At 74.7% G+C, this 227,508-nt stretch carries 204 protein-coding genes, 1 other RNA gene and 1 pseudogene (2 of these 206 cut by a window edge); 95 read left to right on the top strand and 111 right to left on the bottom strand.

Features of this window, described 5'->3' with window-relative positions; all coding sequences use genetic code 11:
* On the top strand, nt 1-878 hold the 3' portion of the coding sequence (locus NFX44_RS05755; protein ID WP_262282434.1) for an ABC transporter ATP-binding protein. 31 nt of this gene lie to the left of the window's left edge; only the last 878 of its 909 coding nucleotides appear in the window; its start codon lies off the left edge, out of view; it ends in the stop codon at nt 876-878.
* A complete protein-coding gene (locus NFX44_RS05750; protein ID WP_262282433.1) occupies nt 878-1,669 on the top strand; it encodes an ABC transporter permease in 792 nt (263 codons plus the stop codon). The genes NFX44_RS05755 and NFX44_RS05750 overlap by 1 nt, the downstream gene beginning before the upstream one ends.
* Before the next feature lie 44 nt (nt 1,670-1,713).
* On the opposite strand, the gene leuS is transcribed toward NFX44_RS05750, so the two are convergent.
* A complete protein-coding gene (gene leuS, locus NFX44_RS05745; RefSeq protein WP_262282432.1) occupies nt 1,714-4,554 on the bottom strand; it encodes a leucine--tRNA ligase in 2,841 nt (946 codons plus the stop codon).
* Between the two features lie 497 nt (nt 4,555-5,051).
* Between leuS and NFX44_RS05740 the strand changes: the two genes are divergently transcribed.
* Genes NFX44_RS05740 through NFX44_RS05730 form a run of 3 tightly spaced genes read left to right on the top strand, consistent with a single transcriptional unit; the run spans nt 5,052 to nt 9,880 of the window.
* Nucleotides 5,052-6,101, top strand: coding sequence for a MoxR family ATPase (locus NFX44_RS05740; RefSeq protein ID WP_262282431.1), 1,050 nt, complete (start codon nt 5,052-5,054; stop codon nt 6,099-6,101).
* Nucleotide 6,102: 1 nt separating this feature from the next.
* Nucleotides 6,103-7,401, top strand: a complete 1,299-nt coding sequence (locus NFX44_RS05735; protein ID WP_262282430.1) for a DUF58 domain-containing protein — start codon at nt 6,103-6,105, stop codon at nt 7,399-7,401.
* A gap of 16 nt (nt 7,402-7,417) precedes the next feature.
* Nucleotides 7,418-9,880 (top strand): DUF3488 and transglutaminase-like domain-containing protein, encoded by a 2,463-nt coding sequence (locus NFX44_RS05730; protein WP_262282429.1) that lies wholly within the window; start codon nt 7,418-7,420, stop codon nt 9,878-9,880.
* Nucleotides 9,881-10,057: 177 nt separating this feature from the next.
* Here NFX44_RS05730 and NFX44_RS05725 read toward each other — a convergent pair whose 3' ends face one another.
* The 9 genes from NFX44_RS05725 to NFX44_RS05685 all read right to left on the bottom strand — a co-directional run bounded on the left by NFX44_RS05725 (nt 10,058) and on the right by NFX44_RS05685 (nt 21,090).
* Nucleotides 10,058-10,453 (bottom strand): DUF3040 domain-containing protein, encoded by a 396-nt coding sequence (locus NFX44_RS05725; RefSeq protein ID WP_091268111.1) that lies wholly within the window; start codon nt 10,451-10,453, stop codon nt 10,058-10,060.
* Nucleotides 10,454-10,568: 115 nt separating this feature from the next.
* Nucleotides 10,569-11,828: a DNA polymerase IV gene (locus NFX44_RS05720; protein ID WP_262282428.1), complete on the bottom strand. Its 1,260-nt coding sequence runs from the start codon at nt 11,826-11,828 to the stop codon at nt 10,569-10,571.
* 56 nt (nt 11,829-11,884) lie between these two features.
* Nucleotides 11,885-13,048: an alkaline phosphatase family protein gene (locus NFX44_RS05715; protein WP_262282427.1), complete on the bottom strand. Its 1,164-nt coding sequence runs from the start codon at nt 13,046-13,048 to the stop codon at nt 11,885-11,887.
* A complete protein-coding gene (locus NFX44_RS05710) occupies nt 13,045-13,794 on the bottom strand; it encodes a methyltransferase domain-containing protein (RefSeq protein WP_262282426.1) in 750 nt (249 codons plus the stop codon). The genes NFX44_RS05715 and NFX44_RS05710 overlap by 4 nt, the downstream gene beginning before the upstream one ends.
* Nucleotides 13,795-13,808: 14 nt before the next feature.
* A complete protein-coding gene (locus NFX44_RS05705; RefSeq protein WP_091268414.1) occupies nt 13,809-13,988 on the bottom strand; it encodes a hypothetical protein in 180 nt (59 codons plus the stop codon).
* 96 nt (nt 13,989-14,084) lie between these two features.
* Nucleotides 14,085-17,462 (bottom strand): error-prone DNA polymerase, encoded by a 3,378-nt coding sequence (locus tag NFX44_RS05700; RefSeq protein WP_262282425.1) that lies wholly within the window; start codon nt 17,460-17,462, stop codon nt 14,085-14,087.
* A 402-nt stretch (nt 17,463-17,864) separates the two neighbouring features.
* On the bottom strand, nt 17,865-19,652 hold the full coding sequence (locus NFX44_RS05695; RefSeq protein WP_262282424.1) for a DNA polymerase Y family protein: 1,788 nt from the start codon (nt 19,650-19,652) through the stop codon (nt 17,865-17,867).
* Nucleotides 19,649-20,422: a hypothetical protein gene (locus NFX44_RS05690; RefSeq protein WP_262282423.1), complete on the bottom strand. Its 774-nt coding sequence runs from the start codon at nt 20,420-20,422 to the stop codon at nt 19,649-19,651. Before NFX44_RS05690 ends, NFX44_RS05695 begins: the two co-directional genes overlap by 4 nt.
* A 164-nt stretch (nt 20,423-20,586) precedes the next feature.
* Nucleotides 20,587-21,090, bottom strand: a complete 504-nt coding sequence (locus tag NFX44_RS05685) for an SAV_6107 family HEPN domain-containing protein (protein WP_262282422.1) — start codon at nt 21,088-21,090, stop codon at nt 20,587-20,589.
* Nucleotides 21,091-21,591: 501 nt separating this feature from the next.
* Between NFX44_RS05685 and NFX44_RS05680 the strand changes: the two genes are divergently transcribed.
* The 3 genes from NFX44_RS05680 to NFX44_RS05670 are packed head-to-tail and all read left to right on the top strand — an operon-like array spanning nt 21,592 to nt 24,324.
* Nucleotides 21,592-22,989, top strand: coding sequence for a ferredoxin reductase family protein (locus NFX44_RS05680; protein ID WP_262282421.1), 1,398 nt, complete (start codon nt 21,592-21,594; stop codon nt 22,987-22,989).
* 20 nt (nt 22,990-23,009) lie between these two features.
* Nucleotides 23,010-23,507 carry an FMN-binding protein gene (locus tag NFX44_RS05675; protein ID WP_262282420.1) on the top strand — a complete coding sequence of 166 codons (498 nt, stop codon included), beginning with the start codon at nt 23,010-23,012 and terminating at the stop codon, nt 23,505-23,507.
* A gap of 7 nt (nt 23,508-23,514) precedes the next feature.
* Nucleotides 23,515-24,324, top strand: a complete 810-nt coding sequence (locus NFX44_RS05670) for an FAD:protein FMN transferase (protein ID WP_262282419.1) — start codon at nt 23,515-23,517, stop codon at nt 24,322-24,324.
* Here NFX44_RS05670 and NFX44_RS05665 read toward each other — a convergent pair.
* Nucleotides 24,306-25,493, bottom strand: coding sequence for an FAD-dependent monooxygenase (locus tag NFX44_RS05665; RefSeq protein WP_262282418.1), 1,188 nt, complete (start codon nt 25,491-25,493; stop codon nt 24,306-24,308). The two genes, NFX44_RS05670 and NFX44_RS05665, sit on opposite strands and share 19 nt — an antisense overlap.
* Before the next feature lie 73 nt (nt 25,494-25,566).
* Here NFX44_RS05665 and NFX44_RS05660 point away from each other — a divergent pair, with 73 nt between their 5' ends.
* The 7 genes from NFX44_RS05660 (at nt 25,567) to NFX44_RS05630 (ending at nt 31,616) form a co-directional block, all read left to right on the top strand.
* Complete coding sequence (locus NFX44_RS05660; protein ID WP_262282417.1) at nt 25,567-26,292, top strand: TetR/AcrR family transcriptional regulator; 726 nt, start codon at nt 25,567-25,569, stop codon at nt 26,290-26,292.
* 106 nt (nt 26,293-26,398) lie between these two features.
* Nucleotides 26,399-26,887 (top strand): YbaK/EbsC family protein, encoded by a 489-nt coding sequence (locus NFX44_RS05655; RefSeq protein WP_262282416.1) that lies wholly within the window; start codon nt 26,399-26,401, stop codon nt 26,885-26,887.
* Nucleotides 26,884-27,615: a monooxygenase gene (locus NFX44_RS05650; protein ID WP_262282415.1), complete on the top strand. Its 732-nt coding sequence runs from the start codon at nt 26,884-26,886 to the stop codon at nt 27,613-27,615. Before NFX44_RS05655 ends, NFX44_RS05650 begins: the two co-directional genes overlap by 4 nt.
* Entirely contained in the window at nt 27,612-28,184 is a 573-nt protein-coding gene (locus NFX44_RS05645) for an N-acetyltransferase (protein ID WP_262282414.1), read from the top strand. The genes NFX44_RS05650 and NFX44_RS05645 overlap by 4 nt, the downstream gene beginning before the upstream one ends.
* Nucleotides 28,181-28,993 (top strand): carotenoid biosynthesis protein, encoded by an 813-nt coding sequence (locus NFX44_RS05640; protein ID WP_262282413.1) that lies wholly within the window; start codon nt 28,181-28,183, stop codon nt 28,991-28,993. The genes NFX44_RS05645 and NFX44_RS05640 overlap by 4 nt, the downstream gene beginning before the upstream one ends.
* Complete coding sequence (locus NFX44_RS05635; protein ID WP_262282412.1) at nt 28,990-30,117, top strand: glycosyltransferase family 2 protein; 1,128 nt, start codon at nt 28,990-28,992, stop codon at nt 30,115-30,117. Before NFX44_RS05640 ends, NFX44_RS05635 begins: the two co-directional genes overlap by 4 nt.
* 11 nt (nt 30,118-30,128) lie before the next feature.
* Nucleotides 30,129-31,616: an NAD(P)/FAD-dependent oxidoreductase gene (locus NFX44_RS05630; RefSeq protein ID WP_262282411.1), complete on the top strand. Its 1,488-nt coding sequence runs from the start codon at nt 30,129-30,131 to the stop codon at nt 31,614-31,616.
* Between the two features lie 21 nt (nt 31,617-31,637).
* On the opposite strand, the gene NFX44_RS05625 is transcribed toward NFX44_RS05630, so the two are convergent.
* Both NFX44_RS05625 and metF read right to left on the bottom strand, forming a co-directional pair.
* Entirely contained in the window at nt 31,638-32,327 is a 690-nt protein-coding gene (locus NFX44_RS05625; RefSeq protein WP_262282410.1) for a CDP-alcohol phosphatidyltransferase family protein, read from the bottom strand.
* Between the two features lie 44 nt (nt 32,328-32,371).
* On the bottom strand, nt 32,372-33,289 hold the full coding sequence (gene metF / locus NFX44_RS05620) for a methylenetetrahydrofolate reductase [NAD(P)H] (RefSeq protein ID WP_262282409.1): 918 nt from the start codon (nt 33,287-33,289) through the stop codon (nt 32,372-32,374).
* Nucleotides 33,290-33,517: 228 nt separating this feature from the next.
* Here metF and NFX44_RS05615 point away from each other — a divergent pair.
* A pseudogene (locus NFX44_RS05615) lies at nt 33,518-33,742 on the top strand (helix-turn-helix domain-containing protein); the annotation flags it as partial.
* A 282-nt stretch (nt 33,743-34,024) separates the two neighbouring features.
* Nucleotides 34,025-35,107 (top strand): polyprenyl synthetase family protein, encoded by a 1,083-nt coding sequence (locus NFX44_RS05610; protein ID WP_262282592.1) that lies wholly within the window; start codon nt 34,025-34,027, stop codon nt 35,105-35,107.
* Nucleotides 35,108-35,202: 95 nt separating this feature from the next.
* On the opposite strand, the gene NFX44_RS05605 is transcribed toward NFX44_RS05610, so the two are convergent.
* Nucleotides 35,203-35,550 carry an Rv2175c family DNA-binding protein gene (locus NFX44_RS05605; RefSeq protein WP_262282591.1) on the bottom strand — a complete coding sequence of 116 codons (348 nt, stop codon included), beginning with the start codon at nt 35,548-35,550 and terminating at the stop codon, nt 35,203-35,205.
* A gap of 187 nt (nt 35,551-35,737) precedes the next feature.
* On the opposite strand from NFX44_RS05605, the gene pknB reads away from it, so the two are divergent.
* Together pknB and NFX44_RS05595 are read left to right on the top strand one after the other, a co-directional pair.
* Entirely contained in the window at nt 35,738-37,720 is a 1,983-nt protein-coding gene (pknB, locus tag NFX44_RS05600; protein ID WP_262282408.1) for a Stk1 family PASTA domain-containing Ser/Thr kinase, read from the top strand.
* Nucleotides 37,717-38,577 carry a deoxyribonuclease IV gene (locus NFX44_RS05595; RefSeq protein WP_262282407.1) on the top strand — a complete coding sequence of 287 codons (861 nt, stop codon included), beginning with the start codon at nt 37,717-37,719 and terminating at the stop codon, nt 38,575-38,577. Before pknB ends, NFX44_RS05595 begins: the two co-directional genes overlap by 4 nt.
* 78 nt (nt 38,578-38,655) lie before the next feature.
* Here NFX44_RS05595 and NFX44_RS05590 read toward each other — a convergent pair whose 3' ends face one another.
* The 3 genes from NFX44_RS05590 to NFX44_RS05580 all read right to left on the bottom strand — a co-directional run bounded on the left by NFX44_RS05590 (nt 38,656) and on the right by NFX44_RS05580 (nt 41,734).
* Complete coding sequence (locus NFX44_RS05590; RefSeq protein ID WP_262282406.1) at nt 38,656-39,690, bottom strand: low specificity L-threonine aldolase; 1,035 nt, start codon at nt 39,688-39,690, stop codon at nt 38,656-38,658.
* 28 nt (nt 39,691-39,718) lie between these two features.
* Entirely contained in the window at nt 39,719-41,125 is a 1,407-nt protein-coding gene (locus tag NFX44_RS05585) for a class II 3-deoxy-7-phosphoheptulonate synthase (RefSeq protein ID WP_262282405.1), read from the bottom strand.
* Between the two features lie 114 nt (nt 41,126-41,239).
* The gene (locus NFX44_RS05580; protein WP_262282404.1) at nt 41,240-41,734 is read right to left on the bottom strand and encodes a hypothetical protein; all 495 of its coding nucleotides are present in this window, start codon (nt 41,732-41,734) and stop codon (nt 41,240-41,242) included.
* A gap of 238 nt (nt 41,735-41,972) precedes the next feature.
* Between NFX44_RS05580 and NFX44_RS05575 the strand changes: the two genes are divergently transcribed.
* Complete coding sequence (locus NFX44_RS05575) at nt 41,973-42,959, top strand: helix-turn-helix domain-containing protein (RefSeq protein ID WP_262282403.1); 987 nt, start codon at nt 41,973-41,975, stop codon at nt 42,957-42,959.
* Nucleotides 42,960-43,028: 69 nt separating this feature from the next.
* Here the strand turns inward: NFX44_RS05575 and NFX44_RS05570 are convergent, their stop codons facing one another.
* Nucleotides 43,029-44,669 (bottom strand): glycosyl hydrolase family 18 protein, encoded by a 1,641-nt coding sequence (locus tag NFX44_RS05570; protein ID WP_262282402.1) that lies wholly within the window; start codon nt 44,667-44,669, stop codon nt 43,029-43,031.
* 143 nt (nt 44,670-44,812) lie between these two features.
* Between NFX44_RS05570 and NFX44_RS05565 the strand changes: the two genes are divergently transcribed.
* Together NFX44_RS05565 and NFX44_RS05560 are read left to right on the top strand one after the other, a co-directional pair.
* Nucleotides 44,813-45,304 (top strand): glutathione peroxidase, encoded by a 492-nt coding sequence (locus NFX44_RS05565; RefSeq protein ID WP_262282401.1) that lies wholly within the window; start codon nt 44,813-44,815, stop codon nt 45,302-45,304.
* Between the two features lie 81 nt (nt 45,305-45,385).
* Nucleotides 45,386-46,678 carry a DUF1343 domain-containing protein gene (locus NFX44_RS05560; protein ID WP_262282400.1) on the top strand — a complete coding sequence of 431 codons (1,293 nt, stop codon included), beginning with the start codon at nt 45,386-45,388 and terminating at the stop codon, nt 46,676-46,678.
* A 48-nt stretch (nt 46,679-46,726) separates the two neighbouring features.
* On the opposite strand, the gene NFX44_RS05555 is transcribed toward NFX44_RS05560, so the two are convergent.
* Nucleotides 46,727-47,530, bottom strand: coding sequence for an SGNH/GDSL hydrolase family protein (locus tag NFX44_RS05555; protein WP_262282399.1), 804 nt, complete (start codon nt 47,528-47,530; stop codon nt 46,727-46,729).
* 179 nt (nt 47,531-47,709) lie between these two features.
* Between NFX44_RS05555 and NFX44_RS05550 the strand changes: the two genes are divergently transcribed.
* Nucleotides 47,710-48,657 carry a threonine/serine dehydratase gene (locus NFX44_RS05550; protein ID WP_262282398.1) on the top strand — a complete coding sequence of 316 codons (948 nt, stop codon included), beginning with the start codon at nt 47,710-47,712 and terminating at the stop codon, nt 48,655-48,657.
* 64 nt (nt 48,658-48,721) lie between these two features.
* Here NFX44_RS05550 and NFX44_RS05545 read toward each other — a convergent pair whose 3' ends face one another.
* The 5 genes from NFX44_RS05545 to NFX44_RS05525 form a co-directional block, all read right to left on the bottom strand.
* Nucleotides 48,722-49,072 (bottom strand): DUF2203 domain-containing protein, encoded by a 351-nt coding sequence (locus NFX44_RS05545; RefSeq protein WP_262282397.1) that lies wholly within the window; start codon nt 49,070-49,072, stop codon nt 48,722-48,724.
* A gap of 79 nt (nt 49,073-49,151) precedes the next feature.
* Nucleotides 49,152-49,970, bottom strand: coding sequence for a pyrroline-5-carboxylate reductase (proC, locus tag NFX44_RS05540; RefSeq protein ID WP_107076605.1), 819 nt, complete (start codon nt 49,968-49,970; stop codon nt 49,152-49,154).
* A 74-nt stretch (nt 49,971-50,044) separates the two neighbouring features.
* Nucleotides 50,045-51,073 carry a 6-phosphofructokinase gene (locus NFX44_RS05535; RefSeq protein ID WP_151461234.1) on the bottom strand — a complete coding sequence of 343 codons (1,029 nt, stop codon included), beginning with the start codon at nt 51,071-51,073 and terminating at the stop codon, nt 50,045-50,047.
* Between the two features lie 177 nt (nt 51,074-51,250).
* A complete protein-coding gene (locus NFX44_RS05530) occupies nt 51,251-51,754 on the bottom strand; it encodes a pyridoxamine 5'-phosphate oxidase family protein (protein ID WP_262282396.1) in 504 nt (167 codons plus the stop codon).
* Between the two features lie 70 nt (nt 51,755-51,824).
* A complete protein-coding gene (locus NFX44_RS05525; protein WP_262282395.1) occupies nt 51,825-52,322 on the bottom strand; it encodes a polyadenylate-specific 3'-exoribonuclease AS in 498 nt (165 codons plus the stop codon).
* Between the two features lie 244 nt (nt 52,323-52,566).
* On the opposite strand from NFX44_RS05525, the gene NFX44_RS05520 reads away from it, so the two are divergent.
* The gene (locus NFX44_RS05520; RefSeq protein ID WP_091268212.1) at nt 52,567-53,259 is read left to right on the top strand and encodes a Crp/Fnr family transcriptional regulator; all 693 of its coding nucleotides are present in this window, start codon (nt 52,567-52,569) and stop codon (nt 53,257-53,259) included.
* A 201-nt stretch (nt 53,260-53,460) separates the two neighbouring features.
* Here NFX44_RS05520 and NFX44_RS05515 read toward each other — a convergent pair whose 3' ends face one another.
* Nucleotides 53,461-53,619 carry a hypothetical protein gene (locus NFX44_RS05515; protein WP_262282394.1) on the bottom strand — a complete coding sequence of 53 codons (159 nt, stop codon included), beginning with the start codon at nt 53,617-53,619 and terminating at the stop codon, nt 53,461-53,463.
* Between the two features lie 201 nt (nt 53,620-53,820).
* Between NFX44_RS05515 and NFX44_RS05510 the strand changes: the two genes are divergently transcribed.
* Nucleotides 53,821-55,035 carry an MFS transporter gene (locus tag NFX44_RS05510; protein ID WP_262282393.1) on the top strand — a complete coding sequence of 405 codons (1,215 nt, stop codon included), beginning with the start codon at nt 53,821-53,823 and terminating at the stop codon, nt 55,033-55,035.
* Nucleotides 55,036-55,089: 54 nt separating this feature from the next.
* On the opposite strand, the gene NFX44_RS05505 is transcribed toward NFX44_RS05510, so the two are convergent.
* Nucleotides 55,090-55,326 (bottom strand): hypothetical protein, encoded by a 237-nt coding sequence (locus NFX44_RS05505; RefSeq protein WP_262282392.1) that lies wholly within the window; start codon nt 55,324-55,326, stop codon nt 55,090-55,092.
* Between the two features lie 133 nt (nt 55,327-55,459).
* Here NFX44_RS05505 and NFX44_RS05500 point away from each other — a divergent pair, with 133 nt between their 5' ends.
* Nucleotides 55,460-58,942 carry an adenylate/guanylate cyclase domain-containing protein gene (locus tag NFX44_RS05500; RefSeq protein ID WP_315974577.1) on the top strand — a complete coding sequence of 1,161 codons (3,483 nt, stop codon included), beginning with the start codon at nt 55,460-55,462 and terminating at the stop codon, nt 58,940-58,942.
* Between the two features lies 1 nt (nt 58,943).
* On the opposite strand, the gene NFX44_RS05495 is transcribed toward NFX44_RS05500, so the two are convergent.
* On the bottom strand, nt 58,944-59,636 hold the full coding sequence (locus NFX44_RS05495) for a 1-acyl-sn-glycerol-3-phosphate acyltransferase (protein ID WP_262282391.1): 693 nt from the start codon (nt 59,634-59,636) through the stop codon (nt 58,944-58,946).
* Between the two features lie 195 nt (nt 59,637-59,831).
* Between NFX44_RS05495 and NFX44_RS05490 the strand changes: the two genes are divergently transcribed.
* Nucleotides 59,832-60,677, top strand: a complete 846-nt coding sequence (locus NFX44_RS05490) for a DUF308 domain-containing protein (RefSeq protein WP_262282390.1) — start codon at nt 59,832-59,834, stop codon at nt 60,675-60,677.
* Between the two features lie 180 nt (nt 60,678-60,857).
* Entirely contained in the window at nt 60,858-62,276 is a 1,419-nt protein-coding gene (locus tag NFX44_RS05485) for a trehalose-6-phosphate synthase (RefSeq protein WP_262282389.1), read from the top strand.
* Nucleotides 62,277-62,289: 13 nt separating this feature from the next.
* Here NFX44_RS05485 and NFX44_RS05480 read toward each other — a convergent pair whose 3' ends face one another.
* The 6 genes from NFX44_RS05480 to NFX44_RS05455 all read right to left on the bottom strand — a co-directional run bounded on the left by NFX44_RS05480 (nt 62,290) and on the right by NFX44_RS05455 (nt 67,540).
* Entirely contained in the window at nt 62,290-63,114 is an 825-nt protein-coding gene (locus NFX44_RS05480) for an alpha/beta hydrolase (protein ID WP_262282388.1), read from the bottom strand.
* A gap of 55 nt (nt 63,115-63,169) precedes the next feature.
* Nucleotides 63,170-64,573, bottom strand: coding sequence for an NAD(P)/FAD-dependent oxidoreductase (locus tag NFX44_RS05475; RefSeq protein ID WP_262282387.1), 1,404 nt, complete (start codon nt 64,571-64,573; stop codon nt 63,170-63,172).
* 106 nt (nt 64,574-64,679) lie between these two features.
* A complete protein-coding gene (locus NFX44_RS05470; RefSeq protein WP_262282386.1) occupies nt 64,680-65,381 on the bottom strand; it encodes an endonuclease/exonuclease/phosphatase family protein in 702 nt (233 codons plus the stop codon).
* A 1-nt stretch (nt 65,382) separates the two neighbouring features.
* Nucleotides 65,383-66,330 (bottom strand): ROK family glucokinase, encoded by a 948-nt coding sequence (locus NFX44_RS05465; RefSeq protein ID WP_262282385.1) that lies wholly within the window; start codon nt 66,328-66,330, stop codon nt 65,383-65,385.
* Nucleotides 66,331-66,401: 71 nt separating this feature from the next.
* Nucleotides 66,402-67,043, bottom strand: coding sequence for a hypothetical protein (locus NFX44_RS05460; protein ID WP_262282384.1), 642 nt, complete (start codon nt 67,041-67,043; stop codon nt 66,402-66,404).
* Nucleotides 67,044-67,084: 41 nt separating this feature from the next.
* Complete coding sequence (locus NFX44_RS05455) at nt 67,085-67,540, bottom strand: SRPBCC family protein (protein ID WP_262282383.1); 456 nt, start codon at nt 67,538-67,540, stop codon at nt 67,085-67,087.
* 189 nt (nt 67,541-67,729) lie between these two features.
* On the opposite strand from NFX44_RS05455, the gene NFX44_RS05450 reads away from it, so the two are divergent.
* The 5 genes from NFX44_RS05450 (at nt 67,730) to NFX44_RS05430 (ending at nt 74,711) form a co-directional block, all read left to right on the top strand.
* Complete coding sequence (locus NFX44_RS05450) at nt 67,730-69,535, top strand: long-chain fatty acid--CoA ligase (RefSeq protein ID WP_262282382.1); 1,806 nt, start codon at nt 67,730-67,732, stop codon at nt 69,533-69,535.
* Between the two features lie 14 nt (nt 69,536-69,549).
* Nucleotides 69,550-71,241, top strand: a complete 1,692-nt coding sequence (locus NFX44_RS05445; RefSeq protein ID WP_262282381.1) for a GAF domain-containing sensor histidine kinase — start codon at nt 69,550-69,552, stop codon at nt 71,239-71,241.
* Between the two features lie 7 nt (nt 71,242-71,248).
* Nucleotides 71,249-71,917: a response regulator transcription factor gene (locus NFX44_RS05440; protein ID WP_007072219.1), complete on the top strand. Its 669-nt coding sequence runs from the start codon at nt 71,249-71,251 to the stop codon at nt 71,915-71,917.
* A gap of 210 nt (nt 71,918-72,127) precedes the next feature.
* Nucleotides 72,128-72,940, top strand: coding sequence for an SAM-dependent methyltransferase (locus NFX44_RS05435; protein WP_262282380.1), 813 nt, complete (start codon nt 72,128-72,130; stop codon nt 72,938-72,940).
* Between the two features lie 82 nt (nt 72,941-73,022).
* Nucleotides 73,023-74,711: a bifunctional diguanylate cyclase/phosphodiesterase gene (locus tag NFX44_RS05430; RefSeq protein ID WP_262282589.1), complete on the top strand. Its 1,689-nt coding sequence runs from the start codon at nt 73,023-73,025 to the stop codon at nt 74,709-74,711.
* Nucleotides 74,712-74,717: 6 nt separating this feature from the next.
* Here NFX44_RS05430 and NFX44_RS05425 read toward each other — a convergent pair whose 3' ends face one another.
* Nucleotides 74,718-75,392 carry a response regulator transcription factor gene (locus tag NFX44_RS05425; RefSeq protein ID WP_262282379.1) on the bottom strand — a complete coding sequence of 225 codons (675 nt, stop codon included), beginning with the start codon at nt 75,390-75,392 and terminating at the stop codon, nt 74,718-74,720.
* On the bottom strand, nt 75,344-76,642 hold the full coding sequence (locus NFX44_RS05420; protein ID WP_262282378.1) for a sensor histidine kinase: 1,299 nt from the start codon (nt 76,640-76,642) through the stop codon (nt 75,344-75,346). The genes NFX44_RS05425 and NFX44_RS05420 overlap by 49 nt, the downstream gene beginning before the upstream one ends.
* A gap of 152 nt (nt 76,643-76,794) precedes the next feature.
* Between NFX44_RS05420 and NFX44_RS05415 the strand changes: the two genes are divergently transcribed.
* Entirely contained in the window at nt 76,795-78,903 is a 2,109-nt protein-coding gene (locus NFX44_RS05415) for an MMPL family transporter (protein ID WP_262282377.1), read from the top strand.
* 42 nt (nt 78,904-78,945) lie between these two features.
* On the opposite strand, the gene NFX44_RS05410 is transcribed toward NFX44_RS05415, so the two are convergent.
* From NFX44_RS05410 to NFX44_RS05395, 4 genes are all read right to left on the bottom strand, one after another.
* The gene (locus tag NFX44_RS05410; RefSeq protein ID WP_262282376.1) at nt 78,946-80,070 is read right to left on the bottom strand and encodes a glycosyltransferase family 4 protein; all 1,125 of its coding nucleotides are present in this window, start codon (nt 80,068-80,070) and stop codon (nt 78,946-78,948) included.
* On the bottom strand, nt 80,067-81,326 hold the full coding sequence (locus tag NFX44_RS05405) for a M48 family metallopeptidase (RefSeq protein ID WP_262282375.1): 1,260 nt from the start codon (nt 81,324-81,326) through the stop codon (nt 80,067-80,069). The genes NFX44_RS05410 and NFX44_RS05405 overlap by 4 nt, the downstream gene beginning before the upstream one ends.
* Nucleotides 81,327-81,434: 108 nt before the next feature.
* Nucleotides 81,435-81,644, bottom strand: a complete 210-nt coding sequence (locus NFX44_RS05400) for a hypothetical protein (RefSeq protein WP_262282588.1) — start codon at nt 81,642-81,644, stop codon at nt 81,435-81,437.
* 132 nt (nt 81,645-81,776) lie between these two features.
* On the bottom strand, nt 81,777-83,177 hold the full coding sequence (locus tag NFX44_RS05395; protein ID WP_262282374.1) for an NYN domain-containing protein: 1,401 nt from the start codon (nt 83,175-83,177) through the stop codon (nt 81,777-81,779).
* A gap of 127 nt (nt 83,178-83,304) precedes the next feature.
* On the opposite strand from NFX44_RS05395, the gene NFX44_RS05390 reads away from it, so the two are divergent.
* The 5 genes from NFX44_RS05390 (at nt 83,305) to NFX44_RS05370 (ending at nt 88,793) form a co-directional block, all read left to right on the top strand.
* Nucleotides 83,305-85,062, top strand: coding sequence for a DEDD exonuclease domain-containing protein (locus NFX44_RS05390; protein ID WP_262282373.1), 1,758 nt, complete (start codon nt 83,305-83,307; stop codon nt 85,060-85,062).
* A 128-nt stretch (nt 85,063-85,190) separates the two neighbouring features.
* Nucleotides 85,191-86,981 carry a bifunctional (p)ppGpp synthetase/guanosine-3',5'-bis(diphosphate) 3'-pyrophosphohydrolase gene (locus tag NFX44_RS05385; RefSeq protein ID WP_262282587.1) on the top strand — a complete coding sequence of 597 codons (1,791 nt, stop codon included), beginning with the start codon at nt 85,191-85,193 and terminating at the stop codon, nt 86,979-86,981.
* Nucleotides 86,982-87,029: 48 nt separating this feature from the next.
* Nucleotides 87,030-87,569, top strand: coding sequence for an NUDIX hydrolase (locus tag NFX44_RS05380; protein ID WP_262282372.1), 540 nt, complete (start codon nt 87,030-87,032; stop codon nt 87,567-87,569).
* The gene (locus tag NFX44_RS05375; protein ID WP_262282371.1) at nt 87,566-88,453 is read left to right on the top strand and encodes a sugar phosphate nucleotidyltransferase; all 888 of its coding nucleotides are present in this window, start codon (nt 87,566-87,568) and stop codon (nt 88,451-88,453) included. The genes NFX44_RS05380 and NFX44_RS05375 overlap by 4 nt, the downstream gene beginning before the upstream one ends.
* 52 nt (nt 88,454-88,505) lie before the next feature.
* Nucleotides 88,506-88,793, top strand: coding sequence for an Lrp/AsnC family transcriptional regulator (locus NFX44_RS05370; protein WP_262282370.1), 288 nt, complete (start codon nt 88,506-88,508; stop codon nt 88,791-88,793).
* A gap of 66 nt (nt 88,794-88,859) precedes the next feature.
* On the opposite strand, the gene NFX44_RS05365 is transcribed toward NFX44_RS05370, so the two are convergent.
* From NFX44_RS05365 to NFX44_RS05345, 5 genes are all read right to left on the bottom strand, one after another.
* Nucleotides 88,860-89,540: a DUF4142 domain-containing protein gene (locus NFX44_RS05365; RefSeq protein ID WP_262282369.1), complete on the bottom strand. Its 681-nt coding sequence runs from the start codon at nt 89,538-89,540 to the stop codon at nt 88,860-88,862.
* 209 nt (nt 89,541-89,749) lie between these two features.
* A complete protein-coding gene (locus NFX44_RS05360) occupies nt 89,750-91,381 on the bottom strand; it encodes a cytochrome b N-terminal domain-containing protein (protein WP_262282368.1) in 1,632 nt (543 codons plus the stop codon).
* Nucleotides 91,378-92,466: a ubiquinol-cytochrome c reductase iron-sulfur subunit gene (locus tag NFX44_RS05355; RefSeq protein ID WP_262282367.1), complete on the bottom strand. Its 1,089-nt coding sequence runs from the start codon at nt 92,464-92,466 to the stop codon at nt 91,378-91,380. Before NFX44_RS05355 ends, NFX44_RS05360 begins: the two co-directional genes overlap by 4 nt.
* A 67-nt stretch (nt 92,467-92,533) precedes the next feature.
* Entirely contained in the window at nt 92,534-93,370 is an 837-nt protein-coding gene (locus NFX44_RS05350; protein WP_262282366.1) for a c-type cytochrome, read from the bottom strand.
* A 72-nt stretch (nt 93,371-93,442) separates the two neighbouring features.
* On the bottom strand, nt 93,443-94,042 hold the full coding sequence (locus NFX44_RS05345; RefSeq protein ID WP_151463215.1) for a heme-copper oxidase subunit III: 600 nt from the start codon (nt 94,040-94,042) through the stop codon (nt 93,443-93,445).
* A 108-nt stretch (nt 94,043-94,150) separates the two neighbouring features.
* Here NFX44_RS05345 and NFX44_RS05340 point away from each other — a divergent pair, with 108 nt between their 5' ends.
* The 4 genes from NFX44_RS05340 (at nt 94,151) to NFX44_RS05325 (ending at nt 97,154) form a co-directional block, all read left to right on the top strand.
* The gene (locus NFX44_RS05340) at nt 94,151-95,104 is read left to right on the top strand and encodes a cytochrome c oxidase assembly protein (RefSeq protein ID WP_262282365.1); all 954 of its coding nucleotides are present in this window, start codon (nt 94,151-94,153) and stop codon (nt 95,102-95,104) included.
* Between the two features lie 134 nt (nt 95,105-95,238).
* Nucleotides 95,239-95,637 carry a hypothetical protein gene (locus NFX44_RS05335; protein ID WP_107077533.1) on the top strand — a complete coding sequence of 133 codons (399 nt, stop codon included), beginning with the start codon at nt 95,239-95,241 and terminating at the stop codon, nt 95,635-95,637.
* Between the two features lie 156 nt (nt 95,638-95,793).
* Complete coding sequence (gene trpD, locus NFX44_RS05330; protein ID WP_262282364.1) at nt 95,794-96,840, top strand: anthranilate phosphoribosyltransferase; 1,047 nt, start codon at nt 95,794-95,796, stop codon at nt 96,838-96,840.
* 104 nt (nt 96,841-96,944) lie between these two features.
* Nucleotides 96,945-97,154, top strand: a complete 210-nt coding sequence (locus NFX44_RS05325; RefSeq protein WP_262282363.1) for a hypothetical protein — start codon at nt 96,945-96,947, stop codon at nt 97,152-97,154.
* A gap of 367 nt (nt 97,155-97,521) precedes the next feature.
* Here NFX44_RS05325 and NFX44_RS05320 read toward each other — a convergent pair whose 3' ends face one another.
* Both NFX44_RS05320 and coxB read right to left on the bottom strand, forming a co-directional pair.
* Nucleotides 97,522-97,947, bottom strand: a complete 426-nt coding sequence (locus tag NFX44_RS05320) for a cytochrome c oxidase subunit 4 (RefSeq protein ID WP_262282362.1) — start codon at nt 97,945-97,947, stop codon at nt 97,522-97,524.
* 10 nt (nt 97,948-97,957) lie between these two features.
* Nucleotides 97,958-98,929, bottom strand: a complete 972-nt coding sequence (coxB, locus tag NFX44_RS05315) for a cytochrome c oxidase subunit II (RefSeq protein ID WP_262282361.1) — start codon at nt 98,927-98,929, stop codon at nt 97,958-97,960.
* Between the two features lie 171 nt (nt 98,930-99,100).
* On the opposite strand from coxB, the gene NFX44_RS05310 reads away from it, so the two are divergent.
* Nucleotides 99,101-100,252 carry a cysteine desulfurase family protein gene (locus NFX44_RS05310; RefSeq protein WP_262282360.1) on the top strand — a complete coding sequence of 384 codons (1,152 nt, stop codon included), beginning with the start codon at nt 99,101-99,103 and terminating at the stop codon, nt 100,250-100,252.
* Complete coding sequence (locus NFX44_RS05305) at nt 100,249-100,476, top strand: sulfurtransferase TusA family protein (RefSeq protein WP_262282359.1); 228 nt, start codon at nt 100,249-100,251, stop codon at nt 100,474-100,476. The genes NFX44_RS05310 and NFX44_RS05305 overlap by 4 nt, the downstream gene beginning before the upstream one ends.
* A 47-nt stretch (nt 100,477-100,523) precedes the next feature.
* On the opposite strand, the gene NFX44_RS05300 is transcribed toward NFX44_RS05305, so the two are convergent.
* The 4 genes from NFX44_RS05300 to NFX44_RS05285 all read right to left on the bottom strand — a co-directional run bounded on the left by NFX44_RS05300 (nt 100,524) and on the right by NFX44_RS05285 (nt 104,167).
* On the bottom strand, nt 100,524-101,498 hold the full coding sequence (locus NFX44_RS05300; RefSeq protein WP_262282358.1) for a carbohydrate kinase family protein: 975 nt from the start codon (nt 101,496-101,498) through the stop codon (nt 100,524-100,526).
* A gap of 199 nt (nt 101,499-101,697) precedes the next feature.
* Nucleotides 101,698-102,066: an iron-sulfur cluster insertion protein ErpA gene (erpA, locus tag NFX44_RS05295; protein WP_262282357.1), complete on the bottom strand. Its 369-nt coding sequence runs from the start codon at nt 102,064-102,066 to the stop codon at nt 101,698-101,700.
* A 156-nt stretch (nt 102,067-102,222) separates the two neighbouring features.
* Nucleotides 102,223-102,891 (bottom strand): DUF4232 domain-containing protein, encoded by a 669-nt coding sequence (locus NFX44_RS05290; protein WP_262282356.1) that lies wholly within the window; start codon nt 102,889-102,891, stop codon nt 102,223-102,225.
* Between the two features lie 115 nt (nt 102,892-103,006).
* The gene (locus NFX44_RS05285; protein ID WP_262282355.1) at nt 103,007-104,167 is read right to left on the bottom strand and encodes a glycerate kinase; all 1,161 of its coding nucleotides are present in this window, start codon (nt 104,165-104,167) and stop codon (nt 103,007-103,009) included.
* 44 nt (nt 104,168-104,211) lie between these two features.
* Between NFX44_RS05285 and nadA the strand changes: the two genes are divergently transcribed.
* The 3 genes from nadA (at nt 104,212) to NFX44_RS05270 (ending at nt 107,633) form a co-directional block, all read left to right on the top strand.
* Nucleotides 104,212-105,387 carry a quinolinate synthase NadA gene (gene nadA, locus NFX44_RS05280; RefSeq protein WP_262282354.1) on the top strand — a complete coding sequence of 392 codons (1,176 nt, stop codon included), beginning with the start codon at nt 104,212-104,214 and terminating at the stop codon, nt 105,385-105,387.
* Between the two features lie 157 nt (nt 105,388-105,544).
* Entirely contained in the window at nt 105,545-106,957 is a 1,413-nt protein-coding gene (gene murA / locus NFX44_RS05275; RefSeq protein ID WP_262282353.1) for a UDP-N-acetylglucosamine 1-carboxyvinyltransferase, read from the top strand.
* A gap of 67 nt (nt 106,958-107,024) precedes the next feature.
* A complete protein-coding gene (locus NFX44_RS05270) occupies nt 107,025-107,633 on the top strand; it encodes a DUF3043 domain-containing protein (RefSeq protein WP_262282352.1) in 609 nt (202 codons plus the stop codon).
* 10 nt (nt 107,634-107,643) lie between these two features.
* On the opposite strand, the gene NFX44_RS05265 is transcribed toward NFX44_RS05270, so the two are convergent.
* The 3 genes from NFX44_RS05265 to NFX44_RS05255 are packed head-to-tail and all read right to left on the bottom strand — an operon-like array spanning nt 107,644 to nt 110,262.
* Nucleotides 107,644-108,612: an ATP-binding cassette domain-containing protein gene (locus NFX44_RS05265; RefSeq protein WP_262282351.1), complete on the bottom strand. Its 969-nt coding sequence runs from the start codon at nt 108,610-108,612 to the stop codon at nt 107,644-107,646.
* On the bottom strand, nt 108,609-109,418 hold the full coding sequence (locus NFX44_RS05260; RefSeq protein ID WP_262282350.1) for an ABC transporter permease: 810 nt from the start codon (nt 109,416-109,418) through the stop codon (nt 108,609-108,611). Before NFX44_RS05260 ends, NFX44_RS05265 begins: the two co-directional genes overlap by 4 nt.
* A complete protein-coding gene (locus tag NFX44_RS05255; protein WP_315974568.1) occupies nt 109,411-110,262 on the bottom strand; it encodes an ABC-2 family transporter protein in 852 nt (283 codons plus the stop codon). Before NFX44_RS05255 ends, NFX44_RS05260 begins: the two co-directional genes overlap by 8 nt.
* Before the next feature lie 161 nt (nt 110,263-110,423).
* Between NFX44_RS05255 and NFX44_RS05250 the strand changes: the two genes are divergently transcribed.
* Complete coding sequence (locus NFX44_RS05250; protein WP_262282348.1) at nt 110,424-116,153, top strand: WG repeat-containing protein; 5,730 nt, start codon at nt 110,424-110,426, stop codon at nt 116,151-116,153.
* Between the two features lie 106 nt (nt 116,154-116,259).
* Nucleotides 116,260-117,258 (top strand): aldo/keto reductase family protein, encoded by a 999-nt coding sequence (locus tag NFX44_RS05245; protein ID WP_262282347.1) that lies wholly within the window; start codon nt 116,260-116,262, stop codon nt 117,256-117,258.
* A gap of 105 nt (nt 117,259-117,363) precedes the next feature.
* Here the strand turns inward: NFX44_RS05245 and NFX44_RS05240 are convergent, their stop codons facing one another.
* Both NFX44_RS05240 and NFX44_RS05235 read right to left on the bottom strand, forming a co-directional pair.
* Nucleotides 117,364-118,161, bottom strand: coding sequence for a site-2 protease family protein (locus NFX44_RS05240; RefSeq protein ID WP_262282346.1), 798 nt, complete (start codon nt 118,159-118,161; stop codon nt 117,364-117,366).
* On the bottom strand, nt 118,158-118,358 hold the full coding sequence (locus NFX44_RS05235) for a hypothetical protein (protein WP_262282345.1): 201 nt from the start codon (nt 118,356-118,358) through the stop codon (nt 118,158-118,160). Before NFX44_RS05235 ends, NFX44_RS05240 begins: the two co-directional genes overlap by 4 nt.
* Nucleotides 118,359-118,479: 121 nt before the next feature.
* Here NFX44_RS05235 and NFX44_RS33220 point away from each other — a divergent pair, with 121 nt between their 5' ends.
* The 4 genes from NFX44_RS33220 to NFX44_RS05215 all read left to right on the top strand — a co-directional run bounded on the left by NFX44_RS33220 (nt 118,480) and on the right by NFX44_RS05215 (nt 124,562).
* A complete protein-coding gene (locus tag NFX44_RS33220; RefSeq protein ID WP_315974567.1) occupies nt 118,480-120,384 on the top strand; it encodes a serine/threonine-protein kinase in 1,905 nt (634 codons plus the stop codon).
* Nucleotides 120,385-120,434: 50 nt separating this feature from the next.
* Nucleotides 120,435-122,423 (top strand): bifunctional adenosylcobinamide kinase/adenosylcobinamide-phosphate guanylyltransferase, encoded by a 1,989-nt coding sequence (locus NFX44_RS05225; protein ID WP_262282344.1) that lies wholly within the window; start codon nt 120,435-120,437, stop codon nt 122,421-122,423.
* On the top strand, nt 122,413-123,186 hold the full coding sequence (locus NFX44_RS05220; RefSeq protein ID WP_262282343.1) for an adenosylcobinamide-GDP ribazoletransferase: 774 nt from the start codon (nt 122,413-122,415) through the stop codon (nt 123,184-123,186). The genes NFX44_RS05225 and NFX44_RS05220 overlap by 11 nt, the downstream gene beginning before the upstream one ends.
* Before the next feature lie 65 nt (nt 123,187-123,251).
* Nucleotides 123,252-124,562: a DUF2314 domain-containing protein gene (locus NFX44_RS05215; RefSeq protein ID WP_262282342.1), complete on the top strand. Its 1,311-nt coding sequence runs from the start codon at nt 123,252-123,254 to the stop codon at nt 124,560-124,562.
* A gap of 80 nt (nt 124,563-124,642) precedes the next feature.
* Here NFX44_RS05215 and gcvT read toward each other — a convergent pair whose 3' ends face one another.
* Entirely contained in the window at nt 124,643-125,773 is a 1,131-nt protein-coding gene (gcvT, locus tag NFX44_RS05210) for a glycine cleavage system aminomethyltransferase GcvT (RefSeq protein ID WP_262282341.1), read from the bottom strand.
* 232 nt (nt 125,774-126,005) lie between these two features.
* Between gcvT and NFX44_RS05205 the strand changes: the two genes are divergently transcribed.
* Entirely contained in the window at nt 126,006-127,574 is a 1,569-nt protein-coding gene (locus tag NFX44_RS05205; RefSeq protein ID WP_262282340.1) for a leucyl aminopeptidase, read from the top strand.
* Between the two features lie 64 nt (nt 127,575-127,638).
* Here the strand turns inward: NFX44_RS05205 and NFX44_RS05200 are convergent, their stop codons facing one another.
* Nucleotides 127,639-127,968, bottom strand: coding sequence for a hypothetical protein (locus NFX44_RS05200; protein ID WP_262282339.1), 330 nt, complete (start codon nt 127,966-127,968; stop codon nt 127,639-127,641).
* A 177-nt stretch (nt 127,969-128,145) separates the two neighbouring features.
* Between NFX44_RS05200 and lpdA the strand changes: the two genes are divergently transcribed.
* Complete coding sequence (lpdA, locus tag NFX44_RS05195) at nt 128,146-129,537, top strand: dihydrolipoyl dehydrogenase (protein ID WP_262282338.1); 1,392 nt, start codon at nt 128,146-128,148, stop codon at nt 129,535-129,537.
* Nucleotides 129,538-129,604: 67 nt separating this feature from the next.
* A complete protein-coding gene (sucB, locus tag NFX44_RS05190; protein WP_262282337.1) occupies nt 129,605-131,416 on the top strand; it encodes a 2-oxoglutarate dehydrogenase, E2 component, dihydrolipoamide succinyltransferase in 1,812 nt (603 codons plus the stop codon).
* A gap of 75 nt (nt 131,417-131,491) precedes the next feature.
* Here sucB and NFX44_RS05185 read toward each other — a convergent pair whose 3' ends face one another.
* Nucleotides 131,492-132,436 (bottom strand): SDR family NAD(P)-dependent oxidoreductase, encoded by a 945-nt coding sequence (locus tag NFX44_RS05185; RefSeq protein WP_262282336.1) that lies wholly within the window; start codon nt 132,434-132,436, stop codon nt 131,492-131,494.
* Between the two features lie 150 nt (nt 132,437-132,586).
* Here NFX44_RS05185 and NFX44_RS05180 point away from each other — a divergent pair, with 150 nt between their 5' ends.
* From NFX44_RS05180 to NFX44_RS05165, 4 genes are all read left to right on the top strand, one after another.
* The gene (locus NFX44_RS05180; RefSeq protein ID WP_262282335.1) at nt 132,587-133,153 is read left to right on the top strand and encodes a TetR/AcrR family transcriptional regulator; all 567 of its coding nucleotides are present in this window, start codon (nt 132,587-132,589) and stop codon (nt 133,151-133,153) included.
* A 45-nt stretch (nt 133,154-133,198) separates the two neighbouring features.
* Nucleotides 133,199-134,530: a low temperature requirement protein A gene (locus tag NFX44_RS05175; protein WP_262282334.1), complete on the top strand. Its 1,332-nt coding sequence runs from the start codon at nt 133,199-133,201 to the stop codon at nt 134,528-134,530.
* Between the two features lie 92 nt (nt 134,531-134,622).
* Complete coding sequence (locus tag NFX44_RS05170) at nt 134,623-135,135, top strand: hemerythrin domain-containing protein (protein WP_262282333.1); 513 nt, start codon at nt 134,623-134,625, stop codon at nt 135,133-135,135.
* 231 nt (nt 135,136-135,366) lie between these two features.
* Nucleotides 135,367-136,290, top strand: a complete 924-nt coding sequence (locus NFX44_RS05165) for an LLM class flavin-dependent oxidoreductase (RefSeq protein ID WP_262282332.1) — start codon at nt 135,367-135,369, stop codon at nt 136,288-136,290.
* Between the two features lie 54 nt (nt 136,291-136,344).
* On the opposite strand, the gene NFX44_RS05160 is transcribed toward NFX44_RS05165, so the two are convergent.
* Complete coding sequence (locus NFX44_RS05160; RefSeq protein WP_262282331.1) at nt 136,345-136,869, bottom strand: PadR family transcriptional regulator; 525 nt, start codon at nt 136,867-136,869, stop codon at nt 136,345-136,347.
* Between the two features lie 72 nt (nt 136,870-136,941).
* On the opposite strand from NFX44_RS05160, the gene NFX44_RS05155 reads away from it, so the two are divergent.
* From NFX44_RS05155 to NFX44_RS05145, 3 genes are all read left to right on the top strand, one after another.
* Entirely contained in the window at nt 136,942-137,724 is a 783-nt protein-coding gene (locus NFX44_RS05155; protein ID WP_262282330.1) for an alpha/beta fold hydrolase, read from the top strand.
* 85 nt (nt 137,725-137,809) lie between these two features.
* The gene (locus NFX44_RS05150) at nt 137,810-138,316 is read left to right on the top strand and encodes a DinB family protein (RefSeq protein ID WP_262282329.1); all 507 of its coding nucleotides are present in this window, start codon (nt 137,810-137,812) and stop codon (nt 138,314-138,316) included.
* A gap of 114 nt (nt 138,317-138,430) precedes the next feature.
* Nucleotides 138,431-139,330 carry a TIGR01777 family oxidoreductase gene (locus NFX44_RS05145; protein WP_262282328.1) on the top strand — a complete coding sequence of 300 codons (900 nt, stop codon included), beginning with the start codon at nt 138,431-138,433 and terminating at the stop codon, nt 139,328-139,330.
* Between the two features lie 23 nt (nt 139,331-139,353).
* On the opposite strand, the gene NFX44_RS05140 is transcribed toward NFX44_RS05145, so the two are convergent.
* On the bottom strand, nt 139,354-140,571 hold the full coding sequence (locus NFX44_RS05140) for a PHB depolymerase family esterase (protein ID WP_262282327.1): 1,218 nt from the start codon (nt 140,569-140,571) through the stop codon (nt 139,354-139,356).
* Between the two features lie 189 nt (nt 140,572-140,760).
* Here NFX44_RS05140 and NFX44_RS05135 point away from each other — a divergent pair, with 189 nt between their 5' ends.
* The 4 genes from NFX44_RS05135 to nadE all read left to right on the top strand — a co-directional run bounded on the left by NFX44_RS05135 (nt 140,761) and on the right by nadE (nt 144,583).
* On the top strand, nt 140,761-142,578 hold the full coding sequence (locus tag NFX44_RS05135) for a DUF2079 domain-containing protein (RefSeq protein WP_262282326.1): 1,818 nt from the start codon (nt 140,761-140,763) through the stop codon (nt 142,576-142,578).
* A gap of 114 nt (nt 142,579-142,692) precedes the next feature.
* On the top strand, nt 142,693-143,340 hold the full coding sequence (gene lipB / locus NFX44_RS05130; RefSeq protein WP_262282325.1) for a lipoyl(octanoyl) transferase LipB: 648 nt from the start codon (nt 142,693-142,695) through the stop codon (nt 143,338-143,340).
* 4 nt (nt 143,341-143,344) lie between these two features.
* Nucleotides 143,345-143,737 carry a VOC family protein gene (locus NFX44_RS05125; protein WP_262282324.1) on the top strand — a complete coding sequence of 131 codons (393 nt, stop codon included), beginning with the start codon at nt 143,345-143,347 and terminating at the stop codon, nt 143,735-143,737.
* 21 nt (nt 143,738-143,758) lie between these two features.
* A complete protein-coding gene (gene nadE, locus NFX44_RS05120; RefSeq protein WP_315974566.1) occupies nt 143,759-144,583 on the top strand; it encodes an ammonia-dependent NAD(+) synthetase in 825 nt (274 codons plus the stop codon).
* Nucleotides 144,584-144,623: 40 nt separating this feature from the next.
* Here the strand turns inward: nadE and aspS are convergent, their stop codons facing one another.
* Complete coding sequence (aspS, locus tag NFX44_RS05115) at nt 144,624-145,910, bottom strand: aspartate--tRNA(Asn) ligase (protein ID WP_262282323.1); 1,287 nt, start codon at nt 145,908-145,910, stop codon at nt 144,624-144,626.
* A 353-nt stretch (nt 145,911-146,263) separates the two neighbouring features.
* Between aspS and lipA the strand changes: the two genes are divergently transcribed.
* Together lipA and NFX44_RS05105 are read left to right on the top strand one after the other, a co-directional pair.
* Entirely contained in the window at nt 146,264-147,310 is a 1,047-nt protein-coding gene (gene lipA, locus NFX44_RS05110; RefSeq protein WP_262282322.1) for a lipoyl synthase, read from the top strand.
* A gap of 60 nt (nt 147,311-147,370) precedes the next feature.
* Nucleotides 147,371-149,170 carry a DUF423 domain-containing protein gene (locus NFX44_RS05105; RefSeq protein ID WP_262282321.1) on the top strand — a complete coding sequence of 600 codons (1,800 nt, stop codon included), beginning with the start codon at nt 147,371-147,373 and terminating at the stop codon, nt 149,168-149,170.
* Here NFX44_RS05105 and NFX44_RS05100 read toward each other — a convergent pair.
* Nucleotides 149,152-152,118: a helix-turn-helix transcriptional regulator gene (locus NFX44_RS05100; protein WP_262282320.1), complete on the bottom strand. Its 2,967-nt coding sequence runs from the start codon at nt 152,116-152,118 to the stop codon at nt 149,152-149,154. The genes NFX44_RS05105 and NFX44_RS05100 overlap by 19 nt on opposite strands.
* A 230-nt stretch (nt 152,119-152,348) precedes the next feature.
* Nucleotides 152,349-152,519, bottom strand: coding sequence for a hypothetical protein (locus NFX44_RS05095; protein WP_262282319.1), 171 nt, complete (start codon nt 152,517-152,519; stop codon nt 152,349-152,351).
* A 214-nt stretch (nt 152,520-152,733) separates the two neighbouring features.
* Here NFX44_RS05095 and NFX44_RS05090 point away from each other — a divergent pair, with 214 nt between their 5' ends.
* Nucleotides 152,734-153,423, top strand: coding sequence for a DUF4191 domain-containing protein (locus NFX44_RS05090; RefSeq protein WP_091268389.1), 690 nt, complete (start codon nt 152,734-152,736; stop codon nt 153,421-153,423).
* Between the two features lie 66 nt (nt 153,424-153,489).
* Here the strand turns inward: NFX44_RS05090 and NFX44_RS05085 are convergent, their stop codons facing one another.
* Nucleotides 153,490-153,882 carry an RDD family protein gene (locus NFX44_RS05085; protein WP_262282585.1) on the bottom strand — a complete coding sequence of 131 codons (393 nt, stop codon included), beginning with the start codon at nt 153,880-153,882 and terminating at the stop codon, nt 153,490-153,492.
* Nucleotides 153,883-154,198: 316 nt separating this feature from the next.
* Here NFX44_RS05085 and glnA (NFX44_RS05080) point away from each other — a divergent pair, with 316 nt between their 5' ends.
* Nucleotides 154,199-155,623: a type I glutamate--ammonia ligase gene (glnA, locus tag NFX44_RS05080; protein WP_262282318.1), complete on the top strand. Its 1,425-nt coding sequence runs from the start codon at nt 154,199-154,201 to the stop codon at nt 155,621-155,623.
* A gap of 83 nt (nt 155,624-155,706) precedes the next feature.
* Here glnA (NFX44_RS05080) and mptB (NFX44_RS05075) read toward each other — a convergent pair whose 3' ends face one another.
* Both mptB (NFX44_RS05075) and mptB (NFX44_RS05070) read right to left on the bottom strand, forming a co-directional pair.
* Complete coding sequence (gene mptB, locus NFX44_RS05075) at nt 155,707-157,203, bottom strand: polyprenol phosphomannose-dependent alpha 1,6 mannosyltransferase MptB (RefSeq protein ID WP_262282317.1); 1,497 nt, start codon at nt 157,201-157,203, stop codon at nt 155,707-155,709.
* 11 nt (nt 157,204-157,214) lie between these two features.
* A complete protein-coding gene (mptB, locus tag NFX44_RS05070; protein ID WP_262282316.1) occupies nt 157,215-158,630 on the bottom strand; it encodes a polyprenol phosphomannose-dependent alpha 1,6 mannosyltransferase MptB in 1,416 nt (471 codons plus the stop codon).
* Nucleotides 158,631-158,675: 45 nt separating this feature from the next.
* Between mptB (NFX44_RS05070) and NFX44_RS05065 the strand changes: the two genes are divergently transcribed.
* Complete coding sequence (locus NFX44_RS05065; protein WP_262282315.1) at nt 158,676-160,295, top strand: hypothetical protein; 1,620 nt, start codon at nt 158,676-158,678, stop codon at nt 160,293-160,295.
* A 549-nt stretch (nt 160,296-160,844) separates the two neighbouring features.
* Here the strand turns inward: NFX44_RS05065 and NFX44_RS05060 are convergent.
* Both NFX44_RS05060 and NFX44_RS05055 read right to left on the bottom strand, forming a co-directional pair.
* Complete coding sequence (locus NFX44_RS05060) at nt 160,845-163,868, bottom strand: bifunctional [glutamine synthetase] adenylyltransferase/[glutamine synthetase]-adenylyl-L-tyrosine phosphorylase (protein ID WP_262282314.1); 3,024 nt, start codon at nt 163,866-163,868, stop codon at nt 160,845-160,847.
* A gap of 1 nt (nt 163,869) precedes the next feature.
* Nucleotides 163,870-164,637, bottom strand: a complete 768-nt coding sequence (locus NFX44_RS05055) for a type 1 glutamine amidotransferase (protein ID WP_262282313.1) — start codon at nt 164,635-164,637, stop codon at nt 163,870-163,872.
* Nucleotides 164,638-164,702: 65 nt separating this feature from the next.
* On the opposite strand from NFX44_RS05055, the gene NFX44_RS05050 reads away from it, so the two are divergent.
* Nucleotides 164,703-165,632, top strand: coding sequence for an LD-carboxypeptidase (locus NFX44_RS05050; RefSeq protein ID WP_262282312.1), 930 nt, complete (start codon nt 164,703-164,705; stop codon nt 165,630-165,632).
* A gap of 25 nt (nt 165,633-165,657) precedes the next feature.
* Here the strand turns inward: NFX44_RS05050 and NFX44_RS05045 are convergent, their stop codons facing one another.
* On the bottom strand, nt 165,658-166,542 hold the full coding sequence (locus NFX44_RS05045; RefSeq protein WP_262282311.1) for a virginiamycin B lyase: 885 nt from the start codon (nt 166,540-166,542) through the stop codon (nt 165,658-165,660).
* A 182-nt stretch (nt 166,543-166,724) separates the two neighbouring features.
* Between NFX44_RS05045 and NFX44_RS05040 the strand changes: the two genes are divergently transcribed.
* The gene (locus tag NFX44_RS05040) at nt 166,725-167,171 is read left to right on the top strand and encodes a hypothetical protein (protein ID WP_262282310.1); all 447 of its coding nucleotides are present in this window, start codon (nt 166,725-166,727) and stop codon (nt 167,169-167,171) included.
* A 142-nt stretch (nt 167,172-167,313) separates the two neighbouring features.
* On the opposite strand, the gene NFX44_RS05035 is transcribed toward NFX44_RS05040, so the two are convergent.
* The 5 genes from NFX44_RS05035 to glnA (NFX44_RS05015) form a co-directional block, all read right to left on the bottom strand.
* Nucleotides 167,314-167,685, bottom strand: coding sequence for a VOC family protein (locus NFX44_RS05035; protein ID WP_262282309.1), 372 nt, complete (start codon nt 167,683-167,685; stop codon nt 167,314-167,316).
* Between the two features lie 91 nt (nt 167,686-167,776).
* Nucleotides 167,777-171,118 carry an NACHT domain-containing NTPase gene (locus tag NFX44_RS05030; RefSeq protein ID WP_262282308.1) on the bottom strand — a complete coding sequence of 1,114 codons (3,342 nt, stop codon included), beginning with the start codon at nt 171,116-171,118 and terminating at the stop codon, nt 167,777-167,779.
* Between the two features lie 71 nt (nt 171,119-171,189).
* Nucleotides 171,190-171,882, bottom strand: coding sequence for a YafY family protein (locus NFX44_RS05025; RefSeq protein ID WP_262282307.1), 693 nt, complete (start codon nt 171,880-171,882; stop codon nt 171,190-171,192).
* Nucleotides 171,883-171,914: 32 nt separating this feature from the next.
* On the bottom strand, nt 171,915-172,340 hold the full coding sequence (locus NFX44_RS05020; RefSeq protein WP_262282306.1) for a DUF350 domain-containing protein: 426 nt from the start codon (nt 172,338-172,340) through the stop codon (nt 171,915-171,917).
* Nucleotides 172,341-172,421: 81 nt separating this feature from the next.
* Nucleotides 172,422-173,771 carry a type I glutamate--ammonia ligase gene (glnA, locus tag NFX44_RS05015; protein ID WP_262282305.1) on the bottom strand — a complete coding sequence of 450 codons (1,350 nt, stop codon included), beginning with the start codon at nt 173,769-173,771 and terminating at the stop codon, nt 172,422-172,424.
* Nucleotides 173,772-173,922: 151 nt separating this feature from the next.
* Here glnA (NFX44_RS05015) and NFX44_RS05010 point away from each other — a divergent pair, with 151 nt between their 5' ends.
* Both NFX44_RS05010 and panB read left to right on the top strand, forming a co-directional pair.
* A complete protein-coding gene (locus NFX44_RS05010) occupies nt 173,923-175,683 on the top strand; it encodes an NAD+ synthase (protein WP_262282304.1) in 1,761 nt (586 codons plus the stop codon).
* 132 nt (nt 175,684-175,815) lie between these two features.
* Nucleotides 175,816-176,661: a 3-methyl-2-oxobutanoate hydroxymethyltransferase gene (panB, locus tag NFX44_RS05005; RefSeq protein ID WP_262282303.1), complete on the top strand. Its 846-nt coding sequence runs from the start codon at nt 175,816-175,818 to the stop codon at nt 176,659-176,661.
* A gap of 45 nt (nt 176,662-176,706) precedes the next feature.
* Here panB and NFX44_RS05000 read toward each other — a convergent pair whose 3' ends face one another.
* The 5 genes from NFX44_RS05000 to NFX44_RS04980 form a co-directional block, all read right to left on the bottom strand.
* A complete protein-coding gene (locus NFX44_RS05000) occupies nt 176,707-177,150 on the bottom strand; it encodes a VOC family protein (protein WP_262282302.1) in 444 nt (147 codons plus the stop codon).
* A gap of 28 nt (nt 177,151-177,178) precedes the next feature.
* On the bottom strand, nt 177,179-177,877 hold the full coding sequence (gene npdG / locus NFX44_RS04995; RefSeq protein ID WP_262282301.1) for an NADPH-dependent F420 reductase: 699 nt from the start codon (nt 177,875-177,877) through the stop codon (nt 177,179-177,181).
* A 73-nt stretch (nt 177,878-177,950) separates the two neighbouring features.
* On the bottom strand, nt 177,951-179,387 hold the full coding sequence (locus NFX44_RS04990; RefSeq protein WP_262282300.1) for an RNB domain-containing ribonuclease: 1,437 nt from the start codon (nt 179,385-179,387) through the stop codon (nt 177,951-177,953).
* Between the two features lie 72 nt (nt 179,388-179,459).
* Nucleotides 179,460-180,089, bottom strand: a complete 630-nt coding sequence (locus NFX44_RS04985; RefSeq protein ID WP_262282299.1) for a histone — start codon at nt 180,087-180,089, stop codon at nt 179,460-179,462.
* 77 nt (nt 180,090-180,166) lie between these two features.
* Nucleotides 180,167-180,373, bottom strand: coding sequence for a hypothetical protein (locus NFX44_RS04980; protein WP_262282298.1), 207 nt, complete (start codon nt 180,371-180,373; stop codon nt 180,167-180,169).
* A 154-nt stretch (nt 180,374-180,527) separates the two neighbouring features.
* Here NFX44_RS04980 and NFX44_RS04975 point away from each other — a divergent pair, with 154 nt between their 5' ends.
* Both NFX44_RS04975 and NFX44_RS04970 read left to right on the top strand, forming a co-directional pair.
* Entirely contained in the window at nt 180,528-180,959 is a 432-nt protein-coding gene (locus NFX44_RS04975; protein WP_262282297.1) for a hypothetical protein, read from the top strand.
* Between the two features lie 61 nt (nt 180,960-181,020).
* Nucleotides 181,021-182,295 (top strand): M48 family metallopeptidase, encoded by a 1,275-nt coding sequence (locus tag NFX44_RS04970; RefSeq protein WP_262282296.1) that lies wholly within the window; start codon nt 181,021-181,023, stop codon nt 182,293-182,295.
* Between the two features lie 28 nt (nt 182,296-182,323).
* On the opposite strand, the gene NFX44_RS04965 is transcribed toward NFX44_RS04970, so the two are convergent.
* The 3 genes from NFX44_RS04965 to NFX44_RS04955 all read right to left on the bottom strand — a co-directional run bounded on the left by NFX44_RS04965 (nt 182,324) and on the right by NFX44_RS04955 (nt 184,172).
* Nucleotides 182,324-183,298: a hypothetical protein gene (locus tag NFX44_RS04965; protein ID WP_262282295.1), complete on the bottom strand. Its 975-nt coding sequence runs from the start codon at nt 183,296-183,298 to the stop codon at nt 182,324-182,326.
* A complete protein-coding gene (locus NFX44_RS04960; protein WP_262282294.1) occupies nt 183,292-183,624 on the bottom strand; it encodes a PadR family transcriptional regulator in 333 nt (110 codons plus the stop codon). The genes NFX44_RS04965 and NFX44_RS04960 overlap by 7 nt, the downstream gene beginning before the upstream one ends.
* A gap of 62 nt (nt 183,625-183,686) precedes the next feature.
* The gene (locus NFX44_RS04955; RefSeq protein ID WP_262282293.1) at nt 183,687-184,172 is read right to left on the bottom strand and encodes an FBP domain-containing protein; all 486 of its coding nucleotides are present in this window, start codon (nt 184,170-184,172) and stop codon (nt 183,687-183,689) included.
* A 60-nt stretch (nt 184,173-184,232) separates the two neighbouring features.
* On the opposite strand from NFX44_RS04955, the gene NFX44_RS04950 reads away from it, so the two are divergent.
* Nucleotides 184,233-184,802, top strand: coding sequence for a TetR/AcrR family transcriptional regulator (locus tag NFX44_RS04950; RefSeq protein WP_262282292.1), 570 nt, complete (start codon nt 184,233-184,235; stop codon nt 184,800-184,802).
* 7 nt (nt 184,803-184,809) lie between these two features.
* On the opposite strand, the gene NFX44_RS04945 is transcribed toward NFX44_RS04950, so the two are convergent.
* The gene (locus NFX44_RS04945) at nt 184,810-186,021 is read right to left on the bottom strand and encodes a PP2C family protein-serine/threonine phosphatase (RefSeq protein ID WP_262282291.1); all 1,212 of its coding nucleotides are present in this window, start codon (nt 186,019-186,021) and stop codon (nt 184,810-184,812) included.
* A gap of 183 nt (nt 186,022-186,204) precedes the next feature.
* Complete coding sequence (locus NFX44_RS04940) at nt 186,205-187,047, bottom strand: LysR family transcriptional regulator (RefSeq protein WP_262282290.1); 843 nt, start codon at nt 187,045-187,047, stop codon at nt 186,205-186,207.
* Nucleotides 187,048-187,119: 72 nt separating this feature from the next.
* Between NFX44_RS04940 and NFX44_RS04935 the strand changes: the two genes are divergently transcribed.
* Nucleotides 187,120-188,358, top strand: a complete 1,239-nt coding sequence (locus NFX44_RS04935) for an MFS transporter (protein ID WP_262282289.1) — start codon at nt 187,120-187,122, stop codon at nt 188,356-188,358.
* Here NFX44_RS04935 and NFX44_RS04930 read toward each other — a convergent pair.
* Together NFX44_RS04930 and NFX44_RS04925 are read right to left on the bottom strand one after the other, a co-directional pair.
* Nucleotides 188,319-188,873, bottom strand: coding sequence for a GNAT family N-acetyltransferase (locus tag NFX44_RS04930; RefSeq protein ID WP_262282288.1), 555 nt, complete (start codon nt 188,871-188,873; stop codon nt 188,319-188,321). The two genes, NFX44_RS04935 and NFX44_RS04930, sit on opposite strands and share 40 nt — an antisense overlap.
* 51 nt (nt 188,874-188,924) lie before the next feature.
* On the bottom strand, nt 188,925-189,572 hold the full coding sequence (locus NFX44_RS04925) for a hypothetical protein (protein ID WP_262282287.1): 648 nt from the start codon (nt 189,570-189,572) through the stop codon (nt 188,925-188,927).
* A gap of 470 nt (nt 189,573-190,042) precedes the next feature.
* Between NFX44_RS04925 and NFX44_RS04920 the strand changes: the two genes are divergently transcribed.
* Entirely contained in the window at nt 190,043-190,405 is a 363-nt protein-coding gene (locus tag NFX44_RS04920; protein ID WP_262282286.1) for a YciI family protein, read from the top strand.
* A 269-nt stretch (nt 190,406-190,674) separates the two neighbouring features.
* Here NFX44_RS04920 and rnpB read toward each other — a convergent pair.
* Nucleotides 190,675-191,084, bottom strand: an RNA gene (gene rnpB, locus NFX44_RS04915) — RNase P RNA component class A.
* Nucleotides 191,085-191,209: 125 nt separating this feature from the next.
* Between rnpB and NFX44_RS04910 the strand changes: the two genes are divergently transcribed.
* Nucleotides 191,210-191,971 carry a sulfite exporter TauE/SafE family protein gene (locus NFX44_RS04910; RefSeq protein ID WP_262282285.1) on the top strand — a complete coding sequence of 254 codons (762 nt, stop codon included), beginning with the start codon at nt 191,210-191,212 and terminating at the stop codon, nt 191,969-191,971.
* A gap of 43 nt (nt 191,972-192,014) precedes the next feature.
* Here the strand turns inward: NFX44_RS04910 and NFX44_RS04905 are convergent, their stop codons facing one another.
* On the bottom strand, nt 192,015-193,247 hold the full coding sequence (locus NFX44_RS04905; RefSeq protein ID WP_262282284.1) for an MFS transporter: 1,233 nt from the start codon (nt 193,245-193,247) through the stop codon (nt 192,015-192,017).
* A 58-nt stretch (nt 193,248-193,305) separates the two neighbouring features.
* Here NFX44_RS04905 and NFX44_RS04900 point away from each other — a divergent pair, with 58 nt between their 5' ends.
* A complete protein-coding gene (locus NFX44_RS04900) occupies nt 193,306-193,785 on the top strand; it encodes a MarR family winged helix-turn-helix transcriptional regulator (protein WP_262282283.1) in 480 nt (159 codons plus the stop codon).
* A 52-nt stretch (nt 193,786-193,837) separates the two neighbouring features.
* On the opposite strand, the gene mctP is transcribed toward NFX44_RS04900, so the two are convergent.
* From mctP to NFX44_RS04865, 7 genes are all read right to left on the bottom strand, one after another.
* Nucleotides 193,838-195,493: a monocarboxylate uptake permease MctP gene (mctP, locus tag NFX44_RS04895; RefSeq protein WP_262282282.1), complete on the bottom strand. Its 1,656-nt coding sequence runs from the start codon at nt 195,491-195,493 to the stop codon at nt 193,838-193,840.
* Nucleotides 195,493-195,735 (bottom strand): DUF3311 domain-containing protein, encoded by a 243-nt coding sequence (locus tag NFX44_RS04890; RefSeq protein WP_262282281.1) that lies wholly within the window; start codon nt 195,733-195,735, stop codon nt 195,493-195,495. Before NFX44_RS04890 ends, mctP begins: the two co-directional genes overlap by 1 nt.
* A 210-nt stretch (nt 195,736-195,945) precedes the next feature.
* Nucleotides 195,946-197,133 carry a bifunctional RNase H/acid phosphatase gene (locus tag NFX44_RS04885; RefSeq protein WP_262282280.1) on the bottom strand — a complete coding sequence of 396 codons (1,188 nt, stop codon included), beginning with the start codon at nt 197,131-197,133 and terminating at the stop codon, nt 195,946-195,948.
* A 5-nt stretch (nt 197,134-197,138) separates the two neighbouring features.
* On the bottom strand, nt 197,139-197,876 hold the full coding sequence (locus tag NFX44_RS04880; protein ID WP_262282279.1) for a zinc ribbon domain-containing protein: 738 nt from the start codon (nt 197,874-197,876) through the stop codon (nt 197,139-197,141).
* Nucleotides 197,873-198,739, bottom strand: coding sequence for a Nif3-like dinuclear metal center hexameric protein (locus tag NFX44_RS04875; RefSeq protein ID WP_262282278.1), 867 nt, complete (start codon nt 198,737-198,739; stop codon nt 197,873-197,875). Before NFX44_RS04875 ends, NFX44_RS04880 begins: the two co-directional genes overlap by 4 nt.
* 93 nt (nt 198,740-198,832) lie before the next feature.
* The gene (locus tag NFX44_RS04870) at nt 198,833-199,414 is read right to left on the bottom strand and encodes a flavoprotein (RefSeq protein WP_262282277.1); all 582 of its coding nucleotides are present in this window, start codon (nt 199,412-199,414) and stop codon (nt 198,833-198,835) included.
* A 16-nt stretch (nt 199,415-199,430) separates the two neighbouring features.
* Entirely contained in the window at nt 199,431-200,657 is a 1,227-nt protein-coding gene (locus tag NFX44_RS04865) for a helix-turn-helix domain-containing protein (protein WP_262282276.1), read from the bottom strand.
* A 234-nt stretch (nt 200,658-200,891) separates the two neighbouring features.
* Here NFX44_RS04865 and NFX44_RS04860 point away from each other — a divergent pair, with 234 nt between their 5' ends.
* Together NFX44_RS04860 and NFX44_RS04855 are read left to right on the top strand one after the other, a co-directional pair.
* Nucleotides 200,892-201,572 carry a bifunctional DNA primase/polymerase gene (locus NFX44_RS04860; RefSeq protein ID WP_262282275.1) on the top strand — a complete coding sequence of 227 codons (681 nt, stop codon included), beginning with the start codon at nt 200,892-200,894 and terminating at the stop codon, nt 201,570-201,572.
* Between the two features lie 86 nt (nt 201,573-201,658).
* Nucleotides 201,659-201,820 carry a hypothetical protein gene (locus NFX44_RS04855; RefSeq protein WP_262282274.1) on the top strand — a complete coding sequence of 54 codons (162 nt, stop codon included), beginning with the start codon at nt 201,659-201,661 and terminating at the stop codon, nt 201,818-201,820.
* A 16-nt stretch (nt 201,821-201,836) separates the two neighbouring features.
* Here the strand turns inward: NFX44_RS04855 and NFX44_RS04850 are convergent, their stop codons facing one another.
* The 5 genes from NFX44_RS04850 to NFX44_RS04830 are packed head-to-tail and all read right to left on the bottom strand — an operon-like array spanning nt 201,837 to nt 208,035.
* Complete coding sequence (locus NFX44_RS04850) at nt 201,837-202,562, bottom strand: FAD:protein FMN transferase (RefSeq protein WP_262282584.1); 726 nt, start codon at nt 202,560-202,562, stop codon at nt 201,837-201,839.
* A 50-nt stretch (nt 202,563-202,612) separates the two neighbouring features.
* A complete protein-coding gene (locus tag NFX44_RS04845; RefSeq protein WP_262282273.1) occupies nt 202,613-203,197 on the bottom strand; it encodes an FMN-binding protein in 585 nt (194 codons plus the stop codon).
* Nucleotides 203,198-203,210: 13 nt separating this feature from the next.
* On the bottom strand, nt 203,211-204,626 hold the full coding sequence (locus NFX44_RS04840; RefSeq protein ID WP_262282272.1) for a ferric reductase-like transmembrane domain-containing protein: 1,416 nt from the start codon (nt 204,624-204,626) through the stop codon (nt 203,211-203,213).
* Nucleotides 204,623-205,996: a DUF1501 domain-containing protein gene (locus tag NFX44_RS04835; protein WP_262282583.1), complete on the bottom strand. Its 1,374-nt coding sequence runs from the start codon at nt 205,994-205,996 to the stop codon at nt 204,623-204,625. Before NFX44_RS04835 ends, NFX44_RS04840 begins: the two co-directional genes overlap by 4 nt.
* Before the next feature lie 14 nt (nt 205,997-206,010).
* Nucleotides 206,011-208,035: a DUF1800 domain-containing protein gene (locus NFX44_RS04830; protein WP_262282271.1), complete on the bottom strand. Its 2,025-nt coding sequence runs from the start codon at nt 208,033-208,035 to the stop codon at nt 206,011-206,013.
* A gap of 452 nt (nt 208,036-208,487) precedes the next feature.
* Between NFX44_RS04830 and NFX44_RS04825 the strand changes: the two genes are divergently transcribed.
* Nucleotides 208,488-208,745 carry a DUF3040 domain-containing protein gene (locus NFX44_RS04825; RefSeq protein ID WP_262282270.1) on the top strand — a complete coding sequence of 86 codons (258 nt, stop codon included), beginning with the start codon at nt 208,488-208,490 and terminating at the stop codon, nt 208,743-208,745.
* 21 nt (nt 208,746-208,766) lie between these two features.
* On the opposite strand, the gene NFX44_RS04820 is transcribed toward NFX44_RS04825, so the two are convergent.
* Nucleotides 208,767-209,711 carry an SWIM zinc finger family protein gene (locus NFX44_RS04820; protein ID WP_262282269.1) on the bottom strand — a complete coding sequence of 315 codons (945 nt, stop codon included), beginning with the start codon at nt 209,709-209,711 and terminating at the stop codon, nt 208,767-208,769.
* Complete coding sequence (locus tag NFX44_RS04815; RefSeq protein WP_262282268.1) at nt 209,708-212,869, bottom strand: DEAD/DEAH box helicase; 3,162 nt, start codon at nt 212,867-212,869, stop codon at nt 209,708-209,710. Before NFX44_RS04815 ends, NFX44_RS04820 begins: the two co-directional genes overlap by 4 nt.
* Before the next feature lie 63 nt (nt 212,870-212,932).
* Here NFX44_RS04815 and NFX44_RS04810 point away from each other — a divergent pair, with 63 nt between their 5' ends.
* Nucleotides 212,933-213,805: a carbohydrate kinase family protein gene (locus tag NFX44_RS04810; RefSeq protein WP_262282267.1), complete on the top strand. Its 873-nt coding sequence runs from the start codon at nt 212,933-212,935 to the stop codon at nt 213,803-213,805.
* A 6-nt stretch (nt 213,806-213,811) separates the two neighbouring features.
* On the opposite strand, the gene NFX44_RS04805 is transcribed toward NFX44_RS04810, so the two are convergent.
* Nucleotides 213,812-214,333, bottom strand: a complete 522-nt coding sequence (locus NFX44_RS04805; RefSeq protein WP_262282266.1) for a DinB family protein — start codon at nt 214,331-214,333, stop codon at nt 213,812-213,814.
* An 83-nt stretch (nt 214,334-214,416) separates the two neighbouring features.
* Here NFX44_RS04805 and NFX44_RS04800 point away from each other — a divergent pair, with 83 nt between their 5' ends.
* Complete coding sequence (locus tag NFX44_RS04800; protein ID WP_262282265.1) at nt 214,417-214,623, top strand: hypothetical protein; 207 nt, start codon at nt 214,417-214,419, stop codon at nt 214,621-214,623.
* Between the two features lie 7 nt (nt 214,624-214,630).
* Here NFX44_RS04800 and NFX44_RS04795 read toward each other — a convergent pair whose 3' ends face one another.
* Both NFX44_RS04795 and NFX44_RS04790 read right to left on the bottom strand, forming a co-directional pair.
* On the bottom strand, nt 214,631-215,779 hold the full coding sequence (locus NFX44_RS04795) for a polysaccharide pyruvyl transferase family protein (protein ID WP_262282264.1): 1,149 nt from the start codon (nt 215,777-215,779) through the stop codon (nt 214,631-214,633).
* Between the two features lie 73 nt (nt 215,780-215,852).
* Nucleotides 215,853-216,431 carry a TetR/AcrR family transcriptional regulator gene (locus tag NFX44_RS04790; RefSeq protein WP_262282263.1) on the bottom strand — a complete coding sequence of 193 codons (579 nt, stop codon included), beginning with the start codon at nt 216,429-216,431 and terminating at the stop codon, nt 215,853-215,855.
* Nucleotides 216,432-216,523: 92 nt separating this feature from the next.
* Between NFX44_RS04790 and NFX44_RS04785 the strand changes: the two genes are divergently transcribed.
* The 4 genes from NFX44_RS04785 to NFX44_RS04770 all read left to right on the top strand — a co-directional run bounded on the left by NFX44_RS04785 (nt 216,524) and on the right by NFX44_RS04770 (nt 220,182).
* On the top strand, nt 216,524-217,102 hold the full coding sequence (locus NFX44_RS04785) for a dihydrofolate reductase family protein (protein WP_262282262.1): 579 nt from the start codon (nt 216,524-216,526) through the stop codon (nt 217,100-217,102).
* A gap of 41 nt (nt 217,103-217,143) precedes the next feature.
* Nucleotides 217,144-218,079, top strand: a complete 936-nt coding sequence (locus NFX44_RS04780) for a phosphotransferase family protein (RefSeq protein WP_262282261.1) — start codon at nt 217,144-217,146, stop codon at nt 218,077-218,079.
* Between the two features lie 220 nt (nt 218,080-218,299).
* Nucleotides 218,300-218,803, top strand: coding sequence for a SigE family RNA polymerase sigma factor (locus NFX44_RS04775; protein WP_262282260.1), 504 nt, complete (start codon nt 218,300-218,302; stop codon nt 218,801-218,803).
* Nucleotides 218,800-220,182 carry a hypothetical protein gene (locus tag NFX44_RS04770; RefSeq protein WP_262282259.1) on the top strand — a complete coding sequence of 461 codons (1,383 nt, stop codon included), beginning with the start codon at nt 218,800-218,802 and terminating at the stop codon, nt 220,180-220,182. The genes NFX44_RS04775 and NFX44_RS04770 overlap by 4 nt, the downstream gene beginning before the upstream one ends.
* Here the strand turns inward: NFX44_RS04770 and NFX44_RS04765 are convergent.
* The 6 genes from NFX44_RS04765 to NFX44_RS04740 all read right to left on the bottom strand — a co-directional run bounded on the left by NFX44_RS04765 (nt 220,154) and on the right by NFX44_RS04740 (nt 225,637).
* The gene (locus NFX44_RS04765) at nt 220,154-220,951 is read right to left on the bottom strand and encodes an alpha/beta fold hydrolase (RefSeq protein ID WP_262282258.1); all 798 of its coding nucleotides are present in this window, start codon (nt 220,949-220,951) and stop codon (nt 220,154-220,156) included. The genes NFX44_RS04770 and NFX44_RS04765 overlap by 29 nt on opposite strands.
* A 64-nt stretch (nt 220,952-221,015) precedes the next feature.
* Nucleotides 221,016-221,498, bottom strand: coding sequence for a GNAT family N-acetyltransferase (locus NFX44_RS04760; RefSeq protein WP_262282257.1), 483 nt, complete (start codon nt 221,496-221,498; stop codon nt 221,016-221,018).
* Nucleotides 221,499-221,725: 227 nt separating this feature from the next.
* Nucleotides 221,726-223,207 carry an NCS2 family permease gene (locus NFX44_RS04755; RefSeq protein ID WP_262282256.1) on the bottom strand — a complete coding sequence of 494 codons (1,482 nt, stop codon included), beginning with the start codon at nt 223,205-223,207 and terminating at the stop codon, nt 221,726-221,728.
* 241 nt (nt 223,208-223,448) lie between these two features.
* Nucleotides 223,449-224,186 carry a Stf0 sulfotransferase family protein gene (locus NFX44_RS04750; RefSeq protein WP_262282255.1) on the bottom strand — a complete coding sequence of 246 codons (738 nt, stop codon included), beginning with the start codon at nt 224,184-224,186 and terminating at the stop codon, nt 223,449-223,451.
* A gap of 70 nt (nt 224,187-224,256) precedes the next feature.
* Nucleotides 224,257-224,940, bottom strand: coding sequence for a hypothetical protein (locus NFX44_RS04745; protein WP_262282254.1), 684 nt, complete (start codon nt 224,938-224,940; stop codon nt 224,257-224,259).
* A gap of 109 nt (nt 224,941-225,049) precedes the next feature.
* A complete protein-coding gene (locus NFX44_RS04740; protein ID WP_262282253.1) occupies nt 225,050-225,637 on the bottom strand; it encodes a helix-turn-helix domain-containing protein in 588 nt (195 codons plus the stop codon).
* A gap of 80 nt (nt 225,638-225,717) precedes the next feature.
* Between NFX44_RS04740 and NFX44_RS04735 the strand changes: the two genes are divergently transcribed.
* Both NFX44_RS04735 and NFX44_RS04730 read left to right on the top strand, forming a co-directional pair.
* Nucleotides 225,718-226,728 (top strand): NAD(P)/FAD-dependent oxidoreductase, encoded by a 1,011-nt coding sequence (locus NFX44_RS04735; protein ID WP_262282252.1) that lies wholly within the window; start codon nt 225,718-225,720, stop codon nt 226,726-226,728.
* 97 nt (nt 226,729-226,825) lie between these two features.
* Nucleotides 226,826-227,508 carry the start of a glycoside hydrolase family 15 protein gene (locus NFX44_RS04730; protein ID WP_262282251.1) on the top strand. Its footprint extends 1,165 nt past the window's final position, so only the first 683 of its 1,848 coding nucleotides appear in the window; its start codon is at nt 226,826-226,828; the stop codon falls past the right edge of the window.

The following is a 227,508-nucleotide window of genomic DNA, read 5'->3' as shown; positions in this document are numbered from 1 at the left end:
ACGGCGGGACGACCGCCGTCAACCGGCTGACCCTCACCGTCCGGCCCGGACACGTCACCGGATTCCTCGGACCGAACGGCGCCGGAAAGTCCACCACGCTCCGGCTCGTCCTCGGCCTGCACCGTCCGACCGGCGGGACTGCCCTGGTGGACGGGCGGCCGTTCGCCAGCCGGCCGCGCGGGCTGCGCCACGCCGGCGCGCTGCTGGACGCCGGCGACGTGCACGGCGGGCGGAGCGCGCGGGCGCACCTGGCGGCCCTGGCCCGCAGCAACGGGCTTCCCCGCTCCCGCGCGGCGGAGGTGCTGGACCAGGTCGGTCTGACCGAGGTGGCGAGGCGCCGGATCGGCGGGTTCTCGCTCGGCATGCGGCAGCGTCTCGGGATCGCCGCCGCGCTGCTCGGCGACCCGCCGGTGCTCCTCTTCGACGAGCCGTTCAACGGCCTCGACCCGGAGGGGGTGCGCTGGGTGCGCGGCCTGTTCCGCCGGCTCGCCGCCGAGGGCCGGACCGTGCTCGTCTCCAGCCACCTGATGAGCGAGATGGAGCAGACCGCCGATCACCTCGTGGTCATCGGACGGGGCGAACTGCTCGTCGACGAGAGCCTCGCCGCGTTCGCCGCCCGCAACGCCCGAGCCCAGGTCGCCGTGCGTACGTCCGACCCGGCCACGCTCGGCACCGCGCTCGCGGCGGCGGGCGGCACCGTGACCCACGACGGCGGGACGAGGCTCACCGTCACCGGGCTGCCTGTCGACCGGATCGGCGAGCTGGCGTTCCGGGCCGGCGTCGCCGTGCACGAACTCCACACCCGGACCGCGTCCCTGGAGGAGGCGTTCATGGACCTCACCGCCGACCGACTCGACTACGCCGCCGGAGGCCGCTGATGGGTGCCCGTTTCCGTGACGTGCTCGCCGCCGAGTGGATCAAGCTGTGGTCGCTGCGCTCCACGTACGGGTCGGTGGCGTTGATCGCGGTGTCGGCGGTGCTGTTCAGCATCCGCGCCGCTCTCGCCGACCACCACAACTGGCCCGGCTACTCCCCCGGACGCCGGGCCGCGTTCGACCCGATCCACGACGCGTTTCCCGAGGAGGGGTGGCTGTTCGTCATCCTCGCGGCCGGCGCGGTGGGCGCCGTGATGATCGCCGGCGAGTACGCCAGCGGCCAGATCCGCGCGACGCTGATCGCGGTGCCGGACCGCCGCGCCGTGGTGAGCGCGAAGGTCGTGGTGCTGGCCGCCGTCATGCTGGTGGTCGGCGCGGTCGCCGCCACGGCGTCGTTCGGGGTGTCCCAGGCGATCCTCGCCGACCGGGGCGCCGGGGCGTCGATCGGCGAGCCCATGACGTTGCGCGCCGTCGCGGCGTCAACGCTGCTGGTGCCGGTCTGCGCGCTCATCGGATTCGGCGTCGGCGCCCTGGTGCGACACACCGCACCGGCGCTCGTGGTCACCACGACGCTGTTGCTGCTCGCCCCGCTGGCCTTCGACATCAACCAGCGGTGGACCGCGGCGATCCACAACGCGCTGCCGGTGCCGGCCTGGGAGCGTCTGGTCGGGAACCCGTACGTGCTGCCGAACCTGCATGTGGCGACCGTGCCCGGCTCCTGGGCGGTGTTCGCGGTCTGGCCGGTGGCAGCCGCCTTCCTCGCCGCGGTCGTCGTGCACCGCCGCGAACCCTGACCTGTCGTGGGGGCGCCCCAGCCGGGCGCCCCCACGAGCCGGTCTCAGGCGACGACCGAGACCATCCGGCCCTTCACCACGATGACCTTGCGCGGCTCCCGGCCGGCCAGCGCGCCGGCCACGGCCTCCAGGGCGGCCGCGCGGACGTCGTCCTCGGACGCGTCGGCGGCCACCTCGACCCGGCCCCGGACCTTGCCGTTGATCTGCACCGGGTAGGTCACCGTCTCGGCGACCAGCAGCGCCGGGTCGGCGGTCGGGAAGTCCGCGTACGCCAGCGAGGTGTCGTGGCCCAGCCGCCGCCACAGCTCCTCGGCGATGTGCGGGGCGAACGGTGCCACCATCAGCACCAGCGGCTCGGCCACCTCGCGCGGGGTCTCGGCCAGCCGGGTCAGCCCGTTGGTCAGCTCGATCAGCTTGGCGATCGCGGTGTTGAACCGGATCGCCTCCATGTCGCCGCGGACCCCGTCGACGACCTTGTGCAGCAGCCGCCGGGTGGCCTCGTCGGCCGGCGCGTCGGTGACCCGCAGCGCTCCGGTCTGCTCGTCGACCACCGCCCGCCAGACCCGCTGCAGGAACCGGTAGGAGCCGACCACCGCCCGGGTCTCCCACGGGCGGGACACCTCCAGCGGGCCCATCGACATCTCGTAGACCCGGAAGGTGTCCGCGCCGTACGCCGCGCACATGTCGTCCGGGGTGACCACGTTCTTCAGGGACTTGCCCATCTTGCCGTACTCGCGCCTGACCTCCGTCTCGCCGTGGAAGTACCGGCCGTCGACCTCGACGACCTCCTCGGCCGGCACGTAGGCGCCGCGCGGGTCGGTGAACGCGTACGCCTGGATGTAGCCCTGGTTGAACAGCCGGCGGAACGGCTCGAAGGACGAGACGTGGCCCAGGTCGTACAGCACCTTGTGCCAGAAGCGGGCGTACAGCAGGTGCAGCACGGCGTGCTCGGCGCCGCCGACGTACAGGTCGGTGCCCCCGCAGTCGCCGGGCGCCTTCGGGCCCATCCAGTAGGCCTCGTTCTCCGGCTCGGCGAAGCGCCGCGAGTCGGTCGGGTCCAGGTAGCGCAGCTCGTACCAGCAGGAGCCGGCCCACTGCGGCATCACGTTGGTCTCCCGGGTGTAGCGCTTCGGCCCGTCACCCAGGTCCAGCTCCACCTCCACCCAGTCGCGCCGCCGGGACAGCGGGGTCTCCGGGTTGCTGTCGGCGTCCTCCGGGTCGAACGTCTTCGGCGAGAAATCGTCCACCTCGGGCAGCTCGACCGGCAGCATCGACTCGGGCAGCGCGATCGGCGCCCCGGTCTCGTCGTAGACGATCGGGAACGGCTCGCCCCAGTAGCGCTGCCGGGAGAACAGCCAGTCCCGCAGCCGCCAGGTGACCGCGCCGGCGCCGTGCCCGTTGGCCTCCAGCCACTCGATGATCCGCGCCTTGGCGTCGGCCACCCCCAGGCCGTTCAGGTCCACGCCGCGGTCGGGCGCGGCGCTGTTGATCGCCGGGCCCTCGCCGGTCCACGCCTTGCCGTCGAAGCCCTCCGCCGGCTGCACGGTGCGCACGATCGGCAGGTCGAAGACCTCGGCGAACTCCCAGTCCCGCTCGTCCTGCGCGGGCACCGCCATGATGGCGCCGGTGCCGTAGCCGGCCAGCACGTAGTCGGCGATGAAGATCGGGATCTGCCCGCCGGTGACCGGGTTGGTCGCCCAGGCGCCCACGAAGACGCCGGTCTTCTCCTTGGTCTCCGCCTGCCGCTCCACGTCCGTCTTGGCCGCGGCGGCCTTCCGGTACGCCTCGACGGCGGCCCGCGGGCTGGCGTGCCCGCCGGTCCAGGCGTCCCGGGTCCCCTCCGGCCAGGCGGCCGGCACCAGCACGTCGACCAGCTCGTGCTCGGGAGCCAGCACCATGTAGGTGGCGCCGAAGACGGTGTCCGGCCGGGTCGTGAACACCCGGACCGGGCCGCGCTCGGTCGGGAAGTCGATGTGCGCGCCGGTCGACCGGCCGATCCAGTTGCGCTGCTGCAGCTTGATCGGCTCCGGCCAGTCCAGCTTGTCCAGGTCCTCCAGCAGCCGGTCCCCGTACGCGGTGATCCGCATCATCCACTGCTTCAGGTTGCGCTTGAAGACCGGGAAGTTGCCCCGCTCGGAGCGGCCGTCGGCGGTGACCTCCTCGTTGGCCAGCACGGTGCCCAGGCCCGGGCACCAGTTCACCGGCGCCTCGGAGACGTACGCCAGCCGGTGGTCGTCGACGATCTTCCGCCGCTCGCCCACGGTCAGCTCGGCCCACGGCCGGCCGTCGGGGGTGGGGCGGGTGCCGCCCTCGAACTCGGCGATCAGCTCGGCGACCGGGCGGGCCTTGCGCGCGTCCGCGTCGTACCAGGAGTTGAAGACCTGCAGGAAGATCCACTGGGTCCAGCGGTAGAAGTCGGTGTCGATGGTCGCCACGGACCGCCGCTCGTCGTGGCCCAGGCCCAGCCGGCGCAGCTGCTCCTTGTACCGCTCGATGTTGGCCACGGTGGTCGTGCGGGGGTGGGTGCCGGTCTGCACCGCGTACTGCTCGGCGGGCAGGCCGAACGCGTCGAAGCCCATCGCGTGCAGCACGTTGCGCCCGGCCATCCGCTGGTAGCGGGCGTAGCAGTCGGTGCCGATGTAGCCCAGCGGGTGGCCGACGTGCAGGCCGGCGCCCGACGGATAGGGGAACATGTCCAGCACGTACAGCTTCTCGGCGCCCGCGCGCGGGTGGGTCGGGTCGGCCAGCGGACCGGCCGGGTTCGGCGCGTGGAAGGTGCCCTCCCGCTCCCAGGTGTCCTGCCAGCGGTGCTCGATCTCCTCGGCCAGGGCGGCCGTGTACCGGAACGGGGGAATGTCGGTCGCCGGTGCGGCTGCCTCACTCATGGCGTGTCTCCTCGGCGCGGGTCATGTCGGATATGGGAGGTCTGCTGCGGGCACAAAAAAGCCCCTCGCGCAGGAGGGGCCGCCGTGCTGTCGCGCGTTCAGCGCATCAGCACGGCTCGGTAAGAAGCAGGAAGACTCCGGCCATGACCGGCAGTGTACCCCGTCGGCGGGTCGCGCCTCGCGCCCGTTGCCCGCCACGTGGGACGGCGTGGCCCGGCGGGGTCACCCCGGCGGGTACGGCCGGGGCCGGGCGAACCGCCGGTGAACAGGAACCGGGACGGGGCTACCCGGGTGCGAGCCGGCCACACGTCCCCCGGTCCGGCGAATATTCCGGGCGTAACCGGCCGACCGCCTGCGGGGGTCGGCGACAACGAGAAACATGGTTAGCCTGAGAGACCAGTGAGATTCTTGCGGCAGAAGAGGCTCGGCGTCGCGAACCCAACGGCGGGTCCAGGTGCTCTATTCAGAGCTGCCGTCCGGCGACGAGGAGGAGGCCCGTGACACAACAGACCTGGGACGAGGTGGGCGGTCTGCTGCCGCACGACGAGTTCCGCGCCGCCAGCGAGGCCATCGTGGCCAACATCGAGCAGGTCATCGAGGGCAAGACGGCCACCGTCCGGCTCGCGCTGGCGGTGCTGCTCGCCGAGGGCCACCTCCTGATCGAGGACGTGCCGGGCGTCGGCAAGACCAAGCTGGCCAAGGCACTGGCCCGGTCGATCGACTGCTCGGTGCGCCGGATCCAGTTCACCCCCGACCTGCTGCCGAGCGACGTCACCGGCGTCAGCGTCTACAACCAGGAGACGCACGACTTCGAGTTCCGCCCGGGCGCCGTCTTCGCCAACCTGGTCGTCGGCGACGAGATCAACCGGGCCTCGCCGAAGACCCAGTCGGCGCTGCTGGAGTGCATGGAGGAGCGGCAGGTCACCGTCGACGGCGTGACCTACCAGCTGCAGACCCCGTTCATGGTGGTCGCGACGCAGAACCCGATCGAGATGGAGGGGACCTACCCGCTGCCGGAGGCGCAGCGCGACCGGTTCACCGCCCGGATCGCGATGGGCTACCCGGACGGGGGCGCCGAGCTGGCCATGCTCGACGGTCACGGCGGCAACGACCCGCTGCACGAGCTGCGGCCGGTCTCCGACGCGGCGACCGTCCGCCGGCTGATCGGCCACGTCCGGCAGGTGCACGCCGCCGACGCCGTCAAGCAGTACGCCATCGACCTCGTCACCGCCACCCGTGAGGCGCCCGACCTGCGGCTCGGCGCGTCCCCGCGGGCCACCCTCCAGCTGCTGCGCACCGCCCGCGCGGTCGCCGCCCTGGAGGGCCGCGACTACGTCCTGCCCGACGACCTCCAGGCCCTCGCGGTGCCGGTGCTGGCGCACCGGATCATCCCGACCGCCGACGCGCAGCTGGCCCGGCGCACCACCGACGCGATCGTCGCCGAGCTGGTGCACCGCCTCCCGCTCCCGCACGACCGCAAGCGCTCCCCCTACGACACCCGGCCCGGCACCACCGGTCGCGGGCCGTACGAGCCGCGGAGGCCGTGAGGTGCGCGACGGCCTGCGAGGGCTGACGACCCGCGGCCGATCCTTCCTGGCGGCCGCGGTGGCGGCCGCGATCTCCGCCGCCATCCTGGGCGAGAAGGACCTGCTCCGGGTGGCCGTCCTGCTCGCCATCCTGCCGCTTCTCGCGGCGGCCTACGTCGGGCGCAGCCGCTACAAGCTCGCCTGCAACCGGTCCCTGGAGCCGCACCGGGTGCCGGTCGGGGCCAACTCGCGGGTGGTGCTGCGGCTGCAGAACCTGTCCCGGCTGCCCACCGGCACCCTGCTGCTGGAGGACCGGCTGCCCTACGCGCTCGGCAGCCGCCCCCGGGTGGTGCTGGAGCGCCTCGGCGCCCACCAGGCCAGCTCGGTGGCCTACACGGTCCGGGCCGACGTGCGCGGCCGCTACGAGGTCGGGCCGCTGGTGATCCGGCTGACCGACCCGTTCGGGCTCTGCGAGCTGAGCCGGGCCTTCCCCAGCACCGACCACCTCACCGTGATCCCGCAGGTCACCCCGCTGCCACCGGTCCGCCTCCCCGGCGAGTACGCGGGCAGCGGCGACAGCCGGGCCCGCTCCGTGGCGGTTCACGGCGAGGACGACGCGGCCACCCGTGAGTACCGGATGGGTGACGACCTGCGCCGCGTGCACTGGAAGTCGACGGCCCGCACCGGCGAGCTGATGGTGCGCCGCGAGGAGCAGCCCTGGGAGAGCCGGGCCACCGTGGTGCTGGACACCCGCGCCGCCGGGCACCGGGGCGAGGGGCCGACCGCGAGCTTCGAGTGGGCGGTCTCGACGGCCGCCAGCATCGCGGTGCACCTGCGGCAGGCCGGCTACAAGCTGCGGCTGGTCACCGGTTCCGGCGTGGACGTCGACGCCACCGAGGCCGGCGGCGAGGGCCTGCTCCTCGACCACCTCGCCGAGGTGCACCTGGACAAGCGCGGTGAGCTGACCTCGCTGGTGCAGCAGGTCCGGCAGCGGTCCGACGGCGGTCTGATCATCGCGCTGCTCGGCACGCTGAGCACCGCCGAGGCCGAGCTGCTGGCCGGGCTGCGCGGCAACGGCGCCACCTGCGTGGCGTTCCTGCTCGACAGCAACACGTGGTTGAACCTGCCCCCGAAGGCCCGGGCCGAGGCGGAGCACGCGCACGGCGCCTCCGCGCTCGCCCTGTTGCAGAGCGGCTGGCGGGTCATCGGTGTGGAGCACGGCAACCGGCTGCCGATGCTCTGGCCGCAGGCGGGCCGGGGGTCGCAGGGCTTCGCGCTGCGGGCGGCGCTCGCCGAGACGGTGGCCGGAGGCGTGCGATGACCGGAAGGGTGGACCCGTGACCGCGCACCGCAACCTCGGCTTCGTCGCCGCGGCGGCGACCCTGCTGGCGGCGGCGCCGCTGTCGGCGATCTTCGAGCGCTGGACCTGGCTCGTCCAGGCGGCCATCGTGGTCGCCGTGGTGGCCGGTTCGGCCGCGCTGAGCCGGCTGGCCCGGGCGCCGCTGTGGGGCCAGGTGCTGGCCATGCTGGCCGGTCTCACGCTCGGCCTGACCTGGGTCTTCCCCGGCGGCACCGAGTTCTTCGCGTTCGTGCCCACCCCGGCCACCTTCGCCCACTTCGGCGACCTGCTGAGCGCCTCGCTGTCGGACATGCGCTCCTACGGCGTGGAGGTCCCGGACGTCGACTCGCTGCTCTTCCTCGCCGTGCTCGGCATCGGCGCGGTGGCCGTGGTGGTCGACGTGCTCACCGTGGGCCTGCGTCGGCCCGCGCTGGCCGGACTGCCCATGCTGGCCATCTACTCGGTGCCCGTGGCGGTCTACGTGGACAGCGTCCCCGCCACCCCGTTCGTGGTGGGCGCCTGCGGCTACCTGTGGCTGCTGGTCACCGACAACGTCGACCGCGTACGTCGGTTCGGCCGCCGGTTCACCGGCGAGGGGCGCGACGTCGACGTCTGGGAGGCGTCGCCGCTGGCCGCGGCGGGCCGCCGGCTGGCCGTGGTCGGGGTGGTCCTGGCGGTGGCCGTGCCGCTGGCCGTGCCCGGGATGACCGGTGGGCTCATGAGCGCCGTCGGCAACGGCACCGGCACCGGCAACGGGCGGCCGGGCCAGGGCGGCAGCCCCGGCCGGATCGACCTCTTCGCCGCGCTCAGCGGCCAGCTCAACCAGACCGACGTGACCGAGCTGGTCAAGGTGACCACCAACGAACCCGCCCCGTTCTACCTGCGCTTCGGGGTGGCCGACGAGCTGCGGCCGGACGGCTTCCGGGTACGGGTGCCCACCGGGAAGCCGGCCAACCGGAACCTGCCCGACCCGCGCAGAGGCCGGGGCGTGGAGCAGCAGCGCTACCGGGCCAGCGTCGAGGTGACCAAGAACCTCAACATGCCGCTGCTGCCCGTCTACGCCGAGCCGGTGAAGACCGAGGACCTGAGCGGCAACTGGCTCTACGACACGAATCTCCAGATCGTCTTCTCCAACCGGGAGAACTCCCGGGGCAAGCGCTACTCGTTCGACTACGTCCGCTCGACGTTCAGCCCGGCGGCGCTGCGCGCGGCGCCGTCCCTGCCGGCCGACGACCCGGTGCTGGCGCAGCAGACCGTCACGCCGGCCGTCCATGCGGTCGACCGGCTCGTCGACCAGCTGGTCAAGGGCCGCACGAACGACTACGACAAGGTCCGGGCGATCTACGACTACTTCTCGGTGGAGAACGGGTTCACCTACTCGCTGTCGACCCGGAACGGCACCAGCGGGGAGGACATCACCGACTTCCTCGCCACCAAGGTGGGCTTCTGCCAGCAGTACGCCGCGGCGATGGCCTGGCTGGTCCGGTCGGCCGGTATCCCGGCCCGGGTGGCATTCGGCTTCAGCAACGGCAGCAACTCCGGTGACGGCACGTACGTGCTGACCAACAAGAACCTGCACGCGTGGACCGAGGTCTTCTTCAGCGGGATCGGTTGGGTGCCCTTCGACGCCACCCCGGCGGCGAGCGTCCAGGGGTCGGTCCGCTCGGCCTGGGCCCCGGACACCGACGCCCCCGAGGACGTCACGCCGGCGCCGGGGAGCACCACCGTTCCCGAGGGCGTCGACCCGTCGGCCGGCGCGGACGACCCGGATCGCCTCGACAAGGACGCCGACCAGGGCCTGGCCGTCGGCGACGGCGGTCCGACCCGGCAGAACCCGGTGTGGCCGTGGTGGGTGGCCGGGGCGCTCGCCCTGCTGGTGCTGCTCGCGGTGCCGGCCCTGCGCCGCTCCGCGCTGCGTCGGCGTCGGCGCGCCCGGGCGGTCTCGCCCGCGGCCACCACCCTGGCCGCCGTGCCCGGGCAGCGGGGCGAGGCGCGCGAGATCGTGGTCGGTGTGGACGCCGACCGGGCCCGCGCGGACGCGCACGCCGCCTGGGACGAGTTGCTGGACACGCTTGTCGACTTCCACGTCCGGGTGGACCTGACGGAGACCCCCCGGACGACCGCCGAGCGGCTGGTTCGGGAGACGCTCGTCGAGGACGCCGGCGCGGTGACCGGGGTCCGGCTGCTGGGCCGGGCCGAGGAGCGGGCCCGCTACGCCCGCGACCCGCTGACCGGCGAGGAGCTGCAGCCGGCCCTGCGGTCGGTTCGCGGCGCCCTCGCCGGGCAGGCGGGCCGGCGTACCCGGTTCATGGCGGCCCTGCTGCCGCCGTCGGTGCTGCTGCGCTGGCGGACCGCCTTGGCCGAACGCTCGACCCGACTGGTCACCACGACCGGGCAGGTGCGGCAGCGGATGCTGCGCTGGGACCCGCGTCGTTTCCTGGCGGGCCGACCGGCTCGCTGACCCGGTTCCGCCCGCCGGCGCTCCCCCGCCGGCGGGCCGGACCGGGTCCCACCGCCCCGGGCACCAGCGCGGGGTCGGTCAATGAGGAGGATCAGGGCGCGCGGAAGCGACAACGCTCGCCGGGCGTGCCGGCGATCCGCTGTCGCGAGGACCCGCCCGGTCAGGGGCGGGGCATGCTCAGCGGTGGCCCTCCGGGCGCTGCCGCCAGCGGTCCTCCATCCGGTCGAGGAAGGAGCCCCGGCGGCCGCTGCGGCCACGGGGACGACGACGGCTCGTCGTGCCGCCGACCACGTGCAGGTCGGGCGACTGGGATCGGCGGTGCGACTGCACCGCGTAGCCCAACGAGGCCAGCATGACGACAAAGCCCGCCACGGCCAGCGGGGGCGTCTTGATCACGGCACCGTAGATCAACAGGGCCAGACCAGCGATGACCACGCCGGCAGCGACGAGCACGCGACGCCGCGCGTGGAAACGCGGGTCGCTGGCGCGCACGGCCGAGGCGAATTTGGGGTCCTCGGCAAGCGACCGCTCGATCTGCTCGAACAGCCGCTGCTCGTGCTCCGAGAGCGGCACGGCACTCCTCCCCGGTCACGTTGGTCGGCCCGGGCGGGCCGACAGACCGTGGCAGCCAACCGGCTGCTTACCCGCAAGTCTACGAGGGGGCTCGCGCGTCGGAAAGCGGGACGACCTACGGCCGGGTCGGTTTTTCCACTCGCCGCGGATCACGCTTCCCGAGAAGACTCGCCGGACCTATGACGGACCGCCCGAATCGGGCGGCCGCGGCGTCGGCCGCCGCCTCCGCCTCCCGCCAGCCGCGCTCGGGCGCACCCAGGGTGAGCTGCTGCGGCGTCCCCTCCGCCGCGGCCAGACCCTCCATCCGGACGCCGACCAGGCGGACCGGCTCGTCGGGGGCCAGGGCGGTCCAGAGCGCCCAGGCAGTGTCGAACATCTCCCGCGCGGTATCGGTGGGCACACCGAGCGTGCGGGAGCGGCTGACCGTGCGGAAGTCGGCCAGCCGCACCTTGAGCGACACCGTGCGCCCGACCTGGCCCGCCGCGCGCAGCCGGGCGCCGGCCTTCTCGGCGAGGGCCAGCAGCGCGCGCCGGATCTCCGCCGGGTCGGTGACGTCGGTGTCGAAGGTGACCTCCGCGCCGATCGACTTCTCCACGTGCTCCGGGGAGACCCGGCGCGGGTCCCGCCCCCAGGCCAGCTCGTGCAGGTGGCCGGCGGACGCCTCGCCCACCGCGCGGCGGAGCAGGCCCGGCGGCGCCTCGGCCAGGTCGCGCACGGTGCGCAGGCCGAGCCGGTGCAGCGCCTCGGCGGAGCGCTCCCCCACCCCCCACAGCGCGGCCACCGGCAGCGGATGCAGGAACTCCAGCACCCGGGCGGCGGGCACCACGAGCAGGCCGTCCGGCTTGGCCCGGGTGGAGCCGAGCTTCGCCACGAACTTGCTCGACGCCACACCGACCGAGCAGGTCAGCTCCTGCTCCTCGGCCACCCGCCGGCGGATCAGCCGGGCGATCTCGGTGGGGGTGCCGAAGAGCCGCCGGGCGCCGGCCACGTCGAGGAACGCCTCGTCCAGCGAGAGCGGCTCGACCAGCGGCGTGACGTCGCGGAAGATCCGCATGACCGCCCGGGACGCGGCCGAGTAGGCGGTGAAGTCGGGCGGCAGGTAGACCGCCTGCGGGCAGAGCGCCCGGGCCCGGGCGGTGGGCATGGCGCTGCGGACGCCGAAGCGGCGGGCCTCGTAGCTGGCCGAGCTGACCACCCCGCGCGGGCCGATCCCGCCCACCACGACGGGACGGCCGCGCAGCTCGGGGCGGCGGCGCACCTCGACCGAGGCGAAGAAGGCGTCCATGTCGACGTGCAGGATCGGGCAGCCGGTGTCGTCGGCGTCCGGCCCGAAGCGCGGATCACCGCCCCGGGGCAACGACTGGCTGCGGCCCATCCCCGCAGGCTAGCCGCCCGGTCCGACAGTCCCGCCGCCGAGCGACCCGCGTCGGGTCAGCCGCGGACCACGAGCAGCGGAATGGTCATCTCGGCCGCGGTGTCCGCGCCGTGGTACGCGACCAGCCGGGACTCGATCGGCTTCTCCGAGCGGGTGGCGACCACCGCGTACGTGCCGCGGCAGACCACCACCACGTCGCCGATCCGGCCCAGGTGCGCCGCCGGCACCGGGCCGAACCAGCCGGTGGCCACCGCCTCCGCCCGGGTCAGCACCCGGGCGGCGCCGTCCAGCACCGCCGACCAGGCGGCCACCACGTCGGCCGTGGCGCCCGGCTCGACGTGCAGGTAGCGGACCCGGGGCTCGCCGGCCACCACCCGGACGCCGGCCCGCAGCCGGGGGTCGGTGTCCAGGTCGATCCGGTGCCCGTCGGGCACGTTCAGCTGCCCGTGGTCGGCGGTGACCAGCAGCGCGGCGTCCGGCGGCAGCCCGTCGACCAGCCGGGCGAGCAGCCGGTCCACCTCGGCGGCGGCCAGCCGCCACGGCGCGGAGTCCACGCCGCTGAGGTGCCCGTGCCGGTCCAGGTCGGGGTGGTAGCCGGAGACCAGGGTCGGCCCGGCACCGGCCGACAGGGCGGCGAGCATCCGCTCGGCGACCGCGTCGGCGCCGGCCGCACCCCGGTAGTCACCGCCCCGGTTCGCGGCCAGGGTGAGACCGCTGCCGCCGTACTCGGGACGGCTCACCACGGTGACCGCCACCCCGGCGGCGCGGGCCCGCTCGTACCAGGTGGTGACCGGTTGCCAGCGCAGCGGCTCCGGGTCGCCGGCCCACTCGATGTGGCTGAGCACCCGGTCGGTGCCGGGCACCCGCACCTTGAAGCCGAGCACCCCGTGCGCGCCGGACGAAGTGCCGGTGCCGAGGCTGACCAGGCTCGTCGGGGTGGTCGAGGGGAAGCCGGCGGTGAGTGGAACGCCGACCGTGGCGGCCAGCCCGGCGAGCGTCGGCGCGTACGGGGCGGCGGTGGGGATCTGGTACCAGCCGAGCCCGTCGACCAGCAGCACGGCGATCCGGCGCACCCCGGCCAGCCGGGGCGTCAGGCCGAGCAGGTCGGCGGCGCCGGGCACACCGAGCAGCGCGAGCGCGCTGGGCAGCACGTCGGCCAGGCTGCCGCCGCCGTAACGGGGCGCGACCCGGTCGAGCGGGTCCACCGCCGGGCCGGTCATGCCGGGCGGCGGGCGAACAGGTGCAGCTGGGCGGCGAGGTCGCGGTACGGCGGCCGGGCCGCCAGGGCCCGTTCCAGCTCGACCAGGGCGGCCTGCTGGCCGTCCGCCACGGCGGCCGGGAGCAGGTCGGCGAGCACGCGTACGCCGTGGATCTCCTCGACGGTGAGACCGGCGGCGGCGAGCAGCGCGGTGGCCTCGTCGGCGTCGTAGCGGCGGCGCAGGGTGTCCCGGGGACCGGCGGTGCCGGCCGGGTCGGCGGCGAGCGCGGCGGCCACGTCCAGGTGGCCGTTCATGGCCCGGGCCAGCACGGCGGCGGCCCGGCCGGCGACCAGCACGCTGGCCGCGCCACCGGGGCGCAGGGCGGCGGCCAGCGCGGCCACCACCGGGGCGGGGGCGTCCACGACCTCCAGCACCGAGTGGCAGAGCACCAGGTCGGCGGTGGCCGGCTCGACCAGCCCGGCGAGCGCGTCGCCGTCGCCCTGCACGGCGCGTACCCGCTCGGCGACCCCGGCCTCGGCGGCCCGGCGGGTCAGCGCGGCGAGCGCGTCGGGGCTGGCGTCGACCACGGTGACCTGGTGGCCGGCCTCGGCGAGCGGGACGGCGAAGCCGCCGGTCCCGCCGCCGACGTCGAGGACGGTGAGCCGCTCGCCGGCCCGCCGGTCCAGCTCGGCCCGGAGCACCGCCCAGATGACGGCGGTGCGGGGGGTCAGGGTTCGGGTCCGGTCCACGCCGCCGAGCCTAGTCACCCCCGGGCCCGGGGTCAGGACTCGCCACCGCCGGCGGGGTCCTCCTCGGCGCGGGACCGCTGGGCGTTGGCCACCGGCCCGTCGGTCACCTGGTATTCCCGCGGCTCCACCTCGTGGGTGGGCGCCCAGCCGGCGCCGAGCCGGGTCCGCCGGGCGTTCGCCACGCCACCGGGGTACGTGCTGTGAAAGGTCATCGGTTCATCCCCCATACCCGGGTGGGCCACTCTGCCCACCCGTGCCGGGAGTCTCCCGCCTCCGGGGCCCGGAAACCGTAATGTGGATCACTCCACTCACCGGAAATCCCGGGACGCCGGCGTGACGGGCGGCTCGATCGCGTCCAGCCGGTCCGCGGTGAGGCTCGTGACGCCCTCGTGCCGCTGCAACCGGCCCCGCACCACCAGCGCGCCGCTGGTGCGGGCGACTCGACGGTAGCGCTGCCAGAGCCCCGGGGAGCAAGTGACATTGAGCATGCCGGTCTCGTCCTCCAGGTTGAGGAACGTGACCCCGCCGGCGGTCGCCGGTCGCTGCCGGTGGGTGACGATCCCGCCGACCCGGATCCGCTGCCCGGGTTCCACCCGGCCCAGCCGGGCGATCGGCACCGCGCCCAGGGCGTCCAGCCGGTCCCGGATGAACCGGGCCGGGTGGCTCTCCGGGGACAGGCCGGTGGCCCAGACGTCGGCGACCAGCCGGTCCACCGCCTCCATCCCGGGCAGGGTGGGCGGGGCCGTGCCGGTCACCGTGCCGGGCAGCCGGCCCGGCCGGTCCTGCGCCGCCGCGCCGGCGGCCCAGAGGGCCTGCCGGCGGGTCAGCCCGAAACAGGCGAAGGCGTCCGCGGTGGCCAGCGCCTCCAGGTGCGCCGCCGTCAGGCCGACCCGGCGGGCCAGGTCCGGCATGTCCCGGTACGGCCCGTGGGCCGTCCGCTCCGCCTCGATCCGCTCGGCCACGTCGTCGCCGAGGGTACGCACGCCCGACAGCCCCAGCCGGACCGCCGGGCCGCCCAGCCCCCAGGCGTGCGGCGGCTCGCCCGGCTGGCTCCCCCACCGGGTCTCCGGCGTGGACTCCAGGACCGCCTTGGCGCCGCTGGCGTTGATGTCCGGCCGGCGGACCTCGACGCCGTGCCGGCGGGCGTCGTCGACCAGGGTCTGCGGCGAGTAGAAGCCCATCGGCTGGGCGTTGAGCAGCGCGGCCAGGAACGGGCCCGGGTGGTAGCGCTTCAGCCAGGAACTGGCGTACACCAGGTAGGCGAAGCTCATGGCGTGGCTCTCCGGGAAGCCGTAGCTGGCGAACGCGGTGAGCTTGCGGTAGACGTCGTCGGCCAGCTCGCCGGTGATGCCCCGCTCGGCCATCCCGGCGTAGAGCCGGTCGGCGATCTGCGCCATCCGCTCCACCGAGCGCTTCGCCCCCATGGCCCGGCGCAGCTGGTCGGCCCCGGCCGCGTCGAAGCCGGCCAGGTCGATGGCGAGCTGCATGAGCTGCTCCTGGAACAGCGGCACGCCGAGGGTCTTCTCCAGCGCGTTGCGCATCAGCGGGTGCGCGAAGGTCACCGGCTCCTGGCCGTTCTTGCGCCGGATGAACGGGTGCACCGAGCCGCCCTGGATCGGGCCGGGCCGGATCAGCGCCACCTCCACCACCAGGTCGTAGAACTCGCGGGGCTTGAGCCGGGGCAGCGTGGCCATCTGGGCGCGGCTCTCCACCTGGAACACCCCGACCGAGTCGGCCCGGCAGAGCATGTCGTAGACCTCGGGGTCGTCCAGGGTCATGTCGCCCAGGTCCAGGCTCATCCCGATCAGGTCGTAGCCGTAGTGCAGCGCGGAGAGCATGCCGAGGCCGAGCAGGTCGAACTTGACCAGGCCGACGGCGGCGCAGTCGTCCTTGTCCCACTGGAGCACGCTGCGGCCGGGCATCCGCCCCCACTCCACCGGGCAGACCTCGATCACCGGTCGGTCGCAGATCACCATGCCGCCGGAGTGGATGCCCAGGTGCCGGGGGAACGTCTGCAGCTCGTTGGCGTACGCCACCACCTGCTCGGGGATGTCCTCCACGTCGACCGCCGCGACCGAGCCCCAGCGGTCGATCTGCTTGCTCCAGGCGTCCTGCTGCCCGGGCGAGAAGCCGAACGCCTTGGCCACGTCCCGCACCGCCGACCGCGGCCGGTAGGAGATGACGTTGGCGACCTGGGCGGTGTGCTCCCGGCCGTACCGGGCGTAGACGTGCTGGATCACCTCCTCCCGGCGGTCGGATTCGATGTCCACGTCGATGTCGGGCGGGCCGTCCCGCTCGGGGGCGAGGAAACGCTCGAAGAGCAGCCGGTGCCGCACCGCGTCCACGTTGGTGATCCGCAGCGCGTAGCAGACCGCCGAGTTGGCCGCCGAGCCCCGACCCTGGCAGTAGATGTCCTGCTCGCGGCAGAACGCGACGATGTCGTAGACCACCAGGAAGTAGCCGGGGAAGCCGAGGTCATCGATCATCCGCAGCTCGTGCTCCAGCTGCGCGTACGCCTCCGGGTGCGCCTCGGGCGGGCCGTAGCGCTCCCGGGCGCCGGCCATGGTGAGGTGGCGCAGCCAGCTCATCTCGGTGTGCCCCGGCGGCACCGGGTACGCCGGCAGCTGCGGCGCGACCAGTTGCAGGTCGAAGGCGAGTTCCGCGCCGAACTCGGCGGCCCGGGCCACCGCACCCGGGTACGCGGCGAACCGCGCCGCCATCTCCGCGCCGCTGCGCAGGTGGGCGGTGGCGGCGGCGGGCAGCCAGCCGTCGATCTCGTCGAGGCTGCGCCGGGCCCGCACCGCCGCCACGGTGGTGGCCAGCCGGCGCCGCCCCGGGGTGGCGTAGTGCACGTTGTTGGTGGCCACCGTGGGCAGCCCCGCCGCGGCGGCCAGCTCGGCCAGCGCGTCGTTGCGGTCGGCGTCGAGCGGGTGGCCGTGGTCGGTCAGCTCCACCGCCACCGTCTCGGCGCCGAAGAGCGCGGTGAGCCGGTCCAGCTCCCGGGCCGCCGCGTCCACGCCCTCGGTGAGCAGCGCGCCGGGCACGTGCCCCTTGCGGCAGCCGGTGAGCACCAGCACGTGGTCGCGCAGCTCGGCGGCGACCTCCTCCAGCTCGCCGTAGACCGGTCGGCCCTTCTCCCCGCCGCGCAGCTGCGCCCGGGCGATGGTGGCGGCGAGCCGGGCGTACCCCTCGTGGCCGTGGGCCAGCACCAGCAGGTGCGCGCCGTGCGGGTCCGGCTCGCCGTTCTGCGGGCCGGGCAGCCCGAGAGAGAGCTCCGCGCCGAAGACCGTGGGCAGGTGCAGCGCGCGGGCCGCCTCGGCGAAGCGCACCACGCCGTAGAAGCCGTCGTGGTCGGTGACGGCGAGCGCCGTGAGCCCCAGCCGGGCGGCCTCCTCGGCCAGCTCCTCGGGGTGGCTGGCGCCGTCGAGGAAGCTGAAGTTGGTGTGCGCGTGCAGTTCCGCGTAAGGCACCGCGTCGTCGGGCCGGGGCAGCTCCGGCGGCACGTACTCCTGCCGCTTGCGGCTCCACGCCGGGGAGTCGCCGCCGTCGGCGTCGACCGCGAGCGGGTCCACCACGTGCAGGTGCCGCTCGCCCTTGGGCCGCCCCTTGCCGGACCGACCGTCGGGCCGCCCGGAGAGCACCTGCTCCAGCTCCGACCAGGGCATCTTCGGGTTGTGGAAGCTCACCGGCCGGCTCCCGGGCGGTTCCGCGTCGACATCGTGGCCGGTTGCGGCCTCCGCAGGGGCCGGATTCCTCCAGGACCTGGTTCCGCAGGACCTGGTTCCGCCGGATCTGGCTCCGCCCCCGCCAGGCGGCGGGTGGCTGTTGGTTGACTACGAACTTGATGACGCAGATGAATCGCGGGAGCGGGAGCGGGAGCGGGAGCGGGAGCGGGAGCGGGAGCGGGAGCGGGAGCGGGAGCCAATGGCGATCTGTTCACGTCATCAAGTTCGTAGCCTCCGACGGGTAGGAGCCGGCGCGGCACGTCGGCGCGACGCCCGACCGAAGCACGCTGCACGGTCGAGGCACGCCGCACGGCCGAGGCACGGCCCACGACCAGGGCACCCAGCGCGGCCGAGGCGCGGCGCTCAGTCATAGATCGCCTCCACCAGCCACTGGCCGCCCTCGACCGCGAGCAGCAGGGCGGCCCCGTCGGCCAGGCAGACCTGGAACCGGGCCCGGCGGCGGGCCTCGGCCGGCGCCCACCAGCGCTCGTCCACCGGCCACGGACCGGCCCAGCCGGTGATCTCGGCCGGGCCGCCGGCGCCGACGGTCAGCCGGGCCGGCGCCGCGCTGACCGCCAGCCGGGCGCTCACCACGACCGGCTCGCCGTCGGCGTCGTGCACGGCGGCGGGCAGCGGGGTGGGCAGCACCACGGCCGGCGCGGGCGGCGGGATCCGTCCCGGCCACGGCGGCACCGGCGCCGACCCGCCGCTGCGGGCCGGGCGGCCCCCCGAGCGCCCCACCGCACCGGCCCGGTCCGGCCGCGCCACCGCACCGGCCCGGGGCCGCCCGGTCGGCACCGCCGACGCGACAGCCGGGACAGGCGTGGCAGCCGGGACGGGCGCGGCAGCCGGCACGGGCCCCGCGGCCGGGACGGGCTCGACGGCCGGGGCGGGCTCGGCGGCCGGCAGGGGTGGCGGGCCGGGGCGGGCGGGCAGGCGCTCGTCGCCCCACGGGACCAGGCGCACCTGGTCGGCCGGGGAGCGCCCGCCGCCGAGCACGGCGGTGACCACCGCCTCGGGACCGAGGATGCCCTGCACCCGGCTCAACGCGCGGTGCGCCCGCTCCCGCTCCTCGCCCGTCTCCCCCCAGAGGCCGGGTTGCAGGCCGGCCTGGGCGAGCACCCCGGCCGGCACCAGCCGCAGCCGGATGATCCCGGCGGTGGGGCGGGCCGGGCGGGCGCCGCCCCGGCCGTTGCTGCCGGAGAGCCAGCCGTCGAGCTGCCAGCGGACCCGGTCGGCGATGGCCGCCGCGGTGAGCAGCCCGTCGTGCCGCCAGACCCGGTGCAGCTCCTGACCGTGCGCGGTGACCGCCTCGATGCCGAGCCGGGTGCAGGCCAGCCCGTGCGCGGCCAGCCGCTCGTGCAGTTGCTCGGCCAGCGTCCGGGCGGCGAACGCCGCGGCGTCGACCCGGTCGATCGGCTCGTCGTGGTCGGCGGTGACGGTCAGGTCGGCGGGCGGCTGCCGGACCGCGAGCGGCCGGTGGTCCCGGCCGGCGGCGAGCCGGTGGGCCAGCGCCCCGTCGAAGCCGAACCGGGCCAGCACGTCCCCGGCGGGCAGCGCGGCGAAGTCGCCGAGGGTGCGGACGCCCAGCCGGCGCAGCAGGTCGGTCAGGGTGGGTCGGCCGAGCGCCTCGACGGGCAGGCCGGCCAGGAACTCCGGGGTCCCGCCGGGAGGCACGATCCGCCCGTCCCGGGCGGCCAGCCCGGCGGCGAAGACCCCGTCGGCGATGCCGACCTGGCTCTCCACCGCGCAGGTCTGGGCGACGTGCTCGACGATCCGCTCGGCCGCCGCCTCCTCGCCGCCCAGGTAGCGGCTGGGACCCCGGGCGGCCAGCGCGCAGGCCCCGGGGCGGATCACCTCGACCCCGGCGACCACCTCCTCGACGGCGGCCACCACCGGCTCGAACGCCCGGGCGTCCCGGGCGGGATCGTGGTCGACGACGGTGAGCTGGGGGCAGCGGCCCTGCGCCTCCCGCCGGCGCAGCCCCCGGCGGACGCCCTCGGCGCGGGCCCGCTCGGAGCAGGCGACCACCCGGTTGGCGTGCAGTACGGCGACCGGGTCGGTGGCGGGCACCCCGTCGACGATCTCGGCGGCGAGGACCGGCCAGTCCGGGCACCAGAGCAGCAGGGTCCGCGCCGGCGCACCGCTCATGCCGACCCGACCACGGTGAACGGCCGGACGGCGGCAGCGGCGGCCGGGGCCACCACGCGGAACCGCCGGGGCGCGGCGGCGCGGACCGGGCCGCCGCCGGTCGCCCGCGGGATCACCCGGGTCAGCTCGTCGCCGGGCAGCCAGACCTTGATCTCCTTGGGGCGGGCGGCCGCGCCCCGGCCGCGGGCCGAGACGGTCACCTCCCGGCGGCGCAGCCGGCCCCGGCCCGGCCCGAGCCCCTCCCAGACCCCGCGGACCACCTGGAGCGTCACGTCCGCGCCGTCCCACCGGCCGTACGGGACGAGCACGCTGCCGCGCTGCCGGGCCCGGGCGGCCAGCCGGTTGGCGACCGAGGAGGAGACCGTGGTCGGCACGGCGGTGACCACCACGTCGACCCCGTCGATGAGCGCGGCGACGACGGTGGGCCACTCCGGCCCGGGGTTCGGCACCAGGGCGAGCCGGTCCAGGGCGATGCCGGCCTCGGCCGCCGCGCCCGCCCCGAAGGTGGGCACGCCGACCACGGCGCACCACGAGCCGGCCCGGGACGCCTCGGCGAGCAGGGCGAGGATCAGGGAGGTGGCCCCGCTGCGCCGGGGCTGGCCGGCGCCGACCGCGATGGTGCTGCCGCGCCGCAGCCCGCGGTTGGGCAGCAGCCCGGTCAGCTCGGGCCGGACGGGGAGCACCCGGTGGCCACCCGCCGGGTCGGGCGCGCTGGCCGGGCGTACCAGCTCGGCCAGGGCGGCGGAACCGACCACCATGCGGCCCGCCATCGGACCTACCCCCCGTCGTGTGTTCACCACGGGCACCGGCCCGTGGATGGTGCTTGGATCGTGCGGTGCGGGACGCGCGTGCGGCCCGGCGCGGCGTGCTCGCCGTCGCCGGGAGCGGCGCCCGGCCACCCGGGGTCCCGCCGGTGGTGGCCGGGCGCCGCGACTCAGGCGGCGGCTGCTCCGGGTCGCGGCAGGGCGTCAGGCACGCCGAGCCGGAGTGGCCGGTGCGGTTCGTCGAGCGCCGGTTGGTGTGCCAGGCCGAGCGCGGTCTCCACCACGGTCACGAACTCCTCGGCGGCGCGGAGCAGGTCGTCGGCCTCCCGGGCGGTGACCACCCGGGGGATGCCGGCCTCGGCGGCGGCCCGCTTGCTGGCCCCGGCCGCGAAGTAGGCGGCCCACTCGTCCAGCTCGGGGGCGACGGCGGCGAGCAGCACCCAGACGCTGGTGATCCGGTTGCGCCGGGTCGGTGCGGGGCGGGCGCGGGCGGCCAGCAGGGCGGCGGCGGCGCGCAGCGCGGCGAGGTGGGCGGCGGCGTACCGGAGACCGTCGGGGCGGGTCCGGGTGGCCTCGGCCAGCCCGTGGCGGGCCACCACGAGCAGTTGGGCGGGGGTGCGGTGCGGCAGCACGTGCGCGGGCACCGTGGGCGCCTGGGCCGGACTGGTCGACATGGTCTCTCCTCCGCGTGGGCCGGGGCGGGGCGGCCGCGCGACGGGGAACCGTCGCCCGGGACGCCCGGAACGGGCGGTGCGGAGGAAGACGCACCAGGTGGGGGCCGGCCGGGTGTGGATGCTTCCCCACACCACACCCGGCCGGCGTACCGGCGGGTCCGTCGCCCGCCGCCCGGGGGTCGTGGGCGGCGGGCGACGATCCTGCCTTGACGGGTCCGGACTCGCGACTGTCCGGAGCCCGGTGCGGTCCGCGGAACCGCACCTCCCGGGAGCCGGAGCCGCGAAACACCGCTCCCGGACGTTGGAACGAGCGTACGACTGAATCGAACACTCGTTCTAACTGCTCTGACAGTACACCTCCCCTCCGACGAAAACGCAACGTGTGGCGCGCCGGGAGACGACCGGATTCTCAGGGCGCGCACAGCACCGGCAAAGGAACCGCCGAGCTCCGGCCGCCAGGGTTGACCACATGAACGTCAGCCGTACCGGGAGGAAGCCCCGGTGACCGCCGCCGTCGCCGGCCGGCGAACCCCGCGCCGGACCCGGCCGGCGGCCCCGGCCTGGTGGGCCGACGTGGCCGGCGGCGCCGCGGCGCTCAGCCTGCTGGTGGTCACCGCGCTCTGGACCGCCGACCGCGGCGTGCAGGAGCTGCTGGGCGGCCCGGCCACCGGCCTCACCTCGCTCGGCCGGCTCGCCGGCCTGGTCAGCGCCGACCTGATGCTCGTCCAGGTGGTGCTCATGGCCCGGGTGCCGCTGATCGAGCGGCGCTTCGGCCAGGACCGGATCGCCCGCTGGCACCGGCTCACCGGCTTCACCTCGTTCCACCTGCTCCTGGCGCACGTGCTGCTGACCGTCCTCGGGTACGCCGGCACCACCCGCCGGGGGGTGCTCGCCGAGACCTGGGACCTCGTCGTCACGTACCCGGGGATGCTGCTGGCCACCGCGGCGCTGGCCCTGCTGGTGCTCGTGGTGGTGACCTCGGTCCGCGCGGCCCGGCGCCGGCTGCGCTACGAGTCCTGGCACCTGCTGCACCTGTACGCGTACCTGGGCGTCGCGCTGGCGCTGCCGCACCAGCTCTGGACCGGCGCGGACTTCGTCACCTCGCCGCTCGCCCGCGCCTACTGGTGGACCGTCTACCTGCTGGCGCTCGCCAGTGTGCTGGTCTGGCGGCTGGGGCTGCCCGCCTGGCGCTCACTGCGGCACCGGATCGAGGTGGCCGCCGTGGTCACCGAGGCGCCCGGGATCACCTCGGTCTGGCTGCGCGGGCGCGACCTGCACCGGCTGCCCGTCCGGGCCGGGCAGTTCCTGCTCTGGCGGTTCCTGGACGGGCCCGGCTGGTCCCGGGCCCACCCGTACTCGCTGTCCGCGCCGCCGAACGGCGACCTCATGCGGATCACGGTCAAGGACCTGGGCGACGGCAGCGCCCGGGTGGCCGCCCTGCGCCCCGGCACGCGGGTGCTCGTCGAAGGGCCGTACGGGCGGCTCACCGGGGAGCGCTGGCGCGGTGGCGGGATCACCATGCTGGCCTGCGGGGTCGGCATCACCCCCCTGCTGGCCCTGCTGTGGGAGCTGCCGTACGCGCCCGGCCAGGCGGTGCTGCTCTACCGCGCGCGTACCCCGGAGGACCTGGCCTTCCGTGCGGAGCTGGACCGGCTCGCCGCGGAGCGCGGGCTGGTCGTGCACCACCTGGTCGGCCCCCGGGCGGTGCACCCGTCCTGGCTGCCGGCCTACGCCGAGGGGCTCTCCGACGCGGAGGCACTGCGCCGGCTCTCCCCCGGCGTCGCCGGCCACGACGTCTTCCTCTGCGGGCCGGACGGCTGGGTCGACGCCGCCCGCGCCGCGATCCGCGCGGCGGGGGTCCCCGAGGCGCACACCCATCACGAACGCTTCGCCTGGTGACAGGCGCGAAGGGAGGATCCGTGCGACGGATCACCATCTGGCTGCTCTCCACGGTGGCCGCGCTGGTGCTGCTGTTCAGCTACCGGACCAGCACCATGGGCGCGGGTGGGGAGACCAGCGCGATCGCCTCCGGCTCGGACGGCCCGGCCGGCAGCGGCAGCTCCTGGACCGGCACGGACGACGGGTCGGGCTCGTCGAACGGCGACACGTCGAGCGGGGGCAGCGGCACGTCGAGCGGCAGCGGCACGGCCACCGGATCGGTGGCGCGGACCCGGTGGGGACCGGTGCAGGTGAGGATCACCGTCTCCGGCGGGAAGATCACCGACGTCACCGTGCTCCAGGTGCCGGACGGCAACCACCGGGACCAGGAGATCAACGACTACGCGGTGCCGATCCTGCGGCAGGAGGCCCTGACCGCGCAGAGCCCGCGGATCGACACCGTCTCGGGGGCCACCGTCACCAGCGACGGCTACCGCGAGTCCCTCCAGTCCGCCATCGACGCGGCGCACCTGAAGTGAGGACGCCATGAACCTGACCAGGGAACCCGACCGGCGCGCCTGGGTGGTCCAGGTGATGGGGCTGCCGGTCAGCGTGCACCTGCGCGGCCCCGAGGTGCGCACCGACGCGGTGGCCGAGCGGGTGGAGCGGGTCTTCGCCGAGCTGCGCGACGTGGACGCGACGTTCAGCACGTACCGGCCGGACAGCGTGCTGGGGCGGCTCGGCGGGGCGATGCCCGACCCGGCCGCCGTGGACCCGCTGGTGCGCGAGGTGGTCGAGCGCTGCGAGGCGGCCCGTGTCCGCACCGGCGGGTGGTTCGACGCCCGGCGGCTGCCGCTGCCCGGCGGAGGCACCGGCTTCGACCCGTCCGGCCTGGTCAAGGGGTGGGCGGTGGAGCGGGCCGCGCGCTGGTTGGCGCTGCCCGACCACGACCTGTGCCTCAACGCCGGCGGGGACGTGCTGCTGCGCACCGCGCCGGGCCGGCCGGCCTGGCGGGTCGGGATCGAGGACCCGGACCGCCCCGATCGGCTGCTCGACGTCGTCGCCCGCCCGCACGGCGCGGTCGCCACGTCCGGCACCGCGCGGCGCGGCGCGCACATCACCGACCCGCGCGCCGGCCGGCCGGCTCGGGCCGTCCGGTCGGTCACCGTGGTCGGCCCCGAACTGCTGTGGGCCGACGTGTACGCCACCGCGGCCGTCGCCCGCGGCGCGGACGCGCTCGACTGGCTGGCCACCCTGGACGGGTACGCGGCCCTGCTGGTGGACGCCGGCGGCGGGATCCGGGCCACCCCGAACTGGCCCGGCTCCCGACCGGCGGTTCAGACCCGCGCCGCGTAGTCGGGCAGGTCGGCCTCGGTGGCCAGCGAGTCGGTGCTGCGGACCAGCAGCGACCGGACCGGGCGGGTGGACAGCAGCCGGTCGCGCAGCCACAGCCCCCAGCCGGTGGCCGGGGCGAGGAAGTGGCCGGGGCTGGCGCCGCGCTGCCAGCGGCCGGCGTAGCCCCGCATCCGCCGCTCGTACGCGGGCAGCGCCACCCGGTGGTCGCCGCCGGCCAGGGCCAGCTCACCGGCGAGCACGTACGCCCCGACGAGGCCGGTGCCCACCCCCATCCCGCCGAGGGTCACCCCCCAGGCCGCGTCGCCGAGCAGCACCGCCCGGCCGGTGTGCCAGCGGGGCACGCTGACCCGGGCGATCGCGTCGAAGTACAGCTCGGGCGCGGCGCGCAGGCCGGCCAGCAGCCGGGGCACGTGCCAGCCCAGCCCGGCGAAGGCGTCGGTGATCAACGCCTTCTGCCGGTCGAGGTCGAGCCGGTCGTGGTCCTGCCGGGGCGAGGCGAACACGACGAGGGCGCCCGCCCGGCCCGGGGCGCGCTGGTCGGCGGCCACGCTGGCCATCCGGCCGGGCACGTTGTACTGCCGGGGGACGACGTCGAAGCCGTCGTCGGGCACGTCCCAGCCGGCCAGGTGGTAGCCGAGGTGGCGGACGTACGCCGACTCGGGCCCGAACGCCAGCCGCCGCACGCCCGAGTGCAGCCCGTCCGCACCGATCACCAGGTCGACGGTGCGGGAGGCGCCCCGGGCGAGGTCGACCCGCACCCCGTCGGCGGTCTCGGTGAGCGCGGTGATCCGGTCGCCGAACACGTACCCGACCCGGTCGGCGCCGTGCTCGTGGAGGATCCGGGACAGGTCCCGGCGGAGGACCTCCAGCTCGCCGCCGGCGAACTCGGCCGGCAGCCGGAAGATCTCCCGGTCGTGCTCGTCCACCCGGCTCATGGCGCCGGCGTGGGTCTGCACCGCGCGCAACTCGTCGAGCACGCCCATGGCGGCGAGCACGCCCAGGTGGGTGGGTCCCCGGAAGTCGACCGCGAAGCCGCTGGTCCGCAGCGCGGGAGCGGCCTCGACGACGGTGACCTCGGCCCCGTGCCGGGTCAGCCACCAGGCCACCGCCGGGCCGGCGACACCGGCGCCGGAGACGAGCACGCGGAAACCGCGAAGTGGAGTGGACATGTCATTCCCCGTTCTAAACTGTGTCCCTTGGATACAGAGTACTCTAGACACAGTTTCGGGCCGAGGACAAGGGGTGATCGTGGAGACCGGTGGCGCCGACCAGGGCCGGCTGCGGGAGCTGCTGTGGGGGACCCCGACCGGTCCCCGGCGCGGGCCGCGCCCCACCCTCACGCTGGCCGCGATCGCCCGCGCCGGCATCACCATCGCCGACGCCGACGGGCTCGACGGGCTGACCATGCAGCGGGTCGCCGAGTCGCTGGACGTCACCAAGATGGCGCTCTACCGGTACGTGCCCGGCCGCGCCGAACTGGTGGCGCTCATGCTGGAGACGGCGGTCGGCGAGCCGCCCCCACCCCCGGCCGGGGCCGACTGGCGCGGCCAGCTCGACGACTGGACCCGCCAGCTCTTCGACCGGTTCCGCCGGCACCCGTGGGCCCAGGCGACGACCGCCGGCCCCCGACTGCCCGGCCCGAACGAGCTGGCCTGGCTGGAACGGGTGGTCGCCGCCCTCGCCGGCACCGGGCTGACCGGCGCCGAGCAGCTCGACGTCGCGGTGCTGCTGGTCGGGCACGCCCGCAACCTGGCCCAGCACGCGCCGCCGGACGACGCGCCCGGCGCGGGCCGGGAGGCCGCCTTCGGCGCCCTGATCCGCGGCCGGGAGGAGCGGTTCCCGGCGCTGGACGCCGCCCTGCGCGACACCGACCCGCAGGCCGCCGACGCGGCCCTCGACTTCGGCCTGGCCCGGATCCTCGACGGCATCGAGGCGCTCATCACCGCCCGCTCACCCCGTCGACCATGAGGTTGTTGTCGCGACAGGCCGACGGCCGGCGCAACAACTTCGTGATCGACGCGCCCGGGGTGGGACCGGGCGCGGCGGGGCGGGCGCGGCGGGGAGAATGAACGGCATGCAGCCACACCCGAACGTGCAGGCGGTGCAGCGGGCGCTCGACGACGCGGGCGCGCGGGACGGCTCCGGCGGCCCGAGCCAGGTCCGTCTGCTGCCCGAGGCCGTGCACACCGCCGCCGCGGCAGCCGAGGCGCTCGGCGTCGAAGTCGGCGCCATCGCCAACTCGCTCGTCTTCGACGCCGACGACGCGCCCCTGCTGGTGCTCACCTCCGGCGCGCACCGGGTGGACACCGCCGGGCTGGCCGCGTCCCTCGGGGTCACCCACCTGCGCCGGGCCGCCCCGGAATTCGTCAAGCGGCACACCGGGCAGGTGATCGGCGGGGTCGCCCCGGTCGGGCACCCGCAGCCGCTGCGCACCATCGTGGACACCGCGCTGGCGGCGTACGACGAGGTGTGGGCGGCCGGCGGCGTGCCGCAGGCGGTCTTCCCCACCACGCACGCGGAGCTGCTGCGGCTCACCGCCGGCACCCCGCACGAGGTGGCGTGACTCCCGAGCTCGTCACGCTGCACGTGTGGCGGATCCCCCGCACGGCCGTCCCCCGGGCGCTGGCCCGGATGGCGACCCACCCGGCGCGGCTGCGCCGGATGCCCGGCGTCCGCTTCGCCAAGCTGCTCGGCACCGGGACCGGCACCGGCTTCGGCCCCGGCGACACCGACCTGACCCGGTGGGCCGCCCTGGTGGTGTGGGACTCCCCCGCCGCGGCGGCCGGCTTCGACGCCTCCCCGGTCGGCCGCTCCTGGGCCCGGCTCGCCCGCGCCCGCGTACGGGTGGAGCTGCGCCCGCTGACCAGCCGGGGCGAGTGGTCCGGCCACCGGCCGTTCGGTGAACCGTCCGGCGGGCGGGTCGCCGGGCCGGTGCTGGCGCTGACCCGGGCCCGGCTGCGGGCCCGGCGGGCGGTCACCTTCTGGCGGGCGATCCCGCCGGTCGCCGCCGCCCTGCACGCCGCGCCCGGGCTGCTCGCCCGGTTCGGCGTCGGCGAGGCCCCGCTGGGCTGGCAGGGCACGGTGAGCCTGTGGCGCGACGCGGCGGACCTCGTCGCGTTCGCGTACCGTCACCCGGAGCACCGGGCCGCGATCACCCGCACCCCCACCGAGGGCTGGTACGCGGAGGAACTGTTCGCGCGGTTCGCGGTGGCCGACGTGGTCGGCGACCGCGCGGTGCTGGGATGGGTCGCCCCCGAGAGCGGCCCGGAAGCGGCGAGAGGGAACGCATGAGGTTGGTGCGGTGGACGCCGGACGATCTGGTCCGGCGGCTGGACGACGTGGTGGCCGTCTACGGCGAGGCGATGGGCTACCGCGCCGACCTGCTGGAGGCCCGGCGCGGCTACATCGCCACCCACGTCCGCCGTCCCGGCTTCCGCGCCGTCGCCAGCCTGACCTCCGAGGGACACCTGGCCGGCTTCGGGTACGGCTACCTCGGCGCCGCCGGCCAGTGGTGGCACGACCAGGTGCACCGGGCGCTGGACGGCGAGGCCCGGCTGCGCTGGCTGACCCACTGCTTCGAGGTGGTCGAGCTGCACGTCCGCCCGCCCGCGCAGGGGCACGGCCTGGGCGCCGGCCAACTGCGCGCGCTGCTCACCATGGCCGAGGGGAGCACCACCCTGCTCTCCACGCCGGAGGCCGACGAGCAGAAGTCCCGGGCCTGGCGGCTCTACCGGCGGTTCGGCTTCGTCGACATCCTGCGCCACTTCCACTTCCCCGGCGACGAGCGGCCGTTCGGCGTGCTCGGCCGGGACCTGCCGCTGCCCCCGCCCGGCCCCGGCGGCGCACCGGACACTCCGTGATCCGGAAGCGGCTGCCCTGGGCGTTGCTGGCCGTCCTGGTCCTGGCCCAGATCTGCTACCCGCTCACCGGCGGCGCGACCCGGGCCGGGCTGACCGTGGCCACGGTCGGGCTCGGCTGGCTGCTCTCCGTCGGGCACGCCTTGCTCACCCGGGGTACGCGCACCGCGCTCGCGCTGGTCGCCGTGGCCACCGGCGGCGGCTTCGCGATCGAGGCGCTCGGCGTGGCGACCGGCTTCCCGTTCGGCAGCTACGACTACTCCGGCGAACTGGGCCCGAAGCTGGCCGGGGTGCCGCTGGTCATCCCGCTGGCCTGGACCTGGATGGCCTGGCCGGCCTGGCTCACCGCGGTCCGGCTCACCCGCTCCCGGCCGGGCCGGATCGCCCTCGCCGCGGTCGGGCTGGCCGCCTGGGACCTCTTCCTCGACCCGCAGATGGTGGCCGAGGGCTACTGGCGCTGGCGGGACGCCGTCCCGGCCCTTCCCGGACTGCCCGGCATCCCGGTCAGCAACTACCTCGGCTGGCTGCTCTTCGCGGTGCTGCTGACGGCCGCGCTGCGCCCGCTCGCCGGGCCGGCCGTCGACCGCACCGACGGGCGGGACGCGCCGATGTTCGCGCTCTACCTGTGGACGTACGCCTCCAGCGTGCTGGCGCACGCGGTCTTCCTCCGGCTGCCCGCCTCGGCGGCCTGGGGCGCGGCCGGGATGGCGGTGGCCGCCGTGCCGCTGGCGGTCACGCTGCTGCGCGCCCGCCGGCGCCGGGCCGGTGCCGGGGTGGCGGAACCGACGCCCCGCGTCGACGCGCCGGCATGATCCCCGCGCTGGTCCTGGTCGCGGCGGTCGCCGTGCTCACCGCGCACACCGTCGTCAACGCCACCGCCTGGCTGCGCCGCCCCGGCGCCGGCCCGGCCGAGGTCACCGAGGCGGTGGCGGTGCTGCTGCCGCTGCGCGACGAGGCCGACCGGGTCACCCCGTGCCTGCGCGCGCTGCTCGCCCAGCGCGGCGTGCCCGAGCTGCGGATCGTGGTGCTCGACGACGGCTCGACGGACGGCACCGCCGACGTGGTCCGCGCGGTGGCCGGCGACGACCCGCGGGTCACCCTGCTCACCGGGGTCGCCCCGCCGCCCGGCTGGCTGGGCAAGCCGCACGCCTGCTGGCAGCTCGCCACCCGCACCGACCCGGCCCCGACCGTGCTGGCCTTCGTCGACGCCGACGTGGTGCTCACCCCGTACGCCGTGGCGGCGGCGGTGACCGGGCTGCGCGCGGCGGGCGCGACGCTGCTGTCGCCGTACCCCCGGATCGTGGTGCGGACGGCGACCGACCGCCTGGTGCAGCCGCTGCTGCAGTGGTTGTGGCTGACCTTCCTGCCGCTGCGCGCGATGGAACGCTCGCCGCGGCCGTCGCTCGCCGCGGCGGGCGGGCAGTTCCTGGTCGTGGACCGGGCCGGCTACCTGCGGGCCGGCGGGCACGCCGCGGTGGCCGACCGGGTCCTGGAGGACATCGAGCTGGCCCGCGCCGTGAAGCGGTCCGGCGGCCGGATCGCCCTGGCCGACGGGTCCCGGCTGGCCGCCTGCCGGATGTACGACAGCTGGCCGCAGCTGCGCGACGGCTACACCAAGTCGCTCTGGGCCTCCTTCGGACATCCGGCCGCCGCCGCCGTGGTGGTGGCCCTGCTGCTCCTGCTCTACACCGCTCCCCCGCTGGTCGCGCTCGGCGCCCTGGTGGCCGGCGCGCCGGTGACGGCCGGGCTCGCGCTGGCCGCCTACCTGCTCGGCGTCGCCGGGCGGGTGGTCAGCGCCCGCGCCACCGGCGGGCGGGCCTGGCCCGACGCGCTGGCACACCCCGTGTCGGTCGTGGTCCTCGGTTGGCTGACCCTCCGGTCGTACCATCTGCGGAAGCGGCGCCGGCTCACCTGGCGGGGTCGCCCGATCAGCTAGGAGGCGGCGGCATGGCGCGGATCGTGGTCATCGGCGCCGGCGTGGGCGGTCTGGCCGCCGCCGCCCGGCTGGCGGTCACCGGGCACGAGGTCACCGTCCTCGAACGGGCCGGCACGGTCGGCGGCAAGCTCGGCCGGCACCGGCACGACACCCCCGAGGGGTCGTGGCACTTCGACACCGGGCCGAGCCTGGTCACCCTGCCCCAGGTGTTCCACGACCTGTTCGAGGCGACCGGCGCGAAGCTCGACGAATACCTGGACCTGGTGCCGCTGGACCCGATCGTCCGGCACGTCTTCCCCGGCGGCGGCCCCACCCTGGACTCCTGCGCCGACCCGGCCGAGTTCACCGCCCGCGTCGGCGCGGCGTTCGGCGACCGCGCCGCCGCCGACTGGCAGCGGCTCTGGCGGCGGGCCGGCCGGGTGTGGGCGGCCTCGCACCGGGACGTGCTGCGCCGCACCGTCGACTCCCCCCGGGACCTGGCCGCGCTGGCCTGGCGGCTGGGTGACCTCGCCGCCATCGGCCCCGGCCGCACCCTGCGCGGGCTGAGCCGCCGGCACCTGGCCGACCCGCGGCTGCGGATGCTGCTGGACCGCTACGCCACCTACACCGGCGCCGACCCCCGCCGCGCCCCGGCCGCGCTGGTCGCCGTCCCCTACGCCGAACTGGCGTACGGCGGCTGGTACCTGCGCGGCGGGCTGGGCACCCTGGCCGACGCGCTGCTGTCGCGCTGCCTGGACCTCGGCGTCGTGGTGCGGACCGGCGCCACGGTCACCCGGATCGACGCGGCCGGCGGCCGGGTCCACGGCGTACGCCTCGCCGGGGTGGCCGCCCCCGTCCCCGCCGACGTCGTGGTGGCCAACGTCGACGCGCTGACCCTCTACCGGGACCTGCTGCCCACCCCGCGCCGGCTGGCCGCGCTCACCGACCGCAGCCTGGCCGGATTCGTGCTGCTGCTGGGCGTCCGCGGCGACTCCGGGCTGGCCCACCACACCGTCTTCTTCCCCCGCGACCACGACGCCGAGTTCGACGCGGTCTTCGGCGACCCGGGGCGGGGCGTCCGGGCCCGGCCCGCGCCCGACCCCACCGTGTTCGTCACGGTGGCCGACGACCCGGCGGTCCGCCCGGCCGGGCACGAGGCGTGGTTCGTGCTGGTCAACGCGGCCCGCCACGGCACGGCCGCGGGCGCGGTCGACTGGCGGCGGCCGGGGCTGGCCGAGGCGTACGCCGACCGGATCCTCGACGTGCTCGCCGAGCGGGGCGTGGACGTGCGGGACCGGCTGGCGTTCCGGGAGATCCGCACCCCGGCCGACCTGGACGCGGCGACCGGCGCGCCGGGCGGGGCGATCTACGGCACCGCGGGCGGGCTGCTCCGCCCGGCCAACCGGGGCCCGGTGGCCGGGCTCTGGCTGGTCGGCGGCTCCAGCCACCCCGGCGGCGGCCTGCCCATGGTGACGCTGTCCGCGGAGATCGTCGCCGACGCCATCGGCCCGGCCTGGTAGGAGCCCGGCCGGGACGCGGGGTCAGCCGGCGTCGACCAGGGCGCGGCGGACGGCGGAGAGCAGCTGGCCGAGGCCGAAGCCGGCCAGCAGCACCCAGACCGTGGTGGCCATGGTGATGGTGCCGGCGGTCAGGTCGGTGTCGATCAGCCCGGTGAGGCCCGCGACCACCAGCCCGACCAGGGCCACGCACACCCGGGTGGGCCGCTCCCCCACGGTCACCGCGCCGATCTCCCGCATGCCGGCCGAGACCGCCCGGGCCCGCACGTACTCGTGCAGCCAGGACAGGCCTCCGGCCGCGGCGACCAGCGCCCCGGGCGCGCCGAGCAGCCAGAACGCGGTCAGCCAGGCGGCCTCGCCGAGCCGGTCGGCCACCGAGTCGTAGACGTAGCCCAGCCGGGTGGTGCGGTTGGTCGCCACCGCCACCGCGCCGTCGACGCTGTCCGCCACCGCCGCGAGCAGCACGAACAGCGCGCCCAGGAACGGCCCGTCGCCGGCCCGCCCCACCAGCAGGGGTACGCAGAGGCAGAGCAGCACCCCGACCACGGTCACCGGGGTGGGGCCGACCCGCAGCCGGCCCAGGATGTAGCCCACGTGGTAGGCGAAGCGCAGCCAGGCGCGGACCACCGGCGCGGCCGCCCGGGGGTCGAAGCCGCCGTGCAGCCGCGCCCACGCGGTCGCGTACTGGTCCCAGTTCAGGTGTGTGCCCACCACGGATCAACCGTAGAAGGGCGGCGGCGGTGGCGTGGGCCGGGTGCTCACACCCGCGCGTCGGCGCGCAGGCGCTGCCAGACCTCGCGGGTGGCGGTGGACCGGTTGAGGGTGATGAAGTGGATCCCCGGCACGCCCTCGTCCAGCAGTTTCGCGCACATCTCGCCGGCCTGCTCGACGCCGAGCCGGCGGACCGCCTCCGGGTCGTCGGCCACGGCGGCGAACCGCTCCGCGAGGGCCGGCGGGAAGGGCGCGCCGGAGAGCTGCACGGACCGCTCGATGGTGCCCAGCTGGGTCACCGGCATCACCCCGGCCAGGATCGGGGTGTCGCAGCCCGCGGCGGCCACCCGGTCACGCAGCCGCAGGTAGTCGTCGGCGTCGAAGAACATCTGGGTGATCGCGAACTCGGCCCCGGCCCGGCACTTGCGGACGAAGTGCGCGGTGTCGCTGGCCACGTCGGGCGAGCGGGGGTGCTTGTAGGGGAACGCGGCCACCCCGACGCTGAAGTCACCGGCGTCCCGCACCAACCGGACCAGCTCCTCGGCGTACCGCACGCCCTCCGGGTGCCTGACCCACTCGCCGCCCGGGTTGCCGGGCGGGTCGCCGCGCACGGCCAGCACGTTGCGCACCCCCACCGAGGCCAGCCGGCCGATGACGTGCCGCAGCTCGGCGACCGAGTGGTCGACCGCGGTGAGGTGCGCCATCGGCAGCAGGGTGGTCTCGGTGGCGATCCGTTCGGTCACCGCGACCGTCGTGTCCCGGGTCGAACCGCCCGCGCCGTAGGTGATCGAGACGAACGAGGGGCGCAACGACTCCAGCTCGCGGATGGCCTGCCAGAGCAGGCGCTCCCCCTGCGGGGTCTTCGGCGGGAAGAACTCGAAGGAGAAGGTGGGTCGGCCGTGACGGATCAGCTCCCCGATGGCCGGCTGGGGATTGGGAAGGACCGAGGGAAGACCGAGCGCCACGGACCGACTGTAACCGGCGGGTGCGGGCCGACCCAGGATCTTCCCAGCCCGCGAGCACGAGGGCGGCGGAGCGTCGTACCCCGGGGGTAGGAAGGGGGCAGCGCGGTGGGGCCGGCCGGTGGCCGGTCCCGGGGGGCCCGCGCGGGGGTCGCCACGATCGGCGACGCGCCGGTCCGGCACCGCCGGGCGGCCGCGCCGCCACCCGCGCCGTCGCCCCGGGAGGACCCGATGACCCCGTCCACGCCACCCGGCCCGCGCCAGTTCGGGCCGCTCCTGGCCGAGCTGCGGGCCGCTCGCGGCTGGAGCCAGCAGCGGGTGGCCGCCGAGCTGTGCGCGGCCGCCGGCGTGCCGACCCTGACGCGGCACGAGGTGTCCCGGTGGGAGCGGCAGCGCCGGCTCCCCGGCGACTTCTGGTCCGGCTGGCTGGCGGTGGTCCTCGGGGTGCCGGGCGAACTGCTCGCCGAGGCCGCCGCGCGCAGCCGCCGCCTCGCCCGGCCCGCGGCCGCCGCCGCGCCGGGTGGCCCTCGCCGGCCGGTCGCGCGCCGCCGGGCCGGCGTCGGCCGGGGCCGCCCGGACCGGCGCCGCCGACCCGGGCCGCGCACCACCCCCACCTCCCGGTCGCCCCGGCGGGCGGTCCCCGGGCGCCGCCGGCACGTCGGACCCGGCCCAGGCGACGCGCGGCACGCCGGGACGGCGGTCGGGCGTCAGCGGCGGGGACCGGCTAGCGTCGTCGGCGTGACCCACGCTGCTCCCGTTTCCCCCGTCGACCGCGCCGGCCTGCGCCAGCGGATCGACAAGGCCCTCACCGAGTTCCTGGCCGGCCAGCGCGGTTGGCTGACCACCCTCGACGAGGGCCTGGTGCCCGTCGCCGAGACGATCGAGGCGTTCGTGCTGGGCGGCGGGAAGCGACTGCGCCCGGCCTTCGGCTACTGGGGCTACCGGGGCGCCGGCGGGGTCGACTCCGACCAGGTGGTCGCCGCCCTGGCCGCGCTGGAGTTCGTGCAGGCCAGCGCGCTGATCCACGACGACCTGATGGACCGCTCGGACACCCGCCGGGGCGAGCCGGCGGTGCACCGGCGGTTCGCCGCCCGGCACCGCGCGGCCGGCTGGAGCGGCGACCCGGACGGGTTCGGCGACGCGGCGGCCATCCTGCTGGGCGACCTCTGCCTGGTCTGGTCCGACGAGGTGCTGCACTCCGCCGGCCTGGACCCGCGCACGGTGGCCCGGGCCCGGCCGGTCTTCGACGAGATGCGCACCGAGGTGACCGTCGGGCAGTACCTGGACGTGCTCACGCAGGCCACCGGGGACACCTCGCTGGAGCGGGCCGGCAAGGTGGCCCGCTACAAGTCGGCGAAGTACACCGTCGAGCGGCCGCTGCTGCTCGGCGCCGCCCTCGCCGACGCCCCGGCCGAGGTGCACGCGGCCTACTCGGCGTACGGGCTGCCGCTGGGCGAGGCGTTCCAGCTCCGCGACGACGTGCTCGGGGTGTTCGGCGATCCGGGGCGCACCGGCAAGCCGGCCGGCGACGACCTGCGCGAGGGCAAGCGGACCTATCTGGTGGCGGCGGCCCTCGAGGCGCTCGACGACGCCGGCCGCGACCTGCTGCTCGGCGGCCTCGGCGACCCCGGGCTGGACGCCGCCGGGGTGACCCGCCTGCGCGAGCTGATCACGGTGAGCGGCGCCCTGGACCGCACCGAACGGCGCATCACCGCCCTCACCGAGAGCGCCCTGGCCGCCCTCACGACCGTCGACCTGGACACCGAGGCCCGCCAGTCCCTGGTCGACCTGGCCATAGCCGCCACCCGCCGCACCGACTGACCGCACCCCCGCCCCGCCGGGCGATCATGAGGTTGACGGCGGAGTCGATCTCCGATCGTGCCGCCAACCTCATGATCGACGGGTCGGGGTGGCTCTCAGAAGCCCAGGGCCTGGGCCCGGCGCTTGACCTCGCGGGCCTGGTCGCCGGCGAGGGTGGCCGCCGGGGTGGTGCCGGCGAGGGTCGGGTCGGGCTGGTAGAGCCAGCGCAACGCCTCCTCGTCGTCGTACCCGGCGTCGGCGAGCAGGTTGAGCACGCCGGGCAGGTGCTTGAGCACGGTGCGGTTGGCCACCAGGTCGGCCGGGATCCGGCGGACGCCGTCGCGGCGCACCGCCAGCAGCTCCCGGTCGCGGATCATCTGGTGCACTTTGCTGATCGACAGGTCGAGGCGCTCGGCCACGTCCGGCAGGGTCAGCCAGCCGGCCGGGTCGGTCGGTCCGGGCAGGTCGGCCCCGGTGGTGGCGCTCTCGGCGGGTACGGAATCGGTCACCCGACCACCCTGCCACGTGCCCGGCGGGGCCGGTCGGCGGCACCCCGTACCGCGGCGGGAGCGTGCGCCGGTGCCGCCCGTCGCATGCCGGCTGTAGCATCCTGTTCAACCTTCACCCTCCCGACACATAGACTGCCTGCCGATGGACACACAGGTCGCCGACACGTTGCTGGGCTCGCTGATCGACGGGCGCTACCGCATTCGCGGTCGCGTGGCCCGTGGCGGCATGGCGACCGTGTACACCGCCACCGACGAGCGCCTGGAGCGCACCGTGGCGGTCAAGATCATTCACCCGACCCAGGCGCCCGAGGCCCGGGCCCGGATGGCCGGCTTCGTCGCGCGCTTCACCGACGAGGCCAAGACCATCGCCCGGCTCACCCACCCCAACGTGGTGGCGGTCTACGACCAGGGCAGCCACGCCGGCCTCCCCTACCTGGTGATGGAGTACGTGCGCGGCCGCACCCTGCGCGACGTGCTCGCCGAGCGGCGTCGGCTCAACCCGGACGAGGCACTGGCCATCGCCGAGCAGATGCTCGCCGCGATCGCCGCCGCGCACCGGGCCGGCCTGGTCCACCGCGACGTCAAGCCGGAGAACGTGCTGGTCGCCGAACCGCCCACCGGCGGCACCGCCAGCCTGGTGGACAGCGTGGTCAAGGTGGCCGACTTCGGGCTGGCCCGCGCGGTCGAGGCGAGCGCCGAGGAGGAGAACGGCAACCAGCTCATGGCCACCGTGGCCTACGTGGCGCCGGAGCTGGTCACCCAGGGCCACTCGGACCCGCGCACCGACGTGTACTCCGCCGGCATCGTGCTGTTCGAGATGCTCACCGGCCGGGTGCCCTACGACGGCGACCGCCCCGTGGAGGTCGCCTGGCAGCACGTCGACCGCGACGTGCCGGCCCCGTCGACCCTGGTGCCGGCGCTGCCCCCGGTCCTCGACCGGCTGGTCGCCCGGGCCACCCGGCGCGACCCCGCCGCCCGCCCGGCCGACGCCGGCGCGCTGCTCACCGAGGTGCAGGCCGCGCGGGACGAGCTGGGCAACGGCAACTCGCACACCGCGGTGCTGCGGCAGGTGGGTGACGAGACGAGCGTGCTCGCGCAGCCCACCATGGTGGTGGCGGCGGTCCGCCCGGCCGAGCGCCCCGCCTGGGCCCGGCTGCCCGAGGGCGGCCCCCAGCGCACGCACCGCCGTCGCGCCGTCGAGGACGAGGGCCTGGGCGCCCGGCTGGCCGGGCTGCGCACCCGGGTGATGGGCTCGCCGCGTGGCCGGCTGGCGGTCGCCGCGGCGGCCGTGGTGCTCGGCCTGGTGGCCGCCCTGGGCGGCTGGTGGTTCGGGGTGGGCCGCTACACGGTCGCACCGCAGCTGGTGAGCCTGAGCAAGGCCGACGCGGAGGCGCAGGCCACGCGGGGCGGCTTCGCCCTGCGCTTCGCCGAGCCCCGCTACGACGAGAAGATCCCCAAGGACACGGTGCTGGGCCAGGACCCGGTCTCCGCCACCCGGATCGTCAAGGGCGGCACGATCACGCTGACCCTGTCGCTCGGTCCGGAACGGCTGCCGGTGCCGGACGTGGTGGGCAAGGACTTCGCGCTGGCCGAGGCCGAGCTGACCGACGCGAAGCTGGTGCCGGTCAAGGGCAGCTCCCGCTACGACGACGCGCTGCCGGCCGGGGTGGTGCTCGCCACCGACCCGAAGGTGGGCACGGTGGTCAAGCCGGGTGCGAAGGTGACGGTGGTCCTGAGCAAGGGCCGCGCGCCGGTGTCCGTGCCGAACCTGGTGGGCAAGAACCTCGGCGAGGCCCGCGCCACCCTCAGCCGGCTCGGGCTGACCCCGGTCGAGACGTACAAGGACTCCGACAAGCCGAAGGACGAGGTCCTCGGGCAGAGCCCGGCCGACGGCACCGGCGTGGAGAAGGGCACCCAGGTCAAGCTGGACGTCAGCAAGGGCCCCGCCCAGGTGCCCGTCCCCCGGGTGGTCGACCTGCCGTGCCAGCAGGCCAAGCAGGTGCTGGAGAGCCAGGGCTTCCCGGTCAACATCCAGCTCAACCCCAACGGGGTGGCGCGCTTCCAGAACCCGGGCGAGAACACCCCGGTGCCGCCGGGCACCCCGGTCACGGTGACCTGCCTGTGAGCACCCGGCGGCGGGTCGGCTCGCACACCCCCACCTCCGGCGGCCTGGCCAGGGCGGCGCTGCCCTACGCCGACGCGGCCGCGTCCGAGGTGGTGCAGGTCTACGTCTCGAACTCCCGGGGCTGGGCGCTGCCGGCGGGCGACCCGAAGCAGGACGTGCTGTTCCGGGACGGCTGCGGCGAGCGCGGCCTGCCGGTCTTCATCCACGCCTCGCTGCTGGTCAACCTCGGTTCTCCCACCCCGGCCACGGTCGAGCGGTCGGCGGAGACCCTGGCGCACGCGTTGCGCCGGGGCCGGGCCATCGGCGCCGAGGCCGTGGTGTTCCACGCCGGGAGCGCCGTCGACGCGGGCCACGCCGAGGCGGCCATGCGGCAGGTCCGTGACGCCCTGCTCCCGCTGCTGGACGAGGCCGCGGCCACCGGCGGGCCGATGCTGCTGGTCGAGCCGAGCGCCGGGGGCGGCCGGTCACTGGCCTCCCGGGTCGAGCACCTGGGCCCCTACCTGGACGTGGTGGACCGCCACCCGATGCTGGGCGTCTGCTTCGACACCTGCCACGCCTGGGCGGCCGGGCACGACCTGGCCGCCGAGGGCGGGATGACCGCGACGCTGGACGCGCTGGTCGCGGCGGTGGGCGCGGACCGGCTGAAGCTGGTGCACGCGAACGACTCGAAGGACCTGTGCGGCTCGACCCGGGACCGGCACGAGAGCATCGGCAAGGGCACCATCGGCGAGCCCGCGTTCGCGGAGCTGATGCGCCACCCCGCCACCGCCGGCGTCCCCGTCCTGGTGGAAACCCCGACCGAGAAGCACGTGGGGCACGCCGCCGACATCGCGACCCTGAAGCGCCTGCACCCCTGACCCCGCCCGGGCCCCCGCCGGGGTTGATCAGGAGGCGACGCGAAGCTCCTGATCAACAGGGGCGGGGACGCGGACGGGTCAGGCGCGCAGGAGCGTGGTCAGGATCTCGGCGGCCCGGTCGATCTGGTCGTCGGTGGCATCCAGGTGCGTGACCAGGCGGGCGGTACGCGGGCCGAGCACCGAGATCAGCAGGCCCCGCTCCCGGGCGGCCGCCGCCAGGGCGGGCGCGTCGAGCGGGTGCTTGGCCAGGTCGAGCGGGACGATGTTGGTCCGCACCGCGGTCGCGAGCACCCCGTACGGGGCGACCGCCTCGGCCAGCCGGGCGGCCTTGGCGTGGTCCTCGGCGAGCCGCTCGACGTGGTGGGCCAGCGCGTACCGGCCGGCGGCCGCGAGGATGCCGACCTGCCGCATGCCGCCACCCATCCGCTTGCGGACGAACCGCGCCCGGGCGATCTTCTCGGCGCTGCCGACCACCAGCGAGCCGACCGGCGCGCCGAGGCCCTTGGAGAGGCAGACCGAGAGGGTGTCGAACAGCGCCCCGTACTCGGCCAGCGGCACCCCGTCGGCGACGTGCGCATGCCAGATCCGGGCGCCGTCGCAGTGCAGGGCGAGCCCGTGGTCGTCGGCGACCCGGCGCAGCTCCCGCAGGGTCGCCAGGGGGATCACCCCGCCGCCGCCCCGGTTGTGGGTCTGCTCGACGGCGATGGCCCGGGTCGGCACCGCGAAGTAGCCGTCCGGCCGGACCATCCCGGCCACCACCTCGGGGTCGACTTCCGCACCCACCGCCGGCCAGGTCCGCGAGGAGATGCCGCCGTACGCCGCCGCGGCGCCGATCTCGTACGTGACCACGTGCGCGTCGGCGTCGCAGAGCAGCTCGTCCCCCGGCGGGACGACGAGCTGGAGGGCGATCTGGTTGGCCATCGAGCCGCTCGGGGCGAACAGCGCCGCCTCGTGCCCGAAGAGCGCCGCGACCTCGGCCTCCAGGGCGGCGACGGTCGGGTCCTCCCCGTAGACGTCGTCGCCGACCTCGGCGGTCGCCATCGCCTCGCGCATCCCGGCGGTGGGCCGGGTCACGGTGTCGGACCGCAGATCGATGAATTCAGCCACTGTCATCCTTTCGGCCGCCGGAGGGCCCGCGGGGTCAGCCACGGAGCATCTCCGCCACCAGGAAGGCCAGCTCCAGCGACTGCTGGGTGTTCAGTCGCGGGTCGCAGGCGGTTTCGTACCGGTCGGGCAGGTCGAGGTCCTCGATGCCCTGGGCGCCGCCCAGGCACTCGGTGACGTCCTCGCCGGTCAGCTCGACGTGCAGGCCGCCTGGGTGGGTGTCCAGGCCGCGGTGCACCTCGAAGTAGCCGAGCACCTCGTCGACGATCCGGTCGAAGTGCCGGGTCTTGTAGCCGTTCGAGGACTCGTGGGTGTTGCCGTGCATCGGGTCGCACTGCCAGACGACCTTGGCACCGGCGGCGGTGACCTTGGCGACGATCGGGGGCAGGGCGTCCCGGACCCGGTGGTTGCCCATCCGGCTGATCAGGGTGAGCCGGCCGGGGATGTTGTCCGGGTTGAGCTTCTCGCACAGCTCGATGGCCTCGTCCGGGGTGGTGGTCGGGCCGAGCTTGACCCCGATCGGGTTGGCGATCCGGGAGATGAAGTCGAGGTGCGCCCCGTCGAGCTGCCGGGTCCGCTCGCCGACCCACAGGAAGTGACCGGACAGCCCGTACGCCCGGTTGCCCGAGATCCGGGTGAGCGCCCGGTCGTACTCCAGCGCCAGCGCCTCGTGGGAGCAGTAGAGGGTGACGGTGCGCAGCGCCTCGTCGTCGGTCATCCCGCAGGCGCGGATGAAGGCCAGCGCGCGGTCGATCTCCCGGGCGATGGCCTCGTAGCGCTCGCCGGCCGGGGACTGCTTCACGAAGCCCTTGTTCCAGTCGTGCACCGCGTGCAGGTCGGCCAGCCCGCCGGCCAGGTACGCCCGGAGCATGTTCATGGCGGCGGCGGAGTTCGCGTACGCCCGGATCATGCGTTGCGGGTCGGCGACCCGCGCCTCCGGCGTGGCCTCCAGCGAGTTGATCATGTCACCGCGGTAGGCGGGGAGGCCGCGCGCGTCGGTGGGCAGCGACCGGGGCTTGGTGTACTGGCCGGCGACCCGGGCCACCTTGACCACCGGCAGCGACGCGCCGTAGGTCAGCACGATCGCCATCTGGAGCAGGGTGCGGGCGTTGGCCAGCAGGTGGCTCTCGGTGTTGTCGGCGAAGGTCTCCGCGCAGTCGCCGCCCTGGAGCAGGAACGCCTTGCCCTCGCAGACCAGCGCCAGCCGCTGCCGGAGCTGGTCGACCTCGTAGGGGGCGACCACCGACGGCACGGTGTCCAGCACCTTGCAGACCGCGGCGACCTGCTCCTGGTCCGGCCAGGGCGGGGTCTGCGCGCGCGGCAGCTCCCGCCAGCGGTCCAAACCGAGGGCCGCGTCCTCGGCGGAGTCGGCGGTCGGACGACTGGTCTGGAGCCCCGGGCTGCCCACCGCGGGGTGACTCAGCTGATGCCACTCATGGCGCATGGGGGAAAGCGTACGGCGACGGCCGGGACCGCCCGCCGCCGAGGGGGACGGTTCCGGTGGTTGGGAGATCAGCGACACATCCGGGGACCGCCGCAGGTCGGGGCGGGTGCGGGGTCAGGGGGTGATCCCGGGCTCCGGGGTGTTGCCGCCCAGCGCCTCGCCGGCGATGCACCAGTCGGCGCCCGTGCGGGTGACCGTGAACAGCAGCGAACGGGTGGCCTTGCGGGACCCGACGGCCACGGTGACCGAGGTGCTCACCTCCTCGCCGTGCGGGCCGGACCGGACGTCGGTGATGGTGGCCTGCGGGACCGTGAAGTGGTCCGCGAAGTCGCCGTTCGGGCCGGTGGCGGCGGCGTCGAAGGCGGTCTGCATGGGCGCGCAGAGCTGGCTGCGGCCGGCGTCGACGTCCTTGGCCGCCATCGCGTCCAGGTACGCCTGGACCCGCTCCCGGCTCTTGGCCGCCGCCTCCTCGGCCGGCGCCCGCTGGGACTGGCTGGCCGGGCCGCCCGGGGTGTCGTCCCCGCCGCCGAGGCCGCAGCCGGCCAGCGTGACCGGCAGGAGCGCGAGCAGGGCCGCGCCGGCCACCGCCCGCGGGTGCGTCAGGCCCATCGGTCCCCTTCCCTCGGCGCGGACATCGGCACATGCCGAGCGGCGAGTCTGTCACATCGACGTCGCCGGATGCCGGCCCGCGGGGGCGCCGACGGCCGCCGCCACCGGATCCTCGACGATCCTGCCATCCTCGCCCGGATCGCCCCGGCCAGCCAGAGCGGCACGCGGATCGGCCTCGTGGGGCGCCATGGACGCCGGGCCGGGCGGCGCCGACAATGGCGTACCCCCAAGGAGGTGAATGGTCATCCTCGCCGTGGCATCGGTCGACACCGCCGGGTTGCCCCCGGCCGAGCGGTTCGACTTCTGGCAGGACGTGGTGGCCCGCGAGTCGGTGGCCGCCCGGATCAGCAGCGCGCACGCGGCCGACTTCGCCGCCTCGGCACGGGCCGTCGACCTGGGCGTGGTCCGGCTCGGCGCCTGGCGGTACCCGTCGCTGGAACTGGCCCGTACGCCACGGCTGATCCGCAGCTCGGACCCGGAGCTCTACCAGCTCGCCCTGCCGCTGAACGGCCACGGCGTGATGTCGCAGCAGCGGCGGTCGGGCCGGCTCGGCCCGTCCGGCTTCGCCTTCATCGACACCGTCCGCCCGCACGGCTCCCGGCACGCGCCGGACCGCACCGCCGACCCGCTGGAGACGCTGACCGTGCTGGTGCCGCACCGGGCGCTGCCGCTGCCCCCGCACCGGGCGGCGGCACTGCTCGCCGCGGACATCCCCGCCGACGCCGGCATGGGCGCACTGCTGGCCGCCTTCCTGCGCCGGCTGGTGGCCCATCCCGAGCAGTACGCCGCCTCGGACGCGCCGCGGCTCGACCGGATCGCCCTGGATCTGATCGCCGGCACCCTGGCCGGGCACGTGGAGGCGGAGCGGGAACTCCCCGTCGAGGTGCGGATCACCGGCCTGCGGGCCCGGGCGGAGGCGTGGATCCGGCAGCACCTGGCCGACCCCGGGCTCACCCCGGCCGCGGTGGCCGAGGCGCACCACCTCTCGGTGCGCGCGCTGCACCGGCTCTTCGAGGACGGCGACACGACCGTGGCGGCCCTGATCCGCACGGCGCGGCTGGACCGCTGCTTCCGGGACCTGGCCGACCCGCGGCTGCGGCACCTCACCGTGCACCAGGTGGCCGCCCGCTGGGGCTTCCGCGACCGGGCCCACTTCAGCCGGGCGTTCCGTGCGGCGTACGGGCTCTCGCCCCGCGCGCACCGGGCCCGCAGCATCCGTACCTGAGCGGACACCGTGCGGGGAGGGGCCGGTGCGGCCCCTCCCCGCCGGGTGGGTGGTGCGTCGGCCCTCGGCTCAGCCGAGACCGCCCTTGATGGCGCCGATGAGCTCACCGTTGCTGGTGTCTCCGGAGAGCTCCCAGAAGAACGCGCCACCGAGGCCCTGGTTCTTCGCGTAGGTCATCTTTCCGCCGATGGTCGCCGGCGTGTCGTAGCTCCACCAGTTGCTGCCGCACTTGGCGTAGGCGGTGCCGCCGACCGTGCCGGTGGCCGGGCAGGTGTTCTTGAGCACCTTGTAGTCGTCGATGCCCTGCTCGTAGGTGCCGGGCGCCGGGCCCGTGGCGGTGCCGCCCGGGGCGGTCTGGGTGACCCCGGTCCAGCCCCGGCCGTAGAAGCCGATGCCGAGCAGCAGCTTGTCCGACGGCACGCCCTTGGACTTGAGCTTCTGGATCGCCGCGTCGGACCAGAAGCCCTGCTGCGGGATGCCGGTGTAGGAGTAGAGCGGCGAGTGCGGCGCGGTCGGCCCCTGGGCGTTGAAGGCGCCGAAGTAGTCGTACGTCATCGGCATGAGCCAGTTGAGGTACGGCGTGGCGCCGGCGTAGTCGGTCGCGTCGATCTTGCCGCCGCTGCTGCCGTCGGCGGTGATCGCCGCGGTGACCAGGGCGCTGGAGCCGAACCTGCTCCGCAGCGCGCTGACCACGTTCTTGAACGCGTTCGGCCCGCTGGTGTCGCACTGGAGGCCGCAGGCGTTCGGGTACTCCCAGTCGACGTCGATGCCGTCGAAGACGTCCGCCCAGCGCGGGTCCTTGACTAGCGCGTAGCAGGAGTCCGCGAACGCGGCCGGGTTCTGCGCGGCCTGGGTGAAGCCGGCCGACCAGGTCCAGCCGCCGAAGGACCAGATCACCTTGAGGTTCGGGTACATCTTCTTGAGCTTGCGCAGCTGGTTGAAGCTGCCGCGCAGCGGCTGGTCCCAGGTGTCGGCCACGCCGTCGACGCTGTCCGCCGCGGTGTACGCCTTGTCGTAGTCGGCGTAGCTGTCACCGATGCTGCACCGGCCGCCGGTGGTGTTGCCGAAGGCGTACAGGATGTGGGTCAGCTTGGCGGCGGACCCGCTCGTGTGGATGTTCTTGACGTGGTAGTTCCGGCCGTAGACGCCCCACTCGGCGAAGTAGCCGACCACCTTCTTGCCCCCGGTCGGCGGGGTCGTGGTGGGCGGCGTCGTGGTGGGCGGGGTGGTGGTGGGCGGCGTCGTGGTGGGCGGGGTGGTCGTCGGCGGCGTCGTGGTGGGTGGGGTCGTCGTCGGAGGAGTGCCGCCGCCGGAGCAGGACGCGCCGTTGACCGTGCAGGTCAGCGGCGCCTTGTACGCCCCGGTGCCGTTGTAGCCCCAGCTGAAGCTGGCACCCGGGGCGAGCGGGCCGGCCCAGCTCTTCTTGACCGCCACGTAGTGGTTGCCGCTGCTGGTGACGTCGGCGTCCCAGGAGCTGCTGACGGTGGTCCCCGCGGGCAGGTCGAACTCGACGCGCCAGGTGGCGACGCTGGCGCTCGTGCCGTTGGTGATGGTCACCTTCGTCTCGTGACCGGTCCCCCAGTCCTGCACCTTGGTGAATGTGGCGGTGACGCTGCCCGCGGCGGAGGCGGTCGCCACCGGCACCGCCGCGACCGCGAGCGCGACCACGGCGCCGGTGGCCCACAGGGCCCGGCGGAGCGATCTCTTCATACGGCGTCTCCCCAAACAGTTAGGAAACTTTCCAGATTGGATGCTGAGACGCTACTCACGCGTCACCACTTCGTCAAGATGTAGATACATCGATTCCTCGGGTCCGGTGTCGACCGAGCCCCGCGGCCCCGTAGCCTCGTGTCATGACCGTTTTCGACGTGCAGATCGACGCCCTCGCCGGCGGGCCGGCCGACCTCGGGCGCTACCGCGGCCGCGCCCTGCTGGTGGTCAACGTGGCCTCCCGGTGCGGCCTCACCCCGCAGTACGCCGGCCTCCAGGCCCTCGCCGACGAGTACGCGGACCGGGGCCTGACCGTGCTCGGCGTGCCGTGCAACCAGTTCGCCGGCCAGGAGCCGGGCAGCGCCGCCGAGATCGAGGAGTTCTGCCAGGTCAACTACGGCGTGACCTTCCCGCTGACGGAGAAGGTCGACGTCAACGGGCCGCACCGGCACCCGCTCTACGCCGAGCTGGTGTCCACTCCGGACGCCGACGGGCACACCGGTGACGTGCGGTGGAACTTCGAGAAGTTCCTCGTCGCGCCGGACGGCACGGTGGCGGCCCGGTTCGCGCCGACCGTCACCCCGGACGCCCCCGAGCTGCGCGCCGCCGTCGAGAAGGTGCTGCCGGTCGGCTGACGTCGCCTTGTAGGGAACCTTCCTTGACCGCCCATCGAGCTGTAGCTAAGTTTCAATGACCCCCGGGACGAGGAGGTCATGATGGAGCGCAGAAGGTTCCTGGCCGGCGCGGGCGCGGTCACCGCGGGCGCGGTGGTCGCGACAGGCCCGGGCACGCCAGGGCAGGCCGTGCCCGGCATCCGCCGGGTGGCCACCGGCCTGGATGTGCTTGTCGATTCCGGATTCGCCGCACTGGCCGGCCAGCGGGTGGGGGTGGTGTCCAACCCCACGGGCGTGGACTCGGCCTACCGGCACCTGGTCGACCTCATGCACGAGTCGGGCGGCGTGCGGGTCGTCGCCGCGTTCGGCCCCGAACACGGTTTCCGCGGCTCCGCCCAGGCCGGCGGCAGCGAGGGCACCGGGACGGACGCCCGCACCGGCATCACGGTCTACGACGCGTACGGCGCCAGCCAGGCCAAGTGGGAGAGCCTGTTCACGACCGCCGGCGTCGACACGGTCGTCTTCGACATCCAGGACGTGGGCGCCCGCTTCTACACGTACATCTGGACGATGTACACGTCGATGGTCGCCGCGGCCCGGGTCGGCAAGCGGTACGTCGTGCTCGACCGGCCCAACCCGGTGGGCGGGCGGGCGCGCGGACCCATGATGACGCCCGCCTTCACGTCCGGCGTGGGCCTGAAGGAGATCGTCCAGCAGCACGGCATGACCGTCGGCGAGCTGGCCCGGTTCTTCAACGCGGAGTTCCTGCCCACCGACGCCGGCCGCCCGGTCGAGCTGGAGGTGGTCCGGTGCCGGAACTGGAAGCGTGACCGGCTCGCCGCCGACACCGACCTGCCGTGGGTAATGCCCAGCCCGAACATGCCGACGCCGGACACCGCGCTGGTCTACCCCGGCACCTGCCTGTTCGAGGGCGTCGCCTCGATCACCGAGGGGCGGGGCACCTGCCGGCCGTTCGAGCTGATCGGCGGGCTCGCCGACGACTTCGACCACCACTGGGGAGACCGGCTCAACGCCCGGAACCTGCCGGGTGTCGAGTTCCGCGAGGCCTACTTCTCCCCGACGGCCGCGGGGCAGAAGCCGGCCCTGCTCAACAAGCTCTGCGCCGGCGTCGAGGTCAAGGTCGTCGACCGGTCCGCGTACGACCCGATCCGCACCGCGGTGGCCATGCTGGTGGAGGCGCGGAAGTACCCGGCGTTCGCGTGGCGGTTCGACTCGTACGACGCCGTCCGGCCGTACTGGGTGGACAAGCTGACCGGCTCGCCCCGGCTGCGCACGATGATCGACGCCGGAGCCGAGGTGGACGACGTGGTCGGCGCCTGGGCCGACGAGCTTGCGGCCTTCGAGCGGCAGCGGCGCCCGTACCTGCTCCACTGAGCCGGCGACGGGGGCCCGGGGTGTCCGCGCCCCGGGCCCCGCGCCGGGTCAGCCCGCGGCGGAGCGGAACACCGGGTAGTAGCCGCCGGACTGCCCCGCGGCCGTGGGGTGGTACGAGACGGTGAGGTTCAGGACGTTCAAAGCGTGCAGCCACTTCTCGCCGTAGCTGCACAGCTGGTGGCCCACGAAGATCGAGCGGACGTCGGCGAACGTGAAGCCGGCCGAGGTCGCCGCCGTGCGGGTGATGTCGTCGACCAGATTGATCCCCTCGTTGATCTTCGCCCGGGAGGTGGCGCTGAGCCCGACGCAGACCGTGCCGAGCTGGTAGAAGACCGGGTAGCCCACGACCACGACCCGGGCGGAGGGTGCGCGGCTCCGGATGCCGTTGTAGACGTTCGCCAGCTTGCCGGGAAGCTGCGTGCGGGCCTTGTCCTCGGCGGCCTGGATCGCCGCCACGCACTGGGTCTCCCCCTGGAGCACGCAGGTGCTCATGATGCTGGAGAAGCCGACGTCGTTGCCGCCGATGGTGACGCTGACCAGCGTGGTGGTCGAGGACAGTGCCGAGAGCTGGTTGTTGATGACGTCCGTGGTGGTCGCGCCGGAGCAGGCGACCGACCGGTACGAGGCCGGCCTGATGTTGGTGTTGTAGAGCGCCGGGTAGGCGTTGTTGCTGCGCAGGCAGGACCCGCTCTCGGAGGTGTAGCTGTCGGCGCCGACGCCGGAGGCGTACGAGTCGCCGAGAGCGACGTAGCGGTCGGTCGGGGCCGCCTGGGCGGGAGCGGCCAGGGTCAGCGTGATGCCGAACGAGGCGGCCAGGGTCAGGGCGAGGGTGGCAAGACGGGATCTCCGCACGTCGCACTCCTGGGGGTGGGAAGTGGTGGTGGGAGATAGATATCAATGAATCGGATGCCCGCGAAAGATCATCGTTTCGCGCCGGTTGCCGATAGACGCTTATCGCTACAAATGGTTGCCGAGGCAGTAACCATTACTGAAGGTTTTCGTCATCACGCGGCGCGGGCTAGGCTCGGCGGGTGCGGTTGATCACCGGGGACGACATGACGGCGGCCGAACGGCGCCTCGACGGGCGGGTGGTCCGCACCCCGCTGCTGGACGCGCCGGTCCTCGGCGCCGAGCTGGGCCTCCGGCTGGCCGTGAAGGCCGAGAACCTCCAGCACACCGGAAGCTTCAAGGTGCGTGGCGCCACCAACGCGCTGCTCGCCCACGCCGAGCGCGCCGGCACACCGGCCGGGCTGGTGGCGTTCTCCGCCGGCAACCACGCGATCGCGGTGGCACACGTGGCCCGCGCCGCCGGGCTGCCCGCGGTGGTCTGCATGCCGCCGCACGCGGTGCCCGGCAAGCTGGCCACGGTCCGCCGGCTCGGCGCCGAGGCGGTGCTCACCGACGACCTGCTGGCGACCGCCGAGGCGATCAACGCCGAGCGCGGCTTCCACCTCCTCGCGCCCTTCGACGACCCGGACGTGATCGCCGGTCAGGCCACCGTCGGGCGGGAGATCCTGGCCGACGGCCCGCCGCCGGACCTGGTGCTCGTGCCGGTGGGCGGCGGCGGACTCATCAGCGGGATCGCCGCGGCGATCCGGGCCGGGTCACCGGGCACCCGGATCGTCGGGGTGGAGCCGGACGGGGCCAACGCCATGTCGTACGCCCTGCGGACCGGGACGCCCACCCCGCCGTTCCGCCCCGCCTCGGTGGCCGACGGCCTGGCCGCCCCGTTCGCCGGGCGGCACACCCTGGCGCACGTCCGGGCGCTGGTCGACGCCGTGGTGGAGGTGCCCGAAGCGGCCGTCCTGCCCGCCTGGGCCGAGCTGGTGCAGGCCACGAAGCTGCTGGTGGAGCCGGCCGCCGCGGTCACCCTGGCGGCGCTGCGGGCCGGGCTGGTCGAGGTGACGCCCGGCGAGCGGACCGTCCTGGTGCTCAGCGGCGGCAACGTCGCGCCGGCCGTGCTGGCCACCCTGGCCTGACGGGGTCGGACCGGACGGCGGCGGGCCCGGCGGGTCGGCTCCGACGGCGGCCGATCCCGGCCGGTCAGGCCGGGCGGCGGCCGGCGAAACCGCACTCCACCCGGTGGTACCAGCGGATGTCGGTGTCGCCCTCCAGCCAGCACCAGAGCACCGCCCGGCCGTCCCGCTCGCCGGGGAAGTCGAGCAGCACCGGGGCGATCCCCTTGACCTGGATGCCGTGCTGGTGGAACTCCTCCACGACGGCGTGCAGCCGGGCCTCCAGGGCCTTCACCTCGGCCAGCCCACCGAGGGCGCTGACCCCGTGGTCGGCCAGGTCGATGCGCAGTTCGGCCAGGTCGGCGCGGTGCCGGATCAGCTCGTCGACGCGCGGCCGCAGGGTGGCCACCAGGTGTCGCGCCTGGGCGAGAGTGAACACTGCGCCAGTATGGGGCACGCTGAGACCTCCGGCTCGCGCCGGACACCGCAGTCCAGCCCAGGTGGCGGGGGGCGGTGGCTCAGTCGGCCTGGGCGGCGAGTTCACGGGCCCGGTCGCGGGCCGCTTCGAGGGCCGCCAGCATGGCCGCCCGGACGCCGTGGTTCTCCAGCTCACGGATGGCGGAGATGGTGGTGCCGGCCGGCGAGGTGACCGCCTCGCGGAGCTTCACCGGGTGCTCGCCGGAGTCGCGCAGCATCACCGCCGAACCGATGGCGGTCTGCACGATCAGCTCGTGCGCCACCTGACGGGGCAGGCCGAGCAGGATGCCCGCGTCGATCATGGCCTCGACCAGCAGGTAGAAGTAGGCCGGACCGGAGCCGGAGAGCGCGGTCACCGCGTCCTGCTGGGACTCGGGCACCCGGAGGGTGGCGCCGAGCGGCTTGAACATCTCCTCGGCCAGGGCCAGATGCGCGCCGGTGGCGTGCGCGCCCGGCGAGATGGCGCTCATCGCCTCGTCGACCAGCGCCGGGGTGTTGGTCATGACCCGGACCACCGGCGTGCCCTCGGGCAGCCGGCGGTTGAAGAAGGCGGTGGGCAGGCCCGCGCAGAGCGAGATGACCAGCTTGTCGGCCGGCACCTTCGGGCCGATCTCGTCCAGCAGGGCGGCCGCGTCCTGCGGCTTGACCGAGACGGCGAGCACCTCGGCCTCGTCCACCGCGGTCAGGTTGTCCACCACCCGGACGCCGTACCGGGCGGTCAGTTCCTCGGCGCGGGCCGGTCGCCGGGCGGTGGCCAGCAGCCGCTCGACCGGCCAGCCGGAGCGGAGCAGCCCGGAGAGCATCAGCTCGCCGATCTTGCCCGCGCCGATCACCGCGACCGTGTGCACCTCGGGTGCCATGAGCCGTACCCCTCTCGTGGAGGTGCGGCGCGGCGGGGCCTCGCCGGAGGACCCGCCGCGCCGCCCGCCGTCGGTCAGCTGCCGAAGAAGACCTCGGCCTCGGCGTACCGCTCCAGCGGCACGGTCTTCAGCTCCCGGGTGGCCTCGGCCAGGGGGACGCGGACGATGTCCGTGCTCTGCATCGCGACCATCTTGCCCCAGTCGCCCTCGTTGGCGGCGTCGATCGCGTGCAGGCCCAGCCGGGTGGCGAGCACCCGGTCGAACGCGGTCGGGGTGCCGCCGCGCTGGATGTGGCCGAGCACCACGGTGCGGGCCTCCTTGCCGGTCTTCGCCTCCAGCTGCTCGGCGAGCCACTGGCCGATGCCGCCGAGGCGGACGTGGCCGAACGCGTCGAGCTCCTGGTTGTGCAGCACCATCTGGCCGTCCAGCGGCTGGGCGCCCTCGGCGACCACGACGATCGGGGCGTACTGGTGCTGGAAGCGCTTCTCGACGTAGCCGGCGACCTGCTCGACGTCGAACTGCCGCTCCGGCAGCAGGATCACGTTGGCGCCGCCGGCGAGGCCGGCGTGCAGGGCGATCCAGCCGGCGTGCCGGCCCATCACCTCGACGACCAGGGTGCGGTGGTGGCTCTCCGCCGTGGTGTGCAGCCGGTCGATCGCCTCCATGGCGATGTTGACGGCGGTGTCGAAGCCGAAGGTGTAGTCGGTGGCGCCGAGGTCGTTGTCGATGGTCTTCGGCACGCCGATGACGTGGACGCCCAGCTCGTGCAGCTTGGTGGCGACCCCGAGGGTGTCCTCGCCGCCGATCGCGATCAGCGCGTCCACGCCCTGCGCGGCGAGGTTGTCCTTGATCCGCTCCACGCCGCCGTCGATCTTGAACGGGTTGGTCCGGGACGAGCCGAGAATGGTGCCGCCGCGCGGCAGGATGCCACGGACGTCCGCGATGCCGAGCGGCCTGGACAGACCCTCCAGCGGGCCCTTCCAGCCGTCCCGGAAGCCCACGAACTCGTGACCGTAGGTGGCGACGCCCTTGCGGACCACCGCCCGAATCACCGCATTGAGACCAGGGCAGTCGCCGCCGCCGGTGAGCACGCCGATACGCATGATCTGCTCATCCTCCTGGAGCATCAGGTGAAGCCCGGATAAGCCCCAGGATATGTGTCAGATCAGACCATCGGCGCCGTTGCCGGCCCGGGGCGGGCCGTCACTGCGCACTGTAGTCGGCGTGGCTGTCCGCCGGCACCGCGCCCCGGCCCGTCCCGCACCTCGGCCGGCTACCGTTCAGTAGCTGACCTCGTGGTTCTCCCCCGCCTCCGGCGGCTGCCCGGTGACCGCCGCCCGGGCGAGGCCGAGCAGGTTCACCACCCTGTTGCCCGGCGCGTCCCAGTACTCGGCCGAGCCGGCGTGCACCCGGATCAGCGTGATGCCCGGGGTGTCCAGCCCGTCCGGGAACCACGCCTTCAGCAGCGGGTTCCACAGCCGCTCGGCCCGGGCCCGGTCCCACTGCTCGACGGCCGTGCCGGCCACCGACACCCAGGCGTGGTGCCGCTGGTCGGAGAAACCGACGTTGACCTGCGGGTTGACCCGGATCTGGCGGACCTTCGCGGAGTCCGCGTACGCGAAGAACCACAGGTCGCCGTCGAACCCCGCCTCCTGGAGCCCCATCGGGCGGCTCACCAGCCGCCCGTCGACTGCGGTGGTGGTCAGCAGGCAGATTCGCGCGTCGCGGATCAGCTCGGTGACCCGGCGGCGGCCATCCTCGGCGCTGGTCGGCTGCTGGCTCATGCGCCCCTCCCTCGCGATCGGTTCGAGCCGAACCGTGCCCGCGACAGAAACGGTCAAACCTGTCGACAGGTCACCGGGTGGTCATGGCCCGCCAGCGGGCCAGGTTGTGCCGAGCGTCGACCAGCGCGTCGTGCCGGCCCGCCTCGGCCTCCGGCAGCCGCGGCCGGCCCCGGTCGTCCCAGAGCTGGCGCAGCTCCTTGGTGAACCGTGGGATCTCCCGGGGCAGCGCCGGCATCGCCCCCCAGAGCTGGGCCAGCACGACGTGGTCGTACGCCGCGTACCAGGCCCAGAGCTCCAGCTGCTCCCCCGGCCGGTCCCGGACCGGCGCCATCAGGAACTCGTAGAGGTCGTCGCGGATCCGCTCCCGGGACCGCCAGGCGCGGTCGGCCGGCGAGGGGAGCTTGTCCAGCACGTTGCGGCGCACCCAGGGCACCGCCCGGGAGTCGTCGAACTCGGTGGAGACCGCGTAGAACTCGCGGCCGTGCTCGTCGACGACGCCGATCGACACCAGGTCGACGATCCGGCCGTCCTCGATGAACTCGCAGTCGTAGAAGTAGCGGTAGGCCATCGGCACCATCCTCGCCCACCGCCGTCACCGGGCGGTCGCCGGGGCCGGCGCCGAACGGGACGGCAGGCCACCGCAGCTGGGGACGGTCACGGAAGTGTCTCCAGGGGTGTACAGCACGCGACGGGACCGTCATGATCTGATGTGTACCGCTACCGGACGCCGAACCGGTTGAGATGCCTCGTGCCGGGATGCCAGGTTCACCCGGTGTGCGGGTTGTGGTCCTTGACCGGGGAGGGGTTGGGCCGTGGAGATGCGCCTGCCGGAGCCGGGTGACGCGCTCACGGGCGTCGAGATGTTCGCCGGGCTGGAGCCGGAGGTGCGGCAGCGGGTCATCGCCGCGGCGGTGCCGCGCACCTACCGCAAGGGCCAGTTGCTGTTCGTCGAGAACGACCCCGGCGAGTCGCTGATCGTGCTGCGCCGAGGCGCGGTAGCGGTGTTCCGCACCGCCCCGACCGGCGAGCGCGCGGTGCTGTCGGTCATCCGACCGCCGGATGTGCTGGGCGAGGTCTCCCTGCTGGACGCCTCCACCCGGTCGGCGTCGGCCGAGGCGATCGAGGACTGCGCCGCGCTGGCGCTGTCCCGGCCGGCCTTCATGGAGCTGGTGCACTCCAATCCGCGCATCCTCGACGCGGTGATGCGCTCCCTCGGCCAGCTGATCCGGCGGCTCACCGAGCAGAACGCCGACCACGTCTTTCTCGACCTGCCGGGCCGGGTGGCCAAGACGCTGGTCCGGCTGGCCGGCGAGAGCCAGGCGCCGATGATCACCATCGAGCTCAACCAGAGCCAGCTCGCCGAGATGGCCGGCGGCTCGCGACAGAGCGTCAACCAGGCCATCGGTTCCTTCGCCAGCCGCGGCTGGCTGCGCACGGAGGGCCGCCGGATCGTGGTCACCGACGTGGCCGCGCTGCGCCGCCGCGCCGGCATGAACGACCGCTGACCGGACGACATGACCGCCGGGCCCCGCGGAACTCCGCAGGACGGCGGCGATTCCCGGGGGCGTCGGCACCTCACCACCGCTCCAGGCCGCCCCCCCGGTCTCGCGCCCGACCGCTCGCCGGGGCGGTGCGGCGTCCCCGTCCCCACGCACGGCTGCGCCGGCTGCCTCGGCAGCCGGCGTGACCGTGGTGGCGGCGTGGGTTCAGCGGGTCGGGCCCGCCCAGTAGCCGGGGCCGGCCCAGCGGCGGGTCGGGCCGACCCACCCGCGGGTCGGGCCCGCCCAGTAGCCGGGCCCCGCCCAGTAGCCCGGTCCGGCCCAGCCGGTCGTCGTGTCGGTCGTGGCGTTCGTCGAGGTGGACATCGTGCCTCCCGGGTCGTCGTTCTGGTTGCTGGCGCAGCACCGACGCTACGGGAGGGACGATCGGCATAAAATAGACATATATACACTAATCACTGCCCGAAGGGCCGTTGTCCTTCGTCGACGCTCCCTGCCAGCGTGGTCCGGCACGCCCCTGCGCGGGGCCCCACCGGACACACCTGCCGGAGCGAGGAGTTGACGGGCATGTCACTGATCCGCGGCAATATCGCCTTTCGTCGTTACTGGTCGGCACGCCTCGTGTCGTACGCCGGCGACCAGCTCGCCCGTACCGCACTGCTGATCGCGGCCTACGACGCGTACGGCGGAACGGCCGTCGCCCTGCTGCTGCTGGCCACCACCGCGCCGCGACTGCTCGGCCCCCTGCTCGGCGCGCTCGCCGACCGGTTCGACCAGCGCCGGCTGATCGTGTGCTGCGACGTCGCCCAGGCGCTGATCTATCTGGCCGTGGCGCTGGTCATGCCCCCGCTGCCGGTGCTGCTCGGGGCCGTCACCGCCGCGACCGTGGCGGCCACCGCCTTCACCCCGGCCGGTCGCAGCCTGCTGCCCCGGCTCGTCGAACCCGACCGGCTGCCGGCGGCCAACGCGCAACTCGCGGTCGGCATGAACATCGGCTTCGCGGCCGGTCCCGCCGTCGGCGGCCTGCTCCTGGCCACGGTCGGGCTGACCGCGACGCTGCTCGTCGACGCCGCCACCTTCGTCCTGTCCGCCCTGCTGATCGGCGGGGTGCGGACACTGTCCGCACCGGCGGCATCCGCCGCTGAGCCGTTCCGCCGGGTGCTCGGCGCCGGCCTGCGGGTCGTCCGCGGCAGCGACGTGGTCCGCGCGGTCTCGATCGGGTTCCTGGTGCTGGTGACCTTCGCGGCTCTGGACAACCTCGCGGTGGTGCCGCTGGCCCGGAGCGAACTCACGGCCACCGAGGTGATGATCGGCCTGCTCGGCGCCGCGTACGGCGTCGGCATGGTGGCCGGGCCGGCGCTGCTCACCCGGACCGGGCGCCGCACCCGGATGGACCTCGTGCTGTACGCGGCCCTGCTCGCACTCGGCGTGGGAACGCTGGCCACCGGCGTGGGCCCGGCGATCGGGGTCGCCCTGCTCGGGCAGTCCCTGGCCGGCGCGGGGGCCGGTTGGCACCACGTGGCGGCGGACACCCTGATCCAGCAGAACGTGCCGGCCGAACGGCTGGGCGTGGTCTTCGGGACGGTCTACATGTTCCCGTACGCGGCCGAGGTGCTGGCGTACCTCACCGGGGCCTCGCTGCTCGGGGCGGTCGGGCCCCGCTGGCTGCTGGTCGTCTCCGGGATCGGCATCCTGGCCACGCTGGCGCTGGTCGTACCACTGCTCTCCCGCGCCCTCGGCGCCGGCGCGCGGCGGCGGCCCGCCGTGGCGGCGGTCGCCTGAGCCGCGCGGACAGTCGATGGAGCCGGCGGGACTACCGCCGGCCCCACCGTCCGGTCACTTCCCCGAGGTGTCGGCCGGCGGCGAGCTCGGGCCGGGACCGATCTTCTGCGGGTCGGTCTCCTTGGTCGTGGTGGTCGTCGTGGTCTTGGTCGACTCAGCGCCCGCGGGCTGCTCTACCATGCCTTTTTCCTCCAGTTCGGCGAGGGTGACAGCGTCGACGTCGACCGTGTCGCCCGGGGCCCACACCGTCCCTCGTGGATCGGTCCAGGAGGCGGACAGCCGGACGTGCACGGCACTCTCCCTGTCGACGGAACTTCCTGGTACGGAAGACTAGACCCGGCCGATCAGCCGTGACGTCCCGCCGACCCGTCGGGTACCCGACTGGACGGTCGCGCGGGACGATGGGGACCTCACGCGTACGGAGCTGGACATCGACCTCACCTGTGGACACTGCTCCCGGACTGCCGGGCCGGACGACCGTTACTGCGGCGGCTGCGGCCGCCACCTCGCGGCGACCTGTCCGGGCTGCGGTCACGCCAACAACGCCGAGGCGAACTTCTGCACCAACTGCGGGCAGCCGCTGCGCGACCACGCCGTCTCGGTGCAGGAGGACCGCCGGCAGGTCAGCGTGCTCTTCATCGACATCGTGGACTTCACCACCTACGCCGAACGGGCCGACCCGGAGCAGGCCCGCGGGCTCCAGCAGGCGTACTTCGGCACCGTGCGCCGGTTGGTGCACCAGTACGGCGGCGTGGTGGAGAAGTACATCGGCGACGCCGTGATGGCGCTGTTCGGGGCGCCGGTGGCGACGGACAACGACGCGCTGCGCTGCGTACGGGCGGCCCTGGAGCTGCAACGGAGCCTGGCCCGGCAGCCGACCGGCCCGCACCCGCCGCTCGGCTTCCGGGTCGGCATCGCCACCGGCGAGGCCCTGGTCGACCTCGCCGCCGCCCGCGACGGCGGCCAGGCGTTCGTCACCGGTGACGTGGTCAACACGGCCTCCCGGTTGCAGGGGCTGGCGCCCGCCGGCGGCGTCGTGGTCGACGAGAGCACCTGGGCGGCCACCCGCCACGAGATGGAGTACGCCGACCAGCCACCCGTCACGCTGCGGGGGCGGTCGGCGGTCACCCGGCTCTGGTTGGCCGTCCGCGCCCGGCCCCGGCGGGACGGGCAGACCGCCGAGCTGACCCCGATGGTCGACCGGGACCACGAGCGGGGCCTGCTGGTCAGCGCGCTGCACCGCACCGTCACCGAACGCACCTCCCAGCTGCTCACGGTCTTCGGGCCGGCGGGGGTGGGCAAGAGCCGGCTGCTGCGCGAGCTGGCCCGGCACGCGGCGAACCTGCCCGGCGCGCGGGTGACCTGGCTGATCGGGCACTGCCCGCCGTTCGGGGAGAACGTCACGTACGCCGCCCTGGCCGACATCGTCCGGAGCTGGATCGGGCTGCCCGAGTCGGACGATCCCGCCGCCATGCGCGAGCGCCTGCGGGACCGGCTGGGCCGGCTGGCCGATCCGCACGCGGTGCGGCTCGCCGAGGCGCTGGGCCCGCTGGTCGGCGTGGCCGGCGAGCGGCTCACCTCCGCCGAGACCGAGGCCGCCTGGCGGCGGTTCCTGCTCAACCTGGCCGCGACCGGTCCCACGGTGCTGGTCTTCGAGGACATGCACTGGGCGGACGAGACGATGCTCTCCTTCGTCGAACAGCTCGGCGCGGCCGCCCGCAACGTGCCGCTGCTGGTGATCGCGACCGCCCGCCCGGAGCTGCGTGAGCGGCACCCGGCGTGGACGGGCACGATCAGCGGCGCCATGTCGATCTCGGTGCCGCCCATGCACGACGGGGACATCGACACCCTCTACTCGCTGCTGCTCGGCCACGCCACCCTGCCGGCGGAGGCCCGCGGGCCGCTGCTCGAGTTCGCCGACGGCAACCCGCTGTACGCCCAGGAGTACGCGCGGATGCTGCTCGACGGTGGGCTCGTCGACCGGACGACGGCCCTCCCACCACTGGACCCGATGGGCGGGACGGGGATGCCGCGGACCGTCCAGGCGGTCATCGCGAACCGGCTGGACCTGCTCGACCCGGCCGACCGGGCGGTCCTCCAGGCCGCCTCGGTGGTGGGCGTGCAGTTCTGGGCGGCGCCGGTGGCCCTGGCCCTGGGCCGGCCCGCGGAGTGGGTGGAGCGGGCGCTGCACCGCCTCCAGCGGCGCGACCTCGTCTACGAGCTGCCCGCCTCGTCCATGCCGGGCCAGCCCGAGTACCGGTTCCGGCACATCCTGGTGCGGGACGTCTGCTACCAGCGGCTGCCCCGGGCGGAGCGGGTCACCCGGCACCAGCGCACCGCCGACTGGCTCGAGCAGCTGGCCGACGGACGGCAGCACGACCGGGCCGAGGTGCTGGCGAACCACCGGTGGGCGGCGCACGAGATCGCCCGCACGGTCGGCCTCGACCCGACCCCGTACGCCCCGGCCACCCGGAGCGCGCTGCACCGGGCCGCCCGGCGGGCGTACGCGCTGCACGCGCTGGACACCGCGGCCACGCTTGTCGGCCGCGCGCTGGCGGTGGACTGCGGACCGGACCCGTCCCTCGAACTGTTCGAGGCGGAGCTGGCGTTCTACCGAGACCGCGACGGGTTCCTGGTGGGCGGGGGGACCGACTCGCTCACCTCGCTGGCCGACCGGCTGGCGGGGGCGGGCGACCTGCCGGGCGCGGCGAAGGCGTGGCGGTTGCTGGCCACCGCGGCGTGGGCCCGGGCGGACCGGTCGGAGACGCTGCGCTGCCTGGACCGGGCGATCCGGCTGCACGCCGAGCTGCCGGACAGCGAGGACAAGGTCGGCGCCCTGCTGGAGCTGGCCCGGATGCACATGCTCGACGCGGAGGCCGAGCCCGCGTGCGCCGCCGCCAAGGCCGCCGCCGAACTGGCCGAGCGGCTGGAGCTGCGTGAGGCGCGGGCGAACGCCCGGATCACCCTGGCGGTGGCGCGCTACCAGGCCGGCGTCGAGGGGGCGTACGCCGAGCTCGCCGAGGTGACCGAGGAGTGCCGGGTGGAGCGGCTGACCAGCCGTCGGCGCGCGGTGCACAACCTGGCCTGGGCGCTGCAGGAGGAGGGCGACCTGACCGGCTCGGCCCGCCTGGTCGACGAGCAGCGCTCGCTGGACCTGGCCGGCGAGCACGGCCTCACGGTGAGCTTCGCCGACCAGTGGACCCGGTCGTACTACAGCGGAGACTGGACCGCGGCGTTGCGGATGGCCGAGGGGTCGATCCGACGCCCCACCGACGAATGGGACCTGCACATCGTGGCGGTCTCCGGCTGGATCCGCGCGCTCGGCGACGCGCCCGCCGGCGACGGCACGGACGAGGCGGGCGCCGACCTGGTGGACCAGGCGCTGATCGCCGCCCGGCGCAGCGGCTTCCTCCGGGTGCTGCGGTCGACCGTCGCGCACGCCGCGTTGTGCCGCGCGGTGCAGGGCCGCCGGGACGAGGCGCTGGCGCTGCTCGCCGAACTCGACGCCGACTGGCGGCGGACCCGGATGATCCCGTTCGCGGAGTGGGTGCCGGCGGTCGGGCACGTGGCGGGGGTGCTCGGTGACGAAGCGGCGCTCCTGGTCCGAGACCTGCTGGCCCGCGCGCCGCGCACGACGCGCTGGGCGCAGGCAGCCGGCCGGTCCGCCGACGCGGCGCTGGCCCGGCGGGACGGCGACACGCGGCGGGCCGCCAGGCTGTTCCGCGCGGCGGCGGAGAGCTACGCGGAGATGACCGACGTCACCGACCACGTCATCGCGTCCGCCCTCGCGGTGGGGCCGCTGACCGAGGTGGATCCGGCGGCCGCGGCGGAGACGCTGGCGACGGTGCGCGCGTTCGCCGAACGGCACGCCGCCGCCGGCCTGCTCCGGATCGCCGGGGCCGGCTGACTCAGGCGGGCACCGGCTCGCGGGGCCGGGCCTTCGCCTTCTGCGCGTACACGTCCACGTACTCGCGGCCGGAGAGTTCCATGAGCTCGTACATGATCTCGTCGGTGACGGCGCGCTCGACGAACCGGTCGCCGGACATCCCGGCGTAGCGGGAGAAGTCGAGCGGGGCGCCGAAGCGGATCCGCACCCGGCCGAGGTTGGGGACGATCTGGCCGGTCGGCTGGATGGCGTCGGAGTTGAGCATGGCCATCGGCACGACCGGGGCGCCGCTCTCCAGGGCGAGCCGGGCCACCCCGGTCTTGCCCCGGTAGAGCCGGCCGTCCGGCGAGCGGGTGCCCTCCGGGTAGATGCCCGCGATGCCGCCGGAGCGCAGCACGTCGAGCTGGGTGTCCAGGGCGGCGCGGGCCGCCCGGCCGCCGGAGCGGTCCACCGGGATGGTGCCGGAGCCGACGAAGAACATCTTGGTCAGCCAGCCCTTGAGGCCCTTGCCGGTGAAGTATTCGGCTTTCGCGATGAATGTCACTTTGCGCTTGACGATCAGCGGGGTGAAGATCGAGTCCGAGAACGAGAGGTGGTTGCTGGCCAGGATCACCGGGCCGTCCTCCGGGACGTTCTCCAGCCCCTCCACCTGCGGGCGGAAGATCAACCTCAGCAGCGGGCCGAGGATGATGTACTTCAGCAGCCAGTACAGCACCGGGGTCCTTCCAGGCGGGAGCGTGAGGGGCGGCGGTCGCCGGGGCCGCCGGGACCGTGCCCGAGGCGCCGTCGGCGAGCGGGACTGTCGGGGAAGAGCGTACGAACAGGGAGCGGCACGCCACAACGCACTCCCGGAACCGGGTCCCGGCGTGTCAGGATTCAGGGCACGACGATGCGGCGAAGGGGGTGTCCGGTGTCAGGGGGTGGTCCCCGTCGGGGACGGCGGGACAACGGGCTCGACGCGGCCGAGTACGCGGTCGCGGGCGACGTCGATCCGCGCGTCGGTGAGCACCTGCTCGACGTGCTCGCCGCGGGCGGGATCGCCGCCTACCTCCAGCCCTCGGCCGACCTCAACCCGGTGACCCGCACCACCACCGTCCCGTCCCGGCCGGTCGACCGGCTCTACGTCGACCGCTCCCACCTGACCACCGCCCGCGACTACCTCACCCAGCTCACCGACGAGGAGGGCCGCGAGCCGGCCCGCGACGACGAGCCGGACATCGAGGCCGAGTGGGCGAAGATCGTCGCCGGTTTCCACACCGCGCCGAGCGCCGGGAGCCACCCCTGGCCCGCCGCCGAGGACGTCGACGAGCCGGTGGACCCGACCACCCCCGGCGGCGGCGCACCGGGCCGCGCCGAGGAGACCGCCGGTCCGACCGCCACCGACGTGCGCAGGCTGCCCTACGCGGCCGATGTCTCCGGCATCTCGCTGAGCCGAGGGCGGCAGGACGAGCCCTCGCTCCTGGACGGCCTGGACACCTTCGGCGCCGACCTGCCCGGCGACGAGGACGAGGAGCACTTCACCCCACCACCGCCGCCCCCGCTGCCGCGCTTCTCGAAGTACGCGGTGCTGGGCGTGCTCTGCATCGTGGTCGGGTTCCTGCTGTTCCTGTCGCCCACCGTGCTGTCGGTGGTCGACCCGTCGGTGGTGACCCTGCTCGGCTTCACCGGCATCCTGGCCGGCTTCGTGATGCTGATCTGGCGGCTGCGCCCCGGCGACTCCGACGAGCACGACCCGGACGACGGCGCCGTCGTCTGACCCGGGCGGGCACCCGGCACCCGGCGCCCGGATGCCGGGACGCGCGCGTCCCGGGCCGACCGCGTAACAGGGGTGTAACTTACTGTCAGTAGGAATACCGCTGAACGTCACTTCCCGCACCGGCTGTCCGGGTTGTGCGCCTCCTCCGGTGGTCGGTCTCTGCAGATCGGAATGCCCGAGATGCGACAGAGTCCCCTCGTGGTGGTCGCCAACCGCCTCCCCATCGACGACAGTGTGGCGCCGGACGGCGCCTTCGAGTGGCGCCGCAGCCCCGGCGGCCTGATGAGCGCCCTGCACCCCCTGCTCCGGCACACGCCGGCGACCTGGGTGGGCTGGGCCGGCGGCACCGGCCCGGCCCCGCACCTGCCCGACGTCGACGGGGTCCGCATGCGCGCCGTCGCGCTCAGCGGCGAGGACTTCCGCGACCACTACGAGGGCTTCGCCAACGCCACCCTCTGGCCGCTCTACCACGACGCCGTCGAGCAGCCGGAATACCACCGGCGCTGGTGGGAGGCGTACCAGCGGGTCAACCAGCGGTTCGCGGAGGCCGCCGCCGAGGCGGCCGAGCCCGGCGGGCTGGTCTGGGTGCAGGACTACCACCTCCAGCTCGTGCCGGGGCTGCTCCGCGACCTCCGCCCCGACCTGCGGATCGGCTTCTTCCTGCACGTGCCGTTCCCGCCGCCGGAGCTGTTCATGCAGCTCCCCCGCCGGGCCGAGCTGCTGCGCGGGATGCTCGGCGCCGACCTGATCGGCTTCCAGCGCGCCCAGGCCGCGCACAACTTCGCCCAGCTCGCCACGAGGGTGCTCGACCTGCCCGCCACCGACCGGCGGATCGGCGTCGGCGAGCGGGTGGTCCGGATCGGCGCCTTCCCGGTCTCCATCGACGCCGCCGAGATGGGCGCGCTCGCCGCCCGGCCCGACGTCGCCGACCGGGCCCGGCGGCTGCGCCAGGATCTCGGCGACCCGGAGCGGGTCGTGCTCAGCGTCGACCGGATGGACTACACCAAGGGCATCGAGCAGCGGCTCAAGGCCTACCACGAGCTGCTGACCAGCGGGGACGTCAAGGTCCGGGACACCGTGCTGGTGCAGGTGGTGGTGCCCAGCCGGGACCGGGTGAGCCAGTACCAGATCCTCCGCGACCGGGTCGAGCACCAGGTCGGCCGGATCAACGGCGAGTTCGGCCGGGTCGGTGAGCCGGCCATCCACTACCTCAGCCAGCCCTTCGACCGCACCGAGCTGGTCGCCCTCTACCGGATCGCCGACGTGATGGCGGTGACGCCGCTGCGGGACGGGATGAACCTGGTGGCCAAGGAGTACGTGGCCGCCCGGGTCGACGGCACCGGCGCGCTGCTGCTCAGCGAGTTCGCCGGGGCGGCCGCCGAGCTGGAGCAGGCGTACCTGGTCAACCCGCACGACCTGGACGGGCTCAAGGCCGCGCTGCTGGCCGCCCTGCGGGCCGCGCCCGAGGACGTCGCGGCCCGGATGCGGGCCATGCGGGAGCACCTGGGCCGCAACGACATCCACGCCTGGGCCCGGTCCTACCTGCGCGCCCTGGACGAGAGCGGATCGCTGGTCACCCGGCTCGCCGGCGCCGAGTGACCCGCGCCGGCGCTCAGCCGGCGGCGGGCGCCGGGTCCTTCTCCAGCCAGTCGAGGATCGCGTCGACCGGCTCCCGCCAGCGGGCGTCGAGCATGAGGTCGTGCCCCATGCCGGGGAACAGCAGCGGGGCCGAGGCGTAGCGGCGGGCCGCCCGGGTCAGCGCGGCCGGCGGCACCACCCGGTCGTCGGGGCTGCCCAGCACCAGCACCGGCGGGCGACCCACCGCCGGCTCCGGCTGCCGGCCGGTGAGCAGCTGCCACTGCGCCCGGCGGCCGGCCCGGCCCAGCCGGGCGAGGTGCCGGCGGGCGTCGGCGTCGGGCAGTTCCCGGCTGAACAGCTGCCGGCGGTTCAGGCGCAGGCCGGCGCCGAACACGGCGGGCACCGTGCCGGCCGGGTTGCGGCGCAGCGCCGTGCCGAGGGTGCCCCAGCCGCCGAGCACCGGCGCCACCAGCACCGCCGCCCGGGCCGGGTAGCGGGCCAGGGCGTGGGCGACCACCCGGGCGCCGGCGCCGTGCCCCACCAGCACCGCCTGCCGCGGCAGGCTCGCCGCCACCTGGACCACGTCATGGGTGTACGACCGCAGCGTCGCCCCCGGCGCCGGTTCGCTGCCGCCGTGCCCCCGCAGGCTCAGCGCGTACGCCGGGAAGCCGCGGCCGGCGGCGTGCCCCAGCCAGTGCTCGGCGAACGCCCACGCCCCGTGGCCGAAGCCGGGCACGAACAGCAGGGGCGGCTTCGCCTGGTCGAGTTCGGGCACCGCCGCGACGACCTCGCGGCGGGCCGGCCGCTCCGGACGGGCCCACTCCCAGCCCCGGACGACCCGCACCCGCTCGGCGGTCACCGGGTCGGCCCTTCGCTCGCGACTGCGGGACCACGCCGCGCGGCGTTCCTCGCGCTCACTTGTCCTCCAGGTCGTGGAGCGCCCGCTGGAGCGCGCGCAGGTAGTCGGCGTGCCCGACCTCGAACCAGTGCCGGGTGCTGTCCTTCACCCGGCCCGAGTACCGCTCGCCGAGGCCGGCCGTGACCCGCTTGCCGAACGCGGCGGCCCGGTCCGGGCGGGTGGCGCGCAGGGTGAGCAGCCGGGCGAAGAGCACGCTCTGCCAGTGCGAGATGGGGAAGATGCCGGAGTCCGGCTGCACCAGGCCCACCACGGCCAGGGTGGGGTGGCCGGCGGCGAACGCGTTCAGCCAGAGCCGGGGCCGGCCCGAGCCGTCCGCGTCGCCGAGCACCCGGCCCTCCAGGAACTCGAAGCGCGGCAGGTAGCCGGTGGCGAAGACGACCAGCTCCGGGTCGATCTCGCGGCCGTCGGCCAGCACGACCGTGCGGTCGCCGAACCGCGCGACGTCCGGCACCGGGCTGACCCTGCCGTGGCCCACGTAGTAGACGAGCTGGCTGTTGGCGATCGGGTGGGTCTCGTAGACCCGGTGGTCGGGCCGGGGCAGGCCGAACCGGGTCAGGTCGCCGACGGTGAGCCGCAGCGTCCAGTGGTAGAGCCACTGCCGCACCCGCAGCGGCACCCGCAACGCGAGCAGGGTGTCGTTGACCTGGTCGGCGGGGCGGCCGAAGACGTACTTCGGGGCGTACCAGTAGCCGCGGCGGGTGGAGTGCCAGCAGCGGGACGCCTGCTGGGCCGCCTCGACCGCGATGTCGCAGCCGGTGTTGCCGGCGCCGACCACCAGCACCCGCTTGCCGCGCAGCTGCGCCGGGTCCTTGTAGGACGAGGCGTGCATGACCTCGCCGCGGAACTCCTCCAGCCCCTCGTAGCGGGGCAGCTTCGGCGACCAGTTGTGCCCGTTGGCCAGCACCACGGCGGCGTAGCGGGAGGTGCGCTCCGGGCCGTAGCCGCCGGTGCTGCGGGTGGTGACGTCCCAGCGGTCCCCCTCGACCGGCTCCACCCGGACCACCTCGGTGCCGAACCAGACGTGCTGGCGCAGGTCGAAGTGGTCGGCGTAGCGCTCGAAGTAGGACAGCAGCTGGGCGTGGTGCGGGTAGTCCGGCCATTCGTCCGGCATCGGGAAGTCGGGGAACTGGGTGAACGGCCGGGACGAGATGAGGTGCGTGCTGGCGTAGACCGGGCTGCGGTCGTGCCGCCAGTTCCACGCCCCGCCGACGCCGGTCTCCCGCTCGTAGCAGTCCACGCCGAAGCCGGCCTCGCGGAGGTTCTTCACGGCGGTCAGGCCGCTGGCCCCGGCGCCGATGACGCAGACGGTGTCGCCGCGGTCGGAGACCGGGCGGCCGTCCCGGGTCGGGGCGACCGTCGGGTCCGGATCGGGACGGCCGAGGTCGGTGGAGGAGGACACCGGGAGATCTCCTTTTGTGCGGCACGAGTGCCGGGTCGGTGCGAAATCCTGCCGACAATGCCCGCCGTTGTCCAGCCCCCAGGGGCCGGCCGGGGCGGGCGGGGGCTCAGTCGCCGGCGGGCAGCAGCAGGTCGACCAGGACCGGGAAGTGGTCGCTGGCCCGGCGGGTACGCGGGGTGTCCACCACGTCGTAGTCGACCACGGTGATGCGCGGGTCGACGAAGAGAGCGTCGATGCGCCGCCGCGGGTCGGCGCAGGAGAAGGTGTGCCGGTCGGCCCGGTCGGCGGCCACGGCCGCGTCGGTCAGTCCCTCGGCGACGGTCCGCCAGGCCGCCCCGTCCGGCCCCTCGTTGAGGTCGGCGCCGGCCACCACGGGCAGCGTCGCGGCGGCCAGTTCCCGCTTGAACGCGGTCGCCTGGGCGGGCCGCTCCGCCGGGTCGGTGGAGAGGTGCGAGCCGGCCAGCAGGAACCGGGTGCCAACCACGAGGCACTCGGCGTACGCGGCGCCGCGCAGGTGCCGTCCCGGGGTCAGCGGGTAGCGCTGGCAGCGGCTGGCCGTCACCCGGACGCGCAGGCTGGTCAGCAGCACGTTGCCCAGCGCCGGCAGGCCGCCGGCCGCGAAGACCAGCCCGAACGAGTCGGCCAGCGTGGCGCACTTCTGGCGCCACCGGAACCGCCGCGGCCCCTCCTGGACGACCACCACGTCCGGCGCGGCCTCCCGGACGACCTCGGCCAGCGCCGCGGTGTCGTCCCGCTGGCTGTGGATGTTGTAGGAGACCACCCGCAGCGGCACGCCTGCCACGGCCACGTCAGATCCGCCGGGCGAGGTCGGCGGCGCCGATGACGCCCGCGGTGTTGCCCAGTTCGGCCGGGCGCACCTCGGCGACGGGCAGGCGGCTGCGCTGGGCCAGGGCGTCGGTGAACGACCGGCGGGTCGGGCCGAGCAGCAGGTCGCCGGCGTCGATCACGCCGCCGCCGACCACCAGCACCTGCGGGTCGAGGATCTGCGCCATGTCGGCGAGGCTGGTGCCGAGCCAGCGGCCGACCTGGGCGAACGCCTCGGTGGAGACCGGGTCGCCGCCCTTCGCGGCGGCGGTCACCATCGGCCCGCTGATCCCCTCGGCCTCGCCGCCGGCCAGCTCCAGCAGGGCGGTGGCCCGGTGCGGCTCCTGGCGGGCGGCGGCGCGGGCGAAGCGGACCAGGGCGCTGCCGCTGGCGTACTGCTCGATGCAGCCGAGCCGGCCGCAGCCGCACTGGTGGCCGTCCGGCACGGTGAGCATGTGCCCCAGCTCGGCCGCGATGCCGTGGGCCCCGCGGACCAGCTCGCCGCCGAGCACGATCCCGCCGCCCACCCCGGTGCCGATGGTGAACATGACCATCGAGTCGTCGGCGTCCCGGGCCGCGCCGTAGCGGAACTCGGCCCAGGCCGCGACGTTGCCGTCGTTCTCCACGATCACCGGCAGGCCGGTGGCGTTGCTGACGTACCCGCGCAGCGGCTCGTCCCGCCAGGCCAGGTTGGGGGCGAAGAGCACGGTGGAGCGGGAGGCGTCGATCCAGCCGGCCGCGCCGATGCCGACCGCGTCGACGGTCCGGCCGGTGGCCAGCTCGCTGACCAGCTCGGTGATGACGTCGCGGGTCTTGGCCACGTCGTCGGCGGGGGTGTCCCGTCGGGCCTGCACGAGAACCTTGCCGGTGGCGTCCACGACACCGCCGGCCACCTTCGTGCCACCGACGTCGACTCCGATGGTCAGCGTCACCGCTGCCACTCCCCTCTGCTGTGCTGCCCGGCGCGGCCGAACCGGCCGTGCGATCCCGGGATGTCCGGTGGTCAGGCCCCGTCGCCTGGTGCGTCCTCGGCCACCTCGACGGACGCCCGCGAGGCGGGCACCACGGGAGCGTCCGCCGGCGGCCGGCTCGGCGCCGGCCGGTCCGGCCCGTCGGCCTCGGCCGCGCCCTCCCCCCGGGTGGCGGCGGACCACACGTCCTGCTCGGGTGCCGGCTGAGAATCATGCCCGGTGCGGGTCGCCTCGCGCCACACGCGGTCCCCCGTCGCGGGGCCGGGGGCCGCGCCGTCGGGCCCGCCGGGCGCCGTGGGGCCACCCGGCCCGGCCGGCTCGGCCGGGGTGAACGCGCGCAGCAGGCTGGCCACCCCGGCGGCCAGATCACCGGCGCCGGTGGCGAGCCGCTCGGCGAATTCCGGACTCGGGTCGCGCAACGCCGCGATCCCGCGACAGACCGGGCAGACACAGCATTCGGCCGAGCCGGTGGCGAAACGCGCACCCGCGCCGTCCCCGGGCGAGGTGGACGATTCACCCGGCGGGGTGTGACCGAGGACACCCGACAGGATCCCGCCGAGTGGGCCCCAGGGGCCGGAGCCGGGCGAGGCGGCAGCCAGCTTTGCGCTGGCCAGCAGCATGGCGACGAGGCGCTCGGCCTCTTCCCGGGCCGAACCCGGATCAGTGGTGCCCATGGTTCGGCTCCCTCAGCGTGACAACCGGGACGACGGTCGGGTCAGTGGGCCGCACCGAGTGCTTCTACCCGGCGCTTGAGCTGCTTCAACGCCGCGTCCATGATCATTTTCTCGGCCTTGCGGCGAAACATGCCGAGCATCCCCACGGACAGCTCCACCTCGAGGGTGTAGGTCACCGTGGTCGTTCCGTCCGGGTTGTCGACGAGGTCGTACGACCCGCGCTGGGACTTCTGCATCTTCGAGGGCGCCACCAGGTGCCACTCGATCCGGGAGATGTCCTCGGCGTACTCGTAGGCCAGCACGTACTCGTCGGCCATCACGCCCGCGTCGATGGTGAACCGGACCTGGCTGGCGTAACCGTCCTCGTACTCCTCGATCACCTCGGCCCGCCGCACCGCCTCGGCCCACTCCGGGTAGCGGGGGAAGTCGCAGATGACCGCCGCCACCCGGTCCGGTGACGCGCCGACGACGATCGACTGGGTGGAGGAGTCCGCCATGGGGGGAGGCTACCCGGCGGTGGGCCGGTGCGTGCCGCTCCACCCCCGCCCGTCGCGGCGCGCCCGGCGGGGGTCGTGTCCCACCAGCCGGGCGGGCAACCTCCCTACCTCCTTCCCGGAGGCGGGCGGGTAGGTTTCGACAGAGCCGACCACGGCCGGCCCGGCCAGTGCGAGCACGAGGGAGTGCAGGTGCGCGAGTTCTCCGTTCCGCCGATCGTCACCGTCGGCGACGCGGCCAACCTGACCGACCCGGTCTGGGACAACGCCGAGGTCGCCCCCGACGCCGTGCAGTTCGTCCGGCGCGCCGCGGGCACCGGCGGCGCCTGGGTCGACGTGACCTGCCGGCAGTTCCGCGACGAGGTCGTGGCGGTGGCCCGCGGCCTGGTGGCGGCCGGTGTGGCCCCCGGCGACCGGGTCGGGCTGATGAGCCGCACCCGCTACGAGTGGACTCTCTTCGACTACGCGATCTGGGCCGCGGGCGCGGTCACCGTGCCGATCTACGAGACGTCCAGCGCGGAGCAGGCCGCCTGGATCCTCTCCGACTCCGGCGCGGTCGCCGTGATGGTCGAGAGCACCGCGCACGCCACCCTGGTCGCCGGGGTCCGGGACCGGCTGCCCGAGCTGCGCGAGGTCTGGCAGATCGAGCTGGGCGCGGTGGACGAGCTGGTTGCCGCCGGCGCGGCGGTCGACCCGGCCGACGTCGAGGTACGCCGCTCGACGCTGAAGGCCGACGACGTCGCCACCATCATCTACACCAGCGGCACCACCGGCCGCCCCAAGGGCTGCGTGCTGACCCACCGCAACATCTACGCCGACATCGCCAACGCCGTGCCGGTGCTGCCGAACCTGTTCCGCCAGGGCGCCTCCACCCTGCTCTTCCTGCCGCTGGCGCACGCCTTCGCCCGGCTCATCCAGGTCGGCGTCGTGCAGGCCCGGGCCACCATGGCGCACTGCTCGGACACCAAGAACCTGGTCGGCGAGCTGCAGGAGTTCAAGCCGACCTTCGTGCTCTCCGTACCCCGGGTCTTCGAGAAGGTCTACAACGGCGCGCGGCAGAAGGCCGAGGCCGACGGCAAGGGCAAGATCTTCGACCGGGCCGAGAAGGTCGCCATCGCCTACAGCGAGGCGCTGGAGACCCCCGACGGGCCGGGCCTGGGGCTGCGCGCCCAGCAGGCGCTCTTCGACAAGCTGGTCTACCGCAAGCTGCGTGCCGCGATGGGTGGCCGCTGCCGGGACGCCATCTCCGGCGGCGCCCCGCTCGGCTCCCGGCTCGGGCACTTCTTCCGTGGCATCGGGGTGACCATCTGCGAGGGCTACGGCCTCACCGAGACGGCGCCGGCCGCCGCCGCGAACCTGCCCGGGCACACCCGGATCGGCTCGGTCGGCCGGCCGCTGCCCGGCGTCACCATCCGCATCGACGACGACGGCGAGGTCCTGATCTCCGGGGAGATCGTCTTCCAGGGCTACTGGCACAACGAGGCGGCCACCGCCGAGGCGCTGAGCGCCGACGGCTGGTTCCGCACCGGTGACCTGGGGAAGCTCGACGAGGACGGCTACCTCTTCATCACCGGCCGCAAGAAGGAGATCATCGTGACCGCCGGCGGCAAGAACGTCGCCCCGGCGGTGCTGGAGGACCAGGTGCGCTCGCACCCGCTGGTCAGCCAGTGCCTCGTGGTCGGCGACCGGCAGCCGTTCATCGCGGCGCTGGTCACCATCGACGAGGAGGCGCTGCCGAAGTGGCTGGCCGCGCACGGCCTCCCGGAGGACACCAGCGTCGCGGAGCTGCGCGGGAACGAGGCGCTGCGGGCCGAGGTGCAGGCCGCGGTCGACCAGGCCAACCAGTCCGTCTCCAAGGCCGAGGCCATCAAGGTGTTCCGGATCCTGCCGCAGGACTTCACCGAGGCGACCGGCGAGCTGACCCCCTCGCTCAAGGTCAAGCGGCAGGTCGTGCACAAGACGTACGCGGCGGAGATCGCGGACATCTACGGAGGCTGACTACCATCCGTCACGTGCCCGCCTCCACACCCAGCCCCCCGCAGACGCAGCCCCTCGCGGCCGCGGCGCGCGCGGTCCTCCTCGCGCTGGTCGCCGCCCTGACCCTGTTCGCCACCCGCGACGCCGCCCAGCTGTGGTGGATCGCCCTGCTCGGCGTCGCCGGGCTGCCCGCCGTGCTGGCGCCGCAGCACCGCCTGCTCGCCCCGATCAGCCGCTTCGCCGAGGTGGTGGTCCTCGGGCTGGCCGCCAGCCAGGTCGCCGCCGACACCCACCTCACCGGGGTCACCGGCGGGCTGGGCGCCTCGGCGGTGCTGCCGTACCTCGCCGTGCCGGTCACCGTGACCGCCCTGCGCCGCCGCTTCCGCGAGGGCGCGGCGCTGCTGGCGGTCGCGGCGGCCACGCTGCTAGTGACCGCGGCCTTCACCGAGGTGGGCGGGGAGCCGCAGCTCGGCCAGCCCGGCTACCTGGCGGTCTGCGCGCAGTGGCTGATCCTGGCCGGCCTCGGCCTCTACACCGCCGGCATGCTCCAGCGTGTGCTGCGGGTCCGCGGCGAGGGCAAGCCCCAGCCGTACGCGGAGGCCACCAGGCTGCTCACCCAGCTGCGCACGGTCGCCCGCCAGCTGCCCGGCGCCACCCTGGACCCGGGCGGCATCTCCGAGCACCTGCTGGAGGAGCTGCGGGTGGTCGCGAAGACCGACCGGGGCGCGGTGCTGTCGGCCAGCGGAGGCGGCCGGCTCGTGGTGCTCGCCCAGATCGGCGCGGACCGGGTGGACTGGGAGACCACGCTCGACGCGGACTCGGCCATCGCCGACGCCTGGGCCAGCCAGCAGCCGACCACCTCGGCCCGCTCGCAGGCCCGCTCCCGGCAGCCCGGTGAGGTCTCGGCGCTGATCGTGCCGCTGGTCGCCGGCGTGCGCACGGTCGGCCTGGTGGTCGTCGAGGCGGACGCCGCGCACGCGTACCCGCCGCCCGTGGTGTCCCGGGTGACCGCGCTGACCGGCCCGGCGGCGCTGCGCCTGGAGGCGGCGCTGCTCTTCGACGAGGTGCGGTCGCTGGCCACCAACGAGGAGCGGCAGCGGCTGGCCCGGGAGATCCACGACGGGGTCGCCCAGGAGCTGGTGATGGTCGGGTACGGCATCGACAACGCCCTCGCCACCGTGCACGACGACGCCGAGGAGACCGCCGACTCGCTGCGCACGCTGCGCCAGGAGGTCACCCGGGTGATCACCGAGCTGCGGCTCAGCCTGTTCGAGCTGCGCAGCGAGGTGGACCGGCACGGCGGCCTGGCCGCCGCCATCGCCGAGTACGCCCGTACCGTCGGCGCCTCGGGCGGCCTGCGGGTGCACCTGTCCCTGGACGAGTCCACCGCCCGACTGCCCGCCGCCACCGAGGCCGAATTGCTGCGCATCGCGCAGGAGGCGGTGACCAACGCGCGCAAGCACGCCGGGGCGGCGAACCTGTGGGTCACGTGCGAGGTGGACCCCCCGTACGCGCAGATCGAAGTGTCGGATGACGGTCACGGCATCGGTGACCAGCGCCCCGACGGGCACTACGGTCTTGCGATCATGGCCGAGAGGGCGGAACGTATCCGGGGCCGGTTGGAGATCAGGCCGCGGCAACCCAGCGGCACGACCGTGGCGGTGGTACTCGGCTCCTCGCCCCGGCGCGATAGTGTGCGCGGCAGCGCAGCAGCAGAAGGGGAGTAACCCGAGGATGACCACTAGCCCGACACCGGCCACCCGGACCAAGGTGCTCCTTGTCGACGATCACGATCTGATCCGCAAGGGGCTGCGGCACGCCTTCGAGCGGGACCGGCAGTTCGAGGTCGTGGGCGAGGCCGCCACGGCCGCGGAGGGGGTGCGCCAGGCCGGCGCGCTCCAGCCGGACGTAGTGATCATGGACCTGCGGCTGCCCGACGGCAGCGGCCTGGAGGCCACCCGCGCCCTGCGCAAGTCCAGCGCGTCGATGGGCATCGTGGTGCTCACCATGTACGCCGGCGACGACCAGCTCTTCGGCGCCCTGGAGGCGGGGGCGAGCGCGTTCGTGCCGAAGACCGCCCCGGCCGACGAGGTGGTGGCCGCCGCCCGGCACGCCGCCTCCTCCCCCAGCGCGTTCACCGCCGCCGACCTGGCCGAGGCGATGAAGCGGCGGCTGGCGCCGTCCGGTCCGCAGCTCTCCCCCCGTGAGGGCCAGGTGCTGCGGCTGCTGGCCGACGGCATGAGCGTCGCCGGCATCGCCAAGCAGCTGTTCGTCAGCGAGTCGACGGCCAAGACGCACATCTCGAAGCTCTACGAGAAGCTCGGCGCCGCCAACCGCGCGCAGGCGCTGATGACCGCGCTGCGGCTGGGGCTGCTGGAGGCCCCGGACGCGCCGAAGTTCTGACGGCGTCCCGCCAGCTCGACGTCGGAGAGGTCCCGTCCGCACGCCGGACGCGGGCCTCTCCGGCATTCCGGGCACCGCGCGACCCCGTACGGTGAGCGGCCGGAAGCGGAGCGACGACGGTCTTTGCACCGCGACGGCGGGCGGGCAGAATACCCGGGTGATCCGCGCGGCGGTGACCCCCGCGCCTCGCCGACACAAAGGGGCAAGCGCATGCAGCGGCCGGACTGGGCACCCGAGACCATCGACATCGAGCGCCCCAGCGTGGCCCGCATGTACGACTACTACCTCGGCGGCTCGCACAACTTCGCGGCCGACCGGGCCGCCGCGCGGGCCATGGTCGAGGCGGTGCCGGAGGCCCCGCTGATGGCCCAGGCCAACCGGGCCTTCCTCCGCCGGGCGGTGCAGTTCCTGGCCGACGCGGGCGTACGCCAGTTCCTCGACATCGGCTCCGGCATCCCGACCGTGGGCAACGTGCACGAGATCGCCCAGCGGATCGACCCGGAGTCCCGGGTGGTCTACGTCGACGTCGACCCGGTCGCGGTGGCGCACAGCCGGGAGATCCTGGCCGGCAACGAGCGGGCCGCGGTGGTCCAGGAGGACCTGCGCCGGCCGGAGGCGATCCTCCGCCACCCCGACGTCCTCCGGCTGCTGGACTTCTCCCAGCCGGTCGCCGTGATGATCGTGGCGGTGCTGCACTTCATCCCCGACGAGGACCGCCCGGAGGAGTTCCTGCGGACGCTGCGCGCGGCGCTGGCCCCGGGCAGCTACCTGGTCATGTCGCAGGCCAGCGACGACGGCCGGGCCGGCACCGGCGAACGGGCCGAGGCCGAGCGGGTCTACCGGCGCACCGACAACCAGCTCTTCATCCGCAGCCGCGCCGAGCTGGCCGCGCTGTTCGCCGGCTTCGACCTGGTCGACCCTGGCGTGGTCTGGGTGCCGCAGTGGCGGCCGGACGCCCCGGAGCACGCGGAGAACGCCGCGCAGGCGGTCTTCATGGGTGGCGTCGGGCGGCTCGGTGGGTGACGACGGGGCCACCGCCCGCCCGCGCCCCGGCGCGTTCGCCCGGGCCTGGGCCAAGGCGGTCTCCGGGACCAGCTACCTGCCGATGACGCAGGCCCAGCTGGAGGCGCTGCTCCAGCGGCTCACCGAGCGGCTGGCGCTGGCGCTGCGCGCCGACCCGTTCGACCTGCGGATCGGCCAGCAGGTCGGCGCGGAGCTGGTGCAGTCGCACATCGCCTCCGCGGAGGGGCTCGGCCGCACCATCGAGGTGATCCAGCTCCGCCTCGTACGGGATCTCGACCTGGCCGTCGACGACGTCGAGGACCGGATGGCCCGGCTGCTGGCCACCGTCGCCACCGGGTACGCCCGCGCCCTGCGCGACCGCACGCTGGACGAGCAGGAGGCCATCCGGCGGGCCGCCATGACGGCCCGGGCGACGGCCGAACGGGCGCTGCGGGACAGCGAGGCCCGGTTCCGGCACCAGGCCACCCACGACCCGCTGACCGACCTGCCCAACCGCACGCTGTTCACCGAGCGGCTCACCGCCGCCATCACCGCGCCCGGGCGGGGCACCGACCGGATCGGGGTCTGCTTCCTCGACCTGGACCGGTTCAAAGTGGTCAACGACGCCCTCGGCCACCAGGTCGGCGACTCGCTGCTGGTGGCGGTGGCCCGGCGACTGCGCCGGGCGCTCGGCGAGCACCTGGTGGCCCGGCTGGGCGGTGACGAGTTCGTCATCCTGGTCGAGCGCACCGGCTGCACCGAGGAGGTGGTGAAGGTGGCCGAGGCGGCGCTGGCCGCGGTGAGCGAGCCGGCGCTGGTCGACGGGCACGAGCTGACCGTGTCGGCCAGCATCGGCATCGTGGAGCGGCAGGTGGCCGGCACCTCGCCGCTGGAGCTGATGCGCGCCGCCGACAGCACCCTGCACTGGGCCAAAGCGGCCGGCGGGGCCCGCTGGTCGTTGTTCGACGCCGACCGCAACCGCCGGGACCTGGACCGGTACGCCCTCTCCGCGGCGCTCCCCGCCGCGCTGGACCGGGGCGAGTTCTATCTCGACTACCAGCCGCTGACCGGGCTGCGCGACGGCCGGGTGGTGGGCATGGAGGCGCTGGTCCGTTGGCGCCACCCGGAGCTGGGCGTCCTCCGGCCGGACAGCTTCATCCCGCTGGCCGAGGAGACCGGCCTCATCGTCCGGCTCGGCAGCTGGGTGCTGGCCGAGGCGTGCCGCGAGGCGCGCGGCTGGGCGGCCGGGCCGGGCGGGGCGCCGTTCGTCAGCGTCAACCTCGCCGTCCGCCAGCTGCACCGGCCCGGGCTCGTGCAGGAGGTGCAGGGGGTGCTGGGACGCACCGGCCTGCCCGCCGAACGGTTGCAGCTGGAGATCACCGAGAGCACCATGATGAGCACCGTGGCCGAGCCGGTCCGCGCCCTGCGGGTGCTGGCCGACCTCGGCGTGCGGGTGGCCATCGACGACTTCGGCACCGGCTACTGCAACCTGGCGTACCTGCGGGACCTGCCGGTGAGCGAGCTGAAGGTGGCCGGCGAGTTCGTGGCCGGGCTGCGCGCCCCGGCCGGCGACCCGCGCAGCCGCACCGACGAGCGCATCCTCGCCTCGCTGGTGTCCCTGGCACACGCCCTCGGCCTGACCGTCACCGCCGAGGGGGTGGAGACGGCCGACCAGGCGGACCGGCTGCGCGCGATCGGCTGCGACGCCGGGCAGGGCTGGCACTTCGGCCGTCCCGGGCCGGCCGGGCCGCACCTGGACCGCTCCCCCGCCCTGACCGACACCGCCTCCTGAGCCGGGTCAGGCCGGCGTCCGCGGGCGGCGGCCGTCCTCCCCGTGCAGGTACGCCAGCACGGCCAGGACCCGCCGGTTGTCGTCGGTCGACGGCGGCATCCGCAGCTTGCTGAAGATGTTGTTGATGTGCTTGTTGACCGCCTTCTCGGTGACGAAGAGGCGCGCCGCGACCGCCGCGTTGGACCGGCCCTCCGCCATCAGGCCGAGCACCTCCCGCTCCCGGGCGGTCAGCTCGTCCAGCGGCCCCGACCCGGACCGGCTGGCCAGCAGCTGGGCGACCACCTCCGGGTCCATCACGGTGCCGCCGGCGGCCACCCGGCGCACCGCGTCGACGAACTGGTCCACGTGGGACACCCGGTCCTTGAGCAGGTAGCCCACCCCGCCGAGCCGGTCGGAGAGCAGCTCCCGGGCGTAGAGCTGCTCGACGTGCTGGGACAGCACGAGGATCGGCAGCCCGGGGATCTCGGCGCGGGCCCGGATGGCGGCCTGCAGGCCCTCGTCGGTGAAGGTGGGCGGGAGCCGGACGTCGAGCACCGCGACGTCCGGGCGGTGCGCGATCAGCGCGGGCAGCACCGAGGGTCCGTTGTCGACGGCCCCGACGACCTGGCAGCCGAACGCCTCCAGGATGCGGGTCAGCCCGTCCCGGAGGAGGGCGAGATCCTCGGCGATGACAACTCGCACGGCAGCTCCATGCTGATGACGGTGGGCCCGCCGGCCGGACTGGACACCACCATCGTCCCATCGAACGCGGCCAGCCGGCGGCCCATCCCCGCGAGGCCGCCGCCCGCCGCCGGGTCGGCCCCGCCCCGCCCGTCGTCACCGACCACGACGGTCAGCCGCCCGTCGGCGTGGCCGAGCTCGACCCACGCCCGGGACGCCCCACTGTGCTTGCTGACGTTCGCCAGCCCTTCGGCCACCGCGAAGTACGCGGCGGACTCCACCGGGGCGGCCGGGCGGCCCGGCAGGTCGACGGTCACCGCCACCGGCAGCGGCACGGCCAGCGCCAGCGCCCGTACCGCGCCCGCCAGGCCGCGCTCGGCGAGCACCGGCGGGTGGATGCCACGCACCAGCCCGCGCAGCTCGGCCAGGGCCTGCCCGCTGGTCTCCCGGGCCTCGGCGAGCAGCCGCCGCACCGCCTCCGGGTCGTCGGCCAGGAGCTGCTCGGCCAGGCCGATGCTCATGCTCAGCGCGACGATCCGGGCCTGCGCCCCGTCGTGCAGGTCCCGCTCGATCCGCCGCAGCTCGGCCGCCTGCGCGTCCACCGTCTCGGCCCGCGTGACGGTGAGCTGGCGGACCCGCAGTGCCAGCTCGGCGCTGCGCGTGGGCGGCAGGAAGAACCGGGCGAAGGCCAGGTGCAGCCAGACCAGCCAGCGCCCGGCGGCCAGCCCGCCGACCAGGAACAGCGCGCCCAGCGGGACGCAGAGCAACGCCTCGAAGAGGTTGTCGATCGGCCAGAACGGGCCGTAGCCGAAGCCGACGGTCAGGTGCAGCACCAGGGGGACCCCGAGCACGCCCTCCAGGCCGTACAGCGGCAGGGCGAAGGCGGCGAGGCAGACCGCGCCGGTGACCGCGCCGGGCAGCAGCCAGGACAGGTCGCGCCAGGTGGCCGGGTCGCCCACCACCCAGCGGAACCGCCGCCAGGTGCCGAACTGCGCGCCCGCCGGCGCCGGCAGGTAGGGCGTGGCCAGCTCGACCCCGCCCCAGCGGGCCAGCCGGCGGTGCAGCCCGGCGCAGAGCCGGACCAGCGCGGTGACCACCGGGAACAGCGCGAATCCCACGCCGAACGCCGGGATCAGCAACAGCGACACCAGCGACAACACGAAGAGTGCGACGTGCGTGGTCAACGACAGCAGGGCGATCAGCAGCCCCTGCGCGGCGGTGACCGCGCCGGGCCGGATCCAGATGCGGAGCAGTCCGCGTACGCCGTCCACGGGCCTCATTCTGCGGCACCGGCCGTCCCCGATCGGTGGTGCTGGCACCACCCCGTCCGGCGCGCTGGCACCCCTGACCCGCGCGCGGCCGGGCCGAAGGATCGGAAGCGGGGTCGCCGACCCCGCAACCGTGACGACGAAAGGGAACTCGGATGTCCCCGCAACGCCTGGCCGGCCTGCCCGCCGGCCGCCGCGGCAAGTACGCGGTCCTCCTGCTCTGGCTGGCGCTGCTCGTGGCGGCCGGCCCCCTCGCGCTGAAGCTCGGCGAGGTGCAGGACAACTCGACCCTCGGCGCACTGCCGGCCGGCGCCGAGAGCAGCCGGGCCGTGCAACGCGCCGAGGCGGCCTTCCCCGGCTCGCGGCACCCCCTCGCCATCGCCGTCTACGTCCGCGACAGCGGGCTGACCGCGACCGACCGGGCCCGGGTCGACGCCGACCGGGCCGCCTTCGCCCGGTACGCCGACGGCGGCGCGGTGTCCCCGCCGGTGGCCGCGGCCGACGGTCGGGCGCTGCTGCTCTCCCTGCCGGTCAGCCTCGACGACGAGCGGCGCGCCGAGACGGTCGACGCGCTCAAGGACCGGCTCGCCGACCGCGCGCCACCCGGCCTGCGGACCGCCCTGACCGGCGACGCGGCCGCCGAGCACGACGTCTTCGACGCCTTCGCCGGGATGGACGGCGCGCTGCTGCTGGCCACCGCGCTCACCGTCGCCCTGCTCCTGCTGGTCACCTACCGCAGCCCGGTGCTGTGGCTGATCCCGCTGGTCGGGGTGGCCGTCGCGAACCAGCTCGCCGGGGCGGTGGTCTACCTGCTGGCCCGGCACGCCGGGCTGGCCGTCGACTTCCAGAGCCAGACCATCCTCACCGTGCTGGTCTTCGGCGTCGGGGTGGACTACGCCCTGCTGCTGATCGCCCGGTACCGGGAGGAGCTGCGCCGGCATGCCGACCGGCACGTCGCCATGGCGGCCGCGCTGCACCGCTCGGCCGGCGCGGTCTGCGCGTCGGCGGCGACCGTCGCGGTCGGACTGCTCTGCCTGCTCGCGGCCGACCTGCCCGCCACCCGCGGCCTGGGTCCGGTCGGCGCGGTCGGGATCGCCGCGGCGCTGCTGGCCATGACCACCCTGCTGCCGGCGGTGCTGGTGCTCTGCGGCCGGTGGCTGTTCTGGCCGTTCGTGCCCCGGTACACCCCCGGTGCCGACGCCCGCGACCACACCGTCGACCACGGGGTGTGGCGCCGGCTCGCCGGCCTGGTCGCCGGCCGACCCCGGGCGGTCTGGCTCGGCACCGCGGCCGCGCTGGCCGCCCTGACCCTGGGCATCGGCAACCTCAGCCTGGGCCTGCCCGACGAGGAGTCGTTCACCACCGAGGTCGGCTCGGTCGCCGGGCAGCGGCTGATCGCCGCCCACTACCCGGGCGGCTCGGCCGCGCCCGCCGAGATCCTGGCCGCCGCCGGGACGGCCGAGAAGGTGGTGGCCGCCGCCCGCGCGGTGCCGGGCGTCGCCGAGGTGGGCGCGCCGGAGCACTCGGCGGACGGCCGGTGGGTCCGGGTGCCGGCGGTGCTCGCGGACGCGCCGGACAGCGACGCCGCCCGGGACACGGTGACCCGGCTGCGGACCGCCGTGCACGCGGTGCCCGACGCGCGGGCCCTGGTCGGCGGGCGGACCGCCACCGTGCTCGACGAGCAGCACACGGTGAACCGGGACAACCGGGTGGTCATCCCGCTGGTGCTCGCGGTCGTCCTGGTCATCCTGGTGCTGCTGCTCCGGTCGCTGGTCGCGCCGCTGCTGCTGATGGTCAGCGTGGTGCTGTCGTACGCGGCCGCCATGGGGGCCGCCGGGCTGCTGCTCGACGCAATGGGCCATCCCCGACTCTTCGTCGGGGTCCCGTTGCAGGCGTTCCTGTTCCTGGTGGCGCTCGGTGTGGACTACACGATCTTTCTGATGACCCGGGCCCGCGAGGAGGTCGCCCGGATCGGGCACCGGCCGGGCGTGCTGCGCGCGCTGACCGTCACCGGCGGCGTGATCACCAGCGCGGGCGTGGTGCTGGCCGCCACCTTCGGCGCGCTGCTGGTGCTGCCGCTGGTGCCGTCGGTGCAGATGGGCGTGATCGTGGCGGTCGGCATCCTGCTCGACACCCTGCTGGTGCGCAGCCTGCTGATCCCGGCGCTGACCCTGGATCTCGGGGCGCGCACCTGGTGGCCCGGGCGGCTCGCCCGGCGGTCACCGCAGCCGGCCCCCGCGGAGCCCGCCCTGGCCCGCACCTGACCGGTTCGCTCTCGTGACCCCGGCCCGGCTCCCGGGTCGGGGTCAGCCGGCGAGCAGGGCGGCCATCCGCTCGGCCTGGGTCTCCCAGCGCCATTCCCGCTCCACCCAGGCCCGGCCGGCCGCGCCGAGCTGGCGGGCCAGGTCCCGGTCGGCGAGCAGGGTCGCCACCCGGTCGGCGAGCTGCGGCACGTCCCGGCCGCGGACCACGTAGCCGGTCTCACCCTCGCGGACCGCGTCCGGCGCACCACCGGAGTCGCCGGCCACCACGGGCAGCCCGGTCGCGCTGGCCTCCAGGTAGACGATCCCCAGGCCCTCGACGTCCAGGCCCCGGTTGCGGGTCCGGCAGGGCATCGCGTAGACGTCCCCGGCGGCGTAGTGGGCGGGCAGCTCCGCCGAGGGCACCGAACCGGTGAACACCACGTCGCGTTCCACCCCGGTCTGCCGGGCCAGCTTCTGCAGCGCCGCCCGGTAGGGGCCGCCACCGACGACCAGCAACGCGGCGTCCGGCACCCGGCGGCGGATCTCCGGCATCGCCCGGATGAGCATGTCCTGCCCCTTGCGCGGGACCAGGCGCGAGACGCACACCACGACCGGCCGGTCGGCCAGCCCCAGCCGCAGCCGCACCCGCTCGCCGTCGACGCCCGGGTGGTAGGTGTCCACGTCGACGCCCGGGGCGAGCCGGCGCAGCTCGGTCACCCCGTCGAGCACCCGGGCCAGCCGGACCCGGGTGTATTCGCCGAGGTAGGTGGTGACGTCCACGCCCCGGCCGATCCGGCGCAGCGCCGTCCGGGCGCCGGGCAGCGTGGCCCAGCCGGCCTCGTGCCCGTGGGTCAGCGCCACCGCCCGGCGGATCCCGGCCCGCCGGCGCAGCCCGGCCGCGAGCAGCCCCAGCGGGGCCGCCGCGCCGAACCACACCGTGTCGCAGTCGTACGCCCGGGCCAGCCGCGCCGCCCGGCGGGCCACCAGCGGGGTGGGCAGCAGCACCTTGGTCCGCTCCCGGACCACCTCGAACGGCTGGTCGGCGTCGAACTTGGCCGCGCCCCGCCAGCTCGACGCGTAGACCACCACGGAACCCGGAGGCTGGCGCACCGCCAGGTGGTGCACGAACGACTGGATGCCGCCGGGGCGGGGCGGGAAGTCGTTGGTGATCAGCAAGGTGCGGCTCATCGGCCGGACTCCCTGGCGTAGGCGCGGGCGGCGGCCATCCGCTCCACGGTGGACGGGTGGGACGCCGACCAGAGGTATTCCCAGCGGGGCGGGTCGGGATCAGCCAGGTTCACCCCGGCCAGGCGGCGTTGCATCGCCTCGAACGTGCCCGGGTCGCCGGTGAGCGCCAGCGCGTGCGCGTCGGCGCGGGCCTCGACCCGCCGGGAGACCAGCGCCTGCGCCGGCGTGGCCACCAGGCCGGCCACCGTCACGAGCGCGAGCAGCAGCGGGAACGCTCGCGGCTGGGCGATCGAGTCGACGCCGGCCAGCCGCAGCAGCGGCGTCCACGAGCCGATCAGGTAGAGGGCCACCACCGCGGCGGCGGCGCCGAGCGCGCCGATCAGGGTGCCGGTCCAGACGTCCCGGTCCTTGGCGTGCCCCAACTCGTGGGCGACCACGCTGGTCACCTCCGCCGGGTCCGCCTCGCGCAGCAGGGTGTCGTAGACGACCACCCGCCGGGTCGGCCCCAGCCCGGAGACGTACGCGTTGACCGCCCGGGTGCGCCGTGAGGCGTCGGCGACCAGCACGTCGCGCACGGGCACCCCGTCCCGGGCCGCCAGGCTCGTCAGCTCGGTGCGCAGCGGGCCCGGCTCCATGGGGGTGAACCGGTTGAACACGGGCTCGACCAGCACGGGCAGCACGAACGACAGCAGCACCACCAGGGCGGCGGCCCCGGCGGCGCCGAACGCCCACCACCAGCGCGGGGAGAGCCGGACCACCGTGTAGAAGCCGAGCAGGACGAGCGCGCCGATGACCGCGCTGACCGCGTACGACTTGAGCAGGTCGACGGCCCAGCCGCCCCAGCCCTGGGTGCTCAGCCCGTAGCGGGTCAACACGGTCTGCCGCCAGGCGGCGAAGGGCAGGGTGAGCAGGTCGGCGAGGAACATCACGGCCAGCCCGCCGAGCACCGCCTGGGCGGCCCAGTGCCCGCCGAAGGGGCGGCCGGCCAGCTCGACCAGACGACCGCCGAGCGGGGTGAGCCCGAGCAGCAGGGCCACCACGAGGCCGACGGCCAGCGCCGACCAGCCGGCCGGGCGCAGCGCGCCGTGGAAGGCGCGGCCCCGGGCCACCTGGTCGACGGGGAGCGCGCGCAGCGCCGCGAGCTGGTCGGCGCGGGGCGCCGGCGGCCGGCTCCACGGCACCAGCAGCGCCCCGGCGACGAGCAGCGCGACGGCCAGCCCGGCCACGGTCAGCACCGCCCAGCCGCGCGGGGTCACCGCCCCACCCCGTCGCGCCCCACCCGGTTCATGCCCCGCTCCCCTCCCGCCGTGAGCGCTCATCCTAAGGCCCGGCGGCGGCGCGGTGGCCGTGGTGGCCGAGCGGGATCAGGCCACCCGGCGGCCGGACCGACGCCGGGGAGCGGGCGGGGCGGGCAGCACCTGCACCTCGAAGCCGGCCCGGGCGAACACCTCGATCGCCCGGTGCTCGGCGGGGCCCAGGTCAGCCGCCGCGGCACCGGTGTCGAGCAGCGCGGTCACCAGGCAGCCGGAGCACCCGGCGCCCCGGATGCCGCAGGTGTCGCAGTCGATGAGCATCAACGCCTCCTGACGCGTGGCCGGTGGCGGACCGGAGAGGAGCCCGCCACCGTCAGTCACCACGAGGCTAGGCCGGGGGTGTGACAGAACCGGACAACGAGGCAGCACCCACCCCGAACCCGATCATCGGCGTCAGGACCGGGCGAGCCGCCGCAGCAGCGAGTCGGCGCCGAGCGGGTAGGCGCCGTGCCGGCGTACCCCGTCGGCGACCTCGCGGTCGGAGGAGATCACCACCACCGGCCGCCCGGCGGGCTCGGCGCGGACCAGCCGGCGGATCAGCTCGTCCGCCGTCTCCCCCTTGTGGGAGAAGAGCACCCGCACCCCCCGCGGCGCGGGCGGCAGCCCGTGGATCCGTTCGGCGCCGTCGAAGACCACGGTGACCTCGTCACCGGTCTGCGCGGCGATCCCGCCCAGCCCGGTGATCAGCCGCTTGCGCTGCTGCTCCAGCGACATCTCGCCGAAGCCGCGCTTGGTGACGTTGTAGCCGTCCACCACGAGGTGGGCCTTGGGCAGGGCGAGCAGCTGGTCGAGGCGGGCCGGGTCGTCGGTGTCCCGGGCCCGGGTGGCGGCACCGGCCGGGGTGGCCCCGGGCTGGTCGGCGAACGCGTCGGCGACGAAGTCGGCGGGCAGCTTGTCCACCGGGTCCAGGGCCAGCTCGCGGCGGAGCCCGACGGCGGCCTGCCCGATCGTCTCCAGCAGCAGCCACAGCCTGGCTTCGTCGACCGAGCGGGCCTCCTTGGCGCTGACCCGGGCCACCCCGGCCGCGGCCTCCGCCTCGGCCAGCCGGGCCCGGGCCCGGCGCAGCTCGGCGTCCGCGTCGGCGGCCGCGCGGGCGGCCCGGCCGCGCTCGGTGGCCAGCATCTCGGTGGCCTTGCGCTCCCGGGCCTGGGTCTCCCGGAGGGTACGGGTGAGCTGCCGGGCCTCCTCGCGGAGCTGGCCCAGCTCCTCGCGGACCCGGGCGAGCTCGTCGCGGAGCTTCTCCGCCTCGACCCGGGCCACCGCCCGGTCGTGCTCGGCGCGCGTGGCGCGCTGCTCGGCCTCGCGGACCAGCTCGGCGACCACGGCGCTGTCCGCCTCGGCGCGCACCGCGGCGCCGCTGGCCTCGATCAGCTCCCGCCAGCCCCGCGGCCGGGCCAGGTAGGCCAGGGCGGCCACCTCGACCGGGTCGGCCGCCGCCGGGGCGGTGCCCTCCACGACGGCCGCGCCCAGGTCGCCGGCGTCGGCGAGCACCCGGGCGGTGACCCGCTGCCGGAACAGCGGGTCGGCGGTGAGCTGGGCGGCGATGGCCGGGGCGCCGAGCCGGGCGCGCCGGTTGGGGGCGAACTTGGCCACCCGGCGCAGCGGCACCGGCACCTCGTCGGCGGCCAGCCCGGGCAGCACGGCGGCGGTGAGCGACACGATCCGCTGCCGGACCGGCTCGGGCAGGGTGGGCTCCGGCTCGGGCGGTGTGGCGGAGGTCTCACCGGCGTCCTGCGCGGCGACCACCGGCTCCTCCACGGAGGAGTGGTCGTCGTGCGGCTCGGTGAGGGGCATGTGGCAAGTCTCCCACCCCGACCGGGCTCACCGCCGGGTGAGTGAGCCGATCTCTCATCCTACCCCCGTGGTAACTCCTGAGGCTGTCGGGACGGGAGTGTCGGACCCCGCCGCTAGCGTGCCGCGGGTGACGCGAGGGGACTACGTCCAGGAGGCCCTGGCCGGCCTGGACCGGGTGGCGGGCACGGGGGTCGACCCCGCGCTGCCGCTCTACGCGACCACCTTCGTGGTGGTCGACCTGGAGACCACCGGCGGCGCGCCGGACGGCGGCGGGATCACCGAGATCGGTGCCGTCAAGGTGCGCGGCGGCGAGGAGCTGGGCGTGCTGGCCACCCTGGTCAACCCGGGGGTGCCGATCCCGCCGTTCATCACCGTGCTGACCGGGATCACCCAGGCCATGCTGCTGCCCGCGCCACCCGTCGAGCAGGTCCTCCCGAGCTTTCTGGAGTTCGTCACCGACGCCGTCCTGGTCGCCCACAACGCCCCCTACGACGTGGGCTTCCTCAAGGCCGCCTGCGCGAAGCACGGCTACCGCTGGCCCAACCCGCGGGTGCTGGACACCGCCGCGCTGGCCCGCCGGGTGCTCACCCGCGACGAGGTGCCCAACCGCAAGCTGGGCACCCTGGCGGCCTACTTCCGCACCGCCACCCAGCCCACCCACCGGGCGCTCGACGACGCCAAGGCCACCGTCGACGTGCTGCACGGGCTGATCGGCCGGCTCGGCGGGCACCGGGTGGACACCATCGGCGAGGCCATCGAGTTCGCCCGGGCGGTCACCCCGACCCAGCGCCGGAAGCGGCACCTCGCCGAGGGGCTGCCGAAGGTGCCCGGCGTCTACATCTTCCGGGCCGCCGACGACCGTCCGCTCTACGTCGGCACCTCCGGCGACATCGCCACCCGGGTGCGCAGCTACTTCACGGCCGCCGAGAAGCGGGCCCGGATCTCGGAGATGCTGGCCGCCGCCGAGCGGGTCGAGGCGGTCGAGTGCGCCCACTCGCTGGAGGCCGAGGTACGCGAGCTGCGGCTGATCGCCGCGCACGCCCCGCCGTACAACCGGCGGTCGAAGTACCCGGAGCGCCAGGTCTGGCTGAAGCTGACCGACGAGGCGTACCCGCGGTTGTCGATCGTGCGCGACCTGGCCCCCACCGACTCGGCCTACCTCGGCCCGTTCCGCTCCAAGCAGGCGGCCGAGCTGGCCGCCGCCGGGTTCCACGACGCGGTGCCGCTGCGCCAGTGCACCCACCGGCTGTCCCGGCGCACCACCATGCCGGCCTGCGCGCTGGCCGAGCTGGGTCGCTGCCCGGCGCCCTGCGAGCACCGGATCACCCCGGAGGAGTACGACCACCGCGCCGCCGTGCCGTTCCGCGCCGCCACCCGCGACGACCCGCAGGTGGTGGTGGACGCCCTGCTGGCCCGGATCGAGGTGCTCTCCGCCGCCCAGCGCTACGAGGAGGCCGCGGTGGTGCGCAGCCGGCTCGCCGCGGTGCTGCGCGCGGCGGTCCGGATGCAGCGCCTGGCCGCGCTGACCGGCATCGCCGAGCTGGCCGCCGCCCGCCCGGCCGCCGGGGGCGGCTGGGAGCTGGCCCTGGTGCGCCACGGCCGGCTGGCCGGGGCCGGGGTGTCCCCGCCGGGTGTCCACCCGCGACCGACCATCACCGCGATCCGGGCCACGGCCGAGACGGTCCTGCCCGGGCACGGCCCGGTGCCGGCGGCCACCGCCGAGGAGACCGAGCGGATCCTGTCCTGGTTGGAGCGACCGGAGACCCGGCTGGTCGAGACGTCGGCCGGATGGGCGTCGCCGGTCGCCGGCGCGGGCCGGTTCCGTGACCTGCTGACCAAGGCGGAGAACGGCGCGTCCCACCAACTCTCGACCGAACGCTCATGACCAAGTGTCCGATCGGACTACGTCAACTCCCTTAGGCTGTTAAAGAAGTGCAGTCCTGCCCGATTCGCGGGCCTGCCTCCGGTCGCCGGCCCCGGCGTCCCGGGGGCCGGGGTGAGGAGGTGTCCCAGGTGGACGTCGACGCCGGACACGGCGCCGCCCTGGGCGGCGCCCTTCCGACCCAGCCTGGCGACCTGCCACTCTCCCGGCGCCTGCGCTCACTGCTCACCTGGCCCACCACCGACAACGACCCGGTCACGGCGCTGGTCCGCGCCCATCGCGGCATCCATCCCAGCACCGACGCGTCGGTGCTGCGGCGGGCCTACACGATCGCCGAGAACATGCACCGCGGCCAGTTCCGCAAGAGCGGCGAGCCCTACATCACCCATCCGCTGGCGGTCGCCCAGATCTGCGCGGACCTCGGCATGGACACCACCACCCTGGTCGCCGCGCTGCTGCACGACACGGTGGAGGACACCCGCTACACCCTCCAGGCCCTCCAGGAGGACTTCGGGGGCCAGGTGGCCCACCTGGTCGACGGGGTGACCAAGTTCGACAAGGCGTTCTACGGCAAGGCCGCCGAGGCGGAGACCGTCCGGAAGATGATCGTCGCGGCCGGCAAGGACGTCCGGGTGCTGATCATCAAGCTGGCCGACCGGCTGCACAACATGCGCACCCTCGGGGTCCGCTCGGCCGCCTCCCGGGAGCGGATCGCCAGCAAGACCCAGGAGGTGCTCGTCCCGCTCTGCGACCGGCTGGGCATCCAGACCCTCAAACGCGAGCTGGACGACGTGGTGCTGCTGCACCTGCATCCGGAGGAGCACGCGCGGATCGCCCGGTTCGTGCACGACCGGCCGGGCTGGGACGCCTACCTCGACGACGTGGTCGCGAAGACCCGGGCGGCCCTGCGCCGCAGCCGGGTCGACGCCGAGGTCGGCCCCCGCCCCCGGCACCTCTACTCGATCTGGAAGGACACGGTGGCCGGCGAGCACACCGCGCCCTACGACCTGCCCCGCATCGCCATCGTGGTCGACGGCCCGGCCACCGACTGCTACGCCGCGCTCGGCGCGGTGCACGGGCTCTGGCGGCCGGTGCCGGGTCGCTTCAAGGACTTCATCGCCTCCCCGAAGAACAACCTCTACCGGTCCCTGCACACCAGCGTCTGCGGCCCCCAGGACCGGACCGTCGAGGTGCTGATCCGCACCGAGGAGATGCACCACTCCGCGGAGTACGGCGTGGCCGCCCACTACCGCTTCCCCCGCGCCGGCGGCCGGGCCGACGAGCGGACGGACGAGCTGGCCTGGCTGCGCCGGGTGCTCGACTGGGAGCAGGACACGGTCGATCCCATCCAGTTCATGGAGTCGCTGCGCTGCGACCTGGCCGAGGCGCAGATCCAGGTGGTCGCCGACGGCCGGCAGGTGGTGCTGCCGGCCGGGGCCACCCCGGTCGACCTCGCCTACGAGCTGGGCACCGAGCGGGGCGACCACTGCCTCGCCGCGCGGATCAACGGCCGGCTGGCGCCGCTCTCCTCCGAGCTGGAGGAGGGCGACGTGGTGGAGATCTTCACCGAGAGCGACGCGGAGAGCGGCTTCGAGGTCGACGTGGCGCCGCGCGGGCCGCGCCGGGAGTGGCTGGGCTTCGTCAAGTCGCCGCACGCGCAGATGCAGATCAACCGCTGGTTCGCCGAGCACACCGAGCCGGGCATCTCGATCGCCGACAAGGTTCGCCTCGGCCGGGCCACCATCGGCCTGGCGCTGCGCAAGCACGACCGGGGTCTGGCCAGCGACCTGCCGCTGCTGCGGCTCTCCGAGGAGCTGGGCTACCCCGACCTGGAAACCCTGCTGGTGGCGGTCTTCGACCGCACCGTGGAGCCCGACACGGTGGTCCGGCAGCTGATCGATCTGGTCGACCACCGGCAGTAGCGAGCTCCGCTCATCCGCCGGCGCCGCCCGGCCACTAGCCTTACAGGCATGATCCCCCGCGCGCGTGCCACCGGACGGGCCCTCGGCTACCAGATCTTCTACCGGCTCCCCGTCCCGCTGCGGCGGCGGCTGGTCCGGCTCGCCGTGCCGAAGTACATCGTCGGCGCGGTCACCCTGGTCCGGGACTCCGAGGCCGGCGGGGCGGGGCGCATCCTGCTGCTGCGCCAGCCGCCCGGCCACAGCTGGACCCTCCCGGCCGGGCTGCTGCAGCGCGGCGAGGCGCCGGTGGTCGGCGCCGCCCGCGAGCTGCACGAGGAGTCCGGCATCAAGCTGGCCCCCGAACGGCTGCGCCCGGCCGTGCCGAACGCCGTGGTGCACGCCAAGGGCTGGGTGGACGTGGTCTTCGAGACGGAGGTGCCGGCCTCCAGCACCGAGCTGGCGGTGGACGGCGCCGAGGTCTTCGAGGCCGCCTGGCACCCGCTGGACGAGCTGCCCCGGCTGAGCCGGGCCACCGCCAACCTGCTCCGGTACTACGGGATCGGCCCGCGCGCGGACGAGGCCCCGCCGGCGGCACCCCCCGCCGCGTGACCGGCCCCGGCGCGCGCGTGGCCGGGCCGGGCTGGCGGGCCGCCGTCGACGTCTGCGCGGTCGTGCTCGCCGCCGGCGAGGGCACCCGGCTGCGCCCGCTCACCGCGCACCTGCCCAAGGCGCTCTGCCCGGTCGGCAACGTGCCGCTGCTCGACCGGGCCCTGGACCGGCTGGCCAGGCTGGGCCTCACCGGGCCGGACCGGGTCGCGGTGAACGCCTGCTACCTGGGCGGGCAGGTGGTGGCGCACGTGGGCGCCCGGGCGCACCTGTCGGTCGAGCCGGGCGACCCGCTCGGCACCGCCGGCGGGCTGGGCAACCTGCGGGACTGGATCGCCGGGCGGGGCGTGCTGGTCGGCAACGCCGACGCGTACCTGGCCGACCCGGGCGCCCCGCCGGGCCCGGACGTGGCCGCGCTGCTGGACGGCTGGGACGGGCGGAGCGTACGCCTGCTCGGCCAGCCGGCCGACGACCCGGCGGCCCCCGGCACCTTCGCCGGCCACCGGTTCGTGGGGTTCTCGCTGCTGCCGTGGCGGCTGGTCCGGGAGCTGCCGCCGACCTTCGGCGACCTGGTCCGGGCGGTCTGGCGGCCGGCCGAGGCGGCCGGCGCGCTCACCCTGGTCCCCTACCCGGGCACCTTCTACGACACCGGCACCCCGGCCGACTACCTGGCGGCCAACCTGCACGCGGCCGGCCCGGGCGGCCTGGTCGACCCGTCCGCCACGGTCGACGGGCGGGTGACCCGCTCGGTGGTCGGCGCGGGCGCCGTGGTGCGCGGCGCGGTGGACCGCTCGGTCGTCTGGCCCGGTGCGACGGTCGCCGCGGGGGAACGCCTCAGCGGGGTGGTGCGGGCGGGTGCCGACCTGACCGTCCCGGCGGCCCGGTGAGCCGCCCAGCCCTTAGCATGGGCGTCGACGCCGACGAACGGAGAAATGTCCCGTGATCACCGCGATCGTGCTGATCGACTGCGCCACCGACTCCATTCCCGAGGTGGCCGAGACGCTGGCCAACCTGCCCGGCGTCAGCGAGGTCTACTCGGTGGCCGGGCACGTCGACCTGATCGCCATGGTCCGGGTCCGCGAGTTCGAGCAGATCGCCCAGGTCATCGCCGGCCGCATCTCCAAGGTGCCCGGCGTGCTCAACACCGAGTCCCACATCGCGTTCCGCGCCTACTCCCAGCACGACCTGGAGGAGGCGTTCGCGATCGGGCTGGCCAGCGCCGACTGACCCGCACGCCGGTGGCCGGCCCGCCCCCCGCAGGGCGGACCGGCCACCGTCGGTCGTACGCGTGCGTCAGCTCTGGCCGGGCGCCGGGGTCTCCGTGGTGCCCGGAGCGGGCTCCTCGGTGCCGGTGCCGCCCGGAGCCGGCGACTCGGTTCCGCCCGGAGCCGGCGACTCGGTGCCGGTGCCGCCCGGGCTGGGCGTGCCGCTGGCGCTGGTCTGCGGGACCGGGACGCCCAGGGTCTGGGCGAGGGCCACCAGTTCGTCGTAGTGCGCCTGCAGGATCGGCAGGGCGTCCTGGGCGAGCTGGATCACCGACTGCTCGGACCCCTGCGAGATCTCGGTCTGGGTGGCCTGGATGGCCTGGACGTGGCCGGCCAACTGGGCGGTCACCCACGCCTTGTCGAACTCGGCCCCGCTGAGGTTGTTCAGCCGGTCGAGGACCTTCTGCTGGTCGGCGGTCGGATCGGCCGGCAGCTGGACGTTGAGCTGCTGGGCGGTGGACTGCACCGTCTGGTCCAGCTGGGTGTGGTCCGTCACGAACATCTTGCCCAGGTCCTTGACCTGCTGGTTCTGGCCCTTCTGCTGCGCCAGGTTACCCGCGGTGATCTCGAACAGGTTCACCTGGTGCACCGCCTGCAGGTACTGGGTGTCCTGCGTCGACGGCTGCGCCGCGGCCTGGGCCGCGGCGGCGGGTGCGAGTCCCACGAGCACCAGCGCGGCCAGCAGGCCCAGACGTTTGATTCCCAACATGCGTTCCCCCCCTTGAGACGTTGGACCGCACGGATACCCGGCTGACCGGGGTTATTCCTGCGATTCCACCCGTCCGTGTCGGGGGGTGGCGGGACACCGGAGCGGGGCCGACCGGCGTCTCCCGGCGGGAAGGGGACGGCGGAACCGGAAACGGCCGTGGCGCCCGCCGGTGATCCGGCGGGCGCCACGGTCAGTCGTACCCGGGTGGGTCAGCGACGGCTCTCGCCGCTGCCGATCTCCTCCCGCTCCGGTCGGGGCTCGACCGGCGGGTGCCCCGGCGAGACCGGCGCCTCGGCCGGCCTCTCGATCGGGTAGAAGAAGCCCCGGACGGCCGGGCCGAGCGCGCCGAGCCGGTTCATCTTCTTCGGGACCACCCAGCCGACGTAGTCGAGCGCCGGGCCGTGCCCGTCGTGGCCGTCGACCGGGGTCAGCGGCTGGTGGACCTCGACGAACCGGCCGTCGGGCAGCCGCTTGATGATGCCGGTCTCCACGCCGTGGGCCAGCACCTCCCGGTCGTGCTGCTGGAGACCCAGGCAGAGCCGGTAGGTGACGTAGTAGGCCAGCGGCGGGACGACCAGCAGGCCGACCCGGCCGGCCCAGGTCATCGCGTTCAAGCTGATGTGGAACTTGTCGGCGATGACGTCGTTGCCGCCGGAGAGGGTCAGCACGACGTAGAAGGAGACCGCCATGGCGCCCACCGCGGTCCGGGCCGGCACGTCCCGGGGCCGCTGGAGCAGGTTGTGGTGCTTGTAGTCCTTGAGGCGGCGCGCCTCCAGGAACGGGTACATCGTCGACAGGCCCACCAGGATGCCGGGGAGCACGACCGTCGGCCAGAACAGCGGCGGGATGACGTACCCGTCGCCGAGCGGGATGGAGATCTCCCAGGCCGGCATGAGTCGGGTCGAGCCGTCGAGGAACATGACGTACCAGTCGGGCTGGCTGGCGGCCGAGACCACCCACGCCTCGTACGGGCCGAAGTACCAGATCGGGTTGATCTGGAACAGGCCACCCATCAGCGCGATCACGCCGAAGACGACCATGAAGAAGCCGCCCTGCTTGAGCGCGTAGCGCGGGAACATGCGCTCGCCGACCACGTTCTCGTTGGTCCGGCCGGGGCCGGGCCACTGGGTGTGCTTCTGCTTGAAGACCAGGCCCAGGTGGACGCTGATCAGCGCCACCAGCAGCGCCGGGATGAGCAGCACGTGGGCGATGAAGAACCGGCTGATGATGATGGTGCCCGGGAACTCGCCACCGAAGATCGACGAGCTGACCCAGGAGCCGATCACCGGGATCGACAGGATGATGCCGGAGGCGATCCGCAGACCGGTGCCGGACAGGCCGTCGTCCGGCAGCGAGTAGCCGGTGAAGCCGGCCAGGAAGCCGACCCAGAACAGCAGCGAGCCGATGATCCAGTTGGTCTCACGCGGCTTGCGGAACGCGCCGGTGAAGAACACCCGGAGCATGTGCACCACGATCGCGGCCATGAACAGCAGCGCCGCCCAGTGGTGCATCTGCCGCATGATCAGACCGCCCCGGACGTCGAACGACAGGTCCAGGCTGGAGGCGTACGCGGTCGACATCGGGGTGCCCCGCAGCGGGGCGTAGCTGCCGTCGTAGACCACCTCGGTCATCGCCGGCTCGTAGAAGAAGGTCAGGAAGACACCGGTCAGCAGCAGGACGATGAACGAGAAGAGCGCGATCTCGCCCAGCAGGAAGGACCAGTGGTCGGGGAAGACCTTGTTCAGCAGTTTGCGCAGCGGGGTGGCCGCTTGGAAGCGGTCGTCCAACGCCCCGGCGGTCTTGGCCGGCAGCGCGGCCGCATCGAACTTTCGGCGCTTCATGGCCGCTCCCAGAAGTCGGGACCGATGGTTTCGGTGTAGTCGGACCTCGCCACGAAGAAGCCCTCCTCGTCCACCTCGATCGGCAGCTGGGGCAGCGGCCGGTTCGCCGGGCCGAAGACCGGCATGGCGTTGTCGGTGATGAGGAACTGCGACTGGTGGCAGGGGCAGAGCAGCCGGTTGGTCTGCTGCTCGTAGAGGCTAGCCGGGCAACCCGCGTGCGTGCAGATCTTGGAGAACGCGACGTAGTTGCCCCACATGTAGTCGCCGTGGCCCTTGCGCTCGTTGGCGGCGCGCGACTTCTGCGCGTCGTCCTCGCGCAGGTGGATCAGCAGGGTCGGCGAGTCGGCGTGCTTGTTGCTGACGCCGCCCTCGATACCCGGGAACACGGTGAGCTGGCCGCCGACGCTGACGTCCGCCGGGCGGATCGGCCGGCCGTCCTCGCGGATCAGCCGGATCCGCTTGCCGTCCGAGGCCGGCTTGAAGCCGGTGGTGAACATCTGGTTGTTCTTGTGCGGGTTCGAGATCAGGCCACCCACCAGCGGGGCCGCGACGACCGCGCCGACCGGCAGCAGGCCGGCGAGCAGCGAGACGCCGAGCAGCGGCCGGCGCTTCACCCCGAGCTCGTCGGCCATGTACACCATGGTCTCGCCGGTGATCTTGCGCTCCTCCGGGGAACCGGGCTGGTCGTGCCGGTCCTGGATCGAGACCTCCTTCGGCAGGAGCTTCTTGCCCCAGGTGAGGATGCCGAAGCCGATGCCGAGCAGGGCGATGCCCAGGGTCACGCCGAGCAGCGGGGTGAAGTACTTGTCACCACCGCGGCCGGCCTCCCACTTCCAGGGCCACCAGATGTAGATGATCAGGAAGGCGGTGGCCGCGGCGCCGGTCAGCAGGAACATCGAGGCGACCGTGCGGGTCAGCCGACGCTCCGCCTTGCTGCCCGCGACCACCTGCGGCTCGTAGTGGACGATCTCGATGTCGTCCCGCCGCGCGCCCTCCTGGACGATCTCGAACCGGGAGACCCGGGGGTCGTTCACGTCGAGCGGCTCCGGGCCCCGCTGGGCCGGGTGCTCGGTGTGGGTGCTCATGCCGTCACCTCGCTACGGGTGACGCCGGGGGTCGGCGCCACAGCACTGAAACCAATGATCCGCTCGGTCACGACTTGCCCGCAATCCACAGGCTCGCGAAGACCAGCGCGACGATGCCGACCAGGAAGATCGCGAGACCCTCGGTCGAGGGACCGTACCGGCCCAGGTTGAAGCCGCCCTGGTCCTGGTCGTGCTTCAGGGTCTCCTGGATGTAGGCGATGATGTCCGCCTTCTGCTCCGGAGTGATCTGGTTGTCGCCGAACACCGGCATGTTCTGCGGACCGCTCAGCATGGCGGCGTAGATCTGCCGGTCGCTGGCCGGGTGCAGGCTCGGCGCGTACTTGCCCGAGGACAGGGCGCCGCCGCCACCACCGAACGCGTGGCACTGCGAGCAGTTGATCCGGAACAGCTCGCCACCGGCGGCCATGTCGGCGTTCTGGTGCAGGTTGTTGCCCTGCGGCACCTGCGGGCCGCCGCCGAGCTCCTGGATGTACTGGCCGAGCTGGCGCACCTGCTCGTCGGTGAACGCCGGGGGCTTGCGCATGGCCTGGGCTTCCTGCCGGGCCATCGGCATGCGACCGCTGCTGACCTGGAACTCGACCGAGGCCGACCCGACGCCGATCAGGCTCGGACCGCGTCCCTCGACGCCCTGCGCGTTGCGACCGTGACAGGTCACACAGCTCACGTCGAACAGCGCCTTGCCCTCGTTGGCGGCGGCGCTCAGGGGCGGGTTGTCCTGCGCCTGCACACCGGGGGCGAAGACGGTGTAGGCGCCGCCGGCCAGCATCAGCGCGGCGGCCAGCCGGACCGCGGCACCCAGCCGGCGGCGGCCCCTGCTGCGCGCTACGGGCCGCCCGCGCAGGCGCGCGAGCAGACCGCGTCGGCGGTCGTTGTCAGAAGTCATGACCTGTGTCCTTAACCGGTTGGACCTTGTCTCAGGGGACGGAGCAGCGGCGCGATACGTGACGCGCCAAGATCACTGAAGCCAGTAGATCATGGCGTAGAGCCCGATCCACACGACGTCGACGAAGTGCCAGTAGTAGGACACGACGATCGCCGAGGTCGCCTGCGCCGGGGTGAACCGGCCCATGGTGGTGCGGATCATGAAGATGATGAACGCGACGAGACCGCCGGTCACGTGCAGGCCGTGGAAGCCGGTCGTCAGGTAGAACATCGACCCGTAACCGTCTTCGTTGATCTTGACGCCCTCGTGCACCAGGTTGCGGTACTCGTTCGCCTGGCCGAGCACGAAGATCAGACCCATCACGAAGGTGATCGTGAACCACCGGCGCAGGGCGTGGACGTCGCCCTTCTCGGCCGCGAAGACACCGAGCTGGCAGGTCACCGAGGACAACACCAGGATCACCGTGAAGGTGGTCGCGTAGGGGATGTTGAGGATCTCGGTGTGCTTCTCCCACTGCTCCGGCGCCGCCGCGCGGATCGAGAAGTACATCGCGAACAGCGCCGCGAAGAACATGAGTTCGCTGGAGAGCCACACGATCGTCCCGACGCTGACCATGTTGGGTCGGGTCAGGGAGTGGATCCGGCTCTTGTCAATGGCTGGGGCCGCAGTCACGCGGTCATTATTGCCCTTGACCGGGACCGACGATCAGCGGGGTGGCAAACCTGTGCCATCCGTGGCCCGATCGTGGTCGTCCGCTTCGCCTGACCTACCCTGAAAAGCGTGCTGCACGTCGATCCGATCTTCGCCGCCACCTCGGTGGCCCCGGCGACACTCGCCGCGGGGAGCGAGGCCGTCCCGCCGCCGTTCACCGTGGCCCGGGTCCTGACCGAGACCCGGCTGGACAGCTGGCTCACCCTCGGTCTCGTACTCGCCGCCGGCCTTTACCTCTACGGGGTGTACCGGCTGCGGCTGCGCGGCGACCGCTGGCCGGTCGTGCGTACCGTCAGTTTCCTCTTCCCGGGCCTCGGCGGCATCGCCGCGGTCACGGTCAGCGGGCTCGGCGCCTACGACACCGCCCTGCTGTCGGTGCACATGATCCAGCACATGGTGCTGTCCATGATCGCGCCGATCTTCCTCGCGCTCGGCGCCCCGGTGACGCTCGCCCTGCGCACCCTTCCGCTGCGCCCGCGCAAGCGGCTCCTGGCGATCGTGCACAGCCGGGTCGCCCGGGTCTACAGCTTCCCGCTGGTGGCGTTCGCCATCTTCGTGGTGAACCCGTTCGCCCTCTACTTCACCGGGCTCTACGAGATCACCCTCCGGCACGAGTGGGCGCACGAACTCGTGCACGCGCACTTCATCATGACCGGCTGCGTGTTCTTCTGGCCGCTGCTCGGCCTGGACCCGCTGCCGGGGCGCTGGCCGTACCCCGCGCGGGCGCTGCTCATGCTGCTCTCCGTGCCGTTCCACACCGTGCTCGGGCTCACCATCATGCAGAGCACCACTCTGCTCGGCGGCGACTGGTACCCGTCGCTGCATTTGAGCTGGTCCGACCCGTGGAACGACCAGGTGGTCGCCGGCGGCGTGCTGTGGGCCGGCGGGGAGTTCGTCAGCGTCACCATGCTCGCCGTGCTGGTCGTCCAGTGGATCAAGCAGTCCGAGCGCGAGGCCCGCCGGCTGGACCGCGAGCTGGACCGCGAGGAGGCCCGCCAGCGCGCCGCGGAAGCGAGCGCCTGACCCCTACGGCGACTCCGGCTCGGCGCGTCCGACGCCGCGCCGCGACCCGGGAGCCGTCGCCAGGGCGGGGCGACAGGCCGGATGTGACGCCCGCTACGATCGGCGGGCAGCTACGAGGTGGGAGCCACGTCACGATGAGCGATCGTCTTTGCACCGTCCTGCTCTACAGCGACGACCCGAAGGTCCGTGACCGGATGCGACTCGCCGTCGGCACCCGGCCCGCACCCGGGCTCGAGATCGAGTTCGTCGAGGCCGCCGACTACGCCGGATGCGTCCGGCTGGTCGACGACTACGAGATCGACCTGCTGCTGCTCGACGGCGAGGCGAGCCCCGGCGGCGGCCTCGGCATCGCCCGCCAGATCAAGGACGACCGGGACGACGCCCCGCCGACCTGCGTCGTGCTGGCCCGCGCCGCCGACCGATGGCTGGCCGCGTACGCCGAGGTCGACGCCACCCTGACCCACCCGCTCGACCCGGTGACCGCCGGCACCACCGTGGCCGAGCTGCTGCGGCGCACCCACGCCGCGGCCTGAGCCACCCCGCGACGACTCCAGCTCCGCCTGAGCCGTCGTCCCGGCGCCACGGCGACGCGGCCGTGGCGCCGGCTCCCGGCCCTGATCCGGCCGCTGCGCCGCCCGGCGGCGTGGACCGGCCACACCCCCTTCTCACGCCCGCTCGGGAGGCCCGCCATGGGCGAACGGACCTGGCCGCTTCTGCTCAACGCGCTGCTGCGCGGCGAGGAGCTCTCCACCGCCGACACCGCCTGGGCGATGGGCGAGATCATGGCCGGCTCGGCCACGCCGGCCCAGATCGCCGGCTTCGCCGTGGCCCTGCGGACCAAGGGCGAGACCCCCGCCGAGCTGGGCGGCCTGGTCGAGGCGATGCTGACCCGGGCGGTCCCGGTGGCGCTGCCCGAGGAGATCCGGGCCACCGCCCTGGACGTGGTGGGCACCGGCGGCGACCTCGCCCACACGGTGAACATCTCCACCATGGCCGCGCTGGTGGTCGCCGGGGCCGGCGTCCGCGTGGTCAAGCACGGCAACCGGGCCGCCTCCTCCTCGTGCGGCACCGCCGACGTGCTGGAGTACCTGGGCGTCCCGCTGGACCTCGACCCCGAGCAGGTGGCGCGCTGCGTGACCGAGGCCGGCATCGGCTTCTGCTTCGCCGCCCGGTTCCACCCCGGCATGCGGCACACCGGCCCGGTACGCCGCGAGATCGGCGTACCCACGGCGTTCAACTTCCTGGGGCCGCTGACCAACCCGGCCCGCCCCCGGGCCGGCGCGGTGGGCTGCTTCGACCCGCGGATGGCCCCGGTGATGGCGGCCGTCTTCGCCGCCCGGGGCGACTCGGTGATCGTGATGCGCGGCGAGGACGGGCTGGACGAGTTCAGCACGGGCGCGCCGACCCGCGTCTGGGTGGCGCAGCAGGGGGCCGTCAGGGAGGCGCTGCTGGACGCGACGGAGCTCGGGGTACCCCGGGCCACCCTGGCCGACCTGCGGGGCGGTGACGCGGCGTACAACGCCGGGGTCGTCCGGCGGCTGCTGGCCGGCGAGGCCGGCCCGGTCCGCGACGCGGTGCTGGTGAACGCCGCGGTCGCGCTGGCCACCCAGGGCCCGCTCGACGGTGACCTCCACGAGGCGCTGCGCGCCGGCCTGGTCCGGGCGACCGAGTCGGTCGACTCGGGCGCGGCCGCCGGCGCCCTGGAGCGCTGGCTCGAGGTGGCCGGCACGCTCTGACGGGTTTTGTCGGACCTGCCTGCCAAACTACACGGGAGTAATCTTCCGTTTTCCGCCGTTGCGCCGCCGCCAACCGGCGGGCACCGGAACGAGAGGAGACGCCCGTGTCGGACCGCGAGCTCTACTGCGACAGCTGCGAGGGCGTCGTGCTGTTCGAGGCGCCCCCCTGCGTCGACGGGCACGGCGCCGACTGCCCGGAGGTGATCTGCACGGGCTGCGGAGCGGCCGTGCTCATCGCCACGTTCGCCTTCCGCGCCCCGCGCGTGGGCAACCGCCGCACCACCACCAGCGGCACCCACCGCCGCGCCGCCTGATCGGCTCCCGGCCGACCGACCCGCCCGGACGGGCAGCGCCAATCGGAATCGGCGAGACCGCCCGACTGGCCGCCCGAACGGAAGCGGCAGGACCCGCGCCCGAAGGGGCCGGGGCTCCTCCTACGCGATCCGCCCACCCCTTCGTCGTGCAAGGCCGCAGCCCACCGCTCTGCGTGACCCCCTCCGGTGTGCACGGCCCAGCCTCCGCTCGCCGGCGCCGCACCGGGCCGGCCGCAGCCGCACCACACCGCCGCAGCCGACGCACCACCACCGCGGACGCGCGAGAAGGGCGGGGAGAGCGGAAGGGCCGGGAAACGCGGAAGGCCCGCGCCCCGGAGGGGGACGCGGGCCTTGCCGGTGGTTCCGGTCAGTGCTCGGCGGTGCGCCGGGTGCCGGAGTAGTACTCGAAGAGCAGGCCGCAGGCGCCGAAGACGACCGCCACCATGCCCAGGCCGATCAGCCAGAACTGCCAGAAGACCAGGCCGAGACCGGCGATCGCGGCGGCCAGGGCCAGGCCGAACGGCCAGTAGCTGCCCGGGCTGAAGAAGCCGATCTCGCCCGCGCCGTCGGCGATCTCGCCGTCCGACCGGTCCTCGGGCCGCAGGTCGATGCGGCGGGAGACGAACCAGAAGAAGCCGCCGCACATCGAGCACAGCAGGAAGGACAGCAGCAGCGCCACCGTGCCGACCCACTCGACGCGGCCGCCCTCGCCGTACGTCCAGGCGCCGTAGAGGATCGCCGCGCCGAAGAGGAACGTCGCGATGATCAGGAAGATCTTCCACTCGGTCTTCATGCCGGACCCCTCAGCTTCCCGCGCCGGCCGTCGCGTCGGACGGGTTGAAGTTGGCCGTGTTGCGCCGCGTCTTGAACGGCACGGTTTCGGTGGCGTACGGGTCCTCGCCGATCGCCGAGAGCGCGTCCTGGGTCGACTTGCCGGCCTTCTTGGCCGCCAGGAACTGGTCGTACTTCTCGGGCGAGACGACCCGCAGCTCGAAGTTCATGAAGGCGTGGTAGCTGCCGCACAGCTCGGCGCAGCGGCCGACGAAGTGGCCCTGCTGGTCGATGCTGGAGACCTCGAAGGTGTTGCGGATGCTGCCCGGCATGACGTCGCGCTTGAACAGCAGCTCCGGCACCCAGAAGGAGTGGACGACGTCGCGGCTCTGCTCCTCGAACCGGATCGACTTGCCGCTCGGCAGGACCAGCACCGGGATGACCTCGCTGGTGCCCAGCACCGAGGCGACGGTGTTGGCGTCGCGGCCCTGGCCGTCGCGGTAGTTGAACTGCCAGTTCCACTTGAAGGCGACGACCTCGACGGTGACGTCGGGGTTCTTCGACTCCTTCACCACGCCGGTCTGCACCACCGCGGTGTAGTAGAAGAGCACGGAGACCACGAGGATCGGCGCGATGGTGTAGAGGAACTCCATCGGCAGGTTGTAGCGGGTCTGCACCGGCAGGGCGTTGCCGCGCTTCCGGTAGCGGATCACGCACCAGAAGATCAGGCCCCAGACGAACACGCCGACCGCGAGGGCCGCGATGCAGGACGCGATCCACAGGTCGTACATCCGGTGCGACTCGGGCGTGATGCCGCCCTGCGGCCACCCGAAGCCGCCGAACGTCTTGCCGACGTCGCAGCCGGTGAGCAGAACCAGCAGCGCGGCTCCACCGAGGCCGAGCCCGGCGAGTCGACCAGCACCACGCCGCCGGCCTCCGCCGGCCCCCGAGGAAGCGCTGTGCCGTACGGCCGACGGCCGTACCTCCGAACTCCTTGCGACCACCTGGTCCTGCCTCCCTAGCGCGCCGCGGTGATTGTTTCGCTCGACACCGACGGCAAAGGCGTCACCGACGGTCGCAGATTACTCGACCATGGCGGGCCTGACCGTCTTGGGGTCACTGTCCGCCCCCATCGGGGGGATCTTGGGCGTACCGGGGCGATAGCGTGGTCCTTCGTGAGCGCAATCCCGGTCTACCTGGACGCGGCCACCGCCGCCCCTCTGCACCCGGTCGCGCGGCAGGCGCTGCTGGCCGCGCTGGACGACGGCTGGGCCGACCCGGCCAAGCTCTACGGGCAGGCCCGCCGGGCCCGCCAGCTCCTCGACGCCGCCCGCGAGGCGGCCGCGCAGACCCTCGGCGTCCGCGCCGACGAGCTCTCCTTCACCCCCAGCGGTACGGCGGCCGCGCACGCCGCCGTGCTCGGGGGCCTGTCCGGGCGGCGCCGGGCCGGGGCGGCCCTGGTGCACTCGGCGATCGAGCACTCGGCGGTGCTGCACGCCGCGGAGCGGCACGTGGCCGGCGGGGGCGACGCGGTGTGCGTACCGGTGGACCGGCTCGGCCGGGTGGACCTGGACGCCTGGGCGGCCGCGGTGGCCGGCCCCGGCGTGGCCCTGGCCGCCCTCATCGGGGCGAGTCACGAGGTGGGCACGGTGCAGCCGGTGCCCGCGGCGGCGGAGCTCTGCGCCGAGGCGGGGGTGCCGCTGTACGTCGACGCGGCGCAGCTGGTCGGCCGGGCGCCGCTGCCGGCCGGGTGGTCGGTGCTGAGCGCCAGCGCGCACAAGTGGGGCGGGCCGCCCGGCGTGGGGCTGCTCGTGGTGCGCAAGGGCACCCGCTGGGAGTCGCCGTTCCCGGCCGACGAGCGGGAGTCGGGGCGTACCCCGGGGGTGGTGAACCTGCCGGCGGTGGTGGCCGCGGCGGCGAGCCTGCGCGCGGCGGCGGCCGACGCGGCGGCGGAGGCGGCCCGGCTCGGGCCGCTGGTCGACCGGATCCGGGCCCGGGTGGCGGCCGAGGTGCCGGACGTGGAGGTGGTGGGCGACCCGGTGGACCGCCTCCCCCACCTGGTCACGTTCTCCTGCCTGTACGTGGACGGGGAGGCGCTGCTGCACGCGCTGGACCGGAGGGGCTTCGCGGTCTCCTCCGGCTCCTCGTGCACCTCCTCGACGCTGCGGCCGTCGCACGTGCTGGAGGCGATGGGGGTCCTGTCGCACGGCAACGTCCGGGTGTCGCTGCACCGGGAGACCACCGAGGCCGACGTCGACCGGTTCCTGGCCGAGCTGCCCGGGATCGTCGCCGGCCTGCGCGCCGAGGCGGGGGTGACCGGCCTGTGAGCGAGCCGGACGAGGTGCTCGACTGCCGGGGCCAGCGCTGCCCCCTGCCCGTGATCAATCTCGCCCGGCGGCTGCCCGAGCTGCCGGTCGGCGCGGTGGTCCGGGTGCTGGCCGACGACCCCGCGGCCGCCGTGGACATCCCGGCGTGGTGCCGGATGCGCGGCCAGGAGTTCGTGGCCGCCCACCCGGACGGGCCGGGCTACGACGTACGGCGCAGCCGCTGACCCGGCGGGTCAGCGGAGGTGGGCGGGCAACCCCGGCCGCGAGTCGGTCACTGCAGGTGCGGCCGGACGTCCTCGGCGGCCGCGTCGCCGTACGACTCGGCGAGCCGCTTGACGAACAGGTCCCGGCGAACCTCGTACTCCTGGCCGCCGAAGTTCTCCAGCACCAGCGTGGCGAGCAGGCAGCCGACCTGGGCGGCGCGCTCCAGGCCGACCCCCCAGTTGAGCGCGGCGAAGAAGCCGGCCCGGAAGCCGTCGCCGACACCGGTCGGGTCGACCGCCTGGATCTCCCGGGCGATCGGCACGTGGATGGTGCCGACGTCCCGGCCGGCAATCTCCACGCCCTGCTTGCCGAGCGTGGTGACCCGGACCTTCACCCGCTCCAGCAGCTGGGCGTCGGTCAGCCCGGCCTTGCTCTGCAGCAGCGACTTCTCGTACTCGTTGGTCATCAGGTAGTCGGCGCCGTCGACCAGGCCGAGCACGTCCGCGCCGTCCATCCGGGCGAGCTGCTGCGACGGGTCGGCCACGAAGGCGTAGCCGCGCTCCCGGCACTCCGCGGAGTGCCGGATCATCGCGGCCGGGTCGTTGGCGCTGACCAGCACCAGGTCGAGGCCGCCGAGCCGCTGCGCCACCGGGGCCAGCTCGATGTTGCGGGCCTCGCTCATCGCGCCCGCGTAGAACGAGGCGATCTGGCACATGTCGGTGTCGGTGGTGCAGACGAAGCGGGCCGTGTGAGCGATCTCGCTCACGTGCACCGAGTCGCAGTCCACGCCGTGCCGCTCCAGCCAGGACCGGTAGTCGGCGAAGTCCGCGCCCACCGCGCCGAGCAGCACCGGGCGCAGCCCGAGCTGTGCCATGCCGAAGGCGATGTTCGCGGCGGTGCCGCCGCGCCGGAGGACCAGCTCGTCGACGAGGAAGGACAGCGAGACCTTGTCCAGCTGGTCGGCGATGAGCTGGTCGGCGAAGCGGCCGGGGAAGCTCATCAGGTGGTCGGTCGCGATCGAGCCGGTCACGGCGATCTTCATGTCAACCCTCGTGGTCGGGAGCACGGCGCGGGTCAGCCTACCGGTCGCCCCGGCCGGCGGGACGGGGTCGGTCGACAACCCGTCGCCCCCCGTACCTCCGGACCTCACCTCCCGGACACCCGCCGGAGAAGACGGAACCGCGGGGCCACCCCGTGAGGGATGGCCCCGCCGTTCGGCAGGCGTCGTCGGCCCGGTCGACTCAGCTGAACGAGTCGCCGCAGGCGCAGGAGCTGCCGGCGTTCGGGTTGTCGATGGTGAAGCCCTGGGCGTCGATCCGGTCGGCGAAGTCGATGGTGGCGCCGGCCAGGTAGGGGGCGCTCATCCGGTCGACGACGACCTCGACACCGCCGAAGTCGGTGACGACGTCACCGTCGAGCGACCGCTCGTCGAAGAACAGCTGGTACCGCAGGCCGGAGCAGCCGCCCGGCTGCACGGCGACCCGGAGCCGCAGGTCGTCACGGCCTTCCTGCTCGATCAGGGCCTTGACCTTCTGCGCCGCGACGTCGGTGAGGACGACGGTGCTGGGGGTCTTGGCCTCGGTCGACTCGGTCTGCGCTGGCGTGGTCACGTGGAAGTCTCCCTGCGCGGTATGGGGTCCGGACGCACTGGCCAACGCCGCACGTCCGCCAATGATTCCCGGTGTGGTCCAGATCCGATCCTACGCCGCTCCGACCGAGGTCACCCGGCGGCGTGATGACGGACTCGCCCCGATCGGGGCGGACCGTCAGGCGGCCGGCGGGCGTCCGGCCGTGAACGAATCCACCTCGACCGTACCGCCGCAGGCCCGCCAGGCGCCCTCGGCGGCCAGGTGGCCGGTGCCGCCCGGCGGGGTGAGCCGGAGCGCGGCGGCCGGCGGCTCGCACGGCGCTCCCTCGTCGTCCGCCCGGGGCACGTGGCTCAGGGTGACCGCGGTCCAGGCCGCGCCGCCGGGCGCCAGCACCACCCGGTGCGCGGTGAGGTGGTGCCGCACCCCCACCGGGAGGACCCGGCCGGTGGCGTCGACCAGCCGGACCTCGGGGAAGCCGGCCAGCGCGCACTGCCGGCCGGACCGGTTCGTCAGCGCGAGGTAGGCGGTCCCGCTGCCGGCGTGGCCGGACGAGCCGGCGGACGCCAGCGAGAGGTCGGCGGTGCGGCAGTCCGGGGTCCCGGAGGCCGGGCGCGTGGGGCTGGTTGCCGGCCGCGGTGTGGCCGGCGGGGTGTGCGGGGCCGGCGAGGTGGTCGATGCGGTCGGGGCCGCGGAGGCCGTCGGGGCGGTGGCGGAGGGGGCTTCCCGTGCCGGAGCGCAGGCCGTGAGCGCGAGTGCGGTCGCGCCCGCCGCCAGCGCGGCCAACCGGCCGCCGGTCCGCCGCCGTGCCGCCGGGTTCCTGGTCAGGTCTGCCGTGGTCCTGCTCATGTCGACCTCCTCGTCCGGTGTCCCTGGGCACACGCGCCGGGTCCGGGCCGCGTTGCGGCCGGGATCGTCGGGTGCGCGACACCGGTCAGGGCGCGCGGAGGGCGTCCGGGTCGGCTCAGCGGCTCCACTGGCCGGCGAGCCGGGCGCCGAGCGCCCGCAGCCCCTCGGCCGGGCGGCTCATCGCCGCCTCCACTCCCCCGCGCTCCTCGCCGCCGAAGTGCTCGACCAGGCTGTGCGCCTCGGTCACGCCGGCCGCGGCGGCCTCCCGCCGCCCGGTGCTCACCCGGCCGGCGAGGACCACGCAGGGCACCCCCCGGTCCCGGGCGGCCCCGGCCACCCCGGCGACCACCTTGCCGCGCAGCGACTGGTGGTCGAAGGAGCCCTCGCCGGTGATCACCAGGTCGGCGGCGTCCAGCGCGGCGTCCAGGCCGATGGCCCGGGTGACCAGGCCGATGCCGGACTCGCACCGGCCGCCGAGCGCGAGGACCGCCGCGCCGAGGCCGCCCGCCGCGCCGCCGCCGGGCAGCACGCCGAGCCCCGTCGGGCAGCCCGGGAGGTCCCTCTCCAGCACGGCCGCCCAGCGCTCCAGCGCGGCGTCGAGCAGCAGCACGTCCGCGCGGGTGGCGCCCTTCTGCGGGCCGTACACGTTGCTGGCGCCGTGCAGCCCGAGCAGCGGGTTGTCGACGTCGGTGGCGGCGACCAGCGCCGCGCCGCGCAGCCGCGGCGCGCCGTCCAGCCCGGTCACGGCGGCGAGGGCCGCCCCGCCGTACGGCAGGGCCCGGCCGGCCTCGTCCAGCGGGGTGACCCCGAGCGGGGTGAGCATGCCGGCGCCGCCGTCGTTGGTGGCCGAGCCGCCCAGCCCGACCACCACGGTCCGCGCTCCCGCCTCGACCGCCGCGGCGACCAGCAGGCCCAGCCCGTAGGAGGTGGTCGCCTTCGGGTCCCGCTCGGCGGCGGAGAGCAGGTGCAGCCCGCACGCCTGGGCGCTCTCCAGGTACGCCACGCCGTCGTCGGTGAGCAGGATCTCACCGGCGGCGGGCCGGCCGAGCGGGTCGACGGTGGGCACCGGCAGCAGCCGGCCGCCGAGCGCCTCGGCGAGCACGGCGACGAACCCGGGTCCGCCGTCGGCCAGCGGCCGGACCAGCAGTTCGTCGGCGGGGGCGACCTCCCGCCAGCCCTCGGCCACCGCGGCGGCCACGTCCTGGGCCGGCAGCGTGCCGGCGAACTTGTCCGGGCAGAGCAGCACGCGCATGCCGAGCAGTGTGGCAGGCCACATCCGTGGCGGCCGCGCGGCCGTCCCGCTGTGGGACCATGGGGGGCGTGACTTCGACCTGGGTTGAGCCCTCCAACACCGCCACTGCGCTGCTGCTCCTCGGCCGCGGCAGCGACCCCGCCACCGAGCGTGGCGTGGAGTGTCCGGGTGACCTCCCCGCGCCGAGCGACCCGGACCTGGTGGCCCGGGCGGCCGCGGCGAAGGCCGCGCTCGGCACGAAGGTCTTCGTGCTGGGCCACCACTACCAGCGCGACGAGGTGATCCAGTTCGCCGACGTGACCGGCGACTCGTTCAAGCTGGCCCGGGAGGCGGCGGCCCGCCCCGAGGCGGAGTACATCGTCTTCTGCGGCGTGCACTTCATGGCCGAGAGCGCGGACATCCTCACCTCGGACCGGCAGAAGGTGATCCTGCCCGACCTCGCCGCCGGCTGCTCGATGGCCGACATGGCGGTGCTGTCGCAGGTCGAGACCGCCTGGGACGTGCTGACCGAGCTGGGCATCGCGGCGGACACCGTCCCGGTGACCTACATGAACTCCTCGGCGGACATCAAGGGCTTCGTCGGCCAGAACGGCGGCGTGGTCTGCACCTCGTCGAACGCGAAGCGGGCGCTGGACTGGGCGTTCGAACAGGGGCAGAAGGTGCTCTTCCTCCCCGACCAGCACCTGGGCCGCAACACCGCCGTCCTGGAGATGGGCTTCTCGCTGGACGACTGCGTGCTCTACGACCCGCACAAGCCGAACGGCGGGCTGACCCCGGAGCAACTGCGCGACGCGAAGATGATCCTCTGGCGCGGGCACTGCTCGGTGCACGGCCGCTTCACCCTCGACAGCGTCAACGACGTGCGCGAACGGGTGCCGGGGGTCAACGTGCTGGTCCACCCGGAGTGCCGGCACGAGGTCGTCAACGCCGCCGACCAGGTGGGCTCGACCGAATACATCATCAAGACCATCGAGGCGGCTCCGGCCGGCTCGGCGTGGGCGGTCGGCACCGAGCTGAACCTGGTCCGCCGGCTGGCGCTGGCGCACCCGGACAAGCAGATCATGTTCCTCGACCGGGCGGTCTGCTACTGCTCGACGATGAACCGGATCGACCTGCCGCACCTGGTCTGGGCCCTGGAGGAGCTGGTCGCCGGCCGGGTGGTCAACCAGATCACCGTCGACCCGGACACCGCCGGACACGCACGGGCCGCGCTGGACCAGATGCTCGCCCTTCCCGGCGCCTGATCACCCTCGGTCACATCACTGGTACGGAAACGCACCGGAATCCCCGGTTCGTGCCCTCGCTGGTGATGTGACCGATTCCATTCTCGTCACGGAGGGCTATGCTGCCGGGGCGACGACTCACGCGGTCCGTTTTGACGGGGCCGCCATCCGGGTAGCGATGCAGATCGTGCACCTGACTCATCTACACGGCAGCACCAACGCGCTGGAGGTTGCGTTGACCGACGACGTCCTGGTCGTACACGGAGGCACTCCGCTCGAAGGGCGGATCCGCGTGCGCGGCGCGAAGAACCTCGTGTCCAAGGCCATGGTGGCCGCCCTGCTGGGCGACACCCCCAGCCGACTGTTCGACGTGCCCCGGATCCGTGACGTGGAGGTCGTCCGCGGGCTGCTCGGCCTGCACGGCGTCAAGGTCAGCGACGGCGAGGAGGACGGTGAGCTGGTCTTCGACCCGTCCAACGTCGAGAGCGCCAGCACCGACCAGATCAACGTGCACGCCGGGTCCAGCCGGATCCCGATCCTGTTCTGCGGCCCGCTGCTGCACCGGCTCGGTCACGCCTTCATCCCCGACCTGGGCGGCTGCCACATCGGCCCGCGCCCCATCGACTTCCACCTCCAGGCGCTGCGCGAGTTCGGCGCGACCGTGGACAAGACCCCGGAGGGGCTGCACCTGTCGGCGCCCAACGGGCTGCACGGCACCAAGTTCGCCCTGCCCTACCCGAGCGTGGGCGCCACCGAGCAGGTGCTGCTCACCGCGGTGATGGCCGAGGGCGTCACCGAGCTGCGCAACGCGGCCGTGGAGCCCGAGATCATCGACCTGATCTGCGTGCTGCAGAAGATGGGCGCGATCATCAAGGTGCACACCGACCGGGTCATCGAGATCCAGGGTGTGAAGCGGCTCAGCGGCTACACCCACCGGCCGATCCCGGACCGGATCGAGGCCGCGAGCTGGGCGGCGGCCGCGCTGGCCACCCGGGGGCACGTCGAGGTGCTCGGCGCCCAGCAGGCCGACATGATGACCTTCCTGAACATCTTCCGCTCGGTCGGCGGCGAGTACGAGGTCACCGACCTCCGCCCGCCGCGCGGCGGCGGGCCGGGCCAGGAGGGCGGCATCCGGTTCTGGCACCCGGGCGGCGAGTTGAACGCCGTGGCGCTGGAGACCGACGTCCACCCCGGGTTCATGACCGACTGGCAGCAGCCGCTCGTCGTGGCGCTCACCCAGGCCCGCGGCCTGTCGATCGTCCACGAGACGGTCTACGAGCAGCGGCTCGGCTACACCGAGGCGCTGAACACGATGGGCGCCAACATCCAGGTCTACCGGGACTGCCTGGGCGGCACCCCCTGCCGCTTCGGCCGCCGCAACTTCAAGCACTCGGCGGTGATCGCCGGCCCGAGCAAGCTGCACGCCGCCGACCTGGTGATCCCCGACCTGCGGGCCGGCTTCAGCCACCTGATCGCGGCCCTGGCCGCCGAGGGCACCTCGCGGGTCTACGGCGTCGACCTGATCAACCGGGGCTACGAGGACTTCGAGGCCAAGCTGGCCGACCTCGGCGCGCACGTCGAGCGTCCCTGACGTCACACCCGTCGCCCGGTGCACCCGCGATGTGCACGGGGCGCGGCTGTTTGGCTACCCTTGCCGCGTGCCGTCGCTGTTTCGTCGCAAGCCCACCGACCTCGTCGAGGAGTCCGTCACCCCGGTGACGACCGACGAGGCGTCCGCCGCCGCCCAGCCCCGGGGTTACACCCCGAGCAAGAAGGAGCTGGGGCTGACCACCCCGAAGCGGCCGGCCGCGGGTCGCCGCCCGGCCGCCCCGGCCCGTCCGCTGACCAAGGAGGAGGCCCGGGAGCAGCGCCGCGCCGCGCGCGCCGAGTCCGCGGCCGAGTTCCGGCGTGAGGGCGGCCCGCGCGACCGGGGCCCCGAGCGGCTGCTGGCCCGCAACGTGGTCGACTCCCGGCGCACGGTGGGCACCTGGTTCTTCGGCGGCGCGCTGATCGTGCTGCTCGGCTCCAACCAGGCCATGCCGCCGATCGTCCGGCTGCTGTCGAACGTGCTGTGGGGCGCGCTGGCGCTCGGCGTGGTGATCGACTCGGTGCTGATCACCCGGAAGATCAAGAAGCTGGTCCGCGAGCGCTTCCCCAAGAGCACCGAACGGCTCGGCTCGCTCTACTTCTACGCGATCATGCGGTCGATCACGTTCCGCAAGATGCGCGCCCCGGCGCCCCAGGTGAACATCGGCGACAAGATCTGACCGGGCCGGCTCAGCCCACCTCGGCCGGGGCCCGGTAGAGCCGGGCCACGACCTCCTCGATGTCCGGCTCCACGATCGAGATGTCCCGCAGCGTGGCCAGGCCGGCCAGCCCGGCCACCACCTCGGCGACACTCGCCGACTCCAGCGCGAAGACCAGCCGGCGCCCGTCCGCCTCCACTCGCTGCACCGGCGCGCCCGGCAGCACCGGCGGCGCGGGCAGCGCGGCGTCCAGCTCGGCGACCACCATCCGGCGGGAGCCGTACCGGCTGTGCAGGGCGGCGATCGAGCCGTCGTGCACCACCCGCCCGTGGTCGATCACCACGAGACGCCGGCAGAGCCGCTCGATGTCGGCCAGGTCGTGGGTGGTGAGCACCAGGGTGGTGTCGCCGGCCCGGCCCAGCTCCGCCAGGAAGCCGCGGACCGCCTGCTTGCTGACCACGTCCAGCCCGATGGTCGGCTCGTCCAGGAAGAGCACCTCGGGGCCGTGCAGCAGGGCGGCGGTCAACTCGCCGCGCATCCGCTGGCCCAGCGAGAGCTGCCGGACCGGGGTGTCCAGGAACTCGTCCAGGTCGAGCAGGCTCCGGCAGCGGGCCAACCGGGCCGCGTGCTCGCCGGACGGCACCCGGTAGACGTGCCGCAGCAGCGCGAACGAGTCCCGCAGCGGCAGGTCCCACCAGAGCTGCGAGCGCTGCCCGAAGACCACGCCGATGCGCAGCGCCAGCCGGGTCCGGTCGGGCACCGGCCGCAGCCCGCAGACCCGGGCCCGGCCCGCCGAGGGCATCAGCACCCCGGTGAGCATCTTCAACGTCGTGGACTTGCCGGCGCCGTTCGGACCGATGTAGCCGAGCATCTCGCCCCGCTCCACCCGCAGGTCCACCCCGTCGACCGCGGTGACCGTCCGCTTCTCCCGGCGCAGCCGTCCGGTCCGCACCCGGACGGTGAACTCCTTGCGCAGCCCGTCCATCTCGATGACGTTCATGACCCCGTACTCCGGTAGTGGCGGATCCCGACGCGCCAGGCCACTGCGGCGACCGCCGCGGCGACCAGCGCGACGCCGGGCGAGGCCCAGCCGACCCAGGCCGGCAGGCCCAGCGGGTCGGGCCGGCCCAGCAGCGCCAGCGCCGGGTGGTAGCTGACAAAGGCGAAACCCATCCCGTACGCGAAGAGCGCGCGGAACCAGCCGCCGTAGACGGTGACCGGGTACGAGGTGAAGTCGCGCCCGCCGTAGGTGACCGAGTTGGCCAGCTCCCCCGAGTCGATCCAGTAGAACGACACCGTGGCCGTGGTGACGAAGACCGCGGCGAAGAAGACCACCGCGGCCGGCGGGGCGACCAGCGCGAGCGCCACCCGGCCCGGCGTCCACGCGATGCCGGCCGAGGCGAGCGCGAACACCAGCACGGCCAGCCCGAAGACCGCCCGGGAGACCTTGCGCAGCGGCAGGTCCATCAGGAGCAGCTGGGGCAGCGCGGCCAGCGGCCGGACCAGCACCGCGTCGAAGAGGCCGGTACGTACGTAGCGGGGCAGCCGCTCGATGTTGCCGACCAGCAGGTCGGCGGTGGCGAACGCGAACGACGACAGGCCGACGACCACCAGGGTCTCGCGGAGCGTGAACCCGCCCAGCTCCCGGGTCACCCCGAAGAGCACCAGCACGGTCATCACGTCGAACACGGTGGCGCCCATGTTGCCGACGAGGTCGACGGCGAACGAGGTCCGGTACGACGCCTGCGACCGGGCCTGCGCACCGAGCAGCGCCCGGTACGCCCGCAGCGCGCCCGGCTCAGCCACCCTGCACCACCAGCCGGTGCTCGGCCCGCCGCTGCACGAGCCGGCAGAGCGCCAGCAGCAGCACCGCCCAGCCGACCTGGAGCCCGACCAGGCGCAGCTCGGTCGGCATCGGCTCCCGCTCGACCAGCACGTCCAGCGGGACCTGCAGCAGGCTGGGGAACGGGGTGGCGTACCGCAGCGTGGCCTCCAGCCAGCCCGGGAGGAAGCCGAGCGGGAAGTAGAGGCCGGCCAGCACGCCGGACCCCAGCGTCCAGAGGATCATCGGCCCGCGGACGTCCTCCAACCAGTACGCGGTGGCGTTGACCAGGTAGCGACAGGCGAAGCACACCACGACGGCGAGCAGCACGGACAGCCCGAACAGCGGCAGGGTGGCCCAGTGCCGGGGCAGGTAGACCGCGAAGAAGAACGGGCCGATCACCACCGGCGGCAGCAGCCGGGCCAGCGAGGCGAACCCGGCCCGGCCCAGGTCGGTGGCGAGGTAGCTGGTCACCGGGTGCACCGGGCGGAGCAGGTCGGCGGCGATCTCCCCGGTCCGGATCCGGTCGGCCAGGTCGGTCCAGCCCCAGATCGCGATCACCGCGAGCAGCCCCTGCCCCGCCCAGACGAAGGTGCCGAGCTGGGCGCGGTCGTAGCCGGCCACCGTGCCGGCCGCGCCGGCCACCGCGAGGAAGATGTAGCAGCGCAGGAAACCGAAGACGGTGTTGGTCACGACCCCCGCCACGGCGGCCTGCCGGTAGGTGGCATGGCGCCGAAAACCGGAGGCGGCTATCGCGCCGAATGTCCGAAACCATCGGGTAACGTTTGGATCCGTGGGCGGTGCCACAGTGGCGGTGACAGAGCCCACGCCGCTACCCTCCTTCCGCAGCCACGACGTGCTGGACCGGGCGACTCTACCGGCACGAAGGGCGCCCAGCGCGACAATTTCCAACGAGGTGACATCGCCGTGAGCGAGCGACGCGAGCCGGCCCCGGGGCCGCGCCGCGCGGGCGGCGACAGGGTCCCCCGATGAGCGGCTGGGACCGCTGGCGCGAGCTGGCCGAGCCCTCCTGGGCGGCCGAACCCACCCACGAGTGGCGTCCGCAGTTCCCCGGTCAGCGCTATCCGGGCGACATCGGACTCGAGTACCTGGTCCCACCGGCACCACGTGGCCGGGCCTCGGCGGTCGGCCGGGCCGAGGTGCAACCCGTCAGCCCCGCGCCCGGTGGCGAGGACGCGTACCCGGTCAGCCCGGCGGGGCCCGACGACCTCGACCGGCGGCGCGGCACGTACCCGGTCAGCCCCGCCGGATCTGACGACCTCGACCGGCGGCGCGGCACTTACCCCGTCAGCCCCGCCGGGCCCGACGACCACGACCGGCGGCGCGGCACCTACCCCGTCAGCCCCGCCGGACCCGACGACCACGACCGGCGGCGCGGCACCTACCCCGTCAGCCCCGCCGGACCGGATGACCTCGATGGTCGGCGCGGTGGGCGGCCGGCCGCGAACGGGCGGCGACCCGAGGACGGTCCGCGGCGCGGGGCGCCGGGTGACCGGTTCGACCAGCGGTGGGTGCGCCCGGAGTCGGCGCGCGGGACGGCGCCGCACCGGCCGGTCTCCCCCGCCGCGGAGCCCGGCTGGGTACCGGAGCCGGAGGAGTATCCGCACCACCCGCCGCGATCCGGCCGACCGGAGCAGCGCCGCGCGCCGGCGGACAGCCGGGCCAGCCTGCCGCCGGACGGCCCGGTGGACCGGCGCGAGCCAGCGTTCGACGGCCGCCGGGCGTTCGACGGCCGGCGCGAGCCGGGACTCGACGGCCGCCGGGAGGCGAGGTACGACGATCGCCGGGAGGCGGCCTTCGACGGCCGGCGGGATCCGGCGTTCGACGGGCGAACGGGTCGGCGGGAGGCTGACCCCGGCCGGCATGACCAGGACATGCCCGGTCGGGGGGACCAGGACCTTCCCGGCCGCCGCGACGCCGGGGTGGCCCGCCCGGGCGGGCGGAACCCGGACTTCCGCCAGCCGGGCGAGCCACGTTTCGACGGGCCGCCGCGTGGCGAGCCGGGTCGGGGCTACGACGGGCCGCCGACTGGCGAGCCGGATCGCGGTTCCGCCGGCCCGCGCCGGGAGCCGGCCCGGGGTCTCGACGGGCCGCCGCGTGGCGAGCCGGGCCGCGGGCTCGACGGACCGCCGCGCGGCGAGCCGGGCCGCGGGCTCGACGGACCGCCGCGCGGCGAGCCGGGCCGCGGGCTCGACGGACCGCCGCGCGGCGAGCCGGGCCGCGGTTTCGACGGACCACGCCGGGAACCGGACCGGGGCCACGACGGCCCGCCGCGCCGGGACGCGGCCGCGCGGGCCGAGACGTACCGGGAGGCGCCCGAGGCCGGGCGCCGGCCCGTGGACCCGTACCGCGCCGAGCCGGGCCGGTACGGCGAGTCGCGTCCCGCCGCGTTCCGGCCCGAGGAGCGCCGGGAGGGTCAGCGCCCTCCGGGCGACCGCGCGCGTCCCCACCATGGCGAGTGGCCGGTCGTCGAGCGGCGACCGCACACCGAGCCACCCGCGTACCGGCCCGACGAGCGGCACCGCCCGACGGTCGACCGGCCGGGCCCGGACGCCCGCCCCGGCCGCCCCGTGGACGAGGCGGCCCGCTACGACGGCCGCCGCTCCGAGTCGGGCGGCCCGCGGCCGGACGTCGTCGGCCCACCACCGGAGGCGACCCGTCGTCGTCCGGAACCGGTGAACGGCCGGTCCGAGCCGGTCCGTCCCCGCCCCGAGTTCACCGGCCCGCGCCCCGAATCGGTCGGGCCCCGCCCGGAGCCGGTCGGGCCGCGCGCCGATTCCGCCGGGCCGCGCCCTGCCTCGGTCGGCCCCCGTCCGGAGCCGGTCGGGCCGCGCGCGGATTCCACCGGTCCGCGTCCTGACCCGGTCGGGCCCAGGCCGGACTCCGCCGGGCCCAGGCCGGAGTTCCACCCCCAGCCGGACGGGTGGCAGGGGCGGCCGGGCGAGCCCGCACCGGCCCGTCCGGGCGACGGCTGGCGGCCTCCGGTCGAGCCGGCCGCGCGCGCCCGTCCGGACGACCTGCGGGACCGGCCGGTGCGGCCCGACGAGGTCAGCCAGCAGCCCCAGCCCGGTACGCGCCCCGACCAGCGACGCGAGGCGGCCATGCCGGCCGCCCCGGCCCGACCCGGCGAGCGGCCGGACCGGCCGATGGCGCCGCCTCCGCCACGCCCCGACGACGCGCGCCAGCGGCCCGTGCCGCCGACGCGGCCGGACGAGTGGCGTCAGCCCGCCATGCCGACCCGGCCCGACGACGGCCGGCGGCCACCGGTGGAGCCGCCCGGCGCGGGTCGACCGGACCCGCGCCGGGCGGAGCCCATCCCGGGCGCGCCGCTGCCGGCCATGCCGGTGTCGGGCGCGCCGCTGCCGGCAACGCCCGTGTCGAACGCGCCGCTGCCGGTCACGCCGGTGTCGAGCCCACCGCTGACGGTCACGCCCGTGTCGGGCGCGCCGCTGCCGGCAACGCCCGTGTCGAGCCCACCGCTGACGGCCGCGCCCGTGCCGAGCGCACCGATCGCGAACGCGCCCGTCTCCGGCGTGCCCGTGTCGGGGGCGCCCGTCTCCGCACCGCCGGTCTTCGAGGCGCCCGTCCCCGGGCGGCCGGTGTCCGACCCGCCCGTGTCCGGCCCGCCCGCTTCTGGCCGGCCCGCCGTCCCCGGCGAGCGACCGGTGCCGGGCGATCGGTTCGACCGGCCGGCAGGACCCACCGCCGCCCCGCCCGCCTATCCCACCGTCCAGCCGGCGGCGGACGGCGGCAGGACAGCACCACCACCACAGGTCCGACCCGCCCAGGGGCCGGCAGCGACCGAAGCGGCCCGACCCGCACCACCCGCCTACCCCGGGCCCGGAGTCGCCCGGCCGGACCACACCGTCGGCCCGACCGTGCCCGCCGAGGACACCGGGGCTGGCGGCGCCTCCGGTCCGCGCACGCCCGCCGGGGCCGCCAGGCCGACGGACGACGGCCGGCCGACCACGCCGGCCGGCCCGGGAGCGCCGCGCGCGGGTGGGCCGGCGTCCACGCCGGTCAGCGACGACGGGGACGCCCGGTTCGGCGAGGTCGCCGGCCGGCTGCAGGACGCGGCGGCGACGCGGCCGGCCGAACGGGCGGACGGTGACGCGGAGGCCTGGTTCCGGGCGAGCGGGCCGGTGTCGCCGGCCGCTCCGACGGAGACCTCCGATCCCGCGCACGCGGAGGCACCGGCCCCGGCCGGTCCCGCCGAGTCGCCCGCCGCACGGCGGACCGCGGAGCTGTCCGACCCGGCGCCCGAGGCTCGTGTGGCGCACTGTCCGGAGGCGGCCGCGCCGGACCGACCCGCTCCGGCGCCGTGGACCCCACCGGTCGCCGGGCCGTCCGGCGACACCGCACCACCCGCTGCCCGACCGGCGCCGGCCCCGGTCGGGCCCGTCCCGGCTGCGCCGAGCCCCGCCACACCGGTCTCCGCAGCGCCCGCGGCGAACCCCGACGCACCCGTCCCGGCAGCGCACGCGCCAGACCCCGCCGCGTCGGCCCCGGCTACGGCCACGCCGGCCTCCGCCTCCTCCGGCCGACCCGCGCCGGACGCGGCCAACCCGGTGTCCGGAGCGCCCGCGTCGAGCCTCGCCGGATCCCTCGCCGCCGGTGCCGTGGTGCCGGTCTCCGGGCCGCCCGCCCCCGATGTCCCGCCGCACTCCGCATACGGGCCGAACACGCCGGAGCCGGCCGCCGCCGCCCCGGCGGTTCCGGCCGGGCAGGCCACCGAGGCCGCTGGCCCCGCACGGACCGCCGAAGGCGCGCCGGCGGGCCAGAACTCGCACCCGCCGGCCCAGGCCGCCGTGCCGGCGGAAACCACTCAGGACGCCGCGCCCTCCGGCGCCGCCCCGGCTCCCGCACCGCGCACACCGGACCAGGCCGGGGTGTCGGCAGAGACGGCGGTCGCGCCGCCCGCCCCGGCGCAGACCAAGGTGCCGGCCCAGCCCGGCGTGCCGGGTCAGACCGGGACGCCGGACGAGACCGGGACGCCGGACGAGACCGGGACGCCGGACCAGACCGGGATGCCGGCACAGGTGGCACCCGCGCCGCGCAAGCCGGAACAGACCGACGTGCCGGAACCGGCGGCACCGGCACCGGACGACGCCGCACCGGCAGCCGCGCGGCCGGAGACCGCCGCGACACCGCACGAGCCGGCCGCCGCCACCGGTCAACCGGATCCCGTCCCGGGTCCGCCGGCCGTGCCGGACGCGCAGCAACCGGCGCCGACCACTCCGGCCGAGGACTCCGCCGAACCCACCCCGACCGGGGCTGCCCCAACCGCGCACACCACCGGACCGACCGACGAGGCAGCCGCCGACCCGGAGGCGACCGACGGGGAGCCTGCCGGCGAGGAAGCCGACATCGAACGGCGGGAGGCCCGCCCGGCCGACCCGGAGCAGGCGCTGGCCGCCGTCCGCTGGCGGCTGCACCCGGAGACCCTCCGCGAGGAGGCGCCCGACCCGGCGGCGCTGCGGGAGATCCGGGACGGCCTCACCACCAAGCTGGGCAGCGCGCTGGACAACCGCAGCCGCGCCCGGCTGCTCAGCCTGCGCTCGGTGGCGTCGCGGATCCTCGGCGAGCTGGACGACGCCGTGGCCGACGGGCGACTCGCCCTCACGTACGCGGAGGCCACCGGTGAGTTGCGGCGGACCGCGCTGGCCCGCGCCCGGCTGGCCGAGGTGCTGCGCTGGCGGGGCGAGTACGCCGAGGCGGACCGGCTCTTCGCGGAGGCCAACTCGCCGGAGCTGCCGGACCGGCTGCGCGCCGTGCTGCACGAGCACGCGGGCCGTTCCTGCTACGACCAGGGCCGGCTGACCGAGGCCTGCCTGCACTTCGAGCGGGCGCTGGACCTGCGCCAGGGTGAGGACGGGGAGCTGAACGCGCGGACCACGATGGCGCTGGACGCGGTCGCCGAGCGGGCCGCGACGGGCGGGTTCGGGCCGAAGCCGCGCAGCCGGGAGACGCTGCTGGGCGGCGAGCGGCACCCGGTGCCGACGTTCGACGAGGAGCAGGAGCTCTGGGGGTACGCGGACGCCGAGGGCGAGCTGGTGATCGCCCACGGGTACGCCGAGGTGCAGCCGTTCCGCGAGGGCCTGGCGTGGGTACGCCGGCCGGAGGCGTCCCGCTGGGCGCTGGTCGACACGGCCGGCGCGGCGCTGATCGAGGCGAACAACGGCTACCGGGCGGTGGGCTCGTTCTCGGAGGGGCTGTCGTGGGTGTCGATGGACGGCAAGGGCCGGTGGATGGCGGTCGACCGGACGAACATCGTGAAGATCCCGCCGGGCTACGAGGACGTGCGGCCGTTCCGGGGCGGCCTGGCGGCGGTGCGGCAGAACGGCGGTTGGGGTGCCGTGGACCGGACCGGCCAGGTGGTGGTGCCGACCCGGTACCACGGTCTCCGCACGGCGCTGGCGGACGGCCGGGACGTGGACGGCTTCACCGAGGACGGCCTGGCCGGGGTGGAGCTGGCCGGTCGCCGGGGTGTGGTGGACCGGACCGGGCGGGTACTGGTCCCGCCGGCGTACCCGTCGCTGGTGGTGCATCCGGTGGCGTTCCTGGTGGCCGACGAGTCGGGCCGGTGGGGTGCGCTGGACCGGCGGGGTGAGCTGCTGATCGACCTGGTGCACCCGGGGCGGGCCGCCGTGGTCGCGGAGATCGACCGGCTGCTCGCCGACACCAGCCCGGTGCTCTGACGCTCCGGGCGTGAGCACCGGCGGGGAGACGCCCCGCAGCCCGGTGGAGCGTCACACCCCGCCGCGCCGCGCGGCGACCATGATCGGGCAGGGCTAGGGTCGGGGCATGGAATTCCGACACCTAGGCCGCTCGGGCCTGCTGGTCAGTGAGATCTCGTACGGCAACTGGATCACCCACGGGTCGCAGGTCGAGGAGGAGGCCGCCACCGCCTGTGTGCGGGCCGCCCTGGACACCGGCATCACCACCTTCGACACCGCCGACGTCTACGCCGGCACGAAGGCCGAGGAGGTGCTCGGCCGCGCGCTCAAGGGCGAGCGGCGCGAGGGGCTGGAGATCTTCACCAAGGTGTTCTGGCCGACCGGGCCGGGCCGCAACGACCGGGGCCTGTCCCGCAAGCACATCATGGAGTCGATCAACGGCTCGCTGCGCCGCCTGCAGACCGACTACGTCGACCTCTACCAGGCCCACCGCTACGACTACAGCACCCCGCTGGAGGAGACGATGGAGGCGTTCGCCGACATCGTGCACTCCGGCAAGGCGCACTACATCGGCGTCTCCGAGTGGAAGGCGTCGCAGATCCGGGAGGCGCACGGGCTCGCCCGCGAGCTGCGCATCCCGCTGGTCTCCAACCAGCCGCAGTACTCGATGCTGTGGCGGGTCATCGAGGCCGAGGTCATCCCCACGAGCGAGGAGCTGGGCGTCGGCCAGATCGTCTGGTCGCCGATGGCCCAGGGCGTGCTCTCCGGCAAGTACCTGCCGGGCCAGCCGCCGCCGGCCGGTTCCCGCGCCACCGACGAGAAGTCCGGGGCGGGCTTCATCGCCCGGTTCATGACCGACGAGGTGCTCACCCGGGTGCAGCGGCTCAAGCCCCTGGCCGAGCAGGCCGGGCTGACCATGCCGCAGCTCGCCGTCGCGTGGGTGCTCCAGAACCCGAACGTCTCCTCGGCGATCGTCGGGGCGTCCCGGCCGGAGCAGGTGCACGACAACGTGAAGGCGGCGGGCGTGAAGCTCGACGCCGACCTGCTCAAGGCGATCGACGAGATCGTCGAGCCGGTCACCGAGCGGGACCCGGCGAAGACCGAGAGCCCGGCGCAGCGTCCGTGACGCTCTCCCCGGGCCGGCGCGGCCTCCGCGCCGGCCCGGGACCCCTCGGGGGTACGCGCGGCGGGAAGCGTCCCGCCGCTGCGCGGCGGCTCCCGGCTCGGGAGGTCAGCCCTCCCAGAACCGGATCAGGTGCCACCCGAGGCTGTAGAGCTGGGGCGGCAGGCCGAGCAGGTCACCGACGGAGAAGACCGCGCTGAAGAACCACCCGTTGATCCGCGGGCTCCACAGCAGCGCGAACAGCAGGATGAAGCCGTACGGGGCGAACAGGGCGTACATCCGCCGGTACTGCGGGGACAGCCACGGCTCGATCATGTTGCCGCCGTCCAGGCCGGGCACCGGCAGCAGGTTGAGCACGCTGGCGGTGAGCTGGAGGAACGCGAGCAGCCCCACGCCGGCCCAGAACTCCAGCGGGCCGCCGATCTCGATGCCGACCCGCACGGCCAGCACCAGCAGCAGGGTGAACAGCACGTTGGTGGCCGGCCCGGCCAGGCTGACCAGGGTGTGCCGCAGCCGGCCCGGGATGGCGTGCCGGTCGACCCACACCGCGCCGCCGGGCAGGCCGATGCCGCCGAGTAGCACCACGACCACCGGCAGCACGATGGACAGCAGCGGGTGCGTGTACTTCAGCGGGTTCAACGTCAGGTAGCCGCGGTGCGCGATGTCCCGGTCCCCGGCCCGGTACGCGACCACGGCGTGCGCGTACTCGTGCAGGCAGAGCGAGACCAGCCAGCCGGAGACCACGAAGAGGAAGACGTCGAACCGGACGCTGCCGAACCCGTTCCAGGCCATCACGCCGCTGGCCACGAAGATCGCGACCAGGGCGAGGAAGATCGGGCTGGGCCGGAACGCCGCCCGGGGCACCCCGAGCACCAGCGGGTCGCGGGGGCGGTCGTAGCCCGTCATTCGGCCGGGGGCAGCAGGCTCATCCGGTATTCCACCCGGTCGTCCTCCAGGAGCGCGACGGAGGTGACGCCGGACCCCGCGAGCTCCCGCCAGGCCTGGCCGATCCACGACTCGGCGTCCGCCTGGCTGGGGAACGACTCACCCGGCCCGTCGACCGATGCGCCGTTCGTGCCCTCGTACCGCCAGCTCCACGCCATGCCGCGTCTCCCCTCGCCGCCGTCGCCCTGGGACGGAAACCCCCGCAAGCCTAGTCGGCCGGACGCGGGACGGCCCGGCCGCCATGGATCATGCCCGTCGCCCGGCCGGTACGGTGGCTCGGTGCTGACTCAAGGAGTGGTGCTCAGCGATCGCTACCGGCTGGGCGAACGCATCGCGACGGGCGGCATGGGTGCGGTCTGGAAGTGCACCGACACCCTGCTGAGCCGCGAGGTCGCCGTGAAGGTGCTGCTGCCGTCGCTGGTCGCCGATCCCGAGTTCACCACCCGCTTCCACGCCGAGGCCCGGATGCTGGCGGCGCTGCGGCACCCCGGCATCGTGCAGGTCCACGACTTCGGCTCCGCGACCCTCGCCGACGGCGGCCAGGTCAGCTACCTCGTGATGGAGTACGTCGACGGCGAGCCGCTGGTCACCTGGATCCGGCGCGCCGGCCGGCTCGACCCGGCGTCCACCATGTCGGTGGTGGGGCAGGCCGCGCACGCCCTGCACGCCGCCCACCTCGCCGGGATCGTCCACCGCGACGTGAAGCCCGGGAACCTGCTGGTCAAGCGGGACGGCACGGTCGTGCTGGTCGACTTCGGCATCGCCCGGGCCAGCACCATGGCCGGCATCACGGCCGCGCACATGGTGCTCGGCACCGCCTCGTACATGTCGCCGGAGCAGGCGGCCGGGCAGCCGGTGTCGCCGGTCACCGACGTCTACGCGCTCGGCGCCGTCGCCTACTACTGCCTGGCCGGGCGGCCGCCCTTCGAGGGCGACAACCCCCTCCAGGTGGCCATGCGGCACGTCCAGGACGAGCCGCCGCCGCTGGTGGGCACGCCCCCCGCGGTGGTCGAGGTGGTCGGCCGCGCGCTGGCGAAGCGTCCGGCGGACCGGTTCCCGAGCGCGCTCGCCCTGGCCGAGGCCGCCCAGGACGCCCGGGACGCCACCCTGGCCCGGCTGCCCGCCCCGCCCCGCCCGCCGTGGGCGGTCGCGGGTCCCGCCGTGCCCGGCCCGGCCGTCCTCCCGGCGCCGACCCCGGACCCGCCCGCGGCGACGCCACCGGCCGGCCAGCCGTCGACCGGCCAGTCCCCTGCCGGCCAGCCACCCGCCGGTCCGCCGCCCGCTGGCCGTCCCGTGTTCGCTCCCGGGCACGCCTCCGCCGTGCCCGCGCCCGTCCCCGGGGCTCCCGGGCCGGGTTCCGCGCCGGGTTCCGCGCCCGGGCCGGTCTGGGCGGCCGGCGTCGCGCAGGCGAGCGGGGAGCCCGGCCACGGGTCGCTGCGGGACCGGCACGCCGGGTCGGCCGAACCGCCGACGCTGGAGGAGCCGGCGGAGCGCCGGGGCCGCGGGCGGGCACTGGCGCTGGCCGGTGCGGCCGGCGTGGTGCTGGTCGCCGTGCTGACCGCCGTGGTCGTGGCGGTGCTGCACTCCCCCGACGACCCGGACCCGGGGCAGCGCCCGGCCGCGCTGACCGGGGAGTCCGCGGTCGCCGACCCCGGGCAGCCGGACGAGTCGACGAGCGCCGGCGCCAGCGCGGAGCCGACGCCGAGCCGTACCGGGAAGCCCAGCCGGTCGCCGTCGACCACGCCGAGCCGCCCGGCGGCGGGCGGGGGCGGCCCGTCGGCCGGTGACCCGGCGCCGACCACCGGCGCGCCCGGGCCGACCGGGAGCACGGCCGCGCCGCAGAAGCCCAACCCGTACACGGCGGCGCAGGCGTGCGGCAGCGGCTACCAGGTGATCGACTCGGCGACCCTGACCGCCGGCGGGGTTCGCAGGGGGCGGGTCTACCTGCTCTACAGCACCGCGGGCGGCACCAACTGCGTGGTCACCCTCAAGGACACCGACGTCGGGCAGGCCACCACGGTGACCGCGTACCTGGAGGTGCAGGGCAAGGCGCGGCAGACCGAGAGCGGCGCCTACCGCTACTACGCCGGGCCGGTGCGGGCGAGCGCCGCCGGGGCCTGCGTGAAGTGGGGCGGGTCGGCCGGCGGGGCCAGCTACGGCAGCGCGTTCGAGCACTGCGACTGAGCCCCCGGGCCGGCGGGCGGCGACCCGCCGGGCGGCCTTAAGGTACGGGCATGTCCGTAGACGGGTGGAACACCCTCCTGGTGCTCGGCGGTATCCGCTCGGGCAAGTCGGAGTTCGCGGAGTCGGTGGTCGCCGACGCGCCCACGGTCCGGTACGTGGCCACCGCCCCCGAGGGGGATCCGGAGGACACCGAGTGGGCGACCCGCCTCGCGGCGCATCGCGCCCGCCGGCCCGGCAGCTGGACCACCGAGGAGACCGCCGCCGACCCCGGCCGCCTGGCCGAGGTGATCGCGACGGCCGGGCCGAACGAGACGCTGCTCGTCGACGACCTGGGCGGCTGGGTGACGGTGCTGCTCGATCCGGCGCACCAGCCGGCCGACGACACGGCCACCATCGCGGAGCTGGCCGCGGCCGTCCGGGCCAGCGCCGCCCGGCTGGTGCTGGTCAGCCCCGAGGTGGGCCTGTCGCTGGTGCCGACCACGCCGCTGGGCCGGGCGTTCACCGACGCGCTGGGCGCGACCAACCGGGCGGTCGCCGAGGCCTGCGACGCCGTCGCACTGGTGGTGGCCGGGCAGACCGCCTGGCTGAAGCCGCCGGCCGCTCCCCCCGCGCAGGCGGGCGCCGCACCGGCCGCCCCCGCACGAGCGGGCGCCGCACAAGCCGGCCCCGCGCCGGTCGGTCCCGCACCGGCTGCCCCCGCACCGGCCGGCGTGCCCGACGAGGCGCTGCCCGAGGTGCTCACCCCCGCCGTTCCGCCGGCCCCGGCCCCGGCCGCCACGGCCGGCCCCGCCGACTGGGCCGCGCCGACCATGGCCCTGCCGATGGTCGCCACCGGCCTGGTCATCCAGCCCGGCATGGAACTACCGATGCCCGACGACTACACCGGGCCGCAGGCGGTCGACAGGCTGGCCACCCTGGACATCGCCGGCGCCGGCCTGGGTGTGCTGGAGCGGGTGGTCGGCTTCGCCGCCGCCACCCAGGGCACCGCGACCCCGACGCCGTGGGGTTCGGTCCGCGTGCTGCTGCTGCACGGCGACCACGAGGGCGGCGCGTCGGCCGGCGCGGTGCCCGGCGAGTCGGCCCGCCGCGCCCGGCAGGCGCGCGCCGGCAAGGGGCCCCTCGCCCGGCTGGCCGCCGAGAACGGCGCGAGCCTCCAGGTGGTGGAGACGCCCAGCTCCGCCCCCATCGAGGAGGGGCCGGCGCTCGGCGGCGAGGAGGTCGAGGCGGCCCTGCGCTACGGCTGGCGGCTCGCCGAGCAGGCCGCCGACGCGGGCGTACAGCTGCTGGTGCTCGCGGCGTGCGGGGCCGGCACCGAGACGGCCGCCGCGGCGGTGCTGGCGGCCACGGCCGGCGCGGAACCCCCGGCGGTGCTCGGCCGGGTGGTGACCGAGCACGGCGAGTTCGACGACGCCGCCTGGATGGTCCGCTGCGCCGCCGTCCGCGACGCGCTGCACCGCACCCGGCGCTCCGCCCGCGAGGCCAAGGACGTGCTCGCCGAGCTGGGCGGCGGTGACGTGGCGGTGGCCACCGGGGTGCTGCTCGGCGCGACCGCCCGGCGCGTCCCGGTGCTGCTGGACGGGCCGGTCGGGGTGGCCGCCGGCATGGTCAGCCGCGACCTGGCCGGGCAGGCCCGGCACTGGTGCCTGCTGCCCGACCACGGCGGCCGGCCCGGGGTGCGGCTCGCCGCCGACGTGCTGGGCCTGACCCCGCTGCTGGACCTCCGGCTCGACCTGGGCGAGGGAGCGACCGCGCTCGCCGCCCTGCCGCTGCTGCGCTCGGCCCTGTCGCTCGCCGCCGGCCTGCCCGTGCACCCGGCGCTCGGCGGCGGGGACGACGAGGACTTCACCGAGCCCGAGCCCGCCGGGCCCGGACCCGCCAGCACCGGGCCCGAGCCGGAGTTCACCGAGCCGGAGCCCGCCGGGCCCGGACCCGTCACCACCGGACCCGAGCCGGACTTCAGCGAGCCCGAACCGGCCGGCCCGAGGCCCACCACGGTCGGGCCGGACGAGCCGGTCGCCCCCGGCCGACGTGCCGACTGAGTTCCGGCTCGGCGACGGGATCCGGCTGGCGCTCACCACCTTCACCACGGCGCCGGTACGCGCGGGCCGGGTGGACCGGGCCGCGGCCGGCGCCGCCATGGCGCTGGCCCCGGCGATCGGCGCGCTGCTCGGCGCGGTCCTCGGTGCGATGCTGCTGCTCACCGCGGCGGTCGCGCCCCCGCTGGTCGCCGCCGGGGTGACCGTCGCGCTGGGCGCGCTGCTCACGCGGGGGCTGCACCTGGACGGGCTGGCCGACACGGTGGACGCGCTCGGCTCCTACCGGCGCGGGCCGGCGGCGCTGGAGATCATGAAGAAGCCGGACGTCGGGCCGTTCGGCGTGGTCGCGCTGGTGGTCGTACTCCTGCTCCAGGCGGCGGTGCTCGCGGAGCTGGCCGGGCGGTCGCGGCCGGCGGCGCTCGCGGCGGTCGTCGCGGCGACGGCGGCCGGCCGGCTGGCTGTCGCGCTGGCCTGCCGGCGCGGGGTGCCCGCCGCCCGGCCGGAAGGGCTGGGCGCGCTGGTGGCCGGCACGGTGGGTCCGGTCGCGCTGGTGGCCGGCACGGCCGCCGTGGCGCTGCTGGCCGTGCCGGCGGTGCCCGGCCGCCCGTGGCAGGGGCCGCTCGCCGTGCTGGCCGCGCTCGCCGTCGCGGCCGGGCTGCTGCGGCACCTGGTACGCCGGCTGGGCGGGATCACCGGCGACGTGCTCGGCGCCCTCGTGGAGCTCGTCACCACGCTGTCCTACCTGGGACTGGTGCTGTCCGCCTGAGCCCCACCCGTCCGGGCGGGTAGCGTTCTCAGGCGAGGTGTACCGGCACGGTCGAGGGGGACGGCATGCTCATCACGGACGACTTCCTGCCCGTACCGGTGCCCGAGTCGCTGGACGCGACCTATCTGGTGCCGCTCGTCGGGCTGCCGAAGGTGAGCCCGAAAACCGCCGTGGAGCGGCTGGCCGGCCGGCTCGCCGAGCCGGTGCACGGGTTGGCCCGGCAGATGCTGGACAGCCCGCTCATGACCGTGGACACCCGTCCGGTCAGCGAGTTCCCGGAGCTGCCGCCGGACCTGCTCACCGCGTTCGGGGCGACCGAGCCGCAGCTGGCCAGGCTGGCCGCCGCCACGCACCTCGTCGTGGTGCAGGCCGAATACCGGCCGGGCTGGCCGCCGGCGCACGAGTGGGCGGCCCGCGCGGTGGCCGCGGCGGTCGCCGAAACGGTCGACGGGGACGTGGTGGACGTCTTCGGGCTCCAGTTCCTCGACCCGGCCGCGGCGCTGCGGTCCCTCCCCGACGAGCACGGCCGGATCCGGCTGGTCGACTGGGTGCTGGTGCCCTACTCGTCGGACGCCGACGGGCTGTGGTTCACCACGAAGGGACTGCGCCGCTTCGGGCTGCTGGAGCTCCAGGCGCAGGGCGTGCCGGACCACCTCACCCGGGCCTGGGGCGCGGTGATGACCGGGGCCGCCCGGCGCCTGCTGCGGGACTGGACCGACGGGCTGTCCGGCGAGGAGGTGCCGGCGTTCGTGCAGCTCCCGGTGCTGGCCACGGTGACCGGGCACGACATCGCGGTGGCGTACGGCAATCCGGAGCAGCACGGCGCGACGGCGCCCGTGCTGCTGCGGCTGGAACTGGACCCGGCTACCGACCCGGACGCAGACTCGTTCCTCACCCTCAACCCGCCGCCCGGGCACCCGGGGCCGCCCGGCCGCTACTTCGCCGCCGCCTGCGCGACCCTGTTCAACGGCATCCAGCCCGACGTCCGGTACGCCCGCTCCGGCGACGCGATGAGCCGGGCCGTCGCCACCGCGCGGGCCGCGCTCGACGACATCCGGTCCCGCTTCCTGGCCGGCCTGCTCCCCGCCGAGAGCCAGCTCGTGGTCAAGTACGGGCTGCCGGGCGACGACGGCCCCGAGTACGTGTGGGCCGGGGTGACCTCGTGGGACACCCCGGAGCGGATCGTCGGCGCGAGCGCCAGCGACGCCGCCGGCGACCCCACGGTCCGGATCGGCGCCCCGGTCGTGGTGGAGGCCGCCGACGTCGTCGACTGGGCGGTGCTGGACGCCACCGGCGTCATCGAGGGCGGCTGGACGCAGGCCGTCCTCGACGCCGGCGAACCCCCGACGGACTCCCAGCCCCTTCCGCCCGATTGATCATGAAGTTGGCGGCGCTCAGGGAGATCGAGATCGCCGCCAACTTCATGATCGACGCGACGAGACGGACGGGGTGGGGGTCAGCGCACCGAGGGCTGGACGAAGGGTGGGCGGGTCAGGCGCATCTGGGCGCGGCGGCCGCGGATGTCGACCTCCAGGATCTCGCCGTCGGGGAGCTTCGGGTCGGTGTCGACCAGGGCCAGGGCGATGCCCTGCTTCTTCGTCGGGCTGAAGGTGCCGCTGGTGATCGTGCCGACCTGCTTGTCGCCGGCGTAGACGGCCATGCCGGGGCGCGGGATGGCCCGGTCGACCGCCTCCAGGCCGCGCAGCGTCCGGACGGGGCCGGCGGCCTTCTCGGCCCGCAGCACGTCGCGGCCCCAGAAGGCCGGCTTGTCCCAGCCGACCGCCCAGCCCGAGCGGGCCTGCACCGGCGTGATGTCCAGCGAGAGGTCCTGCCCGTGCAGCGGGTACCCCATCTCGGTCCGCAGCGTGTCCCGCGCGGCCAGGCCGCAGGCGCGCAGCTCCTCCGCCTCGCCGGCGGCGAACAGCGCGTCCCAGACGGCGGGCGCGTCGCCGGCCGGCACCACCAGCTCGTAGCCGAGTTCCCCGGTGTAGCCGGTGCGGCAGACGGTCAGGTCGACGCCGTTCAGCGAGGCGGCCGAGAAGCTCATGTAGTCGTGCCCGGTGGGCAGGCCGAGCGTGTCCAGCAGCTCCGCCGAGCGCGGCCCCTGGACGGCGAGCACCGCGTACGCCTCGTGCTCGTCGGTGACGATCACGCCCTCGGGCGCGGCGGCGCGCAACCGGTTGACCACCTCGGCGGTGTTCGCCGCGTTCGGCACCAGGAAGACGTGGTCGTCGGCGTACAGGTAGGCGATGATGTCGTCCACCACGCCGCCGGTGGCGTCGTCGCAGCAGAGCGTGTACTGGGCCTTGCCGGGGGCGATCCGGCCGAGGTCGTTGGACAGGCAGGAGTTGACGAAGTCCCCGGCGCCCGGCCCGGTGACGCGGGCCTTGCCGAGGTGCGAGACGTCGAAGACGCCCACCCCGGTACGCACGGCGGTGTGCTCCTTGAGCACGCCGCCCCCGGCGTACTCGAGCGGCATCTCCCATCCCCCGAAGGGGGCGAACTTGGCACCGAGCGCGGTGTGCCGCTCGTGCAACGGGGAACGGCGCAGCCGGGTCGCGGCGGCGTCGGAGGTCACCTCGGTCATGGGTGCGAACTTACCGGCCCGTGACCGGCTGGTTAGCATCGGCGGGAGGTCCCGCCCGCGTCCCTCGGGTGCAGGCGGGACAGCCCGCCTGGATCCATCGGGTCCAGGCGGGACAGCCCGCCTGGACCTATCGGCGGGACAGCCACGCGTCCGGCGGGTAGGTTCGCCGCCGGAGACCTTCATCGCCGGCACGCGACACAGCGGCCGGCCCGGCCCGCCCGGAGTAGCTTTCGTGACATCGCCCCGCACCACCCTCAGCCTGGTCGACACCGACCCCGCCGAACTCGCCGTCGACGCCATCGTGATCGGCGTGCACAGCCAGACGACCGAGCAGGAGGCCGGCTCACCCGCCGGCGCCCTGCTGCTGGCCAGCGGCGCGGAGAGCATCGCCGCCGCGTTCGACGGCAAGCTGACCGAGACGCTGGCCCTGCTCGGCGCCACCGGCGGCCCCGGCGAGGTGATCAAGCTGGCCACGCTGGGCACGGTCACCGCACCGGTGGTGGTCGCCGTCGGCCTCGGCCCCGAGCCGTCCGGCGCCGCTCCGGCCCCGGAGACCCTGCGCCGGGCCGCCGGCGCGGCCGTCCGGGCCCTGGCCGGCGCGTCCCGCGTCGCGCTCGCCCTGCCGCTGCCCGACGACGCCGACGCCCCGGCCGCGCTGCGCGCGGTCAGCGAGGGCGCGCTGCTCGGCGGCTACCGGTTCGCCGGCTACAAGACCAAGCCGCAGCCGGCCCGACGCGAGCCGGTGGCCGAGGTGCTCGTCGCCGTGCCGGACGCGGCCGACGCGACCGCCCAGGCCGAGGTCACCCGCGCCCAGGCGGTGGCCGGCGCGGTGCGGACCAGCCGGGACTGGGTCAACACCGCCCCGAACGAGCTGCGCCCGCCGTCGTTCGCCGACGCCGTGGCCGCCGCCGCCCGGGAGGCCGGGCTCGGCGTCGAGGTGCTCGACGAGGCGGCGCTGGCCGCCGGCGGCTACGGCGGCATCCTGGCCGTCGGCCAGGGCTCGGAGGCCCCGCCGCGGCTGGTCAAGCTGACCTACACCCCGGAGGGCGGCGGCAACGGCAAGCGGGTGGCGCTGGTGGGCAAGGGCATCACCTTCGACACCGGCGGCATCTCGATCAAGCCGGCCCAGGGCATGTGGGAGATGAAGTCCGACATGGCGGGCGCGGCGGCGGTCGGCGCGGCCATGCTGGCCGTCGCGGCGCTCAAGCCGTCGGTCGCGGTCACCGGCTACCTGCCGATGGCGGAGAACATGCCGTCGGGCACCAGCTACCGGCCGGGCGACGTGATCACCATGTACAGCGGCAAGCGGGTCGAGGTGCTCAACACCGACGCCGAGGGCCGGATGATCCTGGCCGACGCCATCGCCCGGGCCTGCGAGGACGGTGCCGACTACCTGTTCGAGACCTCGACGCTGACCGGCGGCCAGGTGATCGCGCTGGGCAAGCGGATCGCCGGTGTGATGGGCACCCCGGAGCTGTGCGAGCGGGTCCGGGTCGCGGGTGACGCGACGGGCGAGCCGGCCTGGCCGATGCCGCTCCCGGACGACGTGCGCAAGGGCATGGACTCCGAGGTCGCGGACATCTCGCAGGTCAACGCCGGCATGGACCGGGCCGGCCACATGCTCCAGGGCGGTGTCTTCCTGCGCGAGTTCGTCACCGACGACGTGGCCTGGGCGCACATCGACATCGCCGGCCCCGGCTACCACTCGGGCGAGGCCACCGGCTACTGGACCAAGGGCGGCACCGGCGTCCCGGTGCGGACCCTGCTGCACCTGGTCGACGACGTCGCCGCCAACGGCTGACGCTTCTGCCGCGCCGCAACGGGGCGCTCCCCTCGCCGGGGGGCGCCCTGTCGGCGTATCCCGGTCAGAACAGCTCGGGGCGGCGCTTGCGGCGCTCGTTGTAGTCGCGCATCCGCTGCGGGTAGCCCATCAGCCGGACGTCGTAGATCGGGATGGCCAGCCGGTGAGCGAACCGGCGGGCCTCCTCCGGCCCGCCGACCCGCCGCCGGGTCCACTCGCCGTCGTCGGCGATCAGCATGATCGTGGTCTCGGTGACCGTGGTCCGGGGTTCCAGGTACGCCTCGACGCCCCGCCGGGTGCGGACGAAACTCTCAAGATGGTCCAGATCGGCGCGGTCGGCGGCCCGGCCGCGACTCACCGCGCCCGCCTGCTTGCGTCGTCGGAACAGCCCCACCGAACCCACTCCTCCCCCGTCCGTCATCGAAGACGGTGCCAAGCGTACGTGTCACCGACGTGTCGTTGGGCACCTCGGTACGCGCTCCGACCCCGGTGGTGACAAGATGACCGAGGTGGGGTGTGCCTGTTACTCCCCCGTAACCCCCGATGCAGCGACGCGACCTGGGAGTTGGACGTGAGCGAGCCGAACGACGCAACCTTCGACATCGTCATCCTCGGAGGTGGTAGCGGCGGCTACGCGGCGGCGCTGCGTGCCGCCCAGCTGGACCTGTCCGTCGCGCTGATCGAGAAGGGCAAGCTCGGGGGCACCTGCCTGCACAACGGCTGCATCCCGACCAAGGCCCTGCTGCACGCCGCCGAGATCGCCGACCAGACCCGCGAGTCGGAGCAGTTCGGCGTCAAGGCCGAGCTGGTCGGCATCGACATGGCGGCCGTCAACTCGTACAAGGACGGCGTGATCTCCCGCCTCTACAAGGGCCTCCAGGGCCTGGTAGGCAGCGCCAAGAAGATCACCTTCGTGGCGGGCGCCGGCAAGCTGGTCGGGAAGAACGTCGTCGAGGTCGACGGCAAGCGCTACACCGGCCGCAACATCATCCTGGCCTCCGGCTCGTACGCGAAGAGCCTGCCCGGCCTGGAGGTCGACGGCGAGCGCATCATCACGAGCGACCACGCGCTGACCCTGGACCGCGTCCCCTCCTCGGCGATCGTGCTGGGCGGCGGCGTGATCGGCGTCGAGTTCGCCAGCGTCTGGAAGTCCTTCGGCGTGGACGTGACCATCGTCGAGGCGCTGCCCCGCCTGGTCGCGGCCGAGGACGAGGAGTCCTCGAAGGCGCTGGAGCGGGCGTTCCGCAAGCGGAAGATCAACTTCAAGGTCGGCAAGCCGTTCGAGAAGGTCGAGAAGAGCGAGAACGGCGTGAAGCTGACCATCCAGGGTGGCGACACCGTCGAGGCGGAGCTGCTGCTGGTCGCCGTCGGCCGCGGCCCGACCACCGCCAACCTCGGCTACGAGGAGCAGGGCGTCAAGATGGACCGCGGCTACGTGCTGACCGACGAGCGGCTGCGCACCAGCGTGCCGAACGTCTACGCGGTCGGCGACATCGTGCCCGGCCTCCAGCTCGCCCACCGCGGCTTCCAGCAGGGCATCTTCGTCGCCGAGGAGATCGCCGGCAAGAACCCGGCCGTGATCGACGAGGCCGGCATCCCGCGGGTGACCTACTGCGACCCGGAGCTGGCGTCGGTCGGCCTGACCGAGGCGAAGGCCAAGGAGCAGTACGGCGCCGACAAGATCACGACCTACAACTACAACCTCGGCGGCAACGGCAAGAGCCAGATCCTCAAGACCACCGGGCACGTGAAGCTGGTCCGGGTCGAGGACGGCCCCGTGGTCGGCGTGCACATGGTGGGCGCCCGGGTCGGCGAGCTGATCGGCGAGGCGCAGCTCATCTACAACTGGGAGGCGTACCCGGCCGAGGTGGCGCAGCTCGTGCACGCCCACCCGACGCAGACCGAGGCCCTGGGCGAGGCGCACCTGGCCCTGGCCGGCAAGCCGCTGCACTCGCACGCCTGATCACGACAACCGCGGCGTCCGGCGACGGGCGATGATCCCACCAGGGGAATGAAGGAGTCTGGAGAACATGCCGGTATCGGTCACCATGCCCCGGCTCGGCGAGAGCGTCACCGAGGGCACCGTCACGCGCTGGCTCAAGCAGGAGGGCGACACCGTCGAGGTCGACGAGCCGCTGCTCGAGGTGTCCACGGACAAGGTGGACACCGAGATCCCGTCCCCCGCGGCGGGCGTGCTGAGCCGGATCGTGGTCGGCGAGGACGAGACCGCCGAGGTCGGCAGCGAGCTGGCGGTCATCGCCGGTGAGGGCGAGGAGGCCGGCGCGGCCGCCCCGCAGCAGGAGGCCCCGGCGGAGGAGGCCGAGCAGGCCGCCGCCGAGCCGCAGGCCGAGGCGGAGCAGCCGGCCGTCGAGGAGCCCGCCCCGGCCGCCGCGCCGTCGGGTGAGGGCACGCCGGTCACCATGCCGGCCCTGGGTGAGAGCGTCACCGAGGGCACGGTGACCCGCTGGCTCAAGCAGGTCGGCGACACCGTCGAGGTGGACGAGCCGCTGCTGGAGGTCTCCACCGACAAGGTCGACACCGAGATCCCGTCGCCGGTCGCCGGCACGCTGCTGGAGATCAAGGTCCCCGAGGACGAGACCGCCGAGGTCGGCGGCGTCCTGGCGATCGTGGGCGCGGCCGGTGCCGCGCCGAAGGCGGAGCCGAAGCCGCAGCCCAAGGCCGAGGCGAAGCCGGAGCCGAAGCCCGAGCCCAAGGCCGAGCCGAAGCCGGAGCCCAAGGTCGAGGAGCCGACCCCGGGCATGTCCTACAACGAGCCGGCCGCCGAGGCGGAGCAGGCCGCGCAGCCGGCCAAGGCCGAGCAGGCCGCGACCCCGCCCGCGCCGACCGCCACGCCGCAGCGGCCGACCGTCCCGGCCCAGGCCGGTGGCGAGGAGGGCGCCGGCTACGTGACCCCGCTGGTCCGCAAGCTGGCCGCCGAGCACGGGGTGGACCTCTCCTCGGTCAACGGCACCGGCGTCGGCGGGCGGATCCGCAAGCAGGACGTGCTGGAGGCGGCCGAGAAGGCGAAGGCCGCCCAGGCCGCACCGGCCGCGCAGCCGGCACCGGCCGCCGCGGCTCCGGCCCCGGCCAAGCCGGCCGCGAAGCCGCAGCCGAGCGGTAAGCGGGGCACCGTTGAGAAGCTGCCTCGCATCCGCAAGGCCATCGCCAACCGGATGCACGAGTCGCTGCACGAGATGGCGCAGCTGACCACGGTGATCGAGGTGGACGTCACCCGGATCGCCAAGCTGCGGGCCCAGGCCAAGGACTCCTTCCAGCAGCGGCACGGCGTGAAGCTGTCCTTCCTGCCGTTCTTCGCCCTCGCCGCCATCGAGGCGCTGCAGACGTACCCGATCCTCAACGCCCAGCTGGACCTGGCGGGCGGGACGATCACCTACCCGGACGCCGAGCACCTCGGCATCGCCGTGGACACCGAGCGGGGCCTGCTCGTGCCGGTCATCCACAACGCCGGTGACCTCAACCTGGGTGGGATCGCCAAGCGGGTCGCCGACCTGGCCGAGCGCACCCGGACCAACAAGATCAGCCCGGACGAGATCGCCGGCGCGACCTTCACGCTGACCAACACCGGCAGCCGGGGCGCGCTCTTCGACACCCCGATCGTGCCGTCGCCGCAGTCGGCGATGCTCGGCACGGGTGCCGTGGTGAAGCGCCCGGTCGTGGTCAACGACCCGGACCTGGGCGAGGTCGTCGCGGTCCGGTCGATGGTCTACCTGGCCCTGTCGTACGACCACCGGCTGATCGACGGCGCGGACGCGGCCCGCTTCCTCGTCGCGGTCAAGGAGCGGCTGGAGGCCGGCAACTTCGAGGCCGAACTGGGGCTCTGACCTCCTGACGGCAGAGGGGCGGGGGGGGGGGGGGGCGCCCCCCCCCCCCCCCCCGCCCCTCTCGTCGTTTCCGGGTCAGCCGCGCAGGTGCTCCTCGGAGACCGCCCAGAGCCGCTCGGCGGCCTCGGGGTCCCGCGCGTACGGGGCGTAGCCGGTGCGGGTACCGGGCTGGTTCGGCCCGGCCTCCTGGCAGTCCTCGAAGTACCGGCCGCCGACGCCGGCGACCAGCGGCGAGGCGGCGACCAGCACCGAGGTGGCCGCGCCCTGCTCGGGGTTCTTCCAGTACGCCGCGCCGCCGCCGCTCTGCGTGCGCATCCGGTCGAGTTCCTCCTCGCTGATGTAGCGCTGGAGGTTGGTGCGGATCGCGCCCGGCATGAGCGCGTTGGTGTAGATGCCGTCGTCGGCCCAGCGCCGGGTGGCGTCCACCGCGAAGAGCACGTTCGCGGTCTTCGACTGCCCGTACGCCTGCCACGGGTCGTACGGGCGCTGCCGGAAGTGGATGTCCTCGAAGACCACCGGCGAGCGCAGGTGGGCCGCCGAGCTGACCGAGACGATCCGCGCGCCCTCGGCCGCGGCGAGGGCCGGGTGCAGCCCGGTGGCCAGCGCGAAGTGCCCGAGATGGTTGGTCGCGAACTGCATCTCCCAGCCCTGCTCGGTGCGCATCTCGGGCGAGGCCATGATGCCCGCGTTGTTGACCAGCATGTGCAGCGGCCCGTCCCAGGTGCGGACGAAGGTGGCCACCGAGCCGAGGTCGGCCAGGTCGAGCGGGGCGACCAGGATCCGGTCGTTGCCGGTGGTGCCGGTGATGTCGGCGGCGGCGCGCTGCCCGGCCTCGGTGTTGCGGACCGCGAGGGTGACGTCGGCCCCGGCGGCGGCGAGCGCGCGGGCGGTCTCGACGCCGATGCCGGAGGCGCCGCCGGTGACGACGGCCCGCCGGCCGGTCAGGTCGAGGTCACGGACCACCTCCAGGGCGGTGGTCTCGCGGGAGAACGGGGTACTGACGGGTGTGCTGGTGGTCATGATCCATCCTTGTCGGCGGCGGCACGGACCGGTCGTCCGAGCGCTACGATGAGAAGCGGAGGATCCTCCGTTACTCCGACCCTAACCGGAGGTTCCTCCGGTTGCCAAAACCCGGCCGGGCTCACGCCCCGGTCGAGCCGAGGAGGGGACGTGCCCGACCGCCCGCTGCGCGCCGACGCGCTGCGCAACCGGCAGCGACTGCTGGACGCCGCGGTCCACACGTTTTCCCAGGCCGGCGGCGAGGTAACGCTGGATCGCATCGCCAAGGCGGCCGGCGTCGGCATCGGCACCCTCTACCGCCACTTCCCCACCCGGGAGGCGCTGATCGAGGCGGCCTACCGCAACGAGCTGGCCAAGCTGTGCGACGCCGTGCCGGAGCTGCTCGCCACGCTGCCCGCCGAGGCGGCCGTCCGGGCCTGGATGGACCGGTTCGTCGACTACCTCGCCACCAAGCGGGGTATGGCCGACGCGCTCCGGCTGGCCATCGCCTCCGGCGCCAACCCGTACGCGCACAGCCGGGACCGGCTGCTCGCGGCGCTGGGCGACCTGCTGGCGGCCGGCGCCGCCGCGGGCACCGTACGCGCCGACGTGGCCCCCGCCGACGTGCTCGCCGGGCTGAGCGGCGTCTCCCTGGTGGCCGGCGAGCCGGAGCAGCGCGCCCAGGCCGGCCGCCTGCTCGACCTGCTCATGGACGGGCTGCGCCACCGCCCGGGCTGAGCCCAATCCGACCCGCCGCCGACCCGCCGCTGACAGACTCGGTCGGTGAGCGGCTTCGGGTGGCGGGGACGCCTCGGGCCGGCGGTGCCGGTGGCGCCCGGGGCCCGGGTGGACCGGTTCGAGGTCTTCTTCGACCTGGTCTTCGTCTTCTCGTTCTTCATCATCACCCGCGCCACCGCGCTCCAGGTCAACGGCGGCGCGCTGCTGCACGCGCTGCTGGTCCTCGCCGTGCTGTGGTGGACGTGGGTCGTGCACAGCATCGTGGCCACCCGGATCCGGCTCGGCGAGGGCTTCGTCCCGGTCCTCATGACGGTCGGCATGGCGGCCCTGTTCACCTTCGCCCTGTCCCTGCCGAACGCCTTCCGGGACCCGCGCGGCAACGCGGCCGGGCCGATCGTCGCGGCGATCAGCTACACCGTCATCCGGGGAGTGCACCTGCTGCTCTACCTGCACGCCGTGCGGGACAGCCCGACGGAGCGCCGGCAGCTCCTCCGCTTCACCCCCGAGCTGGTGGGCAGCACCCTACTGCTGGGGGTCGCCGCGCTGATCCCGCCGAAGATCGACGACCTCTTCTCGGCAGCGGCGGTCCGGGACGGGCTGTGGGCGACCGTCGTGCTGCTCCAGTACGCCACGGGCCTCGTCGCGGGCACCTGGGGCTGGGGCGTCGCCTCCGCCGAGCACTGGACCGAGCGGTACGACCTCATCCTGATCATCGCGCTGGGCGAGTCGGTCATCTCCGTGGGCGTCGGCAGCAACCTGCTCGGCCAGCCGCCGACCTGGCCGGCCGTGGCGGCGGCCGTGCTCGGCATCTTCTTCACCGCCGCGCTCTGGTGGGCGCACTACGACATGATCGGGCCGGCCGCCCGGATCGCCCTGCACGCCGCCGAGGACGGCCCCCGCGTCGCCATGGCCCGGGACGCCTACGGCTACCTGTTCCTGCCGATGATCGCGGGCATCATCCTGTTCGCGCTCGGGGCGGAGATGATCGTGCACCAGATCGCCGACCCCCACGTGGCGCAGCACCTGCCGGCGCTCGGCCCCGGCGTGCCGCTGCTCTTCGGTGGGGTGATCTGCTACATCTGCGGCAACATGCTCTTCCAGCTCCGCACCCTGCGCACGCTGACCTGGACCCGGGTCGTGGCCGTGCTGCTGCTGGCCGTGAGCATCCCGGTGGCCGTGCACCTGCCCGCGCTGGCCGCCCTGACGCTGCTGACCGCCATCACCGTCGGCATGGTGGCCGCCGAGGTGGTGGTCTTCGACGAGGGCCGGCGGGCGCTGCGGGGGCTGGTCTTCGAGGAGCGCACCAGCCACGAGGCCCACGAGGCGGCCTACCGCGCGCGCTGGCACGAGCCTCACGACCGCGACGAGGGCGAGTGAGGACGCGGTGTTCTAGACTGCCGCGCAGCGTCGCGGTGCACCCGGCACGAAGGCCGCCGTGGGCATGGAGGCGCGGGACAGCAGGGGACCATGTGCACCCATCCCACCCGTCGAGCGGCCGGCTGACCGCCCTCGGCACCCAGTTGATCGAGATCCACCACTGGCTCCGCGAGGAGCTGGCCCGGCTCCGCGCGAGCCTCGACTCCCCCACCGGCGGCGCCGCCCTGACCCGGGAGCTGCGCGCGCACTGCGTCGGCTTCTGCGCCGCGCTGGACCGGCACCACACCGGCGAGGACGGCGACGCGTTCCAGGCCCTGGCAGAGCGGGCGCCCGAGCTGCGTCCCGTGCTCGCCGAGCTGAGCGCCGACCACCGGGTGGTCGCCGACCTCCTCCGCCGGATCGACGCCCTGCTCGCCGGTGCGGCCGACGGCCGGACCGTCCGGGCCGAGCTGGACGGGCTGGCGGCGCTGCTGGAGTCGCACTTCAGCTACGAGGAGCGGAAGCTGGTCGCCGCCTTGAACCGGCTGGGCGGCGACCCCGTGGAACTGCTCGGCGTCACGCCACCCGGAGACGGGGACCTCCTCGAACGGACGGAGAACGCATGACCGTCGACACCGTCGACGCCGCCGCGGCGGGCACCGGGCAGCTCGGGCGGCGTTCTACTTCCCGCCGCTGCGCTCGGCCAACGAGGTGATCAGCCTGGAACGACGGGCCCCTTCCTGACCCCCGGCGTCGAGAAGGGGCCCCTGCCCGTCGGACTTCGGGGGATTCGCCGGTCAGCAGAATCGGCGGGTCCGGGCTGGTCGGGACCGGCGTACCCGGGGAATGCTGGGCCGATGGCGATCTTCTCCGTGCAGTCCGGGCCGACCGACGCGGCGAGCTGGAGCGACCTGGCCCGGCGGGTCGAGGCGGCCGGTTTCGACGCGTTGCTGGCCGCCGACCACCCCGGCCACGGCCCGTCGCCGTTCGTGGCGCTCGCGGCCGCGGCGGCCGTGACCTCCACGCTCGGCCTCGGCTCGTACGTCTCGAACGCCGGGGTGCGGGAACCGATCCTGCTCGCCACCGACGTGGCCACCCTCGACGTGGTCTCCGGCGGCCGGGCCCGGCTCGGCCTGGGCGCCGGACACACCCCGGCCGAGTGGCGGGCCGTCGGGCGCGAGCGCCCCGACGTCGCCGCCCGGGTCCGCCGCTGCGTCGCGGTCGCCGAGGCCGTGCGGGATTTGCTGGCCGGGAACGAGGTCACCGTGGACACCCCCGAGCTGGCCGCGTACGCCGCCCGGCTGACCGAGCTGCGACCGGTGCGGGACCGGGTCCCGCTCACCATGGGTACGGCCAATTCGACGCTGCTGCGCTGGGCCGGCGCGCATGCCGACGTGGTCGGGTTGACCGGCTTCGGGCGTACCCTGGCCGACGGCCACGCCCACGACGTGCGGTGGCGGGCCGACCAGATCGAGGCGCAGCTCGCGCACGTGGCGGCCGGGGCGGCCGGGCGGGACGCGCCGCCCGCGCTGGAGTCCCTGGTCCAGCAGGTGACCGTGACCGACGACGCGGAGGCCGCGGCCGCTCCGATCGCCGCCGACACCGGGTTGACCGTCGCCGACCTGCTGGCCACCCCGTTCGTGCTGATCGGCACCGCTGACGAGATCGTCGCGGCCGTCGCCGAGCACCGGCGCCGCTGGGGCATCACCCGCTACGTGGTCCGCGCCGGCGCCGTCGACGCCCTGGCGCCGCTGCTCCCCCGCCTGGCCGCCGTCGCCTGACCGGCTCCGGTTCGCCGGCATTCCGGCCCGGGGGCCGCGACACCACCCGGGCGCTCAGGCGTCGAGATCCGCGAGCGTCTCCCGCAGCCAGGCCAGCTCGGTGCGCGTCGTCGCCGTCGCGATGGTGAACAGCCCCCGCCGGAACGGGTCGTCGAAGTCGGCGGCGCGCAGCGGCCGGTCGCCGTCCCAGAAGAAGCTGGCCGGCTGCGTGAGGAAGGTCAGGCGCCGCCGCAGGACCGCCGCCTGGGCCGCCCGGTCGTCGAGGTGACGCAGGAACGCGAGCAGCGTGAACCACCGGTTCTCGTCGGTGATGAACAGGTCGTCGGGCTCGCGTAGCCGGTCGAGCAGGGCCTGGCGGCCGGCGGCGGTCAGCGACAGCACCTGTCGCGGCGCGGCCACCCGGCCGGGCTGGAGCTCGCGGGTCAGCAGTCCGGCCGCCTCCAGTCGCTTGAGCAGCGGGTAGAGCGTGCCGTCGGCGATCGGGCGCACGTGCCCGGTCAGGGCGGCGATGCGCTTCCGCAGGTCGTAGCCGTGCAGCTGGTCGTCGTAGAGGAAGCCGAGGACCGCGAGTTCCAACATGATCCAGATCATACCCCCTTGCCGATATACCATCTTGCCTAGATACCTCGGGTTAGAGGTATCTTCTTCGCCATGCATAGCGCCATCGTGACCCCGGACGGTTCCCGGATCCGCTGGGCCGAGCTTCCCGGCACCGAACCCGCCCGCGTCTACCTGCACGGACTCGGTGCCAGCTCCGCCCCCTACTACGCCGAGGCCATCGCGCACCCCGCCCTGGCCGGGCACCGCTCACTGCTCATGGACCTGCTGGGCTTCGGTATCAGCGACCGGCCGGCGCACGTGGCGTACACCCTGGACCTGCACGCGGACCTGCTGGCCCACGCGCTGGACCGGGCCGCGGTGACGGACGCCGACGTGATCGCGCACAGCGCGGGCGGTGCCGTCGCGGTCCTGCTGGCGGCGCGCCACCCCCGGTTGGTACGCCGCCTCGTGCTCGTCGATCCCGCGCTCGACGCTCCGGAGACGTTGCCGACGACGAAGCGGCCGGGCAGCTCGGGCATCGGCGTCTACCACACCGAGCAGGAGTTCCTGGACCACGGCTGGGACGAGACGCTGGCGTTCGTCGGGTCGGAGTGGGCGGCCACGATGCGCCTGGCCGGGCGGGAGGCGCTCTACCGCACGGCGATGAGCCTGCTCCGCGGCACGACCCCGGGCGTGCGCGAGGAGCTGGAGAGGCTGGCCGTGCCGCGCACGGTGCTGTATCCGGCGGCCGACGGGCCGCGGTCCGACGCGGACCGGCTGGCCGCCGCGGGTGTCGACGCGGTGGGGATTCCGGACTGCGGCCACAACGTCATGGTCGACAATCCGGCGCGGTTCGCCCTGGCCGTGGCGGCCGCACTGGCCGGGCGGGGCTGACCCGGCACGGGCGGTTGCCGCACGACGCGGCCGGGCCACCGCGGCCGGCACCCACCGGACGTCGAACGCGCGTACGATCCGGCCAATGATCGATGAACGGTTCGCGCTGCCGGCCACCGTGGACGAACGCTCCCTGCTGGAGACCTTCCTGGACTTCCAGCGGGACGCGCTGGTCCGCAAGTGCGCCGACCTCACCGACGCGCAGCTGCGCCTGCGGCCGGTGCCCTCGTCCGGCCTGTCCCTGATCGGCCTGGTCCGGCACCTGGCCACCGTGGAGCGGTGGTATTTCCAGGCGGTGCTCGCCGAGGCCGCCCCCGGTGACCTCTACGACCTCACCGACGACCCGGACGCCCCGTTCACCGACGTCGCGGAGGCCACCGGCGCGGAGACCTTCGCGCTCTGGCGGGCGGAGGTGGCCGCCGCGCGGCGGATCACCGCCGAACGCCCGCTGGACGCGGTCGGCCGCAACCCCGGCACCGGGAAAGCGCACTCTCTGCGCTGGATTCTCGCGCACATGGTCGACGAGTACGCCCGCCACCTCGGGCACGCCGACATCCTGCGGGAGGCGATCGACGGCCGGACCGGGGAGTGAGGCGGCACTCACGCACGAGAGCCGCCGCGAGGTCGGCGGGCGGGAGCCGGGAACGACGAGTGAGTGATTTCGCTCAACGCATCCGGGCCGGCGTCCGTACCCGAAGATATGCGCATGCGGATCCTCATGGCCGGAGTCTCCGGTTTCCTCGGCACCCGACTGGTCCACCGACTCACCGCGGACGGGCACCAGGTCACCCGCCTGGTCCGCCGCGCGCCGCGCACCCCTGACGAGCGGCGCTGGAACCCGTCCGCCGCGCAGCTCGACCCGCAGGTCGTGGCCGACGCCGACGCGGTGGTGAACCTGGCCGGCGCGGGGGTGGGTGACAAGCGCTGGAACGACGCGTACAAGGGCCTGATCCGGTCCAGCCGGGTGGACAGCACCACCACGCTGGCGATCACCATCGCCGGGCTGCCCGCCGCCGACCGGCCCGCCGTGCTGCTCAACTCGTCCGCCGTCGGCTGGTACGGCAACACCGGCGACCGGACGGTCGAGGAGGACTCGCCGGCCGGCGAGGGCTTCCTGGCCGACGTCTGCCGGGTGTGGGAGGCGGCCACCCGCCCGGCCGAGGACGCCGGCGCCCGGGTGGTGCGGCTGCGCACCGGGCTCCCGCTGCACCGCGACGGCGGGGCGCTCAAGCCGCAGCTGCTGCCGTTCCGACTGGGCGTCGGCGGCAAGCTGGGCAACGGCCGGCAGTGGCTGCCCTGGATCTCGCTGCGGGACTGGCTGGACGCGGTGACCTTCCTGCTGGCCCGCGACGACCTCGCCGGCCCGGTCAACGTGGTCGGTCCGGCCCCGGTCACCAACGCCGAGTTCACCCGGGAACTGGCTCGCCAGCTGCACCGGCCGGCGATCATGCCGATCCCGGCGGTGGCCCTGAAGGTCGCCCTGGGCGGCTTCGCCCACGAGGCGCTCACCAGCACCCGGGTGCTGCCCGGCGTGCTCGGCAAGGCCGGCTTCTCCTGGACCCACCCGGACCTGCCGGGCGCGCTGCACGCCGCCCTCACCGACTGAGCCGGCGAGGGCGGCGGCGCGGGTCAGCAGCCGATGACCCAGTAGGCGGGGCCGGTCTGCTTGAGGGTGCTGGTGTAGAAGGTGTTGTAGAGGCCCATCCGCTGGTTGCTGCCCAGCGCGTAGGCGTAGCCGCCGGACTGGTAGGCGCGGCCGGCCGTGACGTGCGCGTAGTTGCTCGCGGTGACGCAGACCGGCGCGGTGGTCGGAGTCGGGGTCGGGGTCGGCGAGGCGGTCGCCGTCGGCGTCGGGCTGGGCGTGCCGCCCCCGCCGTTCAGGCCGAAGAAGAGCGCGTCCCGGTAGGTCGAGCAGATGGTGTCCAGGAAGTACGCCCCGGCGGTGCCGCACTGGTCCGCCGCCGAGCCCGGGTCGACCGGGGTGCCGTGGCCCATGCCGGAGACCCGGTAGAGCCGTACCTGGTCACTGCCGTAGACCTCCATGCTCGTGCCCGCCGGCAGCGCGGCGGTGCTGCTCGGGGTCTGTGAGACGCCCAGCACGTTGGTCCACTGGTCCCGCGACTCGGCGGCGTTCAGCGGCGCGACCGTGGTGTCCGAGGTGCCGTGCCAGATGGCCACCCGGGGGCGCTTGCCGGTGTAGCCGGGGTAGGCGTTGCGGACCAGGTCGCCCCACTGCGCCGGGGTCTTGTCCACACCGGGGTTCATGCAGGTGAAGGCGTTGGTCATGCTGGTGGCGCAGCGGTAGGGCAGGCCGGCGATGACCGAGCCGGCGGCGAACACGTCCGGGTAGGTGGCGAGCATGACGGCGCTCATCGCACCGCCGCCGGACAGGCCGCTGACGAAGACCCGGCTCCCGTCGGTGCCGTAGGTGGACCGGGCGTAGTCCACCATCTGCTTGATCGACAGCGCCTCGCCCTGACCCCGGGCGGTGTCCCCGGGCTCGAACCAGTTGAAGCAGGAGTTCGCGTTGTTGGCCGAGGGCTGCTGCGGCACGATCAGCGCGAACTTCCACTGGTCGGCGTACTTCTGCCAGCCGGAGTTGGTGAAGTAGGTAGAGGCGTTCTGGGTGCAGCCGTGCAGCAGCACGACGGCCGGGGCGCTGGCCGGCAGGCCGTCCGGGCGGTAGGCGTACATGGCCAGGTTGCCGGGGTTCGAGCCGAAGCCGGTGACCTGGGTGAGGGTGGCGGCCTGTGCGGGCAGCGCGGCGGCGAGGACGGCGGCCGCGGCCAGCACGGCCCCGGCCGCCACCCCGGCCAGGCGGGTGAGAAGGGATGAGGAACGGCGCACGGCGACCTCCTGACGACGAATTGTGAACTGGGTCACCTTCGAGTTGCCGCGACGTTACGTCCGTGTTTCGCGCTCCCGGAATGGCCGCCGTTCACACATTCACGAACGCCGAAGTGTGCGGACGAGGCCGTTCCCACCGGGTTTCGTGTCTGACCGGCGGGTCCAGGTCCGGTTGGTAACGTCCGCTGCGTGCCGTCCTCCCCGTCCCTGGCCACCGGCCCGCCGACCGCGCCCGCCACCCGGAACCGGCGTGCCGACCTGGTGCTGGTGCTCGCCGCGGTGGCCCTGGCCCTCTGGGTGACCAGCGGGATGTGGCGGGACCCCAACACCCGCACGATCACCGTGAACTCCAGCGACCAGGCGCTCTTCGAGTGGCTGCTGGCCTTCGGCGGGCACGCCGTGACCCACGGGGAGAACCCGCTCTTCACCCACCTCATCAACGTGCCGGACGGGGTGAACCTCGCGGTCAACACCTCGATCACCGCGTACGCGGTGGTCTTCGCGCCACTGACGTACCTGATCGGGCCGCCCGCGACGTTCCTGGTGATCCTCACGCTCAACCTGGCCGCCACCGCGGTGGCCTGGTACTGGCTGCTCAGCCGGCACCTGGTCGCCAGCCGACTGGCCGCCGGGGTCGGTGCTCTCTTCATCGCCTACTGCCCGGCCATGGTGTCGCACGCCAACGCCCACCTGAACTGGACCGCCGGCTGGCTGGTGCCGCTGCTCATCTGGGGCGTGCTCCGGCTGCGCCGCCCCGGGCGCGCCATCGCCGGCGGCGTCGTGCTCGGCGTGCTGGTGGCGGTCGCCTTCTCGATCGCCGCCGAGGGGCTCTTCTTCACGGCGCTGGCGCTCGCCCTGTTCCTGCTGGTGTGGGCCCTGCACCCGGTCCGCCGGGCCGAGGCGCGGGCCGCGCTGCCGAGCTTCCTGCGCGGGCTCGGCGTGACCGCACTCGTCTCCGGGGTGCTGCTGGCGTACCCGCTGTGGCTGCACTTCGCCGGGCCGCAGCGGTTCCACGGCACCGGCTTCGACCCGCTCATCCACTCCGAGGACATCGCGGCCTTCGGGTCGTACCCGCGCCGGTCGCTGGCCGGCTGGGCCGGGCTCGGCACCTCGCTGGCGCCCAACCCGACCGAGGAGAACTCCTTCTTCGGCATCCCGCTGCTGCTGCTCGCCGTGGCCTGCTTCGTCCTGCTCCGGCGGCGCGCCGACCGGGCGTTCCGGGCCACGCTCACCGCGCTCGCCGTGACCGCGCTGGTGTTCGCCGTACTCTCCTGGGGCCCCACGGCCAAATGGAACGGCCACCGCACCGACCAGCTGCTGCCGTTCGGGGTGCTGGACAACCTGCCGGTGATCAACGCGGCGCTGCCGTCCCGGCTCGCCCTGGCGGTGGCCCCGGTGATCGGGCTGCTGCTGGCGTACGCGGTCGACTCGCTGCGCGCCCGGCCGCCCCGGCACCGCTCCACCGAGCTGGTCTGGGCGCTCGGCTTCGCCGCCGCGCTGCTGCCGCTGCTGCCCACGCCGCTGCTGACCAGCGTCCGGGAGCCGGTGCCGGCGTTCATCACCACCGGCGCGTGGCAGCGCTACGTCTCCCCCGGCGGGGTGCTCACCCCGCTGCCGCTGACCGTGGACATCTATCCCGACGGCCAGCGCTGGCAGGCGTACGCCCTGGCGCACCGGCAGGGCGAGTTCCGGATCCCGGCCGGCTTCTTCCTCGGCCCGGGCGGGCCGGACGGCCGGGGCCGGATCGGGCCCGTCCCCCGCACCTTCAGCGCGCTCATGGACCAGGCCGGCCGGACCGGGCTGGTGCCGATCATCACCGAGGGCAGCATCCGGGAGTCCCGGGCCGACCTGCACTACTGGGGGGTCGAGACGGTGGTGCTGGCCGACCGGGTGCACGGGGCGAAGTTCGACGTCGACGAGGAGGCGGTGCGGCGTACCGCCACGGCCCTGCTCGGCCGGCCCGAGCGGGTCGAGGACGTCTGGGTCTGGCGGGTGCCGCCGGCCTGACGGCGACCGGTCACTCCGTTGCTCGCGACCGCCGGGCTCCGCTCCGCCGCACTCCTGGCGCTCGCGACGAGGCTCACACGGTGCCGCCCGGCCCGGCGCGACTAGGCTGGACGGGTGAGCGTGACGACTTCCGGGCTGACCGCCGTCCGTGCCGGCCTGATCGACTACCGGGCCGCCTGGGACGAGCAGCGCCGGGTGCACGAGGCCGTGGTGGCCGGCGAGCAGAGCGACACCGTGCTGCTGCTGGAGCACCCCAGCGTCTACACCGCCGGCAAGCGGACCGAGCCGTGGGACCGGCCGATGGACGGCACCCCGGTGGTCGACGTGGACCGCGGCGGCAAGATCACCTGGCACGGGCCGGGGCAGCTGGTCGGCTACCCGATCGTGAGGCTGCCCGACCCGGTCGACGTGGTGGCGTACGTCCGGCGCACCGAGCAGCTGCTGATCGACGTCTGCGCCGAGTTCGGGCTGGCCGCCGGCCGGGTCGAGGGGCGCAGCGGCGTCTGGGTGCCGGAGGACGACCGGGGGCCGGCCCGCAAGGTCGCCGCCATCGGCATCCGGGTGGCCCGCGGCGTGACCCTGCACGGCTTCGCGATCAACTGCGACTGCGACCTCAGCCACTACGACCGGATCGTGCCGTGCGGCATCCGCGACGCCGGGGTCACCTCGCTCACCGCCGAGCTGGGCCGCTCCGTCACGGTCGCCGACGTGCTGCCGGTGGTCGAGCGGCACCTGCCGACCCTGGTCGCGGTCCAGGACTGACCGGGTGCGGATCGACCTCGTCACCCTCGTCGTCGCCGAGTACAACCCGGCGATCACCTTCTTCACCGAGGTGCTCGGCTTCGAGCTGGTCGAGGACAAGCCCTCGCTGACCAACGACGGCCGGCCGAAGCGCTGGGTGGTCGTCCGCCCGCCGGGCGGCGGGACCGGGCTGCTGCTGGCCCGCGCCGACGGGGAGCGGCAGGCGGCCGCGGTGGGCGACCAGACCCACGGCCGGGTCGGCTTCTTCCTCCAGGTCGACGACTTCGACGCCACCTACCGTCGGATGGTCGAGGCGAAGGTCGAGTTCCTGAAGCCCCCGCGCACCGAGTCGTACGGGCGGGTCGCCGTGTTCCGCGACCTCGCCGGCAACCCCTGGGACCTGCTCGGTCCCGCCTGACGAGGAGAGGACCCACCCCCGATGACCGACGTGATGTCGACCCAGCAAGGGATCGCCGAGGAGCTCCGGGTGCCGGCGACCTTCGACGCCGCCGAGGAGATCGAGCGCCGCGTCGTCTTCCTCGCCGACCGCCTGGTCGACACCGGCCTCACCACGCTGGTCCTGGGCATCAGCGGCGGCGTCGACTCGACCACCGCCGGCCGGCTCTGCCAGCTCGCCGCGGAGCGGGCCCGCGCCGCCGGCCACCCGGCCGTCTTCGTCGCCATGCGGCTGCCCTACGGGGTGCAGGCCGACGAGCACCACGCCCAGACCGCGCTGGAGTTCATCCGTCCCGACCGGGTGCTCACGGTCGACGTCAAGCCGGCCGCCGACGCCGCGCTCGCCGCGCTGGTCGCCGGCGGCCTGACCTTCCGCGACGCCGCGCAGCAGGACTTCGTGCTCGGCAACGTCAAGGCCCGGCAGCGCATGATCGCCCAGTACGCGGTGGCCGGCGCGGAGGGCGGGCTGGTGGTCGGCACCGATCACGCCGCCGAGGCGGTCACCGGCTTCTTCACCAAGCACGGCGACGGCGCGGCGGACCTGGTCCCGCTGACCGGGCTCACCAAGCGGCGGGTGCGGGCGCTGGCCGCGGCGCTCGGCGCCCCCGCCGAGTTGGTCGGCAAGGCGCCCACGGCCGACCTGGAGACCCTGGCCCCCGGCAAGCTCGACGAGGATGCGCTCGGCCTGGCCTACGAGCACATCGACGACTACCTGGAGGGCCGGCCGGTGCCCGCGGAGGTGGAGGCGGCGCTGGTGGCCCGCTACCGCGCCACCGAGCACAAGCGCAGCCTGCCCATCGCGCCCTGACCGGGTCGAGGGGCGGGGACGGCCCCGCCCCTCGACTGGGTCACGGCGTCAGGCGGTGCAGGTCGCGCGGGAAGGCGGTCACCTCCCGCACGTTTGCCGCGCCGGTGAGCCGGGCGACGAAGCGCTCCAGCCCGATGGCGAAGCCCCCGTGCGGCGGCATGCCGTGGCGGAACGCGTCCACGTAGCCGGCGTACGGCTCGACCGGCTCGCCGCGGGCGGCCAGGGCGGCGAGGTAGTCCTCGTACCGGTGCAGCCGCTGCCCGCCGGTGACCAGCTCCATCCCCCGGAACAGCAGGTCGAAGCCGTTGGAGTGGGCCGGCCGCGCCGGGTCCGGGTGCGTGTAGAACGGCCGCTTCGCCATCGGGTACCCGGTGACGAAGAGGAAGTCCGAGCCGTGCTCGCGGAGCGCCCACTCTCCCAGCGCGCGCTCGTGCGCCGGGGCGAGGTCCGGCTCGTCGGCCGGCGCGCCGGCGATCTTCAGCGCCTCGGTGAAGTGCACGGCCGGGATCTCGGCGGGCACCTCGGGCAGGGTGAGCCCGAGGGTGGCGACGGCCACGCCGGCCCGCGCCGCGACCTCGGCCAGCATCCCGGCCAGGGTCTTCCGCAGCGCGGCCATCACGTCCCGGTGGTCGGCCACGAAGCCCAGCTCGACGTCGAGCGACGTGTACTGGGCCAGGTGCCGGACGGTGTCGTGCGGCTCGGCGCGGAACACCGGCCCGACCTCGTAGACCCGCTCGAAGACGCCGACCATGAGCTGCTTGTAGAACTGCGGCGACTGGGCCAGGTACGCGGGCCGGCCGAACCAGTCCAGCGCGAACACGTTCGCCCCGCTCTCGGTGGACGAGGCGACCACCTTCGGCGTGTGGACCTCCACGAACCCGCGGGCGTCCAGGCTGGCCCGGAAGCCGGCGACCGCCGCCGCCGAGATCCGCAGCGCGGCGGAGCGGGTCGGGTGGCGCAGCGCGGTCGGCGCGTGGTCGAGCTGGGTGGGCAGGGTGGCGGTGAGCGCCGGCCGGTACAGGTCGAACGGCGGCGGGACGGCGGGCGGGCCGAGCGGGCGTACCGTCGGCTCGACCAGCTCGACCCCGGCGGGCGCCGTGGCGTTCGCGACCACCGTGCCGGTGACCTCGACGACGGTCTCCTCGGGGAGCGACTCGACGGCCGCGCGCACGGCGGGGTCGGTGACCACCACCTGGGCCAGGCCGGCGGCGTCCCGGACGATCAGGAAGGCCACCGACTTGAGCAGCCGGCGGCGGTGCACCCAGCCGGCGATCCGCACGGTCGCGCCGACATGGTGGGTGAGCTGGGAGGACAGGATGCGTTGCATGGCGGTTACCTCCTTGGTCAATCGCAACGCGATCCCCGGGAGGTGTGGGCGAGCGGGAGCCTCGCGGTGCCACCACACCTTCGCCCCCGCACGCGGGGGCCTCGTTCGTCGCCCGTGACGAGGGCCAGCCGGCGGGGTCTACTGGGCGGCGGACCGCCGTTCTTCCCGCAGCTCGGGAGGGTCTTCGTGGGCCGGCGCCAGACCGCCTTCCAGCACTTCGGCGGCTCTCTGCGCTGGCGGATCGGCCCGCTACTCGGCTCCGTCGCAGCTCTGCCGGCACGCTAGCACCCGTTCCCGGCCCGGTGTGACGGGGTTTTCTGGTCGCTCGTGTCCGGTGTCACAACGTTCGGGGCGTGACGCCCGTCGCCCGACGTTCATCGACGGCCGCCGACCGGCGTAGGCTCGGTTTCGTGACGATCGAGCACTCCGCGCCGACGACCGAGCAGGCAGCGCCAACCGCCACTGTCGCACCTGAGGGGCGGCGCATGCTGCGAATCGAGGCGCGCAACGCCGAGACGCCGATCGAGCGCAAGCCGCCGTGGATCAAGGTCAAGGCCAAGATGGGCCCGGAGTACACCCAGCTGCGCGGGCTCGTCTCGCGCGAGGGGCTGCACACCGTCTGCCAGGAGGCCGGCTGCCCCAACATCTACGAGTGCTGGGAGGACCGGGAGGCCACCTTCCTCATCGGTGGCGACCAGTGCACCCGGCGCTGCGACTTCTGCCAGATCGACACGGGCAAGCCCGCCGAGTTCGACGCCGACGAGCCCCGCCGGGTCGCCGAGTCGGTCGCCGCGATGGGGCTGCGCTACGCCACCATCACCGGCGTGGCCCGCGACGACCTGCCCGACGGCGGCGCCTGGCTCTACGCCGAGACGGTCCGGCAGATCCACGCCCTGCAGTCCGGCTGCGGCGTCGAGCTGCTGATCCCCGACTTCAACGCGGTGCCCGAGCAGCTCGCCGAGGTCTTCGGCGCCCGGCCCGAGGTGCTGGCGCACAACGTGGAGACCGTGCCGCGCATCTTCAAGCGGATCCGCCCGGCCTTCCGCTACGAGCGGTCCCTCGACGTGATCCGCCAGGCGCGCGCCGCCGGCCTGGTCACCAAGAGCAACCTGATCCTCGGCATGGGCGAGGAGCGGGCCGAGGTCTCCCAGGCGCTGCGCGACCTGCACGAGGCCGGCTGCGAGCTGATCACCATCACGCAGTACCTGCGCCCGTCCCCCCGGCACCACCCGGTCACCCGCTGGGTCAAGCCGGAGGAGTTCGTCGAGCTGCGCGAGGAGGCCGAGGAGATCGGCTTCGCCGGCGTGATGAGCGGCCCGCTGGTGCGCTCGTCGTACCGGGCCGGGCGGCTCTACCAGCAGGCGCTCGCCGCCCGCGACGAGGTCGTGGCCGCCGGCTGAGGCCGGCCGTCCACCGCGTCACCCACCGCCGGCCGCCCGCCGGATGCCATGATCCCAGGGATGACCGCCGGGGTACGCCAGGAGCCGCGCGAGGCCACCCGCCCGCGCACGCCCCGGCGTACCCGGCTGCCGGCGCTGCTCGCCCTGCTGGTCGGGCTCGCCGGGATCGGCTACCGGCTGGCGCTGCTGCTCGCCGACGTGCCGCCCACCAACAGCGACGAGGCGACCATGGGGCTGGCCGCCCTGCACATCGCCCGCGGTGCGGACTTTCCGGTCTGGTTCTACGGCCAGGCGTACATGGGCACGCTGGAGGCGTACCTGGCCGCGCCGCTGGTCGCCCTGGCCGGGCCCTCGGTGCTCGCCCTCCGGCTGCCCACCCTGGCGCTCTACGCCCTCTTCCTCGCCCTGTCCTGGCGACTCACGCGTCGGCTCGGCGGTGACCGCTGGTACGCCCTGCTGGTCGTCGCCGTGCTCGCGCTCGGGGCCGACCGGGTGGTGAAGAACCAGCTGATCGCCGGCGGCGGCTACCCGGAGCTGAACCCCGCCGCCGCGGCGCTGGCGCTGCTCACGGTGGGGCTGTGCGCCGGGGGCTCGGGAGCGCGGCTGCCCCGCTGGGCGGGCTGGGGGCTCGTCGCCGGGCTGCTGCTCTGGGTCGACCCGCTGATCCTGCCGTTCGTGCTGGCCCTCGGGGCGGCGCTGGTGGGGTGGCGCCGGCGCGAGCTGGTCGGGCGGGCCGGGGCGGCCCTGGCGGGAGGCCTGCTGCTGGGCGCGGCGCCGATGCTGCTGGACAGCCTCCGGCACGGCCGCAACCCGCTCGCCGCCGTGCTGGCCGCCAGCGGCGCCGACGCGGCGGCGAGCTGGGGCGAGCGCCTGCACGGCGGGCTGGTGCTCGGGCCGCCGCTGGCCCTCGGCTTCTGCTCCCCCGGCCGCTGTGCCGGATGGCAGCTCTGGTGGGCGCCGACGTTCCTTGCCCTGCTGCTGCTCGCGGCGATCACCGCCTGGCGCACCCTCCGCCGCCCCGTCCCGCTCGCGTCGCCCCCGGCACCCACGGATCTTGGCGAGCTTCCGTTCGCTGCGAACGACGACTCTCCACGATCTGGCGACGATCCCGCCGGCTCGCCGGGCCGGCGGGTGTCAGCGGCGGTGCGGCTCGCGCTGCTCGGCGCGGCGGCGGCGGTGCTGGCGGCGTACGCGCTGAGCAACGCGGCCGGGCGGGCCCCGATGGAGAGCGCCCGTTACCTCTCGGTCCTCGCGGTCGCCACGCCCGCCCTGCTCTGGCCCCTCCGGTCCGCCGCCCGCCGGGCCGGCCTCTGGCCACGACCCGCCGGGCCGCCCCACCGCCCCGGCGAGCTGACGGGATCCGACCGGCCTGGCGACCGCCACGTCGGCGAGCCGGAGTCGATCAGTCGGACCGCGGGCGGCCGGAAGCGGATCCGGGCGGCCGGGGTGGCGGCGGTCGCGGTGCTGGCGGGGATGCTGGGTACCGGGGCGGTCGCCACGGCCGGCGCGGTCGGGACCGTGCCCGCCACCCACGCGGAGGCCGACCGGCACCGGATGCTCGTCGACGCCCTCGGCGACCTGAACCTGCGCCACGTCCGCGCCGGCTACTGGACCTGCAACCGGCTCGCTTTCGCCAGCGGCGAGGAGGTGCGCTGCGCGGTGGTCGACGACGATCTGCGCCCCGGGTTCGACCGGCTGCCCGAATACCGGCGGGCGGTGGACGCCGACCCGGGCGCGGCCTGGGTGGCCCCGGCCGGGTCGCCGCTGGCCGCCCGACTGGACGGGCGGCTCGGGCCCGGCCCGGACGGGCTCAGGGTGGTCGACGTCCCGGGCTGGCGGATCTACCTGCCCCGTCGCTGAGCCGGCGTGGCGGGTGGCGCCGGGTCGAGCAGGCCGAGGCGGTGGGCCAGCGCGGCGGCCTCCACCCGGTTGGTCACGTCCAGCTTCGCGATGATCCGGGACACGTGCACGCTCGCCGTCTTCGGCGAGATGAAGAGCCGCTCGGCGATCCGGCTGTTGCTGTGCCCCTCGGCGACCAGCCGGAGCACCTCCTGCTCGCGGCTGGTCAGCAGGTCCGGGCCGGGCCGGCCGGCGCCCCGCAGCCCGACCCGCCGGGCCAGGGTGGCGGCCTGCTCCTTCAGCGGGGCCGCGCCGAGCGCGGTGGCGATGTCCGCGGCCTCGCGGACGGCGGCGGCCACCTCGTCCCGCTCACCGGCCGCCGCGGCGGCCTCGGCCAGCGCGAGCAGTGCCCGGCCCAGCGGGTACGGCTGCCCGACCGCCCGCCACCCCGCCACGGCCGCCCGCCAGGCCGGCAGCGCCCCACCCGGCCGCTCGGCCGGAGCGAGGGCCGTGCCGGCACCCCCGTCGGCGGCGGGGGTGACGCCGGTGAGGATCGCGGTGACCTGGGCGGCGTGCGCCTGCTCCGCCGGAAAGCGGGCGGGCAGCACGGCGGCCAGCGCGGCCACCTCGGCGGCCAGCGCGGCGTCGCCGACGAGCGCCGCGGCGCGGGCCGCCGCGCTGAGCACCGGCCAGCCCTCCCGGGGCAGGTCGACCAGGCGCTCGTCGGCCAGGGCGGCCCGGCTCGCGGCGAGCGCGGCCACCTTGTCGTCCGCCGCCAGGGCGGCCTCGACGCGCAGTTCGTGCAGCGGCAGCCGGTGGTTCGGCCACAGGTACGGCCGGGCCAGGAAGGCCAGCGCCCGGCCGACCACCTCGTCGGCGGCGGGATGCGCGCGGGCCAGCCGCAGACCGGCCCGGAGCTGGAGCCAGTGCAGCCCGGAGACGCCCGGCGGGTCGATCCGGGCCGCCTCGGCGCAGGCCGCGTCGGCCTCGTCCCAGCGGCCCAGTGCGATCAGCGCCTCGGCCCGGTTCGACAGCAGGTACGCCCCGGTGGAACGGCTGATCCCCACCCGCCGCGCCTCGCTCACGCCGGCGGCGGCGGCCTCCTCGCTCTCGCCGTAGCGGCCCAGCTCGTAGAGCACGTCGGAGAGATACACCAGCGCGCTGACCAGCGCCGGCGCGTTGCCGGTGGTCCGGGCGAGGGCCTCGGCCCGGCGCAGCTCGGCCAGCCCCAGGTCGGGCGCCTTGTCGGTGCGGCAGAGCAGGGCGATCCGGGTGGGCAGCAGGGCCACGTCCTCGCCGATCGCCTCGGCGGCGGCCATCGCCTCGTCGGCCACCGAGGCGGCCTGCGCAGGGTCGATCTTGACCAGGTGCGCCGCGATGTCGGCGAGCAGCCGCACCCGCTCCGGCGCGTCCGCCAGCCCGCCCGCCAGCCGGTACGCCTCGCGCACCTCGGCGGTGCCGTCGCTCTTGCCGAGCAGCGCGAGCAGCCGGCCCCGCCGGTGGTGCAGGCGGGCGGCGCGCAGCGGCTCGGCGGCGGTGTCGACCTCGGCCAGCCCGGCCCGGGTCAGGGTGAGCGCCCGGCTGTAGTCGCCCGCCGTGGTCGCCGCCGCCATGGTCTCCTCCAGCACCCGCAGGTGGTCCATGCCGAGGCGGTCGGCCGCGTCGGGCACCAGCTCCCACAGTTCGAGGACCCGTTCCAGCAGCCGGCTCTGCTCGGCGTACGCGTACCGGTCGCCCGCCGCGCCGGCGGCCTCCCGGGCGGCGATCAGCGCGCGCGGGTGGTCGTGTGCCGCGTACCAGTGGTGGGCGATCTCGGCCGGGGCGCGCCCGGCGGCCACCAGGTGCGGCTGCGCCTCGATGGCGGCGGCGTACCGGGCGTGCAGCCGGGCGTGCTCGCCGGGGAGCAGGTCGTCGTGGACGGCCTCGCGCACCAGCGCGTGCCGGAACTCGTAGTCGCCGTCCGGGTCGGCCACCACGAGCTGGCCGGCCACGGCGGCGCGCAGCGCGTCCTCCAGCTCGTTCTCGGGCAGGCCGGCCACCTCGGCGAGCAGCTGGTGGGCGAAGCGGGTGCCACCGGCGGCGGCGATGCGCAGCACCCGCTGGGCCGGCTCGGGCAGCCGGTCCACCCGGGCCAGCAGCAGGTCGCGCAGCGTCTCCGGGAGCACCGCGCAGCCGACCGGGTCACCGGCCGCGGCCAGCTCCTCGATGAAGAACGGATTGCCCTGGGTACGTCCGTGCACGTCGTCGACGGCGCGGGGCCCCGGCTCGACGCCGAGCAGGTCGGCGAGGATGACCGCGGTGCCGTCCCGGTCCAGCCGGCCCACCTCGACCCGGCTCACGCCCCGGGCCCGGTCCAGCTCGGCGAGGAAGGGGCGCAGCGGGTGGCCGCGGTGCAGCTCGTCGGTGCGGTAGGTGCAGACCAGCAGCAGGCGGGTGGACCGGGCCGCCCGGACCAGGAAGTCGATCAGGTCCCGGGTGGACCGGTCGGCCCAGTGCAGGTCCTCGATGAGCAGCACCAGCGGCCGCTCCTCGGCGAGCCGCCGGAACAGGTCCGCGACCAGGTCGAACAGGTAGCCGCGCGGGGTGTCGGAGACGGGCAGGCCGATCGTCGCGGCGGCCCCGGCCGGCACCCGGGCCAGCTCGGGCAGCAGCCGGGCGAACTCCGCCTCGTAACCGGCGAAGGCGGCCGGGCCGTCGTGGCGCAGCACGTCGCGCAGCGCGGCGGCGAACGGCGCGAAGGGCAGGCCGGCCTCGCCGAGTTCCAGGCACTGGCCGATGAGCAGCCGCGCACCGGTCGCGGTGGCGTGCGCCCCGAACTCCTCCAGCAGCCGGGTCTTGCCGACCCCGGCCTCACCGCCCACCAGGACGGTCGCCGGGTCCCCGGCCCGGGCCCGGCCGAGCGCCTCGCGCAGCCCGGTCAGCTCGGACTGGCGGCCGACGAGGACGGTGCTGGCGGCGCGTGGGGTCACGCCGTCGAGCATGCCATGGCGTACGCCGGCGCCGTCCCGGCCGACCGGCCGGTTCCCCGCCGGCCCGGCCGCCCCCGTGACGGCCGGACCGACGTGCGTGGAACCCGACCCGGCCGCACCACCCCGGTCCTGGACGGCCGGACCGACGTGCGTGGAACCCGACCCGGGTGGGCCGGTCGGGTCCGGGGCGGGCGGTGCGGCGCCCGGGTGCGCCGGCAGCGCCGCGGCGGTCACCGGCGGGCGTCGGAGACGCGGGCGTTGTGCTGCCGGCGGCCCAGCCAGCCGCGCGGGTGGCGACGGGGCAGGGACCGGGCGAGCCGGTCGCGGGCCGCGTCGGCCTGCAGCTCGGAGGCGTGGCTGCGGTGGATGCTGAGGAGCAGGTCTGCGTCGTTGCCGAACATCTCGGTTCTCCTGTCGTGCGGTGTCTGTCGCTGTCGACACTGACTTTCCGCGCGAAGGTGCCCCCGGGGCATGGGTGCGCTGCCTGATCTTCGACCGTTTCCCCTCCTTACCCGGGAGCCTCAGCGGCCCCGCGGCGACGTAAGGTACTCAGCCGCGCGGCGGAGGGGCGGCCACGGATCAACGGGCTGCGCGGCGACCACTAGACTCTGCAGCATGGCAAAGCCCCAGGAGAAGGTCTCGTTCGGCCAGCGGCTGAAGCAGATCGGGATGGTGTTCCAGTTCACCGCCAAGCAGGACCGGTGGTTCGCGCCGCTGACCGCGGCGGCGGTGCTGATCCCGCTCGCGCTCACCGTGGTGGCGGTGCTCCTCTGGGGCTGGATCTGGCTGCCGATCGGCATCCTGTTCATCCTGCTCGCCGTGCTGATCGTGCTCAACCTGCGGTCCAACAAGGCGATGATGAACGCGGCCGAGGGGCAGCCCGGCGCGGCGGCCCAGATCATGGAGAGCATGCGCGGCGACTGGCGGGTCACGCCGGCCGTCAGCTCCACCACCCAGATGGACATGGTGCACCTGGTGATCGGCCGCCCGGGCGTGATCCTGCTGGCCGAGGGCAACCCGCAGCGGGTGCGCGGCCTGCTCGGCCAGGAGAAGCGCCGGCTGGCCAAGGTGATCGGCTCCGCGCCGCTGCACGACTACGTGATCGGCCAGGGCGAGGGCGAGCTGCCGATCCGCAAGCTGCGGATGACGCTGATGCGGCTGCCCCGCAGCCTCGCCCCGAAGGACGTCAACGCCCTCGACAAGCGGCTCAAGGCGCTCACCGCCCGCCCGCAGATGCCCAAGGGCGCGATCCCGAAGAACATGCGGCCGCCGCGGGGTGCGTTCCGCCAGACCCGGGGTCGCTGACCCCCGTCGTACGCGAGAAGGAGCCGGTCCCGCGCGGGGCCGGCTCCTTCGTCGTGCGGGCCGGGGTCAGCGGCGGGCGGCGCGCGGGGCGTCGGCGATGACCGACCCGGTGAGCCGGTCGTGCAGGCCGCGCCGGTTCTCGTCCATGATCAGGGCGGGCACCACGACGGCCAGCAGCACGCCGCGCAGCAGCGCCCGGACCGGGCCGATCCGGCCCCCGTCGGCCCAGGACAGGCAGCGGATCCGGGTGAGGTACATGCCGGGGGTCTGGGCGAAGAGGCCGAGGAAGAAGCCGTACTCAAGGATCAGCACCAGGACCGGGGCCCAGCCGTCCCGGACCGGGTTGGCGAAGATGTTGGCGATCAGCAGGCAGAGCAGCCAGTCGACGAGCAGCGCGCCGAAGCGGCGGCCGAGGCTCGGGGGCGTGAAGGTCGGGTCCGCGGCGGGCGGCACCGGCACGGCGGCGGTATCGGTCACAGCGGCCAGGGTAGCCAGCGGCCGCCGCGGCGGCGGGAGCGCCGCGGCGGGCAGGGGTGCCGGTCACTGCCCGGTACGGCGGTTCGGCGCCCAGCGGGGAACAGGACCAACCGCGCAGACGGCGACGGACCGGCACAGCGGGAGGGTCGGAGCCGCGTGCCGGAGGCGGCTGAGCGGCCGGGATGACGCTCCGCGAGGGACGTAACACGGCGGAAACAGACGAGACACGGCCGGGCAACCCCGCGGCCATAGCGTCGTCAGGAAGACAGCGACCGGAGTGGACCCGCCAGGAGGACCTGTGTTCGCCAATCCCGAGGAACTGCTGCGCTACCTCGCCAACGAGGACGTGAAGTTCGTCGACGTTCGTTTCTGTGACCTGCCCGGCGTGATGCAGCACTTCAACCTGCCGGTGGAGTCCGTCGACGACAGCCTGTTCACCGACGGCCTCGCCTTCGACGGCTCATCCATCCGCGGCTTCCAGGCGATCCATGAGTCGGACATGCTGCTGCTGCCCGACGTCGCGACCGCGTTCATCGACCCGTTCCGGGCGCAGAAGACGTTGGCGTTGAACTTCTTCATCCACGACCCGTTCACCCGCGAGGCCTACTCCCGGGACCCCCGCAACGTGGCCAAGAAGGCCGAGGCGTTCCTCGCCGCCAGCGGCATCGCCGACACCGCCTACTTCGGCGCCGAGGCCGAGTTCTACATCTTCGACTCCATCCGCCACGAAACCTCCGCCCACCAGTCGTTCTACTACATCGACTCGATCGAGGGCGCCTGGAACTCCGGCCGCGACGAGCCCGGCGGCAACCGCGGCTACAAGACCGCCTACAAGGGCGGCTACTTCCCCGTCCCACCGGTCGACCACTACGCCGACCTGCGCGACAGCATCGTGCGCCGCCTGGTCGACACCGGCTTCACCGTCGAACGCTCACACCACGAAGTCGGCACCGCCGGCCAATCAGAGATCAACTACAAGTTCTCCACCCTGCTGCACTCCGCCGACCAACTGCAGCTGTTCAAGTACATCGTCAAGAACGAGACCTGGGCCAACGGCAAAACCGCCACGTTCATGCCCAAACCCCTGTTCGGCGACAACGGCTCCGGCATGCACACCCACCAGAGCCTCTGGCTCAACGGCGAGCCCCTGTTCTACGACGAGACCGGCTACGCCGGCCTGTCCGACACCGCCCGCTGGTACATCGGTGGCCTGCTGCACCACGCCCCGTCGCTGCTGGCCTTCACCAACCCGACGGTCAACTCCTACCGCCGGCTCGTGCCGGGCTTCGAAGCCCCGGTCAACCTGGTGTACTCGCAGCGCAACCGCTCCGCCTGCACCCGCATCCCCGTCACCGGCGCCAACCCCAAGGCCAAGCGGGTCGAGTTCCGCGTCCCCGACCCCTCCAGCAACCCGTACCTGGCGTTCTCCGCGATGATGATGGCCGGCCTCGACGGCATCAAGAACAAGACCGAACCCCCCGCGCCCATCGACAAGGACCTCTACGACCTGCCCCCGGAGGAATGGGGCGACGTCAAGCAGGTCCCCGGCTCCCTGCCGGAAGTCCTCGACGCCCTCGAAGCCGACCACGACTACCTCCTCGACGGCGGCGTCTTCACCCCCGACCTCATCTCCACCTGGGTGTCCTGGAAGCGGGCCAACGAGGTCGACCCCGTGCGCCTGCGCCCCACCCCGCACGAGTTCGCCATGTACTTCGACTGCTGAGCTCCTCAGCGCGACACGCTCCACAGCACCGGCCGGGCCGGCTCCGCGACAGCGGGGCCGGCCCGGCCGGTTCGCGCACCACGTCAGCGGGGGGTGCGGCGGGCCCGGAGCACGGTCACCACCACGACCGCCACCACCAGCGCGGTCATGAGGATCGCCCCCGGCGCCTTGGTGAACCGGGCCAGGTTGGTGCCGTCGGGCAGGGCGAGCAACGAGGCCCCCGCGCAGGGCGCCACGAACCACACCGTCCGGGCCACGGCGACCGTCGCCACCGCGAGCAGGGCCAGCGGCCACGTCGCGTACCAGGGGTGGAAGGCCGGGGCGAGCAGCACGGTGGCGGCCAGCGCCAGGCCGGCACCGGTCAGGACAACCCGGGGCCGGGCGGCGGAAAGGCGGGCCGCCCGCTGCCGGACGTCGCCCAGCCGGCGCAACGCCGTCCAGGCCCGCCACCAGAGGACCACCAGCAGCACGGCGAGCACGGCGAGCGCGACCGCCCGGACCACCGGCACGGCCTGCGGATCCCGGCCGGCCAGGCCGCCCGCGTAGTCGACCACCAGACCGATCGCGGTCGGTGGGGACGTCCACTGCTCGGAGTCGCCGCTGCGGGCCAGGCCGCGCACCCAGCCGAGACCCAGACCGGTGGCCAGGCTGGTGGCCGCCAGCGTGGCCAGCACTCCCCCGGCCAGCCAACCGCCGTCGCGCAGCAGCGCGCGCCAGGTGTAGCGGCCCAGCACGGCGGCCAGCACCGCGAACGGCAGCACCACCACGGCGACCGCCTTCACGGCCACGGCCAGCCCGAACAGCACCCCGGCCACGACCAGCGCCCGCGGCCGGCCCGGCCGGCGGACCAGCACCAGCAGGCCGAACAGCAGCAGCCCGAGGCCCACGGCGTCGTTGTGCGCGCCGGCCACCAGGTGCACCCCCACCAGCGGGCAGGCCAGCGCCAGCCAGGCCGCCCGCCGGCTGGGCACCCCGACGGCCCGGGCCAGCCCGGGCAGGCACAGCGCCGCCAGCAGCACCCCGGCCAGGGCCACCACGCGCAGCAGCACGATCGCGCCGACCAGGCCGCCCCCGAGCAGCACGGCCAGGCCGGCGAGCAGCACGAAGAACGGCCCGTACGGAGCCGGAGTGTCCCGCCAGATCGGCGACACGCTCTCCGTCCACGGGCAGCCGGCCGCCGCCACACCGACCCGGTAGGGATCGGCGCCGTGCGTCCAGGACCAGCCCTGGCAGGCGTACGAGTAGACGTCCCGGCTGCCGAACGGCGGCGCGGCCAGCAGCGGGAGCAGCCAGAGCCCGGCGGTCAGGTACGCCCACCGGCCGGACGGGGCGCCCCAGCGCAACGACCACCAGGCACCGACCAGCAGCACCGTGCCGACCAGCCAGCAGCCGAGCACCACCGGCCCGTGCGGGGCGCGCCAGGCGTCGCCGAGGCTGGTCACGGCGGGGGTGTCGGGCAGCGCGCCGCCGAGCCAGCCGGCGACGGTCAGCAGCACGGCGCCGGCGAGTCCGGCGTACCGGGCGACCGCGGCGGCCACCGGCCGGACCGGTCCGTCGGGCAGCGCGCCGGGCTCGCTCACCGGCACCTCTCTCAGTCGGCTCCTCGGTCGGCGGGGACCGGCCGGCGGGCCGCCCGAGCCGAACGTACCAACCGGACCACCACCACGATCACCAACAGCGTCATGAGGGGCGCACCCGGCATCTTGCTCCACCGGGGCAGGCCGGTGCCGTCGGCCAGGACCAGGAACGACGAGACCAGCGCCACCAGCGCGAACCAGCCGGTCCGGCGGGCGGTGGCGGCGAGCACGGTGAGCGGCCAGATCCAGTACCAGGGGTGGAACAGCGGCGACAGCGCGACCGTCGCGGTCAGCGCCAGGCCGGCGTGCCAGAACGGCTCCCCCCGGCGCAGCGCCCGGAACCAGAGCCAGACCAGCACCCCCACCAGGACCACCACGGCGATCCCCCGGGTGACCGGCAGCGCGTCGATGTGCGCGCCGAAGATCGCCGCGACGTACCCGGCGGTCTGCCCGACCGCGGTGGGCGGCGAGGTCCAGGCCACCACGAGCCCGCCCTGTTCGAGGCCGCTGACGAAGCCGAAGTCGAGGCCCGCGGCCAGGGTCACGGCCACCACGGTGGTCACGGCCGCGCCGACCACCCACGCGCCGTCGCGGACCAGCGCCCGGATCCGGTACGGCCCGACGATCGCGGCCAGCGCGGCGAACGGCACCACGACCAGCGCGGTGACCTTGACGGCGGCGGCCAGGCCGAGCAGCAGCCCACCGGCGAGCAGCGGCAGCGGCCGGCCCGGCCGGGCCGCCACCACGGCCAGCCCGGCGACGAGCAGGCCCACCATGAGCGCGTCGTTGTGTGCCCCGGAGATCAGGTGCACGGGCACCAGCGGGCAGGCCAGCGCCAGCCAGAGCGCCCGCTGCGGCGGCACCCCGCAGCGGCGGGCCAGCACCGGCAGGGCCCAGGCGGTCAGCCCCACCCCGGCGACCGCGAGCAGCCGGAACAGCGCCACGCTGCCGGCCAGCGACCCGGCGGCCGACACCACGGCCCCGGAGAGCACCACGAACAGCGGCCCGTACGGCGCCGGGGTGTCCCGCCAGATGTAGGAGATGGTGTCCAGCCACGGGCAGGGCAGCGCCGACACGCCCTGCTCGTACGGGTTGATCCCGGCCGAGTAGCTGGCACCCTGGCAGGCGTAGGCGTAGGCGTCCCGGCTGCCCAGCGGCGGCGTGAACAGCATCGGCAGCACCCAGAGGGCGACCGTGACGAGCACCCAGCGGGTCGACGGGGCCCGGTCGCGCAGCGACCACCAGGCCCCGGCCAGCAGGGCGGTGCCGACCAACCAGAGAGCGATGATCAGGGGCCCGTTCGGGCCCTGCCAGATGCTGACCGGGGTGGGGCGCAGGTCACCGTGCGGCAGCGCGCCGCCGAGGTAGGCGGCCACGGCGAGCAGCACCGAGCCCGCCAGGCCGATCCAGCGCGAGAGGTGGTGAGGCACGCCGGACATGCTGCCAGTACGGTGGGTCGCGATCAGGAGGTGGGCATGCGGGGCGGTCGGGTGGTGGCGGTGTCCGCCGCGTCGGCGCTGGTCCTCGCCGTGCTGTATCTCACCCTGCCGGCCACCGGCTCGGATCTGTCCGCCCAGGTGGCCCGGGCCGGCTTCTTCGCTGAGCACGGGCCCGCCCTGGTCGACCTGCGCTGGTACGGCGGCGTCCACCCGTGGGGCTACAGCCTGGTCTCGCCGCCGCTCATGGCCCTGCTCGGGGTCCGCCCGACCGGCGCGCTCACCCTGCTCGCCTCGGCCACCGCGTTCGCGGCCCTGCTGGTCCGGACCCGGGTGCCCCGGCCGCTGCTGGGCAGCCTCGTCGGAGTGCTCACCATCGCCGGCAACCTGGTCTCCGGCCGGGTGACGTACGCCCTCGGGGTCACCTTCGGCCTGGCCGCGCTGCTCGCGCTGACCCTGCCCACCGGGGCTGCCGGCCGCGCCCGGTGGTGGCGTCCCGTGCTGGCCGTCCTGGCCGCCCTGCTCGCCTCGGCGACCAGCCCGGTGGCCGGGCTCTTCGTCGGCCTGGCCGGGGTCGCGCTGCTGCTCACCCGCCGGTACGCCGACGGCCTGCTCCTCGCGGTGCCGGCCGCCGCCCCGCTCGCCGTGACCGGACTGCTCTCCGGCGAGGGCGGCTGGATGAACATCAGCCGTACCGACACCCTGCACGCCGTGGTGACGAGCCTCCTGGTGGCCGCGCTGGTGGCCCACCGGCCGGTGCGGGTCGGCGCGCTGCTGTCGGCGGCCGGGGTGCTGGCCGCCGCGCTGCTGCACACCCCGGTCGGGTTGAACGCCGCCCGCCTGGTGGTGATGTTCGCGCTGCCCGTGCTGGCCGCGTCCGCGACGCTCCCCCGCCGTCTGACCGCCCGGCGGGCCGGACGCGACCTGCGCAGCTCGGCGAACGGGTCGACGCCGGCACGACGGCGGACGGCGCTGGCGGTGGCGCTGGCCGCGCTGCTGGCGGCGGTCTGCGTGTGGCAGCCGCCCGTGGTCACCGCGGACCTGGCCAGCGCGGACGACCCCACGGCCGATGCCGCGTACTTCGCGCCGCTGCGGGCGGAGCTGGACCGGCGCGGGCTCACCGGGCGGGTGGAGGTGCCGCCGACCCGCAACTACTGGGAGGCCGCCCATCTCGGCGAGGTGCCGCTGGCCCGGGGCTGGCTGCGCCAGGCCGACATCGCCCGCAACCCGCTCTTCTTCACCACCGTTCCCGGCGCGCCCGGCACCGGGGTCCCGCTGACCGCCGACGCCTACCGCACCTGGCTGGCCGAGAACGCGGTGCAGTACGTCGCCGTGCCCGACGTCGAGCTGTCCTGGGTGGGACGGCCCGAGGCGGAGCTGGTCCGGGCCGGCCTGCCGTACCTCACCGAGGTCTGGTCGGACCCGCACTGGCGGCTCTACGCGGTGGCCGACCCGACCCCGCTGGTCGGCGCGCCCGGGGAGCTGGTCCGCCAGGACGCCGCCACGGTGACCTTCCGCGCGCCCGGCCCCGGCCCGGTGCCCCTGCGGGTACGCCACGACCGCTGGTTGACCGTCTCCGGCGGGGCCACCCTCGCCTCCGACGGCGAATGGACGACAGCGACGGTGCCACGCGCCGGCACCTACACCCTCGGCAGCTGACCGAACTGGTCCCCTGAGCCCCGTCGGCACCTACCCGCAGCGCTGAGCCGGTGGGGTGCCGTGAGCCGCTACGAACCTGATGACGTGGATGAGTCATCTCGACCAGGGCACAGGAGCTGACGCGAGGTGACTCACCCGCGTCATCACGTTTGTAGGCGCGGGCCCGGAGGCGGGCGGGCGGCCCGGCCGGGCACAGGCGAGCGGCTTTCGAGCTGATGTCGCTGACGACTCATCCCTGCCGGAGCGTCCCGGCCGGGGGGGCCGAGTTGGGCGCCGCGGCCGAGTCGATCACGACATCAGCTCGAAAGGCCCACGCGAGCACTCCTCGCTCGCCGGCACGCCACTCGACGTGCGAGGACGAAGCAGCGACAGCGAGCCAAGCCGCCACCTGCCGGCGTGTAGTGAGGGACGACCGGCGGCAGGACCGGCCGGCCGCAGGCCACGATCGGCGTGCCGCACCTGGCAATCGGCGGTCGAACCGCCGCCCAGGCTATGACCGGCGCAGCTGCCGACCAGCCGCGGCGCAACCACCGGCCGGGGTGAGTCAGGTCAGGACGGGGCGTCGAGCACCCGCTCCATGGCGGCCCGGGCGCGGCGGCCGGTCCGCAGGTACTCGTCGAGGAACTCGCCCGGGTCGTCGCCGCCGAGCAGCCGCACGACGCCGGCCAGCTCCACCCCGTGCCGGGGCAGTTGGTCCCCGGCCCGGCCACGGACCAGCATCAGCGCGTTGCGGACCTGGGCGGCGAGCGTCCAGCCGGCCGCCATCTCGGCCGCGTCCTCGGGATCGACAAGACCGGCGTCACGGGCCGCGGCCAGCGCGCCGAGGGTGCTCGTGCCGCGCAGCGCGGGCAGCCGGCCGGCGTGCCGGAGCTGGAGCAGCTGCACGGCCCACTCCACGTCGGCCAGCCCGCCCCGCCCCAGCTTGGTGTGGGTGGCCGGGTCGGCGCCCCGGGGCAGCCGTTCGGTCTCCACCCGGGCCTTGATCCGGCGGATCTCCACCACCTGCTCGCGGGTCAGGCCGTCGGCCGGGTAGCGCACCGGGTCGACCATCGCCTCGAACTCGGCGCCCAGGTCGGCGTCGCCACAGACGAACCGGGCCCGCAGCAGCGCCTGCGCCTCCCACACCTTGGACCAGCGGGCGTAGTACTGGGCGTACGCGGCGAGGCTGCGCACCAGTGGGCCCTGCCGGCCCTCGGGGCGCAGGTCGGCGTCGACCCCGAGCGGCGGGTCGGGGGCGGGAGCGGAGAGCAGGCGGCGCAGCTCCTCGGCTACGGCGTGGGCGGCGGCGGCCGCGGCCTGCTCATCCGCGCCCTGGGGCGGGTCGTAGACGAAGAGCACATCGGCGTCGGAGAGGTAGTTCGACTCGCGTCCGCCGAGCCGGCCCATGCCGATGACGGCGAAGCGCAGGCCGGGCGGCCCCGGCTGGGCGGCCCGGGCGGTGCGCAGCGCGGCGGCCAGGGTGGCGTCGGCGACGTCGGAGAGGGCGGCCCCGACCGCCGTGACGTCCGCCAGGGTGGGCACCCGCCCGCCGCCGTCCGGCGACCGTGGGGTGAGCGGGGCGAGCGCACCGGCCCGGCTGAGCACGTCGGCGCAGGCCAGCCGGACCAGCTCCCGGCGGCGCAGCGCGCGGACGGCGCGGGTGGCCTCGACCGGGTCGTCGTGCCGGGTCGCGGCGGCCGTGAAGCCCTCGCCGAGCACCTCGCGCGGGCGGGGGGTCAGCTCGGTGTCCTCGGCCAGCAGCCGCAGCGCCTCGGGCTCCCGGGCCAGCAGGTCGGCCGAGTACCGGGAGGAGGAGAGCACCCGGGCCAGCCGGCGAGCCACCGGGCCGGAGTCGCGCAGCAGGCGCAGGTACCAGGGGGTGCTGCCGAGCTTGTCGGAGACCTGCCGGTAGTTGAGCAGCCCCCGGTCCGGCTCGGGCGCGTCGGCGAACTCGCTGAGCAGCACCGGCAGCAGGGTGCGCTGGATCGCGGCGGTGCGGCTCACCCCGCCGGTGAGCGCCTGGAGGTGGCGCAGTGCTCCGGCCGGATCGGCGAAGCCGAGGATCTCCAGCCGGTGCCGCGCCGCCTCCGGGGTGAGCCGCAGCCCCTCGGCGGGCACCCGGGCGACCGACTCCAGCAGCGGCCGGTAGAGCAGTTTGGCGTGCAGCCGGCGTACCTCGGTGGCGTGGGTGACCCACTCGGCGCGGAACTCCTCGACGGCGCTGCGGCCCGGGGTGGCGGCGTAGCCGAGCGCGGCGGCCAGCCAGCGCAGCGCGGCCGGCTCGGTCGGCACGGTGTGGGTGCGGCGCAGGCCCTGGAGCTGGAGGCGGTGCTCGACGCCGCGCAGGAAGCGGTAGCCGCGCAGCAGCGCCTCCCCGTCGGCGCGGCCCACGTAGCCGCCGGCGACCAGGGCGCGCAGCGCCGGGATGGTGCCCGGCGCCCGCAGCGACTCGTCGACGCGGCCGTGCACGAGCTGGAGCAGCTGGACGGCGAACTCGATGTCGCGCAGCCCGCCCGGGCCGCGCTTGATCTCGCGTTCCAGCTCCTTCGGCGGGATGTGGTCGATGATCTTCCGGCGCATCGCCCGGACGTCCTCGACGGCCTCCGGCCGCTCGGCGGCGGTCCAGACCAGCGGGGCGAGCGCGTCGATCCACTCGCGGGCCAGCGCCAGGTCGCCGGCCGCCGGCCGGGCCTTGAGCAGCGCCTGGAACTCCCAGGTGCGGGCCCAGCGCCGGTAGTAGGCCAGGTGGCTGGCGAGGGTGCGGACCAGCGGCCCCCGGTTGCCCTCGGGACGCAGCGCGGCGTCGACCGGCCAGGCGACCAGCCCGCAGATGTGGATCAGCCGGGTGGCGACCTGGGTCGCGGCGGCCAGGTCGTCGTCGGTGGCGGCCACGAAGATGACGTCGACGTCGGAGACGTAGTTCAGCTCGTCGCCCCCGCACTTGCCCATCGCCACCACGGCCAGCCGGGGCCGGGGCGTGCCCTCGGGCAGCTCGTCGGCGGCGATGTCGTAGGCGGCGGCCAGGGTGGCGTCGGCGAGCCGGGACAGCGCCGCCATGGTCTGCTCCAGGCCGCGGCCGCCGGTCAGGTCGGCCGCCGCGATCCGCAGCAGCGCCAACCGGTACGCCTGCCGCAGCGCCGGGACCGGGCCCGTGGCGGCGGTCAGCCGGGCGGCCGTGGCCAGGTCGAGCCTGCCGTCGGCGGAGGGCGCCAGCCCGTCCGCCTCGGTGGCCAGCACGGGCCACTGGTCGGGGTTGGCCACGAGGTGGTCGCCGAGCGCCGAGGAGGCGCCGAGGACCGCGACCAGGCGGCGGCGCAGCCCCGCGTCAGCGGCGAGCGCGTCCAGCACCGCCGGCTTCTCCCCGGTACGCCGTTCCGCCTCGACGACGCGGTGCAGCTGGCGCAGCGCCAGGTCCGGGTCGGCGGCCCGGGACAGGGCGGCGAGCAGCTCACCGGCCGCCTCGTCGGCGGGTTCCTGCTCCTCGACGCGCCACAGCCCGAGCCCGTCCGGCCCGAGCAGGTCGGCGGCGCGCGCCGAGCCGTCGCCCTCGGCGAACCCGTAGCGGGCCAGGCGCCCCCGGGCCGGTCGGGTCATCTCAGTGCCCGAGCAGCGGCAGGGTGGGACGGATGATGGCGGCGTCCAGCTCGCCGAGCGCGAGGGCGGCGAACCGGACGGCGAACGGCTGCCAGACCTCCTCCACGTCGGCCATCACCCGGTCGCAGGCGGCCACCACCAGCTCCGGGTCGTAGCCCAGCTCGGCCAGCAGCTCCGAGTCGCGGGACCAGTCGGCGATCATCGCGGTGTCGCACTCGATGTGGAACTGGAGCCCCCAGGCCCGGTCGCCGAGGCGGAACGCCTGGTTCGGGTAGCGCGTCGAGGCGGCCAGCAGGGTGGCCCCGTGCGGCAGCGCGGTGATCTCGTCGCTGTGCCACTGGAGCACGTCCGGCATCAGCGGCACGTACCGGAAGAGCGGGTCGTTCTCGGCCGCGTCCCGCTTGCCCACCACCCCGGGCCCGACCTCGGGCCCGGACGGGCTGCGCTCGACCTGCCCGGCGTGGGCGGTGGCCAGCAGCTGCCCGCCGAGGCAGACCCCGAGGGTAGGGATCCGCTGCCGGACCGCCTTGCGCAGCAGCCCCTCCAGCGCCGGGAACCAGGGCGCGCCCGGGGTGCCGTCCGGCAGCGGATAGGCCTGCTGCTCGCCGCCGAGCACCACGAGCGCGACGTAGCCGTCGAGGTCGGCGGGGAGCTCGTCACCGGCGTGCGGGCGCAGGACCCACAGGTCCAGGCCCCCCTCGGTGAGCCACTCCCCCAGGCGGCGGAGGTCGTCGGTCGGGTCGTTCTCGATCACCAGCGCGGTCGCCACGACGTCGAGGCTATCCGGTACGCCCGGCGAGGGCCGGTCCGGCTCGGCCGCACTAGGCTCCCGTCGTGCCCACCGACGACTGCCTGCGCCCACCGGTCCTGCGCCCCGGCGACCAGGTGATGCTGGTCTCGCCCTCCGGCCCGACCCGCCCGGAGCGGGTGGCCCGCGGCATCGAGCTGCTCACCGGCTGGGGGCTGCGCCCCGTGCCCGCGCCGCACGCGTACGCCCGCCAGGGCTACCTGGCCGGCGCCGACGAGCTGCGGGCCGCCGACCTGAACACCGCGTTCGCCGACCCGGAGATCCGCGGGGTGATCTGCACCCGGGGCGGCTACGGCGCGCAGCGGGTGGTGGACCTCATCGACATGGCGGCGGTCCGCCACGACCCGAAGGTGGTGGCGGGCTTCTCCGACATCACCGCGCTGCAGCTCGCGCTCTGGCGGGGCGCCCGGCTGGCCGGCGTGCACGGCCCCGGCGCGGCGTGGCGGGACGAGCGCACCTCGCTGCGCTCCGCGGAGTCGCTGCACGCCGCGCTGATGACCACCGAACCGGTGACGATCGAGGCGGTGAAGGAGGAGGAGACGTACGCGGTCCGGGTGCCCGGGCGGGCCGAGGGGCGGCTACTCGGCGGCAACCTGTGCCTGATCACCGCGTCGATCGGCACCCCGGACATGCCCGACCTGACCGGGGCGGTGCTGCTGGTCGAGGAGGTGGAGGAGCCGCCGTACAAGGTCGACCGGATGCTCACCCACCTGCGCCGCTGCGGCGCCCTGGACGGCATCGCCGGGGTGGCGGTGGGCCAGTTCACCGACTGCGCCGACGGCTGGGACACCACGATCACGGACGTGCTCACCGAGCGCCTGGGCGACCTCGGCGTCCCGATCCTCGGCGGCCTCCCCATCGGCCACGGCCCCGACCAGCTGACGGTCCCGGTAGGCACCCCCGCGATCCTCGACGCGACAACGGGCACCCTGACAGTCACCCCCGCCGTCCACTGACCCCGGAACTGTCCCCCGGAGGGGGTCAGGGGGTGAGGTGGGCGACCGCGCCGGTTTCCAGGGCGATCCACACCGTGCCGTCGGGGGTCACCGTCAGGCCGTGGGGTTCTGAGGACGGGGTGGGCAGGTCGTGACCGGTGATGCGGCCGGCCTTGTCGATGTGGCCGATGCGGTTGGCGGCCCACTCGGTGAACCAGCAGCCGCCGGCCGGGTCGGCCACGATGGCGTGCGGGCGGGCCGCGCGGTCCGGCAGCGGGAACTCGTCGATCCGGCCGTCGGGGGTGATCCGGCCGAGCTGGCCGGCGGCGATCTCGACGAACCAGAGCGCGCCGTCGCCGCCCAGGGTGATGCCGACCGGTCCGGCGGCCTCGGTCGGCAGGGCGTGCAGGGTCACCTGCCCGTCCACCGCGACCCGGGCGATCGCGTTCGCCTGGTTGAGGGTGAGCCAGAGGGCGCCGTCCGGCCCGGCGGCCAGCATCGAGGGGAAGCCCTTGGCGGCCGGCAGCGGGAAGGTGGTGACCGCCCCGTCGACGGTGACCCGGCCGACGGTGTCGTCGCCCATGCCGGCGTACCAGAGGGCGTCGTCCGGGCCGACGGCGAGGCCGCACGGCGCGGTCCCCGGCGGGAGCGCGACGGAGCTGTTCTGCCCGTCGACGGTGATCCGGCCCAGCCGGTCGTCGCCGGAGCGGGTGTACCAGAGCGCGCCGTCCGGGCCGGCGGTGATGATCAGCGGGCGGCTCTCCGCCGGGTCCGCGAGGTACGTCCGCACCTCGCCGTCGGGCCCTACCCGGGCGACGCCGCCCGTCCCGGCCAGCGTCAGCCAGAGTGCGCCGTCCGGGCCGGCGGTGATCCCGTACGGTCCCGAGCCCGGTTCCGCGAGCGCGATCTCCCGGATGGAGGGGTTCGTCATGCGGCCTCGCCTTCCGTCGGTGACCGGGCCCACCCTCCCGGCCGGCGCAGCCCGTCGCAACTGGTTTGTCCCCGTTCGCCGGGGCGATTGCCAGCGCGCTGACAGGTTCGCCACGGGTTGCGCCCAGCTCCGCCGGTCACTGTCGGTGACGTCATCGCACCACCACCGAACAGGAGAATCGCATGATCCACAGGATGTCGAGGAAGCATCTGCTGGCCGGCCTGGCCGCCGCCGGCGTGCTCGGCGTCGGGATCGCCGCCCCGACGGTGGCGCTCGCCGACGACAAGAGCCCGAGCCCGAGCGCCAGCACGAGCACCGACCAGCAGCAGCAGCGGACCGATCGGCGGGCCGACTTCGCCGAGGCGCTCGCCAAGGAACTGGGCGTCCCGACCGACAAGGTGACCGCCGCGCTGGAGAAGCTGCGCGAGCAGCGCCAGGACGACCGGCCCGAGCGGCCGTCGACCGAGGACCGGCAGGCCGCGCTGAAGGAGCGGCTGGACCAGGCCGTCAAGGACGGCAAGCTCACCCAGGAGCAGGCCGACGCGGTGCTGAAGGCCGCCGAGGCCGGCGTCTTCCCGGGCCCGGGCGGGCACGGCCACCGCGGCGGGGACGGCCGCTGGGGCAGGTGATCCGGCTGGCCCCGCCGTCTCCGCACCGGCCGCACCTCCCTCCGCGGCCGGAACCCGCTCGGCGGCGGGGCCACCGGGCCGACGGCCCTGGATTCGGGTGCGTCTGGTGTCGCTCCGGCGGCATCAGACGCACCCGGAGCGTTCACCCCCCGGCGGGCGGGGTGAAGACACCGACGCGGTTGCCGGACGGGTCGAGCAGCTGGGCGAGGCTCAGGCCGCTCGGCGTGGTCCGCGGCGGCACCAGGATCTTGCCGCCGGCCGCCTCGGCCCGCCGGCAGGTGTCCGCCACGTCGGCGACCTCGGCATAGAAGATCGCGTAGTTCGGCGACTCGCCGTCGAGGGCCCGGATGGCACCCCCGATCCCGTGCTCCCCGCCGGCGGTCGTCTGCCGGTACGACGCGCCCGGGCCGCCCTGCTCGTCGAAGGTCCAGCCGAACAGGTCGCCGTAGAAGCGCTCGGCCTCCTCCGGACGGTCGGAGCCGATCTCGAACCAGGTGACGGGCGTGCTGGACATCTTTCCTCCTGCTCCGCGCCGGCACGGTCGGCCGGCGTCAGGAGGCAAGCCTCGCCCCCGTCCGCGACACCGTCCTGTCGGTGTTTCCGGATCACCCGACCCAGTCGGCGTCCGCGAGCGGTCGCAGACGTTCGACCAGGTCGGGTCGACGGCGACCGCAGCGCTGCCGGAAGCTCTCCGCCTCCGCGGCCGAAATCGGCTCACGACGGAGTTCGAGCTCGTGCAGGCGCACCAGCACGTCGGCGCCGGCCTCGTCCAGCCAGTCCGCGGGACGGCCACGGCCCGCGGCGAACCCACGGGCGCCCAGCACCAGGTCGGCGGCGAGCGCGACGAACCGGAGGTCCGCCCGATCGTCCCGGCCGAGGAACGCGAGCAGGCAGCGGAAGGCGGGGGTGTGCGATCCCACGGTCAGCGACAGCTCCGCGAGGCGACGGAGCGCGTCGGCCACGAAGCCCGGCGCCAGGCCGTCGTCGACGGCCATGCGCTCCAGCACCAGAGCGGCCACCGCTCGTTCGGCAAGGTCCTCCCCGAGGCCGACCGCGGCGAGCAGCCGTTCGTAGATTCGCTCACGCTCGCCGGCGCTGGCCGTCGACAGCGGCAGGAGGGCCACGTCGAGCAGCAGGCGGGCCTCCGAGCGGTCCCCGTCCGGGAAGGCGTAGAACCCGTCCACCATGTCGGCCCGGAGTGTGGTCGGGGCCGGCGCCCGGTCGGAGAAGCGGAGGCCGAGCGGTTCCAGCGCGTGCAGCACCGCCTCGACGTTCGGATCGCACTCGAAGTAGGCGGTGCGGTGCAGCAGTTCGACATCCGTGTCGGTGGTCCCGTACCAGGAACCGGCATCGGCCACCGAGGGGTCGCCGATGCTTCGGCGGAACTGCCAGCGAGGGTCGCCGGGCACCTCGTCCGGCTCGTCGTCGCGCCGGATCGACAGCAGCAACTCGGGGCTGCCGTCGGCCCACGTCCGCGTCGGCCGCACCACGGTCAGCAGGCTCAGGTACTCCCCCTCGGGCAGCTGCGCCCGCCACTGCAGCGCCTGCCGTCGCCAGCGGTACGTCGACGCCGCGCCGTTCCCGTACAGGGCGGCAGACGGAAGGTCGGTGACGCAGAGGGCCAGCACCAGCAGGTTCGCCGAGTACACCGCGCAGCGCGCCGGTACGGTCGCCGGTCGCGGCTGGTAGGACCGGTGGCGCCCGGTGGGGCGCGGGTCCGACGCGTTGCGGAACAGCCGCGACAGGATGCTCACGACGGCGGAGCGGCGGCCCGGCGGCCAGGCGGCCAGCCGTTCGGCCACGAAGGTGACGACCGGCGCCCGGCTGGTCAGCACCGCGAAGGACAGCAACGCGTGCAGCCGGTCGTCGTCGACGGACGCCTCGCCCAGCAGGCTCGCCGCCTCGCGTTCCACCAGCTCCTGGAGGACCAGCGTGACCGACCGGGCGATCAGGTATTCGCCGAAGGTCGCGTGGAGGAACTCGTAGGTCCGGGCCAGCCCACTGCCGAGCACCGCCTCCGACCGGTGCACGAAGAAGAAGCGGCCCAGCACGATCTCGGAATGCCGCAGCGCCCCCCGCATGCCCCCACGGTCCGGCGCCGGCAGCGGTGGCCGGTGCCCCAGGAACGGCAGGGCGTCCAGATCGGCCTCGAGATCGTCCTCGGTCAACCACTGGGCGCCGCGGTTGAACATGCCGAAGGCGACCACCGACAGCCGGCGGAGTTCGTCCTCCGTCGCCCGGACGACCTCGCCCTGCGACAGCCACGGGTCCTGTTTGGCGACCTCCCGCCGGGCGAAGCTCGTCAGCAGCCTCTCGTACAGGTCGCCCCGTCCCAGCCCTCCGGCGTCGCGCAGGTCGTGCCCGTCGGCGGCGTAGAGCGCGAGCATGAGCAGCAGCAGCGGCTGCTCCGCGAGCTCCTTGTGCGCCCGGACGGCCTGGGCGTCCAGCGGGCTCACGCCGAGCGTCTCGAACGAGAAGCTGTTGGTCCGGTTCCAGGTGTCGACCCAGGTGTCGATGCGGGTCTCGTCGAACGGCTCCAGCCGGAGGACGACCGTGCCGGGTGGCGGCAGGGCCCGGTCGGCGACGCTGGACCTGCTGGTGACCAGCACGGCGACGGGACGCCCCTGATCCGCCTCACGGCGCTGGAAGACGGCCACCCGCCGCAGGTAGTCGCTCTGGCTGGCGCCGGTGGCCTGCAGCAGCTCGTCGAAGCCGTCGAGCAGCACGACCGGCATCGCGTCACCGGCCGAGCGGACCAGGTCGGGCCAGCTGAGCGCCTCGCCGGTGGCGTTGCGCACGGCCTGTTCGATCTGATCCTGGAGGTCGCTCACGGCCTGCACGGCGCGCAGCTCGACCCGGATCACCAGGAAGTCGGCGGCCGGCAACTGGGCGGCGAGGACGCGGGTCAGCACGGACTTGCCCGAGCCCGGTTGGCCGAGCACGAGAAGCGGCGCCGTCAACGCCGCGGCCGTCGTCAGGTGCACCAGCAGCGACTGCCACAGGTCGTCCCGGAGCGGGTACCGACTCCACCAGGTCTCGTCGGTCGGCCGCGCGGAGGGTGACAGCTTCACGATCCGGCACAGCGGCGCCACGTACGCCTCACCCAGGGTCGGGACCTGCAACCCCGCCGGCACCTCCCCGGACGGAAGGATCGGCCGTCGCAGCTCGGCGGCGTGCGCGGCGGCGAGCCCGGCCCGGCGCCGGTCGGGCACGTGGCCCGTGGAGATGTCGGTGAGCACCTGGCGCATCTCCGCCAACCCGACCGAGAGCGACCGGACCTCCTGCCGGGTCGCCTCGTGCTCCTGGAGCCCCAGCCAGAAGCCGACCTCGGGGAAGTCCTGAGCCAGCTGGGTGAGCAGCTCCCGGTGCCGGCCGACAGCCACCCGGGGGACGACCAGCAGCGCCGACTCGGCCGCGTCGCGTCGGTGCTGGTCCGCCTGTTCCCAGACCGCCAGCCCCGCGCAGAACCGGAGCAGCCGGTGGGCCAGGTCGTCGTAGTACCTGCTCAGGGCGGCGGCCAGGTTCGGGTAGGGCAGGTGCGCGCCCGGCACCGGCGCGGCGGTGCTGAAGAACGCCTCGGTCACCGTCGTGCCGGTGACCGGCCCGGCTCCCGCGAGGGCGAGCTGCTCCCCCTTGTCGAGGGCGAGGTCCGCGGGCGTGAACGGCAGGTCGACCTGGGCCAGCGCCTCGTAGAACGCGGTCACGGCGATGACGGCGTGGGCCGCCTGGAGGCGCTGTGTCCGCCCGTGCCGGGACAGCCCGGACCTCTGCTCGGACACCGTGCGCACCAGCTCGTGCCCCAGCCGGACGAATCCCCTCGCGTCGAGGACGCCGAGCAGCGGAGGCACCGGCACCGCCGACGTCAGCTTGTCGAACCAGTCGACGAACCTGCTCTTCTCCCCACCGAGCAGGCGGACGGCGTCGGCGTAGCTGAGCGTGTCGGGCACCCCGCGCTCCTCCCCCAGGCACGGCCGGACCTCCCAGGATCCCGCATCCGCCGGCCGAACGCTGTCGGGTATCAGACCAGACTCAGTGGACGGAGCCGCCCGGCGGGGATGTCCAGGTCCTCGGGGCGCAGCTCCCGGGTCACCGGCTCGGCCAGCGGACGCACCGCCACGATCCGGTCGGTGCGGAAGCAGCGCAGCCCGTCGCGCAGCCGGCACCAACCCACCAGGTACCAGTGCGTCGCGTTGCCCAGGTAGGCCAGCGGCTCCACGTCCCGGGCCGAGGTCGCGCCCGCGCGATCGGCGTAGCGCAGGCGGAGCACGCGCCGGGCGGCGACCGCGTCGGCCACGGCGGCCGGGACGGGCGTCGCCGGCCCGCCGCCGATCAGGTGCACCCGGCCGGCGAGGCGGTGCGCCTCGGCGGCGTCGGCGGGCGGCATCACGGCGACCAGCTTGCGCAGCGCCGCGCCGGCGGCCGGGGCGAACGGCGTGCCGCCCAACCCGTGCAGCGCGACGGCCATGGCCACCGCCTCGCCCGGCGTCAGGTTGACCGGGGGCAGGGTGCGGGCGCGGTCGACCACGTAGCCACCGGTGCGGCCCGGCTCGGCCCAGATCGGCACCCCGGCGCCCTGCAACGCGCTGATGTCCCGCTCGATGGTGCGGGTGCTGACCTCGAAGCGCCCGGCCAGCCACCGGGCGCTGCGCGGCCGCGGCGACACCGCCCGCAGCTCCTCCACCAGGGCGTAGAGACGGTCGGTGCGGTTCACGCCCGGAGGCTATGCCCCGGGTACGACACGCCTCAGGCGATGCAGGCGCAGACGATCAGCGCGGCGCCGAAGTGGGTGGCGGCGCTGACCCGGGCCGCCGGGTGCGGCTCGTCGGCGCAGATGATCTCGCCGAGCCGGCCGGGGGTGAGCAGGTCGAGCACGAAGAAGGCGAGCGCCATGACGAGCAGGCCGACCAGGCCGAAGACCACCGTGGAGGCCAGCCCCTTGCCGAAGGAGCTGTAGCTGGTGAGGATCGCGGTGAAGACGATGCCGGCGATGCCGAGCTGGTTGGCGGCGAGCAGCAGCGCCGCGTTGCCGTTGCGGCGCACCCAGATCAGCTCCCGCAGCTTCCCCGGCGTGAGCAGGTCGACCAGCAGGAAGCCGGCGGCCATCAGCGCCACCCCGACGACCCCGAACACGATGCTCTGCCAGGCCCCGCTGAGCAGATCCTCCAGCACCGAACGCCTCCCCGGCCTCCGCGCCGCCGGCGGGGTGCCGGGGCGGTGCCGCAGACGATAGCGGCACCGCACCACGGTGATCTAGAGCGACAGGTAACGCTGCCGCTCGTAGGGGGTGACCTCGCGGCGGTACTGCTCCCACTCGGCCCGCTTGTTGCGCAGGAAGAAGTCGAAGACGTGCTCGCCGAGCACCTCGGCGACCAGCTCGGAGCCGGCCATCACGTCGATCGCCTCGGCCAGGTTCTCCGGCAGCGCCTGGTAGCCCATCGCGCGGCGCTCCGCGGTGCTCAGCGACCAGACGTCGTCCTCGGCACCCGGCGGCAGCTCGTAGCCCTCCTCGATGCCCTTGAGGCCGGCGCCGAGCATGACCGCGAACGCCAGGTAGGGGTTTGTCGCCGAGTCCAGCGAGCGGACCTCGACCCGGGCCGAGTTCGGCTTGCCGTAGGCGGGCACCCGGACCAGCGCGGACCGGTTCAGGTGACCCCAGCAGACGTACGCCGGGCTCTCCGTGATCCGGTCCGGCAGCGCCTGGGGGAAGAGCCGCTTGTAGGAGTTGACCCACTGGTTGGTGACGGCGGTGTACTCCCGGGCGTGGGTGAGCAGCCCGGCGATGAACGACTTGGCCACCTTGGAGAGCTTCATCGGGTCGCCGGCGTCGTGGAACGCGTTGCGCTCCCCCTCGAACAGCGACAGGTGGGTGTGCATGCCGCTGCCCGGCTGGTCGGTGAAGGGCTTCGGCATGAAGCTGGCCTGGACCCCGGTGGAGAGGGCGACCTCCTTCACCACGTGCCGGAAGGTCATGATGTTGTCGGCGGTGGTGAGCGCGTCGGCGTAGCGCAGGTCGATCTCCTGCTGGCCGGGGGCCACCTCGTGGTGGCTGAACTCCACCGAGATGCCGATCCGCTCCAGCGCCAGCACCGCCTGGCGGCGGAAGTCGCGGGCCACCGCGTGCGTGGTGTGCTCGAAGTAGCCGCCGGTGTCCACCGGGACCGGCAGCGAGCCGTCCTGCGGGCCGTTCTCCAGCAGGAAGAACTCGATCTCCGGGTGGGTGTAGAAGGTGAAGCCCTTCTCGGCGGCCCGGGAGAGGGCCCGGCGCAGCACGTGCCGCGGGTCGGCCCAGGACGGGCTGCCGTCGGGGAGCAGGATGTCGCAGAACATCCGGGCGCTCTCGCCGCTGACCCCGCCCTCGAAGGGGAAGACCTGGAAGGTGGTCGGGTCGGGCATGGCCACCATGTCCGACTCGAAGACCCGGGCGAAGCCCTCGATGGCCGAGCCGTCGAAGCCGATGCCCTCCTCGAAGGCCGCCTCCAGCTCCGCGGGGGCCACCGACACGCTCTTGAGTGTGCCGAGCACGTCGGTGAACCACAGCCGGACGAACCGGATGTCCCGCTCTTCCAGCGTACGGAGGACGAACTCCTGCTGACGGTCCACTTCCACCCCTCGTGACACGTACGTCCGCACCGGTCGGGCCGGCCCGGCCTGACCGCCCAGTCTCCACCGGTCTCGTTACGCCGACGTTACGCCTCCGGCGTCTCCGGCGTCCGGCCGGATTCGGCCCCTCCGGCTGGGGCAAGATGAGGTCATGCCCACCCTGCGTCTCGCCCTGTGCCAGGTCGACCCGACGGTCGGCGACATCGCCGGCAACGCCGACATGGTCCGCGGCTGGGCCCGCAAGGCCGCCGACGCCGGCGCCCAGCTCGCCCTCTTCCCCGAGCTGATGCTGACCGGCTACCCGGTCGAGGACCTGGTCTTCCGCCGGTCGTTCGTCGCCGCCTCCCGGGCCGCGCTGCACCGGCTCGCCGCCGACCTGGCCGCCGACGGCCTCGGTGACCTGCCGGTCCTGGTCGGCTACCTCGACGCGGACGGCCCGCCGCAGGTCAGTGCCGACGCCGAGCCGGGCAGGGGGGCGCGCAACGCGGCGGCGCTGCTGCACCGCGGGTCGGTGGCGGCCGTCTACTTCAAGCACCACCTGCCCAACTACGGCGTGTTCGACGAGGACCGCTACTTCGTCCCCGGCGACGCGCTGACCGTGGTCCGGATCGGCGGGGTGGACGTCGCGCTCACCATCTGCGAGGACCTGTGGCAGGCGGGCGGCCCGTTCGCGGTGGCCCGGCAGGCGGGCGTCGGGCTGGTGCTCAACATCAACGGCTCGCCCTACGAGCTGAACAAGGACGACATCCGGCTGCCGCTGGTCCGCCGCCGGGCGGCCGAGGCGGGCGCGACCATCGCGTACGTCAACATGGTCGGCGGCCAGGACGAGCTGGTCTACGACGGCGACTCGATGATCGTCGACGCGAACGGCACGCTGCTCGCCCGGGCGCCCCAGTTCGTCGAGCACCTGCTGCTGCACGACGTGGAGCTGCCGGCGGCCAGGGAGCCGGTCGGCGACGAGGAGGTCGCCGACGACATGCGGATCGTCCGCGCCAAGGTCAGCGACACCCTTCCGCCGAGGCACGGCGACGGTGTCGCGGTCGGCGGGATCATCGCGCCGGTCGCCGACGAGGCGGAGGTCTGGCAGGCGCTGGTGCTGGGCCTGCGCGACTACGTGAACAAGAACCGGTTCCCGTCGGTGGTGCTCGGCCTGTCCGGCGGCATCGACTCGGCGGTGGTGGCGGCGCTGGCCGTGGACGCGCTCGGCGCGAAGCGGGTGGTCGGGGTGTCGCTGCCCAGCCAGCACTCCTCGGAGCACTCCCGCGCCGACGCCGAGGAGCTGGCCAAGCGCACCGGCCTGGACTTCCGGATCGAGCCGATCCAGCCCATGGTGGACGCCTTCCTGGCCAACCTGTCGCTCTCCGGCGTGGCCGTGGAGAACCTCCAGGCCCGGGTCCGCGGCGTGATCCTCATGGCGCTGTCGAACCAGGAGGGCCACCTGGTCCTCACCACCGGCAACAAGAGCGAGCTGGCGGTGGGCTACTCCACCCTGTACGGCGACTCGGTGGGCGGCTACAACCCGGTCAAGGACGTCTGGAAGACGCTGATCTGGCGGCTGGCCAAGTGGCGCAACGCCGACGCGGAGCGGCGCGGCGAGACGCCGCCGATCCCGGAGAGCTCGATCGGCAAGCCGCCGTCGGCCGAGCTGAGCCCGGGGCAGCTCGACAGCGACAGCCTGCCGGAGTACGACGTGCTCGACCCGATCCTGATCGGCTACGTCGACGGCGACCTGGGGCGGGAGGGCCTGGTCGCGTCCGGCCACGACCCGGCGGTCGTCGACCGGGTGCTGCGGATGGTGGATACCGCCGAGTACAAGCGCCGGCAGTCCGCCCCCGGCACCAAGATCTCCATGAAGGCGTTCGGTCGGGACCGGCGGCTGCCGGTCACCAACCGCTGGCGCGAGGACGGCTGACCCGCGCCCGGCGCACCCCGCCGCCGGGAGTGAAATCCTCCACTCCGCCCTGCCCCCGGCCGGTGTCCCGGTGCGACGATCGCGGCGGAACCCGGGGACCGCGAACGCGGCCTCGAGGAAGGAGAGAGAGTCATGGTGGAGTCCACCCCGACCGAGGTGACCGCCCTCTACGGCGGGCCGGCCACCCGGCGGGTCCGCACCCGCGACCTGATCGCCGCCAAGGAACGCGGCGAGCGCTGGTCGATGCTGACCTCGTACGACCAGTACACCGCCTCGATCTTCGACCAGGCGGGGATCCCGGTGCTGCTGGTCGGCGACTCGGCGGCGAACAACGTCTTCGGCTACGAGACCACCCTGCCGGTGACCGTCGAGGAGCTGCTCCCCCTGGTCCGCGCGGTGGTGCGGGCGACCCGGCAGTCGCTGATCGTCGGTGACCTGCCGTTCGGCTCCTACGAGGAGGGGCCGACGCAGGCGCTGCGGACCGCGGTGCGGTTCATGAAGGAGGGCGGCTGCCACGCGGTGAAGCTGGAGGGCGGCCGGCGCTGCGCCGCCCAGATCGAGGCGATCGTCGGTGCGGGCATCCCGGTGATGGCGCACATCGGCTTCACCCCGCAGAGCGAGCACACCCTGGGCGGCTACCGGGTGCAGGGCCGCGGCGACACCGCCGAGGAGGTCATCGCCGACGCCCGCGCGGTGGCCGAGGCGGGCGCCTTCGCGGTGGTGCTGGAGATGGTGCCCGGTGAGGTGGCGAAGCGGATCACCGCCGAGCTGCGCATCCCGACGGTGGGCATCGGCGCCGGCCCGGACACCGACGGGCAGGTGCTGGTCTGGCAGGACATGGCCGGGCTGCGCACCGGCCGGGCGCCGCGCTTCGTGAAGCGCTACGCCGACCTGGCCGGCGCGCTGACCGACGCCACCCGCCGGTTCGCCGAGGAGGTGCGGGGCGGCGAGTTCCCCGCCGCCGAGCACACCTTCTGACCGCACGCCGGGCGGCGCGGCTCCCGGGCCGCGCCGCCCTGCCTGTCAGACCACGCAGAACTCGTTGCCCTCCGGGTCGGCGAGCTGGAACGAGTAGTAGCCGTCGTCGGGGTCGTCCATCGAGCCCAGGACCCCGGCGCCCAGGGCGGTCAGCCGGGTCACCTCGGCTTCCACCCGGGAGCGCCGCTCGGCCAGCGGCACCGCACGCCCGCCGCCGACCTTCAGGTCGATGTGCAGCCGGTTCTTGATTGTCTTGGCCTCGGGGACCGGCTGGAACCAGATCCGCGGGCCGGCGCCGGTCGGGTCCTCCAGCCGGTCGAGGCAGTCGCCGTCGCCGAGCTCCTCGGGCGGGATGCCGACCGACAGGTACCAGTCCCGCCAGGTCGGCTGCCCGTCGGGCGGCGACTGCGGCCGGTAGCGCAGCGCCTGCGCCCAGAACGCGACGAGCCGTGACGGCTCCCGACAGTCGATCACCAGTTGCCATTCCATGCGGCGATGGTGCCGCACGGGTACGACGTCACAGGTCGGTGACGCGGATGCCGGCGTGCGCCTTGTAACGCTTGTTGATGGCGATCAGGTTGGCGGTGAACGCCTCGATCTGGTGGGCGTTGCGCAGCCGGCCGGCGTAGATGCCCCGCATCCCGGGGATCCGGGCGGCGAGCGCGGCGACCACGCCGACCAGCTCCCGGTCCTCGGTGCAGATCAGCACGTCGAGGTCGATCCGGTCGACCTCCGGGTCGGCCAGCAGCGGCGCGCTGACGTGGTTGAAGGCGGCGCAGACCCGGGAGTCGGGCAGCAGCCCGGCGGCCTGCTGCACGGCGCTGCCCTCGGCGACGGTCAGCGCGTACGGGCCCTGCTTGTCGAAGCCGAGCGGGTTGACGCAGTCGATGACGATCTTGCCGGCGAGCGGGCCGGCCAGCGCACCGACGACGGCGGCGTGCCCGTCCCAGGGCACCGCGATGACGACCACGTCGCTGCGGCGGGCCACCTCGTCGTTGTCCGCGCCCGCGACGGTGGCGCCGGCCGGCACGCGGGGCAGGGCGGCGATCTCGGCGGCGGCCTGGGCGGCCCGGTCGGCGGCGCGGGAGCCGATCAGCACGGTCTGCCCGGCCCGGGCGAACCGGTAGGCGAGACCCCGCCCCTGGTCGCCGGTGCCACCGATGATGCCGACGGTCAGCCCGGAGACGTCGGGCAGCGTGGTCGCGTCGTAAACCATACGGGTCATCCTCGCAAAGGTCACCGCACGGCGGCGCGGCCGGGCGCTGTGAGAATCCCCGCGCTCCGCCGCCTCACGCCTTCTCGAAGGCGACCTTGCGCTCGGCCGGGTCGGCGACGGTCAGGCGGACCCGGACCCGCTCGCCGAGCGGCAGGTCGCCGGTGCAGCGGGCGCGCACCGGCGGCTCGTCCAGTGCGACCGTGCCGCCGGGCGGGCGGCCCGGACGGCCGTTGCCCGCCGGGCGCGGCTCGTCCACGTCCACCACCGCCGCCTCGAAGGTCTCGCCCACGCGGTGCGCCAGCAGCACCGCCTCGGCCAGCTCGACCGCGCCCCGGGTGGCCGCGGACGCGGTCCGGTCGGTGGTGGCCATCACCTCGGGCAGCTTCGGCAGCGCGGCGCGGACGTGCTCGGGGACCTCCCGGCCCTCGTGCAGGGCCAGGCAGACCTCGGTGGCGTACCGGTCGGCGAGCCGGCGCAGCGGCGCCGTCACGTGGGCGTACGCGGCGGCCACCCCGCCGTGCTCCGGCTGCTCGGGCAGCTCCCCGTCGAACGCCGTGTACGCGGCGCCGCGCATCAGCTCGGCGGCCTGGTCGACGAAGGCCGCCGCCCGGGGCTGCGAGGCGTCCAGCCCGGCGAGCACCGCGCCGACCGTGGCGCCGGCCGGCCAGGGCACGCCGAGCGGCCCGGCGGCCAGCCGCAGCCGGTCGACCGCCTCGGGCCGGGGCGGCGGCATCGTGCGCAGCAGGCCGATCCGGCCGGCCAGCATGATGTCGGCGGCGGCCATCCCGGTCAGCAGGGAGATCTGGGCGTTGTGCTCCTCCATGGGGCCGGGCCCGCGCAGCACCAGCCGCCAGCCGTCGCCGTCCGGCTCGACGTCCTGCTCGGGCAGCGGCAGGTTGATCGCGCCCCGGCGCAGCCCGCGCGCGGTGAGCAGGGCGCCGATCTCGGGCAGCAGGGCGATCGGCTCGGGCAGCCGGCCGGCGTCGGCGTCGCGCTGCACCCCGGAGTAGTCGAGCTTGGCCCGGCTGCGCACCCGGGCCCGTTCGAGGGTGACGGCGACCATGCCGCCGTCGGCGTCGATGTCGATGGTCCACAGCACCGCCGCCCGGTCGGCGTCGGGCAGCAGGCTGGCCGCCCCCTCGCTCAGCGTGTGCGGGTGCAGCGGCACGTTCCCGTCGGGCAGGTAGACGGTCTGCCCCCGGCGCCAGGTCTCCGCCTCCAGCGCCCCGCCGGCCCGGACGTGGGTGAACACGTCGGCGATCGCGTACCGGACGCGGAAACCGCCACCGGGACGGCGGGCGAGGTGCATGGCCTGGTCGAGGTCGCGCGAGGTCGCCGGGTCGACGGTGACGAACGGGACGTCGGTCCGGTCGGCGACGGCCGGCAGCGGCGCGGCGGCGGCCGCGTCGGCCTCGCGCTGCGCCGCGGGCGGGAAGTCTTCGGGAAGTCCCAGCTCGCGGCGCAGCGCGCCGAAGTCGATGCGGGGCGCCAGTACGCGTCGGATCACCACGGGGTCAATCCTGACAGCGCCCCGCGTGATCCGCTCACCCGGCACGCGCCGGTCAGCGGCGGGCGTACGCCGTCAGGCGGTGGCCTTGCGTGCCGGCGCCTTGCGCGCGGTGGTCTTCTTGGCGGCCGTGGTCTTCTTGGCCGGGGCCTTCTTCGCCGCGGTGGTCTTCGTCGCGGTGGTGGCCTTCTTGGCGGGCGCCTTCTTCGCCGCCGTCGTCCGCTTCGCCGCGGGACGCGTCGAGGCGGTGGTCTTCTTGGCCGGGGCCTTCTTCGCGGCGGTGGTCTTCTTGGCCGGGGCCTTCTTGGCGGCCGTGGTCTTCTTGGCGGGGGCCGTCTTTGCGGTCGTCGCCCGCTTCGCCGCGGTGGTCGTCTTCCTCGCCGCGGTGGTCTTCTTCGCCGCCGTCGTCTTCTTGGCAGCCGCCTTCTGCGCGGTGGTGGTCTTCTTCGCGGTGGCCTTCTTGGCGGGTGCCTTCTTCGCGGTGGTCTTCGTGGCCGGCGCCTTCTTCGCGGGCGCCTTCCGGGCCGCCGACACGGCCTTCCGGGCGGTCGCCTTCTTCGCTGCGGCCTTCTTCGCCGGCACCCGGCCGGCGCCGGCGCCGGAGGCGTTCGGGGACGCCTTGGTGGCCGTCGTCCTGCCCGCGGTGGTCCTCTTCGCGGTCGTCCGTTTCGCGGCCGGGCGGGTGGCCTGCTGTGCTTCGGCCATCTCGGTTCCCTTTCCTGGGGACGTGCTCTCGCCCTCGCGGAGCACGGATCACCTCGACGCGGGCCGTCCCGCGCCGTCTACCTGTCCTCCCCGGCCCAACGGGCGTCCTCGGCCTCCCACGCGTCGTTGCGCTCCCGCACCTGCTGCAGGGCGTTCTCCGCGTCGGCGGCTGAGGCGTACGGTCCGAGAACCTGCTTCGCGGGACACACGTCGGCATCGGTCTCGACCCGGTGGTGGCGGGTGCACCAGTAGTAGTGCCCGCCACCACGTCCGTCGTCGCTCATGCGATCACTGTGCACCGCGAACCGCCCGGCCGCCACCGGAACGCCGGAAATAGTCCCCGATGTCCTCCACAGTAGACCTGGTCATAGGGGTTCCGGGCCGTAACGGCCAAAGACGGGGCAGCCGGCTGCCGGGTCGAGGGCGCACAATCCCGGGGTGCGCTTCGGGGGAGGACGGTCGGCACGTCGGCGACGCGGGCTGGTGGCCGGCACGGCGCTGGCGGTGCTCGCGGCGGTCGGGCTGACGCTGGGGGTTCCGCTGCTGCGCGACCGGTCCCAGCACCGGCTGGAACGCCGGGCCGACCGGGAGGTGACGGCCACCGCCCAACGCACCCGGTCCCTCCTGCTGGCCGAGCCGGCGGCGCGGGAGGCCGACCTGCGGTTCGCCGCCGACACCGTGGACGGCGTCGAGGTCCTCTCGGCGGCGGCGGGTGTCGCCGAGGTCCGGCTGGTCTTCCGGGTACGCGTGGCGAAGACCGCCGCGTCGGTGTTCGGCTGGCAGCGGGCCGAGTCCAGCGCCTGTTTCGCCCAGTCGGTGCGCCCGGGCGTCGCCCCCGCCCCGCTGGAGCGGCTGCCCTGCCCCGGCTGATCGACCCCTCCCCCGAACGGCCGGTACCAGCGGCGGCCGGTTCCGGACAGGATCACCCCTCATGATCACCACGTCGGCGGGCGCGGGAACGTGTCCGAAGTGCGGGGCGGCGACCGTGTCGATCCGCGAGGCGCTGCCCTGGTGCGCCGGTTGCGAGTGGAACCTCGACGGTTACGACCGGGCCCGCCAGGCGCCCGAACTGGGCTGGTCCTGGATCGACCGGCGGACCCACCGGCTGGCCGCCCGGCTGACCCGCCAGCAGTACGCGGACCTGGTCGGCCGGCCGCTGGAGTCGACCGGGTGGAGCCTGGCCGGCGCGCTGACCGTCGGCGTCTCCGTCCTGCTCCTGCTCGGGGTGCTGGCCCTCGCGGTGACCGGGGTGTGGCTGCTCTTCGCGTACCCGTTCCCGAACTTCGCGGTCGTCCTGGGGGCGGCGCTCATCGCGCTGGCGCTGGCGCTGCGCCCGCGCTTCGGCCGCGTCCCGCCGGAGGTGGACGTGCTCACCCGCGCCGAGGCGCCCGAGCTGCACGCCCTGGTCGAGGAGGTGGCGAACCGGATCGGCGCGCCGGTGCCGCACGTGCTGGCGGTGGACAGCGACCTCAACGCGTACGCGACCGCGGTGGGGCTGCGCCGGCGCCGGCTGCTCTGCCTCGGGCTGCCGCTGTGGGGCGCTCTCGACGGGCCGGCGCGGGTGGCGCTGCTCGGTCACGAGCTGGGCCACTTCGTCAACGGCGACGTGCGGCGCGGGCCGCTCACCCAACCGGCGCTGACGATGCTCGGCACGGCCGCGGACCTGTTCCGGCCGGTGCCCGGCACGCACGGCGCGGGGCTGATCGTGCTGATCGGCGAGTGGCTGGGCCGGATGGTGTCCTGGACGCTGTCCCGGCTGCTCTTCGTCGGCCACCTGGCGCTGGCCGCCACCGCGCTGCGCGGCAGCCAGCGGGCCGAGTACCTGGCCGACGAGATGGCCGCCCGGGCGGCCGGCACGGCGGGCGCCACCCGCCTGCTCGACGTGCTGCTCAGCACGGAGTCGGTGGCGCTGGTGGTGCGGCAGGCGGCCCGGGGCGGGCAGGGGGCGGCGGCCTGGCGGGCCGGGACGGCCCGCTCGCTGGCCGCGGCGGTCGACCGGCTGCCGCTGGTGCGCCAGCTCTCCGTCCGGGAGGGCATGTCGCTGTTCGCCACCCATCCCCCGGCCGGACTGCGCCACCGCATGCTCACCACGCGGTCCTGGCAGGACCCCGCCGTCGTGCTCACCGAGGCCCGGGCCGAGCGGATCGACGCGGAGCTGGCCCGGCACTACGAGCGAGCCGGCCGGATGGTGGCCTGGGAGAGCTGACGGCCCGTCGCGTCGCGGGCCGGCGGCGTCAGGTGGGTGTCGGCACGGGCTCCGGCACGGGTTGGGCGGCCGGCGCCGGCCGGGCGGCGGCGACGGTGTAGGCCACCGCGTACGGGGTGCAGGCCAGGTAGAAGACGGGCTCGACGAGCACCAGGTCGGTGATGAGGAACCGTTCCCAGGCGGTGGGGCGGGGCAGCCCGAACGACGAGTCGGTCCAGCAGGTGAGCAACCACAGCGGGGCGGAGATCCGGTCCACCGTGTCCGGCGGCAGGCCGTCGGCGACCGGCGCGACGGGGGTCGCCGGGATGGTGGACACCACCGCGAGGACGACCGCGGCGTCGGCCGCGACCAGCGCGCCGAGCACCCCGACGACCCAGGCCAGCCGGGTCCGCCCCCGGCGGGCCAGGATTCCCGCGCCCCAGAGGGCCGGCACCAGCACGGCGAGCCAGAGCAGGAGCCCGGGCACGGTGCCCGGCAGGCCCCGATCGTCCCGGCCCGCGAGCGCGGCGAGCACCACCGTCACGGTCAGCCCGATCGGCAGCACGACGCCGAGCGCGGTGGCCAGCGGTCCGGTGCGTACGGTCCGCCGCGCGGCCCGGGTGACGAGGAGGGCGAGCAGCGCGCCCGCCACCGCGGTGAGGCCGGACCAGAGCGGCAGCTGCACCGCGGTCGCCCCGGCGAGGTGGGCGCCGAGCAGGGTGTACGCGACGTTCATCACCACGGCGGCGAGCACCACGACGGCGACGCACGCCGGCGGGGCGAGCAGCAGCACTTTGGCGGTACGCCGCAGCCGCCGGTGCAGCACCGCCCGGTCGACCACCGGCGCACCGGCCCGGCTGGCGGCGAGGCTGGCCGCGAACCGCAGCATCCGCCACCGTTGCCCGCTTACGGCCAGGACGTGCAGCTCCGCGTCCCACTCCCGGACCAGCTCGGCGCGCAGCTCCACGGGCCAGCGCCGCGCGGCCGCCCGCAGCAGGAGACCGGCCAGCCGCCGGGTCACCATGCCGGGGCTCCCGTCGGCTCGGCGCCGCCCCGGATCGTCCCGCTTCCGGGGGCGAGGGCGCGCAGTTCGGCCAGCGCCAGCCGGGCGGCACGCACCCCCTCGCCGGTGAGCCGGTAGTAGCGGCGGGCGGGCCGGCCGGCGGCGACCGGGTCCACCTCCTCCCAGTCGGCGGCGAGCCAGCCGGCCGCTTGGAGCCGGTGCAGGACCGGATAGAGGGTGCCGCTGGGCAGGCCGGTCAGCTTCATCAGGTCGAGCCCGTAGCGCGGGCCCTCGGGGTCGGCGAGGAGCGCGGAGAGCACCTTGGCCACCGGGATCGTCAACCGCATGGGCGAGACTATATCGCAACTCTACATAGGGTACGGCAGTCACGCCGGGCGGGAACGCCCGCCTATTCGACGACCCGCTGGAGGAAGGCGGCGAGGTTGGCCGTGGTCCGGTCGATCTTCTCGGCCAGCGTGAGGGACTCGTCGAGGCGCCGGCCGGCGTTCTTCTTCCCCCGCAGGTAGAGGGAGCAGGCCAGGTCGGTGCAGAGGTAGCTGCCGACCGAGTTTCCGGCCCGGCCGGCCGGACCGGCCTTGCGGGCGGTCATCAGCGAGACGCCGTCCCCGGTGTGCGTGGTCAGGCAGAGCGAGCACATGCTGCGCCGCACCCGCCCGGCCTGCGACGCGACCCGCAGGGCCACCCCGAGCAGCCCGGCGCCGGACTCGGCGACCAGGTAGGCCCGCTCCGTCGCGGCGGGGTCGCGCCAGCCGAGGAAGTCGAGGTCCGCCCAGGGGCGCTCGGCCAGATCCCGGGGCAGGGCCAGGCGCTTCGCCTCGCCCTTGGTGCAATTGACGAAGGAGGCCCGGATGGCGGGCTCGGACAGGGGTGTCATAGGCGCTAGTCTAGACCTCCTAGGTTAAAGACTAGAAGATCTAGACGTGGGGTGGGACACATGGCCCGTACGGGGTTGACGGTCGAGCGCCTGACCCTGGCGGCGGCGGAGATGGCCGACGAGGTCGGCTTCGAGAACGTCACCGTCTCGGCGCTCGCCCGCCGGTTCGGGGTGAAGGACGCGAGTTTGTACTTCCACCTCAGGAACGCCCAGGAGCTGCGGGTCCGGGTGGCGATGCTGGCCCTGGCGGAGATGGCCGACCGGGCCGCCGACGCACTCGCCGGCCGGGCGGGCAAGGACGCGCTGGTCGCCTTCGCCGACGCCTACCGCGACTACGCCCTCCAGCACCCCGGCCGGTACGCGGCGGCGCAGCTGCAACTCGACCGGGAGACCGCCGAGGCGAGCGCGGCACGGCGGCACGCCGACATGACCCGGGCGATCCTGCGCGGCTACCGGCTGGCCGAACCCGACCAGACCGACGCCGTACGCCTGCTGCACAGCACCTTCCACGGCTACGTGTCGCTGGAGCGGGCCGGCGGCTTCCGCCACACGCCGAGGACGACCGACGCCACCTGGTCGCGCACCCTCGACGCGCTCGACGCCCTGCTGCGGAACTGGCCGCCGGGCTGACGCGGGGCTAGCGGAGCAGCCGGCGGACGGCCAGCAGGGCGATGTCGTCGGTGGGGTGCTCGGTGTCCAGCGCGGCCATGACGGTGGCGGCCACCGTGTCGACGGGAGCCAGCGGGACGGCCGCGGTCAACCGGGCCACGCCGGCGTCGAACAGCTCCCCACGACGCTCGACCAGCCCGTCGGTGTAGGCGACCAGGATCGAGCCGGGCGGGAAGTGGGCCGTGGTGGTGCGCCGCTCCCGGCTCCGGCCCGCGCCGAGCGGCGGATCGATGTACGCGTCGAGCACCGTGTTCCGGCGGCCGGGCGCGGCCAGCACCGGGCGCGGATGGCCGGCCACGGAGACGCGCAGGGTCTCCCGGTCGGGGGAGATCATCACGTACAGAGCGGTGGTCAGGCTGCCGGCCTCGAAGTGGACCACCTTCCGGTCGAGCAGGGTGAGCACCTCCGCCGGGTCGTCGGAGACCAGCGAGTAGGCGCGCAGCGCGCTGCGGACCCGGCCCATCACGACGGCGGACTGGAGCCCGTGCCCGGAGACGTCGCCGACGACCACGCCCAGCCAGCCCGACGGCAGGGTGAAGACGTCGTACCAGTCGCCGCCCACGCCGGAGGCGTGGCCCGGGACGTACCGGCCGGCCAGTTCCAGATCGGGCAGACAGGGCAGTTCCGCGGGGATGAGGCTCCGTTGCAGAGCCAGGGCCGCAGTCTGGTCCAGGGTGTTCGCCCGGGCGCTGCTGGCCAGGCTGACCCGGTCGGCGACCAGTTCGAGCAGGCGGACGTCGTCGAGGGTGAACTGTCGCGGGGACAGGGTGCCCACGTGCAGCACGCCGACGAGCTCGCCCCGCGCCATGATCGGCACGCCCAGGAGGGACCGCACCCCGGTCTGGATGAGCACCGGGTTGACGACGTTGTCGCTGGTCACCGTCTGGATGATGACCGGCTGGCGGGTGAGCGCGACCTGGCCGGCGAACCCGCGGCCGACGGAGACCCGGAAGCCCTGCCGGACCTCCTCCTCCAACCCCCGGGCGGCGGTGGCCACCAGCTGCTGGGCGCGGACGTCGAGCAGGAGGATCGCGGCCGTGTCGACCCGCAGCAGGTCACGCACCCGGTCGAGCAGCTCGTCGAAGAGGTCGGCGACATCGAGTCGGGACAGCGTCGCGTCGGTTACCGCCTCGATACGGCGTAACCACTGCTCGTCCCCCAGGACGTCCGCCCGAACCACCCCACGATCCTAGTTGCGCCCCGACAAGTCTCGCTTCCGGCGACCCCTGGGACGGCCGTCCCACCAGTTGATCGAACCGGACATCCGGCGCGGGGCGACGGACGAATAGACGGTACGCCGCATCCCCGTGGTGATTCGTCCCCGGGGGATTGCCGAGGGAGTCCGGCGTCACACCGGTGACGCTCAGATCGTGCGTCGCAGCGCCGTCTCCACGGCATCGACCAGCGGGTCACCCTCGTTCCGGGGATGCCGGGCGAGGCCGAACTCGACGTCCGGCAGGGCGGGCAGGGCACTCGCGTCGTGGCAGGCCATGACCGGTTCGAGGTTCGCGGGCATGAGCGCCGCGACGCCGAGACCGGCCCGTACCGCGGCGAGCACACCAAGCAGGCTGTTGCTCTCGAACGCCACCCGCCAGCGCCGGTCGGTACGTTTCAACGTCTCGAGCACCGACGTACGCCAGGAGCACGGGTTCGAGAACAGCACCACCGGCAGCGGATCGGCGGCCACGTCCACTCCCTGGCCGATCGCCCAGACCAGCGGGCGGCGCACCGTCCAGCGGGGCGGCCCGGGAAGGTCCGGCAGCGCGTCGAGCACGAGTTGGACGCGGCCGGCGTCGTAGGCCTCCCGCATGGCGGCGCTGGAGATGCTGAGCACCTCCAGCGTGGCGCCGGGGTGCAGCCGGGCGAGGTCCGCGAGGGCCTGCGGTAGTTGCGACGCGGCGAGGTCTTCGAGCAACCCGACGACGCAGTGGCCGGTGAGCGCGCGTCCGGTTTCGGTGAGCGCCTGCGCGGAGAGCGAGAGGATGCGTTCGGCGTACGGCAGCAGCTCCTCGCCCGCCCGGGTGGGCGAGACACCGGCCGGCGACCGGTTGAGCAACGGGCGGCCGACAACCCTCTCGAGCTTGCGCAACTGATGGCTGAGCGCGGGCTGGGTCTGGCCGAGCGCGGTCGCCGCCCGACTGATGCTGCCCGCCCGGACGGCGGTCACGAACGACCGCAGCAACGCGGTCTCCAGGTCCCTGGCCATAACCAATCATTATGGCAGTGCCAGCAAAGTCGCCACTTCCTATGGCCCGGTGGCGGATCTAGCGTCGCACGGGTGACCGGATACCGACAGGTGCTCGCCGTGCCGGGGATGGCAGCGCTGCTGGGCGTCTCACTGCTCGCCCGCGTAGCGATCACCGCCGACGTGATGGCGCTGACCCTGTACGTCGTGCTGGGGCTGGACCTCGGCTACGCGGCCGCGGGTGGCGTGGCGGCGGCCCTGACCGCCGGGGTGGCGCTGGGCGGGCCGCTGCTCGGCCGCATGATCGATCGGCGGGGCGCGCGCGTCGTGCTGTCGACCACCGTCGTCCTGCAGGTCGTGTTCTGGCTGAGCGTGCCGCTTCTGCCCTACGGGATCCTGGTGGGCGCCGCCTTCGCCGCCGGTCTGCTGATGGTGCCGGCCCAGCTCGTGACCAGGCAGGCGATCGCCGCCATGACGACGGCGGGACTGCGGCGGGCGGCGTTCGCGCTGGAATCGGTGCAGGGCGAACTGTCGTACGTGGTGGGTCCGCCGATCGTGATCTTTATGGCGGCGCAGGTCTCCCCCGGCGTGGTGGCCTGGGGCGTCGGCGCCGCCATCGTGGCGGGTGGCGCGGGGCTCGCCCTGCTCAACCCGCCGCTGCGTGCCGACGACGAGGCGGAGGCCGGCACGCTCGACCGCCCCCGGCGCCGGGAGTGGCTGGGCCCGCGCATGATCGCCGTGCTGGTGATGGCGTTCGGCGCCACGATGGTGCTCAGCGGCACCGACCTGGCCATCGTCGCCACCCTCGAAGCAGCCGGCCAGGTGCCCTGGGCCGCCGTGGTCGTGGCCACCTACGGCGTGGCCTCCATCGCCGGCGGGCTCGCGTACGGCGTGCTCCCCCGGCCACTGCCCACCTGGCTGCTGCTCGGCCTGCTCGGGCTGGCGACCGTTCCCGCCGGCCTGGCCCACACCTGGCCCTGGTTGTGCGTGGCCGGCGCCGCAGCGGGGCTGCTCGCCGCGCCGACCCTCTCCGCGGTGGCCCACGCGGTGAGCCGGCTGGCGCCGGCCGCCGTGCGGGGCGAGGCGACCGGCCTGCAGTCCTCGGCGCTGAGCGCCGGGTTCGCGCTCGGATCTCCCGTGGTCGGGGTGGCGATCAGCGCCTCCGTGCCGGCGGGCGGCTTCGCGGCCGCCGGGCTGGCCGGGGTTGCCGCCGCGCTGACCGGATACCTGCTGTCCCGCCGCTCGCCCGCCCGGCCCCGGGCCCGGGCACCGCAGGGGCTACCGGCACCCGCTCAGGACGGCGGTCGCCACTCCCGCCTGATCAGCCCGTAGACCCACGAGTCGGAGACCTCGCCGTTCACGACGCAGTCTTCCCGCAACGTCCCTTCCCGCACGAACCCGAGCTTCTCCAGCACCCGGGCGGATGCCACGTTGCGGGTGTCGGCCTCGGCCTGGACGCGGTTCAGGTCCAGCGTGTCGAACGCCCAGCGCAGCAGGGCGCCCGCGGCCTCCGTCGCATAGCCGTGCCCCCACGCCGCATCGTCGTAGCAGTAGCCCAGCGACGCGCTGCGGTAGTCCGGATTCCACCGGCTCAGGCCACACCAGCCGAGGAACGTCCCGTCGGAGTCACGATCCACGGCCAGCCGCACCCCGGTGCCCGCCTCGGCCATCTGCCGGCAGGCCGCGACGAACCGCTCGGCGCGCGCCCGTTCGTTCCACGGGGGCGCGTCCCAGTAGCGCAACACGTAGGGGCTGCTGTGCAGCGCGAAGAGGTCGTCCGCATCCGCATCGTCGAACGGACGCAGTCTCAGGCGAGTGCTGTGCAGCGTGGGGGCGGGCAGCGACATGACACGTTCCCTCCGGTACCGGCGGCCGATCAACCAGACATCCGGCGCCGGTCACGCGCAACGGGTTTTCCCGGCGGGCAGTCGGCGTGGCGCACGGGTGCGGCGGTAGTAGGACCAGCCGGCGACGGGCAGGGCGATCGCCCACGCCAGCAGCAGCGGCAGGCCGAGGAGGACACCGGTGGTGGTGAAGATGTCGTCCTCCGGGTTGGTGTCGGCGAGTTCGGCCGCGAACCGCCAGGGCAGCGTCGCCACGTAACCGATCATCAACGCGGATCCCAGGACGGTCGGCGTCAACGGCAGCCACCGTGGCACCCGATGTCCACGCAGCACCGGTATCCAGCGCGGGAAGATCAGACCCCAGTCGCTGATGAGTCCGAGGGCCAGCACCCCGCCGAGGCCGGCCAGGACGCACAGGACGGTGAGATAGAGCGCGCCGGCAGGCAGGCCGAGCAACCCGTCGACCGGGTGGTCCCCCGCGCCCGGTCCGCGACCGTGGTACCACTCGCGGAACGGATCGGGATGGGCGAACAGCGGGATGCCGAAAATCCATGGGATGTGCAGCGGGATGAAGCCGAGGATGGGGGCGACCCAGGCGACGTGCCCCGCGCGGCGCGCCCAGGGTGGCGGCGGTGGGGTGCGCAGCGCCGTTGCGCCGGAGGCGGTCCGGTCGGCCCCCTGAGCCGTGCCGCCTCGTCGCACTTCGATGTGGCTCCGTTGTCCCGATCGTCCCATGGGCCGACGATGTCACCGCGCCTCGACGCGGCGCCTCACCCTGCTGCGGGATCACGCTCCCTCGCCAGGGGGAAGGCAGCTCGTCGGCCGCCCGAGCGACGCATCTGCTGTTCGGTTCGCCGTACGAACAAGCCGCGCAGGACGCGCGGGAACGCGGCTGGGACTCGCGGGACAGCCGGCCCGCCGGCCTGTCTAGTCCCACCTGATGCGTGACGAATCCGTCCCAGCACATGCACGACAGTCGGCCGTGGTTCCTCCGTCGTCCTGCTTACGGTCGGTGACATCTGAGTGCCTGCGGGCGCACTGACATGCCGAAGTGAGTGCGACGGCTGACCGGTTGACAGAAGTCAAGCTGGAGAGTGTCGGATCTGCCGGATGCCGTTCGTAGCGTATGCAGAGACGGACGTCGGGTCCGGGGACGATCAGAGGGAGCGGACATGCCTGAGTACCTCATCTACTTCAATCAGCAGTGGGTGGGTGACCACACCGAGGAGTGGTTCCACGGGCGCGGCCCACTCGCCAGGGCGGTTGTCGATGAGATCAAGGCCGCCGGGGCATTCGTCTTCGCCGGGGGCCTGGAGGAAGAGGACGGCCCAGTCTTCAACGCTGACGCCACAAGCGGTGCGACGGTCATCACCGACGGGCCCTATGTCGAGAGCAAGGAGTTCCTGGGTGGCCTGACCATCGTGGACGTGCCGGATGAGGCGACCGCCCGGATGTGGGCCGGCAAAATCGCGGAGGCATGCGGCTGGCCGCAGGAGGTTCGCCGGTTCAAGCCGCGGCGCGTCTTGCAGGGATGAGATCGTCACTCGTCGGCTGAGGCTTGAGCCGAGGCGTGGCCGGCACCGGGGCGACGTCGCTGCTGCGGTATCGGCAAGGATTCGACCAGGCACGGGGGCGGCCAGAAAAGTGCCGTCCCCGGAGCCGGCCGACGACAGCGCTTCGCCGTACTCATTTGCCGCGATGCGCACCCGTGTCGCGGACCGTGAAGGCTTCCGCGGCGCACTCTGAGGATCATGTCGGACATCAGGGTCAGCCCCCAACTGACGGAGGCTGACCTGGTGGGCGACGGACGAGTCGACCTGTACGCCGGATTCTGTGACCGGCACGCCCCGAAGGGCGGCCGGCGGCGGCCATCCATCTCGGCCTACCGTCGCCGGCAGGCTCCAGCGGCCTACCCGCAGACATCGGGCGGGCCGCCCTCAAGCGTCTGCGCGGGCCGTCATCTTGCGGTGACGACCCTTTCTTGGCCTTGCTCCGGGTGGGGTTTACCGAGCCATCCCGGTCACCCGGGATGCTGGTGGGCTCTTACCCCACCGTTTCACCCTTACCGTCCCGTATCGGGCCGGCGGTCTGTTTTCTGTGGCACTGTCCCGCGGGTCACCCCGGGTTGCCGTTAGCAACCACCCTGCCCTGTGGAGTCCGGACGTTCCTCGGCGGCGGGCCCCAGCCCGCCGACGCGACCGCCCGGTCGACTCGTCCGTCGCGCCCTTATCTTAACGACGGCGCCCCCGCGCCCATTTCCGCCCCGCACGCCGGCCCGCCACGGGGTGCGCACAGGGCGGACCTGCGTGCGGGGCCCGGGCGGGCTAGCCTGCGGGATCATGAACCTCTCCGACGTCGCGCTGCTGGTTGCCGCCGGTCTCGCCGCGGGCACGGTCAACGCGGTGGCCGGGGGCGGCTCCCTGATCACCTTCCCGGCCCTCATCGCGATCGGCCTGCCCCCGGTCCCCGCGAACGTCAGCAATTCGGTGTCGGTCTTCCCCGGCTACGTGGCCAGCGTGGCGGGCAGCCGGGCGGACCTGCCCCGGGGGCGGGCGCTCTGGCCGCTGCTGCCGACGGCGGTGGCCGGCACGATCGTCGGTTGCGTGCTGCTGCTGGCCACCCCGGCGCGCGCGTTCGAACTGGTGGTGCCGTTCCTGGTGCTGGGCGCGACCGCCGTGCTGGCCTTCCAGGACCCGCTGCGCCGGCTGGTCGGCCATCCGGCCGACCTGAGCCCGCGCCGCCGTACCGTCACCGTGCAGGCCATGGTCGCGCTGGGCACCGTGTACGGCGGTTACTTCGGCGCGGCGCTCGGGGTGATGCTGGTGGCCGGTCTGGCCCTGGTGCTGGACACCACGCTGGCCCGGGTGTCGGCCATCAAGAACCTGCTCTCGGCCATGGTGGGGCTGACCACCCTGGTGGTGTTCGCGCTCTTCGGTCCGGTCAACTGGGCCGCGGTAGCGGTGGTCGCGCCGGCCACGCTGGTCGGCGGGTACGTGGGCGCCCGGCTGGTCCGCCGGCTCCCGCCGGTGGTGCTGCGGACCCTCATCGTGGTCTTCGGCACGGTGATCGGCCTCTACCTGCTCTACCGCGCCCTCGGCTGACCGGGCGGGGAGGGGCCCCTGGCAGGAGGGACCCCCCCGCACCTCAGTACGCCTCGCCGACCGGCTCCTCGGGGGCGTGCTCGTTGCGGCGGGCGGCGGAGTTCCACCGGGACCAGAGCACCCGCTCGCCGTAGCCGGCGGCCATCACGTGCGCGAAGGCGAGGTAGACCAGCACGCCGACGGCGAGGACGCCGAACCCGACCCAGAACGGCAGGGCGAGCGAGTGCTCGGCGAGCTTGCCGGCGATGATCGGGGCCGGCGCGGCGGCGCCCCAGCGGACCAGGTTGAAGGCGCCGGTGGCGACCCGCCGGTCGCTGGAGCCGAGGCCCAGGGCGAGGTCGGTGAGGTTGGCGTTGGCCAGGCCCATGAACAGGCCGGCGAGGACCAGGACCACCAGCGACATGGCGGTGCCGGTGGAGGTGGCGAAGAGGACCATGCAGACCAGCAGGCCGGCGATGGCGACGCCGACGGTCTGCACCGCGCCGATCCGGTGCGCCAGCCGGTGGCCGATCAGCAGGATGCCGGCGGCCAGGCCGAGGCCCCAGCCGGTGAAGGCCAGGCCCAGCGGGATGACGTCGAGGTGCAGGTAGAGCGGCGTATAGCCGAGCACCACGAAGAAGACGAAGTTGTAGGCGGCGGTGACCACGCAGAGGGTGATGAACGCCGGCTTGCGGTAGGTCGAGAAGATCGCGCCGAGGCGTACGGGGGCCTGCTTGTTGGCCGGTTCGCGGAGCTTGCGGGAGGCCACGGCCAGGGCCAGCACCATGAACACGCCGCAGACGAAGAACGGCAGCCGCCAGCTCACCTCGCCGAGCAGGCCGCCGATCAGCGGGCCGACGGCGAAGCCGAGGCCGAGCGCGGTCTCGAAGAGGCCGACGACCCACTCCCGGTCGTTGGCCAGGTTGACCAGCACCACCATGGCGGTGGCGAAGAACATGGCGTTGCCCAGGCCCCACACGCCGCGCAGCACGGAGAGCTGCACGATGTCGTTGCTGAACGACGCGAGGATGGCGGCCAGGCCGACCACCGAGACGCCGGTGATCAGCACCGGCTTGAAGCCGAACTTCCCGCTGGCGAGGGTCGCCGGGATCATGCCCACGGCCATCACCGCGATGTACGCCGTGAAGAGCAGCTCGACCTGCCAGGCGGTGACCCCGATCGCCTCGCCGATGGCGGGCAGGATCGGGTCCACCACGGCGATGCCGGCGATGGCAAGGAAGGCCACCAGGGTGGTGGCGTAGATGGCACTGCGGTTGGGTTCGGATCGCCGATCCACTCCGCGCCTCCAGACAGATAGCTGTATATTACAGGTAAATCAGTTGTATCATACAGCTATGACGGACGACGAGACGACGGGAACCGCTGCGGACGAGGCCACCCTCGGCCAGATCGAGACCGAGGTGGCGATGCTCCTGCGGCTCGGCGAGGCGACCCGCCGGGCGACCGGCACGGCCGAGCACCGGGTGCTGGACCGGGCGGCGTACGTGATCCTGCGGCACCTGGCCGGCGCCGGCCCGCAGAACGTCTCCGCCCTGGCCACGAGGCTGAACCTGGACGGCTCCACGGTCACCCGGCAGGTCTCGGCGATGCAGCGGGACGGGCTGATCTCGCGTACCCCGGACCCGGCCGACGGGCGCGGCACGGTGATCTCCCCCACCCCGGCCGGCCTCCAGCGCATGGCCGCGGTGCGGGCGGCCCGGACCCGGCTCTACGGCGACATCCTGGCCGCCTGGTCGCCGGACGACCGGGAGAGCCTGGCGGACCTGCTGCACCGGCTCAACGAGGCCCTCGAATCGCGCACCCGCCGCCGCTGAGCGCATGACGAGGCCCCGGCCGCCGACGTGGCGACCGGGGCCTCGGGCAAGCTCAGGCGACCGGCTCGGGAGCGGCGTCCGCGTCCCGCTCCACGCCGGGGGTGACCCGCGCGTCGCCCTCGTCGGCGAAGTAGTCGTCCGGGGTGGTGCCGTCCACCCCGTCGGCCACCTTCGCGGCCCGCAGCACCAGGGTGAGCAGCGCGGCCACCGCCAGGTTGACCAGCACCGCCACGATGCCCACGTAGATCGTCTTCTTGGTGTCGAAGCCGAACTCGGAGAGCGGGAAGGCCGAGCCGGCGAAGTGCTTCTTGCCGGTGGTCGGATTCCCGATCTGGTAGAGCATCCACATGCCGAGGCCCATGCCGGCCACCCAGCCGGCGATCAGCGCGTTCCGGTGGAACCAGCGGGTGTAGAGGCCCAGAGCAACCGCCGGCAGCGTCTGGAGGATGATCACGCCGCCGATGAGCTGGAGGTCGATGGAGAACTGCGGGTCGAGGAAGACGATGCAGGCCACCGCGCCGACCTTCACCACCAGCGAGGTGATCTTCGAGACGTTGGCCTCCTGCGCCGGGCTGGCGTCCCGCTTCAGGTACTCCTTGTAGATGTTGCGGGTGAACAGGTTCGCCGCCGCGATCGACATGATCGCCGCCGGCACCAGCGCGCCGATGCCGATGGCCGCGTACGCCACGCCCGCGAACCAGTCCGGGAACTGGCTGTCGAAGAGCAGTGGCACCACCGTGTTGCCGTCGACGCTGCCGGCCTTGGCGCCGGGCAGCGGCTTCACGCCCGCCGCGATGGCCATGTAGCCGAGCAGCGCGATCAACCCGAGCAGCAGGCTGTACGCCGGCAGCGCGGACATGTTCCGCTTGATCACGTCGCGGTTCCGGCTGGCCAGCACGCCGGTGATGCTGTGCGGGTAGAGGAACAGCGCCAGCGCCGAGCCGAACGCCAGTGTGACGTACTGGAGCTGGTTGTTGGCGTTGAGCAGGATGCCGTCGCCCGGCGCGGGTGACGCCTTGAACTTCGCGTCGGCCGCGTCGAAGATGTCGCCCCAGCCACCCAGCTTGTACGGCAGGTAGATGACCGCCACCAGGATCACGATGTAGATCAGCGAGTCCTTGACGAAGGCGATCAGCGCCGGCGCGCGCAGCCCGGACTGGTAGGTGTAGGCCGCCAGGATGGCGAAGGCGATGATGATCGGCAGGTGCCGGGCCACCGCGCTGTCCCCGGTCACGCCCATCGTCTTGAGCACCGCCTCGATGCCGACCAGCTGCAGGGCGATGTACGGCATGGTCGCCACGATGCCGGTGATGGCGATCAGCAGTGCCAGGATCGGCGAGTCGAACCGGTTGCGGACGAAGTCCGCCGGGGTGACGAAGCCGTGCCGGTGCGAGACCGACCAGAGCCGGCAGAGCACCAGGAACACCATCGGGTAGATGACGATCGTGTACGGCACGGCGAAGAAGCCCGCCGCCCCGGCCCCGAAGATCAGCGCCGGCACCGCCACGAAGGTGTACGCCGTGTAGAGGTCACCGCCGACCAGGAACCAGGTGATCCAGCCGCCGAAGCTGCGCCCGCCCAGGCCCCACTCGTCCAGGTGCGCCATGTCGCGCGGCGCCCGCCACCGGGCCGCCACGAAACCCATGGCGCTGACCAGCAGGAAGAGGAAGCTGAAGACGATGATCTCGGTGAGGTGGTCGCGCCACATCAGCGGTCACCCCGCTTCTTCGTCATCTGGTAGACCAGCGTCGTGGTGGCCACGCCGAGGATGATCCAGGCCAGTTGCAGCCAGTAGAAACGCGGGAAGCCGAACAGCCGGGGCGAGTCGGCGTTGAAGAAGGCCGGGATGAGCGGCACCACGATCGGTATGAAGAGCAACCAGTTCCAGGGACTGTGGTCCTTCGCCCTGGATCGCGCCGTTGTCGGCGCCTCCGGTTCTGGTGCTGCCATGTGACACACCTCCGGGAACTCGTAACTTGCCATGTGACGGCCGGAGGCTACGACCCTGTGAGCGCGGTCACGTTCTACCGGAGGACGGCGATGCGCCGAGCGGCCGCCCGCGTGCGCCGAACGGCCGGCGGCCCCAGGTCGCGGCGCGGCGCCGGACGCGCCGAGCCGGAGTCGCCGTGGGCGCGGACGGCCGGGTGGCGCCGGGAGAAATCAGACGTCGGCGAGGTGGGAGGTGTCGTTGACCGAGCGGACCGCGACGCCGCCGTCCGGGTAGAGGTCGAGCACCGAGATCCCCGCGGTGTCCAGGTAGAGCCGGTGCAGGAAGGCGTCGCCGGCCGCGAGGGCGTCGCGCAGCACCAGCTTGATGGGCGAGACGTGGGAGACCACCACGACGGTCTCCCCCGGGTACGCCTTCCGGAGCCGGTCGACGGCCCGACCGGTCCGCTCGGCGACCGCGACGAACGACTCGCCCTCCGGCGGGGCGACCCGGGTGGAGGCCAGCCAGGCGTCCAGTTCCCCGGCCCAGCCCTCGCGCACCTCGGCGAAGGTGCACCCCTCCCAGACCCCGAAGTCGCACTCGATGAGGTCGTCGTCGGGGCGTACCGGCGGGTTGCCGACCAGCGCGGCGACCGCCTCTGCGGTGGCCACGCACCGCGCGAGGGGCGAGCTGACCACGGCCGCGACCGACGGCGCGAGGGCGGCCACCCGGGCGGCCGTGGCCCGCGCCTGGGCCCGGCCCCGTTCGGTCAGCGGCACGTCGCCGCGCCCCGAGTAGCGCTTCTGCACGGTCCGCTCGGTCTCGCCGTGCCGGACCAGGATCAGCCGGGTGGCCTCCTCGGTCGGGCGCGGCTCCCAGGAGGCCGGAATGGTGGCCGGGTCGGTGCCGGTGGCCCGGCCGGTCGCGGCACGGGCAGCCACCTCACGGACCGCCGGGTCGGGGGCGGCGGCCTCGCGCGGCGCCTCCACCGGGCGGGTCGGTGCCAGACCGGCCGCCGCGTCCATCGCCGCGTTCGCCAGGGCGTCGGCGTGCTTGTTGCGCTCGCGGGGCACCCAGCTGAACCGCACGCTGGCGAAGCGGCCGACCAGCCCGGCGGCCTGCGCGGCCAGCGGCCGCAGCCCCGGGTTCTTGATCTGCCAGCGGCCGCACATCTGCTCGACCACCAGCTTGGAGTCCATCCGGGCCTCCACCTCGGCCGCGCCCAGCTCGGCGGCGGCCTCCAGCCCGGCGATCAGGCCCCGGTACTCGGCCACGTTGTTGGTGGCCGTGCCGATCGCCTCGGCCCGCTCGGCCAGCACCTCGCCGGTCGCCGGGTCCCGGACCACCGCGCCGTAGCCGGCCGGCCCCGGATTGCCCCGGGACCCGCCGTCGGCCTCGATCACGACCGCGCGCACCGCCACGGCGGCTACAGCCCGGACTCGTTGGTCCGGACCATGATCCGCCGGCACTCCTCGCAGCGGACCACGTCGTCCGGGTCGGCCTTGCGGATCCGGGCCAGGTCGGCGCCGGAGAGCTCCAGCCGGCAACCCCCGCAGCGGGCGCCGGTGAGCAGCGCCGCGCCCAGGCCGGTGTCCGTGCGGATCTTGTCGTAGAGGGCGACCAGGTCGGCGGGCAGGTCGCCGGCCAGCGGCTGGCGGGCGCCGCGCTTGAACTCCTCCTCCTTGGCGATCTCGGCGAGGCTGTCGTCGCGGCGCTGCTCGGCGGCGACGCGCCGGTCCCGGGCCTCGGCGATCCGCCGCTCGACGCCGTCCAGCACGCCCTGCGCGGTCTCCCGCTGCTCCATCAGCTCCAGCTCGGCGTCCTCCAGGTCGCCCTGCCGGCGGTTGAGCGAGGTCAGCTCGTGCTGGAGCGCCTCCAGCTCACGGGCCGGGCCGGTGCCCGCGGCGAGGCGGTTCTCGTCCTTGGTCTTGCGGGCCCGGACCTGGTCGACGTCCTTCTCCAGCCGGGCGATGTCCCGGTCCAGGTCGTCCACGGCCACCTGGGCGCGGACCCGCTCGTCCTCCAGCGCGGAGAGTTCGCGCGCCAGGGCCTCCAGCTCGGCCAGCTCCGGCAGCGTCCGGCGGCGGTGGGCGAGCTGGGCGAGCGTGGTGTCGATCGCCTGCAGGTCGAGCAGGCGGCGCTGCACCTTCGGGTCAGCCTTCACGGTCGGGGCTCCTTGTCGTCCGGTCGGGGTGCGGCGGCGTGCACGGTCCACGGGTCGGTGTCCAGGTCGGACACCGTGGTCTCGACGCCCAGCTCGTCCCGCAGGTGGGCGGCCAGGTCGTCCAGCCAGGGTCGCTCGGTCGCCCAGTGGGCGGCGTCCAGCAGGGCCGGGCCGCCGGCGGCGAGGTGCTCACCGGCGGGATGGTGGCGCAGGTCGGCGGTGAGGAACGCGTCCACCCCGGCCGCGGTCGCCTCGGCGAGGAAGCTGTCCCCCGAGCCGCCGCTGACGGCGAGGGTACGAACCATACGCCCGGGATCCCCGGCGGCGCGAACTCCCCAGGCGGTGACGGGGAGCACGGCGGCGGCGTGCCGGGTCAGCTCGGCCAGCGTGAGCGGGGTGGGCAGCTCGCCGATCCGGCCGATGCCCCGGCCGGGGCCGGCGGCGGGCGAGCCGGGGCGGGGCGGGTGCAGCGGGCGCAGCCCGGTCAGCCCGAACCGGGCGGCCAGGGCGTCGGACACCCCGGGGTCGGCCACGTCGGCGTTGGTGTGGGCGACGTACAGCGCCACGTCGGCCTTGATCAGGCGGTGCACGATCCGCCCCTTGTACGTGGTGGCGGCCACCGACGAGACTCCGCGCAGCAGCAGCGGGTGGTGCGCGACGATCATGTCGGCCCCGGCTGCGAGCGCCTCGTCCACCGTCTCCGGGACCACGTCGACCACGCAGGCGACCCGCCGGACCGGGGTCTCGGGCTCACCGAGCACCAGCCCGACCCGGTCCCACTCCTCGGCCCAGGCGGGCGGGTAGCGCCGGTCGAGCGCGGCCACCACGTCGGCGACCGTGGGTGGCGATCCGGTTGTGCTCACGGCCGGCCAGCTTACCGGCGTCGGGCCCCGTCGCGGGCCGGCTGGCCCGGACCGGGCCGGCGGGGCGGCTCCCGCCGGCCGGTCCGGCGCCGGTCAGCCGACCGGGGCGGCCGGGCGTGGCGCGGCGCGCAGGGCGGCCAGGCCGACTGCCCACGGGAAGGCGTCCAGGTGCCGCTCACCGGTGCCCGGCGGGTGCAGCGGCACCACGTGGTCACCGAAGACCACCCGGATCCCCCACTCGCGCAGCCGGGCCAGGCTGGCCCGGAACGCGGGGTGCGCGGCCATCGCCACGTTGGTGTAGGGCACGGCTGCGATCGGCACCCCCATCCCCTGCCCCTCGACCAGCAGGCCGAGGGCGAGGGTGTCGGCGATGCCGACCGCCCACTTGTTGACGGTGTTGACCGTCGCCGGGCAGACCAGCATGGCGTCCGCCGGGGGCAGCACGTCCGGGTCACCCGGGTTCTTGTAGTGGGTGCGGACGGGGTGGCCGGTCTGCCGGGCCAACGCCGTCCGGTCGACGAACTTCGCGCCGTCCGGCGTGGTCACCACGCAGACCTGCCAGCCGTCCTGCTGGGCGAGGTCGACCAGCCGGCCGACGTGACGGGCCAGCGGCGAACCGCAGGCGATGACATAGAGCACCCGACGGTGCCCGTTGCTGGTGTGCGAACCGGTCATAAGACCCGACCCGCGCTCATACTCCGACTCCCATGTGCGCAGCCAACTCCGCGATCGGCGAAGGCGGCGCACCCCGTGTGCGACGGAGTACGTCCGACATCACCTCGTGGGCGATGGGCCGGCAGCGGATCTCGGAGGGCGCGAGCCGGTCGCCGCGGAGCAGCATGTCCCCGGCGTTGGCGACGTCGCCGATCTGGGCGAAGCCGCGGGCGATGTCCAGCAGGTGGTGCGCGCGCCGCTCGGGCAGCAGCGCGTTGAACGCGGGCTCGGCCAGCCGGTGGTGGGTCTCCACCGCCCGGCCGCCGTCGCCCAGCTCGACGGCGGCGGCGGCCCGGTGCAGCTCCAGGTTGGTCGGGCCGAACGAGGTCCAGTAGTGGTTGTGGTCCCCGCCGAGCAGGGTGGCCGCCTCGGCCGCCCCGGTCAGCAGGTCGTCCACGGTCGCCGAGTCGCCGATGCGGGCCGCGGCCATGGCGCCCTGGAGCAGCAGCATCCCGTAGACCGAGAGGCGTTCCGGCCGGACGTCGTTCTCGCCGCCGGGGGCCAGCCGGTTGGCGATCCGCACGTTGAGTTCGAGCGCGGGGCGGGGGCGGCCCATCGCGACGAGGGCGTTGCAGACCCGGGTGGTGGCGATCCCGGCGAGCAGGGGGTCGTCGGCCCGCTGGGCGACCGCCATCGAGCGGTCGGCGGCCAGCCAGGACAGGTCGCACTCGCCGAGCTTGCGCAGCACCGAGGAGGCGATCTGGTAGACCTGCCCGAGCAGGTGGGCGGCCTCCCGGGCCTGGTCGCCGCTGTAGCCGGCGTCGGCGGCCTGGGCGTCGCGCAGCAGCTTGGGCAGGGCCCGGGTCAGCATGCCGTAGCGGCCGTACTGGTAGGTGAGCCAGGCGTGGTTGACCGCCTTGCGCATGTCGGTCAGCGGCGGGGGGTAGGGCGCCGCGTCGAAGTACGCGCTCATCGAGTCGTAGCGCTCCAGCGCGGCGCGGATCTCCTCGACCTCGACCTGGTCGATGCAGTTGAGGGCGTCGGTACGCCGCTCCGGGTCCTTGCCGAGGAGCAGTTGGACGTCGACCTGGAGGATGTCGGCGATCTCGTAGAGCACGGAGAACTTGTCGAGCCGCCGGACGCCGCGCTCCACCTTGTCCACCCAGCTCTTGGACTTGCCGAGCCGGTCGGCGAAGACCTGTTGGGACATCTTGCGCCGGCTCCGCCAGTACGCGACCCGCCGGCCTATGGGTAGCTCGTCCATCTCCCCATCCCTCCCCCTGCCCGCGTCCGGCTGATCTCCCCCGGTCGACCTTCGCAACGGCCCGTCGGTACTCAGGTTTTCGCTGGTCGCACAGTCTGTACGTCGGCCGTACAGCCAGTTCTCGTAGTTTTCGTGCAAGTTGCATCAGCCGTTCGTCAGCTCAACGACCGTGGGTTACGGCAGTGACGGCGTTCGACGTGTGGTGTGTGGACAGTTCCGGGCGGGCGAGAGGGGATGGGACACATGTGGGGAAATGTCGGACCGCGCGTGGCTCACCTGTCGCCGCTGGAACGGGTCCGGTTGCGCCGGGTCGCCGTCCGGTACGCCGTGCACGGCTGGCCGGTGACCCCCGGCGCCTGCCTGGCGAACAGCCGCTTCGTCTGCGGCCGGGCCGGCTGCCCCACGGTCGGCTGCCACCCCGCCCTGGAGAACTGGGAGCACGCGGCGAGCGCCGACCCGGCCCGGGTGGCCACCTGGTGGCGCAGCCGCCCGCACGGGGTGCTGCTGCCCACCGGGCGCGCGTTCGACGTGCTGGAGGTCGCGGCCCACCTGGGCCGGCGGGTGCTCGACACGGTCGCCACCCATCCGGCCGGCTTCGGCGTACGCGGGCCGGTGCTGGTCACCCCCACCGGCCGCTGGATGTTCCTGGTGCGCCCCGGCGACCCGCTGCGCCCGGAGCTGGACCACTGCTTCCACGTGGTCCGGCACGGTCCCGGCTCGTGGATCCCGGCCCCGCCGACCCGGCTGCCCGAGGGAACGGTCCGCTGGGCGGTCGCCCCCGAGCAGGCGCGCTGGCGGCTGCCCGACTCGTACCTGGTGCAGAACGCGTTGATCGCGGCGTTACGGGCGGCCGGGATCACGCTGACCCCCGAGCTGCTCCCCGGCCAGCTCCCCCTCCCCCGGCGCGGCTGCTGACCGGCGGCTCCCGGGCAGCGACCTCACCGGCGTCGCACTCGTTGTGCCTGCCGAGAGGCGCAGAAGCGCCGGAGCGGGGGTGGAGGATGTCCGAGGACGATGCGGCCCGCCACAGCGGCGGCACCGAGCCACCGCCGCACCGGCGTCGCCCGTACCGCTGGGCCTTCACCCGCCCGTGGGGCACCCGGCCCCGGGGCTCGCGCCCGCGCGGCTCCCGCCCCGCCACCACGCACCGGCCGCTCCGCTGACCCGCGTCCCGCGCCGTCAGGCGCTGGACGGGAGGTCGCGGGAGTGCCGGAGGCGGCCGTCGTCCGTCACCACCGCGTGCCGCCAGGGCGCGGGCAGGCGGTCCAGCCAGCCGATGCCGGGCTCGCCCATGGCCACGGCGGCGGTGGCGTAGGCGTCGGCGACGCCCAGGTCGGGGCCCACCACGGTGACCGAGCGCAGGCCCACGGCCGGGGCGCCCCGGCGGGGGTCGACGACGTGGTGGCCGCGCTCGTAGACGCCCGAGGTGGCGACCGCCAGGTCGGTGCCGGTCAGCACCAGGCAGGTGGCGGCCGGGTCCCAGGGATGCCGGACGCCGATGCGCCACGGGCCGCCGGTGACCGGGTTGCCGCGTACCCGGACGTCGCCGCCGGCGTTCACGCAGTGGTTCGGGGCGCCGGCCTCGACCAGGCGGTCCGAGGCCACCTGCGCCGCCCAGCCCTTGACGTAGCCCGACGGGTCCAGCCGTCCGGTGGCGTACGCGTCGAAGAAGCCGTCGGTGCCGGTCCACAGGTCGGCGCAGCGTTCGAGGACCGCCCGCAGGTCGGCCGACGCCTCGGCCAGCCGCAGCTCGCCCCGGTCCAGGCGGCACACCTCGCTGTCCGCCCGGTAGGTGCTGAACCGCGCGTCCACCTCGCGCAGCCAGGCGAAGGTGCCCTCGGCCAGCTCGTGCAGGGTCGCGGCGGGCAGGTCGTCGGCCAGGTCGAGGCTGATCGCCGTACCCATGATCTGTTCGACCCGGCGCAGGCCCGGCCGGACCGCGGCGGCCCCCACGCTCAGGCCTTGTCCAGCGCGGCCTGGAGCGACTGTTTGTAGGCGGTGCTGGTGTAGGTGGCCCCCGAGACGGTGTTCAGGTTGGCGCTCTGCTTGGCGACCACCTCGCCCGAGCTGCCGCTGTAGCGGGCCTGCACGTCGTCGGCGCGCAGGCCCTCCTGACCGCCGACCGGCATGTCGAGGCCGGTGGCGTCGACGATCCGGCTGCCGCTCAGGGTGATCTGCACCCGCAGGGAGCCGTAGCGGTAGGCGACCGTCGGGCCGGTCACCGTGCGGGTGGTGACGGTCGGCGCCTTGGTGGTGGTCCGCGGGGCGGCGGTGGTGGCCCGGGTCGTGGTGCCGCCGCGGGTGCCGGGCGTGCGGCTGGCGGCGGGCTTGGCCGTGGGCTTCGCCGACGCGCTCGGCCGGGCGGAGGGGGTGACGCCGGCCGGGGTCGGCCCGGGAGCCGCCGGCCCTCCGGGGGCGACGGGGGCCGCGGCGACCGGCCGGTCCTGGGCGGCCTGGCCGGTGCCGGGGGCGCCCTTGAGCACCACCAGCGCGGTGGTGCCGGCGGCCAGGCCGGTGATCGCGAGGAGCGCGCGACGCATGGGCGGGGCCTCTCTACAGCTCGAAGGTGGCGAGATGGATCTGCCGGCGCGGCACGCCGGCCCGGCGCAGTGCCCGGACCGCCTCCTCGACCAGGCCACCCGGGCCGCACAGGTAGACGTCGCGCCGGGTCAGGTCGGGCACCAGCCGGCGCAGCCCCTCCGGGCTCATCACCTGCCGGGGGCCGGGGTCGTCGCGGGAGCCGACCACGTACCAGACCGAGGTGTGCCGGGCCTGGGCGAGCCAGTCCAGCTCGTTGTGCAGCAGCACGTCGGCCGGGGTGCGGGCGCGGTAGATGAGCGCCGCACCGGGCGGCAGCTCCTCCAGCATGGCCCGCAGCGGGCCGATGCCGCTGCCGCCGGCGATCAGCAGGGCGCGTTCCCGGGTGCGGTGCGCCGCCGTGAAGGTGCCGGACGGCCCCTCCGCCCAGACCCGGGTGCCCGGGGTGAGATCCCGGAGGTCGGCGGTGTGCCGGCCGACGACCTTCACGGTGAGCCGCAGCCAGCGGCCGTTGCCCGCCGCGGAAAGGGAGAACGGGTGCGACTGCCACCAGCCGCCGGGGTTGAGGAAGCGCCAGCGGAAGTACTGGCCGCCGAGCAGGTCGATCTGGTTGAGGCGGTGCCCGGTCAGGTAGATCGAGACGGTGTCCGGGCTCTCCGCCACCACGTCGGCGACCCGCAGCCGGTGCCGGAGGTTGAAGCGCAGCGGGGCGACCAGCCGCCCCCACACCAGCGCGGCCACCACCAGCAGGTAGGCGGCGATCCAGCCGGTGCGCACCGGGCCCGGCTCGTAGAGCTGGGCGCCGTTGCTGAACTGGTGGCCGTAGCCGAGCAGCAGGGCGAGGTAGCTGGTCAGGTGCAGGTGGTACCAGAGTTCGTAGGGCATCCGCCGGCGGACGCCTCGCACCGCGGTGAGCCCGACCGCCACCATGATGCCGGTCGCCACGAAGGCGGAGACCATGTCCTCGTAGTGGGTCAGCAGGGCGCCGACCTGGCCGAGGATCGAGTTGCGTTCCAGCCGGGCGTACCCGACCACCAGCAGCGCCAGGTGGGCGAGGACCGCCACCAGCAGGGTGGCGCCGAGGTCCCGGTGCACCCGGGACAGCCGCTCGCCGCCCAGCCAGCGCTCCAGAACCCCGAGCCGGCTCATCATCAGCACCTGGACCAGCAGCAGGTAGCCGGCGACCAGGCCGGTGATCCGGCCGGCCGCGGTGAGCACGTGGGTGGTGTCGGCCAGCGAGCCGGGCGGGGTGGCGAGCCACCAGGGCAGCACCGCGGCGACCAGGCCGAGCCAGAAGGCGGCGGACAGCGCCCGCCGTCCACCGGGCCCGCGACGCGGCCGACCCGGGGGTACGGGAGCAGCCGGACGGCCGCCGTACGGGGCGGATGCCCCGCTGCGGCGGCCGGCGGCGAAGGTGTCCTGATACGTCACGCGTACAACTTCACGGGGGTGTACTTCTGCCGGGGGAAGACCTTGTCCACCTGCGCGGTCGTCAGTCCGAACCGTCCCTGCGCGACCGAGCCGTAGACGTTGAACATGTTGTTGTACTCGGGTACGTCTCCGCTGTCGAGATCGTTCAACCCGTTCCAGGTGCCCAGGAGCGAGCCGGCGAGCTTGCGCCCGGACAGGATGGTGACCACCCCGCCGTGCCCGTGGTCGGTGCCGCCCTGGTTCGAGGCGACCCGCCGGCCGAACTCGCTGGACACCATGACCGTCACGTCGGCGGCCCGGTCGCCGAGGTCGGTGAAGAACGCCGCCATCGCGTTGGCCAGCTCGTTGAGCCGGCGCCACAGCTGGCCGCCCTCGCGGGTGCCCTGGTTCTCGTGGGTGTCGTAGCCGCCCATGCCGACCGTCGCCACCCGGACGTTCGCCCCGCCCTTGATGAGCTGGGCGAGCTGCTGGAACGCGTACCCGACGCCCTCGTACTTCACCCCGGCGGCGGCCGCGTACGGCTTCGCGGCCAGCTTCTGCGCGGTGGCCAGCGCGCCCATGCCCTCGATGACCGCCTCCTCCACCGGGTGGTTGATCCCGGTGAACAGGCCGCGGATCGCCTTCTCGGTCGCCGCGCGGTACTTGTCGTCGCCGTTGAGCCGCAGCTCCCCGACGTTGTTGAGGGAGATCGCGCCGTTCACGCCGACCAGCGAGCGGGGCAGGGTGCTGCCGATGCCGACGCTGCGGAACGCGGTGCCCTTGCCGAGGGTGTCGACCAGGCTGTCCAGCCAGCCCCGGCCGCCGGTCTCACCGGGCAGGCCGCCCAGGTTGCAGGCGTCGGCGGCCTGGAAGTGGCTGCGGGACAGCCGCGGGTCGGAGACCGCCGGCACGAAGCCGAGCTGGCCGGCCTTCAGCCACTTCTCCAGCGGGGCGAACGCGCTGGTCAGCTTGAAGCCGCGCCCGAGGGCCAGCGAGTCGTTGCCGAGCAGCAGGTCGGGGCGGACCTTGCCGAGCACCGGGTCGTCGGCCGGCGCGACCAGGCTCAGCCCGTCCAGCCCGCCGTAGAGGAAGACGTGGATGAGGGTGCCGGTCTTGGTCGCCGCGAAGGACGCCGAGGTGGTGACGAACTGGGCGGTGGCCAGGGCGGTCGCGGTGGCCGCGGCGCCGGCGACGAAGGTACGCCGGGTGACGCCCCGCCCGTCCTGCTGGGCCTCCTCCAGGTCCTCCAGCCGGCGGTACCGGTCCGCCTCGGCGGCGCTCTCGGCCGCCACGATGTCGGCCTCCGCGCGCAGCAGCGCCTCGGCCGGGTTGTCGGCCAGCCGCCGCAGGTCGGGGCATTCGGGGTGCAGGGGGTACGGGTTCACGGTCATCTCCATCGAATGCCTCACCGGAGGTGGTGCTGGGGGGACGCGAGGATCGTCCGCGCGACCGCGGCGATGGCCCCGTTGAAGGTGGCGTCGACCTTGGTGCCCGCCGACACCCCGGCGACAGCGAGCACGAGGGCCTTCTCCTTGGCGCTCAGCTTCTGGTGCACCAGCCGCTGGGCCAGCGCGTCCACGTACGCCCCGGCGGTCGCCGGCGGCTTCGCCACCAGCTTCTCCGGCCGGACGTAGGTGAACTGCTTGCGGTAGGCGCCGATCAGGTCGCCGGCCTCGTTCCAGCCGTCGACCATGGTGCCCGCGGAGGTCCAGGCCACGTAGACGTCGGCGTAGCCGTCCGGGGTGGGCTTGCCCATCGGGTACTGGCCCAGCTCGCGCAGCTTGTCCTGGATCTGCCGCAGCCCCTGGGCGAACGGGGTGCGCCGCTTGTCGCCCTCGAAGCCCGCGGACGCCTCCGGCCCCACGCCCAGCGACCGGTAGGTGGCGACCAGGTACTCCATCGGGCGGCGGACCTTCTGCCCGACCGAGGCCCAGAACTCCGACGAGCTGAACAGCGTGGCCAGCACCGGCCGGATCTGCCCCTTGTTCGTCGTGTACGCCTTGGCCAGCCGGTCCACCAGGGACTTCGGCGGGGTGTCCGAGACGAACCGGGTGGCGAGGCTGCTCGCCACGTACCGGGCGGTCGAGGCGTGCAGCGCGATGTAGGTGATGTACTGGTCGATCACCTTGTCGGCGACCTTCGGGTCGGTCGAGTTGTTCGCGTGGCTGAACCCGAGGATCTTCACCTTGCCGACGTAGTGCCGCTCCGGGAAGAACCGGTACCTGCCGTCGGCGACACCCCGTCCGGTCTGCAGCATGGCGGCCTGCCGGACGTCCTTCTCGGTGTAGCCGCCGTCGACGCCGACCGAGTAGAGCTCCAGGTTCTCCCGGGCCAGGTTCTCGTTGACCGCGTCCTTGCGCGAGTCGGTCTGGTTCAGGTAGATGAGCAGCGCCGGGTGCTTGTTGGCGGCCACCAGCATCTCCGGGTAGCTGCCCAGCGCGTGCTTGCGGATGACGTCCTGGTCGAAGGAGTTGCGGTAGATCTCGCCGCCGTCGAAGTCGGCCGCCACGTGCAGGAAGTCGTTCCAGAAGTCGACCATCACCTCGAACAGCTGGCGGTCCGACCAGATCTGCCGGGCGATGGTGGCGTCCACCGTCTCCCGCTCCGGCTGGGCGCCCCGCTCGTTGAGCTGGTCCCGCTGGTCGCGCAGCTGGGTCGGGGTCAGCTTGAGGGTGGGCAGTTCGGCCAGCTTCAGCTCGGCCTTCGTCGGCGCGATCTTCTCCGGCTGGAGCTGCTGGCGCAGCCAGTCGTCGATGCCGAGCCGCTTGATGTCGGCGAGCACCTTCGGCGTCGGGCCGAACGTGGTCCGGCTGGCCAGGTGGCGGATCGGGTCCTTGGCGAGCACCGTCTTGACGGTCACCTCGGTCGCCGCCGCGGCGGCCGCCGGGCTGGCGAAGACCCGGCCGCCGGCGGGCGCGTTGCGCTTGAGCGCCGCGCCGGCCCGGGAGCCCATGTAGCTCTCGTTCTGCTCGGTGTAGGTGCGCACCGTGCTGGGCTGCTGGCCGCTCGGCCGGGCGGCGGTGCCGTCGGTGACCACGGTGCCGGTCGCGTCGCCGGCCACCGGATCGTCCGAGAACAGGCCCCGGATCTGCGGCGACAGGAGGGCCGCGCCACCGGCGACCACCGCGGCGCCACCGATCGCGGCGAGAGCCCGCCGCCGGCCGCGGCGCGGCTCGTCGTCGTCGTCCAGGTTGGGCAGTCCCGGTGCGGGCGGCGGGGCGTACCCGCCGGACGGCTGGGGGTGGCCACCGGCGAAGCCGTCGGGCCCGACCCACTGCGGGCCGGACGTGGGCGCCGCGGGGGTGGTGTAACCGCCGGGACCGGCGTACGGCATGGCGTTGTCGCGGTACCCGTCCGGATGGGGGTGCTGGTATCCGTCCCAACCGCGATCGTCCCGAGGTCGACGCGGTGGCACGTTCAGGTCGGCCATGTAGCTTCCCGTTTTCTTCGAGCGCCGGCACGCCTGCGACCCGGGGGGTGGGCGGAGGGGCGGCGACGGTTGCCGGAGGAGTTGCTACGGGAAAGTAACCACGCGTCTCCGGGCGCTCAAGGCGCTCCGACGGCGGCCGCGAGGGCACTTAAGACGGTGCTCATGCCGGCCGGCGGACGGCCCGGGCGACCGTCGATGTCCGGCGGCCCCCGGAGCAGGGCCGACCCGGGCGGTCCCCGCCCGGACGTGACGTTTTCGCCCCCCGCGACGCTGCTGGCGGCGTTCAACCGCTGAGGGAAACTTAAGGTGCGGATAAGCCTGCGCTGAGGTGTCCGACCGGTGCGTGCGCACCTGTCCGGCCCCGCCGAAAGTAGCGGTGGGAGCAGCGCGTGACCCGCCTCCGTTCCGGGTATGCCCCCGAACCGCTGAAGCCGTGAGGGGAAGGCACCGCCATGCTCAGCAAAGAGGATCAGCGCAGGTTCGAACAGATCACCCGCCAACTGCGGGAAAGTGACCCGCAGTTCTTCGCCCGGCTCGACCACCGGGCCCGGGGCCGCCGAGGCCGGTACCTGATGCTGTTGACGATCGTGCTGTGGGCCTCGCTGCCGGCGATGACCGTACTGGCCGGGCGAATGGCCGGCGCGATCTGCGCCGTGGTGCTGCTCGCCAACGCCTGCCTCATGTGGCGGTTCCGACGACGCTGGCTATGACGGCGGAGCCGCCGGTGACCGTCAGCCCGGGTCGTCCGACCCGGCCTCACCGCGGCCGAACTCCCGGTACGCCCGGCGGAGCCGCTCGACGAGGCCCGGGCCGCCGATCGCGGCCCCCGGCGGGCCGAGCTGACGCAGCAGCAGTTCCGGCCCGGTGGCCAGGGTGGGCGGCCGGTCCGGCAGCGCCACCGGGGACACCCAGAACCGGTCGACCTCGTCGTCCGGCGGGACGGCCGGCAGTCCCGCCAGCACCCGTCCCGCACCGGCCACGGGCCGCGCCGGCCCGGAGTCCGCGTCCGCCGGGACGACCGGCCCGTCCGGGGCCACCGCCGGGGCGGCCGGCGCGCCGCCGGGGTCGGCGGCGCCGCGCAGCGTACGCAGCCGGTCGAGCAGCGCGCCCCGCGACCGCCCACGCCAGTGCAGGAGCTGGAACGGGTCGGCGTCGAACGCCTCCGCGAGCAGGTAGAAGGTCGCCGCGAGGTGCTTGCACGGCACCGCGAAGTCGGGGCAGCCGCAGTGCTGGTCCAGCTCCCCGATCGTGGCCGGGAAGAGCGGCGCGCCCGCCGCGGTGAACAACTCCTCCAGTTCGGCCGGCAGGTCACCGGCGAGCAGCCGGGCGCTGAAGAACGCCTGCCCGGCCAGCTCCGCCTCGATCCGCTCCCACACCCCGTCCGGGTACGCGGCCAGCCCGATCCGCACCGGGTAGGGATCCGGCCGGGACCCCTGCACGGCGGCGGTGACCAGCCCCGGCGCGACGTCGAGCCGGAGCACCTGCCCCCGGCGCGCGTACGCCCGACCACGGGTGAGGCGGGTGCCGAGCGCGAAGGACTCCAGCACCTCCAGGAAGCGGCGGGACCACCAGGAACGCCCGATCGCACCCTTGGTGCTGCGCGCCTTCAGCCCGCCCTCCACCCGCCGGGGCGGGCCGAACCCGGCGAAGCGCGACCCTCCGTCCGGTGTGGTCACTCGACCACCGCCCCGGACTCCAGCGCGAACAGCTCCCGCAGGGTGTCGGTGGACAGCTCGGTGACCCACTGCTCGCCGCTGCCCACCACCCGCCGGGCCAGGCTCCGCTTGTCGGCGATCATCGCGGCCACCTTCTCCTCGACCGTGCCGGCGCAGACGAACTTGCGGACCTGCACCCGGCGGCGCTGGCCGATGCGGAACGCCCGGTCGGTCGCCTGGTCCTCGACGGCCGGGTTCCACCAGCGGTCCACGTGCACCACGTGGTTCGCCGCCGTCAGGGTGAGCCCGGTGCCGCCGGCCTTGAGGGACAGCACGAAGAGCGGCGGGCCCGCCGGGGACTGGAACCGGGTCACCATGGCGTCCCGTTCGGCCTTGCCCACCCCGCCGTGCAGGAGCAGCACCTCCTGCCCGGTACGCGCCGACAGGTGGCCACGCAGCATCCCGCCGAACTCGGCGTACTGGGTGAAGAGCAGAGCCTTCTCCCCCGCCGCGAGGACCTCGTCGACGATCTCCTCCAGCCGTTCCAGCTTGCCGGACCGGCCGGGCAGGGCGGAGCCGTCGTGCAGCAGCTGGGCGGGGTGGTTGCAGACCTGCTTGAGCCGGGTCATGGTGGCCAGCACCAGCCCGCGGCGTTCGATGCCGTCGCTGGATTCGATCTTCGCCATCATGTCGTCGACGACGGCCCGGTAGAGCGCGGCCTGCTCGGCGGTGAGGTTGCAGAGCACCTCCATCTCCAGCTTCTCCGGCAGGTCCGTGATGATCGTCGGGTCGGTCTTGAGCCGGCGCAGCACGAACGGGCCGGTGATCCGGCGCAGCCGCTCGGCCACCTCGGCGTCGCCGTGCCGCTCGATCGGCTCGGCGAACTTCTTCTTGAAGGTGGCGGCCGGCCCGAGCAGGCCCGGATTGGTAAACTGCATGATCGACCAGAGGTCGGCGAGCCGGTTCTCCACCGGCGTGCCGGTGACCGCGACCCGGTGCCGCGCGGGCAGCGACCGCACCGCCTCGGCCTGCCGGGTGGAGGCGTTCTTGATCGCCTGCGCCTCGTCCACCACCACCCGGTGCCAGTCGATCCCGGCCAGCTCGTACGCGTCCCGCGCGGCCACCGAGTAGGTGGTCAGCACCAGGTCCGCGGCGTGCACGGTGCCGGCGAACGCCTCGCCCCGCACCCGTTCGGCGCCGTGGTGCACGTGGACCCGCAGGTCCGGGGCGAACTTCGCCGCCTCCCGCTGCCAGTTGCCGACCAGCGACATCGGACAGACGAGCAGCGTGGGTCCGGCCCCCGGCGGGTCACCGGCGAGCAACGCGAGCAGCTGGACGGTCTTGCCCAGCCCCATGTCGTCGGCCAGGATCCCGCCCAGCCCGAGGGACTGGAGGAAGGCCAGCCAGGCGAGCCCCCGCCGCTGGTACGGCCGCAGCGTCCCGACGAACCCGGGTGGCGGGTCGGCCGGGGTGAGCCGCCGCTCCGCCTCCCCGGCCAGCAGCTCGCCCAGCGCGCCGTCCGCGGCCACCTCCAGCACCGGCAGCTCGCCGGGCCGGTCGGCCCCGGCCAGCCCCATCCGCAGCAGGTCGGCCACGGTCAGCTCGCCGGAGGAGCGGAGCAGCCGCAGCCCGGCTTCGAGCCGCTGCGGGTCCAGCTCGACCCAGCGGCCGCGCAGCCGGACCAGCGGCGACTTCAGCTCCGCGAGCGAGGCCAGCTCCTCGGCGGTCAGCGGCTGGTCGCCGAGGGCCACCTCCCAGCGGTAGTCGACCAGGGCGTCCATGCCGAGCCCGGCGGCCGCGACGGCCACCGTGCCGGGCGCGGTCCGGCTGCGCGCCCGCAGCCGCGCCCCGAGGCGGGAGGAGGAGCGCCGCCACCAGGAGGGCAGCAGCACCACGAAGCCCGCCGCGTGCAGCACGGGCGCCCCCTCCCGGAGGAACCGGTGCGCGCCGTCGGCGTCCAGCTCCATCCCCTCCGGCGTGGCGGTGCGCAGCGCCGCGTCCAGCTCGGGCCAGAGGCGGCTGGCCCGGCCCAGCTCGGCCAGCAGGGTCTCCTGCGGGTCGACGCCACGGGCGGCGAGCGCGGGCGCCGGCCGCTGCCAGATGTGCGCGGCGTCGACCACCAGCCCCGGCTCGTCGGTCGGGTGCAGGCCGAACTCGACCCGCCAGGCGCCGCCCTCGACCAGCTCGGCCACCGGGTCCGCGGCCGGCTCGACCAGGCGGAACGCGGCCCGTACCGGGCCGCCGGCGGCGTCGCGCTGCCAGGCGTCCAGCTCGGCCCGGAGGGTGTCCAGGGCGGCCGGCTCGGCGGCGAAGGCACGCTCCGGGCCGGTGAGCGCGGCCAGCCAGGCCGGCACCGGTCCGCCGGGGCGCATGCCCCGGGGCAGCCGGGTGTCGCCGAGAGCGGCCCGGGCGGCGGCGTCGACCAGCGCGTCCAACGCCTCGGCCACCAGCTCCCCCGGCGATACGTCCGCCCCTGTGGGTGCATCTGTTGTCGCCGGGACGACAACAGATGCACCCGGATCCGGGCCGATCAGGTGCCACTCGCGGGCGGCGCGGGCCGCCGGGGGCAGGGCGAGCGCCAGCGAGCGGGCCCACGCCGCGTCCGTGCCGGTGAGCAGCGGCCGCCAGACGGCCGACGCGGTCACCACGTCCGAGTCGTCGACGACCCGCAGGCCCCGTCGCCCACCGTCGGCCCGGACCGCGTCGACGGTGGGGGCGGCGTCGGAGACGCCGGGCAGGACGCGGCCGCGGGTGACCAGATCGGCGGCGAAGTCGGCCAGTTCGGCCAGGTGCCGCCGGCTCGCCCCGGCCACCGCCTCCCCCGGATCCAGCGCCCGGAGCCGGGCGAACGCGGCGTCCGGCGCGTACACCAGGGCGGGGACCCGCCAGCCGGCGCGGGTGACCGGGCCGCGGACCGGTTCCCCGGCGGCGGTCCGGACCAGCTCGGGCGAGTCCAGCGGGGAGCCGGCCCGGGTGGGCAGGTCGAGCAGCACGGAGGCCGGCGCGTTCGGCGGGCCGCCGAGCGCGGCGGCCAGGGTGGCGTGGTCGGCGGCGAAGGGGTGCGGCCGTTCGCGCGGGGCGCGGCCCGGCCGGCGGGGCGCGCGGGCCGGGCGGGTGCTGTCCTCGGCCCAGAGGGCGAGCCCGCGCCCGGACAGCCACAACCCGTGGATGACCAGCACGCACTCCCCCTCGACGACGCCCGGGGCCAGGATAGGCGGCCGCCGCGGACTACTGTCGCCGCCATGGTCGATCTGTTCGTGATCGGCGGGTTGGGCGTGGACATCCGCGCCCAGGTGCCCGCCCTGCCGCTGCCGGCCGCCGACTCGCTGGCGGTGCCCCCGATCGAGTTGCGGGTCGGCAACACCGGGGCGGGGGTGGCGCTGGCCGCGCACGCGCTCGGCCTGCGGGTGGCCCTGGTCGACGTGCTCGGCGCCGACCCGGCCGGTGACGTGGTCCGGGCGGCGCTGGCCCGCACCTCGGTACGCGCCGTGCTGGCCGACGCCCCGGCCGGCACCCGCCGCTCGGTGAACATGGTCGACCCGGCCGGCCGGCGGATGTCGCTCTACGACCCGCGCCCGTGGTCCGGCCCGGCGCCGTTCGCCGGGGCGGAGCTGGCCGGGCTGGTGCGCGACGCGGCCCACGTCCACGTGTCGATCATGGACTGGGCCCGGGACGCGCTGCCCACCGTGCGGGCCGCCCTCGGCGCCGGGGTGTCCCTCTCCACCGACCTGCACGACTGGGACGGCGAGAACGACTACCACCGGCCCTTCGCCGACGCGGCCGACCTGGTCTTCGTCAGCGACGTCCGGCTGGGCGACCGCGCCGGGAAGGTGGCGGCCGGGCTGGCGCCGCGGACGGTGCTGGTGACCGGCGGCGCGGCCGGCGCCACCCTGCACGGCCCGGACACGCCGCCGGCGCACGTGCCCGCGACCACCCCGCCGGCGGCCGTGGTCGACACCAACGGCGCGGGCGACGCGTTCGCCGCCGGCCTCATCGCGGCCCGGCTGCGCGGCGCCACCCCGCTCGACGCGGCCCGCTACGCCGCCCGGGTGGCGGCGGCCGCCTGCACCCACGACGGCATGGAGTATCCGGCCGGCCTGCTGCCCCGGTCCTGAGCCCGGTCAGATCGCCCCGGTCTCCCCGTCGGTCAGCTCGCGCAGGATGTCGGCGTGCCCGGCGTGCCGGGCGGTCTCCTCGATGAGGTGCACGAGCACCCAGCGCAGCGACACCTCACCGAGCTGCGGGTGCGGCACCACGTGGTCGAGGCCGAACCGGGCGGCGACGGCCCGGGACCGGGCGCAGGCGGCCCGGTAGGCGTCGGTCAGCCCGTCCACCGTCTCACCCGGGTCGAGCGTGAAGCTGGCCTCGGCGTCGGCCTCGCTGGTGAGGTAGACGTCGCCCGGCTCGGGGGCGAACAGGCAGGGCAGCCAGTTCCGCTCCACCAGGGCGAGGTGTTTGAGCAGCCCGGCGAGGGTGGTACGGGAGGGCACCAGGCGGCGGGCCGCCTCGGCGTCGGAGAGGCCGCGCGCCTTGCGCAGCACCGTGGCCCGGTGGAAGTCGAGGAACGATTCGAGGATCGCCCGTTCGTCGCCCGTGCGGGCGAGGACCGGACCGAGGGTGGGGTCGATCGTCGGTTCCGCCATCCCCGGAACCTAGTCGCCCGACCCGCCGGCGCGCTGCCCCGCATCCCGCTGCGGGCCGACGATCCGCGGGGCAGGATGGGCGCATGGCATCCACGGTGCAGATCCCCCTGATGGGCGGCACGGCCGATGGCGAGGTGGTCACCGTCGAGCTGGACAGCAACGGCCGGCCGCCACTGACCCACCACCACCTCGGGCCGGAGGGGCTGGCGCACGCCCAGATCTACGAGCTCCAGTCGGACGACGAGCAGGACGGCTCGTGGGTCTACACGTTCCGGGGGCCGGCGGCCTGACGGCGGCTCAGGCCGTGACCCGGCTCAGCGCCCGGGACCGGATGCTCTCCAGCACGCCGCGGGTGACCTGCGAGGTGCCCTGGGCCTGCTCGCACACGGCGGCCACCCGCCGGGCGGTCTCGTCGGCCCGCGTGTCGCGCTCGTCCCACAACCGGTCCACCTCGGCCAGCAGCGGGCCCTCCACCTCGCGCTCCACGCCGCGCAGCGCCGGCACCCCGAGCCGCTGGGCAAGGTCGAAGACCTTCCCGGCGTACGGCAGGGGCAGGAACGGGGTGCCCATCATGGCCGCGAAGATCAGGAAGTGCAGGCGCATGCCGACCGCGAGGTCGAAGTGCTTCATGAGACCGAGCACCTGCCGGGGCGAGTAGTCGTTGTGCAGGATCCGGCCCCGCTCGGCGGCGATCATGTGCGACATCACCCCGTGCGAGTGCCGGATGTCGTCGCGTTCCATCGGCACGAAGAGCACGTACGCGTCGATCCGGTGCACCAGGAAGTCGCTGATCTGGGCGAGCAGCCGGTGGTAGCCGTCGACGTCGAGGCGTTCCGCCGCCCGGCCGGGTTCGCGGACGCTCAGTCCGACCAGCTGCTTGCCGGCCGGCACGCCCTCCTCGCGCAGCCAGCTCTCCGGGAACTCCTCCGGCGTGAGCAGGAACGCCGGGTCGGCGGTGACGGTGATCGGGTTCAGCAGCCCGGCCTCCTCCAGCACCATGCGGGACTCCTGGTCGCGCACGGTCACCTCGGTGGCCTGGCCCAGGGTCTCCCGCACCATCCCGGTGTCCACCCCCTCGGTGAGCGGACCGACGCCGACCGCGTACGTGAGCAGCGGCAGGCCACGCTCCTGGGCCACCCGCACCACCCGCAGGTAGCGCCGGGCCTCCTTGTCGTAGAGGATCCCGCCGCCGCCGAGGACGAGCAGGTCGAGCTGGGCCAGGACGGCCGACGAGTCGACCCGGCTGACGCCCTCCCAGGGCACCGCCTCCACGTCCGGGTGGGCCAGCGCGGTGTGCGCCGGGTTCCGGGAGAAGACGATGATCCGGGCGTTCGGCTCCTGCTCACGAAGGTCGGCCAGGAGTCCGGTGAGGATCGCCTCGTCGCCGAGGTTGCGACCGCCGTACGAGCCGAGCACACCGATGGTCAGTCCGGCGCCATCCGTCATCGTCGCTCCTCCCCAGGTGCGTCCCGGCCAGCGTTCCCGCTGGCCGCCGGGCCATACCTGGGCGGAGCGCCGGTCACCCGGTGACGCCGCCGACCAGACGGGAGACCAGGGCGGAGACCACCTGGTCGGCGTCGAACCCGGCGTCGATCGAGCTGGTGAGCAGGTCGAGCAGGAGTCCGTCCACGGCGTAGTGCAGCAGTGCGATCTCGAAGGCGCCCCCGGGCAGCCCGGCGGCGATGTGGAAGGCGACGTCGTCGGCGTACCCCCGGCGGAGCACGCCGCCGAGCGCGGCCCGCAGTTCGGGGCGGCGGGAGGCTTCGAGACGCAGCTCGAACAGGGCGCGGGTGAGGTCGGGCTCGCGGGTGGTGCGCTCGACGATGTAGCGCAGGTAGTCGGTGACCAGCGCGAGGGAGGGCTCGCGCCCGCCGAGGTCGGCCAGCACCGCCGGGTCGGGCGCGATCCGGTCGAAGATCCGTTCGGCCAGCCCGGCGAGCAGCGCCGCCCGGGACGGGAAGTAGTTGGAGGCGGTGCCGGTGGGCACGCCGGCCTCGGCGTCCACCGCCCGGTGGGTCAGGCCACGCGCACCGGCGGCGGCGAGCACCCGCAGCCCGGCGTCGGCGAGCAGGTTGCGGCGTTCCGGATTTCTGGCCATGCGGAGCACAGTAGCAATAACCACGACAGGTGTTGTACATTCTCATCGCTCCACGACAGCCGTCGTGGTTGATCCCGGACATCGGAGTCGGTTTGCGCAAGCTCGTGTACTACGTCGCCAGCACCCTCGACGGCTTCATCGCCGCCCCCGACGGGTCCTACGACTTCTTCCCGCTGGAGCCGGACGTGGCGGCCCACCTGACCGCCGAGTGGCCCCAGACCTTCCCCACGTTCGCCCACGCCCAGCTCGGCATCGCCTCGCCGCCGGCCGGCTGCTTCGACGCCGTGCTCATGGGCCGGGCCACCTACGACCCGGCGCTGAAGCTCGGCGTCGCCAGCCCCTACGCGCACCTCACGCAGTACGTCTTCTCCCGCTCCCTGCCCCCGTCCGACGACCCGCGGGTCGAGATCGTCGCCGGCGACCCGGCGGCGTTCGTCCGCGAACTGAAGGGGCAGCCGGGCGGCGACATCTGGCTCTGCGGCGGCGGGCAGCTCGCCGGCCAGATCCTGGACGAGGTCGACGAGTTGGTGGTCAAGCTGAACCCGGTGGTGGTCGGCAGCGGCATCCCGCTGGCCGACCGGGGCTTCACGCCGACCCGGTTCACCCTGGTCGACACCCGGCCGTTCGACAGCGGCGTCGTGATGCTGCGCTACACCGCCGAGGCGCGGTAATCGGGTTGCCGCGGCCGGGCGCGGTCGCGCACGGTGGGGCGGTGACCAGCCTGACGAAGAGCCGGATCCGCTGGGCCGACCTGCCCGGGCCGGTCCGCGCCGCGGTCGAGGAGATCCTCGGCGACCGGGTGGTGGCGGCGGAGTCGCAGCACGGCGGCTTCTCTCCCGGCACGGCCGACCGGGTCCGCACCGCCGGTGGCCGGCGGGCCTTCGTCAAGGCGGTCAGCCCGGCGCAGAACGACCGCAGCCCCACCCTGCACCGGGCGGAGGCGCGGATCGCCGCGGCGCTGCCGCCGGCCGCGCCGGCGCCCCGGCTGCTCGGCAGCCACGACGACGGTGACTGGATCGCGCTCGTCTTCAGCGACGTCGAGGGCCGGCACCCGGTCACCCCGTGGGAGGCCGGCGAGCTGACCGCCGCGCTGTCCACCCTGGAGACGATGGCCGGGGTGCTCACCCCGGCCCCCGCCGCGGTGGTCACCACCGCGACCGAACAACTCGGGTACGACTTCGGCGGCTGGCGGCGACTCGCCGACGACCCGCCGGCCGACCTGGACCCGTGGGCGCGGGCCCGGCTGCCCGAGCTGTGCGCGGCCGCCGACCGGGGACTGGCCGCGCTGGCCGGCGACACCCTCTGCCACCTCGACATCCGGGCCGACAACCTGCTCATCGGCCCGGACGGCACGGTCACCGTGGTCGACTGGCCGTGGGCCTGCCGCGGCCCGGCCTGGTTGGACAGCCTGCTGGTCCTGGTCAACGTGCAGGTGCACGGCGGTCACGACCCGGAGGCGCTGCTGGCCGCCCGGCCGCTCACCGCCGGGGTGGACCCGGCCGACCTGACCGGCGTGCTGGCCGGGTTCACGGGCTTCTTCCTGGACGGCGCCCGCCAGCCGCCCCCGCCGGGCATTCCCACGGTCCGGGCGTTCCAGCGGTTGCAGGGCGACGCGCTGCTCCCCTGGCTCGCCCGCCGGCTCGGCTGAGGATCCGGCGGCGTCACCGCTTCCTCCATCAGCTCGATCGGCTGGCGACGGGACAGCGCCTCGTTACGGACCTGTTCCAGCTCAACCCGGACGACGGGCCCACGCCGCGCGAGCTGTTCGAGCGGTTCGTGCCTGGGGGCCGTACCGGCGGGGCGTGGTCGAATGACCGCCTCAACCATCCGGGGGGCGCGTGGCGTTCGTAGAGGGCGAGGGGGTGGGCATGTCCGAGACGTTCCACGACTTCGTGGTGCAGCGGTCACCCGCGTTGTCCCGGACCGCGTACCTGCTGACCGGGGACCACCAGCACGCCGAGGACCTGTTGCAGAGCGCGCTGGCCCGGACGTACCGGCACTGGCGGCGAATCCGCGACGGGGACCCGGAGGCGTACGTGCGCCGGGTCATGTACCACCAGCAGGTCTCGTGGTGGCGCCGGCGGCGGATCGCGGAACGGCTGGACGCGACGCCGGTCGAGCGGGGCGGCGGCGACCACAGCGAGGACATCGCCCTGCGGCTCAGCGTGGTGGCCGCGCTGCGCCGGCTCACCGCCCGGCAGCGGGCCGTGGTGGTGCTTCGCTACTACGAGGACCTGACCGAGGCGCAGGTGGCCGAGGTGCTCGGCTGCTCGGTGGGCACGGTGAAACGGCACGGGCACGACGCCGTGCGCCGGCTCCGCGCCCTCGTCCCCGACCTGTGGGAGGCGGCGCCGGAGAGGAGCGGGCGATGAGCGTACGGCTGCGGGAGGCGTTGCGGGAGGCGGCGGCCGAGGTGCCCGCGTACCCGGTGCACGACCGGGCGGTGCGGACGGCGCGGCGCACCCGGCGGCGGATGGCGGCGGCGGTCGCGGCGGTGCTGGTGCTGGTGGCGCTCGTGCCGCTGGCGGTACGCGGTGGCGAGCGGCCGGGGATCGCGCCGGTGGGCGCGGGTGGCCCGGCACTGCCCGACCGGATCGGGCTGCCCGGGTTCGGCACGCTGCGGGCCACCGACCGGCCCCGGCTCGGACCGGCGTCGGTCGTGTTCAGCGGGCAGGCGCGCGGGCTCACCGGGTTGATCGACGAGAACGGCACCGTCGGCATCGTCGGCGCCGACGCGGACCGCTACCGGACCTGGACGGTCGGCCACGAGGCGCCGGCCGGTGAGCAGGTGCTGCTCTCCCCCGACGGGCGGCGGATCGCCGTGCCGGCCGGGTCGGGCGACCGCCCCCGGATCGACGTGGTCGACCTGGTGGACGGGACGGTCCGGCGGCTGCCCAGCCCGAGGCCGGGCAGCACGCTGACCGAGCCGACCGGCTGGGCGCCGGACGGTTCCGCGCTGGTGGTCCGGGACACCACGCCGACCAACCCGGAGGGCAGCGCCTACGCCAACACGCTCAGCCTGGTCCGGCTCGACACCGGCCGGGCGGTACGCCTGCTCGAAACCGACCAGGTGCCGGTCTTCGGCACCCCGGTCGCGTTCACGGCCGACGGGTCCCGGCTGGCCTACCAGGTGGGCGACAAGGTGCTGGTCACCAGCGCGGACGGGCGGAGCATCACCTCGTTCCCGCTGCCGCCGGAGAGCGGGCTGGCCGGCAAGGGTGCCTGGCTGCCGGACGGGACGCTGGCGTTGGTCAGCCACGACCCGGGCACCGACCGGTGGCGGCTGCGCCGGGTCGACCCGACCGGCAAGGACCTGGGGGTCCTGGCGCTGCCCGCCGTCGCGGGCGTCACCACGATCCGGTTGCTCGGCTGGCAGGCGGACGGGACCGCGATGGTGGTGGCGTACCGGCCCGAGCCGAACTCCCCGGCCTCCTTCGAGGGGCCGCTGGAGATGGACCAGCGGACCGCGTACGGGAACGTGCGGACGGTGCGGGTGCTGGGGCTGGCCCCGGGTGCCGGCGCACCGACCACCCTGCTCACCGCCCCCGACCAGGTGCTCGCCATCGACGTGTCGGACGCCGTCGTGCGCGCCGGCCGGGTCCGCGCGGCGGATCCGCCCGCGGGGCCGGGCGGCCGGGTCTGGTGGGCGGCCGGGGCGGTCGCGCTGGTGGTCGGCGGCCTGCTGGCCGCTCGGCTGCTCCGGCGGCGACGCGGGCGTGGGGTCACTCAGGAGCGCGCACCGCGTGGGTGAGGAAGGGCAGCACCGCCGCCGGCAGGGCGGGTGAGCCGACGATGTCGTAGTGGGTCAGCCCGGGCAGCACGGCCAGCCGGGACGCGGGCCGGTCGGTGCCGTCCCCGCCGGCGTCGCGGTGGCCGCCGCCGAGCAGCCCGAAGAACTCGGCCACGTGGTGGACCGGGATCGAGTCGGCGTCGGCGAAGACCAGCAGCACCGGCATGGGCAGGGCGGCCACCTCGGCCGACCAGTCGTACTCGCGGCGCAGCAGCTCGCCGGTCTTCGTCCAGAGGGTCGGCCAGTCCCGCGGGCGGGGCGCCACCCGCTCGTAGCGTTCGTGCGGCGGGGTGCCACGCATCCGCTCGGCGACCCGCTCGTCCTGGGCGGCCATCGCGGCCAGCACCTCCGGGTACCAGCCCCGCCGCCGGTACGGCGTGGAGACCAGCACGAGCCGGCGGACCAGGGCCGGGTGCTGGATGGCGGCGCGCAGGGCCACCCCGCCGCCGAGCGAATAGCCCAGCACGTCGGCCGGCGGCAGGTCGAGGTGCCGCGACAGGGCGGCGATGTCGTCGGCCATCGACTCGTAGCGCAGCGGCCGGTCCACGTCGGCGGTGCGGCCGTGGCCCTGAAGGTCGACCGCGACGACCTGCCGGCGCGCGGTCAGGTCGGGCAGGATCGGCGCGAACATCTCCGTCGACCCGTACCCGCCATGGAGCAGCACGAGTGGCCGGCCGGTCCCGTGGATCTCGTACCAGAGGCGCAGCCCGTTGACCTCCGCGTAGCTCACGACCGGTTCAACGAGGGCGGGCCCGGCGGCGGGTCGCCCCACCGCCGGGCCGATCGGTGCGGCCTTACTCGGCGACGTACCGGTGCAGCAGACCTTCGTCGCTGTCGAGGGTGCCGTCGCGGCGCAGGCCGGCCTTCTCCAGCACCCGCACGGACGCCACGTTGGCCGGGTCGACCGTGGCGAACACCAGCGTCACCCCGGGCAGGGTGCGGGCGTGGGCCACCAGGGCGCGGACCGCCTCGGTGGTGTAGCCCCGGCACCGCCGGGACGGGACGATGCCGTAGCCGAACTCGACCGCCCCGTCGGTGGGCGGCAGTTTCAGCCCGATGCCGCCCACCGTGAGGCCGGTTTCCCGCTCGATGATGAGCCGGTGGCCGTGCGGCCGGTCCGGGTTGCCGGCGATGATTCCGCCGATCACCCGCTCGCCGTCGGCCGGAAAGTCCGGCGCCCAGTGCGGGCGCCGCTTCCCGGCGGCGACGGCGGCGGCCTCCTCGGCCGGCCAGGGACGCAGCACCAGACGGTCGGTGGTCAGGTCAAGAGTGGACAACGCGATTCTCCAGGGTCGTGGAGTGACCCGGGTCGCGGTGAGGCTCAGTCAGAAGGCGCGACCCGGAAGAGGGCATGGCAGGGAAGGCTCCTGGCGATCCATGGCCTCATCCCCCTGTCCCCACGACGGTCGCGTGTCCGCGCCCCGGCACTCTAACCCATGATCGGAATGCGCCGCGCCCCCGTTGCCTCGGGCCAACGGGCAACGGGGGCGCGGCGGTGAGCCGGTCAGCTGACGCCGGTGACGGCCTTGACCAGGTTGATGCCGAAGTAGACCACGAACGCCGCGGCCACCGCCCACATCAGCGGGTGGATCTGCCGCGCCTTGCCCTGGGCCACCCGGATCGCCACCCAGCTCACGAAGCCGGCACCGATGCCGTTGGTGATCGAGTAGGTGAACGGCATGAGCGTCATCGTCAGGAAGGCCGGGACGGCCACGCCGACGTCGGTGAAGTCGATGTCCTTGACCTGACGGATCATCAGCGCGCCGACCACCACCAGTGCCGGGCCGGCGGCCTCGCTGGGCACCAGCGACACCAGCGGGGTGAGCAGCAGCGCGCCCAGGAAGAGCACGCCGGTGACCACGCTGGTCAGGCCGGTCCGCCCGCCGTCCGCGATGCCCGAGGAGGACTCCACGTACGTGGTGGCCGACGACGCGCTGCCCGCGCCGCCCGCGACCGCGGCGACGCCGTCGACGAAGAGCACCTTGCCCAGTCGCGGCATGTCGGTGCCGTCCTCGGTGGTCAGGTTGGCCTGCTTGGCCAGGCCGACCGTGGTGCCCATGACGTCGAAGAAGTCGGCCAGCACCAGGGTGAACACCAGCAGCAGCGCGGTCACCAGGCCGACGTGGGCGAACGCGCCGAACGACACGTTGCCGACCAGGTGCAGGTCGGGCGTCTGGAACAGCGGGTCCGGCAGGGTCGGCACGTTGAGCCGCCACCCGTCCGGGTTGGGCTTGCCGTCGACGAGGGCCGCCCCCGGCTTGGCGAACGCGTTGACGATCACCGCGACGACCGTGGTGAGCACGATGCCGATCAGGACGCCGGCCTTCACCTTGCGGGCGACCAGGATGCCGGTGACCAGCAGGCCGACCAGGAAGACGACCGTGGGCCAGCCGTGCAGCGTGCCGTTGCTGCCCGAGCCGAGCTGCAGCGGCACGCCGCTGCCGGCCCGGACCAGACCGCCGTCGACGAAGCCGATCAGCGCGATGAACAGGCCGATGCCGGCCGCGATGGCCGCCTTCAGCTCGGCCGGGATGGCCCGGAAGACAGCCTTCCGGAAGCCGGTCAGCACCAGCACGGTGATGATCAGGCCCTCGACGACGACCAGGCCCATGGCCTCGGCCCAGCTCATCTGGGACGCCACCGCGTAGGCCACGAAGGCGTTCAGCCCGAGGCCGGTGGCGACCGCGAACGGCACCCGGCCGACGATCCCCATCATGATCGTCATGACCGCCGCGACCAGGGCGGTGACCCCGGCGACCGGCGCGATGCCGAGCAGGTTGCCGTCCTTGTCGGGCGCGGTGCCGATGATCAGCGGATTGAGCACGACGATGTAGGCCATCGTCGCGAAGGTGGTGATGCCGGCGAGCACCTCCCGCCGTACGGACGAACCCCGGCGGGTGATCTCGAAGAAGCGGTCGAGGCGGCTCTGGCCGGCGGGTTCCGCCGGCTCGACCGGGGCAGCAGGATCCTGCGTAGTCACGCTCATGGCGTGGCTTACTCCGTTCCGGGTTGGCCCAGCCGGTCACGCCGGCCGGGCGGTGGGGGTGCAGCCGTCCCGTTGCGGTTGGCCCGGAGAACGTCGGGGCGGCTGGGCTCCACGGATCCCGTGAAGCACTACGAAGCCGCACCCCGGGTCCGGGGAAGCGACTTCGCGAGCCCACCTTAACCGCCGGGTAACGACAGGTGACCTGCCGCTGAGCGGGGATCCGGCCCGCGGGTGGCCAAGGTCACGCCCGGGCCCGGTGCCGCGCGATCCATTCGACGTTGATCTCGTCGGCCTGCCGCCTGTGGCGGGGCCGGGCGGAGACCCCGGCCGACGGCAGCCCGAGCGCGTCGAGGACGCCCCGGGTCACGTCGCCCGGGTCGGCCGCCAGGTCCTCGTAGCGCACCCGGTGCGGGGTGATTCCGTGCCGGGCGAACCACGCGTCCCAGGCGCCCTGGTGCTCCGCGATGGTGTGCAGCAACTCGTCGATGCCGTCCGGGTCGTAGCGCGGCTCGCCGGTCGGCGGGCCGGACGCGTCGACGGCGTCCGGCCCGGTGTCGGTCCACCGGCCGGTCTGCTCGGCGCGCAGCCAGGAGACCGCCTGGGCGAGAACGTCGTCGCGCCGCAGGTGCACGAAGGCCGTCCGGCCGAAGGCCCGGCGGAGCAGCGCGTCGTCCCCGCCGGGCAGCTCCGGGTGCTCGGCGGCCAGCCCGTCGACCATCCGGTCCAGCGTGCCCCACATGACCTTCGCCCCGAACACGCCATTGCCCGTCCGGCCGGCGGCCAGCGCCGCACGGACGTACTCGCCGTAGCGCCACTCCCCCGCCGGCAGACCCCAGCGGCGGGCCCAGAGCGGCTCGTCCGGCACGCGGAAGTACGCCTCCGGCCGGCCGGCCACACCGGTCGAGGCCAGCAGGCCGCAGAGCAGCGAGCTGCCCGTCCGGGGCACCGCGCAGACGAGGTACGCGTCGACACCTGCCACTGTCCCAGCCAAGCGGAGCGGCCCGAACCACGGCAACCGATATCGGGCGGACGGCGAGCCGAGTCCCGGGCTAGCCGCGGCGGCGGAGCACCATCCGGCGCGCCAGTTCGTGGAGTTCGTCGCGCGCGGCCTGCTCCCGGCCGGTCGGGTCGGTCACCCGGAACCCGTGCAGCCGGACGGCGTCGGCGTCCACGTCGTCCGGCCGGCGACGGCCCTCCACCACGAAGCCGAACAGCGCCCGCAGCGCCGCCTCGCCCAGCTCCAGCGGGTGGAACGGCAGCCGGTCCCAGCCCGGCACCGGGTGCTCCCCCGCCCAGTACGGCAGCTCGAACGGCAGTGGCTCGCCGACGTTCTCACCGACGCCGTCGGGTCCCACGTTCAGCGACCGGACCAGGACGCCGTCCTCCCACACCGCAAATCCCAGCCAGTCGCTGATCGAGTGCATGCCGTGGAGCACGATCCGCCGCCCGGCGCCCGCCTCGACCAGGTGTGCGGCCAGCGCGGACGGTGGGTTGACGGCCAGCCGCCGGTCGCAGAGCAGGTCCACCCCGGGCAGCGCGACGGCGTACGTCACGTCGTCGGGCGGGTAGACGGCCTCCCACAGGCACTCGTCGTCGGCACCGTCGACGAGGTGCCCGGGGTGGACCCGCCGGACCAGCGCCTCGACCACGTCCCGGTCACCGGCGGTGGCGCCGTGCAACGCCGTGGCGATGTCCCCGTCCGCGTACGCCAGCAGTGCCGTCTTCGCCCCCACGCCCCGCGTCCCTTCCCCGACGAGTGTCACCGCAAGGTACCGGCGAGATCTTGGTAGGAAAAGGCCCCTGGAAGGGCCGGTTCGCACCAAGATCTTCAAGGAGCGATCTTCAAGAGGCCGCGCGGGGGCGGGCGCGGAGGTGGGCGCGTTCGCCCTGGGCGCCGAAGAGGCTGAGGAACTCGACCGCCTCGTCGTCGGCTCGGCCGAACCAGTGCGGCACCCGGGTGTCGAACTCGGCCGCCTCGCCAGGCGCGAGCACCAGGTCGTGCTCGCCGAGGACCAGCCGCAGCCGCCCGTTGAGCACGTAGACCCACTCGTACCCCTCGTGGGTCTGCGGGGTGGGCTCGGCGGGCCGCCCGCCGGCCGGGATGACCAGCTTGTACGCCTGGATGCCGCCGGCCCGGCGGGTGAGCGGCAGCATGGTCATGCCGTGCCGGGTGACCGGGCGCAGGTGGATGCGGGGGTCGCCGGTGGGCGGGGCGCCGACCAGTTCGTCGAGCGTGACGCCGTGTGCCCGGGCCAGGGGCAGCAGCAGTTCGAGGGTGGGGCGGCGGCTGCCGGATTCCAGGCGGGACAGGGTGCTCACCGAGACGCCGGTGGCGGCCGACAGGTCGGCCAGGGTGGTCTCCCGCTCGCGGCGCAGCGCACGCAGCCGGGGGCCCACCGCGTCGAGCGCCCGGTCGAGGTCGTCGTCCATCCCCCTAGTTTGCCAGATCAGCAACAAAGTTTGCGGGTTCGGCCAGCGCCGCCGCATCGTTGCCGCAGGAGGTGGTCACGATGACCGAAGGGTACGAGGTGGTGGTGATCGGCGGCGGCGCCGCCGGCCTGAGCGGGGGGCTCATGCTGGCCCGGGCGCGCCGGTCGGTCCTGGTGATCGACGGGGGCAGCCCGCGCAACGCCCCGGCCGACGGGGTGCACGGGCTGCTGGCCCGCGACGGCATGCCCCCGGCCGAGCTGCTGGCGCGCGGCCGGGACGAGGTGCGCCGGTACGGCGGGCACCTGCTGGACGGCCAGGTCGACACGGTGACCCGCGACGGGGAGGGGTTCGTCGTGGCGCTGGCCGGGGGCCGCCGGGTCCGGGCGGGCCGGCTGCTGGTGGCCACCGGCCTGGTCGACGAGCTGCCCGACGTGCCCGGACTGCGCGAGCGGTGGGGCCGGGACGTGGTGCACTGCCCGTACTGCCACGGGTGGGAGGTGCGCGACCGGCCGATCGGGGTGCTGGCCACCGGGCCGATGTCGGTGCACCAGGCGCTGCTGTTCCGCCAGTGGAGCGACGACGTCGTCCTCCTCCGCCACACCGCGCCGCCGCTCGGCGACGAGCAGGCCGAACAGCTGGCCGCCCGGGGCGTCGCCGTGGTCGAGGGCGAGGTCGCGTCGGTCGAGGTCGTCGAGGACCGCCTGGTCGGGGTACGCCTGCGCGACGGCCGGCTGGTCGCGCGCGAGGTGCTGGTCGCTGGCCCCCGGATGGTGGCGCGGGCCGGGTTCCTGGCGGCGCTCGGGTTGCGGGCGGTGGAGCATCCGTCCGGGGCCGGCGAGCACGTCCCCGCCGATCCGACGGGACGTACCGAGGTGCCCGGGGTGTGGGTCGCGGGCAATGTGACCGACCCGGCCGCGCAGGTCGGCGCGGCAGCGGCGGCGGGCGCGCTGGCGGCCGCCGCGATCAACGGCGACCTGGTCGCCGAGGAGACCCGCCGGGCGGTCGAGGCGCGCCGGCGGGACGTGTTCTCGGCGGGATCCGAGGCGCGGGTGGCCGAGCTGGTGGCGGGCGATCGTCGCCACGGCCTCTGAGCCGCGCGCGGAGGGGTGGCATTCACGAATCCGACTTACATGGACATTATTGCCCTTTAGGTTACTGCGGGAGGGTGCAGTCGAGACGGGGGGCGACGTGAGCGAGTATCCACCGATCGAGGATCACGGGCTCATCGGTGATCTTCAAACCGCCGCCCTGGTGACCTGCGACGGGACGATCGACTGGTTCTGCGCGCCCCGCTTCGACTCCCCCAGCATCTTCGCCAGCGTTCTCGACCGGGAGCGCGGCGGCTTCTTCCGGATCGCCCCCCACGAGACCACCTACGTCACCAAACAGCTCTACCTGCCCGGCACCCCGATCCTGATCACGCGGTTCATCAGCGCCGACGGCGTCGCCGAGGTCCAGGACTTCATGCCGGTCACCGGCGAGCGGGTCACCGACGTGCACCGCCTGGTCCGCATGGTCACCATGGTCCGGGGCAGCATGCGGTTCCGGCTGGAGTGCCGCCCCCGGTTCGACTACGGGCGCGAGCGGCCCCAGTTGGAGCGGCACCGCAACGGGTACGTCTTCCGCGGCTCGTCGGCATCGCTGACCTTCAACCCGGTCCAACCGGTCCGCCAGCTCATCGCCCGGGAGGACATCCACCTGGAGGACGGCGACCTGATCGGGTTCGGCACCCTGAACCAGGGCGACACCGGCGGGGTGGTGCTGGAGACGAACTCCGAGATGGAACCCCGGGCCGTCCCCCTCGAAGAGGTGCAGGGGATGTTCGAGTGGACCCGGGACTACTGGCGACGGTGGGTCGAGCGCTCCCGGTA

Origin of the sequence: Micromonospora sp. MA102 (genome assembly GCF_025460765.1) — a bacterium.
GTDB lineage: Bacteria > Actinomycetota > Actinomycetes > Mycobacteriales > Micromonosporaceae > Micromonospora > Micromonospora halotolerans.
This window is presented reverse-complemented; position numbering and strand designations above follow the sequence as displayed.

What these genes read in the sequence shown, in the direction of transcription:
- NFX44_RS05750 (WP_262282433.1), top strand. Translation starts at nt 878, where the DNA reads ATGGGTGCCCGTTTCCGTGACGTGCTCGCCGCCGAGTGGATCAAGCTG.
- leuS (WP_262282432.1), bottom strand. Translation starts at nt 4,554, where the DNA reads ATGAGTGAGGCAGCCGCACCGGCGACCGACATTCCCCCGTTCCGGTAC.
- NFX44_RS05720 (WP_262282428.1), bottom strand. Translation starts at nt 11,828, where the DNA reads ATGGGCCGCAGCCAGTCGTTGCCCCGGGGCGGTGATCCGCGCTTCGGG.
- NFX44_RS05715 (WP_262282427.1), bottom strand. Translation starts at nt 13,048, where the DNA reads ATGACCGGCCCGGCGGTGGACCCGCTCGACCGGGTCGCGCCCCGTTAC.
- NFX44_RS05705 (WP_091268414.1), bottom strand. Translation starts at nt 13,988, where the DNA reads ATGACCTTTCACAGCACGTACCCCGGTGGCGTGGCGAACGCCCGGCGG.
- NFX44_RS05695 (WP_262282424.1), bottom strand. Translation starts at nt 19,652, where the DNA reads ATGAGCGGTGCGCCGGCGCGGACCCTGCTGCTCTGGTGCCCGGACTGG.
- NFX44_RS05690 (WP_262282423.1), bottom strand. Translation starts at nt 20,422, where the DNA reads ATGGCGGGCCGCATGGTGGTCGGTTCCGCCGCCCTGGCCGAGCTGGTA.
- NFX44_RS05685 (WP_262282422.1), bottom strand. Translation starts at nt 21,090, where the DNA reads ATGTCGACCAGTCCGGCCCAGGCGCCCACGGTGCCCGCGCACGTGCTG.
- NFX44_RS05670 (WP_262282419.1), top strand. Translation starts at nt 23,515, where the DNA reads ATGAACCTGACCAGGGAACCCGACCGGCGCGCCTGGGTGGTCCAGGTG.
- NFX44_RS05665 (WP_262282418.1), bottom strand. Translation starts at nt 25,493, where the DNA reads ATGTCCACTCCACTTCGCGGTTTCCGCGTGCTCGTCTCCGGCGCCGGT.
- NFX44_RS05655 (WP_262282416.1), top strand. Translation starts at nt 26,399, where the DNA reads ATGCAGCCACACCCGAACGTGCAGGCGGTGCAGCGGGCGCTCGACGAC.
- NFX44_RS05645 (WP_262282414.1), top strand. Translation starts at nt 27,612, where the DNA reads ATGAGGTTGGTGCGGTGGACGCCGGACGATCTGGTCCGGCGGCTGGAC.
- NFX44_RS05635 (WP_262282412.1), top strand. Translation starts at nt 28,990, where the DNA reads ATGATCCCCGCGCTGGTCCTGGTCGCGGCGGTCGCCGTGCTCACCGCG.
- NFX44_RS05630 (WP_262282411.1), top strand. Translation starts at nt 30,129, where the DNA reads ATGGCGCGGATCGTGGTCATCGGCGCCGGCGTGGGCGGTCTGGCCGCC.
- pknB (WP_262282408.1), top strand. Translation starts at nt 35,738, where the DNA reads ATGGACACACAGGTCGCCGACACGTTGCTGGGCTCGCTGATCGACGGG.
- NFX44_RS05590 (WP_262282406.1), bottom strand. Translation starts at nt 39,690, where the DNA reads ATGACAGTGGCTGAATTCATCGATCTGCGGTCCGACACCGTGACCCGG.
- NFX44_RS05585 (WP_262282405.1), bottom strand. Translation starts at nt 41,125, where the DNA reads ATGCGCCATGAGTGGCATCAGCTGAGTCACCCCGCGGTGGGCAGCCCG.
- NFX44_RS05580 (WP_262282404.1), bottom strand. Translation starts at nt 41,734, where the DNA reads ATGGGCCTGACGCACCCGCGGGCGGTGGCCGGCGCGGCCCTGCTCGCG.
- NFX44_RS05575 (WP_262282403.1), top strand. Translation starts at nt 41,973, where the DNA reads ATGGTCATCCTCGCCGTGGCATCGGTCGACACCGCCGGGTTGCCCCCG.
- NFX44_RS05570 (WP_262282402.1), bottom strand. Translation starts at nt 44,669, where the DNA reads ATGAAGAGATCGCTCCGCCGGGCCCTGTGGGCCACCGGCGCCGTGGTC.
- NFX44_RS05565 (WP_262282401.1), top strand. Translation starts at nt 44,813, where the DNA reads ATGACCGTTTTCGACGTGCAGATCGACGCCCTCGCCGGCGGGCCGGCC.
- NFX44_RS05560 (WP_262282400.1), top strand. Translation starts at nt 45,386, where the DNA reads ATGGAGCGCAGAAGGTTCCTGGCCGGCGCGGGCGCGGTCACCGCGGGC.
- proC (WP_107076605.1), bottom strand. Translation starts at nt 49,970, where the DNA reads ATGGCACCCGAGGTGCACACGGTCGCGGTGATCGGCGCGGGCAAGATC.
- NFX44_RS05535 (WP_151461234.1), bottom strand. Translation starts at nt 51,073, where the DNA reads ATGCGTATCGGCGTGCTCACCGGCGGCGGCGACTGCCCTGGTCTCAAT.
- NFX44_RS05530 (WP_262282396.1), bottom strand. Translation starts at nt 51,754, where the DNA reads ATGAGCCAGCAGCCGACCAGCGCCGAGGATGGCCGCCGCCGGGTCACC.
- NFX44_RS05525 (WP_262282395.1), bottom strand. Translation starts at nt 52,322, where the DNA reads ATGGCCTACCGCTACTTCTACGACTGCGAGTTCATCGAGGACGGCCGG.
- NFX44_RS05515 (WP_262282394.1), bottom strand. Translation starts at nt 53,619, where the DNA reads ATGTCCACCTCGACGAACGCCACGACCGACACGACGACCGGCTGGGCC.
- NFX44_RS05510 (WP_262282393.1), top strand. Translation starts at nt 53,821, where the DNA reads ATGTCACTGATCCGCGGCAATATCGCCTTTCGTCGTTACTGGTCGGCA.
- NFX44_RS05485 (WP_262282389.1), top strand. Translation starts at nt 60,858, where the DNA reads ATGCGACAGAGTCCCCTCGTGGTGGTCGCCAACCGCCTCCCCATCGAC.
- NFX44_RS05460 (WP_262282384.1), bottom strand. Translation starts at nt 67,043, where the DNA reads ATGGGCACCACTGATCCGGGTTCGGCCCGGGAAGAGGCCGAGCGCCTC.
- NFX44_RS05455 (WP_262282383.1), bottom strand. Translation starts at nt 67,540, where the DNA reads ATGGCGGACTCCTCCACCCAGTCGATCGTCGTCGGCGCGTCACCGGAC.
- NFX44_RS05440 (WP_007072219.1), top strand. Translation starts at nt 71,249, where the DNA reads ATGACCACTAGCCCGACACCGGCCACCCGGACCAAGGTGCTCCTTGTC.
- NFX44_RS05435 (WP_262282380.1), top strand. Translation starts at nt 72,128, where the DNA reads ATGCAGCGGCCGGACTGGGCACCCGAGACCATCGACATCGAGCGCCCC.
- NFX44_RS05430 (WP_262282589.1), top strand. Translation starts at nt 73,023, where the DNA reads ATGACGCAGGCCCAGCTGGAGGCGCTGCTCCAGCGGCTCACCGAGCGG.
- NFX44_RS05415 (WP_262282377.1), top strand. Translation starts at nt 76,795, where the DNA reads ATGTCCCCGCAACGCCTGGCCGGCCTGCCCGCCGGCCGCCGCGGCAAG.
- NFX44_RS05410 (WP_262282376.1), bottom strand. Translation starts at nt 80,070, where the DNA reads ATGAGCCGCACCTTGCTGATCACCAACGACTTCCCGCCCCGCCCCGGC.
- NFX44_RS05400 (WP_262282588.1), bottom strand. Translation starts at nt 81,644, where the DNA reads ATGCTCATCGACTGCGACACCTGCGGCATCCGGGGCGCCGGGTGCTCC.
- NFX44_RS05395 (WP_262282374.1), bottom strand. Translation starts at nt 83,177, where the DNA reads ATGCCCCTCACCGAGCCGCACGACGACCACTCCTCCGTGGAGGAGCCG.
- NFX44_RS05380 (WP_262282372.1), top strand. Translation starts at nt 87,030, where the DNA reads ATGATCCCCCGCGCGCGTGCCACCGGACGGGCCCTCGGCTACCAGATC.
- NFX44_RS05365 (WP_262282369.1), bottom strand. Translation starts at nt 89,540, where the DNA reads ATGTTGGGAATCAAACGTCTGGGCCTGCTGGCCGCGCTGGTGCTCGTG.
- NFX44_RS05360 (WP_262282368.1), bottom strand. Translation starts at nt 91,381, where the DNA reads ATGAAGCGCCGAAAGTTCGATGCGGCCGCGCTGCCGGCCAAGACCGCC.
- NFX44_RS05355 (WP_262282367.1), bottom strand. Translation starts at nt 92,466, where the DNA reads ATGAGCACCCACACCGAGCACCCGGCCCAGCGGGGCCCGGAGCCGCTC.
- NFX44_RS05350 (WP_262282366.1), bottom strand. Translation starts at nt 93,370, where the DNA reads ATGACTTCTGACAACGACCGCCGACGCGGTCTGCTCGCGCGCCTGCGC.
- NFX44_RS05335 (WP_107077533.1), top strand. Translation starts at nt 95,239, where the DNA reads ATGAGCGATCGTCTTTGCACCGTCCTGCTCTACAGCGACGACCCGAAG.
- trpD (WP_262282364.1), top strand. Translation starts at nt 95,794, where the DNA reads ATGGGCGAACGGACCTGGCCGCTTCTGCTCAACGCGCTGCTGCGCGGC.
- NFX44_RS05320 (WP_262282362.1), bottom strand. Translation starts at nt 97,947, where the DNA reads ATGAAGACCGAGTGGAAGATCTTCCTGATCATCGCGACGTTCCTCTTC.
- NFX44_RS05300 (WP_262282358.1), bottom strand. Translation starts at nt 101,498, where the DNA reads ATGAAGATCGCCGTGACCGGCTCGATCGCGACCGACCACCTGATGAGC.
- NFX44_RS05290 (WP_262282356.1), bottom strand. Translation starts at nt 102,891, where the DNA reads ATGAGCAGGACCACGGCAGACCTGACCAGGAACCCGGCGGCACGGCGG.
- NFX44_RS05285 (WP_262282355.1), bottom strand. Translation starts at nt 104,167, where the DNA reads ATGTGGCCTGCCACACTGCTCGGCATGCGCGTGCTGCTCTGCCCGGAC.
- murA (WP_262282353.1), top strand. Translation starts at nt 105,545, where the DNA reads ATGCAGATCGTGCACCTGACTCATCTACACGGCAGCACCAACGCGCTG.
- NFX44_RS05265 (WP_262282351.1), bottom strand. Translation starts at nt 108,612, where the DNA reads ATGAACGTCATCGAGATGGACGGGCTGCGCAAGGAGTTCACCGTCCGG.
- NFX44_RS05250 (WP_262282348.1), top strand. Translation starts at nt 110,424, where the DNA reads ATGAGCGGCTGGGACCGCTGGCGCGAGCTGGCCGAGCCCTCCTGGGCG.
- NFX44_RS05245 (WP_262282347.1), top strand. Translation starts at nt 116,260, where the DNA reads ATGGAATTCCGACACCTAGGCCGCTCGGGCCTGCTGGTCAGTGAGATC.
- NFX44_RS05240 (WP_262282346.1), bottom strand. Translation starts at nt 118,161, where the DNA reads ATGACGGGCTACGACCGCCCCCGCGACCCGCTGGTGCTCGGGGTGCCC.
- NFX44_RS05235 (WP_262282345.1), bottom strand. Translation starts at nt 118,358, where the DNA reads ATGGCGTGGAGCTGGCGGTACGAGGGCACGAACGGCGCATCGGTCGAC.
- NFX44_RS05225 (WP_262282344.1), top strand. Translation starts at nt 120,435, where the DNA reads ATGTCCGTAGACGGGTGGAACACCCTCCTGGTGCTCGGCGGTATCCGC.
- NFX44_RS05215 (WP_262282342.1), top strand. Translation starts at nt 123,252, where the DNA reads ATGCTCATCACGGACGACTTCCTGCCCGTACCGGTGCCCGAGTCGCTG.
- gcvT (WP_262282341.1), bottom strand. Translation starts at nt 125,773, where the DNA reads ATGACCGAGGTGACCTCCGACGCCGCCGCGACCCGGCTGCGCCGTTCC.
- sucB (WP_262282337.1), top strand. Translation starts at nt 129,605, where the DNA reads ATGCCGGTATCGGTCACCATGCCCCGGCTCGGCGAGAGCGTCACCGAG.
- NFX44_RS05185 (WP_262282336.1), bottom strand. Translation starts at nt 132,436, where the DNA reads ATGACCACCAGCACACCCGTCAGTACCCCGTTCTCCCGCGAGACCACC.
- NFX44_RS05165 (WP_262282332.1), top strand. Translation starts at nt 135,367, where the DNA reads ATGGCGATCTTCTCCGTGCAGTCCGGGCCGACCGACGCGGCGAGCTGG.
- NFX44_RS05160 (WP_262282331.1), bottom strand. Translation starts at nt 136,869, where the DNA reads ATGTTGGAACTCGCGGTCCTCGGCTTCCTCTACGACGACCAGCTGCAC.
- NFX44_RS05155 (WP_262282330.1), top strand. Translation starts at nt 136,942, where the DNA reads ATGCATAGCGCCATCGTGACCCCGGACGGTTCCCGGATCCGCTGGGCC.
- NFX44_RS05150 (WP_262282329.1), top strand. Translation starts at nt 137,810, where the DNA reads ATGATCGATGAACGGTTCGCGCTGCCGGCCACCGTGGACGAACGCTCC.
- NFX44_RS05145 (WP_262282328.1), top strand. Translation starts at nt 138,431, where the DNA reads ATGCGGATCCTCATGGCCGGAGTCTCCGGTTTCCTCGGCACCCGACTG.
- nadE (WP_315974566.1), top strand. Translation starts at nt 143,759, where the DNA reads ATGACCGACGTGATGTCGACCCAGCAAGGGATCGCCGAGGAGCTCCGG.
- aspS (WP_262282323.1), bottom strand. Translation starts at nt 145,910, where the DNA reads ATGCAACGCATCCTGTCCTCCCAGCTCACCCACCATGTCGGCGCGACC.
- NFX44_RS05105 (WP_262282321.1), top strand. Translation starts at nt 147,371, where the DNA reads ATGACCGCCGGGGTACGCCAGGAGCCGCGCGAGGCCACCCGCCCGCGC.
- NFX44_RS05095 (WP_262282319.1), bottom strand. Translation starts at nt 152,519, where the DNA reads ATGTTCGGCAACGACGCAGACCTGCTCCTCAGCATCCACCGCAGCCAC.
- NFX44_RS05090 (WP_091268389.1), top strand. Translation starts at nt 152,734, where the DNA reads ATGGCAAAGCCCCAGGAGAAGGTCTCGTTCGGCCAGCGGCTGAAGCAG.
- NFX44_RS05065 (WP_262282315.1), top strand. Translation starts at nt 158,676, where the DNA reads ATGCGGGGCGGTCGGGTGGTGGCGGTGTCCGCCGCGTCGGCGCTGGTC.
- NFX44_RS05060 (WP_262282314.1), bottom strand. Translation starts at nt 163,868, where the DNA reads ATGACCCGACCGGCCCGGGGGCGCCTGGCCCGCTACGGGTTCGCCGAG.
- NFX44_RS05045 (WP_262282311.1), bottom strand. Translation starts at nt 166,542, where the DNA reads ATGACGAACCCCTCCATCCGGGAGATCGCGCTCGCGGAACCGGGCTCG.
- NFX44_RS05040 (WP_262282310.1), top strand. Translation starts at nt 166,725, where the DNA reads ATGATCCACAGGATGTCGAGGAAGCATCTGCTGGCCGGCCTGGCCGCC.
- NFX44_RS05035 (WP_262282309.1), bottom strand. Translation starts at nt 167,685, where the DNA reads ATGTCCAGCACGCCCGTCACCTGGTTCGAGATCGGCTCCGACCGTCCG.
- NFX44_RS05010 (WP_262282304.1), top strand. Translation starts at nt 173,923, where the DNA reads ATGCCCACCCTGCGTCTCGCCCTGTGCCAGGTCGACCCGACGGTCGGC.
- panB (WP_262282303.1), top strand. Translation starts at nt 175,816, where the DNA reads ATGGTGGAGTCCACCCCGACCGAGGTGACCGCCCTCTACGGCGGGCCG.
- NFX44_RS05000 (WP_262282302.1), bottom strand. Translation starts at nt 177,150, where the DNA reads ATGGAATGGCAACTGGTGATCGACTGTCGGGAGCCGTCACGGCTCGTC.
- npdG (WP_262282301.1), bottom strand. Translation starts at nt 177,877, where the DNA reads ATGGTTTACGACGCGACCACGCTGCCCGACGTCTCCGGGCTGACCGTC.
- NFX44_RS04985 (WP_262282299.1), bottom strand. Translation starts at nt 180,089, where the DNA reads ATGGCCGAAGCACAGCAGGCCACCCGCCCGGCCGCGAAACGGACGACC.
- NFX44_RS04980 (WP_262282298.1), bottom strand. Translation starts at nt 180,373, where the DNA reads ATGAGCGACGACGGACGTGGTGGCGGGCACTACTACTGGTGCACCCGC.
- NFX44_RS04970 (WP_262282296.1), top strand. Translation starts at nt 181,021, where the DNA reads ATGATCACCACGTCGGCGGGCGCGGGAACGTGTCCGAAGTGCGGGGCG.
- NFX44_RS04965 (WP_262282295.1), bottom strand. Translation starts at nt 183,298, where the DNA reads ATGGTGACCCGGCGGCTGGCCGGTCTCCTGCTGCGGGCGGCCGCGCGG.
- NFX44_RS04960 (WP_262282294.1), bottom strand. Translation starts at nt 183,624, where the DNA reads ATGCGGTTGACGATCCCGGTGGCCAAGGTGCTCTCCGCGCTCCTCGCC.
- NFX44_RS04955 (WP_262282293.1), bottom strand. Translation starts at nt 184,172, where the DNA reads ATGACACCCCTGTCCGAGCCCGCCATCCGGGCCTCCTTCGTCAATTGC.
- NFX44_RS04950 (WP_262282292.1), top strand. Translation starts at nt 184,233, where the DNA reads ATGGCCCGTACGGGGTTGACGGTCGAGCGCCTGACCCTGGCGGCGGCG.
- NFX44_RS04940 (WP_262282290.1), bottom strand. Translation starts at nt 187,047, where the DNA reads ATGGCCAGGGACCTGGAGACCGCGTTGCTGCGGTCGTTCGTGACCGCC.
- NFX44_RS04930 (WP_262282288.1), bottom strand. Translation starts at nt 188,873, where the DNA reads ATGTCGCTGCCCGCCCCCACGCTGCACAGCACTCGCCTGAGACTGCGT.
- NFX44_RS04920 (WP_262282286.1), top strand. Translation starts at nt 190,043, where the DNA reads ATGCCTGAGTACCTCATCTACTTCAATCAGCAGTGGGTGGGTGACCAC.
- NFX44_RS04910 (WP_262282285.1), top strand. Translation starts at nt 191,210, where the DNA reads ATGAACCTCTCCGACGTCGCGCTGCTGGTTGCCGCCGGTCTCGCCGCG.
- NFX44_RS04900 (WP_262282283.1), top strand. Translation starts at nt 193,306, where the DNA reads ATGACGGACGACGAGACGACGGGAACCGCTGCGGACGAGGCCACCCTC.
- mctP (WP_262282282.1), bottom strand. Translation starts at nt 195,493, where the DNA reads ATGTGGCGCGACCACCTCACCGAGATCATCGTCTTCAGCTTCCTCTTC.
- NFX44_RS04890 (WP_262282281.1), bottom strand. Translation starts at nt 195,735, where the DNA reads ATGGCAGCACCAGAACCGGAGGCGCCGACAACGGCGCGATCCAGGGCG.
- NFX44_RS04870 (WP_262282277.1), bottom strand. Translation starts at nt 199,414, where the DNA reads ATGACCGGTTCGCACACCAGCAACGGGCACCGTCGGGTGCTCTATGTC.
- NFX44_RS04865 (WP_262282276.1), bottom strand. Translation starts at nt 200,657, where the DNA reads ATGGACGAGCTACCCATAGGCCGGCGGGTCGCGTACTGGCGGAGCCGG.
- NFX44_RS04860 (WP_262282275.1), top strand. Translation starts at nt 200,892, where the DNA reads ATGGGACACATGTGGGGAAATGTCGGACCGCGCGTGGCTCACCTGTCG.
- NFX44_RS04855 (WP_262282274.1), top strand. Translation starts at nt 201,659, where the DNA reads ATGTCCGAGGACGATGCGGCCCGCCACAGCGGCGGCACCGAGCCACCG.
- NFX44_RS04850 (WP_262282584.1), bottom strand. Translation starts at nt 202,562, where the DNA reads ATGGGTACGGCGATCAGCCTCGACCTGGCCGACGACCTGCCCGCCGCG.
- NFX44_RS04845 (WP_262282273.1), bottom strand. Translation starts at nt 203,197, where the DNA reads ATGCGTCGCGCGCTCCTCGCGATCACCGGCCTGGCCGCCGGCACCACC.
- NFX44_RS04835 (WP_262282583.1), bottom strand. Translation starts at nt 205,996, where the DNA reads ATGACCGTGAACCCGTACCCCCTGCACCCCGAATGCCCCGACCTGCGG.
- NFX44_RS04830 (WP_262282271.1), bottom strand. Translation starts at nt 208,035, where the DNA reads ATGGCCGACCTGAACGTGCCACCGCGTCGACCTCGGGACGATCGCGGT.
- NFX44_RS04825 (WP_262282270.1), top strand. Translation starts at nt 208,488, where the DNA reads ATGCTCAGCAAAGAGGATCAGCGCAGGTTCGAACAGATCACCCGCCAA.
- NFX44_RS04810 (WP_262282267.1), top strand. Translation starts at nt 212,933, where the DNA reads ATGGTCGATCTGTTCGTGATCGGCGGGTTGGGCGTGGACATCCGCGCC.
- NFX44_RS04805 (WP_262282266.1), bottom strand. Translation starts at nt 214,333, where the DNA reads ATGGCGGAACCGACGATCGACCCCACCCTCGGTCCGGTCCTCGCCCGC.
- NFX44_RS04800 (WP_262282265.1), top strand. Translation starts at nt 214,417, where the DNA reads ATGGCATCCACGGTGCAGATCCCCCTGATGGGCGGCACGGCCGATGGC.
- NFX44_RS04795 (WP_262282264.1), bottom strand. Translation starts at nt 215,779, where the DNA reads ATGACGGATGGCGCCGGACTGACCATCGGTGTGCTCGGCTCGTACGGC.
- NFX44_RS04790 (WP_262282263.1), bottom strand. Translation starts at nt 216,431, where the DNA reads ATGGCCAGAAATCCGGAACGCCGCAACCTGCTCGCCGACGCCGGGCTG.
- NFX44_RS04775 (WP_262282260.1), top strand. Translation starts at nt 218,300, where the DNA reads ATGTCCGAGACGTTCCACGACTTCGTGGTGCAGCGGTCACCCGCGTTG.
- NFX44_RS04770 (WP_262282259.1), top strand. Translation starts at nt 218,800, where the DNA reads ATGAGCGTACGGCTGCGGGAGGCGTTGCGGGAGGCGGCGGCCGAGGTG.
- NFX44_RS04755 (WP_262282256.1), bottom strand. Translation starts at nt 223,207, where the DNA reads ATGAGCGTGACTACGCAGGATCCTGCTGCCCCGGTCGAGCCGGCGGAA.
- NFX44_RS04740 (WP_262282253.1), bottom strand. Translation starts at nt 225,637, where the DNA reads ATGGACGACGACCTCGACCGGGCGCTCGACGCGGTGGGCCCCCGGCTG.
- NFX44_RS04735 (WP_262282252.1), top strand. Translation starts at nt 225,718, where the DNA reads ATGACCGAAGGGTACGAGGTGGTGGTGATCGGCGGCGGCGCCGCCGGC.